Here is a 230,686-nt window from a genome sequence, read left to right as displayed (position 1 = left end):
GGTGGGGTCTGGCGCCGTCTAGTCGATGCCGTGGCGAGGGAGCTTGCTCCCGCTGGGCTGCGTAGCGGCCCCGGACCCTGACACCGCGGAACGTCAGGCAGATCGAGTTGATTTTTTGGGGCCACTTCGCAGCCCAGCGGGAGCAAGCTCCCTCGCCACAAAAGCGTCACTTGGCTTTATTTCACTTAACCAACGGGTATCCCCATGTCTGCCCAAACACCCGATCCAACTGCCCGAAGCTACTTCGGCAGTTTCAACAAAAGCGCCGAAAGCGAGTTCATGGCGGAAACCGCCAGCGCGGCGTTGCAGGATTCGCCTCGGCGATCGCGGGTCACCGTGTGGCTGGCCGCCGGGCTGATCATCACCGGGTTGGTCTGGGCGAAGCTGGCGGTCTTGCAGGAAGTCACCACCGGCGAAGGCAAGGCGATTCCGTCGAGCAAAGTGCAGGTGATCCAGAACCTGGAAGGCGGCATCGTCACCGAGATTTTCGTGCGCGAAGGCCAGATGGTGAACAAGGGTGACACCCTGTTGCGCCTGGATGACACGCGGTTCCTGTCGAACAAGGGCGAAAGCGAAGCCGACCGCTACGCCTTGACCGCCCAGGTCGAACGGCTCTCGGCCGAGGCCGAGGGGCGCCCCTTCAAGCTGTCGGCCGAGGTGGCCAGCAAGGCCCCGCAAGTGGCCGAGGACGAACGCGCGCTGTACGAACAACGGCAACGGCGCCTGGCCAGCGAACAACGGACCCTGACCGAACAACTGCGGCAGAAGACCCAGGAACTGGCGGAGTTTCGCTCCAAGCAAAGCCAGTTCAGCTCTGCCCTGGCCTTGCTGCAAGAAGAAATGAACATGTCCGCGCCCTTGGTGAAGACCGGGGCCGTGTCGCCGGTGGAGATCCTGCGGCTCAAACGCAACGCGGTGGAAATCCGCGGCTCGCTCAACGCCACCACCCTGGCCATTCCCCGGGCCGAATCGGCGATCAATGAGATCAAGAGCAAGATCGACGAATCGGAACAGACCTTCCGCTCAGACGCGGCCAAGGACCTCAACGAAAAACGCACCGAGCTGTCGAAAATCACCGCCTCGAGCATCGCCATCGACGACCGCGTGTCCCGCACCACCGTGGTATCGCCGGTGCACGGGGTGATCAAGCAATTGAAGGTCAACACCATCGGCGGCGTGGTGCAGCCGGGCAGCGACATGGTGGAAATCGTGCCCTTGGAAGACAACCTGTTGATCGAAGCCAAGGTCCGTCCGCAGGACGTGGCATTCCTGCATCCGGGCCAGAAAGCCATGGTCAAGTTCAGCGCCTACGACTACACCATCTACGGCGGACTGAGCGCCCGCCTCGAACTGATCGGCGCCGACACCATCACCGACGACAAGGGCAACAGCTTCTACCTGATCCAGGTCCGCACCGACAAAAACCACTTGGGGGGTAACGTGAAGCCGTTGCTGATCATCCCGGGGATGGTGGCGACCGTGGACATCATCACCGGAGAGAAAAGCGTGCTGGACTACTTGCTCAAACCGGTACTGAAGGCGCGGACCGAGGCGATGCGCGAGCGGTAGTCTCTGGCTGGGATTATCTGTGGCCATTCGGGCCCCTTCGCGGGCAAGCCCGCTCCCACAGAGGCTCGGAGGCGCACCATCCATCCAGTGTGGGAGCGGGCTTGCCCGCGAAGGGGGCGGCAGGAACACGCACTATTTTTCAGCATGGTTGCGCCGAAACGTCTGCTCCCCCATCGCCGCAATCTGCCCTTCGATCAACGCCTCGAACGGCTTCAGCAACGGCTCGAAACTCGTCGGTGCCTCCAGTACCTGCAATGCCTGGACAATCGCCTCCACCGTCGACAGTGCCCCTGGCCCCGGTGCCTTGCGCAAGCGATAGCGGGACACCCCGCCGTCAGCCAGCGTCACCCTCGGCAGTGCCGCCAGCAATGGATTGAGGTGCAGCAACTTGCGCGCCTTGCGCCAGGTGCCGTCCGGCACCACCAACAGCAGTGGATCGTCGGACGCTGCATAAGCCTGCAACGGTTGCGCGACCTCGCCGGGAAACAGCAAGCGTGCCTGATACCCCGGCCGGTGGAGCAATTGCGGCAAGTCTTCGAACACTTCGCCCACGATCAGCTCGGCATTGTTCAGCCCCAGGGCCGCCAGCCGGGCGGTGTTCAAGGCGTGATTGACTTCGCTGGGATGCTGCAGCAGCAACACTCGGGTACGGCTGTCGAGGCTGGGAATCAGCGGGCACAGGCAATGGCTTTGTGGCCGGTGGCAACGCGGGCAATGGATTCGGGACATGGCGGCACCTCAGGCCTGGTTGAGCTGCGCCTTGAGCAGGTCGCGGAAGGTCTGGATCAAGGGTTCGCGGCTGCGGCCACGGCGCACGATCATCGAAAACGGCGCCTGGTAGCCAAAGGTGGCCGGCAGCAGCACCCGCAAATCGCCCTTGTCGACCCAGGCCTGGGCGTAATGCTCGGGCAAGTAACCGACATAGGCGCCGGACAACACCAGGATCAACTGCGCCTCCATGCTCTCCACCGTCGCCGCGCTGTGCTTGAAACCATGGCGGGCCAGTTCGGCCTGGCTCCAATACCCGCGTCCGACCATACGCTGCTGGGTAATGACTGGTTCGGGGATGCGCCGCTCGTGAAACAACGGGTGGCGATTGCTGCAATACAACCAATGCTGCTCGCGGTACAGCGGCATGTAGACCAGCCCGCTCATGCGCGTGGAAAACGCGCCGATGGCCAGGTCCAGGCGGTTGTCCTGCACACCGAGCTGCAGTTCATAAGGGCTCAGGACGGACAGATGCAGGTGCACCGCCGGATGCTCCTGGCTGTAGGCACCGATGGCCTCGGCGAATGGCAAGGCCTTGTCGCTGACGGTGGAGTCGATCACGCCCAGGTTCAGCGTGCCGCGCAGCTCCCCCTTGAGGGCCGCCGCATACTGTTCGAACCCTTCGAGCTCACCCAGCAGGCGCAGGGTTTCCTGGTGGAACAACTCGCCCTTGCTGGTCAGGCTGAACCCACCCCGCCCGCGATGACACAGCACCAGGCCCAGGGCCGACTCGAGCTGGCTCATGTAGGTGCTGATGGCCGATGTCGAAAGGTTGAGTTCGTGCTGGGCGTTGGCAAACCCCTGGTGCCGGACCACGCTGACGAAAATACGCAGCAGTTTCAGGTCGGGTAGAGCGTTGGCCATTGGGTTTCTCCGTACCGGCGTATCACTGCAAGACTGTGTGGCGAGGGGATTTATCCCCGCTGGGCTGCGAAGCAGCCCCAATACCATTTTCCTGACACACCGAGCTTTCAGGTTTTAGGGCCGCTTCGCGCCCCAGCGGGGATAAATCCCCTCGCCACAGAACCACACCCATCCAAACAGGGGGACCGTGCTGACGCGGAGTCTATCGCCCTACCCCACATTAGTTTAGAAAAATCTGAACTAAGTATTTGCCCCCAGCGATTTTTCAGCGCCACGGCTTTTCGCAGAATCGGCCCCTGATAAATAAAACAACGATGAGGCCCTACCCGTGGACAAGATTCTTCACCAGCCACTGGGCGGCAACGAAATGCCGCGCTTCGGCGGCATCGCCACCATGATGCGCCTTCCCCACGTGCCCACCGCCGCCGGCCTGGACGCTGCCTTCGTCGGCGTGCCGCTGGACATCGGCACCTCCCTGCGCGCCGGCACCCGTTTCGGGCCCCGCGAGATCCGCGCCGAATCGGTGATGGTCCGCCCCTACAACATGGCCACCGGCGCTGCGCCCTTCGACTCGCTGTCGGTCGCCGACATCGGCGACGTGGCAATCAACACCTTCAACCTGCTGGACGCGGTACGGATCATCGAAGAGTCGTACCACACCATCCTCGAACACGACGTCATCCCCCTGACCCTGGGCGGCGACCACACCATCACGCTGCCGATCCTGCGGGCCATCCACAAGAAACACGGAAAGGTCGGCCTGGTGCACATCGACGCCCACGCCGACGTGAACGACCACATGTTCGGCGAGAAGATCGCCCACGGCACCACGTTCCGCCGGGCCGTGGAAGAGGGCCTGCTCGATTGCGATCGCGTGGTGCAGATCGGCCTGCGCGCCCAGGGCTATACCGCCGATGACTTCAACTGGAGCCGCCGCCAGGGCTTTCGCGTGGTCCAGGCCGAAGAGTGCTGGCACCATTCCCTGGCGCCGCTGATGGCTGAAGTCCGGGAGAAGGTCGGGGGCGGCCCGGTGTACCTGAGCTTTGACATCGACGGCATCGACCCGGCCTGGGCCCCAGGCACCGGCACCCCGGAAATCGGCGGCCTGACCACCATCCAGGCGATCGAAATCGTGCGCGGCTGCCAGGGCCTCGACCTGGTCGGTTGCGATCTGGTAGAAGTCTCGCCGCCGTACGACACCACCGGCAATACCTCGCTGCTGGGCGCCAACCTGCTGTACGAGATGCTCTGCGTACTGCCTGGCGTGGCTCATCGCTGAGGGGCGCGCCATGAACGAACGCGAGCAAGTCCTGCTGGCCGCCGCCGAACTGGTGGCGGCCTTCGCCCGCAACGACCGCGAGGCTTACTTCGGCGCGTTCACCGCCGATGCGAGTTTCGTGTTCCACACCCTCGAACAGCCGTTGCTGTCACGCGATGCCTACCAGGCGTTGTGGGATCGCTGGCGGTCCGAGGATGGCTTCGAGGTGCTGGCGTGCACCTCGAGCAACGCCTTCGTCAGCCTGCAAGGTGACGTGGCGGTTTTCATCCATGACGTGGCCACCGAGCTGCGCTTGCAAGGGGAGCGACACTTTAGCCAGGAGCGCGAAACCATCCTGTTCCGCAAGCAGGAAGGACGCACACAAGAACAACAGGGCCTTTGGCTGGCCTGCCATGAACATTTGTCCGCCATGCCGGAAGGGCTGCCACCCCCTTAGCCAAACAGGCGACGTCCACCTTCGATGAACGCGCCTCGATGATCGGAGCAGATCATGCATAACAATAATGAAAACAGCCTTACGCAAATCGAAACCAACGGGGTCGAACAGATCCCGGACCACGAACGCACCGCCGGCCCGGGCGATCTGTTTCGCCTGATCTTCGGCGGCGCCAACACCTTCGCCACCGCCGTGCTGGGCAGTTTCCCGGTGCTGTTCGGCCTGTCGTTCCAGGCCGGGGCCTGGGCGATCGTCCTGGGGGTGTTGGTGGGTTCGATCATCCTCGCCCCCATGGGCCTGTTCGGCCCGCTCAACGGCACCAACAACGCGGTGTCCTCCGGTGCGCACTTCGGTGTGCATGGGCGGATCGTCGGTTCGTTCCTGTCGCTGCTGACCGCCATCGCGTTCTTCTCGTTGTCGGTGTGGAGCTCCGGAGATGCGTTGATCGGCGGCGCCAAGCGGCTGGCCGGCGTCCCGGAAACCGACCTGAGCCTGGGCCTGGCCTACGGCCTGTTCGCCCTGCTGGTGTTGACGGTGTGCATCTACGGCTTTCGCTTCATGCTGTGGGTCAACCGCGTGGCCGTATGGGCCGCCAGCCTGTTGTTCCTGCTGGGCATCGTGGCGTTCGCGCCAAGCTTCGACAGCCAGTTCGCAGGCACTGTCGGGCTTGGTCAACCGGGCTTCTGGGCGGCGTTCATCGGCGCGGCGCTGGTGGCCATGAGCAACCCGATTTCCTTCGGTGCGTTCCTCGGTGACTGGTCGCGTTACATCCCGAGCCACACCTCCAAGCGGCGCATCATGCTGGCGGTGATCGCCGCACAACTGGCCACCCTGATCCCGTTCCTGTTCGGCCTCGCCACCGCCACCATCGTGGCGATCAAGGCCCCGGACTACATCGCGGCGAACAACTACGTGGGCGGGCTGCTGGCGGTGTCGCCGAGCTGGTTCTTCCTGCCAGTGTGCCTGATCGCGGTGATTGGCGGCATGTCCACCGGCACCACGTCGCTGTATGGCACCGGGCTGGACATGTCCAGCGTGTTCCCACGGCTGTTGTCGCGGGTCAAGGCGACGTTGCTGATCGGCCTGCTGTCGATTGCCTTCATCTTCATCGGGCGCTTCGCCGCGAACCTGGTGCAGAGCGTGTCGACCTTCGCCGTGCTGATCATCACCTGCACCACCCCGTGGATGGTGATCATGATCATCGGCCTGCTGGTGCGACGCGGTTTCTACTGCCCCGACGATCTGCAAGTGTTCACCCGAGGCGAAACCGGCGGACGCTACTGGTTCAACCATGGCTGGAACTGGCGCGGCCTGGGGGCGTGGATCCCCAGCGCACTGGTCGGGCTGTGCTTCGTCAACCTGCCGGGGCAGTTCGTCGGCCCGTTGGGTGAACTGGCCGGTGGCATCGACATCAGCCTGCCGGTGACCCTGGGCCTGGCGTCGGTGGTGTACCTGGTGTTGCTTGGGCTGTTCGCCGAGCCGGCGGCGGTGTATGGGCCGCAGGATCCGCGTAGCAAAAACCAGCCGAGCACAGAACCTGTGGCGAGGGGATTTATCCCCGCTGGAGCGCGCAGCGCTCCCAAACCCTGACACCTCGGTGTGCCAGCCAGATTGAGTTGACTATTTTGGGGCTGCTTCGCAGCCCAACGGGGATGAATCCCCTCGCCACAAGGGCATCACTCATCCCGACCTTCCTATAAAAAGACAATCGGAGACTCGCCACCATGGCTTTGGACTTAATCGTCGTTCTTCTCTACGCCACGGGCATGATCGCCCTGGGCTGGTATGGCATGCGTCGCGCCAAGACCCGCGACGACTACCTGGTCGCCGGACGCAACCTCGGCCCGGGCTTCTACCTGGGCACCATGGCCGCGACGGTCCTGGGCGGCGCGTCCACCATCGGCACCGTGCGCCTGGGCTATGTCCATGGGATTTCCGGCTTCTGGCTGTGCGGCGCCATCGGCCTGGGCATCGTCGGCCTGAGCCTGTTTCTGGCCAAGCCGCTGCTCAAACTCAAGATCTACACCGTGACCCAGGTGCTGGAGCGCCGCTACAACCCGGCCGCGCGTCACGCCAGTGCGCTGATCATGCTGGTGTATGCGTTGATGATCGGCGCCACCTCGACCATCGCCATCGGCACGGTGATGCAAGTGCTGTTCGGCCTGCCCTTCTGGGTCTCGATCCTGGTGGGCGGTGGCGTGGTGGTGCTGTACTCCACCATCGGCGGCATGTGGTCGCTGACCCTCACCGACATCGTGCAGTTTCTGATCATGACCATCGGCCTGGTGTTCCTGCTGATGCCGATGTCCATCGTCGACGCCGGCGGTTGGGATGCGATGGTGGCGAAACTGCCGGCCAGTTACTTCGATTTCACCGCCATTGGCTGGGACACCATCCTTACCTACTTCCTGATCTACTTCTTCGGGATTTTCATCGGCCAGGACATCTGGCAGCGGGTGTTCACCGCTCGCAGCGAAGGCGTGGCGAAAGTGGCCGGCACCGCCGCCGGCCTATATTGTGTGCTCTACGGCCTGGCCGGGGCATTGATCGGCATGGCCGCCAAGGTGTTGCTGCCGGACCTTGCCAACGTCAACAACGCCTTTGCCAGCGTGGTCCAGACCAGCCTGCCCAATGGAATTCGCGGGCTGGTGGTCGCCGCTGCCCTGGCGGCCTTGATGTCCACCGCCGCAGCCGGCCTGCTCGCGGCGTCCACCACGGTGGTGCAGGACCTGTTGCCACGTTTGCGCCAGGGCCGTGAAGGCGGCAGCGGCGATGTCCACGAGAACCGCATCGCCACCCTGCTGATGGGGGCATTGGTGTTGGTTATCGCCCTGGTGGTCAGTGACGTCATCAGCGCCCTGACCCTGGCCTATAACCTGTTAGTGGGCGGCATGTTGATCCCGTTGATTGGCGCCATCTACTGGAAACGCGCCACCACCGCCGGCGCGATCAGCAGCATGTCGCTGGGCTTCCTGACGGCGTTGTTCTTCATGGTCAAGGACGGCCTGGACGCCAACACGCCGATCTACTACAGCCTGAGCGTGGCGCTGGTGAGTTTTGTGGTGGTAAGCCTGTTGTCGCCACGAGCGAATGCGGTGGCGAAGATGGTCTGATAATCGGTAAACGACTGTGGGAGCGAGCCTGCTCACGATGGCGGCGTATCAGCCACCACTTATGCTGCTGATACAACGCATTCGCGAGCAGGCTCGCTCCCACAAAAACCGACCTGACAGCTAATCAGCGGCGGCGCGGCTGGCGGCGGCGTTGCTCGTCATCGGTACGGATCGGGACCGGCTGCATCGGCGGTTCGATCAAGCCAAGCGCAACACCCAGGTCGTGAAGCCAGTTCTGGATTTTCTCTTTCATCGTGGTGCCCCCTCAGGGTAATACGAGCGGCAGAATGCTATGGCCCCTTCGCTCTGATAATAGTCCGATGTGTTACGCAATGCTCGTTTCAGTTTGCAATGATCTGTTACTGAATTGATCCAAATCCCACGCCCGGAGTTCAAGCCGATCGAGCCGTCACGGCAGGCACGCGCGGCCAGGCCTGTTGTTGCAATTCAATCCAGGCATTCAGGTTGGCGCCCACCATGCCCTTACGCCACATCAGCCAGGTCGTGGCGCTGGCAAACGGCTCGGCCAACGGGTGCACCGTCACCCGCTCGCGGCCCGGCATGCTGGCCAGCATCGACTCGGACAACAACGCCACCCCGGAGCCAGCGATTACGCACGCCAGCATCCCCTGGTAAGACTCGATCTCCATCGCCCGCCCCATGGTCGCGTGGTCATGGGCAAACCAGGCTTCCAGGCGCATGCGGTACGAACAGCCCCGGCGAAACGTGAACACCGAGCGCCCCTGGACATCCAGCGCACTGCGCACCGGCGGGTGATCGGCCTCGGTGATCACCACCAGCCGCTCGTCGCACAGCGGCACGCCGTCCAGCCCCGCCAGCTCCAGCGGGCCATCCACCAGCGCGGCATCAAGGCGCCCGGTGAGCAAGCCTTCGAGCAGTTCGCCGCTGGGCCCGGACTGCACCTGCAGGTTCACCGCCGGGTAAGTACGGTGATAAGCGGCCAGAAGGTCCGGCAAGTGAATCGCCGCGGTGCTGTACATCGTGCCCAACACAAAATCCCCGGCCGGTTGCCCACCCTGCACCGCCGCGTGGGCTTCGTCGTGCAGGGCAAAAAGCTTGCTCGCATAGTCCAGCAGGACTTTTCCCGCCGGTGACAACTGCAAGCGCTGACGCTCGCGCAAGAAAAGATCCACCCCCAGCTGTTCTTCCAGCTGCTTGAGCCGGGTCGAGAGGTTCGACGGCACCCGGTGCAAGCGTTCGGCCGCCCGGGTGATGGATCCTTCCTCGGCCACGGCCTGGAAAATCCGCAATTGGCTGAACTCCACAACATTCTCTAAAAAAGAACAAGTTACTCACTATTATTCATTTTTAATGAAAGTCAATCGGTTCTAGCCTGACGGTCATTCGCCTCGACGCTGGAGAACGACATGTCACCTCTCACTCGCCTGCTCGGCAGCTTCATCGCCTTGATGATGGCCATGGGCATTGGTCGCTTTGCCCTGACGCCCCAGTTACCTCATCTCATCGGCGAGGGCCAGGTCGACTTGACCGCCGCCGGTCTGATTGCCGCCGCCAACTACCTGGGTTACTTCCTCGGCGCGCTGGATGCGATGTTCGCCCGTCGTGCGGAACAGGTGAGGCGCCGGTTGCTCGGCGGCCTGTGGCTGTGCGTGCTGCTGACGCTGGCGTCGTTCTGGGCCTGGGGCTTCTGGCCGCACCTGGCGCTGCGTTTCGGCACGGGCGTGGCGAGTGCCTGGGTGCTGGTGATGATCACGGCCTTGAGCCAGCCCTTGGCCGCGGCGGCCGGACGCCCTCGCCTCGGCGCCCTGGTGTTTGCCGGCCCAGGCCTGGGGATTGCGCTGACCGGCTTGCTCGCCCTGGGCTCGAACCTGCTGGGCCAGGCCTCCGCCACCCTATGGCTGGTCTACGCCGGCGTGGCGTTGGCGATGCTGCTCGGAATCCTGCCGATCCTGCCGCAGCCCGCCGCAACCGCCGCCGTCGCAGCGCCGCCCCGCCATTCACCCAGCCGTGGCATTGCCCGCCTTGGTGTGGTGTACGCCCTCTACGGCGTGGGCTACATCATCCCGGCCACGTTTTTGTCGCAAATGGCCTCGGCCCAATTCCACGGGCAATGGCAGGCTGACCTGTTCTGGCCCAGCTTTGGCCTGGCCGCCGCGCTGGGCGTGCTGCTGGTCAGCCTGCGTCGCCCGGACCCGAACACCACCGGTCGCTGGTTGATCGGCACGCTCTGGCTGCAGGCCGCCGGGGTGTTCGCCTGCCTGCTGGGCAGCGGCTTGGGGCTGGCACTGGGGGTCCTCCTGTGTGGCGCGCCGTTCCTGGCTTGCATGCAACTGGTGATGCTGCGCTCGCGGGAACTGGCTCCCCACGCCACCCAGCGCAACGCCGGGTTGCTGACCGCCAGCTTTGCCGTGGGCCAGCTCAGCGGCCCACTGCTCGCGGCACTGAGCAGTCATTTCAGCGGTGGGTTGCAACCGGCACTGATCATCGCCGGCAGCGGCCTGGTGCTGGCCGGCGGGCTGTTGCTGCGGCCCGCCAGCCAGGCTGCGGCGAGCCCCTGCCCTCGCACCATCCTGCGTTGATCAAGCCTGGCCGGCCGGGTTGAGCGAGGGACCGCGCTGCAGGATCGACTCGCGCCGCGCCAGGGCGAAGTACAGCGCGCCCCCAAGCAGGCAACCGGTGAACCAGGCAAAGTTGGCCATCGGTTGCAGCACCGGCGTAAAGGTAATCGCCGCCCCCACTAGCGTCGCCGCGATCATGGCCTTGACCGCCGTCCAGTTAATGCCGCCGCTGTAGTAATAACGCCCGCTCGGCCCGTCATTGAACAGCGCATCCACATCGATGTGCTGTTTTTTGATCAGGTAGTAGTCCGCCAGCAGAATGCCGAACAACGGGCCAATGAACGCCGCCAGCACGTCCAGGGTGTAGTGGATCACCTCCGGGTTGTTGAACAGGTTCCACGGCGTGATGAAAATCGAGGCCACGGCGGCAATCATCCCGCCCGCGCGCCAACTGATCTTGCTCGGCGCGACGTTGGCGAAGTCAAACGCGGGAGACACGAAGTTGGCGACGATGTTGATGCCGATGGTCGCGGTGACGAAGGCAAAGGCCCCCAGCAGCACAGCCACGTCGTTGTCGATGCGCGCCACGGTGGCGATCGGGTCGTGGAGCATTTCGCCGAACACGGGCAGGGTCCCGGAAACAATCACTACCGTGACCAGGGAGAACGCCAGGAAATTCACCGGCAGCCCCCAGAAATTGCCTCGGCGCACGTCAGACATGCTCCGGCAATAACGGCTGAAATCGCCAAAATTGAGGGTCGGACCGGAAAAGTACGACACCACCAGCGCCGTCGCCACGATCACCTGGCCGACCGCCTGCCAGCCCGACAAGGACTTTTCCGCCAGCGTGAAGCTGATGTTGCTCCAACCGGCCTTCCACACGATCCAGCCGGCCAACAGGAACATCACCGCATAGACCACTGGCCCGGCCCAGTCGATGAACCGGCGGATCGAGTCCATCCCGGTCCAGAACACCAACGCCTGGACGCACCAAAGACCGAGGAAACCGAACCAGCCCAGGTAGGACAGGCCGGCAAACTGCGGCTCGGCGTAGGCTTGCATCGAAGGAAAGAACCGCAGCACCACGATGATCAGCGCGCTGGAAGCCAGGTAGGTCTGGATGCCATACCAGGCCACGGCAATCAAACCGCGGATGACCGCCGGAATGTTCGCCCCGAAGACCCCGAACGCCAGCCGACAGATCACCGGGTACGGCACCGCCGCCTGCTGGCTCGGCCTGGCGACCAGGTTGGCGATCAACTGCACGATGCAAATCCCGCCCAGCAAGGCAATCAACACCTGCCAACTGGCCAGGCCCAACGCGAACAGGCTGGCGGCAAAGACGTAGCCACCCACGCTGTGCACATCGCTCATCCAGAACGCGAAGATGTTGTACCAATTCCATTTCTGCGGCAGCGGGCCCAGGTCCTCGTTGTAGAGGCGCGGGCTGTAGCCGTTGGGCAATTGCTTGGACATTGCGGGGCTCCTTTTGAGTACCGCCGTGCTCCCGCATCAACCTGCTCACCATACTGCGCACGGGAGCCGGCATGGTTTGTATACGAAGCGCTACGCAGAATGCGTGCCATAGGGAGAAGATGTGCGACAAAACGCGGTGTACAGCGAAGAATGCAACCGTCCAGACAAGTGCCTACGCCCACGAACAGGGCGTGGGTGCATGCTAAAGGTGCAGTTTTTTGTATACAGCGAAGATCTCGTGATGAGGGAGCTTGCTCCCGCTGGGCTGCGAAGCAGGCCTAAAACACGTATGCTCAATCAAAACTGACACACCGAGGGGCATGGTCGAGGGGCCGCTTCGCGACCCAGCGGGAGCAAGCTCCCTCGCCACCGGAGATACGGATTGCTGCCCAGAGGCACATGTTTTGTGCCACAGGACCGCACGCGTGATGGGGGCTCAGCTCAATTCAATGCGATCAGCATGAATGACAATCTGCCCATTCTTGTACAGCGCGCCAATGGCTTTCTTGAAGTTGCCCTTGCTCACGCCAAACAGGCTGCTGATCAGCGCCGGATCGCTCTTGTCGCTGACCGCCAGGGTGCCGTTGTTCTCGCGCAACTTGGCGAGGATCTTGGCGTTCAGGCTGGTGGCGGCTTCCTGGCCCACCGGCTGCAGGCTCAAGCTGATCTTGCCGTCCGGACGGACTTCCTTGATGAAGCCTTTTTCCTGCTTGCCGGCACGCATGAACTTGAAGATTTCGTTCTTGTGGATCAAGCCCCAGTGCTTGTTGTTGATGATCGCCTTGAACCCCATGTCGGTGGCCTCGGCCACCAGCAAATCCACTTCCTGGCCCGGCGTGTAGTTGGCCGGTGTCTTGTCCAGGTAACGGTCCAGGCGAGCGGTGGCGGTAATGCGGCGGGTGTGCTTGTCCAGGTAGACGTGCACCACGCAGTAATCGCCAGCGCTCAACTGGCGCTTTTCCTCGGAGTACGGCAGCAGCAAGTCCTTGGGCAGGCCCCAGTCGAGGAACACGCCAATGCTGTTGACTTCAACCACTTTCAGGCTGGCGAACTCACCGACCTGGACTTTGGGCTTTTCCGTGGTCGCGATCAGTTTGTCGTCGCTGTCCAAATAAATAAAAACATTGAGCCAGTCTTCATCTTCGCTGGGAATATCCTTGGGGATATAACGGTTGGGCAGCAGAATTTCGCCGTCCGGCCCGCCGTCCAGATATAAACCGAAGTTAGTGTGTTTAACCACTTGCAGACTGTTGTAGCGCCCGATTAAAGCCATTTCCAATACCCTCATTGCGTGGGCGGCATTCTACCCGGTTTTGCGGCGCGATTCGTGGCCGTCACACGCTTTGCCGGGAAGGCCCGCGCAACCGTTGATTTTCCTGGCCTTTCGCGCAAACGGCGGCCATTCGTCAGGCCAGCGACGGAGCCAAACGCCCGCCGGCGGCGTTATATTTTTCGCACCGTTGTTATTTAAAACAGAGGGTTAGGGCAACAATGGCTGGATTATCCGGGTGTCATTTGCGCTTGGGCAATACGCCTCGCGGGGGATATTTCCCAAGCTATTGTCAAGTATTTCCTGTACGATGCCTGGCCCAATTAATGATCTATAGGTTAATGGCCGTCATGCGCGTAAAAGCATCCAACAGCAAAGCAAAGCCAGCTCCAGCCGTTGAAACCAGCGAGTCGATCAACGACCAGATCGCGGCGTTCCTCAAGTCCGGCGGCGAGATCCAGCAAATTGCCAAAGGTGTCAGCGGCCAGACGTTCGGCCCGTCCAAGCAGATCAGCCTGGGCAAGAAGTAACCTGCGCCTCACCTTGTCCCAAAGCGCTTTGAGCTTCGAAGCGCTTGGACTGGAAAATCCCTTCCCTGCCTCCTGCATTTCCAACGAATCGACGAACGGCCATCGCTGCCGAGTATTCGCCGGTATCCTTGCACCTCTCTAGCTCAAGCGTTTCAGCTTAGTTTCCGTTCCTGCTCCTCGCTAATTCCGGAGTGAAGCATGCGCTTTCCTGTTGCTGTGCTGACGACCAGCCTGATGACATGTTCCCTGGCCTATGGGCAGGTCTTCCAGCGCGAGCTTGGCGACTTCGACCTCAAGCTTGGCACCACGCCGACCCGCAGCATGGCCCAGGGCCTGGTGACCCAATCGAGCACCGGCTCGTTCCATGGCGGCCTGGACCTGAGCCACGACAGCGGCTGGTACGCCGGCCAATGGTCCCCGAGCGCCGGTCTGACGTCGGACCTTGAAGTCGATTCCTACATGGGCTTTAAACACCCCTTCGACCAGACGCTGGGCTATGAAGTCGGCCTGATCCATTACAGCTATCCCACCGCCGATACCCTCGACAGCCAGGAATTCTTCGGCGGCCTGACCGTACTCGGCAGCCGCTTCGGTGCCGCCTTGAGCAACGATCCGGATAAGCTGAACAGCACGCTATTTGCCGACCTTGGCGGCAACGTGCCCTTCGGCATCGGCATCAGCGCCAAGTACACCACCCACCAGCTCAACACGCCCGTGTCGGTGGACAACGGTTATGTCAGCAGTTTCAGTGACTGGTCGCTGAAAATTTCCCGCCCCTGGAAAGGGCTCGACCTGGACCTGATCTACAGCGACTCGAGCCTCAGCGGCAGCAGCTGCTCGGCCTATTCCGGGCACAACAGCCAGTGCGACAGCCTGCTGACCCTCAAGATGGCCCACCCTTTTTACTAGGCTATGTACGAAATATCTTGAAACTTGGTTATGCGGCGTTAAAAACCGGCTCGGAATGCTCATTGACAACCAGTCAAGTCGAGCGCGACCCCGGTCGTTCCAAGCCGGTTTTTGCCTTGCCTAACCTGCGTTTCAAACTATTTCGTACACAGCCTAGGCGTTACGCTTTTAATCGGCTGAACTGCCGCGCGTCTGCAATGCTCCAACAAAGCACCTACGCCCTCGCAAGGACTCGCTCATGTCGCGCTGGTTAACACGCACCGCCCTGTTCATCGCCGTGCTATTGATGCTCACCGCCTGCAGCCGGGTAGGCCTGGCCTACCGCAACCTCGACCTGATCATCCCGTGGACCCTCAATGACTACCTGGAAATCAACGGCGAGCAAAAAGACTGGTTCAACGAACGCCTCAAGCAACACCTGAGCTGGCACTGCACCACGCAGCTACCGGGCTACCTCGACTGGCTGGACCGCCTCAAGACCATGGTGCAAACCAACCAGGTGACCGATGCCGCCCTGCAACAGCGCACTCAGGAAGCCAAGGCCGCCATCGCCGAAACCGCCCGGGAAATCACCCCGTCGGCCATCCAGTTGCTCCAGGGGCTTAGCGACGAACAAGTGGCGGACATGGACGCCGCCTTCGTCAAGGACCAGCGCAAGCGCCAGGAGGAATACCTCAAGCCGTCATTGCAGGAGCAAATCCAGGCGCGCAGCAAACGCATGGAGAAACGCCTGAACGACTGGCTCGGCCCAATCAACGAGGCTCAGCGTCAACGTGTGATGGCATGGTCCACTGCCCTCGGCGACCAGAACCAACAATGGATCGCCAACCGCGCCCACTGGCAGAACCAGTTCAGCCAAGCCGTGGCCCAACGCCACAGCCCCGATTTCCCGCAGCGCATCGAGCAACTGCTGGTCAACCGCGAAAGCCTCTGGACACCGGCCTATCGCGAAGCCTTCAGCAAGACCGAAGCCCAGGCCCGCAGCCTGCTGATCGACCTGCTGGCCGAAAGCACCCCGCCCCAGCGCGAGCGTTTGCTGAAGAAAATCGACGGGGTAAAGAAGGACTTCAGCGACTTGAAATGCCTGAAATCGGCACGCTCTTGAAACCACAAAAAATCCAATGTGGGAAACGGGCTTGCCCGCGAATGCGATCTACCAGCTAACGATCATGTTGGCTGACACGGCGCATTCGCGGGCAAGTCCGCTCCCACAAACAAGGCGCACACCCATCAGGCAATCTGCGCCTTCGAAGCCAAGTCATCGAACGTGAACTCATCCAGCGCATCGTCCTGCTCATCCAGCACCTGGCGTGGGTGATCATTGCCCGGAATGCTGCTGTCGATCAGGCTCAGCAAGCGCGAACCGCGGGGCGTGAGCACGAAGTTTTCGCCATTACCGCCTTCTTCCTCCGGCCGAGGTTCAATGAAGCCACGCTCCAGCAGCAGCTTTTCATACTCCCCGGCAACCGCTTTCAGATGATCGAGATTCTCGATCTCCTCGCCCTGCGCCGCCTTGGCCGCCGCGTGCTGCTCCGCATAAGGCCGAGGGGTAAAGCTGTGGCCGGCGCCGTTCTGCACTTCGTGCAGCAGCCGTTCGATCAAGTCCCAGTTATAAGTCGTCATCCTGGTCCATCCTCCAAAGAGTGAGATGCCTTCCCAGCGTCCTGTTTCGCAAATACAAGACACTAAGGGTGTGACCGAGACGCTGCGCCGCCGTTCAGCCGGGCTTCCCGACGGGCCATTTCATCTGCCGACCAACGGTCTGTCGAATTCACACACGGCCAAACGACCACTGACACAAGCACTTGCTGAACGACCCTGCCTACAGGAGAAATCATCATGAACGTCGAGAATCATCCGGTCGTCTCGCGGGAAGAATGGCTCGCTGCGCGCCGCGAACACCTGGCCCACGAAAAAGCCTTCACCCGCGAACGGGACAGACTCAGCGCCGAACGACGCGCCCTGCCCTGGGTCAAGATCGACAAACCCTATCGCTTCCAGGGCCCCCACGGCGAACTCAGCCTGGCCGACCTGTTCGACGGCCGTAGCCAACTGGTCGTCTACCACTTCATGTTCGGCCCCGGCTGGAAAGAAGGTTGCCACGGCTGCTCCTTCCTGTCCGACCACATCGACGGCGCCAACCAACACCTCGCCCATCACGACGTGGCGGTGGTCGCCGTCTCCCGCGCATCCTTTGCCGAATTCCAGCCGTTCAAGCGGCGCATGGGCTGGGCCTTCGACTGGGTCTCCTCAAACGGTTGCGACTTCAACGACGACTTCGGCGTCAGTTTCAAAGCCGAAGACACCGCTGCCGGAACGGCCACCTACAACTACGAAAAAACCGACACCGCCGAAGGCGAACTCCCAGGCCTGAGCGTCTTCTATCGCAACCAAGCCGGCGAGATCTTTCACACCTACTCCACCTATGCCCGAGGTTTGGACATGCTGGTCGGGACCTACCACTACCTCGACCTCACGCCGAAGGGTCGTAATGAGGACGAAATCATGGACTGGGTACGGCATCACGATAAGTACGACGAGGCCAAGCCACACAGCTGCTGCCACGACTGATGCGCCAACCCGCACAAGTCGAGCGCGACCCCTGTGGCGAGGGAGCTCGCTCCCGCTCGACTGCGTAGCAGGCGCCCGCGATGCCTGAATCAACACCACCACTTGAATGTGATTGGAAACGATTGCGGCCGCAGGAAGAACAATAATGAAAACGGACGACCTGATTCGCCCGTTTCATTGCTGGATCCTTTATTGCCGGTGGTTTTGCTGCGCTTGCATGTACTGACGCAGAAGTTGATTGATGCGCGTCTGGTAACCAGCGCCCTGCCCCTTGAACCACTCCAGCACATCGGAGTCGAGGCGAATGGTCACCGCTTGTTTTGTTGGAACACGCAGCTCCGCGCGGCGGAAGAAGTCCTCACCCAGCTCAGGAATATCGCTGGTATCGATGTTCGGGTCATTCAACTTGGCCAGGCGCTCCCAGTCAGTTTTCGATGTTTTCGACATACCGTATGGCCTCCTGCTTATGGCTTTTCGGAAGGAGATGATGAGGATTACATCGCCCCGCAGCTCGATGTACACGACCATGCCAATCATCGCTTTGATCAAGCCAATGGTTCGACGCATGGCGCCTCTTCACCGAAGACTACTGCCAAAACCGTTCTTCTGAAATCAGACGCATCCCGAAAAAAAGTACGAAAGAACCTGCACAGACGTGGAAACCTCCTGCGAAACAGACGGACAGAATTACAGCAGGTCGTAGTGAAGGAAACGGGAACTTGCTCCGCTACCGTGATGAAGTATGAAGACGCCAAGCCACATGGCTGCTCATACGGCTAAAAACCAATCCTTAGGCCGACATCGCTCCGTGGCGAGGGAGCTTGCTCCCGCTCGACTGCGTAGCAGTCGCTTGCTTTGCCTGACCCGCGGCAGCCCCAAAAGCCGACTGATGCAGGGCCAAAGGTCTTACACAAAGCTCGGAAAGTGGCGTCTTGTGGCTCGGGATGGGTCGGCCTATAGTCCCCCATCGCCCCAAAAGGCGATTCGGGTTTGGCGACCCGACTACAGAGAATGCGAAAGCTACCAGCTCATTGCAGGTACCGACGCACCCGCAAAGCCGCTATATTCCACGGCGGCTGTGCGCGGGAGATCTTCGGATCTGCCGGTTTTCTCTGTAACCGGTTCGCCAACCTGCGCACAGCCACCACCCAATTGTTTGGCGACGACTGAGTGATGGCTTTCAGCCAATCAAACAGAGATCTTCAAAATGAATCGATACATGCCCATCACTGGCATCGACTGCGTCCCCGCCACCCTGCTCATCGACACCGAAGCTCCACTCGACGTACTTTTCGAAACCGCCGACTACCGTATTCGGACCGTGACTCAGGTGTTGGAGAACATCGCGTTTCGTTCGGATATCAGCTCCGACACCATCGTGCTTTCCGACTTCTGCAAACTGCTGACAGTATCGTTGCGCGATGGGTGTGATGTAATGGATGTGATTGGGCGACGGTTGCGCGATCAAGCGGCGAGGTAATGAAAAAATGGGCGACCTGTGGTCGCCCGTTTTGCATGTGCCAACTGAATTAGAGGCTAGGAACTTTCGCGATAGGAGTGCGTTGCTGAGGTTGTGTGGTGTCATAGACATGCAATTCGCAGCCCTGCCCCACAAACTGAAACTCCGCCAAGTAAACCTTACCTTTCTAGGGTGAACGTGGGGTTGATCGGGATCAGCTTGTACTTCCAACTGTGAGAAGTGCTTCAAGGCTGCGCAATGCTACTACCTTCACCTGATCCAACCTCAAACACACTTGAAGCCACACCCATCAAACAACCATACTTTTTTTATACACCACACCCTCCCCTTCATTGAACGCATAGACGCTATCGTACTGAAAGGAAAGAACGAAGCGCACCGAGGACTTTAACGATAATTCCTCCATCACATGCCCTGATCTCGCGCCAACTCTGCTCCAGTTTATGCAGGGGGCAATGAAATGCCCCCATGACACCAACAAGCCAATCCACGCCCCACCCCTCAGCTGACACAACACTGGGCGGTTCGACCAATTCAAAATAAAAGAAGCAGTTCGAATCAGAAAAATGGCCTTCTAACGAGTTTTTCTCCACTGTTACAGTATTGGCAATCTTCTGCACAACATGCCGAATAACTTCCAGCGTGGCACCCGCCTCAATTTCCATGAACATAGTGATTGTCATCGCTGGACCTCAATCAAAAAAGGGACAGATTCTGAGGGATCCCCACAAATCTACTCCAGTGCCTGCGCCTCTTGATGTACCTCTGCGCGCAGCGCGTGCTCAAGCCTCTCCAAGGTGCTTCGAGAATTTGAGCCGCGTCCGCTGCGCCAGTATTCCAAGCCCAGCCGCCAAAGCGATAGCACTCGTCGGCGTTTAAGGCTGTTGCTTTGAAATCGGCGCTCATGACCCGCCTCGCGGGCCTGCAACCCCGTTAAACAAATGATGTAATTAGCCAGAGCCGAGATCAGCAAAAGCACTTCGATTCGGCGTGGGCAGCGACTCCGATGGCGAGTGATGCCTACCCCAAAATACTCACTTTTTACATCCCTGAAGCCTTCTTCTATCTGCATGCGCTGTTTATAAATGGCCACGATTTTCGATGGGTTCCATTGATCTTCCGGCAGGTTGCTGGCCAACAACCAGGGCTCTCGTTCACGATTGGCCGATTGCCTACTGAGTTTGTTTTTGGCAATTGAGCCGGTGACACGCTGGTGTTTGCGACCCTTTGCCGAATGCTTAACGCAATACAGATCAATGATGTGCGGAGCGCTCTGGGTCATCTCGATCCGTCCCAGTGACTTCGGTGAGGACGATGCCAAAGCGTAGAGGCTTTTAACGGGTAGCCAAGTGTCTGCGTCGTTTCGGTAGAGATCCCGATTACGTACACGTCCCACGTAATATCAGCCTTGCGCTTCGACGGCTTTGATCCATGGCCGGCGAAAACCTGCATCAGCCACAAGGATCGGAACGCAGTCTTTGGGGAGTATTTCGGCCAGCGTTTGTAGCAGTCGTTTTTGATATTTCGGACAACCCTCGCGTTCGTGAACACTCTCGTAGATCGGGAACGAACGTCCTGCCAAAGGGATGGCAGCGCGCAACAAAAAGAACTCTCCAGCCGCATCAATAGGTGACCAGTCAACCAGGATCAACGGATGTTTCAGCGAGCTCAGCAATGCTCTCAGCATGACCCAGTAGAACAACGGGCGCTCGGTTTGCAGATGCCGATTACCCAGCAACCGATCCACTCGCTTGATGGTGTGTTTGGGATAGGCTTTGCTCGGCAAGAATCGACCAAGCCCCGTCAGAGTGAGCCGACGTCCTCGGAGTAAAGCGCTGACACAACACATCAACGTTTTCAGACGATGAGAATGAACATCGGGAAGTGCTTGGGCGAGCGCGCTGTGTAAGAATCGGATGGCCTGCATGGGTCGGGATCTTGTTTTGTGTGGTGCAACACAAGCTGCCGATTCATGCAGGTCTCTTCAATATTCCAACTTCTTGATTTTGTGTAAGAAAATTCGGGGATCCCTCAGAATCCGACCCCTTTTTCTCCGCTGAGGAATCCCCGTAGAGTAATAGATCTACTCTAGCAAACCTTGATAATTTTTATATTATCGAAAGACCCAACCGGAATTTTGTATAAAACCCCTTTAATATTCAGCGGCAATTTAGAGTCCTTCATTCCACCTTTAGGCCTTGCTATTAATTTGTAACCAGCATCACAAACATCATAACTAAACAATCCTTTCCTAGCCATCGCAGCAAACGACTTCAAGTATCGATCGCGCTGAACCTTGATATTAAAATCTGGAATATTTTCCTCAACTACTTCGCACTCAAAACCATCACTCAACGAACAAAAAAACTCATAGGCCATTTCATAATCAGAAATCGACTCCCTGATCACCTCAGGAACAACACCTCGCCCTCCAGTTGCAAAATGCGCAAGCAACCCATCATTGAAAACTGCAAACCAATCCAAATCATTAACCTCTAAAAATTCATCATCCATTTCCACTTATTCAGCTCCAAAAATATTTGTGCAATTCTCGCAACGTGGCACCACCTCACCAGGCCTAAGAAAAAGGGGACAGATTTATTTTCCCGACTCAGTCCTCGGCCGCCCCTGTCTTCGCCGCTCTACGCGCGCACCCACAATCCGCCCGACCTCGTCTACGAAACGGCTTGTACCCGTCAATTGACCTCGCTGCAACGCATCGCGGATCAATCAGGATAGTTTGGTGTACAAACGCCTAATACCGGTCCCCTTTTCGGAAAATAAATCTGTCCCCTTTTTATTCTTTTTATTTCGTCCCCTTTTCATTTCCGGGAATATTGGCTCCTTGCAAGCTCTCAGCGTAACAGAGGAATGAAAAATAAATCTTTCATCTTTTATTTATCACTCATACAAACCGAAGCTTCCAATAGTCATTTCCCGCCACCACCCAATACCGCTCGCTAGCAGGAATCAAAAAGCTAAAATCAAAACATTCAGCAATCCAGTCTGGATAAGCTAGACCTTCATGAACACGCGCGTCATCCATATGCATAAAAATTTTTCTGTCAAAATTTATGTAAAACCTAGGAAACCTAGAGTGAATCATGTTGGCGCGTTTAAACAGATCCTGGGTCAAACCTTCACCGGTTAAAAAATAATACTCAACTTTTTCAAAAACCTCGAAATCCGCACCTATAAAATCATTTAAATCACTTGGAGACAAAATTTTTCCACTTGAATCACCCAAATACTGCGGAAAATTTTCCGCCGTCATTTTCAGAATGCCACCTCTGAAACTTTTGCAAGACTGCTCATATTGCTCCTGGGTTATTTCGCCACTATCAAGGTAGGCGCGATAGTCTTTCTCTGCATCAAGAGAAAAATTATACTTCTCATCTACAACCCAATAACACTTTCCAGCATGCACAAAAAAGCAAATACTTTTCTCCCCCCGCCAAAGATCATCAAGTACCGATTGACTTACGGTCATTGCTTGAACTCCTTAAAAAATTCATCCTGTGTATAAACCCGGGCGTTGCTCGAGTTCTTTTCGAGTAGCGACTCCCACATTTTTGGTAACTCCACAAAGGGGACAGATTTATTTTCCCAACTCAGCCCTCGGCCGCCCCTGCCCTCGCTGCTCTACCCTCACACCAACAATTCGCTCCACCTCATCTACGAAACGGCTTGTTCCCGTCAGTTGGCCTCGCTGCAAGGCATCGCGGATCAATCGAAGCTGATCAGACGGAATGGCTTGGCGCACAAACTCCCCATACCGAAGCTGCCGCTCCAGCGGGGTATCACCCAAAGCCAAGAAGCAGGGATCAGAATCTAACCAGCACCTACCAGGCCCATCACTTACCCGGCTTCGATAGCTCGACCATACATAGTCTGCGACATCAGCGACCATACGAGCACGTACAGGATTCAACTCAATGTAACGACTACAAGCGAGCAAATATGAATCCGACTGGACCACGCTGGATTTGTAACGGCTTTCCCACAGGGTGCCTGAACGCCCTTCCAATCGATTTCGATAGCGCGTCGCACGGGCAGCCAGTGCCTTCATTAACTGCCCCAGCCCAACGGTCGACTCCCCTGGAGCTAGCAACAAATGGACATGATTCGTCATCAGGCAATAGGCGTAGACCTTTACTCCGAACGCATCCTTCAGCTCACGCAGATCAGATAGATAGCGCTGATAATCCTCCGCCGCCGCAAACACTACCTGCCGGTTATGGCCGCGCTGTACCACGTGATGCGGATAATTTGGTAAAACAATACGTCCCATTCTTGGCATATTCGCTTCCTGTATCCTTGGAAGCTTTCAGCGTAGCAGAGGAATGAAAAATAAATCTGTCCCCTTTTTCTGTTTTCGCCGCATTCTTGGCAGATTCGCTTCCTGTATCCTTGGAAGCTTTCAGCGTGGCAGAGGATTGAAAAATAAATCTGTCCCCTGTTTGCTAAAAATAATTTGGCGTACAGACGCCTCATACCGCCGTCCATTTTCGGAAAATAGATCTGTCCCCTTTTTCCCTTCTAACGCATACCTCTGTACGGATCCTTAACTGAGTCACCTACCTCAGAAAGCGCAAGTGAAATCTCATTAAAAACTTCCGGCGACACATCCATTAATGAGCAGGAGCATAGAAACCCCCTTATTTTCTCGAGCCCTAATCTCACCATAATACCAATGATATCTTCAACCAACGCTTGATCATACCCATCCCATACGGAAATCAAGCAATATTCGATCCGTTCTCTTATACCACCATCCAAAACATTATAAGTATGCCACTGTCTATCACTTAATTCTAAAATCGACTTTATAAAATCTCCCCTTTTGACAGCTTGCAACTCGAAACCATCCAACAACTCTGTAAATTCAACTTCGAGCTCTTTGTTAGTCATTGAGTCTGGCAGACTAGTATAGTATTCAAAACTCTTCATATTTAAAAATCCACCGGTATATGCGTTGCATTGGAAGGCTGCCTGTACAACAAGCCGTCTTGACCAAGCAGCTTGTTCCCAATTTTTATTTGTGCAGTCCATCCGGAGCCAGCGTTTGAACCAGGAAACTTAGCAGCAGCGTTCGCATCAGGCGCATGCCATTTTATCTCGACTTTTTGACCATTCCATATGTATTGAAACTTGCTCCCATCGGCAATTGTACCTGAGGGCTTGAAACTATTTTGCGTACCAGGCGGCACCAGCTTCTCCAAATCCGCAGCACTGATCCTACCATTATTAATAAACCCTTTGGCTGAAGCGTAAGCATCAAAAAAGGCGGCTGTTTTATTCACTGGCTGGTTTAAGTAGCCAAAATCGCCATCTGCTTGCGACGCGGGGGACTCAGGCTTTGAGCTTGGCGGAGTCGCTTGTTCCGTCGCTCCCCCTTTCGGAACATTAACACCGACAACCACAGGACTTTTACCCAGAATCTCCATACTCAAGGTAGTCTTCAGCTCAGTCAACAACCCAGCCCGCTCAAACAGCGATAACTGCCGTCCAGCCTGTTGATCAAGCCAACTGGTCTCCTTGACCCATTGATCGACCCCTGCCCATTCATCCGGCGTCAGCCAACCTTCCTTGAGGCTCTTCGCGAACGCCATTTGCTTATCTGAGGTAAACAGCGCTCCCCAACCATCTACTCCCTGTGACGGAACGGCAACCGCCCCTGGATTTCCCGTGAGAAGCCCGGCCATGTCATAAGAAACATTACGCCGCAGGAAGTCCATCAAGTCCTTGGCGACAGGAGCGTCCAAAGAAACCGCGCTTTGCTGGATCGCCTCTACACACGCTCTGCTTTCACAAGCGTTGATGGCCATGGAACGCTGGGCAGATAGTTCTTCGTACTTTCCGACGATCTCGCGGATGTTCTGTGCGCTGCATCCCTCAGTCGCCCGACACCCCTGAAGTTCTTTAAGCAGACGTTCTGCTGACTGATGATTGAGGTTATTGTACTGAGTTGCGTTTGCCGTTACCGCAGCGGCGGCGGATGCGTCCCCGCCCGTAAATGCCGCTGTCAACACACCTATCAGCTGAGAAGCACCCAACAACTTGCTCACGCCTTGTTGGTATTCCGGGCTGTTTCGATCTACTCCGACCGGTAGCAACTTGTCGGCAAGGGCATCTACCAATGCCTCGTTCGCGCCAGCAGCAATAGCGCCTGTACGGAAGTCCCCTCCCATAGCTTCCGCCATCAATCCACCCAACGCGGCATGCATCACTACTTTGGAAAGCTTGCCATTGTCGAAGACGGTGATATCACCAATTTTATTAGCGGAAACCGCCCCACCAATGCTAATCGCCGAACCCAATGCAGACGTAACCAGGTTGTCTTTCAGGCTCCCGCCAGTGATCACTGTCTTGGCGGCGGCGTCAGCGGCCACTTTTATAGCCACGCTTTGTGCGCTGGGGATATCAAACTTCAGATCTGTAGGACTAAACCCGAACTGCGAAGCGATGCCCGCTGACGCCCCTGCCAGCACATAGCCCTTCAGGTTTTCGGATGAGAAAACGTCTTTGAAGACAGCTCCCATATTACCTTTGTTATTAATTGTGCTGACCGCTGCAGTACTAGCCACCGATGTCAGCGCCGCAGAGGCAATAAGGTTACCGGTCCCTGCCGCTGCGGTCCCCACCGCCGTACCCGCCGATACCATTGCGGAGCTACCCGCAGCCGCCATCGCCGTACCTGAACCGGCCGTTGCGCCAGCTGCCGACCCCACTGCCGCACTCGCAGCTCCGGCTGTCAGGACGGTGACAATAATAATGATCGCCAACATCGCCCCCTGCCCAAGGCTGGAGCTGCTGTACTTGAACGACTCGTGAGTTTCTTTCACCAACCGCCAGTCAACATCGCCACGCTGTTCGGCCTCCTTGAGCCAAGCCAACTGAGGGTCAGCTTTAACCATCGCATCAATGGTCTGACTGACCGTGTTCTGGTTGATATTCTTGATATCGATGTTCAAGCCATCGACCGCTTTGATGACCAAGTCTCCCTGTGCTACAAGTTGGCTCTGGATCAAGGTCTCGTCCGTATGGCCTTTGCCCTTCATCGAGTTCCAGGCCATGCTGGACTTGCTCTTTGTATGAGTCTCCTGACTCAGATCCTTCACGCCCTCAAAAGTAATCGCCCCTCCACTCTGCACAGTCAGGTCACCCCCACTGTTCAATTTGGCAGCTTGATACCGCTGGTCATCCCCACTGACCAACGTCAGATCGCCTCCGGTGGTGATTTCACTCCCCACGTTCGTGACCTTGGTCACCTCGTCATGCTTGGTCTGCTTTTTCCCCCAACTGCCCTTTTTCTTTTTGTCGTACAGCGAGTAGTCACTGTCCTGCGCTGCCAAGACGTCGAGGTTTTCGCCCGCCACCAGGTAAGCTTCATCCCCGGCACTGATGCGGCTGGAGATGATGGCCATGTCTTTTCCGGCCCCCATCGTCACGTCACCGCCAGCGCTGATGGCGCTGCCAATCTGTTTGACGTGATCTTCCTGGGTGGTGACTTTTTTCGTTTTGGAATAAGAGTGGGTTTCGTCAGTTGCGGAGGAGATGGTCATATTCTCCCCGGCGGTCAATGCGACGTTGCGCTCGGCCCCGAGTTGGCTGGCGATGGCAGCGAAATCCCGGCCGGCGTTCACGGTCAGGTCGCGACCTGCTTGCGCGCTGGAGCCGAATTGCGTCACCGCGCTTTTGCGAACGCCATTGTTGCTGGCACTTTCCTGTTGGGCTGAGGCAATGATCGCGTCCCGACCGGCATCGATCGTGGTGTCACGACCACTGACCATGACGCTGCCGACGCTCTTGAAATCGCGTCCGGCGCCCATGTCCAGGTCATTGGCAGCCTCGATACGGGCGGCGCTGTCCATGAAGTCCTGTCGCCGACTGTCGTTTGCGGTGGTAACGGTACGCTCGTTGACGACGTCCCCCATCACCGCCTTGATGCTGACGTCACGCCCGGCGAGGATCCCACCGGCCTGGTTGGCGATGTTGTTGACCGCCAACACGTCCAGGCGATTACCGGCCTCGATCAAGCCACTGTTGACCAGGTCGTTGCCTGCGGTCGCCGAAAGATTGTTGGATGCGCGCAGGGTGCCGACGTTGTCGAGGTTTTGGCCGGCGATCAGCGTCACGTCATTACCGGCAATCAGCGCACCGGTAGGCCCGAGGCGGCCCTCGGTCTGCGCCAGGTACAGCACCGGCACCAGGACTTTTTCGCCATTCACTTCGTGCTCTTCAAGCCAGACGATGTCGTGGGTCAGCGCCGCGACTTGCTCCGAAGTCAACGTCACGCCTACCGACAAACCAAGCTCCTGCTTGCTGGCGATGGCGTTGTTCATCAGGTACTTGAACAGGCCTTCGTCGCTGGTTTGGCCGTCGATGAAGCGCTGGCCGGTGCGGGCGACCACCGCTTGTTGGATCAAGCGCTGTTCGTAGAGGCCGTCGCCCAGGCGTTTGGCGCTTTGGTCCGGGTCGTAGCCGAGGTTTTGCAGCAGGTAGTCCGAGCTCATGAACGACTTGAGGTCGGTGAGTACGGGGTTGGTCTCGATCAGGTACTTTTGCGGGTTAGGCTTGAAGGAGGTCTCTGGTATACCTTGAACGCGCGCGACCGTCTGGCTGGCGGCTGGCGTATCAACCACATTGCCCACCTGGGGGACGACCTGGGTCGTTGGGAGCAGGTTGGTGCCTGTGACATTCACCGCGGCCACTTGAGTCCCGGCGCTGCTGCTGTTGCGACTTGGCATCGGCAGCGAGTGGCTGTCTTGTGCAGGCGCACTGACGTTGAGCGTACTGGCGCTCACGTCGCTGTCGTTGGCTTGACGAGCGATCAGGGACAGTTGCCGATCACTGGCACCCACCGCCGCGATCGCACCTACCTGGACAGCACGGGCTTGAGTATCCGGCAGGTCTTGTTGGCGCTGGCTGGTGCTGATCGAGGCGCTGCCCATGCTCCAGTTTGGCGAGCCGGAGTTGGCCTGAGTGGCCTGTTGAGCCGAACCACCTTGGCCGCTCAGGCGGAACAGACCGTTTTGACCGGTTGGCAAGGCGAAGCCAGGAAGGCTCAGTGGGTTCACCTGCTGCTGGGCGCGATCAGGTGGCAGCTGATTGTTGATCCTGACGATGGTGGTGCCGGTTCCGCTTGCCTGGGTATTCGCGACTTTGTTGGTACCGCCGCTGGCGGTGTAGTCCTCATGGATGACACTGTTCTGCAGGTCTTTGGTGGCGGTGATCGAGACGTTACCGCCGGCCTGGATGACGGCGTTACGGCTGCCGACTGTACTGGCGGTGCCGGAACTGTCTTTGGCGATTTCGATGTCACTTAGAAGGTTGTACTGATCCAGGTTTGGCATCTGAAGCAGGTTGTTCGGATCGTACTGGGATTGCGTGGTGTTCTCGAAACCGTAGGCCAGCCCGGGCAGTACGAGGTTGTAGTCTCCACGTGTTTTGACCGTGCCCCCTGTATCGGCATCTGTAAGACTCACCACGGAAAACGATTCACCGTCTCGCCCCCCTTCCCTGTAGCGAGTCGATTTGGGGATGGCCTTGTGAATATTCCCGTCCAGATCAAGGTAATAGACATACGGGAAATCAGGGTTATTGCGCTGGTTGTAAGGAGTCAGGACGTTGGCGAAAAACCGTCCAGTACCGCCGTCGCTCATACCTGCGACTTGATACATGCGGGTGCGCTCGATGGTTCCGTTCTGCGCACCGATGTTCTGCACGTTGTCGGCCACGATGTTGATATTGCCGCCGGCGCTCACCGTACTTTTACTGTTGAGAAAGCTGCTGCCTTGGAACACGAAATCCTTGCCGGCCGTCAGCAATGACGAGGCACTGGTGTCGTTGTCAACACTTTCGAAGACCTCACGGGCCGCCAGTGTGAAGGTGTAGTAGTCCCCTTTGCAGTCATTACATATATTGGCGATAAACCCCGAAATCAGCTTGCGCCCACCAGACGCCACCGCACCCTCGGTACGGTTCTGGAACCCATCGGCGTTGATCGTGAATGTGCCGCCGCTCTCCATCGAACCGGAGACGTTGTTTACGCTGGCGGCTCGCGCGGCGGCGCCATAACCCCCTATCAACACATTCCCCAACCCGTAAAGATCACCGCTCTGGTTGGTGAAGTTACTCACCCCCAGCGTCATATCCGCACCGCTGAATACCAACCCACGGTCATTAAGCAGCGAAGGGGTTTTCAACACGAGGTTGCGGGCCGAACCCAGGGTCCCGGCGTTGATGAGGTTTCCGGCCTGGACGGTCAGGTTGGCACTGGAGGTGAGACGCCCGGCGTTGCTCAGTTGTCCGCCGATGGTCACTGTCGAGTCACCACCACCGGCGATGCTGGAGGCCGCGCCCAGACTCAGTTGGGCCGCGGTCAGGTCAATCCCACCGAGACTCGACATCCGCCCGTTGCCAACATAGCTCCCCCCCAAGGTAAGGTTGATCGAACCATCACTGGCAATCAGCCCATCATTGCTCCAATTTCCCCCACTCCCCACCAAACGGGTAGAAGCCAGCAACTGCCCCGTCCCGGTCTGCGTCAGGTTGTTCACATTGACGGTCAGTCGCCCGGCCTGGATCACGCTGCTGTTGGTCCAGCTGTCTGCGGTCAGCGTCAAGCCGCCGCGGGTGACGAGGCTGCCGCCGGCGTTGGTGAGGTTGGCGGTGGAGATGTCAAAGTCGCCGCTGCCAACATGCAACAAGCTGCCGCCCAGGTTCTGGAAGTTGGCGGCGTTGAGGATCAGGCCGTTGTTGGCGGTTTCCAGCGTGCCGTTACGGTTATCGAACAGCCCACCAATCTGGAAGTTGGTCGTACCGCTCCCGCCCAATGCCCGCAACTGCCCGGTCTGGTTATCGAGGCTCGCCGCTTTGATTGCCAGGGTGCTGTCGCTCTCGATGATGCCCAGGCGGTTGTTCAGCGCGCCGGTGAGGTTCAGGTCGATCTGGCTGCCGGCGATCTGGCCGTCGTTGTCGCCGCTGTTATCGAAATCGTTGCCGGTGACGTTGACCTTGCCTTTGGCGTAGAGGCCGCCGTTGCGGTTGTCGAAGTTGCGGGTGGTGACGGTGGCGTCGCCGGTTTGCGCGGAGATGCGCCCGCCGTAGTTGTCGAGGCCGCCGAGGGCGATCAGGTTCAGGCGCTGGGCCTGGGTGATGCCGCCCTGGCGGTTGTTGTTCAGGTCGTAGCCGTTTTTCAGCACGCCGCTCAGTTGGGTGGTGAGCAGGCCTTGCAGGCTGGCGAGCACGCCGCCGCGGTTGTCCAGGTTGCGCCCGACGACCGCCACGTCACCGGCCTTGGCTTGGAGGCGGCCGCTCTGGTTGTCGATGTCGCCGGTCACGGTGAGCGTCAGCGCGCCCTGGCTTTGCACGACACCCTTACCGTTGCCGAGGCTGGCCGCGTCGATCTGCACGCCGCTGTTCTGGCTGTAGATCAGACCGTCGGCGTCGTTCTGTACCGTGCCGGTCGTGTTGAGGATCAATTGATCATTAGCCGCGACGGTGCCGCGATTGCGGTTGTCCAGGCCACCGGTGAGCAAGGTCAACAGGCCTTGGCTGGCGATCTGGCCGCCCTGGTTGTTGATTTGCGTGGCGCGCTCGACCCGCAGGGGGCCGACGCTGGCGAGCTTGCCGTTGGTGTTGGTCAGGGCGCCGAGCAGGTCCAGGGTGACAGCGGCGTTGCCGATCAGGTTGCCACCGCTGTTGTCCAGGCTGGTGCCGGTGAAGCTCAGAGCGTTCTGTGCATTGAGGGTGCCGTTGGCGTTGCCCAGCGTCATGGCGTTCATGACCAGGGTTGCGCCGCTGTCGATCAGGCCGCCTTGGGCGTTGTTCAGCAAACCGCCCGTGACGGTCAGGGTCTGGTCGGCACCGCTGGAAAGAATCCCGCCCCGGTTATCCAGGCTGGCGGCGCTGACCGTGAGTTTTTTCTGGCTGACCAGCGCACCGGCAGCGCCGTTGAGCAGCGCTGCGCTGAGGGTGACGCCGACGTCCCCGTTGCGGCTGGAGAGCGTGCCGTTGTTGCGGTTGTCCAGGCTGCTGCCATTGACCTGCAAGTCTTGCCATCCAGAGATCAAGCCGCTCTGGTTGACCAAGCTATCGCCGTCGAGGCTCAGGCTCTGGCTGCTGATCAGCTTGCCGCCGCTGTTATCGAGTGTCTGGCCGCTGAGCGTGAAGCTCTGGCTACTGGAAATTTCGCCGCTCTGGTTGTTCAGGTTGCGCAGGCCGTTGAGGGTCAGCGGACCTTTAGCGGTGATCAGGCCATTGCGGTTGTTCAGGTCATGGCCGCCCAGGTTCAGCGCCATGGCTTGTTCGCCCAACAGACGCCCACCGTTTTGGGTCAACGCCGCGAGGGTCAGGTGCATATCGCCCTTGGCCGACACTTCGCCACCGTCGCTGGAGTCCAGCGCGTTGGCAGTCAGCGTGAGATCACCCTGGGCATTGATCAGGCCGTTGGCGCTGTTGTTAAGCGCCATGGCGTTGAGGAGCAAGGCACCGCTGGCCAACACGCTGCCGCCCTGGTTGTTCAAATCGCCGCTGTTGAGCGTGAGCAATTGCGCGGCGCTAATGAGGCCTTGGGCCTGGTTATCCAGTTGTTGATCGATCGCCAGGACGAGGTTGCTGCGACTGGTGAGTGTGCCGCCATTGTTGTTCAGGCTTTGGGCGTGGGCATCGACGGTTGCCGCGCCGATCAGGCCCTTGACGTTGTTCAGCGCCTGGGCGATGCGCAGGGTCAGGCCCTGGTTGCTGAGCAACCGGCCGCCGTCGTTGTTGAGGCTTTGCGCCGCCAGGGTGAAGGCTTGGGCGCTGGAGATTTCGCCGCCCTGGTTGTTCACGCCGAGCAGGTTTTTCAGCAGCAGCGTGCCGGGGGCATTGATCAGGCCGTTCGGGTTGTTGAGCTGGCCGTTGTTCAGGTCCAGGCTCAGCGAGGTGTTGCTGAACAGCTGGCCGCCCTGTTGATCCAGGCCGGACACCGAAGCCGTCAGCGCGCCTTGGCTGCCGATACGGCCGCCGTCCTGGTTGGTGACCTGGGCCGCGTTGAGGCTCAGGGTGCTGCCGCTGTTGAGACGTCCGTTCTGGCTGTTGTCGAACGCGCCGGTGGTGACGTTCACCGCACCTTTGCCGCTGATGCTGCCCTGCTGACGGTTGTCCAGCGCCGTGCTGGTGAGGAGCAACGCGCCGTCGGTCACCAGTTCACCGCCCTGGTTGTCGAGGCGGCCCAGGCTTTTAACCGTGAGATTGGCCGCACTGGACAGGCTGCCGCCGGTGTTGCTCAGGTTGGCGGCGCTGACGTCCAGGGTGCCTTCGCTGCTGAGTTGACCCTGGGTGTTGATCAGGTCGCCACTGAGCTCAATGCGCTGGTTTTGCTGGCTGATCAGATAGCCGCCGCTGTTGTCCAGCGAAGCGCCATCGAGGTTCAACTGTGCCTTGGCACTGAGCAGGCCCTTGTTGCGGTTGATCAGTTTGTCCACGGTGAGCTTCAGCGTCTGCCCGGCGAATAACTGGCCGCTGTCGCTGTTGTCGAGGTTTTTACTCACCAGCGTGACACCCGTGTTACCACTCAGCTCGCCGCCACGGTTATCGAGATCGTCAACCTTGAGATCCAGCGCTTTTGTTGCGCCGATCAAACCGGCCTGACGGTTGTCCAGGCTGGATGCCTTCAAGCTCAGGTCCGTGGTGCTGACCAGCGTGCCTTGACGGTTGTCCAGCGCGGAGACGGTGACGTCGAGCCCGGCTTTGCCGGCGATGCTGGCGGTGCGGTTGTCCAGGCGATCAGCGTTCAATACCAGCGCGCCGTCGGCGATCAGCGAACCGCGCTGGTTGTCGAGCAACGTATCGACAGTCAAATCGAGTTGATCGAGGCTGCTGATCAGGCCATCGCGGTTATCCAGGCTGGCGCTGTGGCTGTCTACGGACGCGGCCGAGATAATCCCTTTGGCGTTGTTCAGCGCCTGCACTGTTCGAAGCATCAGGCCTTGGTTGCTGAGCAGTTTGCCGCCGCTGTTATCGAGGTTGCGCGCCGCCAGGGTGAACGCTTGCCGGCTGGAAATTTCACCGCCCTGGTTGTTGACGTCCTTGAGGTTGCTGAGCAGCAACAGGCCCGGGGCATTGATCAGGCCGCCCTGGTTGTTCAGTTGGCCTTGGTTCATGTCCAGGCTGACGCGGGTGTTGCTGAACAACTCGCCTTGCTGTTGATCCAGGCCAGTGAGGGATGCACTCAGGGCCTGGCTGCTGGCGATACGGCCAGCGGCGTTGTTCACCTGAGTGGCGGTGAGCGTCAGGGTATTGCCCGAGGTCAGGCGCCCGCCCTGGCTGTTATTGAAAGCGCCAGTGCGCACTTCAGTGGCGGCGCTGCCCGAGACCAGGCCTTTCTGGCTATTGTCCAGGCTGGCGCTGTTGAGCGTCAGCGCGGCATCGGTGCTGATGGAGCCGCCTTGGTTGATCAAACCGCCCTTACTGACAATCGACAACGCACCGGCGCTGCCCAGGCTGCCGGCAGTGTTGTCGAGGCTGCCGGCGTTGACGGTCAGTGCACCTTCGCTGCTGATCAGGCCTTTGTTATTGAGCAGTGCGTTGTCGAGGGTGATCACCAACGCCTCAAGGCTGCTGAGGGAGCCTGCACTGTTGTCCAGGGTGCTGCCGGTGAGCGTGAGGCCGCCTTGGGCGTGGATCAGGCCCTTGGTCTGGTTGATCAGTTGCGCGACTTTCAATTCAAGAGCGCTGCCGGCAATCAGTTTGCCGCCGTCGCTGTTGTCCAGCCGTTGAGCGCCGACCTTGACGCCCAGTCCTGCGGACAGTTCGCCCGCACGGTTATCGATCTGCCCAACCTGCAGATCCAGCGCTTTTGTAGTGCCGACCAAGCCACCGTTGCGGTTATCCAGAACGCTGCCGGTCAGGCTCAGGTTGCCTTGGGCGACCAGCGCACCGCCCTGCTGTTGCAAGGTATCGATCACGGCGGTGAGGTCGGTTTGGCTGGAGATTCGGCCAAGACCGTTCTGTACTTCATCGGCCTTCAAGTTCAGCGGGCCGACGCTGCTCAGCAGGCCACCGCTGTTGTCCAGCCGCGTGCTTTCGACGGTGACCTGGGTCTTGCCGGTGATGACGCCGTTGTTGCGGTTGTCCAGTTGCGCGACTGTCAGTTGCAGCGCTTTGTCAGCGCGGACGTTGCCGCCACGGTTGTCGAGCGAATCGCTGCGCAAGGTCAGCAGATCCTTGCCGGTAAGGCGTCCGCTACGGTTATCGAGGCTGCCGGTTTGCAGGTCCAGTGCGCCTTTGGCAATCACTTCGCCCTGGCTCTGGTTGTCCAGTAGGCCGCTGATGCGGGCGCGCAAGCTGTCGTCGCTGATCAGCTGCCCGCCGCCGCTGTTGTTCAGGCTGGTGGCCTGGATGTCCACCCGCTTGCCCGAACCGAGCACGCCCTCGCGGTTGTCCAGCGCACCACCCAGGGTGATCTCCAGGGCGTTGTCGCCCAGCACCTGGCCGTTGCGGTTGTTCAGGGTCCTCGCGTTGAGTCGGGTCAGCCCGGCACTGGACACTTCGCCCGCCAGGTTGGTCAGCGCGGCGTCGAGGTTCACGCTCAGGTCGGCGTCGCTGCTCAAGGTGCCGCTGCTGTTGTCCAGGCTGGCTGCGCGCACGACAAGGCCACTGGCCGAGATCCGTCCTTGGGCGTTGTTCAACGCCTGGGCAATGGTCAGGTTGAGGCCTTGCTTGCTGACGACTTTGCCGGCCCTGTTGTCCAACGCGCTGGCGTTCAGGCTGAAGGCCTTGTCGCTGGAGATCTCACCGCCACGGTTGTCCACAGCGGCAAGGTTGTTCAGCAGCAGCGCGCCGGGAGTACTGATCAGCCCGCCCTGGTTGCTCAGCTGCCCATGGTTAAGGTCAAGAGAGAGACGGGTGTTGCTGACCAGTTGGCCATTCTGTTGCGCCAGCCCGGTGACGCTGGCATTCAGGGCCTTGGCACTGGCGATGCGGCCGGTGGCGTTGTTCACCTGGCCGGCCTTCAACAGCAGCGTGTCGCCGCTGATCACGCTACCGCCCAGGTTGCTCAAGGTCGCGGCACTGTCGATGTTCAACGCACCGACGCTGGTCAGTTGGCCCGCATCGTTAGTGATCCCGGCGGCTTTGACGTTGGCGGTGGTATCGCCTTTGATGCTGCCTTGGGCATTGAGCAGTTGCCCGCTCAGGTCCAGGTTCATCCCTTGCCGGGCGTAAAGCGAACCCTGGCGGTTGTCCAGTTGCCCGGCGTTGACTGCCAAGGCGCTTCGGCTGGAGATCACGCCCTGGCTCTGGTTGCCCAGGCGTTCCAGGGTCAGGCGCAGGTCGCCGTAGGCAATCAGTTTGCCGCTGTTGCTGTTATCCAGCTCGGTGCCGGTCAACGTCAGGGCGCCCTGACTCGACAGCTCACCGCCGCGGTTATCCACCTTGCCTACATTGACGTCGGCGGCCTGGGTTGTGGTGACAACGCCATTCTGGCGGTTGTCCAGGCTCGCCGCATTGAGCGTCAGCAGTCCAGCCGACGACAGCAATCCCGCCTGATTCAGCAGTTGCGCCGAAAGGCTGGCGGTGAGCGCGCCGTCACTGAGCAAACGGCCCGCCGTGTTATCCATCGATGCAGCGCCGAGCTGGACGCTCTTGCTTGAAGTGAGCCGACCACTGCGGTTGTTCACCTGGCCGCTGGCGTTGATAACCAAACCCTGCCCCGCCGCGACCAGACCCGCCACGTTATCCAGCGAAGCGACGCGCAACGTGACGCCGTTCAAGCCGGTAAATTCGCCACTGTTGTTATTCAACTGCCCGACATTGGCCGTGAGATTGCCGTTGCTGCTGATCGTGCCCTGGGTGTTGAGCAGTGTGTTAGCGGTGATGTTCAGGGTGTTGTTGCTCAGCACCCGACCTTGGTTTTGGTTGTCCAGGGTCGCGGCGTTGACCGTGGTGGTCTGCCCACCGCTCAGCGTTCCGCCTTGGTTACTCAGCGTCTGCGTCACGTTGGCTGTGAGGTTACGACTGGCAACAACACTCTTACCCTCGTTACTCAGACTCTGCGCCGTCAGGCTCACATCCCCCGCCGCATTACGCGTGTTATCCGCATTGACCCCGGCCTCGATCATGCCGCTGTTGGTCAACTGCCCGCCCGCGTTCAGGGTGATGCTGTCTCGCGCCGCGAGGGTTTGCTGGTTGCTCAGGTTGCCTTGGGTCTGCACATTCAGTGCGGTGCCGGCATAGACCGCGCCTTGCACGGTGGCGCTGGCCGCCTTGACGTTGACCGCGCCCGTGGCGGAGGTCTCGGCCAGGCTCAACTGGCCGTTGGCGTCGAGCTGGATGTCGCCGCCGCTGGCGATCAGTTTGCCGTCCAGCTTCACGCCGACGCCGGCCTCGGTGCCCACCAGCTTGATGGCTCCGGCGTACATCCCGCCCAGGGCCGAGGAGTCGATGGCCAGTTGCGGTTTGGCGCTGCCGTCGTCGGCGCGGGCGGTGGCGTTGAGGGTGTCGGCGTTGACGTCGTTGCGACCGGCAACAATCGTCAGGTTTTTTGCCTGGATCTCGGCGTTGATCCTGGCGCTGCGGGTGATGATTTCGAAGCGGTCGATGTTGGTGGCGTTGAGGCCGGCGCCTTCGACGGTGACGCTGCCCTGGTCCACTTGGTAACGGTCCAGCCGGCCGTTTTCCACCACCGGTTTACCGGTGCTCAAGGTCACTTGCGGGCTGTTGATGAACCCACAGCCGTTACAGGTGATGCCGTAAGGGTTGGCGACGATGACGCGGGCCGACTGCCCCGCCACTTCGGTGTAGCCGCGCAGTTGGCTGGGGTTGCCGCCGTTGACTTCGTTGAGGATGGTCGTGGCCGCGGTGCCGCTCAGGTTCGGGTTGCCGAGGATGATCCCGCCCAGTTGCGTGGCCTGGGTGCGGGCGGTGGCGTTGTTGAGGATCACGCCGTTGCTGCCGACGTTGTAGTCCGTGAACTGGTTGTGCGATAGGCCGTTGCCGTTGGGCCGGGCGATGTTGACGATGGGCACGCCATTGCCTGCCCGGTCCAGGCCGGTGCCCGCCGCACTTACGGCAATCCCGTCGGCCTGGGCCCACATCGGTTGCCAGAACATGACGTTGGCCAGCAAAAACGCCAGGCCACGCTTGGGCATGCCGCAGAACCGTTCGCGGGTTTGCAGGGCAGCAGAAGGTTGGCGGGCCAGGAAGGCGTATTGGCGATCGTCCATGTTCAAGTCTCTTTGCAGCAAAAATTAAAGAAGTACGTCCAGGCGGAAGTAGATCGGCGCTTCGCGCTCGGTCAGGGGATCCGGCCGTTCCAGGGAATGGGCGAAGGTGACGCTGGCGGTCAGGTGCTCGCCGCGGGCAAACAGCTCCGCCGAGTTGCTCGACATGCGCCCGTGCTGATCGCCGTTGTAGCGGTCATCGCGGATCACGCCCTGGTCGTAGCCAAGGCTGGCGCCGTATTCGGCGAACACCGGGCGCAGCCAGGCCTGGGAGATCGGCCGGCTCCAACGCAGGTCGTTGCGCCAGTAGCCACCGCTGTCGCCGGACAGCGACTGATCCTTGTAGCCGCGAATCGACGACTGCCCGCCCAGGCTTATGCGCTGCGGGCTGAACAGCACGTCCTCGCTGCGCTGACCGGTCATCAGGCTGCTGAAACTGAACGACTCGTTCCACAGCTTGAAGGGCAGCAGGTAACTGGCGGTGGCGGTGTACTTGCGATAGCGGGCGTCGGCCTGGCCGGGGCCCGGGCTGTTGTTGTCCTGGGCATCGAACGCGCCAATGCCTTGCTGCATGCCCAGGTCCAGGTTGATAAAGGCGCTGCCGACCCGCCGGCCATGGTTGATGCCGAACTGTGCTTCGCTCAGGCGATTGCTGCTGACCGCCAGCTTGCTGTCTTCGATGAAGTTATTGCTGCGCAGGTAAGCCAGGCCAGTGTTCAGGGAGGTCTTGCTCAGGGCATCACGGTGGATCACTCGCTCAACGCGCAGCTGGTGGTTCTGGCTGTCGCCGGTCTGTTTGAAGTTGAAACCGTTCGCCGCGATCTGCGAGCGGTACTCGCTCTGGCTGTAGGTGTAGCTGACGTTCCACCAGCCAAATGGCAGGTTGTAATAGAGCATGGCGTTGTTGGAGGTGTGCTGATGGTCGGTCATCGCGTCGTGACCGCCGCGCAACATCAACTGGTCGGCCAGGCCCAGCGGGCTGTCCCATTCAAAGCTAGAGCCCCACTGTTGCTCACCGGTGCTGCGCTGGCCGTCGTTGCTGCGCGACAGGCCGGCACGCCAGGGCTTTCGCGGGTCATTGGTGACGCGCACTTCACTGCCGCCAACGTTCTGGCCGGGGGTCAGCTCCATTTTTGCCTGGTTCGACGGCAGGCGATTGAGCTGGTCCACCATCTGTTCGATCTCTCGAAGGTTGACCAGGTCGCCGGCCTTGCCGGGAAACGCCATCGCCAGCTCACGATCCGACAGTTGGCTGTTCTCGGCGCCTTCAAGGCCTTCGAGTCGCCCTTCCACCACCAGCACGCTCAAGTGCCCACCCGACAGATCCTGCTGCGGCAGGTAGGCACGGCTGGTGACCAGGCCTTTTTCGATGTAACGGTCGGTGATGACCTTGAGCAACTCGTTGAGCTGGGTCACCCCCAGGCACTGGCCGATGTAAGGTTTGAGCAGGCGCTCGCGCTCACTGGCGGAGAGACTGTCGGCGCCCTTGAGTTCGATGGTCTTGATGGGGAAACAACGGGCATCGACCGGCGCCGTCGGCTGGGCCGGCTTCGCTTCCTGGCCCGGCAAGTCCTTGAGCTCCTCCAGGCGACGCTGCTGCTCTTCGAGCAGGCGATTCTGGCGCTCACGGATCAGGTCGGTTTCACCGGGTGTCGGGGCGGCACGGGCGTCGGTCAGCGGAGAAAGGCACAGCAGAGCCAGGCACAACCTCGCCCAATGGGCGGGTGAGGACATGTTCGATCCCTCGAGCAAAAATGACATCAAAATAGTGGCGCGATATTAGAGAGCCATCATTTTGGCGTCAATTAACCAATGCCCGAAAAATGAAAGTTTCATGGAACGTTGGTCGGAAACCCGGTGACGTCGGATTGAACTCTTTCAAGGTGAACTTTCAGGCCCAAACCAGCCTCAACCCCTTACCCGCCCAACAAGGAATACGAGGCCCGCCCCATGAAAACCTTCCTGAAATTCACCCTGGCCACCACCCTCGCCTGCGCCCTGCCCGCCTGGGCCTGCACGCCCGAGGAAGCCACCGCCAAACGCGAGCAACTGGCCCAGGAAGTGACCAGGCTCACTCAGCAGAATCCGGCCAAGGCCAAGGAAATCAACGATGAACTGCAGGCCATGGATCTGAAGACCGCCAGCAAGGATTTGCCGGACAAGTGCCAGTTGATCGACAAGCGTTTGCAAGAGTTGAAAGAGGCGCAGCAGAAGGCGGGTTGATTGCCCCAACCGGAGTGCCACAGGTCTTTGTGGCGAGGGAGCTTGCTCCCGCTGAGCCGGCAGGCGAATGCTCCCGTGCGAAACATCCCAAACGTGGGATCAACCCCTTGAGTCAGGTGAACAGGCAGCCTGATGGGGCCGCTGCGCAGCCCAGCGGGAGCAAGCTCCCTCGCCACGGTTCCTGTGCCAGGCAAAAAAAAAAACCGGACTCAAGGTCCGGTTTTTTTGCAACGCTACAGCCCCCTCACTCCGCCGCCGGTGCCTCTGGCTTGCGACGCTTGAGCGGGGCCATGCCGTCCTTGCTGACCAGCGAAGGCGCGTCGGCTTTCGGGCGGTTGGCGGTCTTGCGCTTGGTCGGGGACTTGGCGGCGGCTTTCTTCTTGTCGCCCTTGCCGTCGACCTTTTTCTTCTTCACGCCAACGGCCTTGCCCGACGCCTTGACCTTTTTCGGCCCGCTGTAGGTGCCCTTGACTTCCTTGATGGTGCGGCGCTCGAAGCTCTGCTTGAGGTAGCGTTCGATGCTCGACATCAGGTTCCAGTCGCCGTGGCAGATCAGCGAGATCGCCAGGCCGTCATTGCCGGCGCGGCCGGTACGGCCGATGCGGTGCACGTATTCATCGCCGCTGCGAGGCATGTCGAAGTTGATGACCATGTCCAGGCCGTCCACGTCCAGGCCGCGGGCGGCAACGTCGGTGGCGACGAGGATTTTCACGCCGCCCTGCTTGAGGCGGTCGATGGCCAGCTTGCGGTCCTTCTGGTCTTTCTCGCCGTGCAGGACGAAAGCCTTGTATTCCTGCGCCACCAGGCGACCGTAGATGCGGTCGGCCATGGCGCGGGTGTTGGTGAACACAATGGCCTTTTCGTAGGTTTCGTTGGCCAGCAACCAGTTCACGATCTGCTCTTTGTGCTGGTTGTGGTCCGCCGTGATGATCTGCTGGCGGGTCGTGGAGTTCAGTTGGCTGACCGCGTTGAGCTGCAAGTGCTCAGGGTTGTTCAGCACCTTGGCGACCATCTCGCGCAGGCCCGAACCACCGGTGGTGGCGGAGAACAGCATGGTCTGCTGGCGATTGGCGCACTCGTCCACCAGGCGCTGCACGTCTTCGGCAAAGCCCATGTCCAGCATGCGGTCGGCTTCGTCCAATACCAGCACTTCGACCTCCTTGAGGTCCAGGTTGCCGGCGTTCAACTGTTCGATCATCCGCCCTGGGGTGCCGATCAGGATGTCCGGCACCTTGCGCAGCATGGCGGCCTGGACCTTGAAGTCTTCACCGCCGGTGATCAGGCCGGACTTGATGAAGGTGAACTGCGAGAAACGCTCCACTTCCTTCAAGGTCTGCTGGGCCAGTTCACGGGTCGGCAGCAGGATCAGGGTCTTGATGCTGACGCGGACCTTGGCCGGACCGATCAGGCGGTTGAGAATCGGCAGCACGAACGCGGCGGTCTTGCCACTGCCGGTTTGCGCCGTCACCCGCAGGTCACGCCCTTGGAGCGCGAGCGGAATGGCCGCTGCCTGCACGGGCGTTGGCTCGACAAATTTAAGCTCGGCCACGGCTTTGAGCAGGCGTTCGTGCAGGGCGAATTCGGAAAACACGGGTGCTACCTCGAAGAAATGCAAAAAAACAGCTGCATAGGGTAACGGTTTCGAGCGCGAAGGCCGAGTTTCTTTATGCAAACGCCGACAATATGCGATTTTTTCCGGCCTCCGCGCGCCCTAACGGTCACCTGGGCCGGCTTAAATGCTCTAATCGCGCCATCGCGTCTTATAGAGAAGAACCGTTTCGTCCATGGATATCAAACAACTCTGGGTCCACCTTCAAGACCTCTGGGGTGCCCTAGACCAGCACCCACTCCTGCACTCCGGCCTCGGCCTGATGTTGCTGCTGGTGATTGCGCTGGTGCTCGGGCGCGTGGCGCGCTACCTGATCCTGCACGCCGCCAAGCTGCTGGGGCGCCAACCGGCCCTGCACTGGATCAATGACCTGCGCCAGAACAAGGTCTTCCATCGCCTGGCGCAGACAACGCCGTCGCTGATCATCCAGTTCGGCCTGCACCTGGTGCCGGAACTGAGCAAGGCCAGCCTGGTGTTCCTAGGCAATGTCGCCACGGCCTTCACCATCCTATTCATGGTGCTGGCCCTCAGTGCGCTGCTCAGTGCCCTGCTGGATGTCTACGCGCGCACCGAGCACGCGCGCACCCGCTCGATCAAAGGCTACGTGCAACTGACCAAGATGGTGCTGTATGTGTTTGCCGCGATCATCATCGTCGCCACCCTGATCGACCGCTCGCCGCTGTTGCTGCTGTCCGGCCTGGGTGCGATGTCGGCGGTGATCCTGCTGGTCTACAAGGACACCTTGCTGTCGTTCGTCGCCAGCGTGCAGTTGACCAGCAACGACATGTTGCGGGTCGGCGACTGGATCGAGATGCCCCAGGTCGGGGCGGACGGCGACGTGGTGGACATCACTTTGCACACGGTCAAGGTGCAGAACTTCGACAAGACCATCGTCTCGATCCCGACCTGGCGCCTGATGTCCGAGTCGTTCAAGAACTGGCGTGGCATGCAGCAATCCGGCGGCCGACGCATCAAGCGCAGCCTGTTCATCGACGCCAGCGGCGTGCGTTTTCTGCATGACGAGGAAGAACAGCGCCTGACCCAGGTGCGGCTGCTGACGGATTACATCAGCCGCAAGCAAGCTGAGCTCAAGGCCTGGAACGAAGCCCAGGGCAACGTCGCGGCAATGTCGGCGAACCGTCGACGCATGACCAACCTGGGGACCTTCCGCGCCTATGCCCTCGCCTACCTGAAAAGCCACGCCGAGATCCAGCCGAACATGACTTGCATGGTCCGCCAGTTGCAGACCACGGCCCAGGGCATCCCCCTGGAAATCTACTGTTTCACCCGCACCACGGTGTGGGCCGACTATGAGCGGATCCAGGGGGATATCTTCGATTACCTGCTGGCGGTGATGCCGGAGTTCGGCCTGAACCTGTACCAACAGCCCAGCGGCACGGACCTGCGCTCAGGCCTGCTGCCGGCGGTGTTGGGGGCGAGCCACCTGCCGGAGCCGCAGAAGCAGGTGGTCTAAAGCCAACCACCACCCCCCTGTGGGAGCGAGCTTGCTCGCGATAGCGGTGTGTCAGAAACATAGATGCTGACTGATGATCGGCTATCGCGAGCTAGCTCGCTCCTACAGTGTTCAGGGTGAAGGCTGAGGCTGGCGTACCCCCAACCGGCTGATCCACACCGCCGCCAATATCACTGACCCGCCCAGCAGCAAGCGGCCCAGTGCCTCGTGCTGGTTCCAGATCAGCAGGTTCAGCAGCAACCCTACCGGCACATGCAGGTTGTTCATCACCGCCAGCGTGCCGCCGTTGACCAGGCACGCGCCCTTGTTCCACCAGTACAGCCCCAGCGCGGTGGACACCAGGCCGAGAAACAGCAGCACGCCCCATTGCAGCGGTGCCTCGGGCCAGAAGTCGGCCTTGCCGAACAGCAGGAACGCCGGCAACGCCACCGCCAGCGCACCGAGGTAGAAATAGCCGAAACGCCGGTAGTGCGGCAGGTCGCTGGGGTGGCGGGCCACCAGGTGCTTGTACAGCACCTGCCCGGCCGCGTAAGTGAAGTTGGCCAGTTGCAGGAGCAAAAAGCCCATGAAGAAATCCGGATTGATCCGGTCATAGCGAATCACCGCCGCACCGGCCACGGCCACCAGTGCCGCGATCAACGCCCAGGGGTTGAAGCGGCGGTTCAGTGCGTCTTCGATCAGGGTGACGTGCAGCGGGGTCAGGATGGTAAAGAGCAACACTTCTGGCACCGTCAACACCCGGAAGCTCAGGTACAGGCAGACGTAGGTCACACCGAACTGCAAGGCACCGATCAGCAACATGCCGCGCATGAACGACGGCTCGACCTGGCGCCAGCGCGTCAATGGAATGAACACCAGCCCCGCCAGCACGACCCGCACCAGCACCGCGAAATAGCTGTCGACGTGCCCGGCCAGGTACTCGCCGATCAGGCTGAAGGAAAACGCCTGGATCAGCGTCACAAAAAGTAGATAGCCCATAAGCCCCTCGTTTCGAATGGCGGCGAAGATAGCGGTTTTACGCGGTGGGGGCGAGTTTGCTGGCGATGGCGGCGGTGCATTCACAGATCCAGCCCAGCGCACACAAGATCCGTAAGCACCGCACTTCCCTGTGGGAGCGGGCTTGCCCGCGAAAGCGGCGTGTCAGCCAACAAATTTGTCACTGATGAGCCGCCTTCGCGGGCAAGCCTGCTCCCACAAAGGGTTTTGTGTGAGTGAAATCGCAGGCAAAAAAAAGCCCGATCTCGCCAGGGCGTTCAATCGGGCTGATGCACTCAGGAGCAATAAGTGCAAAGGGAGGTTCGATGCGCAAAACGGTTTGAAGGGAAGCGCCAGGTCACTAGACCACCTGGCGATTACCCGAGGATTAACGGATCAGGCGACCTGGGAGAGCTTGGCATTGGCCTGGTTCAGGCCCTTCTCCTGGAAGTCGCCGCCCAGGTTCATGCCCTCGGCATGGATGAAGGTCACGTCGTGGATCCCGATGAAGCCCATGACCTGGCGCAGGTACGGTTCCTGATGGTCAGTGCTGCCGCCGGCATGGATACCGCCACGGGCGGTCAGCACGAAGGCGCGTTTGCCGGTCAGCAGGCCTTGCGGGCCGGTGGGGGTGTATTTGAAGGTCACGCCGGCACGCAGTACGTGGTCGAGCCAGGCCTTCAAGGTGCTTGGAATCGCGAAGTTGTACATCGGCGCCGCCATCACCAGCACATCGGCGGCCAACAGTTCCTCCGTCAACTGATCGGAACGTTCCAGCGAGGCATTTTCGCTGTCGTTGCGTTGCTCGGCAGGCTTCATCCAGCCACCCAGCAGGTTGGCGTCAAGGTGCGGCACCGGGTTGACGGCCAGGTCACGGACCTTGATCTCATCGGCCGGGTGCGCGGCTTTCCACTGGTTGATGAACGTCTGGGTCAGTTGACGGGAAACCGAGTCTTGCTGGCGGGCGCTGCTTTCGATGATCAGGACGCGTGACATGGGTTGTAGGCTCCATCTGAAAATGTTGTCAGTCGATGGAGTGAAGATTAAACATGAGCATATCGATGAAAAAGCGCAAATAACTGCTGTAAAGCATCGATAAATTCGTTTATAAGCGGAGCAAGCACTCGGCGCTTGCCCCGCTATGCCGTTATTTCGGTTGGCAGGTCAGCACGATGCGCAGCTTGATGATGTTGCGGTTGAACTTGGCCGTGGCGTTCTTGAACTTGCCGGCGGCGACTTCGAGCTTGCGGGTGCGTGGCGCTTCGGGGCCGTTGCGAAAGACCACCGTGCACGCCGCGTCCGTGTTGCCGTAGTTGTTGACCTGGATGGAGCCGATGTCGGCATCGGTGTCGTAGGCGTTGTAGTCGATGCTCAGGCCGTTGAGGTGTTTTTCCACATCGATCGGGTACGCAAACGCGGTCAGCGGCAGCAAGGCCAGCACCGCACAACAGATTTTTTTCATTCGGCAGTCTCCACCCAGGGACCGCCAGCTTAGGACAAGAGGAGCTCAATATGAAAGCGCCCCGCGTGACCCTTGATCAATGGCGAACGTTGCAGGCCGTGGTGGACCACGGCGGTTTCGCCCAGGCCGCCGAAGTGTTGCATCGCTCCCAGTCATCGGTCAGCTACACCGTGGCCCGCATGCAGGACCAGCTCGGCGTGCCGCTGCTGCGGATCGACGGGCGCAAGGCCGTGTTGACCGAGGCCGGCGGTGTGTTGCTGCGGCGCTCCCGGCAACTGGTGAAACAGGCCAGCCAGTTGGAAGACCTGGCCCACCACATGGAACAAGGCTGGGAAGCGGAAGTGCGCCTGGTGGTCGACGCGGCCTACCCCTCGGCCCGCCTGGTGCGCGCGTTGACGGCGTTCATGCCGCAAAGCCGTGGCTGCCGGGTCCGGCTGCGCGAAGAGGTGCTGTCGGGGTGGAGGAAGTGTTGCTCGAAGGCGTGGCCGATCTGGCGATCAGCAGTTTCAATATTCCTGGCTACCTCGGCGCGGAGTTGAGCGATGTAGAGTTCGTCGCAGTGGCGCACCCTGAACATGCCCTGCACCGGCTCAATCGCGAACTGAGCTTCCAGGACCTGGAAAGCCAGCTGCAAGTGGTGATCCGCGACTCCGGGCGCCAGCAACCCCGGGACGTGGGCTGGCTCGGCGCCGAGCAACGCTGGACCGTCGGCAGCCTCGCCACCGCCGCCACGTTCGTCAGCAGCGGCCTGGGCTTCGCCTGGCTGCCCCGGCACATGATCGAGCGAGAACTCAAGGAAGGCACGCTCAAACGACTACCCTTGGATCAGGGTGGCAGCCGTAACCCGAGTTTCTACCTGTATTCAAACAAGGAAAAACCCCTGGGCCCGGCAACGCAGATCCTCGTCGAACTGCTGCGCACCTTCGACACCGCGCCGCTGGATGCGCCGTTCGCCGCCCCTGAACAAGCCTGACAGGAGTCATCGATGGCCTACTTCGAACATGAAGGTTGTCACCTGCACTACGAGGAATACGGCCACGGTGCGCCCTTGCTGCTGGTCCACGGCCTGGGTTCCAGCACTCGGGACTGGGAACAGCAGATCCCGGCGCTGTCCGCTCACTATCGATTGATCGTCATGGACGTGCGCGGCCACGGCCGCTCCGACAAGCCTCGCGAGCGCTACAGCATCGAGGGTTTCAGCGCCGACCTGATCGCCCTGATCGAACACCTCGACCTCGGCCCGGTGCACCTGGTGGGCTGGTCCATGGGCGGGATGATCGCCTTTCAGCTGGCCGTGGACGAACCTGCGCGGGTCAGGAGCCTGTGCATCGTCAACAGCGCCCCCGAAGTCAAGGTCCGCACGCCCGACGACTGCTGGCAATGGTTCAAGCGCTGGAGCCTGATGCGCCTCCTCAGCCTGGAAACCATCGGCAAGGCCCTGGGCGCCAAGTTGTTTCCCAAGCCCGGGCAGATCGAGTTACGCCTGGAAATGGCCCGACGCTGGGCAAAGAACGACAAACGTGCTTATCTCGCCAGCTTCGACGCGATCGTGGGTTGGGGCGTCCAGGAACGACTGTCGCAGATCACCTGTCCAACGCTCGTCATCTGCGCCGACCATGACTACACCCCTGTGGCGCTCAAAGAAGCCTATGTGAAGCGGCTGCCGAATGCGCAACTGGCGGTCATCGCCGATTCACGGCACGCTACCCCGCTGGATCAACCCGAACGCTTCAACCAAACCCTGTTGCACTTCTTGAGCGCAACCGACTCCACCACTCAGGATCACTGACCCCATGCTGAAAAAAATCGCCCTCGCCGCCGGTACCGTATTGTTCGCCGCCAACCTGATGGCCGCGCCTGCGCCTCACGTGCTGCTGGAGACCACCAATGGCCAGATCGAAATCGAACTGGACCCGGTCAAGGCCCCTATCAGTACCAAGAACTTTCTCGAGTACGTGGACAGCGGTTTCTACAACAACACGATTTTCCACCGCGTGATCCCCGGCTTCATGGCCCAGGGCGGCGGTTTCACCCAACAGATGCAACAGAAGGACACCAAGGCACCGATCAAGAACGAAGCCAGCAATGGCCTGCATAACGTTCGCGGCACCTTGTCGATGGCCCGCACTTCCGATCCGAACTCGGCCACCAGCCAGTTCTTCATCAACGTGGCCGACAATGCCTTCCTCGACCCGGGCCGTGACGCCGGTTACGCGGTGTTCGCCAAAGTGGTCAAGGGCATGGACGTGGTGGACATCATCGTCAACTCCCAGACCACCACCAAGCAAGGCATGCAGAACGTGCCAATCGACCCTGTGATCATCAAGTCGGCCAAGCGCATCGACTGAGGCACACGGCAAGCCTGAGCGGCGAGGCCAATCGCGCGCCGCTCACAGCAAAAGGAGAGCCCCTGCCAGGGCATTGACCGATGGTTTATCGCCGTTTCGAACAACTGATCGACATCTTCCGCGACGCCCCCACTTCGGCACCGCCGAACCGCGTCCTACCCTTCTACACCTATTACCTGAAACAGGTCTGGCCGAGCTTCGCCGTGCTGCTGGTGGTGGGCCTGATCGGCGCACTGATCGAAGTGGCGTTGTTCAGCTACCTGAGCCGCATCATCGACCTGGCCCAGGGCACGCCCAATGTGGACTTCTTCAAGATCCACGGCCTGGAGCTGGCCTGGATGGCCGTGGTGGCGCTGGTCTTTCGCCCCATTTTCGTGGCCCTGCATGACCTGCTGGTGCACCAGACCCTGAGCCCCGGCATGACCAGCCTGATCCGCTGGCAGAACCACAGCTATGTGCTCAAACAGAGCCTGAATTTCTTCCAGAACGATTTTGCCGGGCGCATCGCCCAGCGCATCATGCAGACCGGCAACTCCCTACGCGACTCGGCGGTGCAGGCCGTGGATGCGCTGTGGCACGTGCTGATCTACGCCATCAGCTCGCTGGTGCTGTTCGCCGAGGCCGACTGGCGCCTGATGATCCCGCTGTTGCTCTGGATCGCCGCCTACATCGGCGCCCTGTGCTACTTCGTGCCGCGGGTCAAGGAGCGCTCGGTGGTGTCGTCCGATGCCCGCTCCAAGCTCATGGGCCGGATCGTCGACGGTTACACCAACATCACCACCCTGAAGCTGTTCGCCCACACCAACTTCGAACAGCAATACGCCCGCGAGGCGATCCAGGAACAGACCGAAAAAGCCCAGCTGGCCGGCCGTGTGGTGACCAGCATGGACGTGGTCATTACCAGCATGAACGGCCTGCTGATCGTCGGCACCACGGGCCTGGCGCTGTGGCTGTGGACCCAATCGCTGATCAGCGTCGGCGCGATTGCCCTGGCGACCGGGCTGGTGATTCGCATCGTCAACATGTCCGGCTGGATCATGTGGGTGGTCAACGGCATCTTCGAAAACATCGGCATAGTCCAGGATGGCCTACAGACCATCGCCCAGCCGGTCAGCGTCACCGACCGCGACCAGGCCAAGCCCCTGGCGGTGGCCCGGGGCGAGGTGCGCTTCGAACATGTGGACTTCCACTACGGCAAGAAAAGCGGGGTGATCGGCGACCTCAACCTGACCATCAAGCCCGGTGAGAAGATCGGCCTGATCGGTCCGTCCGGCGCCGGTAAGTCCACCTTGGTCAACCTGCTGCTGCGTCTCTATGACGTGCAGGGCGGGCGCATTCTCATCGACGGCCAGGACATTGCCGAAGTGAGCCAGGAAAGCCTGCGCTCGCGCATCGGCATGATCACCCAGGACACCTCGCTGCTGCACCGTTCGATTCGCGAGAACCTGCTCTACGGCAAGCCCGACGCCACCGACGCGCAGCTCTGGGAAGCCGTGCACAAGGCCCGCGCCGATGAGTTCATCCCGCTGCTGTCGGACGCCGAGGGGCGCACCGGCTTCGATGCCCACGTGGGTGAGCGCGGCGTAAAACTCTCCGGCGGCCAGCGCCAGCGCATCGCTATCGCGCGGGTGCTGCTCAAGGACGCGCCGATCCTGATCATGGACGAAGCAACGTCAGCCCTGGACTCGGAAGTCGAAGCGGCGATCCAGGAAAGCCTCGAGACCCTGATGCAAGGCAAGACGGTGATCGCCATCGCCCACCGCCTCTCCACCATCGCCCGGATGGACCGGTTGGTGGTCCTGGAGCATGGCCGCATCGCCGAAACCGGCAGCCACGCCGAACTGCTGGCGCACGGCGGGTTGTATGCGCGGTTGTGGCAGCATCAGACGGGTGGGTTTGTGGGGATCGACTAGGACCTGACTCAATCGTACCTGTGGCGAGGGGATTCATCCCCGCTGGGCTGCGAAGCAGCCCTAAAACCTGGCACCTCGGTATATCAGGCTGATTGAGTTGGACTCTTTTGGGGCTGCTCCGCAGCCCAGCGGGGATAAATCCCCTCGCCACAGAGGGCCGTGCCAGCCAGTGAGTTCAGCACTGTCGATACGGCAGTGCAGTCCTGGCCTCCTCGGCGTAGGCCAAAACCCCTTCCTGCTCGCGCGCCAGGAAGTCCGCCACCGCGGCCTTCAACCCCGGATGGCGCAAGTAATGCCACGACCGGGTGATCACCGGCTCGAACCCACGTATCAATTTGTGCTCGCCCTGGGCACCGGCATCGAAGCGTTGCAAGCCGTGGGCAATCGCATAATCCATCCCCTGGTAAAAACAGGTCTCGAAGTGCAAGCGATCGTATTCCGCCAGGCAACCCCAGTAACGCCCATAGAAGCTGTCACCGCCCACCAGGCTGAAGGCCATCGCCACCGGCCGTGAGCCTTGCTTGGCCAGCACCACGCGAATGGCCTCGGGCATGCGCTCGGCCAGCAGGCTGAAGAACGCCCGCGTCAGGTACGGCGCCTGCCGACGCACCGCGTAGGTGTTGGCGTAACAGGCGTAGACGAAATCCCACTGCGCCTCGTCCAGTTGATGGCCATCGAGCCATTCGAACTCGATGCCCTGCCCCGCCACCTGCTCGCGCTCCTTGCGCATCTGCTTGCGCTTGCGGGAACTGAGCGCGTCGAGAAAGTCCTGGAAGTCCCGGTAACCGCGATTCTGCCAATGGTACTGGCAGCCAATCCGCTGCAACCAACCCTCCTGCCCGGCCAGCGCGGTATCGGTGAAGTCATCGGTAAAGTTGATGTGGGCGCTGGACAGCCCCTCGACCTCCAGATACCCAGGCACGCTGCCCAACAACGCCAGCCCATCCTCTCCCCGCGCCGCCAGCAGACGCGGACCGCTGACCGGGCTGAACGGCACCGCCGTCAGCAGCTTGGGGTAATAGTCGATACCGGCCCGGGCACACGCATCGGCCCAGCCGTGGTCGAACACGTACTCACCGTAGGAATGCCACTTGCGGTAACTGGGCAAGGCGGCCAGCAGACGACCGTCTTCGACGAGCAGCAAATGCTCGGGCTGCCAACCGGATTGCGGGCCGAGGCTGGCACTGTCTTCCAGGGAGCTCAGGAAGGCGTGGCGCAGGAACGGTTGATGGTCGGGCACCATCGCGTCCCATTCCTGGGACGCGATGGTGGAGAGAGTGTCCAGTACGTGAAGCGGCATGCGGGTCCTCGATAGCCGGACGATGGATGGAGCGAGTATCGCCTATCTGGACCCGGTGAGACGAGGAGCAAAGTAGTTTTTGAGTTCATGGCCGATGGGCGTGAATTCCCATTGCTACTCCATTCGATCAATCACCGTCAGGCTGATAACCTAAGTGCCGCTTCCTTACGTTTGGCTCACGCGGCCTTGCAGCTCTGACTTCCTTAATTTGGACTTCTAGGTTCGCCCGAACTCTACCTTTATTCGCAAGAGCTCTGATTGCCATTCTAGAATCGTAATCCTCGGCGACTCTCTTGATTGTCGCAGCGCCCTCCCTAGTGATACCGATTTTCCCTTCGTTTTTTTTGGCGTACTCGTGAGCCGTAGTGGCTAATATCGCATCATCTTTCAATGTCTCGAAATCCAAAGCATTGCGCTGCCCTGCTTTCTCCGCATCATCCCAAAACAAAAGCGCTCGTTTTCTCAAACGAGAAATATGTTTCTTTTCAATCGGATACAACGTTGTCGGATGAGACTTCGAATTTCTAGAAAGTATCTTCGGCAATTTTTCATAACCAGGCGTAGCGGTGGTGACCCTTGGAGATCCAATCGTGTTCCTGAAACCTCTCAGCAACCATCCCCACGGACTATGCCCCGTTGGATCCACGCTATTTATCGGATCCCCCACGCAATAGATATACGCATTCAAGCCCCCCTTGCCAAACGGGCTCAAGTTGTCCGGACTGTGAAATCGCATCAACAACGGATTGAAGACTCTGTAGCCGTTGCCCAACAAATACCAACCGGTTTGTGTCTCACGTCGTTCGCCGTTGTAGCCCAGATGACAGTTCACCGAGGCGCTCTGCGTAAGATGGCCGTACGCCGAATAAGCGATGCTTTTGACAGCACCCTGGCTGATCTCACTCAACACGCTGTTCTTGTCATCGCCCGCCAACAGCATGACCTCTGAACCACTGCCGGTCCGGTGCTCGGCAAGTACGACACCCTCGGCGCGGATGAAAGTGCTGTTGATGTTCCCGTTGGTTTCATTCGCCAATTCATCGCTTCGGTAGAAACGTTGCTCTCTACCGGCGGAGGTCGTTCGACCAATCAAGTTGTCCAGCGCGTCATAGTGAAAGCCGTCAGTCGTTTCGTTGCGTGAAACCCCGGAGTCGCCGAGAGAGCCATTGGACCCAGGCTGTCCTACTTTATCTGAACCCGCCATGTCGTTCTCCGCATCTGCCATTGCGCCTGAACGAAGTAAGCACGTTTTCCGGAAACCGTGAAACTGTCAGGGTTTACAGGTGCATGCCCGTACAGTGCCCCCGGAAAAAAGGCCAAAAAAAACCCCGCCAGAGGCGGGGTTCAAAGGAGCTTAACGGATGAAGCGAGAGCGGTGTAGCGGTACGTGGCTTAGAACACGTACTGGGCGCGCATGACAAAACCATCGCCGTCGTCGTCACCGTTGACGTTGGTGACTTTGTCGGTCTTGGCCTTGATGTAGGCGGCGGAGATTTTCACCGCTTCGTTGGCGTACCAGTTCACGCCCAGGTTGTGCACCTTGGCTTCGGCATCGCCGACGTCGCGGGTGGCGCTGGCGGTGGTGATGTTGTCGTCTTCGACGGTCATGCTGTCGTAGCGATAGAACACTTCCCAGGCGCCGATGGATTTGTTCTGAGGCTTGATGGCGTCGAACTTGCCCACTTTATAGCCGCGCGATTCACCGGTGAGGGTGTAGGCGCCCTGAACGTAGAAGCCATGGCCCTTGAGGTCTTCGAAGCCGTCGGCATCAGCCTTGGTCTTGCGGGTGATGTACTCACCCTGGATCGACGCAGGCCCCATGGCGAAGGCGGCTTCCAGGCCGAACGCGGTGTCGCGGTCGTAGGAACCGGCCGGCGAGTTGTTGGCACCGCCCAGTACCGGACGGTTACCGTTAGGGCCGGCATCGTTGCCGCCGAGGGTTTCTACGCCACGCATGCCCAGGCGAGAGCGATAACGTGCATCGAACACGGTGTCGGAGACATCGCGCGAGGCCACGTTCACACCGAAGTGCAACACGTTGCCAGCCTCGTGCATCGGGGCGAACACGAAGCGGCCGTTGACTTGCTTGACGCTGTCGCCGTCGGTGTCGTCGGTGTCCTTGCTGAACACACCGGCCGATGCATAGAACGAATCGGCGAAGGTGCTGGACGCTTGCAGGCCCAGGCCGTTCTGGTGGCTGTTGGCCCAGTCGATCAGGTCGTAAGCAGCGTTACGCTCAGGCGCGGTGACCCACTTGGAGCTGGTGGCTTTTTCCAGGCCGAAGTCGGGGTCGAAACGACCGACCTTGATCGACACTGGTTTGAAACCGTTATAGGCCAGGGACGCTTCGTCGAAGTAGCCGTTGTCCGAGTCGCCGCTGTTGTGGGACATGTCGTAGTTGATGGTGTAGGCCCAGTCCGTGTACAGCACGCCGGACAGTTCCAGGAATGCGCGACGGATGTAAGCGGCATCGGCAGATTTGCCGTTGTCGGTGTAGATCCCGTCGAACTGGCTGTAGTCAGCCTGCAAACGACCGCCGAGCTTGAAGCTGAACTCTTTGTCAGTGGTAGCGACCTCAAGGCCGCCCTTGGTCTTGACCACGATATCGGCGCCATCGGTGGTGACGGTGCCGGCGAAAGCCTGGGCGGTTACTGCCATTGCCAGTGCGCTGGCGGCAAAACCTGCGAAGTGCTTACGGATCATCGAAGAATTCCCCTAGTTGGTAGTCTATGCGTTAGAAAACACGCGGAACTGGGCCCGCTGGTGTTGGGAGGGGATCTTGGCGGCAGGTTGTGTCAGGCGAGTTGCTATCACATAAAGATTTTATTACAGCGGAACTTTTTACTTCGAAAGGGAATAACCAGAGGCGACGCAGCCCCCTGTGGGAGCGGGCTCGCTCGCGAAAGCGGTGTGCCAGTCGACATGGATATCGAATGTGCCACCGTATTCGCGAGCAAGCCCGCTCCCACAAATTGCGCGGTTGGCGGATTTTAGTGGCTGGATCGACGACGTTCGGCCGCAAGTTTTTCGGCGAGGTGGTCGAGATCGGGCACCGGCGGTTCAGGGAGTTTTCTCAGGGTCGCCTGCATCAGGCGCATCTGGCGGATGAAACGCCGACAGTTGGGGCAGAACATCAGGTGATGGCGCACCATCAGGCGCTCGCGAAAGCTCAGTTGCCCATCGAGGTAATCGCTGGAGCGCGCCACTTGTTCCTTGCAGGTCAGCATTCGCCGGTTTCCTCGAAATGTTCCACGGTCGCGAAGACCTTTAGCCGGGCGCGATGCAACAGCACACGAACGTTGGAGAGCGAGATGTCGAGAAGATTACAGATTTCTTCCAGCTCCAGGCCCTGACGCTCACGCAGGGTCAGCACACTGCCCTGCAGGTCCGACAGGCTGAGCAAGGTGTGCTCCAGGCAATCGCGCAACTCGCTTTCCGTGAGCAGGGCTTCGGGGGTGTCCTGGTGCCAGGCGAACGGTGCCAGCAACCAATGCCCGTCGGCGGCGAAGCGTTCGTCGCCCAGGGTGCCGTGGGGCGCCGGCAGATCGTCGAGCAGCACTTCCCGCCGGTTCTGCTTGTAGCGGCCCTTGGCGGCATTGGCGGTGATGGTCAACAGCCAGGTCTTGAGGCTGGAACGCCCCTGGAAACCGCTGAGATTGCGCACCACCGACAACCAGGCGTCCTGCACCACTTCGTCGGCGTGGCGGTTGCCGACGATGGCATAGGCGACCGCGCGCATCGGGCCCTGGTAGGTACTGACCAGTTCCTTGTAGGCACGCTGCTCACCGGCCAGCAGGCGCTGGAGCAGTTGGGTGTCATCGCTGGCGGTCATTCAAACGCCCCAAATGCCAGGGAAACTTGATATTGCTTTTGTGGCGAGGGGATTTATCCCCGCTGGGTTGCGAAGCGACCCTAATCTCACGCATCGCGATATATCAGGATGAGTGCATCGCCTGTTTTGGGGCTGCTGCGCAGCCCAGCGGGGATAAATCCCCTCGCCACAAAATCCGCTCACCGCAACAGTGGATCAACGCTTGCGCAGAATCACACTGCCAATCGAATAGCCGGCGCCAAACGAGCTGAGAACGGCCACGGTGCCCGCCGGCAGGTCATCCTGGTACAGGTGGAAGGCAATGACCGAACCTGCCGAACTGGTGTTGGCGTAGCGGTCGAGGATGACCGGGGCTTCTTCTTCGGTGGCTTCGCGTCCCAGCAGCTTGCGCACGATCAACTGGTTCATGCTCAGGTTGGCCTGGTGCAGCCAGAAACGCTTCACCTGGCCGACGTCCAGTTGGTTCTCATCCAGGTGGGCGCCGATCAGTTCGGCCACCATCGGGCAAACGTCGCGGAACACCTTGCGGCCTTCCTGGACGAACAGTTTGTCCCGGCTGCCGACACCCTCTTCGGCGGCGCGGTTGAGGAAACCGAAGTTGTTGCGGATGTTATTGGAGAACTTGGTCAGCAGCTTGGTGCTGACCACGTCGAACTGGTGCGCCGAGGTGGCCTGGTCGGCGCGTTCGATGATCACGGCGGTGGCCGCGTCGCCGAAGATGAAGTGGCTGTCGCGGTCACGGAAGTTCAGGTGCCCGGTGCACACTTCCGGGTTGACCATCAGGATCGCCCGGGCCTGGCCCAGTTGCACGCTGTTGGCGGCGGCCTGGATGCCGAACGTTGCCGAGGAGCAGGCCACGTTCATGTCGAAGCCGAAGCCCTCGATGCCCAGCGCTTCCTGAACCTCGATGGCGATGGCCGGGTACGGCCGCTGCAGGTTGGAACAGGCGACGATCACGCCGTCGATGTCGGCAGCGGTGCGGCCGGCGCGCTCCAGGGCTTGCCTGGCGGCACCGACCGCCATTTCGCAGAGCACCGACCACTCGTCGTTGGAGCGCTCGGGCAGGCGCGGGGTCATGCGTTGCGGGTCGAGGATGCCATCCCTGTCCATGACAAAGCGGCTCTTGATACCGGAGGCCTTTTCGATGAACGCGGCATTGGATTCGGTCAGCGCCTCCACTTCGCCGCGCTCGATGGCCTCGGCGTTGTCGGCGTTGAACTGGGCGACATAGGTATTGAAGGAGTGCACCAGTTCTTCGTTGGAGATGCTGTTGGCCGGGGTGTACAGGCCGGTGCCGCTGATGACGACGTTATGCATGGGCGTGTCTCTGATCTGTTCAGGCAGAAAGCATTGGCACCGACGTACCAATACACAAAGGGACTTTTCCCATCCGGGGAAGCAGCCCTGGCAGCGCTTTATTCCGATCCGCCCGAGGGATTGAAGCTCAACAACCACGGGACCGGCATTTATAGGCGCGAAGTTTGCCATAAACCCTGGGGTTTGGCGTCACTCCCATGAGCTATGGCACATCTTCCTGTGGAAGCAGGCTTGCTCGCGAAAGCGGTGCGTCAATCGACACGAGTGCTGAATGTGCCACCGCATTCGCGGGCAAGCCCGCTCGCACAAGGGTTAGGCGCAGGTCACGTTTCCACCTGCCCCCATTGCTTGCCCAGGCGCTTGTCGGAAATCGGCACCTTGGTGCCCAACTGCTGGGCGAACAGCGACACCCGGTATTCCTCCAGCCACCAGCGGTACAACTCCAGTTGCGGGTCGCGCTTGCCTTCCTGGGCATGTTTGTCGGCACGGGCCTGGTATTGGGCCCAGAGGTTCGACAGCTCGCCGCTCCAGACTCGGTCCTTCTGCACCTGGCCGCCGAGCTTCTCGAAGCGCTGCTCGATGGCCTTGAGGTAGCGCGGCAGTTCCTTGAGCCATTGATGCGGAGTTTCGCGCACGAAGCCCGGGTACACCAGGTGGCCGAGCTGCTGCTTGATGTCGTTCAGAGCCACGGCCTGGGCCAGGTCGATCTTGCCCTTGAAGCGCTTTTGCAGGCCGTGCCAGAGCTTGAGGATGTCCAGGGTCAGCTTCGCCAGACGCTCGGCGTGCTCGGTCCACCCGCCGCGCTTGCGCTCGGCCAGGGAGGCGAGCGCGGCGCCGTCGCGGGGCAGGCTCGCCTCGCCGTCCAGCACGCAACTGTCGAGGCTCGCCAGCAGGATATCTTCGACCAGGCTGTCGATGCGCCCCAGCTCGCGATACAGCAGGCCCAACTCGGTCAGCCCCGGCAGCTTGCCGCGCAGGAACTTGGCGGACTCGGCCAGTTGTTGCATCAACAGGCGCTGCAAGGCGCGGCGGTGCTGGAACTCGGCTTCGGCCGGTGTCGGGAAGCGCCCTTCCTTGACCACGCCGCCCTCTTCCACCAGCGCCGGGTAGACCGTCATCGACAGCCCGGCGATCTTCTGTTGGGTTTTCTCGGCCACCGGCGCAAAGACTTTCGCCTCCACCGGCGCCTGGCTTTTCGCCGTTTGCGGCACCGCCAATGCGGCCTGGCTGGCCTCGGCAAAGCGCGCCGTCAGTTCGGCCAGGTCGCGGCCTTCGCCGAGGAACTTGCCCTGGCCGTCGACGATTTCCAGGTTCATGCGCAGATGACTTTCGACTTGCTGCGCCGCTTCGACCCAGGCTTCGTCGCTAACCCGCGCCCCGGTCATGCGCAGCAGTTCACGCCCTAGGGCCTGGGGCAACGAACCCTCGGCGAAGGTGATGCGTTGCAGCGCGGCCTTGACGAAGTCCGGCACTGGCACGAAATTCTTGCGCAAGGCCTTGGGCAGGTTGCGCACCAGGGCGATGCACTTGGCCTCGATCATCCCCGGCACCAGCCACTCCAAGCGCTCCGGTGGCAACATCGGCAACAGCGGCGCCGGTACGCGCAAGGTCACGCCATCGCGGGGGTGGTTGGGCTCGAAGTGGTAGCTCAACGGCAAGGTCAGGTCGCCGACGCGCAAGGTGTCCGGGTAGTACGCGGCGGTGACCTCGCTGGCCTCGCGAGCCAGTACGTCTTCTTCGCGCATGATCAGCAGTTGCGGGTCTTTCTGGCTGTTGATGCGATACCAGCTGTCGAACGTCGCGGTCTGGTGGATCTCCGCTGGCAAGCGCGCGTCGTAGAAACCGAACAGCGTTTCTTCATCCGCCAGGATGTCGCGACGACGGGCCTTGGCCTCCAGCTCGTCGAGCTGCTCCAGCAGCCTGGTATTGGCCCCCAGGCACTTGGCCCGGGACTGGATCTCGCCACGCACCAGCGCTTCGCGGATGAACAGTTCGCGGGAGACCACCGGGTCCACCGGCCCGTAGTGCACCGGCCGACGACCGACCACGATCAGCCCGAACAGGGTGATCTGCTCGTACGCCACCACCTGCCCGCGCTTCTTCTCCCAATGGGGTTCGAAATGGTTCTTCTTGATCAGGTGCCCGGCCAGCGGCTCGATCCAGTCCGGCTCGATCTTGGCGACCATGCGCGCATACAGCTTGGTGGTTTCCACCAACTCGGCGGTCATCAGCCACTGCGGGCGTTTCTTGCCCAGGCCCGATGACGGGTGGACCCAGAACCGCCGTTGACGGGCCCCCAGGTAGTCGCCGTCCTCGGTCTTCTGGCCAATCTGGCTGAGCAGCCCCGAGAGCACCGCCTTGTGCAGCTTCGGGTAATCCGCCGGTTCCTTGTTGAGGCTCAACTGCAGGTCGCGGCAGATCAGGCTCAATTGCCGATGGGCGTCGCGCCACTCGCGCAGGCGCAAGTAGTTGAGGAAGTTCTTCCGGCACCAGTTGCGTAACGGGCTGGCGGTCAGGGCCTGGCGCTGCTCTTCGAAACCGCGCCACAGGTTGACCAGCCCGGCGAAGTCCGAGTCCGTGTCCTTCCACTGGGCGTGGGCCTGGTCGGCGGCCTGCTGGCGCTCGGGCGGACGCTCGCGCGGATCCTGGACCGACATGGCGCTGGCCACGATCAGCACCTCCTGCAGGCTTCCCAGCTTCGCCGCTTCCAGCAGCATGCGACCCATGCGCGGGTCTACCGGCAGGCGGGCCAACTGGCGGCCCAACGCCGTGAGCTGGCCATTGCGGTCCACCGCCGACAACTCTTGCAGCAGGTTGAAACCGTCGCTGATGGCCTTGCCGTCCGGCGGCTCGATGAACGGGAAATCGGTGATCTCACCTAGGCGCAGGTGCAGCATCTGCAGGATCACCGCCGCCAGGTTGGTGCGCAGGATCTCGGGGTCGGTGAATTCCGGCCGGCCGAGGAAATCCTCCTCGCTGTACAACCGCACACAGATCCCCGGCTCGACCCGCCCGCAGCGCCCTTTGCGCTGGTTGGCGCTGGCCTGGGAAATGGCTTCGATGGGCAGGCGCTGGACCTTGGCCCGGTAGCTGTAGCGGCTGATACGCGCGGTGCCGCTGTCGATGACGTAGCGGATGCCCGGCACGGTCAGCGAGGTTTCGGCGACGTTGGTCGCCAGCACCACGCGCCGCCCCGGATGGGACTGGAAAATTCGCTGTTGTTCGGCCGGGGACAAGCGCGCATACAAAGGCAAGATCTCGGTGTGCTTGAGCTGGGCCTTGCGCAGCATTTCCGCCGCGTCACGAATCTCCCGCTCGCCTGGCAGGAACACCAGCACGTCACCGGGGCTACGGCGCTCGCTGCGTTCATGGGCGGCGATTTCATCGAGGGTGGCGAGGATCGCCTGGTCGACGGTCAGGTCGTCTTCGACCCGGTTGCCTTCTTCGTCCTGCTCCAGGGTCAGCGGCCGATACCAGGTTTCCACCGGGAAGGTGCGCCCCGAGACCTCCACGATCGGCGCATCGTCGAAGTGCTTGGAGAAGCGCTCAAGATCGATGGTCGCCGAGGTGATGATGACTTTCAGGTCCGGGCGGCGCGGCAGCAGGGTCTTGAGATAGCCCAGCAGGAAATCGATGTTCAGGCTGCGTTCGTGGGCCTCGTCGACGATGATCGTGTCGTAGCGTTCGAGGTAGCGATCGTTCTGGGTCTCGGCCAGCAGGATGCCGTCGGTCATCAGCTTGATCAGGGTGTTGGCGTCGCTCTGGTCCTCGAACCGCACCTGGTAGCCCACCAGCGCGCCCAACGGCGTCGCCAGTTCCTCGGCGACCCGGCTGGCAACGCTGCGAGCGGCGATACGGCGCGGCTGGGTGTGGCCGATCAGGCCATGCTGGCCGCGACCGATTTCCAGGCAGATCTTTGGCAACTGGGTGGTTTTGCCCGAGCCGGTTTCGCCCGCGATGATCAGAACCTGATGCTTGAGCAACGCGTCCTTGATTTCATCGCGCTTGGCCGCGATCGGCAGATTGTCGTCGTAGCGAATCACCGGCAGGCTGGCCTTGCGCGCCAGCACCTGGTCACACGATGCCTGCATGCGCGCCACCCACTGGGCCAGCTTGGCCTCGTCGGGTTTCTTGCGCAGCTCGAGCAACTGGCGCCGCAACCGGTGACGGTCGGCGAGCATGGCGTGGTCGAGGTTCTTCAGCAGCTTGTCGATAGCGGGGGCTTGGTCAGTCATCAGGTACGCAAGGATCGTCGTTTTGAGCAGGGGGCGATTGTCGCAGATTTGCGCAAGGGACGCCGACAGCAAACCGCTTTTGTGGCGAGGGAGCTTGCTCCCGCTCGAGTGTGCATCGCTCGCCGCTTTTGGGGCCGCTGCGCAGCCCAGCGGGAGCAAGCTCCCTCGCCACGAGTACTTCGCGGGTCTGCGAAGTCACTCGCTGTCGAAGTCCTTGCGCCGATACGGGAACACATCGATCACCTTCCCCGCCCGGATCGCCTCTTGCAGGCCTTTCCAGTAATCGGCGTTGTACAGCTCGCCGTGCAATTGGTCGAACAGCTTGCGCTGGCCCACGTCGGCGAACAGGAACGGTGGGAATTCCTCGGGGAACACGTCCAGCGGGCCGATGGAATACCAGGGCTCGGAGGCCATCTCGTCTTCCGGCGTGCGGGGCTGGGGGATGTGGCGGAAGTTGGCTTCGGTGAGGAAGCAGATCTCATCGTAGTCGTAGAACACCACGCGGCCGTGGCGGGTCACGCCGAAGTTCTTGAGCAACATGTCACCGGGGAAAATGTTCGCCGCCGCCAGTTGCTTGATCGCCAGGCCGTAGTCTTCCAGCGCCTCGCGCACCTGGGCCTCGCTGGCGTTTTCCAGGTAGAGGTTCAACGGCGTCATGCGCCGCTCGGTCCAGCAATGGCGAATCAGCACGGTATCGCCCTCCACCGACACCGTGGACGGTGCCACGTCGAGCAGTTCTTCCAGGCAGGCCGGCTCGAACTTGCTCAGCGGGAAGCGGAAGTCGGCGAACTCCTGGGTATCGGCCATGCGCCCAACCCGATCGACACTTTTCACCAGGCGATACTTCTCGATCACCGTGGCCCGGTCGACGTTTTTCGACGGCGAGAAACGGTCCTTGATGATTTTGAACACAGTGTTGAAGCCCGGCAGGGTGAACACGCTCATGACCATGCCGCGTACCCCCGGCGCCATGATGAACTGGTCGTCGGTGTTGGCCAGGTGGTTGATCAGCGCCCGGTAGAATTCGGACTTACCGTGCTTGTAGAAACCGATGGAGGTGTACAGCTCGGCAATGTGCTTGCCCGGCAGGATGCGCTTGAGAAAGCCGATGAATTCCGCCGGCACCGGTACGTCCACCATGAAGTACGAACGGGTGAACGAGAAGATGATCGACACCTGCGCCTCGTCGGTGATTAGCGCGTCGATCTGGATGCCCCGGCCTTCGCGGTGCAACAGCGGGATCACCAGGGGCCATTGGTCGTCCTGGGTGTAGATCCGGCCCACCAGGTAGGCGCCCTTGTTGCGGTACAGCACTGAGGAAAACAACTCCACCGTCAGTTCCGGGTCCTTGCAGACCCAGTCCGGCAGGTTCTCGCGCAGTTGGGCTTCGAGGCGCTGCAGGTCGCCCGGCAGGTCGGCGTAGTCCTCGCTGAAGCGGTAGTCGGCGAAGATGTTCGCCAGCATCCGGTCGAGCTGGCCCTGGGGCTTGTAGGTACGCGTCTGGGCGGCCCGGGCCCGGCGCAGGCTGGGCCGGGTGGTGTGGATGAACATGGTGCCGTCGCTGATCAGGTCGTGGCTGAACAGCCCGCAGAAGATCGAGTTGTACCAGGTTTCCGACAGTTCATCGTCGAAACGCAGGTCGATCAGGCTGATGTAGGCGCTCTTGACCAGCGGCCAGCAGCCCACGTCCATCAACGCCTCGGCTTCGAAGGCCTTGCGCAGCCGCGCCACGGTTTCAAAGACTTTTTCTTCATACAGATTGATCCGCGCCGCCGACGCCGCTTGCGCCTCCAGCCACTGGGCCTGCTCGAACCGGGCGCGGGCGCCGTCGGTAATCTGCCGGAAATGCTCGCGATAATCGTCGAAGCCTTCGAGGATCGAACGGGCGATATCGGTGGCGGGCCATGGTTGCGGCATAGGGTGAACCTCGGCGGGTCAGGCTTGTTATTGGCGACTGAGCTTAGAGGCCAATCGCGCGCCAGCGCAACCATTGCCATCGGTATCCGGGGCAGCGACACTTGTCGCCCGATTCTGCCAGGAAAGCACCGTGAACCTCGTCGATACCCTGCGTTTGCTATCACTGGCCGCCATCTGGGGGGCCAGCTTTCTGTTCATGCGCATTATCGCCCCCGTCATTGGCACGATCCCCACTGCATTTTTTCGCGTGTCCATCGCCTTCGTCGGCCTGCTGGTCATCCTGACGCTGATGCGTATCGACTTTGATTTTCGCGGCAAGCTCAAAGTGGTGATGGTGCTGGGCCTGATCAACTCGGGCATCCCGGCCACGTTCTACTCGCTGGCGGCCCAGGTGTTGCCCGCCGGCTACTCGGCCATCTTCAACGCCACCACGCCATTGATGGGCGTGCTGATCGGCGGCCTGTTCTTCAGCGAAAAACTCACCGTGGCCAAGGTCAGCGGGGTGTTCCTGGGCCTGTTCGGGGTGGGTATCCTGACCGGCGCCGGGCCGGTGGCCTTCGACCTGCAATTGCTGATGGGCGCCCTCGCCTGCCTGCTGGCGACCACCTGCTATGGCTTTGCCGGCTTCCTCACTCGCCGCTGGCTCGATCATCAAGGGGGGTTGGACAGCCGCCTCGCCGCGCTGGGCAGCATGTTCGGCGCCACGGTGTTCTTGCTGCCGCTGTTCGGCTACACCGCCATCAGCCAGCCCCCGGCCAGCTGGGGCGGCTGGAGCGTCTGGTTGTCGCTGCTGGGGTTGGGGCTGGTGTGCACGGCACTGGCGTACATTCTGTACTTCCGGCTGCTCAGTTCCATCGGTCCGGTCAAGTCCATGACCGTGACCTTCCTGATCCCGCCGTTCGGCGTGTTGTGGGGGGCGTTGCTGCTGGATGAGCCGCTGGGCATGGCGCATCTGTATGGCGGGGTGCTGATTGCGGCGGCGTTGTGGCTGGTGTTGAAGCCAGGGGTGACGAAGCCTGTTGAGGTAGAGTAAGGCCGTGGCGAGGAAGCTTGCTCTCGCCGGGCGCGAAGCGGCCCTCGTTTTCTGGGGCGGCTGCGCCACCCAGCGGGAGCAAGCTCCCTCGCCATAGGTCAGCCGAACAACCAGTAGCCCAGGGCCGTCAGCACCAGCACCGCCAACACGGGGCGCATCACCCGGTAGGCCTTGGGATGCTTGCGCTTCCACTGCTTGACCTGACCACTGAAGCCGTCACTGAACCTCTTGCTCCAGGCGTAAGCCTGGTTGATCCCGCCGACGCGTTCGTCGTCGAGGTTCTGCGGTGCGGTGGCGCGACCGAGGAAGGCACTGATGGCGCGGTTGAGACGGGTCATCAGCCGGCTTTTCAGCGGGCGTTCGACGTCGCAGAACAAGATCACCCGGGTTTGCGGGGTTTCGTTCTTGACCCAGTGCACGTAGGTCTCATCGAACATGACGTCTTCGCCATCACGCCAGGCATAGACCTGGCCGTCGACAAAGATCCGGCAGTCGTCGGAATTGGGCGTGGACAGCCCCAGGTGATAGCGCAGGGAACCGGCGAACGGGTCCCGGTGAGGGTTCAGATGGCTACCGCCCGGCAGCAGGGCAAACATTGCGCCCTTCACGTTGGGAATGGCGCTGACCAGCTCGACGGTTTTCGGGCACAGCAGCTCGGCAGACGGCAGCGGTTTGTCGTACCACTTGAGGTAGAAGCGCTTCCAGCCTTTCTTGAAGAACGATCCGAAGCCGGCATCGTTGTTCTTTTCCGCGGCCCGGATGTAGCCCTCGTCGAACAGGTGCATGGCCTCGTCACGAATGACGTGCCAGTTGTCCTTGAGCACATCCAGCTCGGGAAATTTGCTGCGGTCCAGGTAGGGCTTGGAGGGCACGCCGGAAAACAGGTACATCAAGGCGTTGTAGGGGGCGAACAAGGCCGAGTGATTGACGAACTGGCGCAATACCGGCAAACGCGCGCGACCGCGCAAGTGCACATACAGCGTACTGCCCAGGAACAGCAGCAATACCGAGGCCTTGGCGACAAACGAAACGGTCATTGTAAAACTCCTTGTCCAAAACGACTTGCGCAACGCCATCAGCCCGGCGCGACGGCCGGCCATGGTATAGAGCCTTGCCCGGGGAAGAAACCGCCCCAGGCAACATTCACTGTTGAGAATGACGCAACAATGCCCTTCTTAACACGCATGAGCTGAACGTTGGCTGATGCAGTCCACTGTGGCGAGGGGATTTATCCCCGCTGGACTGCGCAGCAGTCCCAACAACTCATCCGGCTCCATTTATCTCGGGGTCGGGTTTGGGGTCGCTTCGCAACCCAACGGGGATAAATCCCCTCGCCACAAAAAGCCTCGATTGCTTGGCCGTTACTGCTGGATCTCCTGCTCGGTGAACAAATCACTGAACAACATGCTCGACAGATAGCGCTCGCCCGAATCCGGCAGGATCACCACCAGGGTCTTGCCCTGCATTTCCGGTTTTTCCGCCAGGCGCACGGCCACGGCCATCGCAGCGCCGCAAGAGATGCCGCAGAGGATGCCCTCCTCCTGCATCAGGCGCAAAGCCATGGCCTTGGACTCCTCGTCGGTGACCCGCTCGACCTGGTCGACGATCGACAGGTCAAGGTTCTTCGGCACGAAGCCGGCACCGATCCCCTGGATCTTGTGGGGGCTGGGCTTGATCTCCTGCCCCGCCATCGCCTGGGTAATCACCGGCGAGGTTTCGGGCTCGACCGCCACCGACAGGATCGGCTTGCCACACGTGTTCTTGATATACCGTGAAACGCCGGTGATGGTTCCCCCGGTGCCGACCCCCGCGACCAGCACATCCACCGCGCCATCGGTGTCGTTCCAGATTTCCGGGCCGGTGGTTTTTTCGTGGATCGCCGGGTTCGCCGGATTTTCGAACTGCTGCGGCATGAAATAGCGGGAAGGGTCGCTGGCGAGGATCTCGGCGGCCTTCTCGATGGCGCCTTTCATGCCCTTGGCCGGCTCGGTGAGCACCAGTTCCGCGCCCAGGGCCTTGAGCACCTTGCGCCGCTCGACGCTCATGGACGCCGGCATGGTCAGCATCAGCTTGTAGCCGCGGGCGGCGGCGACGAACGCCAGGCCGATACCGGTGTTGCCCGAGGTCGGTTCGATGATGGTCATGCCCGGCTTGAGCCTGCCGGTGCTTTCGGCGTCCCAGATCATGTTCGCGCCGATCCGGCACTTGACCGAATAACCCGGGTTGCGCCCCTCGATCTTGGCCAGGATGGTCACGCCACGCGGCGCGATGCGGTTGATCTGCACCAGCGGCGTATTGCCAATGGAATGGGCGTTGTCGACGAATATGCGGCTCATGACCGGTCCTTGAGGCTGCGGATAGTTAAGCGCTTTAAGGTAAGCCTGTTGCCCATGGGCGTCCAGTTGCACCGAACGTTCGCACGGCGACAACGGTCAATGGCTTTAACAACGCTGGAGACTGACTGACATGAAGCGTCGATACAGCTGGCCACTGTGGGGACTCGCCGCCCTCGTCGTGCTGCTGGTGGCCTTGCACTTCACCTTGCCTTATCTGGTTCGCGACTACCTGAACGACAAGTTGGCGAATATGGGCGATTATCGCGGCCAAGTCACCGACGTGGACCTGACCTGGTGGCGCGGGGCCTATCGGATCAACGGCCTGAAAATCATCAAGGTCGACGGCAAGGTCCCGGTGCCTTTCGTCGATGCACCGCTGGTCGATTTGTCCGTCAGTTGGCATTCGCTGTGGTACGACCATGCGGTGGTGGCCGAGGCGGAGTTCGCCCGGCCCGAAGTGAACTTCGTCGACGGCGGTGGCAACCGACAGAACTCCCAGACCGGTCAGGGCACCAACTGGCGCGAACAACTGAGCAAACTGCTGCCCATCACCTTCAACGAAGTGCGGATCAGGGATGGCCACGTGACCTTTCGCAACTTCAACTCCAAGCCGCCCGTCAACCTGCGGGCCACCGACGTCAATGCCAGCTTCTATAACCTGACCAACGTGGTCGACACCGAAGGCAAGCGTGACGCGCGTTTCGAGGGCAAGGCGCTGGTGGCCGAGCACGCGCCCCTGGAAGTGCTGGCCACCTTCGATCCACTGAGCAATTTCGAGGATTTCGATTTCCGCCTGCGGGCCACGGACATCGAACTCAAGCGCCTCAACGACTTCGCCGCGGCCTATGGCAAGTTCGACTTCAACGCCGGCCACGGCGACCTGGTGATCGAAGCGCAGGCGACCGACGCCAAGCTCAGCGGCTACATCAAGCCGCTGCTGCGCGATGTGGACGTCTTCGATTGGCAGCAGGACGTGGAAAACGAGAAAAAGAACATTTTCCGCTCGGTCTGGGAAGCGCTGGTCGGCGCGGGTGAAACGGCACTGAAGAACCAGCGCAAGAACCAGTTCGCCACCCGGGTCGAACTCAGCGGCAATGTCCATCAACAGAACATCAGCGCCTTCGAAGCCTTCCTGCAGATATTGCGCAACGGCTTCGTCCAGGCCTTCAACGCCCGCTATGAACAGCCACCGCCATCCAAAGACTAGGCGCATCAATCCTGTAGTGAGACCGGGTCAACATGTGACGCTCCATTCAGAGACTGAATACAGCGTCTGCGTTCACAGTCGGCGGGACGTCGCGTTATAGTCGGGCACGACATTTATTTTCGCGCGCCCCGCCTCGCCGGGCCGACGACACGTTCGAGGAATCCGCAGATGAAGTTCGAAGGCACCCGCGCCTACGTGGCCACCGATGACCTGAAGCTGGCCGTCAACGCCGCCATCACCCTGGAGCGGCCGCTGCTGGTCAAGGGCGAACCGGGCACCGGCAAGACCATGCTGGCCGAGCAACTGGCTGAGTCCTTCGGCGCCCGCCTGATCACCTGGCACATCAAGTCCACCACCAAGGCTCACCAAGGCCTGTACGAGTACGACGCGGTCAGCCGCCTGCGGGACTCGCAACTGGGTGTGGACAAGGTCCATGACGTGCGCAACTACCTGAAGAAAGGCAAGCTCTGGGAAGCGTTCGAGTCCGAGGAACGGGTCATCCTGCTGATCGACGAGATCGACAAGGCCGACATCGAGTTCCCCAACGACCTGCTGCAAGAACTCGACAAGATGGAGTTCTACGTCTACGAGACCGACGAAACCATCAAGGCCAAGCAGCGGCCGATCATCATCATTACCTCCAATAATGAAAAGGAGCTGCCGGACGCCTTCCTGCGCCGCTGCTTCTTCCACTACATCGCCTTCCCGGACCGCGCGACGCTGCAGAAGATCGTCGATGTGCATTACCCGGATATCAAGAAAGACCTGGTCAGCGAAGCGCTGGACGTGTTCTTCGACGTGCGCAAGGTGCCGGGCCTCAAGAAAAAGCCCTCCACCTCCGAGCTGGTGGACTGGCTCAAGCTGTTGATGGCCGACAACATCGGTGACGCGGTCCTGCGCGAGCGCGACCCCACCAAGGCCATCCCGCCGCTGGCCGGTGCCCTGGTCAAGAACGAACAGGACGTGCAGCTGCTTGAGCGCCTGGCGTTCATGAGCCGTCGCGGCACGCGTTGAGCCCTCTTCGTCAACAAGCGCGAGGGCAACTGCCATGCTGCTGAACCTGTTCAATGAGATGCGCGCCGCCAAGGTGCCCGTGTCGGTGCGTGAACTGCTGGACCTGATCAATGCGCTGAAACAGCGGGTGATCTTCGCCGACATGGACGAGTTCTATTACCTGTCCCGGGCGATCCTGGTGAAGGACGAACGCCATTTCGACAAGTTCGACCGGGCCTTCGCCGCTTACTTCAATGGCCTGGAGAAACTCGACGATCATCTCCAGGCGCTGATCCCCGAAGACTGGTTGCGCAAGGAGTTCGAGCGCTCGCTGACCGATGAAGAGCGGGCGCAGATCCAGTCCCTGGGTGGCCTCGACAAGCTGATCGAGGAATTCAAGAAGCGCCTGGAAGAACAGAAGGAACGCCATGCCGGCGGCAACAAGTGGATCGGCACCGGCGGCACCAGCCCGTTCGGCTCCGGGGGTTTCAACCCCGAAGGCATCCGTGTCGGCGACGCCGGCAAGCGCCAGGGCAAGGCCGTGAAGGTCTGGGACCAACGCGAGTACAAGAACCTCGACGACCAGGTGGAATTGGGCACCCGCAACATCAAGATCGCCCTGCGCCGCCTGCGCAAGTTTGCCCGCCAGGGCGCGGCCGAAGAGCTGGACATCGACGGCACCATCGACCATACCGCCCGGGATGCCGGCCTGTTGAACATCCAGATGCGGCCGGAGCGGCGCAACACCGTCAAGCTGCTGTTGCTGTTCGACATCGGCGGTTCGATGGATGCCCACGTGAAGATCTGCGAAGAGCTGTTCTCGGCCTGCAAGACCGAGTTCAAGCACCTGGAGTACTTCTACTTCCACAACTTCGTGTACGAGTCGGTGTGGAAGAACAACCTGCGCCGCACCTCCGAACGCACCTCCACCCAGGACCTGCTGCACAAGTACGGCGCCGACTACAAAGTGATCTTCATCGGCGACGCCGCCATGGCGCCCTATGAAATCACCCAGCCGGGCGGCAGCGTCGAGCACTGGAACGAAGAAGCGGGCTACGTGTGGATGCAGCGCTTCATGGAGAAGTACAAGAAACTCATCTGGATCAACCCCTACCCCAAGGACACCTGGGGCTACACCGCCTCCACCAACATCGTGCGGGAACTGGTGGAGGACCGGATGTATCCGCTGACCCTGCGAGGGTTGGAGGAAGGGATGCGGTTTCTTTCCAAGTGATCGTTGGTGCCCTTTAGGGCCTCATCGTCGGATCGCCGCCCGGAGCAAGCTCGCTCCCACACTGGATCTTCGTCACACATGAGATCCCCTGTGGGAGCGAGCTTGCTCGCGATGCTTTTAGCGGTCGAGAAAACCGCGCAAGCACTCCACCTGCTGCCGATGCGCCACCTCCTGCACCACCGGCCGCAACCGCACCTGCGCCCCCGGCAGGCATTGCGCCAACCGGGCCAGGGCCAGCGGGGTCAAGGCGCCCAGGCGCGGGTAGCCACCGATGGTTTGCCGGTCGTTGAGCAACACGATGGGCTGGCCGTCCGGCGGCACCTGCACGGCCCCCAGGGGAATGCCTTCGGAAATCATCGGCGGGCCCTGGTACTCCAGCGGCGTTCCCAGCAGGCGGATGCCCATGCGATCGGCGCGGCTGTCCAGCGTCCAGGGCGTGTTGAACGCATCGAACAGGCTGCGGCCACTGAACGCCCCGTTCTGCGCGCCCAGGATCAGCTCCAGCGGCTGAGCCTGCTGGAAATCCGGGATCAACCGGCCCGGCATCGGCCGAGGCGTGGCCGCCCCCCCATAGCTCAAGCGCTCGCCGCGAGCCAACGCCCGCCCCAGCCCATCCAACCCGCCGAGCGCTTCGCGCACCACCGTTGCCCGGCTGCCCAACACCGCCGGGGCTTCGAAGCCGCCAGGGGCCGCAAGGTAGGCACGAGCCCCCAGCACGGGCTGGGTGAGCGCCAGGGATTGGCCTTTGCGCAGGCTGAAATAGCGCCAAGGCGCCACGGCCTGGCCGTCCACCCGGGCGCCCAGGTCGGCCCCGGCCAGCGCCAGCACGCAGTCGTCCTCGGCCACCAGCGTGAAGCCGCCAAGGGTGACTTCCACCACCGCCGCGTCCAGGGCATTGCCCAGCATCCAGTTGGCCCAGGCCATCGACAGCCAATCCGCCGCACCGCCCTGGGTCACGCCCAGGTGGCGGACGCCAAAGCGGCCGGCGTCCTGCAACAGGCACAGCGGGGTGCTGGCCTGGATCAATAAGCGGCTCATGCCTGGGCCTCCTGGGGTGTGTCATCGCCGCCCAAGCGGATGAACTCGGCGCGGTCCACGGCGACAAAACGCACCGTGTCGCCGGGTTGCATCAGGCTGTAGCCGTCACGTTCACGGTCGAACAGTTTGGCCGGGGTGCGGCCGATCAGGTTCCAGCCGCCAGGCGACACCAGCGGGTACGCCGCGGTCTGGCGCTCGGCAATCCCGACGCTGCCTGCGGCCACCCGCTTGCGCGGCGTGTCCAGGCGCGGCGCGGCGAGCGCTTCGTCCACCAACCCCATGAAGGCAAACCCCGGAGCGAAGCCCAGGGCGAACACCTGGTATTCGTGTTCGCTGTGGCGCCGGATCACCTGCTCCACGGTCAACCCGCTGCGACCCGACAACAGCAGAAGTTCCGGTCCGACGCTCAGGTCGTACCACACCGGCAGCACATGGCAGCGCCCAGCCGAGCGAGCATCGGGCGACAAATGGTTCAGCGCCTCGCTGACCAGCGACCGGGCCTGCGCCGGGCTCAAGGCCAACAGATCGTAATGCACCATCAACGTGGTGTAGGACGGCACCAGGTCGATCAGGTCGGCGGCGAACACCGCGCGCAGGCGCTCGCTGGCGGCGAGCATCCACGGCATGTTGTCTTCGGCGATTTCATCGAACAGGCGCACCATCAGGCAGTCCACCGCGACCACTTCCACACGTGGCTTCATGACGCACGCTGCCGGTCCAGCGCTTCGCGGATGCGTTGCACGGCGGCCACGGAGCTGGCGTTGTCACCGTGCACGCACAAGGTATTGGCGTGCAGGATCAACGCGCTGCCATCGCTGGCGGCCAAGGCATCGCCACGGGCAATGGTCAGGGCCTGGGCAATGATGGCTTCGGGATCGTGATGCACCGCCCCCGGCGCCTGCCGCGACACCAGGCGGCCAGCGCTGTCGTAGGCACGGTCGGCGAAGGCTTCGAACCACAACGTCAGGCCATATTCGTCACCCAGGGCCTGGGCGGCGCTGTTATCCCGGGTCGCCATGAGCATCAGCGGCAGGTCCGGGTCATAGTGGGCCACCGCCTCGATCACCGCGCGCAACTGCGCCGGGTTGGCCATCATGTCGTTGTACATCGCGCCGTGCGGCTTGACGTAGCTGACCCGTCCACCCTGGGCCCGGCAGATGCCGTCGAGGGCGCCGATCTGGTAGTGCAACAGGTCCTGCAGTTCCTGGGCAGCGTAGGCCATGGAGCGGCGGCCGAAGCCGGCCAGGTCCTGATAGGCCGGGTGTGCGCCGATCTGCACGCCGTTGGCCAGGGCCAGGCTGACGGTCTTGCGCATGATGCTCGGGTCGCCGGCGTGAAAGCCGCAGGCGATGTTGGCGCAATCGATGAAGGGCATCACTTCGGCGTCCAGACCCATGGTCCAACTGCCGAAGCTTTCGCCGATGTCACAATTCAATAGCAGGCGGTTCACGCTGAACGCTCCTGTAGGTACTTTCTTCTGACCCTGGGGGCACACACCCCCAGGTTACTCGTTACTCGGCTTCCAGTTGCTTGCCTTGGGTTTCCGGCAGGCTCAGGGCCGCCAGGATCACCACGCCGTAGGACACGGCCGCAAACGCACCGATCCCGACGCTCAACGGCACCCGCTGGCTCAGCAGGCCGATCAGCAGCGGGAACAATGCCGCCACCGCCCGACCAATGTTGTAGCAAAAACCCTGGCCCGAGCCCCGGATACGTGTGGGGAACAGCTCGGTGAGGAACGAGCCCATGCCGCTGAACATCCCGGAGGCAAAGAAGCCCAGGGGAAAGCCCAGCCAGAGCATCACGTTATTGCTCACCGGCACCTGGGTGTACAGCAGCACGATGGTGAACGAGCCGACGGCGAACAGGACGAAATTTTTCTTGCGCCCCAGTATGTCCGACAAGTATGCGCTGATGACGTAACCCACGTAGGAGCCGACGATCACCATCGCCAGGTAGCCACCGGTGCCCAGCACGCTCAAGCCGCGCTCGTTCTTCAGGAACGTCGGCAGCCAGGACGTGATTGCATAGTAGCCACCCAGGGCGCCGGTGGTCAGCAGCGAAGCGCGGATCGTGGTGAAGAGGATGCCGGGGGCGAAAATCTCGTAGAACCTGGCGTTATTGCCAGACGCCAGGCGGGCCTTGGTCTGGTTGTAGACCTCCGGGTCCTTGACCAGCCGACGGACGAAAATCACGAACACCGCTGGCACGATGCCAAGGATGAACAGCGCGCGCCAGGCGTCTTCCGGCGCCAGCACCGAGAACAGCAGCGCGTACAGAATCGCCGTCATGCCCCAACCCAGCGCCCATCCCGATTGCACCATGCCCACCGCCTTGCCACGGTCCTTGGCGCGAATCACCTCGCCCATCAACACCGCGCCAGCGGTCCACTCGCCGCCGAAGCCGAAGCCCATCAGCGTACGGGCGATCAACAATTGTTCGTAGTTCTGGGCAAAGCCGCAGAGGAAGGTGAAGAACGCGAACCACAGCACGGTCAGTTGGAGGGTGCGGACCCGGCCGATACGATCCGAGAGAATGCCGGCCACCCAACCGCCAAGTGCCGAGGCGATCAGGGTGCTGGTGTGAATCAGCCCCGCCTGACCGGTGGTGATGCCCCACATCGCGATGAGCGTCGGCACCACGAAACTGAGCATCTGCGTGTCCATGCCGTCCAAGGCGTAGCCGATCTTGCAACTCCAGAATGTGCGACGTTCCTGTTGGTTGATGTTGCGATACCAATCGAACGGGCCGGAACGGGCCTTGGACTCGGGGACGCCGAGCATGTCGGGTGCACTCATGGTGGTTCTCCACGGTTTTATTGTTTTAAGCCTCGACGCTGCAAACGTCGGGATCGGGTGCCGTGATTCTTGAGCGCAGGCGCCGGCGCGTCCAACTAATAAAACCTCGGACGGGTCATAAGAAAAAGTTGATGGGTAGAACTACCCGCGGAAACGGCGCAAAGCCTTTGTGGCGAGGGAGCTTGCTCCGCTGGGCCGGGCTGGCGCTCCAGCGCGCAGCGGCCCCAAAAAAGCGATGAGCGCTTCGCACTCAAGCGGGAGCAAGCTCCCTCGCCACAAAAAGCGTTCTAGCGTGAGCGTCAAAGCCCGCGCAAATCCCGCTCTTCGATCGGTCGGCTCTGGCGCAGGCGCTTGCCGCCCAGCACGACCCAGTCGATCAGGCGGAACAGGCATTCCAGGCCGAACGACAGCAGCATTGCGCCGCTGATGCCCCAGACCATGGCCTCGGGGGTCAGCAGGATCTGGTAGCTGTAGCCGTTCCAGGTTTCCTTGCGAATGTCCGGGTCTGCGGCCAGTGCCACTTGCAGCAAGCGGATGTACCACGGCCCCTGCATCGCCTGGAACTGCTTGTCCAAGGCCTGCTGGCGCACGAGCAAGGTGTTCAGGCTGTCGGCGTCGCTGCGAAAGATCGGGTCTTCGCTGGCGCGGTAATGGGCGACCAGGGCCTGCATGTCACCCTTGAAAAACTGGTTGGCGGTGCCCTGGAAACCTTGCAGGCCTGTCTGTGCCTCGATCAGGTGGGCCTCGACCCGCTTGGCGTAATCATTGATGAAGCCCGGCACCTGGACCCCCACCAGCAGGCCAATCGCGAACAACACCAGCCGTAGATAACTGAGCAACATAGCGTGACGTCCTTATTCGGTCCGGCCCTGGCTGACGCATTCGCCGCGCCGCCACAGGCTCCATTGGCCCGGTTCGTAGCGGGTCCAGGTTTCGTTTTCGGTCAAGGGCTCGGTGGCGATCACCGTGACCACGTCGTTGGGCGTGGTTTCGGCCTGGAAATCGACGATCACGTCGACATCCTTCAGCCGTGCCGGGCCGAATGGCGCACGCCGAGTGATCTGGGCCAGTTTGGTCGAGCAATAGCAGAACAGCCAGTCGCCGTCGCTCAACAGGCAATTGAACACGCCTTTGCGACGGTATTCGCCGCAGGCTTCGATCAGCGCCGGCAGCAGTTGCTCCACGTCCACCGGTTCCGGGAAGGACTGGCGCACGCGGTTGAGCAAATCGCAGAAGGCCGCTTCGCTGTCGGTGTCGCCCACCGGGCGGTAGAAACTCACGCCCGGCTGGAAATCCGCGAGCTGGCCGTTGTGGGCGAAACACCAGTTGCGGCCCCACAGCTCGCGCACGAACGGGTGCGTGTTGGCCAGGCAGACCTTGCCGACGTTGGCCTGGCGAATATGCCCGATCACCACTTCACTCTTGATCGGATAGCGCTGCACCAGGTTCGCCACTTCCGACTCGCTGCTGGCGGCCGGGTCCTGGAACAGGCGCAAGCCCCGGCCTTCGTAGAAGGCGATGCCCCAGCCGTCCCGGTGCGGCCCGGTCTTGCCCCCGCGCTGCATCAGCCCGGTAAAGCTGAACACGATGTCGGTCGGCACATTGGCGCTCATGCCCAGTAACTCACACATGCTCGGACTCTCGCTTCAAAAGGCAGGCTTGGCTACAGGCGCGGTTCGATGCGCGAACGCTGGGGATTGCTCGGCACCGGCGGACGACCGTAGCGATCATCGCCGGCCACGCCGAACGGCGGCTCATCCTCGGGCTCATCGGCGGCGGCAGCGGCTTTTGCGGCGGCGGCACGTGCCTTGCGGGCATTGGATGCGCGCTCGATGGGCAAGCGCACCAGCGCGAAGAGCAAGTAGACGCCGAACGCGATCATGCCGTACATGAGCAGGTCGGACGCGGCCCGCCAGACGTTGTTGCCCACCTTGAACAGCACGTCCAGGGCGACAATGGCCACGGCAGGGGCAAACTTGTCCTTCACCGGGTCGACAATGGTCGGGCAGAACAGCAACACCGCCATCAGCAAGCGCAGCGGCTCGCGCAACCAGCGCCACATCCAGCGGGTCATGCGCATCCACACCAGCAGGCAGCCCAGGGCCGCGAAGGCATAGAGGCCCCAGGCGATCAGATAGTCGTTCTCGGTCATGGTGTCCATGGCAAGGCAGGCAAAGAGGCGCTTATAGTAACGACTTTTCGCTCGTCAGGCTGCCCCGGCGTCTGCCAAGCCCCTTTTCGTACAACGTTCGAGAGCCTTCCATGTCCTTATCTGCCCACGTTTCCAACGCCCCGATTGCCCGCAGGGACGCCGGGGTGGACCCGTACGCCTGGCTGCAGGAACGCGACACCGACGCGGTGCTCGACTACCTCAAGGCCGAAAACAGCTACCAGGAAGACCAACTCGCCGACCAGGCCGACCTGCGCGAGGCCCTGTTCCAGGAGATCAAGGGACGGATCCTGGAGACCGACCTGTCCCTGCCCTCGCCCTGGGGACCGTACCTGTACTACACCCGCACCACCGCCGGCGACGAATACCCGCGCCATTACCGCTGCCCGCGTCCGGCCGACGACAGCCTGAGCGTGGACGAGAGTCGCGAACAACTGCTGCTGGACCCGAACGCGCTGGCGGGCGGCGGTTTCTTTTCCCTCGGTGCGTTCAGCATCAGCCCCGACCACCAGCGCCTGGCCTACAGCCTGGACACCACCGGCGACGAGATCTACACGCTGTTCGTCAAGGAACTGTCCAACGACAAGATCAGTGAACTGTCCTTCGAACACTGCGACGGCAGCATGACGTGGGCCAACGACAGCCTGACGCTGTTCTTCGGCGAACTGGACGACACCCATCGCCCCCACAAGCTCTGGCGCTATCGCCTGGATGGCACCGCCGCCGAAGAAGTGTTCCACGAGCCGGATGGACGTTTCTTCCTGCACTGCTACCGTTCCAGCTCCGAGCGCCAGTTGATCCTGTCCCTGGGCAGCAAGACCACCAGCGAAGCCTGGGTGCTGGATGCCGCGCACCCGCAACAGCCTTTCACTTGCCTGGCGCCACGGCGCGAACACCACGAATACGACGTCGACCACGGCCTGCTGGATGGCCAGTGGACCTGGCTGATCCGCAGCAACCGCGACGGCATCAACTTTGCCCTGTACCAGGCCGCGGACACCGGCATAGCGCCGACCGAAGCCGACTGGCAGAACCTCATTCCCCACAGCGAAACGGTGATGATCGACGGCCTGAGCCTGAATGCCGAGGCGATGACCCTGAGCCTGCGCGAAGGTGGCCTGCCGATCATCGAAGTCCACCCACAGGACCTGCCGGCCTATCGCGTGCAACTGCCGGACGCCGCCTACAGCCTGCACGTGCAGAACAGCCTGGAGTTTTCCAGCCCGCGCATTCGCCTGCGTTACGAAGCCTTGAACCGCCCCGCGCAGATCCGCCAACTGGACCTGGCCAGCGGTGAGCAGGTGGTCCTCAAGCAAACCCCGGTGCTGGGGCCGTTCGATGCCGACGCCTACGTCAGCCAGCGGATCTGGGCCACGGCCCCGGATGGCACGCAAGTTCCTATCAGCCTGGTGGTCAAGCGCGAGGCCCTCGGCCAACCGGTGCCGCTGTACCTGTACGGCTACGGCGCCTATGGCCAGAGCCTCGACCCCTGGTTTTCCCACGCACGGCTGAGTTTGCTCGATCGCGGCGTGGCGTTCGCCATCGCCCACGTACGCGGTGGCGGTGAACTGGGCGAAGCCTGGTACCGCGCCGGCAAGCAGGAGCACAAGGCCAACACTTTCAGCGACTTCATCGCCTGCGCCGAGCATTTGATCGCCAACGGTTTCACCACCGCCGAGCAGTTGGCGATCAGTGGCGGCAGCGCCGGTGGCCTGTTGATCGGCGCGGTGCTCAATCAACGCCCGGAGCTGTTCAAGGTCGCCATTGCCGAAGTGCCGTTCGTCGATGTGCTCAACACCATGCTCGACCCGGAGCTGCCACTGACCGTCACCGAATACGACGAATGGGGCAACCCGCAGGAGCCGGACGTCTACGATCGGATCCGCGCCTACGCCCCGTACGAAAACGTCAAGGCCCAGGCATACCCGGCGCTGCTGGTCATCGCCGGCTACAACGACAGCCGCGTGCAGTACTGGGAAGCGGCCAAGTGGGTGGCGAAACTGCGCGCCACCAAGACCGACGACAACCCCTTGCTGCTCAAGACCGAACTGGGCGCAGGCCACGGGGGCATGAGCGGGCGCTACCAGGGATTGCGTGACGTAGCCCTCGAATATGCATTTGTCTTGAAGGTTTTGGGCAAGGCCTGAGGAACTCTGGATGACGGCCGGGTCTTAGAAACGACGCGCGCTCAAAAGCTGGGAGCGGGCTTGCTTGCGAAGGCGATGTGTCAGCCGACATCAGCAGTGACTGATATGGCGCCTTCGCGGGCAAGCCCGCTCCTACAGGGCCCTGCTTGCAGCCAAGCAATCCAAACCGTAGCAGACACAAGAAAAAGACCGTGACGACATGTCAGAACCGACCTTACTGAACAAAGAAATCCGCGACTGGCTGATGGACTGCGGCCTGTTCGACCAATTGCAGCCTGCCGACTTCGCGGCGGCGTCGGGCTATTTCAGCATCAGCGCCATCGCCGAGGGCGAGGCGATCTTCCGAGAGGGTGATGCGGGCAGTTTCATGTGCATCATCCACACCGGCCAGGTGGCCGTGCAGAAAACCGGCCCCGACGGCCAACCCGTGACCATCGCCACCTTGCGCAGTGGCCGGGCGTTCGGGGAAATGGCCGTGCTGGACGGCGAGCGGCGCTCGGCCAGTTGCATCGCGGCCAGCCCCTGCCAGTTGCTGAACCTGGGCAAGGACTCCCTGGAAAAAATGCTCAACGACGCCCCCAAGATCGCCGCCAAGATCATCCGCGCCCTCGCTGTGTCCCTGTCCAAGCGCCTGCGCATGGCCGATGGACAGCTGCTGTCGCAGCAGGTCTGACGGCCAACCACAATCGGCGTGGGAGCGGGCTTGCTCGCGAAAGCGGAGTGTCAAACAACATTGATGTCGACTGACACTCCGCTTTCGCGAGCAAGCCCGCTCCCACAGGGCCCGTCATTCACCTATCAGGTTCATCCCCCGGCGACTTGGCCTTCGGCGCTTGCGACTCCATGCCCGGTAGCGGTTGGTCCTTGGGCGGGTGGGGCATTTCGATCGGCGGCAGCAAAGGCGGCCCGGCGCTTCCGGGGCCGGTCTTGGGTAGGCCGCTGGGCGCGACCGGCGGGTACGGCAGGGGCGTGGCGGTGCCGGGCGAACCGGGGATGCTCGGCGGGTTGACCGGAATCGTCGGCTGCTGGGCCTGCGCGCAACTCATCGAGCACACCGCCAGGACAATGGCCGGTAGAATGATGCACTTCATCAATGGCTCCGTGGCGACTGTTGCCTTCAGGCTAGACCCAGGAGGCCTGTGTGGCTAATGGATGCACTGGAATTAACCGCACAGCCCGCTGGCACACCGGTCCACCCTCCCTCATGAGACTTCCATGAAACGTTTCGTTCTGCTCGACACCACCCCCATCCCGGCCAACGGCGGCGCCTTGTGCCTGTTCGAGTACGGCGAAGACTTCGTCATCAAGATCCAGGGCGGTGACGGCGGCCAGTTGATGAACACGCGCATGCACGGTTCCGAGGATGCCCTGGCCGAGATCCCCTGCCGCAAGGTCGCCGGCCGGCCCGATTCACGAGTGTTGATTGGCGGCCTTGGCATGGGTTTCACCCTCGCCTCGGCCCTCAAGCACCTGGGCAAGCAGGCCGAAGTGGTGGTGGCCGAGCTGGTGCCCGGCGTGGTGGAGTGGAATCGCGGCCCCCTGGGTGAAAAGGCTGGGCGGCCGCTGTCGGACCCGCGCACCGTCATCCGCCTTGAAGACGTGGCCAAGGTCCTGCAGGCCGAACCCCAAGGGTTCGACGCGATCATGCTCGATGTCGACAACGGTCCCGAAGGCCTGACCCAGAAAGCCAACAGTTGGCTGTATTCGGCTGCCGGCCTGGCCGCCTGCGCCAAGGCGCTGCGCCCCAAGGGCGTGCTGGCGGTGTGGTCGGCCAGCGCTGACCGGCAGTTTTCCGACAAACTGAAAAAAGCCGGCTTCAAGGCCGAGGAAGTGCAAGTGTTCGCCCACGGCAACAAAGGCACCCGCCACACCATCTGGATTGCCGAGAAGCTCAAGGGCTGAGCTAAACTGCATTCAACCGTCATTTGTCTTTTCTACAAGGTGAACCCATGAGTTCGTCAACGCCACCGTCCAACACCGCCAAGCTGGACCGCATTCTCGCCGACGCCCAGCGCGACCGGGAAATGGGCTACCGCGACAAGGCCCTGAAAATGTATCCCCACGTCTGCGGCCGCTGCGCCCGTGAGTTTTCCGGCAAGCGCCTGAGCGAGCTGACCGTTCACCACCGCGACCACAACCACGACAACAACCCGCAGGACGGTTCCAACTGGGAACTGCTGTGCCTGTACTGCCACGACAACGAGCACTCGCGCTACACCGACCAGCAGTACTTCGGCGACGGCTCCCTCAGCACGCCGAAAATCGCCAAGGCGACCCACAACCCCTTCGCCGCGCTGGCTGGGTTGATGAAGAAGGACGAGTGATCGGCACAGTCCTGAACCAGCCTCTTCAGGGGCTGTCAGGGCCTCTTCGCGAGCAAGCTCGCTCCCACAGGGGGCTATCGGCGTACGTGAGCTTTTGTGTACGCCTCGATCCACTGTGGGAGCGAGCTTGCTCGCGAAAGCGGTCCGACAGTCACCGCCAATCTCGAAACTGCCGCCCCTCCCCCATTCCCCGTATAATCTCGCCTTTTTCCCCAAAGGCACCCCGCCCGTGGCCAACAAACGCTACAGCTGCATCGGTCTGTTCAACCCCAAGTCACCGGAAAACGTCGGTTCGGTCATGCGCGCCGCCGGCTGCTACGGCGTGGCGTCGGTGTTCTACACCGGCAAGCGCTACGAGCGCGCCGCCGACTTCGTCACCGACACCAAGAAAGTCCACTACGACATTCCACTGATCGGCATCGACGACCTGAAGAAAATCCTGCCCCTGGGCTGCGTACCGGTGGCCGTGGAACTGGTGGAAGGCGCCCGTCCGCTGCCCGAATACACCCACCCGGACCGGGCCCTGTACATCTTCGGCCCCGAAGACGGCTCGCTGGACAAGGACATCCGCGACTGGTGCGAAGACGTGGTGTACATCCCGACCACGGGCTGTATGAACCTGGCCGCCACCGTCAACGTCGTGCTGTACGACCGCATGGCCAAAGGCAACAACACCCGCTCCGGTCCGCAATTCCGCTGACCGGCGTCAAATCCGATTGAACAAGGCAAACGCTCGGGCAGTCAGCTTTATACCAATCCCCACACTGGAGACAGATCATGAGCGATAACAATCCATTCGAGCCGATTCAGAGCACCCCTTTCCAATCCCACCCGCGGCAGAACGTGCACGGCTGGGAGCGCATCGGCTCGCTGGCCGGTGGGGTACTGATGATGGGCAAGGGCTTGCGCCGTGGCGGGGTGATCGGGCTGGCTCAACTGGCCATTGGCGGCATGGCACTGGCGCGGGGCATCACCGGGCATTGCTCGGCCAAGTCGCTGCTGGAAAAAAATCGCCAGAACCTCGACAACGCCCGGGCCCGGATTGAACAGGCCGGCGAGGAGCTGAGCCGCATGAAGGCCAACGCCGAAGCGGCGACGAGCACGGCTACGGTGACGGGGAATGATTCGCTGGTTTCGCCCAAAGCCGGGCTCTGATCTTTTGCGCCGGGGCTGATGGCCCCACCGCGAGCAGGCTCGCGCCTACAGTGTCTCGGCCACAAGACCGCAGAACACCGTTGATCCCCTGAGGGAACGAGCCAGCTCGCGAAAGCGCCGTCACTGAAGCAAGCGGTTATCCAGGACGGTGGAAGCGCCCTCCAGGATGCTTTCGCTGAGCTGCACGAACTCCTCGGTATCGACCGTCTCCAGCCGCATCGCCCCTTGCAGCACATCGTCCAGCGAACGCTTGTTACGGGTTTTCAGGCGGATCTCACGGTCCAGTTCCTGCAACAGCAGGACCGCCTTGGCCACCATCGCGGGGCTGATCTGCTCGCCGCGCAAAGTCGTGACACCCCGGCTGTCCCGAGCGAGCCGGTCATTGAGGGCCTGATAGCGCTCGTCACTCAGGCCGCCGGCGCGACGCAGCAGTTCGATGGTATAGAACTCCGTCAGCCCCTCGCTGATCCAGTCGCTGCGATCACGGTCGTTGACCCGTGCCAGCACTTGCATCAACTCGCGCAACAGCGGGCTGCTGCCCCGCTCGCTCACCAGCGGCGGACGGCTGTGCAGGTAGATCGATTCGTGGGCGCCCTGGGCACCGCGCCATAACGGGTCGCCCGCGCCGACGATCAGCAGCTTGGCGGGATGACGCGGCACCACGGCCTGCACCTGCGGCCAGACGAACGTCAGCAGCGTCAGCACGTCCATCCGGCGCATGCCCTGGCCTTGAGGCGAGGCCACCGTCACTTCGGTTTCCCCCAGGCGTGTGCGGCGGCTGCCGAGTTTGCCGGCGAGCATCCAGCCGGTAGGCCGGTCGAAAAGGCGCGAGGGGTTGTCGATGCGAAAACGTTGCTTGCCGATGCGCGGCCACGGCGTCTCGATGCTTTTCCAGCCGTCGGGCAACTCGACTTCCAGGCGCGCGACCAATTCGACACCGTCCTGCTGGTCGAGCTTGGCCGATGGCACCAGGTCGTCGCCGCGAAACAGGGCCCAGGTCGGAGTCATGCGGGTTTCGAAGGTGCCATTCTTGCGCGTATGGCTGATGCGCACCCGGTAGCTCAGGCTGGCCTTGTCGGCTGTCGGCCGCCAGACACCCCGGGCGTGCTTGCCGGGGGTCAGTTGCCACTGGCCGTCGGCCTTGAAATCACTGTAGCGGCTGCCGTCGTCGAGGTCGAAATCCAGGCTGCGCACCGCCGAACCGCGGGCCAGCGTCAGGCGCACTTCGGCCTGGTCGCTCTGGGGCAGCAGGTGCACGTGATAATCCAGGTCGACTTTCTGCGCCGCCCACAAAGGGCCACACACGACCAGGCACCCGGCCGCCAGCATCCGTTTCAATCCTGCAGCCATGGGTTCTCCCTGGTAGCGATGCCCGGCGGCTCAGCCGGCGCGAAAAATCAGATGATCTTCCCAATCTTCTTCGGGCACGCTGCCTTCGGCCAGCATGCGCCCGGACTGGGAAATGCGTTCGTGGTGCACCGCATCGCGATCACCGCAGACAAGGTGGTGCCACAGCGGCAGGTCCTTGCCCTCGCTGACCAGCCGATAACCGCAGGTCGGTGGCAGCCACTTGAACTCATCGGCCTTGCCCGGGGTAAGTTGAATGCAATCGGGAACGAACGCACGGCGGTTGGCATAGTCGCTGCACTGGCAGGTCTTGAGGTCCAGCAGTTTGCAGGCGATGCGCGTGTAGTAGACGCTGTTGTCTTCTTCGTCTTCGAGCTTTTGCAGGCAGCACAGGCCGCAGCCGTCGCACAGCGATTCCCATTCCTGGGCATCCAGCTGATCGAGGGTTTTGCGTATCCAGAACGGTTCGACTTTGGCGGCCATGGCTCAAGCATCAACATCAGGTGGTGAAAAGGCCGACAGTCTAGTGCCCGGGCTGCTTCAGGCCAAGCATTGGCGACTGTCGGTAGGCGGGGTCTTGCCAGGCCGCACGCCGCGACGTAGGTTGTTGCGACATTTTCCAAACAGCCCTGTCAGGTGAGTCATGAGCGCCAATTCCCGCATCGCCGATTACGCCATTCATCCGCAGTTCATCGAACGCTGGTCGCCCCGCGCCTTTACGGGCGAAAGCATTGCCGAAGACACCCTGCTGGGCTTTTTCGAAGCCGCGCGCTGGGCGCCATCGGCCTACAACTCGCAACCGTGGCGGTTCTTGTACGCGCGCCGTGACACGCCGAACTGGGAGCGCTTCCTGGGCCTGCTCAACGAATTCAACCGCAGCTGGGCCCAGCATGCCTCGGCGCTGGTGATCATCGTGTCGAAGACCACCTTCGCCGTGCCCGGCGCCACCGAAGAAACCCCGGCGCAGAGCCACGCCTTCGACACCGGCGCGGCCTGGGGCCACCTGGCGCTGCAAGCCAGCCTCAGCGGCTGGCACACCCACGGCATGGCCGGGTTCGATCAGGCACTGACCCGCCAGGAGCTGAAGATCCCCGAGGGCTATGACCTGCACGCGGCCGTGGCGATTGGCAAGCTGGGGGACAAATCCACCCTGGCCGAGTACCTCCAGGCCCGCGAAACCCCTAGCCCGCGCCGGCCGTTGAGCGAACTGGTGGCCGAAGGCGATTTCACTCTGTAACCCGTGTGGGAGCGGGCTTGCTCGCGAAGGCGATGTGTCAGCCAACATTGACTCTGGCTGAACCATCGTCTTCGCGAGCAAGCCCGCTCCCACAAGATTGATCGGTGGTTTCAGTAACCCCGAGTGAAATCCACTTCCCCGCGCAGTGCCTCGCCGGCCTGGTAGGCCCGCAGGTTTTCCAGGAACAGCTGCGCCATCATCGGTGGCGAGGTCGGGGCGGAGCTGTGGCCGGTGAGCAGCAGGCCCCAGGCAGTCCAGAATGGATGGCGTTGCGGCAGCGGCTCCTGGCGGCAGACGTCGATCACCGCGCCGGCCAGGTGCCCTTCCTTCAGGGCCTCGACCAGGTCCGCATCCACCACCGCCACGCCGCGTCCGACGTTGATGAACAGACCGCTGGGCTTGAACTGCTTGAATAACGCCGCATCGTACACATCATGGGTGTCGGGCGTGTTGGGCAGCAGGTTGATGACGTAGTCCGCCTCCCCCACCAGCCGCGGCAGATCCTCCAGCGCTCCCACTTCGACGAACGGCGCCTGCTCGCGGGCCTCGCTGGCAATGCCATACAACTGCACGCCAAACGGCAGCAGGAACTGCGCCACGCGCTGGCCGATATCGCCCGTACCGACGATCAACACCTTGCGCCCCACCAGGCCCTGTCCCTGCCGGTTGTCCCATTTGCGCTCCACCTGGCTGACCAGGCGCGCCAGGACCTCGCGCTCATGGCCGAGCATGTAGGTGAGCACGTATTCGGCCATCACCTGGCCGAAAATGCCCACCGCCCGGGTCAGGCGGTAGTCGCGGGTCAAGCCTTCGGCAAGCAACGGCGTGATGCCGGCCCAGGTCGACTGCAACCACTGCGGCTGGTGGCCTTGGCGCAACAGTGTGGCGAGCAGGTCGGGCTGGCCGAGCCAGACCGGGCAATCGGCGGCCAGCCGCGACAGTTCGGCGGAATCGCCGCTGGTCAGGACTTCAAGATCGGGGGCAGCCTGGCGCAGCAGTTGGGCGTATACCGCATGATCGTGTTCGGCAATCAGAACGCGCATGAATCAAACCTTTCAAAAACAGTACAGACGACCGCCGGCGGAGCGTTTTCCGCCCTGGGGTCATCATCGATAAATCCATTCCAGTGTTTCAAGCGCCCCAGGACGGGGCCTCGGGGTACCTGTCAGACCGGGTCGTTACGGCGCAGCAACTCTTCGGGCAGATGCTCGATGTACTCGTCTTCGGCGGGCGGCATCTGCAAGTGGTAGCCCTGGGTATCGAGGTTTTCCAGCACCCGGTTGATGTCCTCCCGGGACAGCTGTCGCTCCGGGGTCAGGACCAGGTCAAAGGCATGGATCGCCTTGCCGAAGGCCGCCATCAACGGCTCGGGGACCCGCGCCAGTGCATCGCTCTTGAGCACATACAGGTACATCTCGTTTTTCTTCGAGCTTCGGTAGATGGAGCAGATACGTTTCAAGGCTGTTCTCCGGCAGTGGCCAGGCTGTCGAGCAGCGCCTGGCCCATCAATTCGCGGCGCCAGCCACGCAGCGAATCGGGCAATTGGTAAGGGCCCTCGGGAAAGCCGCTCTTGATCAGGGCTTCGAGGGTTTTCTTGCGCAGCATCAGCTCCGGGGCAATCCCCAGGCGCTCGGCTTCGGCCTGTCCCAACGCCCGCAGGCGCTTGACCAGGGCCGCGGCCTCGATCGGCAACGGCTCGGCCACGGCCGGCGGCCATTGGTCGGGCGGTACGCTGCCGGCGCGCTGGATCAGGTCCAGCAGGAACTCGCCGTCCTGACGCACGGTGCGCGGATGCATGTCTTCGATTTTAGCCAACGCCCCGAGGTTATCCGGCTGCGTACGGGCCAGGGGCCACAGCGAATGCTCACGGATGATGCGGTTGCGCGGCAGGTCGCGGGCACGCGCCTCACGCTCGCGCCAGGCACACAGCTCGCGCAGCACGGCCAATTGGGCGCGGGAGAGCTTCCAGGCCAGCTTGGCTTCGCGGTACACCTCATACGGGTCGATTTCACGACGCAGGTTGGCCACCAGTTCGGCACCATCCTCCAGGACCCAGGCGTATTTTTCATCGGACAGTTTCGGACGCAGTTGTACGAAAACTTCCGCCAGATGCAGCGCATCTTCGGCGGCGTAGCTGATCTGCGTCTCGGACAAGGGCCGTTGCAACCAGTCGGAACGGGTCTCACCCTTGGGCAGGTCGATCCCCAGCACGTCCTGCACCAGGCGCGAGTACCCCATGGAGAACCCCAGGTTCAGGTACGCGGCGGCCAGTTGGGTGTCGAACAACGGCGCGGGCAGGCTGCCCGTCAGGCGCAGCAGCACTTCAAGGTCTTCGCTGCAGGCGTGCAGCACCTTGAGCACCGCCGGGTTCTCCAGCAGTGCGGCCAGGGGTTGCCAGTTGTCGATGGTCAAGGGGTCGATCAGGTAGGCGCGCTTGCCATCGCCGATCTGCAGCAAGCCGGCAATCGGGTAAAAGGTGTCGACCCGCATGAATTCGGTGTCGAGGGCGACGAAGGGCAACTGCTGCCATTCGGCGCAAAACTGACCGAGGCTATCGTTGTCGCGAATCCAGTGAATATCGATGGCCACACGGCTCTCCCTTGAAGAATGGCGCGCAGTATATATCGCCGCCGGCGATTGCGAGCATTCGTAGAGCCAGAGCCTGAGAGAAATTGCCCGCGCAAACGCAAGAATAGTCTTACATTACGAACTAACTGGTCTTACGCAATACATATACCCGCGTCAGTGCAAAACCGGGCAGGAAATCCTGGTGCCACACCACGGTGAAACCGGCCTTTCGGAATTCGGTCTCGATGTCCGCCTTGCCGGCGAGTTTGCGCGGCGAAGAATGGCCGATCTTCAGACGGCCCTCGATCTGCACCGAAACGATCACCGTGTCGCGGCTGACCCGATAAAACTCGCGCAACAAGGCCAGGCGATGCTCGCTGGCGCTGACGTGCCGAAACAGTTGCAGGCAAAAAATACAATCCACCGCGTTGGCCGAGAGCCCGATGGTGAACGCCGAACTGGGAAACGTCCTGACCCGCTGGAGCAGCGCGCCACCATGGTGGGTGAGCGCGTGCTCGAGCATGTCCGGCGATGGGTCCGCCGCCAGGATCACCCGGTTGGCGTGCTCGGCCAGCACCGGCCAGAACCGCCCGGCCCCGCACGCCACATCCAGCACCAACCCCGGTTCACCAGCCACTTTCAGGGCGTTGCGCACCATGTGCTCATCCCGCCAGAACGCCAGGCGCAGCCGTCGAGGCGCCGGTTGGCAGCAGACCTGCGCATGCTCCTGGTCGTGCTGCCTGGCGAACTCAAGCTCGACGGTGGAAGGGGGTAACGCGGACATACGAATGGCTCTTGGGAAATGGATGACAGACAGGTTAACCGGCGTCGCGTGAAAAAAAGGTGTAGGCACTCACTCGCGCGCCAACACGCCGTCGATGACCGCGCCGCGGCAATTGGCGAACAGGTCCAGGTCCGGGTTGTAGACCTTGCTGCTGACCTCCAGCAGCCCGAGCATCGAATGGAACAGGTTGTCCTGGCTCAGAGGTTTCTCACGGCTCAGTTGCAAGCAATGGGTGTCGACCGAGAACGCCTTCTGATAGCTGTCGGAAAACCAGGCGAGCATCGCCACGTGCTTCTGTTGTTCCGGGGCGAGCATGTAGGGCGTGCCATGGAGGAACAGGTTGTACTCGCCCAGGGACTCGCCATGGTCCGACAGGTAGAGCATGGCCGTGTCGACCTTGTCCTGGTTGGCCCGCAGCAGGTCGATCAGCGTCGACAGCACATGGTCGGTGTACACCAACGTATTGTCGTAGCCGTTGACGATGCTCTCGCGACTGCAATTGTTCAGCGCATTGCTCTCGCACACCGGAGTGAAGTGCTCGTACTCCTTGGGGTAGCGCTTGAAGTACTCCGGCCCGTGGCTGCCCATCTGGTGCAGCACCAGCACGGTGTCTTTGTCGAGGTTGTCGATGAAGTGCTGCAGACCCTGCAACAGGATTTCGTCGCGGCACTCGCTGTTGGCGCACAGCGCCGGATCCTTGAGGTTGCTCACATCCTGCAACGTGACGCGGTCGCAGGTGCCCTTGCAGCCGGATTGGTTGTCGCGCCAGATCACCTCCAGCCCGGCACGTTTGAGCACGTCCAGCAGGCCTTCTTCATTCCTGGCCTTGCTGGCGTCGTAGTTCTTGCGCCCCATGTTGGAGAACATGCACGGCACCGACACGGCGGTCTCGGTCCCGCAGGAATGTACATCGGTGAAGGCGATCAGACCGGCTTCCTTATCCAGGTTCGGGGTGGTGTCGCGGTTGTAGCCGAGGATGCCGAAGTTCTCGGCCCGGGCGCTCTCCCCCACCACCAGCACCGTCAGGGATTTGCGCCCGTGGGTTTGCCAGGCCGGGTTGCGGCTGGCGTCCTCGCCCACGGCGATGAAGGGTTGCTTGGCCGACGCGACCTGTTCGCGCAAGTAGCCGACGGTCGCCCCGATGTAGTTGCTGGGCACGACCATCAGGCGCAATTCGTGGTGGTTGCGAAACAACGACGACAACCCTTGGTAGTTGACCAACGCGACGCCACCGATCACCGCCACCGACGCCACGCCGACCAACAACTTACTTAATAACTCCCTTGGCCAGCGACGATAGTTGATCGGTGTCTTGAACAATAACCAGGACGGCACGACACCCAGTAAAACGATGTAGGCAAACAACTTCAGCGACAATAGGTCGCGGACTTCCGTGGCATTGGTTTCGGCAAAGTTGCGCAGCATCCCGGCATCGATCAGCACGCCATACTGCGCCATGAAATAGGCCACGCCGGCGCTGATCATGAACAGCAGTATCAACACCGGCTTGAGCAGCGGCCGGAACGCCACGAGCGTCAACACCAGGTTGAAGGCGCAGAAGATCATCACGCCAAAGGCCAGGCACATCAGCAGGCCCCGGGCGTCCGCCGTGGTGATCGCCAGCAAGTGTTGCCAGAGCACAATGTTGAAGCCCACTAACAAGAAGGCACTGGCCACCAGTGTCACCCACTCCGGGCGCACGGCTTTAATAGTCGGCATGATGATTGACGGTTTCCTGAAAGTTGCTCTTTGAAAAAGAAGTGCTGCAGGTGAATGTGAAAAATTCATTCCCTACGGCAACACAAACTTTAAGTAGATCACCATCAATTTTTCGTGAAAAAGTTGCTATTAAATAATTTTTTAAGCAACACGCCGCACGGGGCGCATGCCCCGCGCGGCTTGCCCGGGCGTCAGGCGTGATGCAAGTACCAACGCCAGTCCTGCTCGCCCACCTCCCCCATGAACTGGCGGTACTCGGCGCGCTTGACCGCTAGATAAACATTGAGAAACTCATCGCCAAACGCTTCCCGCGCCCAGGTCGATGCCTCCAGGGCACTCAGGGTGGTGAGCCAGTCGGTGGGCAACAACGCGGTCGCCTGGGCATAACCATTGCCTTCGACAGGTGCCCCGGGATCGCACTGCTGGCGTATGCCGTGATGGATACCGGCCAATATCGCCGCGGCCGCCAGGTACGGGTTGGCGTCTGCGCCGCAGATGCGGTGTTCGATGTGCCGGGACGAAGCGGGCCCGCCCGGCACCCTCAGGCTCACGGTGCGATTGTCCACGCCCCAGGTCGCCGCCAGCGGCGCGTAGCTGTGGCTTTGGAAGCGTCGGTAGGAGTTGGCGTTCGGGCAGAACATCAGCAACGAGTCGAACAAGGTTTCGAGCATCCCGCCCACCGCATGGCGCAACAGCGGCGTGCCCTCGGCGGCTTCGCTGGCGAACAGGTTGTGGCCCTTCTCGTCCGCCAGGCTGACATGCATGTGCAGGCCGGAACCTGCCAAGTGGGCGAAAGGCTTGGCCATGAAGCACGCGGCCATGCCGTGTTTATGCGCCACGCCCTTGACCAGCCGCTTGTAGCGCACCGCTTCGTCCATGGCCTGCAAGGCATCGGCGCGATGCTCGAGGGTGATCTCCACCTGGCCCGGCGCGTACTCGGAAATCGCGGTCCGGGCGGGAATCCCCTGGAGCTTGCATGCGGCATAAAGGTCCGCCAGGAACGGTTCGATCTGTTCCAGCTCACGCAAACCATAGACCTGGGTCGCACTCGGGCGAGCACCGTCAGCGTCCCGCGCCGGTTGCGGCCGCCCCTGGCTGTCGCGTTGCGCGTCCAGCAGGTAGAACTCCAACTCCGCCGCCATCACCGGGTAATAGCCGTCCGCCTGCAAGGCCGCGATCACCCGGCTGAGCAGGTAGCGCGGATCGGCGACGGTCGCGGGCATTCCCTCCTCGGGGTGCATGCTGACCTGCACCGCAGCCGTGGGGATCAGCCGCCAGGGCAGGCGCTGCAAGCTGCCGCTGAGGGGATAGGCCCGGCAATCGATGTCGCCGACGTCCCACACCAGCCCGGAGTTTTCCACGTCGTCGCCATTGAGGGTCAGCCCGAGAATCGTGCTGGGCAGCGGCCGGCCACTGGTGTAGACCGCCCGCAATTCGTCCCGGTGCAACAACTTGCCGCGAGGCACGCCGTTGTTGTCGAGAATGAACAGCTCGAACAGTTCGATATCGGGGTTTTCGGTGAGGAAGGCGTCGGCGTGCTGCACTGACGCGAAGGGTGTCTTGGCAAGGTTCATCACAAGGCTCGTATGGTCATGTCGGACAGGCGCCCAGGCGCCGTCAACCCGTGCTCGCATGGGCAAGCACCGTGAAGGGATCAACAGGAAATACGGCAGTCCGGAGGCCGGGCATGGCGACAATGCCAGAGTGCCCAGAAGGCCAGTTCCGAAGGCAGCGCGCTCAGCGAGGGCGTCGCGACGCAGCGCGGCCCCAGGGCAGTCGGTGACGAGTACGGGTTTGCTGAAGGCCAACCGTCCATGAGCGCATCACTGAAAAACAGATCCGAGCAGCGTCCCACGACAACCTACAGACGTTAAACATTGATTTGATGGAGTTCGGATCGGGCCGAGCTAAACAATGAATCATCGACCCGGGCGTTGATCGACGCGTCGTATTCCCTACATTATGTGTCCCACTGCCGACCGTGAAACGGCCTGCCCGGCATTCTCTTGGGACCATCGTTCCGTTACGATCATCAGCCTGGTTTGCGCAAGATCCGCGCAAGGAGCACAGCGAGAGACAGAAAGGATGCTGAACAGTAACTCCCTCAGAAAGCTCGATATGCAAGACCTCATGGTGTTTAGCGCCGTGTACGAGCAAAGCAGCGTCACCGGCGTGTCCGAGGCGCTGTGTGTCAGCCAGTCCACTGTCAGCTACTGCCTGAAGAAACTGCGAACCTGTTTCGAAGACGAGCTGTTTATCAACACCCGCACCGGCATGCGTCCTACCTACAAGGCCGAGGGCATGTACGACCACGTGCGCGCCATTTTGCAAAGCATCAACCTGTGCCACGCCGGTACGCCAACGTTCGATCCGACCCGGCAGGCCATCACGTTCAATATCTGCGCGCCGGAGTATTTCGAGCACGTGATCCTGCCGCAGTTGCTGCGAAACTTCGACTACGCCGACCTGCCCGTGGTGGTCAACGTGCACAAGCTCGAAGCCGATATTCCTGCCGAAGAACTGCGAGACGGCAGCCTCGACCTGGTGATCTGCTTTGGTCCGAACTTCCACAGCAACCACGCCGACTTCAAATCCCGGCAGTTGCTGGAGGAAGAGCTGGTGTGTGTCGTGGACAAGCGGGCGACGCCACTGGAGCCGCAACTGAGCCTTCAATCATTCGTACAGCGCCGGCACGTTTTTCCGACACCCTGGATGTCATCCAGCAACATGGTGGACGGCTGGCTGTCGCAGCAGGCGCACCAGCGCCAGATTGCCGCACGAGCCAACAGCTACAGCGCCGCGCTGAAGATGATCACCGGCACCGACTTCATCCTGACCCTGCCTCGCCGCATCCAGAAGCTGCTGGCGAACGAGGCGATCTTCAATCACCACGAAGTGCCCAAGGGGCTGCCGGGGTTTACCTTGAACATGCAATGGAGCCAGGCCGCCGACCAGGACAGCGCCAATGCCTGGCTGCGCGAACAGATCATCAAGGCCTGCGCCGGGTAAGGGGCCCGACGCTCAACGCTCGATCAAGGCCTTGGCGTACGGGCCGCGATCGATGTCGAGGATTTCCGCACACAGTTGCACGGACACGCCTTCCGGCCAAGGACCCAGCTCCTGGATCACCGCCAGCAGGCTGTCGGCCAACTGCTTCTTGATTTCCGGCGAGCGACCGCTCAACAGCGCCAGCTTCACGTGCACGAAAGCGCGCTCGCCCAGACCGGTGCCGACCCGAAACGTTTCCACCTTCATGGCCCGGCTCTTGATGTCCGACTCCGCCGCGAACTGACCGGACGCCACCAGCGCATTATTGAGGCGCAACAGGGCGACCTCGGGCTTGAGCTCGGGCAGGTTGGCGGTGTACTCCATGTGCAGGTGGGGCATGTATTCGACTCCGGTTCGAGAATGACGAGGTGATGAAACCTGGCAACCATAGCTCGACTTTCGTCTGTGCGGCAGTTTTTTGTTTCGTCGTCCGGCGAGCTCAGGAACGCCCTGGCGCGATGCGTTCGCCCATGAACGCCTCCAGCCGGGATCGCAGCCAGCGCTCGGCCGGGTCGCTGTCGACATGGCTCAGCCAGACCATGGACAAGTCCAGGGTGGGGGTCTTGAAGGGAAAGGGTTCACTGAACAACTGGCCCGATGCGGCCATCGCCGCGGCGGTGTAATCCGGCAGGCTGGCGATCAGGTCCGTGCCTGCCAGCAGCGCCGGTAACGCGCTGTACTGCGGCACGGACAGCACCACCTGGCGCGTCCGACCGATCTCGGCCAGCCACTCGTCGGCAAAACCGGCCACGTTCGCGGTATGGGACACCAGCACATGCGGGCGCGCGCAGTATTCGTCGAGGGTCAGCGGCGTGTCCGATGCATCGGCGCGCAATACCCGGGGCTGGATGTGTCGCAACAATTTGCGTTTGGCATTGGCCGGCAGCCCACGCGTCTGGCTGATGCCCACGGTGATGTCACCCGATGCCAGCAGGTCGGGGATGCGCCAGTAGTCGACGTGCTGGACCACGAACACGATTTGCGGCGCTTCCTGGCGCAGGCTGCTCAGCAAGGGCGGCAGTAGGCCGAACTCGACGTCGTCCGACAGGCCGATGCGAAACGTCATGGTGCTGCTGGCGGGATCGAAATCGTGTGTCAGGCTCAAGGCCACCGACAGCGAGTCCAGGGCCGGCGACAAATGCCGGATGATCTCCTCGGCTCGGGCGGTCGGCTCCATGCGATGGCCGACGCGAATGAACAGCGGGTCGTTGAACATCTTGCGCAAACGGTTCAGGGCCGAGCTGATGGTCGGCTGGCCCAGGAACAACTTCTCCGCCACCCGCGTGACGTTGCGTTCGAGCATCAGCGTTTCGAACACCACCATCAGGTTGATGTCGGCCTTGCGCAATTCGTTGCGATTCATCCACAGCTCCCAATCCCGAACTGGGTGCAGTGTAGAAACGCCGAGGGTTGCGCGTCTATCCACAAAAGGTCCAAGCGCGGGGTTGCAATCATCCACAGACTCCCACCGGCGATCTACGGTGAACACACATCCCGTGCCCACCAACGACCAAAATGTGGGAGCGGACTTGCCCGCGAAGAGGCCGGTCTAGCCAACATCTCCGCCGACTGACACACCGCTTTCGCGGGCAAGCCCGCTCCCACAAGGGATGTGCGATGAACACAAATCTTGTGTCCGCCAAGGGTCAACCTGTGGGAGCGGGCTTGCCCGCGAAGGGGCCGGGCCTGGCCAACCTCTCCATCGACTGACACACCGCTTTCGCGGGCAAGCCCGCTCCCACCGGGGATCTACGGTGAACACACATCTCGTGCCCGCCAACGATCAATCTGTGGGAGCGGGCTTGCCCGCGAAGGGGCCGGTTTATCCAACATCTCCGCCGACTGACACACCGCTTTCGCGGGCAGACTCCCACAGGCCCGCTCCTACAGGATGAGTATTCAGTTCACTGTCAGGGATTTCAGCCCCAACCCCAGGACTCGCTCATCCGTCCCCAACCCCAGCGCCTTGGGGCTGATGGCATCGGGCAAATGGAACTGCACGCGCACCTGGCCTTCCACTTCCATCGCCTCTCGAATGGCGGGTGTCAGCGGCAGCTCGAGGGTGTTGTCCTGCAAGCGAGTGAGCCGCGTCGACAGCACCGCGATACCATTGATCGAAACCTCGACCCGCTGGCTCGTATGCCGGGGCTGGATGAAGGCCGCCGCTTCAATGGCAATCCCGCGGGCCTGGGGTGGTACGCGTAACACCACCTCAGCCGCCATGCCTTCGGACCAGGTGCCCCAATCCTCGACACGACCCCAGCCACTGGTCAGCATCGCATTGGCGCGGTTGAACACTTGGCGCTCACCAAGCCGGGCTTGCACATCCAACGTCTCATCGGCAAATGGCCGGCACTGGGCGCAGGACTTCCAGCCCGGTGCCAGGACCACCAAGCCATCGACACGGGTCAGCAGGTCGGTCTGGCGATGAACGGTTTTCGCCGCCAGGAGCGCGGCGCGGCTGTCGAGGATGTACAGCGAGTCCGCCTCATACTCACCGCTGGCAAGCATCTGGTCGGCGCGCCGTTGGGCCTGTTCGATCTCGCGGGTGCCCATGCGCCCCAGGTAAACGCCGTCGGTTCCCAGCCCATGGCTCAGGGCGTACTGACTGGTCAGCAACCAGTTTTCCGGCTGATTCTGCGGCATCAACGTGCGGACCTTCGAATAATGCCCGGCTGCACTGGCCCAGAACGGATCGCTCATCGAGGTCGGCCAACTCGACGCGGCGGGCTGCATCCGGTTCTTGCGCAGGCCAGCCCAGCCGGCATGGGTATCCAGGACCTGGACCACCAGGGCGATGGCCAGCAGGCATGCCGCCGCCCGCGGCCTGTTGCCCCGGATCACCAGGAAGATCACGACAAACACGATGGCGTAGAACACCGGCCAGAACATCCGACCGGCCGCGCGAAACACATTCGCCGCTTGTTCAAGGCTTTTGGGCAGCCAGTAATGCACCTCCAGCAGGCCGATGCCAAGGTGGTTGGTCAGCGAAAAGAGCGTCAGCCCGATCAGCGCCACCAGCAACAACCACCGGTTACGCACGGCCCTGCCCAGCCCCGTATTGCCTTGCAGCAGGGCCACGCCCGCGCAGATCGCCAGCACCAGGATGCCCAAGCCCAGGTAATTGAAGCCTTCGTAATCCCCCGGCCCCTGGGGGATATCCCGCAACACATGCGACCAGCCGCTGGGGTTGACCAGCGACATGACGTTCAGGCGATACAGGCCATAACCGCCCGCCACGGTCCCGCCGCCCACACTGAAATAACCCGCCTGCCAACAGCAGAACGCAACCAGCAGAAACAGGCCCGCCAGCTCGATCCCGGCACGGCGCCGCGACAAAGTGCCCTGGTGGGTTCGGGTCGCCAGGTCCGCCAGCCAGATCAACGCCACCATCGCCAGCAGGTACGCATGCACCAACGCCGTTGCCGCCAGCAACGCCCCCCACGCCAGCCGACTCTTCTCTGTACCGGGGCGCAGCGCCTGGTACAGCGCCGCCAGGATCAGGAAATGCCCGGACAACGACAGGTGCCCGCCCATGCGCAGGAACATCGGCGGCGAAAACACGAACAGGCCGGTCCCCAGCAACCGCACCCACACCGAGGACGACAACAACCCTGTCAGCTTCCAGGCGAACCAGGCCTGCAGGACAAAACAGGCCAGCAACCAGAAACCGAAATACTGGAAAGTGTCCGGGAGCCAGGCGCTGAAAGGTTTGAACATAAACGCCAGCAGCGGGTTGGAATCGGAAAAGATGATCCCGTTGCCCAACTCCAGCCCATAGGAGGGGTTCATGCCCAGTGGAAAAGTCCAGGGCGAATGGCGGAAAAAGGCCCAGCCCATGTAGTGGGTCGCCGCATCGCCCTCCCCCAGCCAGGCAATGTTCGTCGGGTCGAGCACCCGAGGGCCGATGACCAGCAGAAATGCCAGCGCACCCAGCAGCAGGGGCAATAGGGAAAGCGAGTAGTGCCGGCCGCGAGCGGTCATCGATAGGTCCAGAAATTGTGCAGGATGAAGGTAAACACCGGGATGATCAGCGCCACGGCCGCGATGCCCGCCAGGTAGTCCAGGCCGGCGCTCTGGGCCACCCAGGCCACCAGCATCGCCAGCCAGAACCCGCCGATCGACACCACCACGAAACGAGCGAGGGTGCGACCCTGCAACTGGCTGGAAAAACTCCACAGGGTGTTGATCAGGTAGGAAACGAGAGTGGCGACAATAAAGGCGAAACCATTGGCCAGCGGTGGGTTGGCCATGACCAGGTGCATGAACGCCACGGCGGCCACCACGTGTATCGCGGTGACGAGCAGGCCCGTCAGGCCGAAACGCAGGGCACGGCGTAGCAACGGCGAATGCATCCAGGTCACGGCTTCTGCGCCAGGCAGAACACCGTCAGGCCGGCGAGACGATTGGCGCCCATGAACGGGCGCTCCAGGCTGCACAAGGCCTTCAACACACCGTTGACCCACGGATGATGCCGCGCCAGCTGGGACTTGGGCGCCTCGCTGGACGTGCTGCGCTGCACCAGCCGCAGGCCGGCGGCAATGGGGAACACCAGGCCGAAATAATAGGCGCCTTGCTGCACCTGCAACCCGGCCTGCGCCACGACGCCCTCCAATTGCCCGAGGGTATAGCGGCGCTTGTGTTCGAGGAAATCGTCGTGGCCGCTCCAGAGAAACTGGAACGCCGGCACGGTGATCAGGAAACGGCTGCCGGACGGCACCTTGTCGACATAGCCCTTGAGCAACCCGACGTCGTCGTCCACATGCTCCAGCACATCCATCAGCAACACCAGGTCGGCGTCCAGCGTGTCGATGGCGCGTCGATAATGAACCGGTTTGCCGGCGGTGGTGGCATCGGAATCGTCCGGGTAACTGATGTCCACGCACCACGCCTGGGCCGTGTCGGTATGGGTCAGCAGATGGTGGGAAAAAAAACCCGACCCGGCGCCCACATCCAGCAACGTACGGGCCGAAATGCCCTTGAGCAGGTGGCGCATGGCGAGCGCCTTGGAACGGTAATACCAGTGCTGCCCGATATCGGGCCCCAGGATATCGGTTTCCTTGAGATCCACGGTTCAGTCCTTAGGGTCATAGATGCGTCGCACCAGGAACACCGGTCGACGCTTGGATTCGATGTAGGTGCGGCCCAGGTACTCCCCCAGCACGCCGATGCCGATCAATTGCAACCCACCGAGGAACGTGACCGCCACCATCAGCGAGGCATAACCTGGCAAGTCGATGCCGGAAATCAGGGTGCGCAGGATGATGAACACCGCAAAGGCGAAAGACACCAGCGAGACGCACAGCCCCAGGTAGGTCCAGATGCGCAGCGGTTCAGTGCTGAAGCTGGTGATGCCTTCGAGGGCGAAGTTCCACAGGCGCCAGCCGTTGAACTTGCTGTGGCCGGCGGCACGCTCAGGCCTGACGTAATCGACGTAGGTGGTGCGGAACCCAACCCAGGCAAACAGCCCTTTCATGAAGCGCCGGGACTCGGGCAACGTCTGCAAGGCATCGACCACGCACCTATCCATCAAGCGGAAATCACCGACGTTTTCCGGCAGCTTGTGGTCGGCGATTTTATTGTGCAGGCGGTAGAAGCTGTTGGCGGAAACCTGCTTGGCCCAGGAGTCGGAGTCGCGGTTGACCCGGTGCCCCAGCACCACCTCGGCACCGTTGCGCCAGTGCGTGATCATTTCGAGAATGACCTCGGGAGGGTCTTGCAGATCGACGTCGATCGGCACCACCGCCTGGCCGCGCGCGGCTTGCAGGCCAGCGCTCAATGCCGCCTCCTTGCCGAAGTTGCGACTCAGGTCGACAACGCGGATACGCGGGTCGGTCTTCTGCCGTTCCAGCAGCAGCACCAGGGTGTCGTCCACGCTGCCGTCATTGACGAACACCAGCTCCAGGTCCACCAGCGATTCATGGACAAAGACCTGGTCGATCCTGGTGATGAACAAGTCAATGGACTGGACTTCGTTGTAAACCGGTATGACAAGCGAAAGCGCTAGACGTCCTTGCAGATCCGTTCCTGGATATTCAGTCACTTGATGGCTCTTTTTCTTATAGTGTTTTCGGACCTGTCGGACAGCCCCACCTCAGGTTACCGGCCCCCAGGCCCTCATTGGAGGAGGCCCGTGTCGAACCGTATTAAGCAGGACCGGTCAGGGCAACGCAAGGATGAAACCGGAACTTGCCACAGACTCGCCGGCCGCAACATGACTTGTTTTCCACTCATGGTCGAGCCGTTTGCCAGAGCCTGCGCCCGGACATACCTGATAACCAATGGAAACGATTTTCACGTAGCCAAATCCGGCCGCTTGGCTAGGCTGTGAGCCACATGTGCACCACATGTCTTGACTGAATCATCGCAGGGAGCGAATCGATGTATTTTGAAATCTACCGGCAAACCCGTGGCACCCTTTGCACCGGAAAAGGCCAATGGCGCTGGCGCTTGAGGGCCGGCAACCATGAAACGATCGCCAGCGGCGAATCCTATGTGAACAAGGCCGACTGCATGCATGCCATCGGGCTGATCAAGAACGTCCAGGGCGAGACACCCGTAAAGGAGATCTGACCGTTGGAGGGCTCCAGGACGCACGATCCCGGGGCCACGGCCTCAAACGCGGAAACGCCCCGTCAATTGCGCCAGGTTCTTCGACAGGGTGGAAAGCTGCTGGCTGGCCTGCATGCTCTGGGCGGAATTCTGCGCCGCTTCGTTGGACAAATCACGGATATCGGAAATATTGCGGGCAATTTCCTCGGTGACACTGCTCTGCTCCTCGCAGGCGTTGGCGATCTGCGCAGCCATGTCGTTGATCCGCTGGATCGAGCCGCTGGTACCGCTGAGCACCTGATCGACCCCGGCGGCCTGCGCGACACTGTCGCGGGCCTTGCCGCTGCCTACCTGCATGGCCTGGACGGCCTTGGCGACGCCCGATTGCAGGCGTTCGATGCGAACCTGGATGTCCTTGGTCGAATCCTGGGTGCGCGCCGCCAGGGCCCTGACTTCGTCCGCCACGACAGCGAAACCGCGGCCCTGCTCGCCGGCCCGAGCGGCCTCAATGGCTGCGTTCAGCGCAAGCAGGTTGGTCTGCTCGGCAATCCCGCGGATGACCTCCAGCACGGCGCCGATGCTGGAAGTTTCCTGGGCCAAGGCCTCGATGGTAGACGACGCACTTTCCACTTCCTGGGCGAGTTGCCGAATCGAGTCGATGGTGCTGTTGACCACCTCGGTGCCCTCACGGGACTGGCTGCTGGCCTGCTGTGCGGCGTCGGACGCGCTCACCGCATTGTGGGCCACCTCGTGTACGGCGGCGCTCATCTGGGTCGCGGCGGTGCTGACCTGGTCGAGGGCGGCATGTTCACTGCTGATCAGTTGATCATTGGTCGCCGCCATCTTCGCCATGGCGCGTGCCGCTGAATCGACCTCACCGGACACCCGGCCCACCTCGGCAATCAGCGGTTGCAGCTTGTCGAGGAAACGGTTGAAAGCACTGCCGAGCTGGCCCAGCTCATCCGCCGAGCCCACCTCGAGGCGCCCCTTCAGATCGCCGCCGCCCTCGGCAATCTGCTCGACGCGGTGCAGCAAACGCCGCATCGGACGCAACACCACCAAGGGCAAGACCGCAATCAACACCATGCAGCCGAGCAACCCAATCAACAGAATGCCGCCCTGCTGCACTCCCACCGCTTCACCATGATCAATTGCCGCCTGCCCCTCGCGTTGCGACGCGGCATCCTCCAACTCACCGAGCTTGTCGATGGCATCGCGCATGGTATCGAACTTACTTTCACCCTCGCCGAAACTCAGGGCGCTGGCCGCCTGTGGATTGCTTGCCGCCTGCTCGACCACCTGCCGTGACAGTTGCGACCACTGGGCAAAGCGGTCATTGAACTGACTGACCAGTGCCATCGCATCGGCCCCCGGCTGCATCGCGGCGTATTTCTGCACGCGATCATAAGCCTGCTTCAGGTTGTCCCGATGACTGGCCCGCAACGCCTCCAGATGCTCCCCCGCATTGCCCCCCAGCAGGCTGCGTTCGGCGACAAACGCCTGGTAAAGGTCGCGATCGGCGTTGAGCAGCAGGCTGATCGCCGGCAGATAACGGTTGGTCAATTGCGTGCTCGACTCCGTCACCTGGCCAATGCCCCGCATCCCCGACCACCCCATCAACACCAGCAACAACGCCAGGAAAGCAATGGGCAGGGTGATTTTCCAGCGAAAGCCCAGATCGGCGAAGAACCGTGGCATGAGGTCACTCCTTTTTAGGGTATGTCTTACCTATCGGCAGGCAAGCCTTCTGCTAGAGAGACATTAGCGCAATTGTCACAGGGTGGTGACATGCACAGAGGATTACGCTGGGAATTGGCGTGGCGAGGGCGCTTGCCCCCCGCAGGGCTGTGAAGCGGTACCTTTAGTATTCGACCTTGAAGGGTCACGGCGGCATGCGGCGATGGGTATTCAGCAGGTGATCGATCTGGGCGAACTGCTGGCAAATCGGGTAGCGGGTAGCGTTGATCAGCGCTAGCCCCAAGTCCGTGGCGTTGTGACGAGATCACCGCCTGAAAATCAAACGCCAGAAACGAAAAAGCCCCTGAAATGTTCATTTCCAGGGGCTTGGTGCTATCAATTATGTCAAAACAAGAGCTTGGTCAGACTCGACGGTTGGCGACTTCATAAACTTCATCGTCGCGTCTTGCGCCTACACACAGGACCAAGATAATTTCGGTGCCGTTGATGCGATAGACGATGCGTACATCACCCGTCCGAATTCGGCGATAACCGGCAAGCGCTCCACGAAGGGCCTTACCGATCTTCTCGGGCTCTCCTTCTGAAATACGCTCGCGTATCACCTTCAGGATTTGTTTCGCCTTGGCATTGCCCAGCTGTTTCAAGTCATGTTCAACATCGGGGTGAAATCGGACGCTCCATTTCATTAGCTGCTGCCTACTTGAAGCAAGCCTCCATACTCTCAAGGCTTACCGTGTTCTGTTCGTCCAAGGTTGCCAGACGCTCGATGGCCAGGCGCTCGGCACGCAGATCCTCAAGCTCATCCTGCAGGGCTTGATAGGCATCTACGCCTACCAACACAGCAGCCGGCTCGTTGTCTTTGAAAATCACCAGGTGGGTGACCTCCCCACTGGTGACTTCCTTCAATTTCGCACTGAAACCGCGAACCATCGCGGTAGCGGAGACTGCCTGCTCAGCTCGGTCTAGAAGTGCACTCATGCGCTAGTTGCCTCAATTCATTTGTTAACGTCGCTGCTTAGGCGCGCACCCTGAGTATACGTAAAGTAATGCGCAAAACAATGCGCACTAGAATCACTCAAACCCGAAAAACGAAAAAGCCCCTGAAATGTTCAACCATTTCAGGGGCTTAATCGTATTCAATAATGGCGGAGAGATAGGGATTTGAACCCTAGGTACTGTCGCCAGTACAACGGATTTCGAATCCGTCCCGTTCGGCCACTCCGGCATCTCTCCAGTGGCGCGCATCATACCAGCACATTCGCCGGAAGCGAACCCCCGAGCGAAATTTTTTCCGTGCTATCAGATGCTTGCGTCGTTTACAGCGGCACACCCAGGCGTTGGGCGACTTCTTCGTAGGCTTCGATGACATCACCGAGGCCTTGGCGGAAGCGGTCCTTGTCCATTTTCTTCTTGGTGGCCTTGTCCCAGAGGCGGCAGCCGTCCGGGCTGAATTCGTCACCCAGGACGATGGAGCCGTCGCTGAATACGCCGAACTCGAGCTTGAAGTCCACCAGCAGCAGGCCGGCGTCGTCGAACAGCTTGCTCAGCACCTCGTTGACCTTGAGGGACAGTTCCTTCATGCGCGCCAGTTGCTCGGCGGTGCCCCAGCCGAATGCCACGACGTGGGATTCGTTGATGAACGGGTCGCCCTTGGCGTCGTCCTTCAGGAACAATTCGAAGGTGTAGGGGTTGAGCTTCATGCCCTCTTCCACGCCCAGGCGCTTGACCAGGCTGCCGGCGGCGTAGTTACGCACGACGCACTCGACCGGGATCATGTCCAGCTTCTTGACCAGGCATTCATTGTCGCCCAGCAGCTTGTCGAACTGGGTCGGCACGCCGGCGGCTTCGAGCTTCTGCATGATGAAGGCGTTGAACTTGTTGTTCACCATGCCCTTGCGGTCCAGCTGTTCGATGCGCTTGCCGTCGAACGCCGAGGTGTCGTTGCGAAACAGCAGGATCAAACGGTCGGCGTCGTCGGTCTTGTAAACCGACTTGGCTTTGCCGCGGTAGAGTTCTTCACGTTTTTCCATGATGGGCTCCGCTTGCTAAGTAGTGGGCTAGGCGATATGTCGCCAGTCGAGCCCTGAATCTTGATCGGCCAGTTGCAGCCAGTCCGGGTCGCACCCAAGGGTGTCGACAAAACATTGCCGGGCCAGCTGCGGCAGGTTGTTCTTGCTGCTCAGATGGGCCAGGACCAGGTGTTGCAGGCCTTGCCAGCCCAACTCGGCCACCAGGAACGCGGCCTGGTGGTTGTTCAAATGTCCGTGTTCCCCGCCGACCCGCTGCTTGAGGAAGTACGGGTAGTACCCGCGCGCCAACATGTCACGACAGTGGTTGGACTCGATCATCAAGGCATCGAGGTCGCGGTAACTGTCCATCACCCTGTCGCAATACGAACCCAGGTCGGTCAACAAGCCGAAGCGCCGCTCGCCGTCACTGAACACATATTGCGTCGGCTCACGGGCATCATGGGCCACGCTGACCACACTGATGTCCAGGCAGCCGATGCGCAATTGCTCGCCACCGGCCACGAACCCCGCCGGCTCGATGGGCTTGCGCAGGCCGCCGAAAGTCCCACGGCTCAGGTACACCGGCAGATTGTAGCGCCGAGACAGCAAACCCACGCCATGCACGTGGTCGGCATGTTCGTGGGTCACGAGTATCGCGCTCAGTTGCGCCGGATGCACACCCAGGCGCAACAGGCGCTTCTCGGTTTCCCGCAGGGAGAAACCACAATCGACCAGCACATACGTACCGGCACTGGCGACCAGCGTGCCGTTCCCTTGGCTACCGCTGCCGAGAACGGCAAAACGCATCGGATCAGCCCAGGTTGTCCTGAATCACGCTCAACACTTTACGAGCCACTTCGGCCGGCGCCACGGTGTTGATGTTCTTCTCGACGGTCACCTGGACGCTGTCACCCACCTTGCTCAGGCGAACCTGATAGCGCTCGGCACGGGCTTCAACTTCTTCCTTGTCCGGCTTGCTGCCGAACAGGCCACTGAAGAAGCCCGGCTTCTCGTCTTTCTTCTCGGCTTTTTCGGCGAGGTTGATGTAGTACAGGCCCAGGCTGCGGTTGATATCTTCAACTCGCCATTCGCCCTGCTCCAATGCACGGCCAACACTCGACCAGGCACGGTCCAGGTCGGAGCCGACGTTGAGCACCGGGTTGCCGCTGCCGTCTTCGCTCAGGCTGACGCGGCTTGGCGTGTCGTAGTCGCGGGTGGCGAGCATCGAAACCGAACCACCCTGCTCGGCGGTACGGCTCATGCTGGCCAGCATGTCATCGACCAGTGCTGCGTCGAGGCCGGTGTTGACCGAACGGTTGGTGAAGGCCACGTCGGCGGTGCTGCCGGCAGGACGCTCGGCGCTGACGACATAGATTTCACTGGTGTTGCGCTGCACGCCAGGCTCGATGCGCACCCGCACGCGGGTTTCGGCGTCGGATGCGACACCGGCGGCGCTCAGGCGCTTGCCCATGGCCGCGGACAGTTCATCGGCGCGCTGCCAGGTGGTGGTGAATTCGCCGGTCTGCGGGCGTTGTTCATCCAGGCGGAAACCGTTGTCCTGGAAGAACTGGATTGCCACGGGCCAGACTTCAGCCGGTGGATGCTGGCCCATGACCCAGCTGGAATCGCCACTTTTCTGCAAGGTGTAGTCGCTGGCCTCGGCCACGGCCGACAGCGGCTGCGGGCGTGGGACGACGTATTCGCCCTTGGCGGTGTCGTCGGCGACGTTGCGCGGGATCGGCAGCAGCGGATCCAGGCGCTTGGCGACGTTGACGTCTTGCGGCAATTGCATCGGTGCAGTCTGTTGCGCCTGCAGGTAATCGCTACCACGGTCGCGGAAGTAACCTTCCGGCCCCCAGATCCATCCGCAGCCGCTGGTGCTGGAGATAATCAAGGCAAGTGCGGAAAGTCCGGCCATTCGCTTCATGCGTTGTACTTCCTCAATTAAACCAGGACGCCGGACTGGCGCATGGCCTGCCGCAGCGGTTCATGACAGGTGTTGCTCAGCCAGGTCAGTGGCAGGCGGATACCCTCGTGCATCAGGCCCATTTCGACCAAGGCCCATTTCACCGGAATCGGGTTGGCCTCGATGAACAGGTCCTTGTGCAGCGGCATCAGTTTTTCGTTGATGGCCCGGGCGGTCTCGGCGTCGCCCTTGAGCGCGGCCTCGCACAGGTCGGCCATTTCGCGCGGGGCGACGTTGGCAGTCACGGAAATGTTGCCCTTGCCACCCAGCAGGATCAGCTCGACGGCGGTCGGGTCGTCACCGGACAGCACGAGGAAATCCTCGCTCACGCCATCGAGAATCGCTTTGGCGCGCTTCATGTCGCCCGTGGCTTCCTTGATGCCGATGATGTTCGGCACGGTGGACAGGCGGATCACCGTCTCGGCCTGCATGTCGCAGGAGGTGCGGCCGGGAACGTTATAGAGGATCTGCGGGATGTCGACGGCTTCGGCAATGTGTTTGAAGTGCTGGTACAGGCCTTCCTGGGTCGGCTTGTTGTAGTACGGGACAACCAGCAGGCAGGCATCGGCGCCGGCTTCCTTGGCATTGCGGGTCAGTTCGACGGCTTCGCGGGTGGAGTTGGCGCCGGTGCCGGCGATGACCGGGATGCGGCCATTGACCTGCTTGACCACGGCCCGGATGACTTCAATGTGTTCGTTGACGTCGAGGGTGGCCGACTCGCCGGTGGTGCCGACGGCGACAATGGCATGGGTGCCGTTTTCAAGGTGGAAGTCCACGAGTTTGCTGAGGCTGGCCCAGTCAAGATGCCCTTGTGCATCCATGGGTGTGACCAGTGCCACCATACTGCCCGCAATCATGAAACCGCTCCTGCCGGAAAAAGAGAGCGGTAATGGTACTGGCGCCAAGATGCTTGTACAAGCGAACTACCATTCCCCTTGGCGATGGTTTTCGCTACCCTTCAGGCTTTGATCGGTACCGATAAGCTCGTACGCCGGTTTCCAGCCTCCGTTTTCGTCGCCACAAGCCCCGATCCTGCGTTTGTCCCGGTCCGTTGCTGCCATCGCGGAACACGGCGCAACCCCGGACACTGGGCCTGGGCCGTGCGCTTTTCCGGGGCCTGGCGCCGTACCGGGCTGTAAAAAGTACTGACCGCTCATCGCTTTAGGAATGCTGCATGTCCACCCCCACAGTCCGCGAACAATTCCTTGTTATCAGTGCCCTTGGCGCCAACCCCATGGAGCTGACTAACGTCCTGTGCCGCGCCAGCCATGAAAATCGCTGCGCCGTCGTGACCTCACGCCTGACCCGTCACGGCGAATGCAGTGCGCTCGTGCTGGAAATTTCCGGCAGCTGGGACGCCCTCGCTCGCCTGGAAGGCAGCCTCCCCGTGTTGGCGAAGAAGCACGCCTTCACCGTCAACGTGGTGCGCAGCGCCGCGTTGGAGAACCGTCCCCAGGCCCTGCCCTACGTGGCCTACGTGAGCTCGGCCTACCGCCCGGACATCATCAACGAGCTGTGCCAGTTCTTCATGGACCACCACGTCGAGCTGGAAAACCTGACCTGCGACACCTACCAGGCACCCCAGACCGGCGGCACCATGCTCAATGCCACGTTCACCGTGACCCTGCCGGCCGGCACCCAGATCAGTTGGCTGCGCGATCAGTTCCTGGACTTCGCCGACGCGATGAATCTGGATGCGCTGATCGAACCGTGGCGTCCACAAAACCCAATGTAAGGAAGCGTTCATGGCCGTTGCCGTCGACCAACCGGTTACCGATTTCCAGGCGCCCGCCACCAGCGGGCAGACCATCAGCCTCGCGGCCCTGAAAGGCAAGCAGGTGGTGATCTACTTCTACCCGAAGGACAGCACGCCGGGCTGCACCACCGAAGGCCAGGGGTTCCGTGACCTGTACCCGCAGTTCCAGGCCGCCAACACCGAGGTGTTCGGCGTCTCCCGGGACAGCCTCAAGTCCCACGAGAACTTCAAGTGCAAACAGGAATTCCCGTTCGAGCTGATCAGCGACAAGGACGAAGCCGTTTGCCAGCTGTTCGATGTGATCAAACTGAAAAAGCTCTATGGCAAGGAATACCTGGGCGTGGATCGCAGCACCTTCCTGATCGACAAGGACGGTGTACTGCGCCAGGAGTGGCGTGGTGTGAAAGTGCCGGGGCATGTGGATGCGGTGCTGGCGGCGGCCCAGGCGCTCGACAAGGCCTGAAATTCTCACTGCCCTGTACTGGCGCCATCGCGAGCAAGCTCGCTCCCACTATGGATTGGTGGTGTTAATCAATCCCTGTGGGAGCGAGCTTGCTCGCGATGGCGCCATCAACCTCACCGACTCATTCAGATGTGACCGCTACAACAACGGCGCCACCACCGGCTCCTTGCTCGGCCACGCATCCAGCACGGCCTTGAACAGCGTCGCCAGGGGAATGGCGAAGAACACGCCCCAGAACCCCCACAACCCGCCGAACAGCAGCACCGCGCAGATGATCGCCACCGGGTGCAGGTTCACCGCCTCGGAAAACAGCAGCGGCACCAACACGTTGCCATCCAGGGTCTGGATGATCCCGTAGACCGCCATCAGGTAAATGAACTGATCGCTCCAGCCCCACTGGAACAGCGCAATCAGCGCCACCGGCACGGTGACGACGACGGTGCCCACGTACGGCACCACCACGGAAACCCCCACCAGCAAGGCCAACAGCGCCGCGTAGTTGAGCCCCAGGGCCACGAAGCCGATGTAGGTCACGCCGCCGCAGATGAAAATCTCGATGACTTTGCCGCGAATGTAATTGGCGATCTGGCGGTTCATTTCCTGGGCCACCCGAGTGATCAGCGTGCGCTCGCGAGGCAGGTAGCCCCGGACCCAGCGCCCGATCATTTCCCGGTCCTTGAGAAAGAAGAACACCAGGATCGGCACCAGCACCAGGTAAATCATGATGTTGACCAGCAGCGGCAGGCTGGACAGTGAAAACGTCAGCGCCCACTGACCGAACTTGCCAATCTGCCCGCGCACCACCTCGATGGTCTGCAGTACCTGCTCGTCGGACACCAGGTGCGGATAACGCTCGGGCAGCAGCAACAGCAGCGACTGCCATTTGGCGAGCATCCCCGGCAACTCGTTGAACAGCGTCACCAACTGGTGCCAGAGCAGCGGCACGATCACCACGATGAACAGCACCAGCAAGCCCATGAACAGGGCGAACACCAAGCCGACGGCCACGGCGCCCGGCAAACGCAGGCGCTCCAGGGTGGTGACCAGGCCCTGCATCAGGTACGCCAGCACCATCCCCGCCAGCACCGGTGCCAGCATGCCGCCCAGGGTGAGCACGGCGGTGAAGGCCAGGAACAGCAGGACAGCCAGGACCACCGCCTCCTCATCGGAGAAGTAGCGTTGAATCCAGTCGCGTAACACCTTGAACATTAAAAATCCTTAAGAAGCGTCATCGATTGCTCAGGCCTTTTTCAGCCAGTAACGGTAAACGCCGTTATCGTCTTCTTCACGCAGCAGCGTATGACCGGCCAACCGGGCGAAGGTGCGGAAATCACGCTGGGAGCCCGCATCCGTGGCGGTCACCTTGAGCACCGCGCCACTGGCCAGCCGATTGAGTTCCAGCTTGGCCTTGAGCAACGGCAACGGGCAGTTCAGGCCGCTGGCGTCCAGTTCGGCATCGTGGGCTACAGCATCGGTCATCGGTTCACTCCGCGGCAGGTCGTTGAGCCGCCTAGAATATCTGGTCCCGGGCCCGGTGTCCGGCTACAGTAAGGTCTTTGTCGACTAAGGCTTCGTGCATGACATTTCTGCGCCCCACCCTGCTGACGCTCGCTTGCCTGCTTGCCTCACCGGGCTTCGCCGACGACCTGCCGTCACTTGGCGACGCCAGTTCTGCCATCGTCTCGCCGGAACAGGAACACCAGCTGGGTCGCGCCTGGCTGGCCCTGTTGCGCAGCCAGGTGTCCCAGCTCAACGATCCACAGCTCAAGGATTATGTTGAAACCAGCGTCTACAAGCTGGTGGAAACCAGCCAGGTCAATGACCGGCGCCTGGAGTTCATCCTGATCAACAGCCCGCAACTCAACGCCTTCGCCGCGCCGGGCGGGATCGTAGGGGTCAACGGCGGCCTGTTCCTCAACGCCCAGACCGAAGGCGAATACGCCTCGGTCATGGCGCACGAACTGGCGCACTTGTCGCAACGCCACTTCGCCCGCGGCGTCGAAGCCCAGCAGCGCATGCAAGTGCCGATGATGGCGGCGCTGTTGACCGGCATCGTGATCGCCGCCGCCGGTGGCGGTGACGCCGGCATCGCCGCCATCGCCGGGACCCAGGCAGCCGCCATCCAGGAACAGCGGCGCTTCTCCCGCCAGAATGAACAGGAGGCCGACCGTATCGGCATCCTGAACCTGGAGAAGGCCGGTTACGATCCGCGCTCCATGCCGACCATGTTCGAGCGCCTGATGCGCCAGTACCGCTTCGACGCCCGGCCTCCGGAGTTCCTGCTGACTCACCCAGTGACCGAATCCCGGATCGCCGACACCCGTAACCGCGCCGAACAGGCCAAGCCGGGCGGCATCGAGGACAGCGTGCGTTATCAACTGATTCGCGCACGCGTCCAGTTGATCTACGAAGAAACCCCGGGCCTGGGCGCCAAGCGCTTCCGGGCGCAGCTGGATGAGAACCCGAAGAACGACGTGGCGCGCTATGGCCTGGCGATCGCGCAGATCAAGGGCGGCCAATTGAACGAGGCCCGGGAAAACCTCAAGCCGCTACTGGCCAAATCACCCAACGAAATCATCTACAACCTGGCCCAGGTTGACCTGGACATCACCAGCAACAAGCTGGCCGACGCACAATCGCGCGTCGACCGGATGCTGACGCAATACCCAGGCAACTACCCCCTCAACCAGGTACGGGTCGACCTGCTGCTCAAGCAAAACCGCCCCGCCGACGCCGAGAAGGCCCTGGAAACGCTGCTCAAGTCCCGCCCGGACGACCCGGACGTTTGGTACATGGTGGCCGAGACTCGCGGCTTGTCGGGCAACATCATTGGCTTGCATCAGGCGCGTGCCGAGTACTTCGCGCTGGTTGGCGACTACCGCCAGGCCATCCAGCAACTGGACTTCGCCAAACGTCGCGCCGGCACCAACTTCCCGCTGTCGTCACGCATCGACGCCCGGCAACGGGAGCTCATGGAACAGGAACGCATGGTCAAGGACATGATGGGGTAAGGCTGCGACGCCAGGTTTACGGCCCAGCACAGCTCCCTTGTGGGAGCGGGCTTGCTCGCGAAAGCGGTGGGTCAGCTTGCAATGATGTTGAAGGTGCTGACCCTTTCGCGAGCAAGCCCGCTCCCACAGGGTCATGGGCTCGTCACCCATCTGCGTGGCAGGCAGTATTTACCACGCATAAAAAACCGCCTCTCTTGAGGCGGTTTTTTCATTGCGGCGCTAACCGGTCATTCGGCCAGCTTGAAGGTGATGAAACTCGCACGTCCCTGACGCAGGACCCGCATCGACACCGAGCGATTCTTCGGCAGTGCCTTGGCGATATCGGTGAACTCCTTGGCCGAACCGATGGCCTGGTTGTTCAGGTGAGTGATGATGTCGCCTGGTTGCAAGCCGATCAGGGCCGCAGGACCGTCCTGCACTTCCTTGATCACCACGCCGCCCTGAAGCTCCAGGGTGCGCTTCTGCTCTTCGGTAAGCTCGGCCACTGCCACGCCCAGTCGATTGCTGCTGCGCTCGACACCGGATTTGGTCTGCGAATCCAGCTCCTTGCCTTCCTCGGGAATGGCCCCGACGGTCAGTTCGACATTCTTGCGCTTGCCTTCGCGGATCACTTCCAGATTGGCCTTGGCACCGGCCTTGAGGGCGCCCACCAGGTGCGGCAGGTCGGCGGACATGATGATCGGCTGGCCGTTCATGCTCAGGATCACGTCACCCACTTGCAGGCCGCCCTTGGCCGCCGGCCCCCTTCCTGGATCTGCGCCACCAGCGCACCGGCTGGTTTTTCCAGCCCGAACGACTCGGCCAGGTCCTTGTTCACTTCCTGGATGACGACGCCCAGCCAGCCACGGCTGACCTTGCCTTCGCTTTTCAGCTGGCTCGACACGTCCATGGCCACGTCGATCGGGATGGCGAAGGACACGCCCATGAAGCCGCCCGACCGGGTGTAGATCTGCGAGTTGATACCCACCACTTCACCGGCAAGGTTGAACAGCGGGCCACCGGAGTTACCCGGATTGATCGGCACGTCGGTCTGGATGAAGGGCACGTAGTTCTCGTTCGGCAAGCTGCGCCCGATGGCGCTGACAATGCCTTGGGTCACGGTGTGGTCGAAACCGAACGGTGAACCGATGGCCACGACCCACTGGCCGGCCTTCAGGTCCTGGGATTTGCCCAGCTTGAGCACGGGCAGGTCCTTGCCGTCGATTTTCAGCAAGGCCACGTCGGAGCGTGGGTCGGTGCCGATCAGCTTGGCCTTGAGTTCACTGCGATCAGCCAGGCGCACCAGGATCTCATCGGCGTCGGCGATCACGTGGTTGTTGGTCAGGATGTAGCCATCAGGCGAAATGATGAAGCCGGAACCCAGGGATTGCGCCTCACGCTGGCGACCGCCACCCGGCGACCGCGGTTGCGGCGGCATCCCGCGCTCGAAGAACTCGCGCAGCATCGGCGGCAGGCCTTCGAGGTCCGGCATCTGCTGGTCCGATACCCGACGATCCGGCAACTTCTGGGTCGTACTGATGTTCACCACTGCGGGCGACGCCTGCTCGACCAACTGCGTGAAGTCAGGCAACTCGGCTGCCACGGCAGGGACAGCCTGGCCGAGCACAAGCACGGTGGCAAAGATGGAGAGATAGGTTTTCAAGCGTGGTATCGACATACGGCTCCCGTTACGACGAGCATGGTTAAGCGATATGGAGCAAGCAATACCAGGGAAAGATACGCCGGTATTTTTGTTCCGCAAACAGACAAGGCCAGGGCCGAGCGGCTCTGACCTAATAGAAAAAAAACCGTGTTTTTGCAAATGAAAATGCTGACAGGAAGTTTCGGCATTTCGATCAGACCCCGGCGCCATCAGCCTTTCGCGCATTCAGGCCACCCAGCCAATACGCTACTGGGTCGCCGTGACATCGGAACGCATGGACAGCGCGATCCGCTCCGCCGTCCCGATGGGAATCTCGCCAACCACCGTGACCATCATTTCGCCCTGGGGCGTGGTGAGTCGACGGGAGACGGCGGCCGTCGGGCCGAGCTGAGTGCGGGTATCGGTGGCGTTGGCGCCATTCAATGGCTCAAGGAACACCGAGAAGCGCGCCAAGCCATCGTCGTACATCAGGCTGTTGACCAGGACCTTGGTGTCCGGGTCCTTGCGCGCGGTACTGCTGGCCAACTCGAAGCCCGGCGGCAGCCAGTCCGAGTGCCAGGAGGCTTTCACCGCAGCGGCCTTGTCCGGGTCCTGTGCAACCACCTTACAATCAGCCGAGGCCTGCAAATCGGCCTCCGCCGGCGCGGCAACGTTCATGCGCGTGAACTGGAACCGTTCGAGCAGTTGCCCCTTGTCATTGAGCAACAAGGACTTGAGCGGCAACCCCGTCTCTTTGTCCAGGTGCAGTTCGAAGCCGTAGCGATGCTGGTCCTTGGGCGTCAACGCCACGATGACCGCCGGACGCCCAGCCACACGCGACTTGCCAATGACGGCAAGGTCATACCAATTCTTGAGTTTTTGCGGATCGAGCGCCCGTGCAGTGCCGTCTGGCGTATTGCCCAACCCCGCGATCAGGGAGCCGCTGACGCATTGAGTCCGTCCATCAATGCGCACGACTTCCTGTGCCGAGCCGTCGAGCTGGAGTAGCCGCTCGCGGACCTTGCCATCCTGGACACGATGCCAGATGTTGTGGGTAGAGAAACTACCGTTGCGCTCGTAAACGAAAGTGCCCTGGAAGCTTTGTTGCTGCTCGGCCTGGCCCAGGCGGTTCAACCAGTCCTGAGCCTCATCGGCATAGGCTGGAACCGTACACCAGCCTCCCAGCAACAGCGCGAATAAAGGTATGGCGCGCAATGGTCGTCCTTAATTAACGGTTTTCCATACTGGCTGCACGGGCATAGGGCAGCGCGCTTTCAGTACCCTTCAAGGCAGCTTGCTGGGCATGCTGACGCAGGTAGTTAGGCAGACGCTGGTCATGCCAGCCAGGTTGGCCTTGCAGCACACCGTTGGTCATCGGACCTGCAGCTTCCGAACCTTCGCTGTAGCCGGCCAGCACTGCCGGGCCCTTGACCTGTGGAGCGGCCAGGCCAGGCTGGGTGGACTGCTGCGCCATTTGCACGCCGGCAATCTCATCCTGGTTGTACAGGCGCACACCGGCCAGTACGGCTACGGTGACCGAAGCGGCAACGGCCAGGCGACCCAGGCTGCGCCATGGTCCGCGGGAGGCTTTTGCCGGTACGGCTTCGTCAGCCAATGCAGAAGAAACGGCCGCAGCGATGTCCAGGCGCGGAAGCAGCAGGTCCTTGTGCATTACAGCCCGAGCGATCTGGTAACGAGCCCAGGTCTCACGGGTTTCAACATCGTCAAAGGCATTCAATACCCGACGCAATTCCAGTTCGTCCGCTTCGTTATCCATCACTGCGGACAGCGATTCCTGCAGGGCTTCACGACTCATGGCGTTCCTCTCTTGGCTATCGCCGCTGTCTTTAGTTTTCCTGCAACAACGGTTGCAGGGCTTTATCGATGGCCTCCCGAGCGCGGAAGATCCGGGAGCGCACGGTACCCACCGGACATTGCATGACGCTCGCAATGTCCTCATAACTCAGACCGTCGAACTCGCGTAAAGTTAAAGCCGTACGCAAATCTTCGGGCAGTTGCTGGATGGTTCGGTGGACAGTGCCCTCGATCTCATCCCGCAGCAATGCGCGTTCCGGGGATTCGAGGTCCTTGAGGCCGTGATCGCCATCGTAGAACTCTGCATCTTCAGAACTTACATCGCTATCCGGCGGCCGGCGGCCGCGTGAAACCAGATAGTTTTTCGCCGTGTTGATGGCGATGCGGTAAAGCCACGTGTAGAACGCGCTGTCGCCGCGAAAATTACCAAGTGCACGGTAGGCCTTGATGAAGGCCTCCTGAGCAACATCCTGCGCTTCATGGGTGTCGTGCACGAACCGCACGATCAACCCGAGAATTTTGTGCTGGTATTTCAGCACTAGCAGATCGAAAGCTCGCTTGTCGCCGCGTTGTACGCGCTCAACCAGCTGCTGATCCTCTTCCTGGGTTAGCATGAACACTCCTCGATAAGCTCGAAGGAGGCTTGCATTACTAATTGTCCGGGCTTGCAAACATAGACTCGGGCTTTTCGCAAAAGTTCTCCCCCTTCCAAGCAAGTTTCCGGCGCGCTCTGATCTCGGCACGCACGAAAAACGCAGCACGAGATTCCCCGGCTGCGCGAATAATCTATCGCCGGGCCTGTCGGCAAGGACTTCAATCGAAATCCTGCACACCCAACGCTGCTCCCTTTTGCAGACAACCGTCTATTGAACGTAGGCGCCTGGCAAAAGTTCCCTCTATTTTATAGCGCTGTGAAGTGGACATTGGCCAACCGTGACGGGATAAACCACGCTCTATCCTCGAAACGGCCGCCTTGTTGCCCGCCCATGCGAAACCGCGATCCGACGAAGCGTGCCGCTGTTCCACCACACTGGTACCACATTGCCATGATTCGCCCGGCTATTGTGCCGGTCCCCCCCTCTATATACTAGTGGGCTGCGTGGCTGCGTGACCCGATGAAACGGTGTCCTGCGCCAACCCCGACCCGGGTCGCCTTGAGCGGAAACCATTCGAATGAGCCAACAGTTCCAACATGATGTTCTGGTAATCGGCAGCGGAGCCGCCGGTTTGAGCCTTGCCCTGACCTTGCCGGAGCATTTGCGCATCGCCGTGCTGAGCAAGGGCGACCTGGCCAACGGCTCGACATTCTGGGCCCAGGGCGGCGTCGCGGCCGTCCTGGACGATACCGATACCGTCGAGTCCCATGTCGACGACACCCTCAACGCTGGTGGCGGCCTGTGTCACCCGGACGCGGTGCGCTTTACCGTCGAGCACAGCCGGGAAGCCATCCAGTGGCTGATCGACCAGGGCGTGCCATTTACCCGTGACGAGCACTCCGGCAACGAAGACGGCGGTTTCGAATTTCACCTGACCCGCGAAGGCGGCCACAGCCATCGACGGATCATCCACGCGGCCGATGCCACCGGCGCGGCGATCTTCAAGACATTGCTCGCCCAGGCGCGGCAGCGGCCGAACATCGAGTTGCTGGAGCAGCGCGTCGCGGTCGACCTGATTACCGAAAAGCGCCTGGGCCTGGAGGGTGATCGTTGCCTGGGCGCCTACGTGCTCAATCGCGGCACCGGCGAAGTCGACACCTACGGCGCGCGTTTCGTCATCCTGGCCTCCGGCGGGGCCGCGAAAGTCTACCTTTATACCAGCAACCCCGACGGCGCCTGCGGCGACGGCATCGCCATGGCATGGCGCTCGGGCTGCCGGGTGGCGAACCTGGAATTCAACCAGTTCCACCCCACCTGCCTTTACCACCCGCTGGCCAAGAGTTTCCTGGTGACCGAGGCCCTGCGTGGCGAAGGGGCCCACCTGAAGCTGCCCAACGGTGAACGCTTCATGCAGCGCTTCGACCCGCGTGCCGAACTGGCGCCCCGGGACATCGTCGCCCGGGCCATCGACCATGAAATGAAGCGCCTGGGCATCGATTGCGTCTACCTGGACATCAGCCACAAGCCCGAAGCCTTCATCAAGAGCCATTTCCCGACCGTCTACGAGCGTTGCCTGGAGTTTTCCATCGACATCACCCGGCAACCGATCCCGGTGGTGCCGGCGGCGCACTACACCTGCGGTGGCGTGATGGTCGACCAGCAGGGCCGCACCGACGTGCCGGGCCTGTACGCCATCGGCGAAACCAGCTTCACCGGCCTGCACGGCGCCAACCGCATGGCCAGCAACTCGCTGCTGGAATGCTTCGTCTACGCCCGCTCGGCGGCGGCAGACATCCTGCAACAGTTGCCACAGATCGCCATCCCCGCCGCCCTGCCCTCGTGGGACGCCAGCCAGGTCACCGATTCGGACGAAGACGTGATCATCGCCCACAACTGGGACGAACTACGGCGTTTCATGTGGGACTACGTGGGGATCGTGCGCACCAACAAGCGCCTGCAACGGGCCCAGCATCGGGTGCGCTTGCTGCTGGATGAAATCGACGAGTTCTACAGCAACTACAAAGTCAGTCGCGACCTGATCGAGCTGCGCAACCTGGCCCAGGTGGCCGAACTGATGATTCGCTCGGCCATGGAGCGCAAGGAAAGCCGAGGGCTGCATTACACCCTCGACTACCCGAACCTACTGCCCGAGGCACTGGACACTATCCTGGTGCCGCCCACCTACGTCGACTGAACCTGAGCCGCACCCGCAGGCGCCGATGAACATCCGGCGCCATCGCGTCGCGCGGCACGCACAGCGAGCGGACCCGCCACTCGCCCCGCAGGCGAAAACGCAGCACGACGATCATCGGCAACGCCAGGCTGTCGGGGCGCAACTGCACCGCCCGCCAACCGTGAGCCGGGCTCCACAGGTGCCAACCGGCCGCATCGTAACGCAAACCACTGAAGGCCTGTCGATGGGTCAACAAGAGCTGTCGCGGCAGGACCCAGGCGCCATGGGCCAGGCACAGCACCACGCCAAGCGCTGCCAACGGGAAAGGGACAGACAGGAGACACAACGAACCCAGGGCGACCGCCTGGGCCAGCAGGTAGGCCGCCAGCAGTTGCCTGGAGGCCTGCCAGCGGCATTCGAAGCGGTTACTTTGGCTGGACACGGTCCAGAATCATCCGAACCATGCGCTGCAGCTCTGGATCGTCGGATTCGCTACGCTCCATGAACCAGCCGAACATGTCCTGGTCCTCGCATTCGAGCAGGCGGACATAGCACGCGCGGTCCGTTTCATTGAGATGGGGATAGACCTCTTTCACGAACGGCACCAGCAACACGTCCAGCTCAAGCATGCCGCGACGGCTGTGCCAGTAGAGGCGATTCAGTTCAACATCTTCGACCATGGAGCGCTCCTCAAATAGAGCGCAAGTATACAGGCCCCGCCGTGGTGGAACAGACAGCATTGGTCGACCACGACCGTTCCTTTGTGAACTACCCATTTCAAGGGCGCCCCCTTATGATGTCCACCAGACTTTTTACCCTGCGATGTCCCATGGCTGATTCCGCTTTTTTCTGCACCCTGTCCCACGAAGGCGTTCTCGCGGTCCGCGGCGTGGATGCCGGCAAATTCCTGCAAGGTCAATTGACCTGCAATCTCAACTACCTGAGCGACAGCCGTGCCAGCCTTGGTGCCCGCTGCACCCAGAAAGGCCGGATGCAATCGAGCTTCCGCATCCTGCTCGAAGGCGACGGCGTGCTGATGGCGATGGCCAGCGAGCTGCTCGAGCCTCAACTGGCGGACCTGAAAAAATACGCCGTGTTCTCCAAATCCAAACTCACCGACGAAAGCCCGGCCTGGGTTCGCTTCGGCCTGGAAAACGCCGACGACGTGCTCGCCGGCCTGGGCCTCGAACTGCCGGCCGACACCGACAGTGTGGTTCGCCATGAGTCGCTGATCGCCGTGCGGGTTTCCCCCGGCCGTGCTGAACTCTGGGCCCGCGCCGAGCAGGCGCCAGCGCTCAGGAGCCAACTGGCCGCGGCACTCGCCGAGAAAGACCTGAACCCGTGGCTGCTGGGCCAGGTCCGCGCCGGTATCGGTCAGGTGATGCCGGCCACCCGTGAGCTGTTCATCCCGCAGATGCTCAACCTGCAAGCCGTTGGCGGCGTGAGTTTCAAGAAAGGTTGCTACACCGGCCAGGAAATCGTCGCCCGCATGCAGTACCTGGGCAAGCTCAAACGGCGCCTGTATCGCCTGCAACTGGACGCCAGCGAACTGCCGGAACCGGGCACGGCGCTGTTCTCCCCGACCCACGGCAGCTCCATCGGCGAAGTGGTGATGGCTGCGCGAGCCGAGCAAAACATTGAACTGCTGGCGGTGTTGCAGGCCGAAGCAGCGGAAGATGGCAACCTGCACCTGGGCGCCCTGGAAGGCCCAACCCTGCAGTTGCTCGACTTGCCTTACGAGTTGGACCGCGACCGCGAGATCCAGCGCTGATCGCAGCCTTTGTCGCAACACCCTAGAGAACCGAAATGAGCGATTTGGCGGAGAAGGTCCAACGGGATTTGGTGGAGGCCATCGATAACGATGACCTGGTGTTGCCAACATTACCGGAAGTGGCCCTGCAGATTCGCCGGGCCGCTGAAGACCCGGAAATCAGCGTAAGCAACCTGAGCAAAGTGATCGGTCGCGACACGGCGCTTTCGGCTCGCCTGATAAAAGTGGTCAACAGCCCGCTGCTTCGCGCCACCCAGGAAGTCACCGACCTGCACACGGCCATCACCCGGCTTGGCGTCAACTACAGCAGTAACCTGGCCATTGGCCTGGTCATGGAGCAGATTTTCCATGCCCGCTCCGAGGTGGTCGAACAGAAAATGCGCGAAGTCTGGCGCAAAAGCCTGGAGATCGCCGGTGTCAGCTATGCGCTGTGCCGCGGCTACACGCAGCTCAAGCCCGACCAGGCGGCCCTCGGTGGGCTGGTGCACCAGATCGGCGTGCTGCCGATCCTGACGTACGCGCAAGACAACAACGAATTGTTGTCCGACCCCGTCAGCCTCAACCATGTCATCGAGACGATTCATCCGGTGCTGGGGGACAAGTTGCTCAGTGTCTGGGAGTTTCCAGAGAGGCTGGTGAAACTGCCGGGCTTGTACCTGGATTTCACCCGGGATACCCGGCAGGTCGATTATGTCGACCTGGTGCAGGTCGCTGCGCTGTATTGCTACAGAGACACCGACCACCCTCTCGGCAAGATCGATGTGTTTGCGGTGCCGTCCTTCAAGAAGCTGGGCATCGACCTGGACAACAAGGATCGCTGCGCGCACATCGAAGAGGCGCGGTCGATGTTTTACTAGCGAGCCGGGTGCGCCGAAGCGCATTGGAATCAGTCCGAGCCCGGTACAAAACTCACCCGCACCTTCAGCCCCCGCTCCTGCCCATCGTGCAGGGTGATCTGCGCCAAGTGAGCGCGGCAGATCTCACCGACGATCGCCAACCCCAGGCCGGACCCGGCCACTTGCTGGTTGCGACGATAGAAGCGCTCGAACACCCGATCGCGCTCGTGCAGGGGAATGCCAGGGCCGTCGTCCTCAACTTCCAGCACCGCCGGCGCGGTGACCCGCAGGATCACGTTGCCGCCCGATGGGGTATGCGCCAGGGCGTTATCCACCAGGTTGCTCAGCAACTCGTTGAGCAAGGTCGGCTCGCCCCGCAGCCACACCGGCTCATCGGCTTCCAGCGCCAACGCCACACCCCGGGCATGGGCCAGCGGCGCCATGGCCATGCCCAGCTCCCGGGCCAGCTGACTCATGTCGAGCAACTGCGCGCCGCCCTCGGCGATGGCGCGGGCGCCGTTTTCGACGCGGGCCATGGACAACAGCTGATTCGCCAGATGGGTCAAGCGGTCGGTGCCTTGGGCGGCGGTTTCCAAGGTTTCACGCCAGGTCGCCGGCTCACTGGCGCGCAAGCCCAGCTCCAGGCGGGCCTTGAGCGCGGCCAACGGTGTGCGCAGTTCATGGGCGGCATCGGCAATGAATTGCGCCTGGCGCTCGAACTGCCCGCGCAGCCGCTCGGTGAAGTGGTTGAGGGCCCGCACCAGGGGCCAGAGCTCATGCTGGACTTCCACCAGCGGCAGCGGACGCAAATCGTCCGGCTGGCGCTCCTCCACCGCCGTACGCAAGCGCTCCAGTGGACGCAATGCGGCACTGACCGCGAACCACACCAGCAGCAACGCCCCCACGGCCAGCATCCCGAGGCGCAGCAAGGTGTCGGCCATCAGGCTGCGGGCCATGCTGACCCGCGCCTCTTCGGTCTCCGCAACGCGAATCTCCGCCATGCCGTTCATGTTCGGCTCGCTCACGGCTTTGAGCAGGCTCACCACCCGCACGTTCTGGCCCTGGTAACTGGCGTTGTAGAAGCGCGCCAGGGCCGGGTAATCGTCGGTGCGTGGCGTACCGGGCGGCGGGCCGGGAAGGTTTTCATAGCCAGAGATCAACTGCTTGTTGATGTCATTGACCTGGTAATAAATGCGCCCGGCGCTGTCATAGGCGAAGGTGTCCAGGGCCACATAGGGCACGTCCGCGCTCAGGCTGCCATCGCGCTGGGAAAGCCCCGCGGCGATGGTTCGGGCCGAGGCCAGCAGCGTGCGGTCATAGGCGGTATCCGCGGCTTCGCGACCGTTCCAGTAGGCGCTCAGGCCGCTGGCGAGCATCAGCACCACCAACAGCAATGCGAGGTTCCAGAGCAACCGCCAGCGCAGGCTGTCGGGCTTATGCATCGCGGTTTTCCAGCAGGTAGCCCAGGCCACGGAACGTCACGATGGCGACGGCATGGCCATCGAGTTTCTTGCGCAGCCGGTGGACGTAGATCTCGATGGCATCCGCACTGGCTTCTTCGTCCAGGCCAAATACCTGGGCGGCCAACTGCTCCTTGCTCATCACCCGCCCCGGCCGGGCGATCAACGCCTCCAGCACCGCCTGCTCGCGGGATGTCAGCGTCAGCAGTTCATCGTCGAGGGTGAAACGACGGGTGTCCAGGTCATACACCAGCCCACCACAGCGCTGTTGGCGTTCGCCGCCCAGGACACTGCGCCGCAACAGCGCCTTGACCCGGGCCTCCAGCTCGGTCAGTTCAAAGGGCTTGGCCAGGTAATCGTCGGCCCCCAGGTTCAGGCCGTGGACGCGGTCCTTAACGTCGCTGCGGGCGGTGAGCATCAGCACCGGCAGGGTCTTGCCGCGAGCCCGCAGGCGCGCCAGCACTTCGAAACCGTCCATGCGCGGCAGCCCGACATCGAGGACGGCCACGGCGTACTCCTCGCTGCTCAAGGCCAGGTCTGCGGCCACGCCATCGTGCAGCACATCGACGGTCAAACCGGTGCTCTTGAGCGCCTGGGCAACGCTTTCGGCAAGCTGCAGATGGTCTTCGACGAGCAGAACACGCATGGGTTATTCCTCGATTCAGGGATGGCCGACGCCATTCTTTGGCGCGGAGTTTACAGCCGCAACGCCCACTGTGAAGCCAAAAAACAGCCTGAAAGGTATTGAAAGGTTAGCGAAAGGTTGGGCCGTTAGAGTCCCAGGACGGACAGTTTCGACTGCCGGTCGCGATGCGGATCGCGAACGAAAAACGCCTCGAAGCGTTTTCGCCGATAAGAACAATAAAAGCGGAGTGTTCATCATGCTGTCCATGCAGCGTCAGGCCACCGTGCCAGCCCACCTTTCCCGCTTCCAACAGACCGTCCTGGCCAGCTTCACTGCTGCCCGGCCTGCCGTTGTTCCATCGCGCCCCTCCCTGCCACGACCTGTGTCGGCCATCCTCGATGAGCAAGGCAAGGAGCCGGCATCGCCCCCTTCGTACCACACACAACAACAACTCCTGTGGAGACAATAATGAGCCTATCACTGCGTAAAGTCGTCCTGGCCGCCGGCTGCCTGATGTTCGCCGGGCAGTTGCTCGCCGAACCCAAGCGCCCCGAATGCATCGCACCGGCCTCCCCCGGCGGCGGTTTCGACCTGACGTGCAAGCTTGCGCAAAGCGCACTGGTCAACCAGAAGCTGCTGACCAAGCCGATGCGCGTCACCTACATGCCCGGTGGCGTTGGCGCGGTGGCCTATAACGCCGTGGTCGCCCAGCGCCCGGCGGACGCCGGCACCCTGGTGGCCTGGTCCAGCGGCTCGCTGTTGAACCTGGCCCAGGGCAAGTTCGGTCGCTTCGACGAAAGCGCCGTGCGTTGGCTGGCCGCCGTCGGTACCAGCTATGGCGCCATCGCAGTGAAGAGTGATTCGCCCTACAAGACCCTCGATGATCTGGTACAAGCCCTGAAGAAAGATCCAGGCTCAGTGGTCATCGGCTCCGGCGGCACCGTGGGCAGCCAGGACTGGATGCAGACCGCACTCATCGCCAAGGCCGCCGGGATCAACCCTCGCGACCTGCGCTATGTGGCCCTCGAAGGCGGCGGTGAAATCGCTACTGCCCTGCTCGGCGGGCACATCCAGGTCGGCAGTACCGACATCTCCGACTCCATGCCCCATATCCAGAGCGGTGACATGCGCCTGCTGGCCGTGTTCGCCGAAAAACGCATCGACGAGCCGGAAATGAAAGACATCCCGACCGCCAAGGAACAAGGCTACGACATCGTCTGGCCGGTGGTGCGCGGCTTCTACCTCGGGCCAAAGGTCAGCGACGAAGATTACGCCTGGTGGAAAGACGCCTTCGACAAGCTGCTGGCCTCCGAAGAGTTCGCCAAGCTGCGAGACCAGCGCGAGTTGTTCCCGTTCGCCATGACCGGCCAGGAACTGGACACCTACGTGAAGAAGCAAGTCGCCGATTACAAGGTGCTGGCCAAAGAGTTCGGCCTGATCCAGTAACCGTCTCTGTTCGCGCGGCGGCGTCGGCTACCCCGACGCTGCCCAGGAGTTAGTCATGCTCACCCTTCAACGTATTTTTGCGGCGGTGCTGTTGCTGGCCTGTGTTGGCCTGGCACTGATGGCCTGGCCTTACCAGGCGGCTTTTTCTTATGAACCCGTTGGCCCACGAGCCTTTCCCCTGCTGATGCTTGGGCTGATGGGCCTGGCTTTGTTGTACATGCTGTTTCGTCCCGCACCGGTCGTACACAGCGACGAAGACCCGCAACTGGACCGCGAAACCCTGCAGAAAATCGGCATCTGCATAGCACTGCTGCTGGTGTTCGCCGGCACCTTCGAACCTTTGGGCTTCATCCTCGCCAGCATTTTGGTCGGAGTGCCGATGGCACGCCTGTATGGCGGCCGTTGGGTGCCGAGCGTGGTGATCATCAGCCTGATGGCCATTGGTCTGTATCTGTTGTTCGACAAGCTGATGGACGTCCCCCTGCCCCTCGGCCTGCTCGACGTCCTGGAGAATTGATATGGATACCCTGAATTATCTCGGCCAGGGTTTTGGCGTGGCACTGACGCCTTACAACCTCGTCACCGCATTGACCGGCACCTTGATCGGCACCGTGGTCGGTTTGTTGCCGGGTCTGGGCCCGATCAATGGCGTGGCACTGCTGATCCCGATTGCATTCGCCCTTGGCCTGCCGCCGGAGTCGGCGCTTATCCTGTTGGCCGCCGTGTACCTGGGTTGCGAATATGGCGGGCGCATTAGCTCGATCCTGCTCAACATCCCGGGCGAAGCCTCCACCGTGATGACCACCCTCGACGGCTACCCGATGGCGCGCCAAGGCCTGGCCGGAGTGGCGTTGTCACTGTCGGCGTGGAGTTCGTTCATCGGTGCGTTCATCGCCACCTGCGGCATGGTCCTGTTTGCCCCGCTGCTGGCCAAATGGGCAATTGCCTTCGGACCGGCGGAGTATTTCGTCCTGATGGTGTTCGCCATCGTCTGCCTGGGTGGCATGGCCGGCGACCGTCCCCTCAAAACGTTTATCGCAGCGCTGATCGGCCTGTTCCTGTCCAGTGTCGGGATCGATGCCAACAGCGGCGTGTACCGCTTCACCGGTGACAACATCCACCTGACCGACGGGATCCAGTTCGTCGTGCTGGTGCTCGGCCTGTTTTCCATCAGCGAGATCCTGTTGCTGTTGGAGAAAACCCACCGCGGCCAGGAAGCGGTGAAAGCCACCGGGCGGATGATGTTCAACTTCAAGGAAGCGGCATCGGTGTTTGTCGTGAACCTGCGTTGCGGCCTACTCGGTTTCATCATGGGCGTGTTGCCGGGCGCCGGCGCCACCCTCGCCAGTGCCGTGGCCTACATGACCGAGAAGCGCATCGCCGGTGCCAGCGGCACGTTCGGCCAGGGCGACAAGCGTGGCCTCGCCGCGCCGGAAACCGCCATCGGTGGCGCAGCCTGCGGTGCGCTGGTGCCGATGCTGACCCTCGGCGTTCCCGGCTCGGGCACCACGGCGGTGATGATCGGCGCGCTGTCGCTGTACAACATCACCCCTGGCCCGTTGCTGTTCCAGCAACAGCCGGACATCGTCTGGGGCCTGATCGCGTCGTTGTTCATCGCCAACGTCATGCTGGTGATCCTCAACATCCCGATGATCCGCGTGTTCACCCGCATCCTGGCGGTACCGAACTGGGCGCTGGTACCGGTCATCGCCATCATCACCGGCATCGGTGTCTATGCGGTGCACGCCACCACGTTCGACCTGTTCCTGATGATCGGCATCGGCATCTTCGGCTACATCCTGCGCAAGCTGGACTTCCCGCTGTCACCGGTGCTGCTGGGCTTTATCCTGGGCGGCCTGATGGAGCAGAACCTGCGGCGTGCGTTGTCGATTTCCAATGGCGCACTGGAGATCCTCTGGTTGAGCCCGATCACCTTCGGTTGCTGGATCCTGACGGCGATCATGCTGTTCATGCCATTGTTGCGGATCTGGCGTCGTCGCGCCGCCCAACGACGTGCCCTGGCCAATGTCTGAGGCGACTTTTAGACAATGGTGGGGAACACCGCTGGTCGGCCTGGCCGGCGGTTACCTGGCCAGCCTGGTTGGCTGGCCCTTGCCCTGGATGGTCGGCTCGTTGCTGGCGATCATCCTGGTGCGCTGCCTGACACCCTGGCAGTTGAAGGAAATCCCCGGCGGCCGCAAATGCGGCCAATGGGTAGTGGGTATCGGAATCGGCCTGCACTTCACGCCCCTGGTGATGGAGCAGGTCCTGGGCCACTTCGGCCTGATTTTTTTTGGCGCGCTGATCACCAGCGTGTCCAGCGGGGTGAGTGTCTGGCTGATGCGCCGCACCGGCGAGGACCGCGCCACCGCTTTCTTTTCCAGCATGCCGGGCGGCTCCGGCGAAATGGTCAACCTTGGCGCCCGTAACGGCGCCGATCTGAGCCGCGTCGCCGCGGGCCAGAGCTTGCGGGTGCTGGTGGTGGTGCTGTGCGTGCCCGCAGCATTCAAGTACCTGTTGGGCGAAGGCTCCCCGGTACAACACGCCACGACCGTGGACTGGCTCTGGTTGGCGCTGCTGTTTCCAGCCGGCGCCCTGCTCGCCTGGATCTGGGAGCGCCTGCGCCAACCCAACCCGTGGCTGTTCGGGCCGCTGCTGGTGAGCGCGGCAGTGAGCATCGGCTGGGACCTGCACATCGGCTTGCCCCACGGCGCCAGCCAGATTGGCCAATGGCTGATCGGCAGCGGCCTGGGTTGTCATTTCAACCGACAGTTCTTCCGGCGGGCGCCGTCGTTCATGGGCCGCACCCTGATCGGCACCGTGTTGACGATGCTGATCGCCAGCCTCGCGGCCCTGGGCCTGAGCACACTGACCCACCTGGACCTGCGCTCACTGACCCTCGGCATGATGCCCGGCGGCATCGCGGAAATGAGCTTGACGGCGGAGACGCTGCAATTGTCGGTGCCGTTGGTGACGGCGTTGCAGGTCATGCGACTGTTGTTCGTGCTGTTTCTGGCAGAACCGTTGTTCCGTTACTGGATACGGCGCCAGGGGCAGGCCTGATTGCCTGCGGTGTTTTCTTCGCGAGCCTGCTGGCGAACAGGCCCCGAGGACGAACACTCAGACCGGCGGCAATCGCCAGTCGATCGGCGCCTCGCCGTGCTGTTCGAGGAACTTGTTGGTGCGGCTGAAATGTCCGCACCCCAGGAACCCCCGGTACGCCGATAACGGCGACGGATGCACCGAGGTCAGCACCAGGTGCTTGGTCGCGTCGATCAGTTTCTGCTTGCTTTGCGCATGGGCACCCCACAGCAGGAACACCAGGTGCGGCTGGTGCTCGCTGACCACTTCGATGACCCGGTCGGTAAAATGCTGCCAACCCTTGCCCGCGTGGGCGTTGGCATTGGCGCGCTCCACGGTCATGGTGGTGTTAAGCAGCAGCACCCCTTGGTCGGCCCAGCTTTGCAGGTAGCCGTGGTTGGGAATGTCGATGTTCAGGTCGCGCTTCAATTCCTTATAGATGTTCACCAGCGACGGCGGCGTCGGCACGCCCGGCTGCACCGAGAAGCACAAGCCGTGGGCCTGGCCCGGGCCGTGGTACGGGTCCTGGCCGAGGATGACCACCTTGACCTTGTCCAGCGGCGTGGAGTTGAGGGCGTTGAAGATCAGCGATGCCGGTGGGTAGATCTCCTTGCCCGCGGCGTACTCCCGACGCAGGAATTCGCGCAACTCTGCCATGTAGGGCTGGTCGAACTCGGCACGCAGTGCCTGCTTCCAGCTCGGTTCGAGTTTGATACGGTCATCAGCAGTCATGATTGCACCCGGTAGAAACAATGGGCGCACCCTAGGAAAGCCTACATGGCTTGTCAATTGATCTGACACAGAACCGGCACTTTCCCACGCAACGGTCATACTGAACATTCAAATTTCGGATCGAGGTCACGATGAATCTGCACTTCGAAGAACTGACGGGTATCACAGGAGCGCGCATCGGCGTCGCCACCCTGGATGCCGAAAAAACCCTGAACGCCCTGTCCCTGCCGATGATCAACGCCCTGCGTGACCGTCTCGATGCCTGGGCCAGAGAACCGCAAATCGTCTGCGTGCTGCTGCGTGGCAACGGCGCCAAGGCCTTCTGCGCCGGCGGTGAAGTCCGCAGCCTGGTGGAGGCCTGCCGGGCCAGTCCCGGTGAAGTGCCGCCCCTGGCCGCGCAATTCTTCGCGGCGGAATACCGGCTGGACTTCAACCTGCACACCTACCCCAAACCTCTGCTGTGCTGGGGACATGGCTACGTATTGGGCGGCGGCATGGGCCTGCTGCAAGGCGCCAGCACGCGCATCGTCACGCCCAGCAGTCGCTTGGCGATGCCCGAGATCAGCATCGGCTTGTACCCGGACGTCGGCGCCAGTTGGTTCCTGTCGCGCCTGCCGGGCAAGCTCGGCTTGTTCCTCGGCCTGACCGGCGCCCACATGAACGCTCGGGATGCCCTCGACCTGGGCCTGGCCGACCGTTTCCTGTTGGACGAACAACAGGACGACCTGATCGAAGGCTTGTTGCAGCTCAACTGGCAGGAACAGACCCAGATGCAGCTCAACAGCCTGTTCAAGGCCTTGCAGCAGGAAGCCGTCGCGCAACTGCCCGAAGCCCAATGGCTGCCGCGCCGGCAAAAAATCGATGAGTGGCTGGACGTCAGCGACGTGCGCTGCGCCTGGAAAGCACTGAGCCTGCTGGTGGACCACCAGGACCCGCTGATCGCTCGGGCAGCCCGGACAATGACTGAAGGTTCGCCCCTGACCGCGCACCTGGTCTGGGAGCAGATCCTCCGCGCCCGACACCTGTCATTGGCCGGTGTGTTCCGAATGGAATACACCTTGAGCCTCAACTGCTGCCGCCATCCGGAATTCAGCGAAGGCGTACGGGCACGGCTGATCGACAAGGATCACAAGCCCCATTGGCACTGGCCGGACATCAACCATATTCCGGAAGCCGTGGTGCAAGCGCATTTCCACAAGGCTTGGGAAGGTCGGCACCCGTTGGCGGACTTGTCCAACGAATAGGCGTTGAACGAGCCCTGTCAGTGCGGGCCACAACGTGGGTGTAAGCCAGGCAAAAAAAAGCGGCGCTCGATGCGCCGCTTCTTATTGCCAGGGGATCAGCGGTGGCCGCCTCTGCCTCGTCCGTCATGATCACCGCGTCCTCGATGATCATGTCCACCTCGATCGTCATTCCAGCCGCCCCGGTCGCGACCGCCCCAGCCATCCCAGCCACCCCGGTTCGGATAAGGCCGGTAGGCGGCCCGCGGTGGCGCGTAATAGCGCGGGCCTTGTTGGTAGTAGCGCGGGGCCGAATAGTAGCGCGGCGCCGGTTGGTAATACCGCGGTGCGTAATAGCCACGTGGGACCGAATAATAACCTGCGCCCCCGTAGTAGACCGGCGCGGGTGAAGTGTAGACCTCTGAACGGTAGTAGCTCGAGTCTCCGTCGTAGTAGGGCACGCAGGCCGAAAGAGTCAAACCGAGAAACGCAAGGAGCAGCAGTCGTCGATACATGGCGGCCTCCTGGACCGCGAATGGGCCACATCAGCGACGCTGATGGGCGGCAGTCGTCTTTGGATGACTGACGAATATTCAGACAGCAAAATCGGAATCTGGTGCGATATGGCAACAACTGGAAACATGTCCCTCGTCGCCCTCTTCCGGTGCGCGGCAGCACCACAAGCAAGCACAAATCCGCCCTCGCCCCTCCTTCCCCAACACCTGCCGTCTCTGGCCCGGGCCTTTGCCGGAGTTGGCACGTCTCTCGCTTTAACAAACCCGTGCAGGAGTCATCACAGGTTCGCGGCACCACAATTTGCAATGGCTGACTAGGGTTCCGGCTCGCTTCTGGCGAGTGGCTGGTCCGAGAGTTGGCGACCTCCAGTTGAGGTTACACGGCGGGACAAAAGCCCGGGAGACAAGCCACCGTTCGCGGTGCCGCGTTGCTCCTGTCCGCCCTTGATCAACTGGAGAACCACCATGCTCAAGCTTCGTCTGTCCGCCTTGCTCCTCGCCGCCCTCTCGGCCCTCGTGAGCTTTTCATCCGCTGCCGCACAAAAAGACCACTTCAGCGTCTGCTGGACCATTTACGCCGGCTGGATGCCCTGGGAATACGCCGGCAGCCAAGGCATCGTCGACAAATGGGCAAAAAAGTACGGCATCAAGATCGATGTCGTGCAGCTCAACGATTACGTTGAATCCATCAATCAGTACACCGCCGGTCAGTTCGACGGCTGCACCATGACCAATATGGACGCCCTGACCATTCCCGCGGCCGGTGGCGTGGACAGCACCGCGCTGATCGTCAGCGATTTCTCCAACGGCAACGACGGCATCGTCCTCAAGGGCGAGGGCAAGAAAGTGGCCGATCTCAAGGGCATGGACGTCAACCTGGTGGAACTGTCAGTGTCCCATTACCTGCTGGCCCGCGCCCTGGACTCCGTCGGCCTCGCCGAAAAAGACCTGAAAGTCGTCAACACCTCCGACGCCGACATCTCCGCCGCGTTCAACACCGATCAGGTCAAGGCCGTCACCACCTGGAACCCGATGCTCTCGGACATCAAGGCCCAGCCAGGCGTCAGTGAAGTGTTCAACTCCAGCCAGATTCCCGGCGAGATCATGGACATGATGGTGGTCAATACCCAGACCTTGCAGGACAACCCGGCCCTGGGCAAAGCGTTGACCGGCGCCTGGTTTGAAGTGGTGGCGCTGATGAATGCGAAAAACGCAGCCAGCCAGGCCGCGTTGGAACACATGGCCAAAGCCTCGGGCACCGACCTCAAAGGTTTCCAGGCGCAACTGGACACCACCAAGTTGTTCGCCACCCCCAAAGAAGCGCTCAACTTCGCCACCAGCGAACAACTGCCCGCCACCATGGGCAAGGTGGCCGAGTTCTCCTTTCAGCACGGCTTGTTGGGCGAAGGCGCCAAGGACACGAACGCGGTCGGCATGACGTTCGCCAATGGCGTGACCCGCGGCGACAAGGCCAACCTCAAGCTGCGCTTTGACCCGACCTACGTACAGCTGGCCGCCGACGCCAAGCTGTAAACCGGAGGACCTGGCATGCGCCTGATCAACCGCTACCCGGATCGCCCCAGCCGCTTGTTGCTGGTGATCCTGCCTTTCGCGCTGGTGTTGTTCGCCTACTTCATGGGCTCGGCCGAACGGTTGACGGACAATCCCAACGACAAACTGCTACCCAGCGCCGTGCAAATGGCCGATGCGGTCAAGCGCCTGGCCTTCACCGCTGACGCCCGCAGCGGCGAGTACCTGCTCTGGCAAGACACCGGCTCAAGCCTGCGCCGGTTAGTCATCGGCCTGGGCATCAGTGCCCTGGCCGGGCTGTGCCTGGGCATGGCCGCCGGCACGTTGCCGCTATTGGGCGCGCCGTTATCGCCGCTGCTCACCGTGGTGTCGATGGTGCCGCCGCTGGCTATCCTGCCGATCCTGTTCATCGTCTTCGGGCTGGGAGAGTTGTCCAAAGTGATGCTGATCGTGATTGGCATCACCCCGAGCCTGGCCCGGGACCTGGAACAGCGCGCCCGGGAAATCCCCTCCGAGCTGCTGATCAAGGCCCAGACCCTCGGCGCCTCGACCTGGACCCTGATGCTGCGGGTGGTGCTGCCGCAATTACTGCCGCGCCTGTTGATTTCCCTGCGACTGATGCTCGGTTCGGCCTGGCTGTTTCTGATCGCCGCCGAAGCCATCGCCTCCACCGATGGGCTGGGCTATCGGATTTTCCTGGTGCGCCGTTACCTGGCGATGGACGTGATCTTGCCGTACGTGGTGTGGATCACCCTGCTCGCCTGGCTGATGGACTGGGGCCTCAAGCGCCTGACCCGGCAGGCGTTCCCCTGGTATGAGGGGGCGAAGGCATGAGCTTCATTACGGTGAACAACGTCTGGCAACAGTACGGCGACCAGGTGGTACTGGAGCGCTTGAACCTGAACGTCGCCGAGGGTGAGTTCTGCACATTGGTGGGGGCCTCGGGTTGCGGCAAGTCGACCTTCCTGCGATTGCTACTGGGCCAGGAGTGCGCCAGTCGTGGACAGATTCTCCTGGACGACGCCCCCTTGTCCGGCGAGCCGGATATGAGCCGGGGCGTGGTGTTCCAGCGCTACTCGGTGTTCCCGCACCTGAGCGTGCTGGACAACGTCGCCCTGGGCCTGGAGTTGCCGCGCTCGCCGCTGCTGGGCCGTCTGTTCGGCAGCGCCAAGCGCCAGGCCCGGGAAGAAGCCGCACAGTTGCTGGACAAGGTCGGACTCGGCCATGCGCGGGATAAATACCCGGCGCAACTGTCCGGGGGGATGCAGCAGCGACTGGCCATCGCCCAGGCACTGATCATGAAGCCGCGCGTCCTGCTGCTGGACGAACCCTTCGGCGCCCTCGACCCGGGCATTCGCAAGGACATGCATGCCTTGTTGCTGGAGCTGTGGCGCGAAACCCGGCTGACCGTGTTCATGGTCACCCATGACCTGAGCGAAGGTTTCAGCCTCGGCACGCGCCTGCTGGTGTTCGACAAAGTCCGTGTCGATCCCCACGCCCCTGGCGCCTATGGCGCACGCATCACCTACGACATTCCATTGAACAGCGACCGCCGCACCGCCCGTGCCGCCGTCGACGCCCTGCCCGCCGAACTGGCCGGCACATTGCGTATCGCTTGAAAGGAGTTTTTCCATGACCGATTCGACCCGCTTGTTTACACCCTTCGCCGAAGAACTGCTGCCCGGCGGCGGCCACCGTTCGTTCGTGCTCAAGCGCGGCCAACTGCTGCGCCTGACCGATCTGCGCGGCGGGGCCAATGTGAGCCTGACGCTACTCAATGCCAACGAGAAAACCGAACGCCTGAACCTGCCTGACAGCCTCAAATGCCAACACACCGCCAAACTCACCGCCGGCCACTGCCTCTACTCGGACATGGGCCGGGTACTGGCGGCAATCACCGCCGACACCTGCGGCTGGAGCGACAGCCTGGGCGGTGTGCTCTGCGCCGAGGAAGTCGCGCAAAAGTACGGTCAGGGGCGCTATCAGGAACTGCGCAACGGCTTCTTTCGCAACGGCACCGACAACCTGTTGGTGGAACTGGGCAAATGGGGTCTGGGCCTATCCGACCTGTTGATGACCCTCAACCTGTTCAGCCGGGTCAACGTCGATGAGGCCGGCCACTTTCACTTCGTCGAAGGCCATTCCAAGGCCGGCGACTACATCGAGCTGTACGCACCGATGGACACCCTGGTGGTGCTGACCGCGCTGCAACACCCGATGGACCCGAACCCGCAATACGCCCCGCAACCGCTCAAGCTCAGCTGGATGAACGCCGATGCCAGCGTCGCCGAGCACTGCCGCCTTTCGCGCCCGGAAAACCAGCGCGGCTTCATCAACACCGACCGCCTGTTCGCCTGAGGATCGCTGCCATGTCACTCGCCATCGCCACCGCACACAAACAACCCGATACCGCCGTCTACCGTGCCACGATTCCCGCCGGGGAACCCTGGCTGGTGGAGGTCAAGGCAGGCCAGACCCTACGCATCCTCGACCTGGAAGGTAACCAGGCAGTCGATACGCTGTTCTACAGCCTGGCCAACCCCAAGGAGCGCTACGACGTGCAGCGCACCCTGCGCCGGCAAAACAGCGTTTATTTGAGCACCGGCAGCGTGCTGTATTCCAACCTCGGCCACCCGATGCTAACCATCGTCGAGGACACCTGTGGACGCCACGACACCCTCGGCGGCGCTTGCGCCCAGGAAAGCAACACCGTGCGCTACGCCCTGGAAAAACGCTACATGCACAGTTGCCGTGACAATTATCTGCGGGCCTGCGCCCACGATGGTCGCCTGGGCAAGGGTGATATCGGGCCGAACATCAACTTTTTCATGAACGTGCCGGTCACCGCCGACGGCGGCCTGACCTTCGAAGACGGGATCTCGGCGCCAGGCAAATACGTCGACCTGCGGGCCGAGATGGATGTGATCGTGCTGATCTCCAACTGCCCGCAACTGAATAACCCCTGCAACGCCTACAACCCCACGCCAGCGGAGCTTTTGATATGGAACTGAAACTCACCTGCCTGCGTCGCTGGCTGTTCACGCTGTGCCAGAGCCGATCGGGGCAATGCATCAAACAGCACTGACACCCAAAACCTCATGTGGGAGCGGGCTTGCTCGCGAAAGCGGTACGACAGTGACATTGATGTTGACTGACTCACCGATTTCGCGAGCAAACCCGCCCCCACAGGGGTCAGCGGTGTTTGTAAGATTGATTATTTCGCTCACGGGGACGACCCCGGTGGCCATCGACAACTGCGGGACGGCCCGCATCCCAGTTCAGGCAGCACGCATGCCTGAGGGGGCAATGCCATGTTCGAAAAAATCCTGATCGCCAACCGTGGAGCCATCGCTTGCCGCATCCTGCGGACCTTGGGCGAACTGAAGGTCCAAGGCGTGGCGGTGTATTCCCAAGCCGATGCCGCCAGCCTGCATATCTTGCAGGCCGACGAAGCCCACAGCCTGGGCGAAGGCGCGGCGGCCAATACGTATCTGGCGGTGGACAAGCTTCTGGCGATTGCCAAAAGCAGCGGCGCGACAGCGATTCATCCCGGCTACGGCTTCCTCTCGGAAAACGCAGCCTTCGCCGAAGCCTGCGAAGCTGCCGGTATCGCCTTCATTGGTCCGACACCAGAACAACTGCGTGTGTTCGGCCTCAAGCACACCGCCCGCGACCTGGCGCGACAGCACGGCGTGCCTCTGCTCAAAGGCACCGAACTGCTCGACAGCCTCGACGCCGCACTGTTGGCCGGCACCCGGATCGGTTATCCGGTCATGCTCAAAAGTACCGCCGGCGGCGGCGGAATCGGCATGCGCGTGTGCCGCAGTGCCGCCGAACTGAGCGAATCCTTCGAAGCGGTCAAGCGCCTGGGCCAGAACAACTTCAGCGACGCCGGAGTGTTCATCGAGAAATACATCGAGAAGGCCCGGCACCTGGAGGTCCAGGTGTTCGGCGACGGCCAGGGCCAGGTGATCGCCCTGGGCGTGCGCGACTGCTCGGTGCAGCGACGCAACCAGAAAGTCATCGAGGAAACGCCGGCCCCCAACCTGCCCGAAGGCATGGCCGACGAACTCTGCGCAGCGGCGATCCAACTGGCCCAGGCCGTGAACTACCGCAGCGCCGGCACCGTGGAGTTCGTCTTCGACAGCGATGCGGGGCGCTTCTATTTCCTGGAAGTGAACACCCGCCTGCAAGTGGAGCACGGTGTCACCGAGCAGGTGTGGGGCGTGGACCTGGTGCGTTGGATGGTGCAACTGGCAGCCGGAGACCTGCCACCACTGAAAGCGTTGAGCGAGGGTTTAAAAGCCGAGGGCCACGCGATCCAGGCTCGCTTGTATGCCGAGGATCCAGGTCGGGACTTCCAGCCAAGCCCGGGGCTACTGACCGCCGTGAAATTCCCCGAGGCCGATGGCAAACAGCTACGCATCGACACCTGGGTCGAGGCTGGTTGCCAGATCCCGCCCTACTTCGACCCGATGATCGCCAAGGTCATTCGCTGGGCTCCAACCCGCGAGCAGGCCCGCCTGGGCTTGCACCAAGCGCTGGACGAAAGCCAGCTGTACGGCGTCGAAACCAATCGCGACTACCTGCAACAGATTCTCCTCGATGCACCGTTTGCCAACGGCCAGCCCTGGACCCGCTGCCTGGAGACGTTGGTCTACCGTGCCAACACCGTTGAAGTGCTCAGCCCCGGCACCCAGACCAGCGTCCAGGACTATCCCGGCCGCCTCGGTTACTGGGCAGTGGGGGTGCCGCCGTCAGGACCGATGGACAGCCGTTCGTTGCGCCTGGGCAATCGCCTGCTGGGCAATGAAGAAGGTGCGGCGGCATTGGAAATCACCATGAACGGGCCACTGCTGCGTTTCAACTGCGATGCCCGGGTGGCGGTGACCGGTGCGGTGATTGCCCTCACACTCGACGGTGAAGCCGTACCGATGAACACGCCGTTGTCGATCACTGCCGGCTCCACCCTCGCCATCGGCAACATTTCCGGTGCCGGGGCGCGCAGCTACCTGTGCCTGCAGGGTGGCGTACAAGTGCCGGATTACCTGGGCAGCAAAAGCACCTTTACCCTCGGTCAGTTCGGCGGCCATGGCGGACGGGCGTTGTGTACCGGCGACGTGTTGCATCTGGTGCCGCTGGATGAGCAAGCGACGCTGCCGCCAACGAGCGCACCGATCCTGGAACTGCCGAGCGTGCGCCAGATCCGCGTGATCTACGGCCCGCACGGCGCGCCCGAATATTTCACCGAGCGCTACATCCAGACGTTCTTCGACACCGCCTGGGAAGTGCACTTCAACTCCAGCCGCACCGGCGTCCGACTGATCGGGCCGAAACCTGAATGGGTTCGCGCCGACGGTGGCGAGGCCGGGCTGCACCCTTCCAATATCCATGACAACCCCTACGCCATCGGCGCCGTGGACTTCACCGGCGACATGCCGGTCATCCTCGGCCCCGACGGCCCGAGCCTGGGCGGTTTTGTCTGTCCGGTGACGGTGATCGAAGCGGATCTCTGGCAGTTGGGGCAACTCAAGGCGGGGGACAAGGTGCGATTCGTGCCGGTGGATATATCGACCGCGCGCTCACTGGCCCTGAAATGGGCTCCCTGTGGGGGCGAGCTTGCTCGCGATAGCGGTCTGTCGGATACATCAATGCTGAATGTGCCATCGCCTTCGCGAGCAAGCTCGCTCCCACAGGGGATCGTGTCGCCTGTGGTGTTGGATATCGGGCAGGACGATACCCGCCTGGTCGCTCGCTTGGCTGGCGACACTCATCTGTTGCTGGAAATCGGCGCCCCCGAACTGGACCTGGTGCTGCGCTTTCGCGCCCATGCCTTGATGCAGGCGTTGGAACACAAACAATTGCACGGGGTGATCGACCTGACGCCGGGCATTCGTTCGCTTCAAGTGCACTATCAACCCGAACAACTGCCCCTGGCCGATCTACTGAGCCTCGTCGCCGGTGAGTGGGACGCCGTGTGCGCCGCGCAGGACTTGCAAGTGCCGTCGCGCATCGTTCACCTGCCGCTGTCCTGGGATGACCCGGCCTGTCAGCTGGCCATCGAGAAATACATGACCACGGTGCGCAAGGACGCGCCCTGGTGCCCGAGCAACCTGGAGTTCATTCGACGCATCAACGACCTGCCCAACCTCGACGAAGTGCAACGCACAGTGTTTGACGCCAGCTATCTGGTGATGGGCCTGGGGGACGTCTACCTCGGCGCACCGGTCGCCACACCGCTCGACCCACGCCATCGACTGGTGACCACCAAATACAACCCGGCCCGGACCTGGACCGCGGAAAACTCGGTGGGCATCGGCGGCGCCTACCTGTGCGTGTACGGCATGGAAGGGCCGGGCGGCTATCAGTTCGTCGGGCGCACGTTGCAGATGTGGAATCGTTATCGGGACGTCGCCGCATTCGACGGCAAGCCCTGGTTGCTGCGGTTCTTCGATCAGATCCGCTTCTACCCGGTCAGCGCCGATGAGCTGCTGAACATCCGCCGCGAATTCCCCCTGGGCCGCTTCGACCTGAAGATCGAGCACAGCCAGCTCAACCTCGCCGACTACCAGCGTTTCCTGCTGCAGGAAGCCGACAGCATCGCCACGTTCCGCCGCCAGCAACAAGGTGCCTTCGATGCCGAGCGCGAGCGTTGGATCGCCAGTGGCCAGGCGCACTTTGACAGTGAAGAACCGCCCATCGCGCCGAGCGAAGATTCGCTGCTGACCGAAGGTCAACTGAGCGTCGACAGCCACATCGCCGGTAACCTCTGGCAGGTCCAGGTGCAGGTTGGCGCTCGGGTCGCCGTCGGCGATGTGCTGGTCATCCTGGAGTCGATGAAGATGGAAATCCCGCTGCTTGCGCCCTCGGCCGGCGTGGTGCGCGAGGTGCGCGTCCAGGCCGGTTCGGCGGTGCGCGCCGGACAGCGCGTCGTGGTGCTGGAACGTGACTGAACTCAATCAAAGGATTAAGACCATGAACCTTTCGCTTCGCTTGGACGACCTGCGCGATGCCTATCGCAGCGGCGAACTGACGCCGCGCAAATTGCTGTTGGAACTGCGCCAAAAAGCCGCGGCGCTGAACCCGGACTATCACGTGTTCATCCACCTGCTGACGGTCGAGGAACTGGAGCCCTACCTGGCCGCATTGGAAAGCCGCGACCTGGAGAGCCTGCCGCTGTATGGGGTGCCGTTTGCCATCAAGGACAACATCGACCTGGCCGGCATTCCGACCACGGCAGCCTGCCCGGCGTTTGCCTATGTGCCGCCGCGCTCGGCGACCATTGTCGAGCAGTTGCTGGCACTGGGCGCGATCCCCCTGGGCAAGACCAACCTCGACCAGTTCGCCACCGGGCTCAATGGCACCCGCTCGCCCTACGGCGCCTGCCGCAACAGCGTGTTGCCCGACTATCCGGCAGGCGGTTCGAGCGCCGGCTCGTCGCTGGCCGTAGCCCTGGGCCTGGCAAGTTTTGCCTTGGGCACCGATACCGCCGGCTCCGGTCGGGTGCCCGCCGCGCTGAACAACCTGGTGGGATTGAAAGCCACCCTGGGATTGATCTCCACGGCGGGCGTGGTCCCGGCCTGTCGCACACTGGACTGCGTCACCACCTTCACGGCGACGGCCAGGGAAGCCAGCCAGCTATTGGCGCTGACAGCCCGCCCAGACCCGCGTGACGACTACAGCCGCCACAACCCGCAGTGGAACGATGGCTCTGCGTTCGGCGTGCCTCGGCGCTTTCGTTTCGGTGTGCCGCGCCAGCAAGACCTGGCGTTTTTCGGTTGCCCTGAAGGTCCGCAACTGTTTCAGGAAGCCGTCAAACGACTCGAACGCCTGGGCGGCGAAGCCGTGGAACTGGACCTGTCGCCGTTCCTGGAAGCCGCACGGCTGCTTTATGAAGGTCCGTGGGTAGCCGAGCGCTACAGCGTCGCCGGCCCATTGATGGAGCGCGAGCCCGACGCCGTGCTGCCCGTCATTCGTGCCGTGCTGGCGAAAGCGCCTACGGTAGATGGCGTACAGACCTTCCGCGCCCGGTACCGTCTGCAAGCGCTCAAAGCCCAATGCGACCGAGCCATGGACGCGCTTGACTGCGTACTCACACCGACCATCGGCCGGCCAGTGACCCTCGCCGAACTGGCCGCCGAACCGGTACTGCGCAACTCGGAACTGGGTTATTACACCAATTTCATGAACCTGCTGGACTACGCCGCCGTCGCCGTCCCCAGCGCGTTCATGGCCAACGGCTTGCCCTGGGGCGTGACGCTGTTCGGTCGAGCCTTCACCGATCAGTACCTCTTGAGCCTGGCCGATGCCTTGCAGCGTCAACAGGACAAGACGTTGCCCGTTGCCGTCCACCCGGCGCGCCACGACCGGGCGCGGCTGGTCGTGTGCGGCGCACACCTGGACGGGTTGGCGCTGAACTGGCAGCTCAGGCAACGCGGCGCCCGGCTGATCGAGGCCACCCAAAGCTCGCCAGACTACCGCCTGCATGCCTTGCCCGGCGGCCCACCCTCGCGCCCCGGCATGGTTCGGGTTCGTGAAGGCGGCGTGGCGATCGAGGTCGAAGTCTGGGAGCTGCCGAGCAGTGAACTGGGCTCGTTCCTGACTGGCATTCCCGCCCCGTTGGGACTGGGCAAGGTGCAACTGGCCGATGGGCGCTGGGAAAACGGATTCATCTGTGAGTCGTATGGTTTGGAGGGCGCTCAGGACATCAGCCATCTGGGGGGATGGCGGGCTTATCTAACTACCCTTGAGTAAACAGTACCTGTGGCGAGGGGATTTATCCCCTCGCCACAATCTTGCAAACCGGCAAAATCGACTGTCTTTTCCCACAAGGCCACTAAACTGACTTCATTGGGTCTGCGCCAAGGGAATCGCCATGTCGCTCCGTTCGCCGTTGTATTCCCTGTGCAAGCCGCTGCTGGCGGTGGTGGCGCTGCTCGGTACTGGCTTCCTGATCATTACGTTGCTGGGCTATTACGCAGCCCAGGCCTCGATACGCGAGCACATTCTCAGGACGCTGTACCTGAACCTGCTGATCGGCGTGCTCGTGACACTGGCGGTCCTGACCATTGTTTATCGGCTGATCAACGACTACCAGCAACGCATCGACGCCCAGGCCACCCTCGACAGCCTGACCGAATTGCCAAACCGCCGTGGCTTCGATCTGCTGGCCGTGCAAGCCCTGCACGAAGCCCAGCGTGAGCCCAGACCCTTGACGGCGCTGCTGGTGGAACTGGACGACTTCAAGCGACTGGACACCACTCACGGTCATATCGCCACCGATCAACTGTTGACCGGGTTCGCCCGCAGCCTGACTGAGAGCCTGCGGCATTCAGACATCGTCTGTCGCTGGAGCACCGATGCCTTTGTCGTCCTGCTCAAGGACACCGATGGACAGACCGGTCTGAAAATCGCTGAGAAAATTCGTCAGCACATCGAAAAACAGCGCTATTTCTGCAGCGGGAAACAATTGCTGGTCACGGTCAGCATCGGACTGACCACGGTGCAGGACGAAGACACCTTGCACAGCCTGCTGTCCCGGACCGATCATGCCCTGCAACGCGCCCGGCAAAGCGGGTGCAACCGAACCTGTGTGGACATGCCTCACTCCAGCTATGAATAAACCTGACCTTTGCCCCGCCTGCGGTGGCGCCAATGATTGCTCACTCGCCGATCCGAGGACCGTCGACCGGGCCTGCTGGTGTTTTGGCGTAAGCATCGACCCGGCCGTGCTCGAAGCGCTGCCGGCAGAGCTGCGTGATCAATCCTGCCTGTGCCCACGCTGTGCACAGGTTGAAGCCCAACTGCACGCCAAGCCCCGGCCGATCGCGTAAGATGCGCGCCCTCTTCCTGGCCTGAACTGCCCCATGCGCGTTGACCGCTTTCTCAGCAATCTACCCCGATTCAATCGCCAGCAGGCCCGCCTGTTACTGGTGGCGGGCCGGGTGCGGATCGACGGCCAGACCGTCACCGACCCGCACGCCCAGGTGCGTGAGTTCAGTCGTGTTGAAGTCGATGACGAGGTGCTGCAGGCGGGCCGACGTCCACGGTATTTCATGCTGCACAAGCCACCCGGCTGCGTCAGCGCCACCCGCGATCCGCAACACCCGACCGTGCTCGATTGGCTCGATGAACCTGACAAGGACGACCTGCACATCGCCGGGCGCCTGGACTTCAATACCACCGGCCTGATGCTGATCACCAATGACGGCAGTTGGTCGCGCCGCCTGACCCAACCGCAGACCAAGCTGCCCAAGGTCTATTACGTCGAAACCGAACAGCCGATCACCGCCGAGTACGCCGACACCTTCGCGCGGGGTCTGTATTTCGCCTTCGAAGACCTCACCACCCAACCGGCAGGGTTGACGCTGCTGGGGCCGACCACGGCGCGCCTGAGCATCGTCGAAGGGCGTTATCACCAGGTCAAGCGCATGTTCGGCCACTTCGACAATAAGGTGTTGCGCCTGCACCGCGAACGCATGGGCCCCCTGGTGCTGGACCCTGCTCTCGAACCGGGCCAGTACCGCGCCCTGGGCGCTGACGAGATCAGCCTGATCTGAGCCCATTACCGTCGGGCAGAAGTGTCGAACAATTTTCCAAGCGGTACTTGCACAACGGTCGTCCCCCTGCTTGAATCAAACCGTCGGCCGAAATGTGACCGATGAGTCACAACATACTTCCAAGAAACTTTTTGCCGGCCAGAGCCCCCAGGCTCCGCCGTATCTCTCCCGGCAAACTGCCCGCCTACAACAACACCCGTCGACCGCTTCAGTGGATCGACATGGGCCTTATCTTCCAGGCGTATGCCTACCTGTCACATTGCCCGTGCAATCTCATTGCGCGCATACCCGCTTGCCAGGAGTCTTATGACATGAGGCCAGAAATCGCTGTGCTGGATATACAAGGTCAGTATCGGGTTTACACGGAGTTCTATCGCGCAGACGCCGCACAAAAGACCATCATCATGGTCAACGGCTCGATGGCCACGACTGCGTCGTTTGCACAGACCGTCAAAAGCCTCCATCCGCAATTCAACGTTGTGTTGTACGACCAGCCCTATGCGGGTAAGTCAAAAGCGCACAACCGGCATGAAAGAATGCTCACCAAGGAGATCGAAGGGCAGATTCTCCTGGAACTGATCGACCACTTTGCCGCCGAGCATGTGCTGTCCTTTTCCTGGGGCGGCGCCGCCACGTTGAGCGCCCTGGCCCAGCGCCCACAGCGGATTGAAAAAGCGGTGATCAGTTCGTTCTCGCCGGTGCTCAACGCACCGATGCGCGACTACCTGGAGCGTGGCGTGGATTACCTGAGCAACCTGGACCGCGACCGGGTCGGCCACCTGGTCAACAGCACCATCGGCAAGCATTTGCCGCCGCTGTTCAAGCGCTTCAACTATCGCCATGTCAGCAGCCTGGCCGAGCATGAGTACGGCCAGATGCATTTCCACATCACTGACGTGCTCCAGAGCGACCCGCAGTGCTACGTCAACGCGGCGAGAAAAATCAACGTGCCGGTACTGTTCCTCAACGGCGAATGGGATGAATACACCTCGGCCGACGACGCCAGGCTTTTTGCCAACCATGTCCGGCACAGTACGTTCAGCACGGTGCAAGCCACCGGGCATTTCCTGGACATGGAACACAAGGCCGCCTGCCGCGACAGCCGCAACGCCGTGATGAACTTCCTCACGCCGACACACCGCGAAAGCCGTCCGCGCTACAGCTTCGTGCAGGACTACCATGCACTGGCAATCTGAAACGAGTCCTCGCGAGCAAGCCCCGCCCCGCGCCAACAAAACGGGGTTTGCCCGCGAAAGACCGCTTTGATCCAAGGCCTGCGTAGACGAGCGCACGCGCATCAGGCAAAGAAAAACTTCAAATCCTCGCCCACATCTGGTACAAAGTCAGCCGCTCTGAGCGGGTGTCGTATAATGGCATTACTCCAGCTTCCCAAGCTGATAACGAGGGTTCGATTCCCTTCACCCGCTCCACATTTACTTTCCCTGGATATCCAAGTCCGGGAATGCCTGCAACCCAAAGCGCTGAACCTGTTTTTCCTCAAGCGCACACTCCAGTGACATGAGATGGCCTGAATAAGGCTTCTGCGGTGCGCGCCCCAGCTTGGCGCACGTCTCCAGGTAGTCAGTCACCGCCTCCTTGAACGCCGCTCGAAGCTCGCTGACAGATTCGCCGTGAAACCCGACGACATCCTTGATCCCCGCGATATGGCCTACAAGCAGACCGTCCTCGTCACTGTAGTCAATCCGAGCGGCGTAGCCTTGATAATTCATAACGTTCACGGGGTCACTCCTGTGGATAGCAGACACCTTCCGCTTGGCTTGTAGGCAGAATCCGAGAACTGCACATCACAACACCGGCTGGTTGTTATCAATTGATCGGCCCGGGGCCTCTCGCAAATAAACCTGTGGGAGCGGTGCAAATGTAAGCAGAATTTTCAACGCGTCGTTGCTGTCTCACCAGACAGGTGAATCCCATTAAGGAACACGGCAATGAACTTCGCAAAAATCGCACAGAAGCTGGCTCTATGGGCGGGAAGCCCGAAGACGTTCTTGGGCGCCATTGTATTACTGGCGCTTTGGGCGATCAGCGGCCCCTTTTTCCAGTTCAACGACACCTGGCAGCTGATCATCAACACGTCGACGACGATCATCACCTTCCTGATGGTATTTCTGATTCAGAACACGCAGAACCGCGACACAGACATCTTGCACCTGAAGATCGATGAGTTGTTGCGAGCCACGGCGGAGGCGCAGAACGCGATGCTCGGTCTCGAATCGCTGGACCTCAAGCAACTGGAGGCATTGAGGAAGCACTACCAGACGATGGGCCAGGGCGAGGTCAAGAACCTTGAAGGCCTTGAGCAAAAAAGCAACGTTGACCTGAATCAGTGCTGATACGAAGACGCGAGGGGCGTGATGCCCCTCGCGTCTTCCCGGCCACCGTCAAGGCAATGGATGTCGCCCTCACGTCAAAAGGTGCAGCGGCTCAGCGGCTGGCTTGCAGCGCCCTGGCCATCTCCAGATGGGTTTGCAACTTGGGCAGGGTCTCATCGGCGAAGGCCTTGATCTCAGGCACTTCGGTGGTCTGGGCCTGCTCCTGGATCTGGGTAATGGCCTCCTCCGTGGCCTTGACCTGGCTGGCGGCATAGGCGGCCTCGAACGACTCACCCTCCTGCACCTGCGGCATCAGGGTCTTGGCCTTGTCAGCCATTTCCTCCCGAGGCGCGACGGGCAAGTCGAGCTTCTTCGCGATCTTCGCCAGGTGTTGGTTGGCGGTAGTACGGTCGTTGATCACCATGATGGTGTAGTCCTTGACCTCCCTGGACTCAGCCTTGCCATGGGCCATGCGGCTGGCCTCGATGTCGGCCATGCCCTTGGCGGAAGCGTCGTTGATGAATTCGGCAGGCGATTGGGCCCAGGCACTGTTGGCACCCAGGCCCATCAACACGACGAGGCTGGTGGTGCGAAAAAAGGTGGCCATCCGGTTCATGGTCGCGCCCTCCTCAATTGAACATTCGGCAGCGGCCCCACCACGGGACCTGCCAGGGTTTCGAAAGGCAAAAGGGCTGAAAAGTTTGATTCAAGTGCCTCGCCGCGACGAACGGCGACCTACGCTCAGTGGCTGAATGCCCGATGGTTCTGACGCTTGGCGGCGTACATCGCCTCGTCGGCATGACGGAACAGCGCCACATCTTCGACCCCATGGTCGGGAAAACAAGCGACCCCGATGCTCGGCTCGATGCTCAGGCAATAGCCGTCCAGCCGCAGCGGCTGACTCAGCACCTGGCGGATTTTTTCCTGCACGCGGTGAGCATCGTCCAACGCTTGGATGCTATGAAGCAGCACCACGAACTCGTCCCCGCCGATGCGCGCCACGGTGTCGACATCCCGTATACAGCCCTTGAGACGGCTGGCCACCGCTTGCAACAACAGGTCGCCTACGCCGTGGCCGTAGGTGTCGTTGATCTGTTTGAAGCGATCGAGGTCGATGTACAGCAAGGCCATGCGCCCCGACACGGCACGGGCGCTGGCCAGTGCAGCCTTGAACCGGTCACGCAGCAATTCACGGTTAGGCACCTGGGTCAACTGATCGTATTGCGCCATGTGCTGCAGCCGGGCATGCAATTGCTGGCGTTCGATGGCGATGGTGATTTGAGCGCAGACGTATTGCAGCAGGTCCTTATCCTGCTCGGTGTAGCGCTCGTTGTCCGGGGCACTCTTGACGATCAGCGCCCCGATCGTGCCGTTCTGCGAGTTCAACGGCACACCGAGCCAACAGGGCGCGCCCGGCTGCGCCACGAGGTCGCAGAACCCCGACGGCAGTGAGCTGCAACCGGGCGTCAACAGGATCGGCTGGCCGCTGCGGATCACCTCGGCGCACAAACGCCCGGTCATCGTGCCGGGAAGCTCGGGCTGCTGCTCCAGGTCGTCGACGTGATAGGCGAAGTTCAACTGCGCGCATTGCTCGTCGTACAGCGCCACCGAAAAATTCAACGCCGGCAGCCATTCGCCGATGATCTGGTGGACGCGCTTGAACAGCGCCAACAGGTCCGCCGCCGCATGGGCGGCCTCGGAAATCGCATACAACGCCGCCTGGCGCGACTCTGCCAGCTTGCGCTCGGTGATGTCGCGCGCCACGGCGATCCGCAATTGGTCCACCGGCGACCAGCGCGCCGACCAGAGGATGTGCACCACCCGGCCATCCTTGTGCAGGTAGCGGTTCTCGAAATTGAGCTTGGGCTCCCCGTTCATGATCTCCCGCGCGGCCTCGAGGGTACGCTGGCGATCGGCGGGGTGCACGAGGTCGATCATCGCCTGCCCCATCAATTCCTGCGGGGTATAGCCGAAAATGCGCTCGCAGGCAGCACTGACAAACACGAAGCGCCCCTGGCCATCGACCGCGCACACGGCGTCCAGCATCAGGTCGATGTAACTGGCCAGCGGCGTGTGGCTTCGGGTGTCCATGGTGCTGGAGTCATCCGGGTGAGTGCAGCGGTAAAGGGGCGAAAGTCATGATGAGGATAGCGCAGGTGACCGAGGCGCAAGCCACGCCCCCCCATTAAAGAATAGAGCCCCCCAGCCCGCAGAGCATAACCTGCCGGCACCTCGCACTCGCAAATGGATTTGCCGTCCAGGTTCCTAGGCAAACTCCTACGCAGAAGTCTCCAGTAACACTCAAACATGCCGGAAACGACCGATTCAAAGCCTATGGCCCTGCGCTGTAAAGTCTGGAAACACGGCGACGAAACACGCCACGGACAGCGTCGTGAATCAAGGAATGTGATCGAACCATGAACCAGACTGCACACCCCACCCATCGCTTCACCCACTACCGTAAAGTCATTTCCCTCGCGGATCAGGATTGGCAATGCGCTGAAGCCGGAAAAATCTCAGGGCTCAATGTCGAGGTCAAGACGCCCAATGTCCTGGTCGACCAATATGGCCGTACCCTCCATCACTTCTGCACCACGTCCTACCTGGGGCTGGATTACCACCCGGCCTTGCTGGATGGCGCCATGACCGCCCTGTGGGAAACCGGGACCTTGCGAGTCGCCAACTCCAGGAACCGCTGCAAGCTGGCGATCCTTGCGCAGTACGAGACCCAATTGTCGGAGCTGTTCGGCGCCAGTTGCCTCAGTGCGCTGTCGTGCAGCGCGGCGAGTGCCGGGATCCTGCCGCTGCTGGCCAGCGGTGCCTTCTCGGACAATCGATCGCCCGTCATGGTGTTCGACAAGCTGGCCCATTATTCGATGAATCACATCAAGGCGGCTTGCGCCGATGAAACCCAGGTGCTCACCTGTGCGCACAACGACATGGACTTCATCGAGGACGTGTGCAAGCGCCAGCGCAACGTGGCGTACGTGGCCGACGGTGCCTACAGCATGGGCGGCCTCGCGGACCTGGACAGCCTGATGTACCTCAAGCAACGGTACGGTCTGTTTCTCTACCTGGACGATTCTCATGCGCTGTCGGCCGTCGGGGAGCGCGGCATGGGCCTGGTCCGCTCGCGCCTGCCCGCCTTGGACGAGCGCACCCTGATCGTCGCTTCGCTGGCGAAATCCTTCGGGGCCAGCGGTGGGCTGGCGATGTTCGGCAGCGAACGGCACAAGGCGCTGGTGCAACGCTACGGTGGGCCAAGCAACTGGTCCCAGAGCTTGAACGCGGCAGCCATCGGTGCCGGCATGGCTTCGATTCGCCTGCACCACAGCCGCGAGCTCGGCAGCTTGCAGGAGCGTTTGCAGGCTAATATCCGCCTCTTCGACCGCCTCGTTCGTACCGAACAGCACGGCAGCCCCATGGCGATCCGACTGGTGCCTTGCGGTGAAACCACCCTGGCGAACAGCCTGGCGACCGAACTGGCCGAACGAGGGTACTTCACCTCGGCGGTCTTTTTCCCGGTGGTGCCCCAAGGCAAGGCTGCGATCCGTATTACCCTGCGCGCCGATATGGAGCCAAAGGTGATCAGCGAATTCTGCCAAGGCATCACCCAACTGCTGGCTGCCCACGGACGCGACATCCGCCCATGAAACGAGCCTCCTGATGAACAACCGCACCACCCTGATCGTCACCTGCACGACCGTGTTCCTGGCACAACTGGGCATGAGCATCTATTTGCCGGCCCTGCCTGACATCGCCCAGGCCCTGGGAACCGACGCCTCCCGGGTGTCCTGGGGCCTGGCGGCGTACCTGATCGGCATGGCCCTGCCGATGCTGTGGTGGGGGAGCCTGAGCCAGCGGCTGGGGCGCAAGGTGGTGTTGCTGGCGGCATTGGGGCTCTACGGCCTGAGCAACCTGGCCTTGCCGATGGGCAGCAACGCCGAGGCATTCCTGGCGATGAGGCTGATCCAGGGCATCGGCGCCAGCGGTATCTCGGTGATGGCACGGGTGCTGATTCGCGACAGTTTCAGCGGTGACCTGCTGGCCAAGGCCCTTTCATGGATATCCATCGCCTTCGTGGTGGCCCTCGGCATCGGTCAATACCTGGGCTCGTTGATCCAGGCTGCACTGGGTTGGGAGGCGATTTTCCAAGGGGTGGGCGCCACCAGCCTGGTCATGGCGGCGGCGGTCTCCCGGGCCAGGTTTCCGGTGGTGGCGCCGAGCCAGGACAGCCCATCGGCCTGGCGAATCTACGCCCGGATACTCAGGCACCGTCACTTTTTGCGACCGGCATTGGCCGGCGGGCTGGGTTACGGCGTGATCATTGCCTTCAATACCGCAGCGCCATTGATTCTGCAGGAAGGCTTTGACTGGTCGCCCATCGAATACGGGCTGCTGGGGTGGCCGATCAGCGCGGCGTACCTGCTCGGAGCGCTGACGGTCAATGCTTTCGTGCTGCGTACCGGCCAGCAGCGGATGATGGGCTGGGGCATTGCCCTGGTGTTGGCCGGCAGCACGATCATGTTGGTCAGCAGCCTGGCGCTGAGCCACGTCGCCTTGCTGTTCTGGCTGCCCTATTGCTTTGCGGTGTTCGGCCAGTCGGTCAACTACCCCATCAGCCTGTCCCTGGCCAACCAAGGCTCGCCGGTGGCCGGTGCCTATGCCATGGCGTTGAGCGGTTTCCTGCATCAACTGCTGGCTTCGGTGATCGGTGCCGTGGCCAGCCTGTTGCTGAGCCAACAGGCCTGGCCACTGGCGACGATGTGCGCCTTGCTGGGTGTGGCGGCGATGGCCTGCGTGAGGTCCAGGCCGCCCCAGGGCGATTAGAACGCGCTGCGGAAGATTTCCTCGATCTGGCGCTGGTCCGCCGCTCGGGGGTTGGTCAGGCCGCAGGCGTCTTTCAGCGCATTGGAGGCCAGGACCGGTACGTCATTGAGGCGTACGCCCAATTCACGCAAGCCGGCGGGGATGTCCACGTCCTGGGCCAGGCTGCGGATCGCCGCGATGGCGGCCTGTGCGCCCTCTTCCGGGGTGGCCCTCGGCGCGTCGACGCCCATGGCCCGCCCCACCTCAGCCAGGCGAGCGGCGCACACCGTGGCATTGAAGCTCTGCACATGCGGCAACAGCACCGCGTTGCACACCCCGTGAGGCAAGTCGTAGAAGCCACCCAGTTGGTGGGCCATGGCGTGCACGAAACCCAGCGAAGCGTTGTTGAACGCCATCCCGGCGAGAAACTGTGCGTAGGCCATGTTCTCCCGCGCCGCCAGATCGCTGCCGTCGCGCACGGCCAGGCGCAGGTTGTTGCTGATCAGGGTGACGGCTTTCAGGGCACAGGCATCGGTGATCGGCGTGGCAGCGGTGGACACATACGCCTCGACCGCATGGGTCAGCGCATCCATGCCGGTGGCCGCCGTCAGGCCCTTGGGCATCGCGACCATCAGCGCCGGGTCGTTCACCGACATCAATGGCGTCACGTTGCGATCGACGATCGCCATTTTCACGTGGCGCGTCTCGTCGGTGATGATGCAGAAGCGGGTCATCTCGCTGGCCGTGCCGGCGGTGGTGTTGATGGCGATCAGTGGCAGTTGCGACTTGCTGGAACGGTCCACGCCTTCATAGTCACGGATGTGCCCGCCGTTGGTGGCGCAAAGGGCAATGCCCTTGGCGCAATCGTGGGGCGAACCTCCGCCGAGCGACACGACGAAGTCGCACCCGCTCTCCTTCAGCAGCCCCAGCCCAAGCTCGACGTTGGCAATGCTTGGATTGGGCTTGGCGCCGTCGAAAATCACCGCATCGACGTCCTGGACTGCCAGCAGCTCAGCCACCTTGCCGGCCACGCCGGCCTTCGCCAACCCAGCGTCGGTGACGATCAAGGCCTTGCGAAAACCGTAGTTGCGAATGGCGGTCATCGCCTCGTCGAGGCAACCCAGGCCCATGATGTTCACGGCTGGAATGAAAAAGGTGCTGCTCATGGGACACGCTCCTGGAAGAGACCGGATCGGTAGGGGTATACAGGATTGACCGATCAGTCACGGCGTTCCTTGATCTGGCTCAAGAGTTTGTCGTGATAAAGTCGCGCCCTGCCTTTGCCACGTTTTGGATGAGCTTCGCGATGACCGATTTCCACGAATACGACGCCCGGCTTGAAGATTGGGCGGCCCTGCAGGCCAGCACCGACTTCAGCGGCCTGCTGTTGGGCAATGGTGCCAGTCGCGCGGTGTGGGACGATTTCGGCTACGACTCACTGTTCGAAAACGCCCGCACCGTCGAGGAAAAGCCCCTGAGCCCGTCGGAGTTGAGTGTGTTCGATGCGATGCAGACGCGCAGCTTCGAGCAGGTGCTCGGCGCGCTCAAGACCACCAGCCGGGTCAACAAGGCCCTGGCCGTCAGCTCCGCCGCCCCGCGCAACCGCTACTATGCGATCAAGGAAGCGCTGATCAATACCGTGCACGCGGTGCACATCCCGTGGCGACTGGTGCAGCCTTCCATGTTGGCGACGCTCAATCAGGCGTTGAGCCACTACCGCACGGTGTTCACCACCAACTACGACCTGCTCAATCACTGGGCGATCCAGCACGCGCCGGGCACCCTCACCGACCTGTTCACGGGCAGCGATCACCATTTCGATCTGAGCCAGGTGAGCACTGACAAACCGCGCATGCTGTACCTGCACGGCGGCCTGCACCTGGTGCGCAACCAGGACGGCATGGCGCGCAGGTTGAGCTCCACCGAAGGCACGTTGCTGGGCAGCTTCGCCATCAACAACACCCTCAAGACCCTCGACGATGTGCCGCTGTTCGTCAATGAAGGCCCGAGCCAGGACAAGCTCAAGACCATCCGCAGCTCCGACTACCTGTCATTCTGCTACGACCAGTTGCTGCATCACGGCGACAACCTGTGCCTGTTCGGCCATGCCCTCGGCGAGCAGGACCGGCACATCGTCGACGCCCTTCGCCTGGCGGCCCCCAAGGTCGTGGCGATCTCGATCTACCCGCGCAGCCAGGCATTCATCCAGCACCAGAAACGCCATTACGCCAACGTGTTCCAGGGATTGGCGGTGGAGCTGCGGTTCTTCGACGCCAAGAGTCATCCCCTGGGCGATCCGAAGCTGGCGGTGCCGGTGGAGGTTTGACCGCCCCCCCATCGTGGCCTAGACGCTGGCGATGCCTGGCGACATGGCTATAACGTGATCGCCGTGCCCAGCAAGGTCAGGAACCCCGCCAGCCAGTTCGGATGTGCCGGCCAGGCCGGAGCGGTCGCCAGGTTGCCCTGGACATGGCCTTGAGTCACCGGAATGTCGATGTAGGTGCCTCCGGCCAGCCGCACTTCCGGGGCGCAGGCCGGGTAAGCACTGCATTCGCGACCTTCGAGGATGCCGGCGGCCGCCAGTAATTGCGCGCCGTGGCAAACCGCCGCGATCGGCTTGCCGGCCAGATCGAAATCCCGCACCAGTTGCAGCACCGTTTCATTCAGGCGCAGGTATTCCGGCGCACGCCCGCCCGGGATCAGCAATGCGTCGTAGTCGGCGGCGGCGACAGTGGCGAAGTCTTGGTTGAGGGCAAACAGGTGCCCAGGCTTTTCGCTATAGGTCTGGTCACCTTCGAAATCGTGGATCGCCGTGCGCACCGTCTGCCCGGCGTTCTTGTCCGGGCACACCGCGTGCACGGTATGGCCGACCATCTGCAAGGCCTGGAACGGCACCATCACTTCATAGTCTTCGACGTAATCGCCGACCAGCATCAGGATTTTCTTGGCGGCCATGGTTGAGCTCCTTTGTATGCGAGAAGGGTGAACGCATTAAAGGTAGCCCGGTGGCCCGGCCGTGCAGCGCCAACCCGGCATTACCGGACGGGCTGCACGACGAGAGAGAAACAGGCCTGCTCGCGATGGCGGAGTAGTCAGCCCACGGCAATGGGGCTGATGTACCGCTTTCGCGAGCAAGCTCGCTCCCACAGGGGCGGCGTCAGAGGTGTCCATCCGCGCGCAGCAGGGTCTCCAGGCAATGCTCGGTGACGTGATAGAACGCCTTGAGTTCCTGGATCTTGCGCAGCAGTTCGGTCGTATCGATGGGTTCGGCGCGCTTGACCGCCAGGATCATCTTGTTCTTGTTGGTGTGTTCCAGGGAGATGAACTCGAACACCTTGGTTTCATAGCCACAGGCTTCGAGGAACAGCGCCCGCAGGCTGTCGGTGACCATTTCCGCCTGCTGGCCCAGGTGCAGGCCGTATTGCAGCATGGGCTTGAGCAAGGCTGGGCTCTGGATCTGCAGGCGGATCTGTTTGTGGCAGCACGGCGAGCACATGATGATCGAGGCGCCGGAGCGAATGCCCATGTGGATCGCGTAGTCGGTGGCGATGTCACAGGCGTGCAAGGCGATCATCACGTCCACCGCGCTCGGCGCGACGCTGCGCACGTCACCGTGCTGGAAGCTCAGGCCCGGATGCTCCAGGCGCGCCGCCGCTTCGTTGCACAGCTTGACCATGTCTTCGCGCAGCTCGACACCGGTGACCACGCCCTCGGCCTGCAAGGTGTTGCGCAGGTAATCGTGGATGGCGAAGGTGAGGTAGCCCTTGCCCGAGCCGAAATCCGAGACCCGCACCGGCTTGTCCAGGGCCAGGGGCGAAGACGTCAGCGCATGGCTGAACACCTCGATGAACTTGTTGATCTGCTTCCACTTGCGCGACATCGCTGGGATCAGCTCGTGCTTGTGGTTGGTCACACCCAGGTCGGCAAGGAACGGCCGGCTCAGGTCGAGGAAGCGGTTCTTCTCGCGGTTGTGCTCGCCGGACGGCACCTCACGCAACTGCTGGGGCTTGCTCCTGAACAGCGAAGGCTTGCCCTTCTTGCTGTATTCCAGCTGCGCCTCGTCGGTGACCGCCAGCAGGTGCGCGTTCTTGAACGACGCCGGCAAGAGCGCAGCAACGGTGTCCACCCCTTCGGCCAACGGGAAGTTCTTGGTGATGTCGCGGGTCTTGTAGCGGTAGACGAAGGACAGGCACGGCTGCTCCTTGACCGTCAGCGGCTTGATGATCAACCGCTGGAGGTCCGCTTCATCCCCGACATGCTTGGCCAGTACCAGTTTGATGAAAGCGTTTTGCGCAAGGCTGGTGCGCAACAGCTCGATGAACTGGGCGTGATGATCCGGCGCGGGACGGGCGGGGGTGGCGGTAACGGACATGAACAAGCGGCCTCGGGGCGGGGCGAAACGGGAGTGGTGGGTATTTTAGGGGGGATGGGGTTCGAGGGCACGGGGAATTGGGAAATTAATGTGGCGAGGGGATTTATCCCCGTTGGGCTGCGCAGCAGCCCTCAAAAAAACAGGCGACCAGATCGCTTGGCGTTCCAGCCGTCGGCTCTTTGGGGGGCTTCGCCCCCAGCGGGGATAAATCCCCTCGCCACAACGATGTTCGACAGCAGATCTTCAGCCCAACACCACCAACCGGTTCGGCAATTCATTGCGCGCCTGGGTCACCGGCACGTGTTCCTTGAGCAAGGTGCCGCAGGCTTCGATGCAGTTCACGAAGCCCTGCAACGTCTGGCCCTGGCGCACCTGCTGGGTGAACGTGGCGACGATGGCGTCCCAATGCTTGTTGTCGAGGCGCTTGGAAATGCCCTCGTCCACCAGGATTTCCACGTAGCGCTCGGCCTCGCAGACGAAGATCAACATGCCCGTGCCGCCCACCGTGTGGTGCAGGTTCTGTTCGAGGAACTGCCGGCGCGCCAGGTTGGAGGCGCGCCAATGCCGTACGGAACGGGGGATCAGGTGCGTGGTGATGCGGGGAATGCGAAACACCAGGCACAAGCCGATGAAGCTGAGCCATTGCACCAGCAGCAAACTGTGCATCGCCAGCCAGCCCGTGAGGTAATGCACCACGCCGGGCACCACCAGGGCCAGCAGGCTGGCCCACAGCAGCGGGATGTAGGCATAGTCGTCGGCACGGGCGGCGAGCACCGTGACCAGCTCGGCGTCGGTGTCCTGCTCGACCCGGGCAATGGCCTCGGCCACCTTGCGTTGTTCGTGTTCAGTCAGTAATGCCATGGTTAGAAATGCCCGTTCATTATTATTGTCACCAGCCGCCCGACGAACCGCCGCCTCCAAAACTGCCACCGCCCCCGCTGAAGCCTCCGCCGCCCCCTCCGTCGCTGGAGTCACCGCCGCCAAAACCACCACTGGAACCACTGCTACTGGAACCGCTGGAGCTGCCGATGCTTACGGGCAGGATGCCCAGCACCTGGCACACCATCACGGTGATGATAAACAGCATCACCAGCAGGACCAACAGCCACGGGTGCCGCTGGACGAAATCGCCCTCCTGCTGCTCGTCCGTGCTGTACACCGGCGCCGGTTCATCCAGCGGGCTGCCGCCCAGCACCACCAGCATCGCCGACACGCCGTCGCTGATGCCCTTGTTGAAGTTGCCGGTCTTGAACGCCGGGGTGATCACCTGGTTGATGATCACCGAACTCTGGGCGTCGGTCAGGCGGTCCTCCAGGCCGTAGCCCACCTCGATGCGCAGTTTACGGTCATCCCGGGCGACGATCAGCAGGGCGCCGTTGTTTTTATCCTTCTGCCCGATGCCCCAGTGGCGCCCGAGCAGATAGCCGAAGTCCTCGATCCTGGCGCCTTGCAGGTCTGGCACCGTGACGACGACCACCTGCTCGCCGGTCGCCTGCTCATGGGACTTGAGCTGCGCATCCAGTTGCTCGCGCACCGCCGGCTCAAGCAACTGGGCGGTGTCCACCACCCGCCCGGTCAGCGCCGGAAACTTCAACTCGGCCTGGGCCGTGACTGCAAACACCCAGAGCAACAGCACCAGGCCAAATTTCAACACGCGCATTGGAACTCCTGTAGGCGCCGGGTACCGATCAGAACTTCACCTGGGGCGCTTTCTCGGCATCGGGGCTGGTGGCCTCGAAGGTCTGGCGGACCGGCAGGTCGCTGTACATCACGCTGTGCCACAGGCGTCCCGGGAAGGTACGGATCTCGGTGTTGTACTGCTGCACCGCCAGGATGAAGTCGCGACGGGCCACGGCGATGCGGTTCTCGGTGCCTTCGAGTTGCGATTGCAGGGCCAGGAAGTTCTGGTTGGCCTTGAGGTCCGGATAACGTTCGGACACCACCATCAGCCGGCTCAATGCCCCGGACAGTTGATCCTGTGCCTGCTGGAACTGCTTGAGTTTTTCCGGGTTGTCCAGGGTGCTGGCATCGACCTGGATCGACGTGGCCTTGGCCCGGGCCTCGACCACGGCGGTGAGGGTTTCCTGTTCATGCTGGGCGTAGCCCTTGACGGTTTCCACCAGGTTGGGGATCAGGTCGGCACGCCGCTGGTACTGGTTCTGCACCTGGCCCCAGGCGGCCTTGGCCTGTTCGTCCAGGGTCGGGATGTTGTTGATGCCGCAACCGGCCAGCAGCGTGGTGAACAGCATCAGCACCAGCACCTGTAAGCCGCTGCGGTGGTTCAGTCGTAGATTCATCGGGTGAAGCTCTCCCTTGCATGACATTAAAAAACGCGGCCACCTATCGCCTCGGCGTCTAGGGCATAATCTGCCGCCGCACTGGATTCAATCAGGGCGATGGGCTAAAAGATGCGCGGTGCGAAACTAAGTTCAGCCCACCGGGCTCGAAAGTGTGCTGTATTTGACCGAACAACAATAGCCGCTCCTCACATTTTGGCTGACCGGCGTGTGCTCACCGCCCTTTAGGCTTGCGAGAAAACTATTCATGAAGAAGCTGTGTTTGCTGGGCCTGTTTGTCACCCTGGCCAGTCAATCCGTAGTAGCCGACAACCTGCCAGCCCCCATAGAGAACAAGGATGCCTTCATCAGCAACCTGATGAAGCAGATGACCCTCGAAGAGAAGATCGGCCAGTTGCGGCTGATTAGCATCGGCCCGGAAATGCCCCGGGAGATGATCCGCAAGGAAATCGCCGCGGGGAACATCGGCGGCACGTTCAACTCCATCACCCGCGATGAAAACCGTCCGATGCAGGACGCGGCCATGCGCAGCCGGTTGAAGATCCCGATGTTCTTCGCCTATGACGTGATCCACGGCCACCGCACCATTTTCCCGATCCCCCTGGCCCTGGCGTCGAGCTGGGACATGGACGCCATCTACCACTCCGGGCGCATCGCCGCCCAGGAAGCCGCTGCCGACAGCCTGGACATCACCTTCGCGCCGATGGTCGACATCTCCCGCGACCCGCGCTGGGGGCGGACGTCCGAAGGCTTTGGCGAAGACACCTACCTGGTGTCGCGCATCGCCGGGGTGATGGTCAAGGCGTTCCAGGGCAACGGCGCCAACGCCGCCGACAGCATCATGGCCAGCGTCAAGCACTTCGCCCTGTACGGCGCCGTGGAAGGCGGCCGGGACTACAACACCGTGGACATGAGCCCGGTGAAAATGTACCAGGACTACCTGCCCCCCTACCGCGCCGCCATCGATGCCGGCGCCGGCGGGGTAATGGTCGCGCTGAACTCCATCAACGGCATACCGGCCACGGCCAACACCTGGCTGATGCACGACCTGCTGCGCAAGGAGTGGGGCTTCAAGGGCCTGGCCGTGAGCGATCACGGCGCGATCTTCGAACTGATCAAGCACGGCGTCGCCCGGGACGGTCGCGAAGCGGCGAAGCTGGCGATCAAGGCCGGCATCGACATGAGCATGAACGACTCGCTGTATGGCAAGGAATTGCCGGGGCTGCTCAAGTCCGGCGAGATCGAGCAGAGCGACATCGACAACGCGGTGCGTGAAGTGCTGGCTGCCAAGTACGACATGGGCCTGTTCAAGGACCCGTACCTGCGCATCGGCAAGGCCGAGGATGACCCGGCCGACACCTACGCCGAAAGCCGCCTGCACCGCGCCGACGCCCGTGACGTGGCACGCCGCAGCCTGGTGTTGCTGGAGAACCGCAACCAGACCCTGCCCCTGAAAAAGAGCGCGAAAATCGCCTTGGTCGGCCCGCTGGCCAAGGCACCGATCGACATGATGGGCAGTTGGGCCGCCGCCGGGCGCCCTGCGCAGTCGGTCACGCTGTTCGACGGCATGACCCGCGCCCTGGGCGCCGAGTCGAAACTGGTCTACGCCCGTGGCGCCAACATCACCAGCGACAAGAAGGTGCTCGACTACCTGAACTTCCTCAACTTCGATGCCCCGGAAGTGGTGGACGACCCGCGTCCGGCCCAGGTGCTGATCGACGAAGCGGTGAAAGCCGCCAAGGACGCCGATGTGGTGGTGGCCGCGGTGGGTGAATCCCGTGGCATGTCCCACGAGTCCTCAAGCCGCACCGAACTGAACATCCCGGCCAGCCAACGCGAGTTGATCAAGGCCCTGAAAGCCACCGGCAAGCCGCTGGTGCTGGTGTTGATGAACGGCCGTCCGCTGTCGTTGCTGGAAGAACAGCAACAGGCCGATGCGATCCTGGAAACCTGGTTCAGCGGCACCGAGGGCGGCAATGCCATCGCCGACGTGCTGTTTGGCGACTACAACCCATCGGGCAAGCTGCCGATCACTTTCCCACGTTCGGTTGGGCAGATTCCGACCTACTACAACCACCTGAGCATCGGCCGGCCGTTCACACCCGGCAAGCCAGGCAACTACACCTCGCAATACTTCGACGACACCACCGGCCCGCTCTACCCCTTCGGCTACGGCCTGAGCTACACCGAGTTCAGCCTGTCGGACATGGCCCTGTCGTCGACCACGCTGAACAAGACCGGCAAGCTCGACGCCAGCGTGACGGTGGAGAACACCGGCAAGCGTGACGGCGAGACCGTGGTGCAGTTGTACATCCAGGACGTGACGGGCTCGATCATCCGCCCGGTGAAGGAACTGAAGAACTTCCGCAAGGTGATGCTCAAGGCCGGCGAGAAGAAGGTCGTCCACTTCACCATCAGCGAGGATGACCTGAAGTTCTTCAATGCCCAGCTCAAGTACGCCGCCGAACCGGGCAAGTTCAATGTGCAGATCGGCCTGGACTCCCAGGATGTGAAGCAACAGAGTTTTGAGTTGCTCTGATCCCCAGGCAACACAAAACCCATGTGGGAGCGAGCTTGCTCGCGATAGCGGCTTAACATTCAACTCAGATGTCGAACATCAGACCGCCATCGCGAGCAAGCTCGTTCCCACCGTTGTATCTGGGTGTTCAGGCTAGCCTCGCCGATCCAACAGGTTCACCACCAACCGGTCCACCCATCCCCACAGCCGCTGCTTGAACCGCTTCCACAGCGGTCGGCGCCGCCAGGCGTCGAGGCTGACTTGCAGGCTCTGGCTGAAATCGCGCTCGAAACTCGCCGCCACCGCCTGGCTGAGCCCGGGGTCCAGGGCTTCGAGGTTGGCTTCCAGGTTGAAGCGCAGGTTCCAGTGATCGAAGTTACACGAGCCGATGCTGACCCAGTCGTCCACCAGCACCATCTTCAGGTGCAGGAAACAGGGCTGGTACTCAAAGATCTTCACCCCGGCCTTGAGCAATCGCGGGTAGTAACGGTGCCCGGCGTAGCGCACGGAGGGGTGGTCGGTGCGCGGGCCGGTCAACAGCAGGCGCACGTCGATACCCCGGGCCGCTGCCTTGCGCAGGGAGCGCCGGACGTTCCACGTCGGCAGGAAATACGGGGTCGCCATCCAGATGCGTTTCTGGCCGCTGTTCAGCGCCCGGGACAATGATTGCAGGATGTCGCGGTGCTGGCGGGCGTCGGCATACGCCACCCGCCCCATGCCCTCGCCCGCCGGCGGAACACGTGGCAGGCGCGGCAAGCCGAAGTTGGAAGCCGGCTTCCAGGCGCGCCGATGACGGTTGGCGAGCCACTGGCGGTCAAACAGCAACTGCCAGTCGAGCACCAGCGGGCCGACGATTTCCACCATCACCTCGTGCCATTCGCTGCGATCATCCAGGGGGTTCCAGAATTCATCGGTCACGCCGGTGCCGCCCACCACTGCCAAGCGCTGGTCCACCAGCAACAACTTGCGGTGGTCACGGTAGAAATTGCGCACCCAACGCCGCCAGCTCAGGCGGTTGTAGAAACGCAGCTCCACCCCGGCTTCGACCAGGCGATTGCGCAGGCTGAGGGTAAACGCCAGGCTGCCGTAGTCGTCGAACAGGCACCGCACGCGAACACCGCGCTCGGCCGCCTGCACCAGGGCCTGGACCATCGCCTCGGCACAGTGCCCCGCTTCCACCAGGTACAGTTCCAGCTCGACCTGTTCCTGGGCGCGGGCGATTTCCACCAGCATGCGCGGGAAGAATTGCGGCCCGTCGATCAGCAGCTCGAAGCGGTTGCCGTCACGCCAGGGGAAGACCGGGCCGCTCATGTCAGCGCGCCGTAAAGATCAGCACCGCATTGACCGGCACCGAGAGGCTGATGGCCGACAACCCGGCCAGATGGCGCAGTTTTTCCAGGCCCGGCGCCAGTTCGAAATCCGCGGCGTCGAGTACCACCGGCTCCAGGGTCACCACCTGGAAGCGGCGTTCATCCAGGCGAGTGGCCAGCAGCTCGACGTTGTACTCATGCTGCTTGCCATGCAAGTCCACCGTCAGCGGCAGGCGCAGTTCCAGTTGCGCGCCGTTGGCCAGGTCCTGGATGGGTGCCAGGTCGATCTGCGCGGTGGCCGTCGCTTCGGCAAACTGCTTGACCTCGAACAGCTCGGCGCGCATGCGCTCGTCCCGCAGGGGGATGCCGCTGTTGATGGAGTCGAGTTCCACTTCCAGGCGCGCCAGCCCATTGGGCTGGACTTGACCATGAAGCACCAGGAACCGCTGGACCTCGGAGACATTGCCGTTCTTGCTGCTGATGAACGACAGCCGCGACGATTCACCGTCCAGGTACCAGTTGGCCTGGGCCGGCAGCGCGGCGCAGGCCAGTAGCAAGGTAGCGACGGCGTGGGAGAGAGACCGCTTGAACATACACACTCGGCAGACAGATAAACCTGTGGCGAACCTTAACCGGGCCAGGGCCGCTTGCAAACTGTCTGTTGCAACAGTGAACCGGCTATCCACACATTCCGTGGCGAGGGAGCTTGCTCCCGCTGGGCTGCGAGGCAGCCCCAAGATTACGACCGACTGAAGAATTTGCGAGCGCTGCACACTCGAGCGCAAGCAAGTTCCCTCGCCACAAAAGGCAATCGCCAAAGTCAGCTTTCAGGGCTCCAACCGACACCCCTGCCGCTCTCCCAGCCACCGCGCGCTGTGGCTACGACCCAAGCCGCTGACGGTGACGCGTTTGGCCTCGGGGGTTTCCAGGAATGCGCTGATGGGCACCGACTGTTTCACATAGCCACGGCAATAGTCGGCCGGTTGCAGCATCACGTAGCGGCACGAGCAGTACTCCTTGGCGGTGTAGGCGCTGATGATGTCCGGAAAGACCCGCAGCGCCGTTCGCTCGCGCCAGAGCCAACTGGCCAGCGCCACGAACAGAACCGCCAACAGCACGAGCAGCCAGCGCCGCTTCATGGCTGCACCGTTTCGGCGAACGCCGCCATCGCACGCTTGAGCAGTTCGTTGTGGCGATACAAGCCGTCGCGGTCGTCGCCGTAGCGCACGATTACCAACTTCACGCTGGGAATGACGTACAACGCCTGGCCCCAATGGCCCAGCGCGGCGAACGTATCCGGCGGCGCATCGGGCCAAGGATGGATGGCCGGGTCGGCGGCGCGATTGAGCCACCAATGGCCTCCGGGAACCGCTTCATCCTGGCCGGCCTGGAAGTGGACGAAGGGCTCGCGGTTGAACGCGACCCAGGCCTTGGGGATCAGTTGCCGCTCACCCCAGCGTCCGTCGCGCTGCATCAACAGCCCCACCCGCGCCAGGTCCCGTGCCGTGAGGTAGGCATAGGACGAACCGACGAACGTGCCACTGGTATCGCTTTCCCAAGTGGCGCGGCGAATGCCCAGCGGTTCGAACAGGGCCGTCCAGGGGTAATCGGGATAACGCTGCGGCCCGACGATGTTCCTCAGCGCCGCCGCCAGCAGGTTGCTGTCGCCGCTGGAGTAACGGAACGCCTGACCCGGTGGGCTGTAGCGCTCATGCCGTGCGGTGAACGCCGCCATGTCGTGGCGTCCGCGGGTGTACAGCATCGCCACCACCGACGAATTGAGCGGCGCGTATTCGTAGTCCTCCTGCCAGTCCAGGCCGGACGCCCAGTGGAACAGATCCGCCAGGGTCATCGTCGGCTGCTGGTCCAGGGCCGGGTAATACCGGGCGGCCGGGTCCTGCAGATCGAACAACCGCTCCCCGTAGGCCACGCCGAACAGCGTCGCCAGCAGGCTTTTGCTGATGGACCAGGTCAGGTGCAAGGTGTCGGCGCTGTTCGGCCCGGCGTAACGTTCGTAGACCAGGCGACCGTCGCGGATCACCAGCAGCGCGTCGGTACGGATGCCTTGGCGGGTGGCGTCGTCCCGAGCCGGGAAAGCGTATTGCTCCAGGGCTTCAACCGCCGGCCCACTGGTTGCAGGGCCGGTGGGCCATTGCTCGCCAGGCCAGTCTTCGGCGTGGGCGCTCAGGGTGAGCAGCAGGAGCGGGATCAGCAACCAGCCTTTGGACATGCGTGGGGCTCGCAGGATTGAACCTGCTGATCCTAATCGAGCTTGATGACAGTTTGAGTGCCGGGGTGGGAGGTGGGAGCGAGCTTGGTCGCGAAAGCGGCGTGTCTGTCATGAAGAGGCTGAATGTGCCGCCGTCTTCGCGGGCAAGCCCGCTCCCACAGAGTCAGGTGGTGCATGCAAAGGCGGCGTACACGCCAAATCCCGGGTGGGAGCTTGCTCGCCCTCACAGGGGTGGGTCACTTAGCCGTGCTGCCCAACGCCTTGGCCAACCGCTTGGCCCGCGCGCCCGCCGCCATGTCCATCACGGCGTTATCCCGCGTCCACATCTCGCGCCAGGGCGTCGGCCCGGCGGCCAGTGCGGCATTCAATTCCCCCTCCAGCCCCTGGAACTGAGCGAACAAGCCACCCAGCAGTACATGCCCGGCAGCGCTGGAAGGGTTGTGCCGGCTCACTTCCGCGCACCCGGCGAGCAGTGCCAGCAAGCGCAGTTGCAGCGCCTGGGGCCAGTCGCACTCTTGCCCCACGCCATACAGCCAGGCGGTCATGGCGCTGAGTACGTAAAGGTCTTCCAGGGTGCGGAACGGTTTCACATAGGCATCCCAGCCATCGCCCGCGAGCAATTCACACGAGGCGCCGTCGAGGTGTACGCGGCCATGGCTGATGTCGGGCATCAGGGCGATGGCCGGGAGTGTCTCCAGGTTCACCCCGGGCTCGCCGGGGTAGACCACCGCCAGGCTCAGCCGCGGCGTTTGCCCCGGTGCTTCGCTGCGAGCGGCGATGAGCAGCCACTCGGCGGCGTCGCCGGCGGTGACGAAGTCCTTGCGCCCGCTCAGGCGCAAGTCGTCGAGGCGGGTGTGCAGGTCGGCCGGGCGCAGGCTGCGCTGCTCGGTGGCACACAGCGCGCCCAGGCCCTGGGGCGCACTGGGCCAGAGCACGCGCAACGCCGCCTGATAGCCCACCAGGAACGCCAGCCCCGGCGTCGCCATCAACCGTGCGCCGGCCACCGCCAGTTCGAACGGCGTCACCGGCCCCAATCGCTGCTGCAAGGTCGCGTAACCCTCGGCCAGGTCCGGGTGGGCGGGCAGGCGTTCACTGCGTTCGATCAGGTTTTGCCAGGGCATGGGCGGCTCCTCGAAGGCTGTCATATAAGCATCACCAAAGCTTCATGGCGATGACACCGGGGCTACATAGCCTGACTTTGCACAACATGGCTGCATAAAGAAAGTTGATTGGCTGCAACCTTAAGACGGCCAGCACGGAGATTCGCTATGACCCAGATCGCCCGCATCAGCGACACCGGCAATGAACGCCGCCTGCAAGCCGAACGCCTGATCGGCGCCCAGGCCTTGCAAGAAGCCCAGGCCCTGCGCTTCAACGTCTTCAGTGGCGAATTCAACGCCAAGCTCAAAGGCGCGGAAATGGGTCTGGACATGGACGACTATGATGTTCACTGCGCCCACATCGGCGTACGCGACCTGAACACCGGCCGCCTCGTGGCGACCACCCGCCTGCTCGACCACCAGGCCGCCAGCAGCCTGGGCCGGTTCTACAGCGAAGAAGAATTCAGTCTCCATGGCCTGGTCCACCTCAAGGGCCCGATCCTGGAAATCGGCCGCACCTGCGTCGACCCGGCCTACCGCAACGGCGGCACCATCGCCGTGCTCTGGGGGGAGCTGGCCGAAGTTTTGAACGAAGGCGGCTACAGCTACCTGATGGGCTGCGCGAGCATTCCGATGCAAGATGGCGGCATCCAGGCCCAGGCAATCATGCAGCGCCTGCGCGAACGCTACCTGTGCACCGAACACTTGCAGGCCGTACCAAAAAAACCGCTGCCGACCCTCGACGTGCCGTCCAACGTCATCGCCGAGATGCCCCCGCTGCTGAAGGCCTACATGCGCCTGGGTGCGAAAATCTGCGGCGAGCCTTGCTGGGACGAGGATTTCCAAGTGGCCGACGTGTTCATCCTGCTCAAGCGCGACGAACTCTGCCCGCGCTACGCCCGCCACTTCAAGGCAGCCGTGTGATGAGCCGGTTGCGCGTGTACGCGCGGATCGCGCGGGTGTTGCTGGTGGTGACACTGGGCCTTTGCATGGCGAGCATTTTCGGCCTGTTCGAACGCCTGGGGATTGCCAACTCCATGGTGCGGCGCCAGCGTTGGTCGCGTTTTTTCATGGCACGGCTGAGCAATGCCCTGCCCTTTTCCGTCACCGTCCACGGTCAACTGCCGCAACGGCCGATGCTTTGGGTCAGCAACCACGTGTCCTGGACCGACATCCCGCTGCTGGGCATGCTCACGCCGCTGTCGTTCCTGTCCAAGGCCGAAGTGCGTACCTGGCCGGTCGCCGGATGGCTGGCCGCCAAGGCCGGTAGCCTGTTCATCCGTCGCGGCTCGGGCGACAGCCAGTTGATCCGCAAGCAAATGAGCCGTCATCTGGAACAGGACCACCCGCTGCTGATGTTTCCGGAGGGCACCACCACCGATGGCCGTTCGTTGCGCACCTTCCATGGTCGCTTGCTGTCGGCGGCCATCGATGCGGACGTGGCGTTGCAGCCGGTGGCGATCCGTTACCTGCGCAATGGCGAGCCTGATTCGCTGGCGCCGTTCATTGGCGACGACGACCTGTTGTCGCACCTGATGCGGTTGTTCGCCAACGACCGGGGCGACGTGCACATCCATCTGCTGCAACCCATCGCCTGCCACGGCCAGGAGCGTGCGGCCCTGGCGTTCCAGGCGCAGCAAGCGGTGCACAAGGCGTTGTTCGGCGCCGTGCCCGAAAAGCAGTCAGTGCCAATGCGCCCCGCCATCGCGGCCTGATCCGAATCGCTGTACAGATCCCATGTGGGAGCGGGCTTGCTCGCGAAGACGGCAGTACACTCAACACAGAGGTTGACTGATCCACCGCCTTCGCGAGCAAGCCCGCTCCCACATTTAGTTATTCGGTGTGACCTGGCTCTGGGCAAAGTCCTGAAGCTGTGGATAAAACAACCGGAAATCCTCGCTCAACGGCTCATAGAGCCTGGTCAGCTCCTCCATCGCCCCGGCCAGTTCCTCGGGGCGGGTCAGGCGTCGGGAAATACCGCGCAGTACCTGCTCGAGTACGTCGAACGCCTGATAAGAACCCAGCCAATCATTCGCCGCCATGTGTGGCGCAATCTGCGCCAGCCGCCCCGGCAACTGCGGTTCGGTAGAAAGCACCTGGTACACCCGTGACGTGAACGCCCCCAGCGGCCCCTCGCCGTACGACGCCCAGTCCCGGGCCAGGCAGTGATCGAAGAACACGTCGAGCACGATGCCGGCATAGCGTCGGCGCACCGTGGAAAAACGCGACAGGGCGCCATCCACCAGCGGATGGCGGTCGGTGTACATGTCGATGCGCCGGTGCAGCGCAATGGCCGCTTCGATCTGCGGCGTGTACTGGCCCTGCAGCGGTCCCTTGACGAAGTCGCCGTAGAGGCTGCCGAGCAGTTGTTCGCGGCCCGAGCCGCCGAGGTGCAGGTGTGCGAGATAGTTCATGGTCGGCAGCTTAGCACCGTCGCGCCCATATCGTTATAACCCGATATAGCGATTTATTCGGTCTTCAGAACAAATACATATTGGTATATCGCGAAGCAACGATTTAAGGTTCGCTTCATCGCGATATAGCGTTTTATCCACTTGAGCCCATTACGAACCGCCACCATGACCCTCGACCTCGACGAAATAATAAAAGCCCTGGCGCACCCAGTACGGCGAGACATCCTCAACTGGCTAAAAGACCCCAAGGTCCAGTTCCCCGAGCAGTTGCACAACCACGAATTCGGTATCTGCGCCGGCCAGATCGACCAGCGCTGCGGCCTCTCGCAGTCCACGGTGTCGGCGCACCTGGCGGTGTTGCAACGGGCGGGGCTGATTACCAGCCAGAAGGTCGGTCAGTGGCATTTCTTCAAGCGCAACGAGGAACTGATCCAGCAGTTCCTCCAGCAAATGAGCCAAGAGCTCTGACCTGACAAGGACCCCGACATGCCCCTCTCGCTCCTCATCCTGGCCCTGAGTGCCTTCGCCATCGGCACCACCGAGTTCGTCATCATGGGCCTGCTGCCCGATGTGGCGGCCGACCTGGGTGTCTCGATACCTGGCGCCGGCTGGCTGGTGACCGGCTACGCCCTGGGCGTGGCCATTGGTGCGCCGTTCATGGCCCTCGCCACCGCACGGCTGCCACGCAAGGCCGCCCTCGTGGCGCTAATGGGCATTTTCATCATCGGCAACCTGCTCTGCGCCATCGCCAGCGACTACAACGTGCTGATGTTCGCCCGGGTCATCACTGCCCTGTGCCACGGCGCGTTCTTCGGCATCGGCTCGGTGGTGGCCGCCGGCCTGGTGGCGCCCAACAAACGCGCCTCGGCCGTCGCGTTGATGTTCACCGGCCTGACCCTGGCCAACGTGCTGGGCGTGCCCCTGGGCACCGCGCTGGGCCAGGAAGCCGGCTGGCGTTCGACGTTCTGGGCGGTGACCGCCATCGGTGTGGTGGCATTGATCGGCCTGGTGCGTTTCCTGCCGGCCAAGCGCGATGAAGAAAAGCTCGACATGCGCTCGGAACTGGTCGCCCTCAAGGGAGCCGGCCTGTGGTTGTCCCTGAGCATGACCGCGTTGTTTTCCGCCTCGGTGTTCACCCTGTTCACCTACGTCGCGCCGCTGCTGGGAGAGGTCACCGGCGTATCGCCCCGTGGCGTGACCTGGACCCTGGTGCTGATCGGCCTGGGCCTGACCCTGGGCAACATCATCGGCGGCAAGCTGGCGGACAAGAGCCTGGTGAACACACTGATGGGCGTCTTCATCACCATGGCCGTGGTGTCGACGGTGCTGAGCTGGACCAGCGTCGCGCTGATCCCCACCGAGATCACGCTGTTCCTCTGGGCCACCGCCTGCTTCGCCGCCGTGCCCGCCTTGCAAGTCAATGTGGTGACCTTCGGCAAGGCCGCGCCGAACCTGGTTTCCACCCTGAACATCGGCGCCTTCAACATCGGCAACGCCCTGGGCGCCTGGGTTGGCGGCAGCGTCATCGACCACGGCCTGGGCCTGACCACCGTTCCACTGGCCGCCGGCGCGCTCGCCGTGCTGGCGCTGCTGGTCACCCTGATCACTTTCCGCCAGGGCGCTAACCCCGACCTGGCTCCGGCAACGCGTTGACTTTTACCCTTTCCATTTCGAGGTTGTAATCCATGGCAACTATTTTCGACCCTATCAAACTCGGCGACATCGAGCTGAAGAACCGCATCATCATGGCCCCGCTCACCCGCTGCCGCGCCGACGCAGGCCGCGTCCCCAATGCACTGATGGCCGAGTACTACGTACAACGGGCCTCCGCCGGCCTGATCCTCAGCGAAGCGACCTCCGTCACGCCGATGGGCGTGGGTTACCCGGACACTCCCGGCATCTGGTCCAACGACCAGGTGCGTGGCTGGGCCAACGTGACCAAGGCCATCCACGGCGCCGGCGGCAAGATCTTCCTGCAACTGTGGCACGTCGGCCGGATCTCCCACCCGTCGTACCTGAACGGCGAAACCCCGGTAGCCCCCAGCGCCATCCAACCCAAGGGCCATGTGAGCCTGGTGCGCCCACTGGCGGACTACCCGACGCCACGCGCCCTGGAAACCGCTGAGATCGCCGACATCGTCGACGCCTACCGCGTGGGTGCCGAGAACGCCAAGGCCGCCGGTTTCGACGGTGTGGAAATCCATGGTGCCAACGGCTACCTGCTCGACCAGTTCCTGCAAAGCAGCACCAACCAGCGCACCGACCAATACGGCGGCTCCCTGGAAAACCGTGCCCGCCTGCTGCTGGAAGTGACCGATGCCGCCATCGAAGTCTGGGGCGCCGGACGGGTTGGCGTGCACCTGGCACCTCGGGCCGACTCCCATGACATGGGCGACGAAAACCGCCTGGAAACCTTCAGCTACGTCGCTCGCGAGTTGGGCAAGCGCGGCATCGCCTTCATCTGCTCCCGCGAGAAGGAAGGCGACGACAGCATCGGCCCGCAACTCAAGCAAGCCTTCGGCGGCCCCTACATTGCCAACGAACGCTTCACCAAGGACAGCGCCAATGCCTGGCTGGCCGAAGGCAAGGCCGATGCGGTCGCGTTTGGGGTCCCGTTCATTGCCAACCCGGACCTGCCGGCACGCTTGAAAGCCGACGCCCCGCTGAACGAGCCGCACCCTGAAACCTTCTACGGAAAAGGCCCGGTGGGCTACATTGATTACCCTGTGATGTAAGTTCAAAAACACTTGATTGAAAAAAAGCCCTGACTCGAAAGAGCCGGGGCTTTTTCATGCCCGCAAAACGCCAAGTGTGATTCAAGCAACTTGAGCCGCAACATCAAATAACAAGACGACACTTTTCAAGCATGGCTTCACTCGCCGGACAGCGCTAATAATTCCTCCCGCACACATCACTCATTTAACCAACGGACGGGTTACTTGCACATGACGACAATTCTTTATTAACAACCTTATCACTACCAACCCAACACACTCCGCTTGCAGGCCATCCCGGCAAGCCTTACACCTATGCGAGATGAAGGACCATGAATACGCTGAAAAGCTTCACACTTGCCTTACTGCTGGGCCCCGCGCTGGTTACCCACAGTCTGGCGAACACCGAAGTGACCGTGGAGATTGCCAACCACACCCGCGGCACCTTGAAAATGAACAGCCTGTTAACCGACCCACCCCAGGCCGAGGAATTTTCCCCGGGCGCCCATGAGATCGCCCCCCAATCAACTTACCAACTTCGTATCGGCCACATCAGAAACTACACTTACCCCGGTGCAGGCTGGCAACCGACATTAAAGAAAATCAAGCCGATTGAAATAGTCCTCAACTATGAAATGAGCAACTTCAACTTCGAATGCCAAATGCAGACGCGATTCAAGGCCTCGATCGTTCCGGGCGCCTTGGAACCCAGTTATAAGCCGGACTGGAAGAGCAGGACCACTTACACCGGCAATGGCGAATACACGTGCCGGTCTGATGTTTCTCGGAAGATGCTCGAGCCGCCCTTCCATTACACCGTACGCCTCATCGTCGAACCCGGTCGGTAACAGGCCGGAGGGAGCAGGCGTTGTACATGGACACGTCATCATTGCCCGGCATGATGACGTCACGGGCCTGGGGGCCGGCGCAGTACCGGTGATCCTGAAACAAATCCCCTACAAATTTTGTTCACGATCGCCTATCAACCACGACGGCATTCAGTTTATAAAAGCGGCTTCGACCACTTGGGATGAAACAAACCGAAGCAATTCCGCATTTTGTTTCATTTGCGCAGGCTAGGGCTCAGGCGCAGCATGTCCAGCCCAATCTCGACCCAACGCTCGGCATCACCTGCCAGGGCGAAGCTGTCGGGCGCCAACAGCCATTGGTACAGAATGCCGTCGATGTAAGCGTGGATTGCGACCGCCGCTCTCTCCGGATCCAGGTCATCCGGCAACTGGCCGCGATTCACCGCGTTGCGCAGCGACAACGCGATACGCACGTTGCAGTCCAGGCTGACCTGGCGCCGCTGCTGGCGCAGGTCGCACATCTCATCGGTGAATTCACACTTATGGAACAGGATTTCATTAATGCGTCGGGTCTTCGGATCCAGGGCCACCTGCTGGAACAGGCGCACCAACAGCTTGCGTACGCAACCTAGGGGATCAAGCTCTTGCTCACTCTCACTGGCCCGGGCCAAGTCATCGAGAGGCTCATGCAACGTATCGAGCATCGCCTGGAGCAAGTCCGCCTTGTTGCTGAAATGCCAATAGATGGCGCCGCGTGTCACACCGGCCAGGGTGGCGATATCGGCCAGCGTCGTGCGGGCGACGCCGCGTTCGAAAAAGGCTTTCTCGGCCGCTTCGAGTATCTGGCTGCGAGTCTCCAGGGCTTCCTCTTTGGTACGACGAACCATGGCAGTAAACACCTCAATCAGGACGCATCAGCAGTGCTAAAGGATCGACTATAAAAAAGGGGCCACGTTTCCTTGGAACGCGTCCCCGACCTACACAGCCTTTGTCAGGCTTTTGTAAAGTCGGATGGTACGCAATTTGGCTGTTTACAAACAACCATGTACGTAAGTATATTTCTTAGCATCCTACTAATTGAATAACGCTGCCTTTTTAACCTTCCACTTTCGAGTGCGCCTGTTGCGCGCCTGGACCCGAGGATTTCCATGCAATTCAAGCCAGCTGTTACCGCTCTGGTTACCGCCATCGCCCTGGCATCGCTGCTCAGCGGATGCAAGAAGGAAGAAGCGGCACCTCCTGCCCCTATCCCTCAGGTCGGCGTCGTAACCCTCAAGACCCAACCCTTCACCCTGACATCGGAGCTGCCAGGCCGCACCAGCGCCTTCCGCGTCGCGGAAGTTCGCCCGCAGGTCAACGGCATCATTCTCAAGCGCCTGTTCAAGGAAGGCGCCGACGTCAAGGCCGGCCAGCAGCTCTACCAGATCGATCCGGCCGTGTATGAGGCAACCCTCAAGAGCGCCGAAGCCAACCTGCGCTCCACCAAGTCGATCGCCGACCGCTACAAGCAATTGGTGGACGAACAGGCCGTCAGCCGCCAGGAATACGACACCGCCGTGGCCAATCGCCTGGAGTCGGAAGCCAACCTGCAGACCGCCCAGATCAACGTGCGCTACACCAAGGTCTACGCGCCGATCTCCGGGCGCATCGGCCGTTCCTCGGTCACCGAGGGGGCGCTGGTGAGCAACGGCCAGGCCGACGCGCTGGCGACCATCCAGCAACTGGACCCGATCTATGTCGACGTTACCCAGAGCTCGGTGGAACTGCTGCAACTGCGCCGCGAGCTGGAAAGCGGCCGCTTGCAGAAGGCCGGCGACAACGCCGCCGCGGTCAAGCTGACCCTGGAAGACGGCAGCCAGTATCCACACGAGGGTAAGCTGGAGTTCTCCGAAGTGTCGGTCGACCAGACCACCGGCTCGGTGACCTTGCGCGCCGTGTTCCCCAACCCTGACCACACCCTGCTGCCGGGCATGTTCGTCCACGCGCAGTTGCAGGCCGGTGTGAACAGCGCCGCGATCCTCGCCCCGCAACAAGGCGTGACGCGCGACCTCAAGGGCACGCCAACCGCATTGGTGGTGGGCCCGGACAACAAGGTCGAGCTGCGCCAGCTCAAGGCCACCCGCACCGTCGGCAGCCAGTGGCTGATCGAAGACGGCCTCAAGGCCGGCGATCGCCTGATCACCGAAGGCCTGCAATTCATACGGCCAGGGGTGGAAGTCAAGGTCGCCGAAGCCACCAACGTCGCCAACAAGAACCCGGCCCCCGCTCAGGCAGCTGATAAAGCAGCCGGCGGCAAAGGGGAGTAAACCATGTCGAAATTCTTTATCGACCGTCCGATTTTCGCCTGGGTAATCGCCCTGGTGATCATGCTGGTCGGGGCCCTGTCGATCCTCAAGTTGCCGATCAACCAATACCCGAGCATCGCCCCGCCGGCCATTGCGATCCAGGTTACCTATCCGGGTGCGTCCGCGCAGACCGTGCAGGACACCGTGGTGCAGGTCATCGAGCAGCAGCTCAACGGTATCGACAACCTGCGTTATGTGTCCTCGGAAAGTAACTCCGACGGCAGCATGACCATCACGGCGACCTTCGAGCAAGGCACCAACTCCGACACCGCGCAGGTCCAGGTCCAGAACAAGCTGAACCTGGCCACCCCGCTGCTGCCCCAAGAAGTGCAGCAACAGGGCATCCGCGTGACCAAGTCGGTGCGCAACTTCCTGATGGTGATCGGCGTGGTGTCGCGCGACGGCGGCATGACCCGTGAGGACTTGTCCAACTACATCGTGTCGAACATGCAGGACCCGATCTCGCGGACCGCCGGTGTTGGTGACTTCCAGGTCTTCGGTGCCCAGTACGCGATGCGGATCTGGCTCGACCCGGCCAAGCTGAACAACTTCAACCTGACCCCGGTGGACGTGCGCACGGCGATCGCCGCGCAGAACGTCCAGGTCTCGTCCGGCCAGCTCGGCGGCCTGCCCGCCCTGCCCGGCCAGCAGTTGAACGCCACGATCATCGGCAAGACCCGCCTGCAGACCGCCGAGCAGTTCAAGAACATCCTGCTCAAGGTCAACCCGGACGGCTCGCAGGTGCGCGTCGGCGACGTCGCCGACGTCGGCCTGGGCGGAGAGAACTACAGCATCAACGCCCAGTTCAACGGTGCCCCGGCTTCCGGCCTGGCCGTGCGCCTGGCCACCGGTGCCAACGCCCTCGACACGGCCAAGGCCCTGCGCAAGACCGTGGATGACCTCAAGCCGTTCTTCCCGCCAGGCATGGAAGTGGTGTTCCCCTACGACACCACGCCGGTGGTGAGCGAGTCGATCAAGGGCGTGGTTGAAACCCTGGTCGAAGCGATCGTGCTGGTGTTCCTGGTGATGTTCCTGTTCCTGCAGAACTTCCGCGCCACCATCATCACCACGATGACGGTGCCGGTGGTGTTGCTCGGTACGTTCGGGATCCTCGCGGCGTTCGGTTTCAGCATCAACACCCTGACCATGTTCGGCATGGTGCTGGCCATCGGCTTGCTGGTGGACGACGCCATCGTCGTGGTGGAAAACGTCGAGCGGGTGATGAGCGAGGAAGGCCTGTCGCCCAAGGAGGCCACCAAGAAGTCCATGGGCCAGATCCAAGGTGCCCTGGTGGGTATCGCCCTGGTGCTGTCGGCGGTATTGCTGCCCATGGCGTTCTTCGGTGGTTCCACCGGTGTGATCTACAAGCAGTTCTCCATCACCATCGTCTCGGCCATGGCCCTGTCGGTGCTGGTCGCACTGATCTTCACCCCAGCCCTGTGCGCCACCATGCTCAAGGCGATTCCCAAAGGTGAGCACGGTACGCCCAAGCGCGGTTTCTTCGGCTGGTTCAACCGCACGTTCGACCGTGGCGTCAGGAGCTACGAGCGCGGCGTGGGCAACATGCTCAGGCACAAGGCCCCGTTCCTGCTGGCCTACCTGATCATCGTGGTCGGCATGGTCTGGCTGTTCACCCGCATCCCGACCGCCTTCCTGCCGGAAGAAGACCAGGGCGTGCTGTTTGCCCAGGTGCAGACCCCGGCCGGTTCCAGCGCCGAGCGAACCCAGGTGGTGGTGGACAACATGCGTGAATTCCTGCTGCGTCCGGGCAAGGACGGCGGCGAAGGCGATGGCGTGGCCTCGGTGTTTACCGTGACCGGCTTCAACTTCGCCGGTCGTGGCCAGAGCTCCGGCCTGGCGTTCATCATGCTCAAGCCGTGGGAAGAACGTAACGCCGACAACACCGTGTTCAAGATCTCGGCCCGTGCCCAGCAACACTTCTTCACCTTCCGCGACGCGATGGTGTTCGCCTTCGCCCCGCCGGCGGTGATGGAGTTGGGTAACGCCACCGGTTTCGACGTGTTCCTGCAGGACCGCGCCGGTATCGGTCACGAGAAACTGATGGAAGCCCGCAACCAGTTCCTGGGCATGGCGTCCCAGAGCAAGGTCCTGGCTCAGGTACGTCCCAATGGCCTGAACGACGAGCCGCAGTACCAACTGGAAATCGATGACGAAAAAGCCAGCGCGTTGGGCATCACCCTGTCGGACATCAACAACACCCTGTCGATTGCCCTGGGCAGTAGCTACGTCAACGACTTCATCGACCGTGGTCGGGTGAAGAAGGTGTACGTGCAAGGCCAGCCGGGCGCGCGCATGAACCCCGAGGACCTGAAGAAGTGGTATGTGCGCAACAGCGCCGGGACCATGGTGCCGTTCAGCGCCTTCGCCAAGGGTGAGTGGGTCTTCGGTTCGCCGAAACTGGCCCGCTACAACGGCGTTGAAGCGATGGAAATCCTTGGCTCGCCAGCGCCCGGTTATTCCACCGGTGAAGCCATGGCCGAAGTCGAGGCCATCGCCAAGAAACTGCCATCCGGCGTGGGGATTTCCTGGACGGGCCTGTCCTACGAGGAACGCTTGTCCGGTTCCCAGGCCCCGGCCTTGTACGCCCTGTCGCTGCTGATGGTGTTCCTGTGCCTGGCGGCCCTGTATGAAAGCTGGTCGATTCCGATCGCGGTCATGCTCGTGGTGCCGTTGGGGATCATCGGTGCCCTGCTGGCGACCAGCCTGCGCGGCCTGTCCAACGACGTGTACTTCCAGGTGGGGCTGCTGACCACCATCGGCCTGGCGGCGAAAAACGCCATCCTGATCGTCGAGTTCGCCAAGGAACTCCACGAACAGGGTCGCAGCTTGATGGATGCCGCCATTGAAGCTTGTCGGATGCGTCTGCGACCGATCATCATGACGTCCTTGGCGTTCGTCCTCGGTGTGGTCCCGCTGGCGATTTCCACGGGCGCTGGCTCGGGCAGCCAGCACGCCATCGGTACCGGTGTGATCGGCGGCATGTTGACCGCCACCGTCCTGGCGATTTTCTGGGTGCCGTTGTTCTTTGTGACCGTGTCGTCGATAGGCCGCCGCAAACAGGCCGACCAGGACGATACTCCTGAAACTTCTAAAGAGGCTGGCCAATGAGCAAGTCGCTACTCTCCCTGACCATCGCTGCCGTCGTGCTCAGCGGTTGCTCGCTGATCCCCGACTATCAGCGACCCGAAGCACCGGTCGCGTCGCAATACCCGCAGGGGCCGGCCTACGAGGCGGCCAATGCCCCCGGCCAGGCCGCCGCCGAGCAAGGCTGGAAGCAGTTCTTCCATGACCCGGCGTTGCAGCAACTGATCCAGGTGGCCCTGGAAAACAACCGCGACCTGCGGGTCGCGGCGCTGAACATCGATGCCTACGCCGCGCAGTACCGCATCCAGCGGGCGGACCTGTTCCCGGCGGTCTCGGCCACCGGCTCGGGCAGCCGCCAGCGGGTGCCGGCACGGGCGTCGCAGACCGGTGAAGCGTCCATCAGCAGTTCGTATTCGGCCACCCTGGGCGTCAGCGCCTATGAACTGGACCTGTTCGGCCGAGTTCGCAGCCTGAGCGAACAAGCGTTGCAAAGCTACTTCGCCACCGAAGAAGCCCGCCGCAGTACCCAGATCAGCCTGGTGGCCAACGTGGCCAACGCCTACCTGACCTGGCAGGCCGACAAGGAACTGCTCAAGCTGACCCAGGAAACCCTTGGCGCCTACGAGCAGAGCTTCAAGCTGACCTCGCGCAGCGCCGAAGTCGGCGTGGCCTCGGCCCTGGACCTGAGCCAGGCGCGCACCGCCGTGGAAAACGCCCGCGTGCAACTGGCGCGCTACACCCGCCAGGTCGCCCAGGACGAAAACAGCCTGACCCTGCTGCTGGGCACCGGCCTGCCGGCCAACCTGGCCTCGCGACCGCTGAGCGATGACCTGCTGAGCGAAGTGCCGGCCGGTTTGCCGTCGGACCTCTTGCAACGTCGTCCGGACATCCTCCAGGCCGAACGCAACCTGCTCGCCGCTAACGCCAACATCGGCGCCGCACGGGCCGCGTTCTTCCCGAGCATCAGCCTGACGGCGAACGCCGGCACCCTGAGCCCGGACCTGTCCGGCCTGTTCAAGGGCGGCTCGGGCACCTGGACCTTCGCCCCGCAGATCAACCTGCCAATCTTCAATGCCGGTAGCCTGCGGGCGAGCCTGGACTACGCGAAGATCCAGAAAGACATCAACGTCGCGCAGTACGAGAAGTCGATTCAGACCGCGTTTCAGGAAGTCTCCGACGGCCTGGCGGCGCGCCAGACCTACAACGAACAGTTGCAGGCCCAGACCGACTTCGTCGCCGCCAACCAGGATTACTACCGCCTGGCCGAGCGTCGCTACCGCATTGGTGTCGACAGCAACCTGACCTTCCTCGACGCCCAGCGCCAGCTGTTCAGCGCGCAACAATCGCTGATCACTGACCGCCTTGCGCAGTTGACCAGTGAGGTCAATCTGTACAAGGCGTTGGGTGGTGGCTGGAATGCCGAGACGGGCAAGAACGAGCCGGTGAAGGAAGAAGCGCCGAAGATGAAGTTGTTCTGACTTGATGTTTGAACGCTGAAACACGAAGCCCACCGAAAGGTGGGCTTTTTGTTTGGGTTTCTACAGGGGTGTGTGGGAGCGGGCTTGCTCGCGAAGGCGGTTTAGGGTTTGGATAGAGTACATATCCATTGCTGCGGTAACGGCTGCTGGCGGTTCCGCCCTTACGGCGGGTTACTTTTGGCAAACGCCCCAAAAGTAACCAAAAGGTCTCAGCCCCACCACTCGGCACCTCGCCTAAGGCGAGGTGTTCCCTCACTCCGGCATTGCTCCGTGGGCCCGCCGCGAAGGGCCATCCATGGCCCAGCGCGGCTACCTCGGCATCCATGCCGAGGTGCCCACTGCGCAATGCCTGCGTTCGGCCAGCGTGGTTAATGGGGCATTGAAGATCAAAAGCCAAAGCCGCCAAAGCCAAAGCACGGTGATTAACTGACGTACTGCCATCGCGAGCGAGCTTTGCTCCCACAGCCCAGCTTGGGGATAAACACCACCTGGCTAACGCGGGTCGACGATATCCAAGGCACGATTAGCCAACAGCTCACTCAATTCAATCATCTGCGCCACGCCCAATGCGACATGCCGCCGCGAGCCTTCCAGATCGAACGCCAGGTCATTGACCATGGCATTGGCCGAGGCCAGGGTTTCGCTGAGATTCGCCAGTAGGCACTCGGTGTCGAGGGTATCGACGACGGTGAAAACTTGAGTTGAGGTTTTGGGCTTGGGATCAGCGTGGGTGCCCAGATGGAAATCGAGTGCTCGATCTGCCGCCTCTTGGAGCTTGTTCGGATCGGGGTCGTTGTAGGGGAAGGTGGAACCAGGCACAGGGGGATTGGGTGTTTCTTTGATCATGATGGTGCTCCTAACGAAAATGAGAGCTGCCAGCATCACTTGCAGATGATAGGAGGCAGCTGTATGCGGGTCTGCAAGACCGAGTCGTTAGGCAACCTCGGCAGACCCGAAGGTCTCCCGCACACAGCCACCATAAAACGATGGCACCAAAAAGCGCCATGGATTATAGGGGCGCGGCTAGGCGCCTAACAAATTCGGCGGGCTTGCAGTCCCGATCGCTGAATGTGCAGCGACACGAACAAGCTAGAGATACAGCTTCCGAAGGGCAACCTTAAAACCTCGTCGGAAAAATCCCCGCGTCTGTCAGACCGCCCCCGAATTCTGTGGGAGGAACCTGCTGGCGATGGCTTTGGCTTTGGCTTTGGCTTTGGCTTTTGATCTTGAGCGCCCCATTAACCACAAGGGCCGAACGCAGGCATTGCGTAGTGGGCAACCCGGCATGGATGCCGGGTTAGCCGCGCAGGGCCATGGATGGCCCTTCGCGGCGGGCCCCACGGAGCAATGCCGGAGTGAGGGAACACCTCGCCTCGGCGAGGTGCCCAGTGGTGGGGCACAGACCTTTTGGTTACTTTTGGCTGGGCCGGCATTCCGGGCGTTTGCCAAAAGTGACCCGCCGTAAGGGCGGAACCCTAAGCAGCCGTTACCGCAAAAATGGATATGTACCCGAAATCCAGGTCGACTATGACACAGCCATCGCGAGCAAGCTCGCTCCCACAGGAATGGCGTCTATCGATTGGTTTTGCCGTTCGATAATCGCCCAAAACCCGCCACCGGTAATTGAATCGATCCAGCCCAGACCTTCACCATCGCTGCCACAAAACCAATAACAACAGGTTCGACGCCATGCCCCTGCGCCCCGCCTCGCCCGGCTGATCCCCAATCGCCCTAATAACCCTGGCTACCCCCTTACCGCTTGCACCTAAAAAAAGTGCGGCAACGATCCGCTTCGTCCAGAAAAAATAAGAGACAACGCCCCATGAAGCCCACACAGCATTTGTTCCCCAGCCTCATTGCCATCGCCCTGACCAGCGTCGCCCTGCCCGTCCTGGCGGCAGAACCAGGGTTTATCGACGATGCCAAGGCCACGCTGACCCTGCGCAACGCCTATTTCAACCGCAACTTCACCAACCCGAACAACGCCCAGGGCAAAGCCGAGGAATGGACCCAAAACTTCATCCTCGACGCCAAGTCCGGTTTCACCCAGGGCGTGGTGGGATTCGGCGTGGACGTGCTGGGCCTGTACTCGGTCAAGCTCGACGGCGGTCGCGGTACGGCGGGTACGCAGTTGCTACCGGTGCATGACGACGGTCGTCCGGCCGATGATTTCGGTCGTCTGGGCGTGGCCCTGAAGGCCAAGGTGTCGAAGACCGAATTGAAGGTCGGCGAATGGATGCCGGTGCTGCCGATCCTGCGCTCCGACGACGGCCGTTCCCTGCCCCAGACCTTCCGTGGCGGCCAGGTGACCTCCACCGTAATCAATGGCCTGAGCCTCTACGGGGGTCAGTTCCGCGGCAACAGCCCGCGCAACGACGCGAGCATGGAAGACATGTCGATGAACGGCCGGGGCGCCTTCACCTCCGACCGTTTCAACTTCGGCGGCGGCGAGTATGCCTTCAACGAAAAACGCACCCAGGTCGGCGTCTGGTACGCCGAGCTGTCCGACATCTACCAGCAGCAGTATTTCAACCTGACCCACAGCCAGCCCATCGGCGATTGGACCCTGGGCGCCAACCTCGGCTACTTCATCGGCAAGGAAGACGGCAGCGCGCTGGCCGGTGACCTGGACAACAAAACCGCGTTCGCCATGCTCTCGGCCAAGTACGGCGGCAACACCTTTTACGTCGGCCTGCAGAAAGTCGGCGGCGATGACGCGTGGATGCGCGTCAACGGCACCAGCGGCGGCACCCTGGCCAACGACAGCTACAACTCCAGTTATGACAATGCCAAGGAAAAATCCTGGCAACTGCGCCACGACTTCAACTTCGCCGCCGTCGGCGTGCCGGGCCTGACCCTGATGAACCGCTACATCAGCGGCGACAATGTGCACACCGCCACCGTCGACGATGGCAAGGAATGGGGCCGCGAAACCGAACTGGCCTACACCGTGCAGAGCGGCGCGCTGAAAAGCCTCAACGTGAAATGGCGCAACTCGACGATGCGGCGGGATTTCAGCACCAATGAGTTCGATGAGAACCGCATTTTCATCAGCTACCCGATCAGCCTGCTGTAAAAGCCAAACATGGATGGAGGCTGTACCACCGCTTTCGCGGGCAAGCCCGCTCCCACAGGGGGTTTGTGCTGTACGCAAATCCCTGTGGCCGCTGAAGATCAGTGTGGGAGCGAGCTTGCTCGCGAAGGCATCGTCACATTCAACATCGATGCAAGCTGCCCCACCGCTTTCGCGAGCAAGCCCGCTCCCACAGGGATTTGTGCTGTACGCAAATCCCTGTGGCCGCTGAAGATCAGTGTGGGAGCGAGCTTGCTCGCGAAGGCATCGTCACATTCAACATCGATGCAAGCTGACCCAACGCTTTCGCGAGCAAGCCCACGCCCACAGGGGTTGCGGTGAATCTACTCCCGTGACTCGACGCCCAGCTCGTCCCACACCGACTCGGCCAGGTGGAAGGTGGCGTTGGCCGCCGGGATGCCGCAGTAGATGGCGCTCTGCATGATCACTTCCTTGATCTCGCTGCGGCTCACGCCGTTGTTGGCCGCGGCGCGCAGGTGCAACTTGAGCTCTTCGTTGCGGTTCATGCCGATCAGCATGGCAATGGTAATCAGGCTGCGGGTGTGGCGCGGCAGACCCGGGCGGGTCCAGATGTCGCCCCAGGCGTGGCGAGTAATCATCTCCTGGAATTCGCTGTTGAATTCACTCAGGGCATTGAGGCTGCGGTCGACGTGGGCATCGCCCAGCACCGCGCGGCGTACCTGCATGCCTTCGTCGTAACGTTGTTTCTCGTCCACAGAAAACTCCTCAGGCCCCGAGCAGGAAATCCAGCACCCGAGCGCTGAATGCGGCACCGGCCTGGACATTGGAAAGGTGTGCGGCACGGAACTCGGCGTATTGCGCGCCACTGACCCGCTCCTGGATAAAGTGCCCGCCCGACGGCGGCGTGACTGCATCCTCGGTGCCGGCGATTACCAGCAGCGGCACGCGGATCGACGACAACTGCTCGCGAAAATCCGCATCACGCACCGCCGCACAGTTGGCGGCGTAGCCCTGGGGCGAGGTGGCGGCGAGCATGTCGGTGATTTTTCTGGCTTTCTCTGGATAAGCCTCGGCGAAGTCCGGGGTGAACCAGCGGGCGATCGAGGCGTCACGCAACGCCACCATTGCCGCCTTGCCGTCACGCAGCACGGTTTCGATTCGCGGATTCCACACCGACGGATCGCCGATCTTGGCGGCGGTGTTGCACACCACCAGCTTGCGCAGGCGCTCACCCGCGTTGATCCCCAGCCACTGGCCGATCAACCCGCCCATGGACAATCCGCAGAAATGCACCTGGTCGAGGTCCAGCGCATCGAGCATCGCCAGCACGTCGCGGCCTAGCTGCTCGATGCTGTAGGGGCCTTCGGTGACCAACGACTGACCGTGACCCCGGGTGTCGAAACGCAGCACGCGAAAATGTTCGCCGAACGCCGCCACTTGGTCGTCCCACATGTGCAAATCAGTGCCCAGGGAGTTGGAGAGCACCAGCACCGGGGCGTCTTGCCGCCCGTCGAAACGGTAATTCAGTTCGCCGTCGGCGAGTTTGACGAATCCCACAACAGTCTCCTTTCAGGCCATCAAGGCATGGTGTTCGGCCACCGCTCGGGCAACCCAGGTGCGGGCCTGGCCGAGGTAGTGGGCGGGGTTGAGCAAATGATCGAGTTCGGCGGCGGACAACTGCGCGGTGACCTGGGGTTCGTCCCCCAGCACCTCGCGCAGATGCCGCTGTTGGGCGACGGCGCGCTTGCAGCATTGCTCCAGCAGATGATGGGCAGTGTCGCGCCCGACCCGCTGGGCCAGGACGATGCTCACTGCTTCGGCCAGCACCAGGCCCTGGGTCAGTTCGAGGTTGCGGGCCATGCGCGCCGCGTCCACTTCCAGCCCCTCGGCCAGCAACCGAGCCTGTTGCAGGGCGCCGGACACCAGGCAGCAGATCTCCGGCAAGGTTTCCCATTCGGCGTGCCACAGACCGAGGCTGCGCTCATGTTCCTGGGGCATGGCGCTGAACAGCGTCGAGACCAGGCCAGGTACCCGCGTCGCCGCACTGATCAACACGGCCGCGCCCACCGGGTTGCGTTTGTGGGGCATGGTCGATGAACCGCCCTTGCCGGGTGCCGATGGCTCGAAGGCCTCGCCAGCCTCGGTTTGCATCAGCAGGCTGATGTCGCGGCCCAGCTTGCCAAGGCTGCCGGCGATCAGCCCGAGCACCGCGGCGAACTCCACCAGGCGATCGCGCTGGGTGTGCCACGGTTGCTCCGGCAGGCTCAGTTGCAGCTCGGCGGCCAGGGCCTGGGCGACGGGCAACGCTTGCTCGCCGAGCGCAGCAAGAGTCCCCGAGGCGCCGCCGAATTGCAGCACCAGCAAGCGCGGCTTCAGCTCTTTCAACCGTTGGCGGCTGCGGGTGACCGCCCCCAGCCAACCGGCGATTTTCATGCCCAGGGTCACCGGCGTTGCATGCTGCAGCCAAGTACGACCGGCCAGCGGCGTGGCGGCGTAGTGCTCGGCTTGGCGGGCCAGGATGTCGGCCAACTGCGCCAGTTCGTCTTCGATCAACGCCAGCGCCTGGCGCAGTTGCAGCACCAGCCCGCTGTCCATCACGTCCTGGCTGGTGGCGCCCAGGTGCACATAGCGCTCAGCCTCGGCGTCGGTGGCGGCGATGCGCTTGCCCAACGCCTTGACCAACGGGATGGCCGAGTTGCCAGCACTGGTAATGGCCTCACCCAGCGCCGAAAAGTCATAGCACTGGGCGCGACAGGCCTGCTCGATCGGCGCCACCGCACTGGCGGGAATCACCCCCACCCGCGCCTCGGCCCGGGCCAGTGCCGCCTCGACGTCGAGCATGGCCTGGACCCGGCCCGCATCGCAGAACACCTCGCGCATGTCGCGGGCGGTGAAATAGGCATCGAACAGCTGATTGCCCGGTCGTTCGCTCATAGACAGTCCTTGGGTGCGCCGACCTTGAGGCCGGCGCGGTTGGATCAATAGGGATGAGTCAAAGGTCGTGATGCAAATACGTCGGTTGCTTGGGCAGGCGCAGGCTGAACAGGAACGCCACCACCATCATGACCGTGACATACCAGTAAAAGGCGTTTTCCATGCCCTGGGCCTTCAGGCTCAAGGCCACGTACTCGGCCGAACCACCAAAAATCGCATTCGCCACCGCATAGGCCAACCCTACGCCCAGGGCGCGCACCTCGGGTGGAAACATTTCGGCTTTCACCAGGCCGCTGATGGAGGTGTAGAAGCTGACGATCGCCAGGGCCAGGGTAATCAGGATAAACGCCAGGAACGGACTGCTGATGCTCTTGAGGGTCAACAGGATCGGCACTGTGCACAACGCCCCCAGGGCGCCGAACCAGAGCATGGAATTACGTCGGCCGATCTTGTCAGCCAGGATGCCGAACAGCGGCTGCATGCACATGTACAGGAACAGCGCACCGGTCATGATGTAGCTGGCGGTCTTGGCCGGCAGGCCGGCGGTGTTCACCAGGTACTTCTGCATGTAGGTGGTGAAGGTGTAGAAAATCAACGAGCCGCCGGCGGTGTAGCCCAGCACGGTGATGAACGCGGCCTTGTGGCTGCGAAACAGCGCGGCGATGCTGCCGGCGTCCTTGTTCTCGCGCATTTCCTTGCTGCTGGTTTCCTTGAGGGAACGCCGCAGGAACAGCGAAATCAGCGCGGCCAAGGCGCCGACCACGAACGGGATCCGCCAGCCATAGGCACGCAATTCTTCTTCACTGAGGAACTGCTGCAGGATCACCACCAGCGACACTGCCAGCAGTTGCCCGCCGATCAGCGTCACGTACTGGAACGAAGCGAAGAAGCCACGCTGGCCCTTGAGGGCGACTTCGCTCATGTAGGTGGCCGTGGTGCCGTACTCGCCCCCCACCGACAGACCCTGCAGCAAGCGTGCGAACAACAGCAGCACCGGCGCCCAGACGCCGATGTCCTTGTAGGTGGGCAAGCAGGCGATGAGCAACGAGCCGAAGCACATCATCAGCACCGAGATCATCATCGAGTTCTTACGCCCATGACGGTCCGCCACTCGGCCGAATATCCAGCCGCCAATGGGTCGCATCAGGAACCCGGCGGCGAAGACCCCGGCCGTGTTGACCAGTTGCACCGTGGGGTTGTCCGAGGGAAAGAACGCCGACGCGAAATAGATCGCGCAGAACGCGTAGACGTAGAAGTCGAACCATTCGACCAGGTTGCCGGACGAAGCGCCGACAATAGCGAAAATGCGCTTGCTGCGTTCTTCGCCGGTGTAGTGGCTGGTTGGGGTGGTCATGGGTTATTCACTCGTTAGGGACTGACAAAGTCTAGACACACTTCGTAACAGTCCCGTTCCACAAACAGACTTTCAAGCAGCAGCGCCTGTACCGTCGCCATCGCGAGCAAGCTCGCTCCCACACAATATGCAGATCACCTGTGGGAGCGAGCTTGCTCGCGATGTCTCCAGTGAACTCAATAATCGAAAAACACCGTCTCGGCATCCGTCCCCTGCAACACCACATTCCATTGGTACACCCCCGACGCATCGGGCTTGGTCACGAGGGTGGCGCGACGCTCTTCGGGTACGCAAGCCAGCAGCGGATCGGTTTCGTTGGCCTGCTCGCCGTCGAAGTAGATGCGCGTCAGCAGGTGCTTGACCAGGCCGCGGGCAAACACCAGCACCACCAGGTGCGGCGCCTGGGTCGTGCCCCCCAGCCCCGGTACGGTGCCCGGCTTGATGGTGGTGAAGCGAAAGCGCCCCTCAGCGTCCACCGGCACCCGGCCGAAGCCTTCGAAGCTGGGGTCCAGAGGCCTGTCCTGATCGTCTTCCGGGTGGGCATATTTGCCGGCGGCGTTGGCTTGCCAGACTTCCAGCATGGCGTCGTTGACGAACTCGCCATTGCCGTCGATCACCTGCCCGGTGATCGCCACGCGCTGGCCGAGGGTTTCGGCGACGGTCAAGTCTTCGCGGTTCAGCCAGGTCAGGCCGATGTGGTAGTAAGGGCCGACGGTATGGGATGTGGTGGCAGTGAGCGTCATCTTATTTCTCCATCGGCGTGGCATCGCGGCCGCGCAAGACGATGTCCCAGCGATAACCGAGGGCGTAGTGAGGGATGGTTTTTTCCAGGTCGAAGCTGGCGATCAGACGTTCCTTGGCGCGGGTGTCCGGCACGCAGTTGTAGATTGGATCGTAGGCCAGCAGCGGGTCGCCGGGGAAATACATCTGCGTCACCAGACGCGTGAGGATGCTGGGCCCGAACAGCGAGAAATGGATATGGGCCGGGCGCCAGGCGTTGTGGTGGTTACCCCAGGGATACGCGCCGGGCTTGATGGTCTGGAACTGGTACCAGCCGTCGGCGTCGGTGATGGCGCGACCGGTGCCGGTGAAGTTCGGGTCCAGCGGCGCATCGTGCTTGTCGCGGTCATGGTGATAGCGACCGGCGGCGTTGGCCTGCCAGATCTCCACCAGGATGCCCGGCACCGGCTGGCCGTGCTCATCCAGCACCCGCCCGTGAATGATGATCCGCTCCCCCAGCGGCTCGCCGGCATGCTGGGCGGTGAGGTCGTTGTCCTTCTCCTGCACGCGGTCGGCGCCGACGGTCGGGCCGGTGATTTCCGACAGCGAATGAGGCAGGAACACCAGCGGCTTGGACGGCGAGCGCAGGTTGGTGGACTGGTACGGCGGGTGCAGGTATTGCGGCTGGGTGCCCGCTTGAGGGCGACGATAACCAGGCTTGTCAGTCATGAAGCATTCCTCGGTTTCTTATTAGTAGTGCGACGCGTCAGACGCGTTCGATAGCCAATGCCAGGCCCTGGCCGACGCCGACACACATGGTCGCCAGGCCTTTCTTGCCGCCGGTCTTTTCCAAGTGGTGCAATGCCGTCAGCACCAGCCGCGCCCCGCTCATGCCCAACGGATGACCGAGCGCGATGGCGCCGCCATTCGGGTTGACCTGAGGCGCATCGTCCGCCAGCCCCAACTCGCGCAGCACCGCCAGGCCCTGGCTGGCGAAGGCCTCATTGAGTTCGATTACATCGAAGTCGGCGACCGCCAGGCCCAGGCGCTCGGTGAGCTTGCGCACCGCCGGCACCGGACCGATGCCCATGACCCGCGGTGCCACGCCGGCGCTGGCCATGCCCAGGACCTTGGCGCGCGGGGTCAGGCCATGTTTTTTCACCGCGTCGGCGGACGCCAGGATCAGCGCCGCCGCACCGTCGTTCACCCCAGAGGCATTGCCGGCGGTGACGGTCTTGTCCGGGCCGTTGACCGGCTTGAGTCTGGCCAAGGCGTCAAGCGTGGTGTCGGCGCGCGGGTGTTCATCCTGCTCGACCACGGTTTCGCCCTTCTTGTGGGCGATCCGTACCGGCACGATCTCTTCGGCAAAAAAGCCCGCCGCTTGGGCCGCCGCCGTGCGCTGTTGACTGCGCAGGGCGAAGGCATCCTGGTCTTCGCGGGACACCGCGTAGTCATCGGCCACGTTGTCTGCGGTCTGCGGCATCGCGTCCACGCCGTACTGGGCTTTCATCAACGGGTTGATGAAGCGCCAACCGATGGTGGTGTCTTCCAGCTTCATGTTGCGGGAGAACGCCGCGTCAGCCTTGCCCATCACGAAAGGAGCGCGAGACATCGACTCCACCCCGCCGGCGATCGCCAGCTCCATCTCGCCGCTGGCAATGGCGCGGAACGCTGTGCCGATGGCGTCCATGCCCGAGGCGCAAAGGCGGTTGAGGGTTACGCCGGGAATGCTCTCCGGCAGGCCTGCCAGCAACAGCGCCATGCGCGCGACGTTGCGGTTGTCCTCGCCGGCCTGGTTGGCGCAGCCGAGGAAGACCTCGTCCACCGCCTCCCAGTCCACCGACGGGTTGCGCGCCATCAGTGCCTTGATCGGCACGGCCGCCAGGTCATCGGCGCGCACGGCTGCCAGGCCACCGCCGAAGCGGCCGATGGGGGTACGAATCGCATCACAGAGATAGACGTCGCGCATCAGGCTTCTCCCGGTGCCTGGCCGTGGGCCGCCGCCGTGCGAGCTTCAAGATCGCGCAGGGCGCGCAGCTCCACGTCGGTCGGCTCGGCGGTGGTGTGCACCTGGTCGGCGAAGCGGATTGCCCACCCGGTCGCGGCAATGACCTGCTCACGGGTGACGCCAGGGTGCAAGGCCGTGACCACGAACTCATGGCTGCCGGCTTCCGGTTCCATGATGCACAGGTCGGTAATGATGCCCACGGGGCCCGCACCCGGCAGGCCCAGGCGCTTGCGTGAATCACCGCCCTCACCGTGGCCGACCGAGGTGACGAAGTCCAGCTTGTCGACGAACGAACGCGCCGACTGCTTGAGGATAATCAACACGCTCTTGGCCGAGCCGGCAATTTCCGGTGCGCCACCGGCACCTGGCAGACGGACTTTGGGCTGGTGGTAATCCCCCACCACCGTGGTGTTGATGTTACCGAAACGGTCGACCTGGGCAGCGCCCAGGAAGCCGACGTCGATACGCCCGCCCTGCAACCAGTAGCGAAAGATCTCACCGGTCGGCACCACAGTGTCGGCGGTTTCCGCCAGCTCGCCGTCGCCAATGGACAGCGGCAGCACGCCAGGCTTGGCACCGATCGGGCCGGACTCGTAGATCAACACTACATCCGGTGCCGACGTCAGCCGCGCCAGATTGGCCGCTTTCGACGGCAGGCCGATGCCGACAAAGCACACGGCGTTGTTCTTCAAGCGACGGGCCGCGGCCACGGTCATCATTTCGTTGGTGGAGTACGTCATTGTTTCGCCTCCGAAGCGGCAGCCAGTCGGGCCTGGAATTCAGTGAAATCCTGGGTGCCACGGATGAATTCGTCGATCCAGGCGGTAAACGTCTCACGGTCGCGGGCGATGGGGTCCCACGCCTGATAGAAACGGTTGTCACGTTCGGTGTAGCCATGGGCGTAGGAAGGATGCGCGCCGCCCGGTACGAGGCATACCGCACTGAGGGCCCAGGTGGGCAGCACGCAGGCGTTCATCGGCGCGTTCAGGTCGTCGACGATTTCTTCCACGGTGACGATGCAACGCTTGGCAGCCAGGGCCGCTTCCTTCTGCACGCCGAGGATGCCCACAACAACACGTTGCCCTTGCGGTCGGCTTTCTGGGCGTGGATCACGGTGATGTCCGGGCGCACCGACGGCACGGCGGCCAGCACCTCCCCGGTAAACGGACACGTGACGCTCTTGATCAGCGGGTTGACCTTGGGCAGGTCGGAACCCGCGTAGGCCCGCAGGACCGCGAACGGTAGGCCGGAGGCACCGGCGACGTAGGCATTGGCCAGGTCGGCGTGGCTGTGTTCCTCGATCTCCAACGGTTGCGGCCACTGCTTCTCCACCGCATCGCGCAGCCGGTGCAGCGAGCCCACGCCCGGGTTGCCGCCCCAGGAGAAAATCAACTTGCGCGCACAACCGGCACCGATCAACTGGTCGTAGATCAGGTCAGGGGTCATCCGCACCAGGGTCAGGTCTTTCTTGCCCTGACGAATGATTTCGTGACCCGCTGCGGTCGGGATCAGGTGAGTGAAGCCTTCGAGCGCGACGGTATCGCCGTCGTTGACGAACTGCTTCACCGCATCGTGCAGCGAAAGGATTTCAGCCATGGTGCAGGCTCCCGTATTCCAGTAGACCGACATGAAGAAAAAGGCGCGAGGTTCAGCGCCGGAGTGACCCAAGAGTAAGCCGCGGCAAAACGCCAAACAATCCGATAATCGACTGAGTGTTCGCTTATCGAACAGATTGTTGTTTGGCTAACGATTGGTTCCTGTGCCACGCATTCTGTGGGAGCGAGCTTGCTCGCGATGACGTTCCGTCAGCCCCAGACTCGGAGACTGACACACCGCAATCGCGAGCTCGCTCCCACAGGGGATGGGATTTATCCCAAGGGAATTTGTGTCAGCCGCTCAAGTCGCATCCGCATGGCTGACCAACCCCTTGATCACCACCGCCGTGGTGGCCAGTGCGGCGGGAATGACCAGGGCGGTCAGCACCTGTTCGAAGTTCCAGCCCAGGCCCAGCAAGGTCGCCCCCATCCAGGCTCCGAGGATCGCGCCGAAGCGACCGATGCCGAGCATCCACGACACCCCGGTGGCGCGGCCTTGGGTCGGATAGAAACGCGCCGCCAGGGACGGCATCGCCGATTGCGCGCCGTTGACGCACATGCCGGCCACCAGCACCAGCGTCGCGAGCAATGTGATGTGGCCCAGGCTCTGCCCTACCGCGTAGGCAAACACCCCGGCCATCAGGTAGAACAGGCCGATGACCTTGTGCGGGTTGAACCGGTCCATCGCCCAGCCCACGCCCACCGCGCTCAACACCCCGCCAAACTGGAACAACGCGCCGATGAACGCGGCCTGCTCCATGCTCGCGCCGCTGTCGCGCATCAGTGTCGGCAGCCAACTGGTCAGCAGGTAGACGATCACCAGCCCCATGAAATAGGTCAGCCACAGCAGCAGCGTGCCGGCGCTGTAGGTCCCGGAAAAAATCACCGCCAGCACGTTGCGCGCCTTCACGGTTTTCTGTTCCGGCACACTGAAGCTCGCGGCCTGGGCAACCGTGTGCGGGTCGATGGGTGCCAGGGTCTTGCGCACTTTATCGGTGCCGCGGTTGCGCACCACTAGGTAACGCGCCGACTCCGGCAGCCAGAACACCAGCACGACCGTCAGCAGCAACGGCAGGATCCCGCCGATCAGCAACAGGCTGTGCCAGCCGAACGCCGGGATCAGCTTGGCGGAAATGAACCCGCCGCCGGCCATGCCCAGGTTGAAGCCGCAGAACATGCTGGTCACTAACAGCGATTTCTTGCGTTCGGGGGTGTATTCGGACAGCAAGGTGGTGGCGTTGGGCATCCCGGCCCCCAATCCCAGGCCGGTGAGGAAGCGCAGCACCAGCAGTTGGTCGACGTTGGTGCTGTAGGCCGAAGCCAGGCTGAACGCGCCAAACAGCAGGACCGCGCCCACCAGGACCACTTTGCGCCCGAAGCGGTCAGCCAAGGGCCCGGAACCGAGTGCGCCGAAAACCATGCCGATCAGCGCGGCACTCATCACCGGGCCCAGGCTGGCGCGGTCGATCCCCCAATCCTGGGACAGGGCCGGGGCAATGAAGCCCATGGCTGCCGTGTCGAGTCCGTCGAGGAAAACAATCAGGAAACAGAGGATCACTACCCGCCACTGGTAGCGCGAGATGGGCTGGGCATTGATGAAGGACTGCACGTCGAGGCAGTGGCCTACGGAGGTCTGGGGTTGGTTCATCGTGTCTCTCATTATTATTGTGTCGAGTCGCCCACCCATGGCCGGGCCGAGAGGCTCCAGCACGCCGGATGACGCTGGCGCGACATTAATGAGGCCGGACAAACACCGTCAATTCACCGCAAGCGACTGTGTGCGTTTATCGAACACTTAGGTGAACAACTGCGCGCTCAGGTCGCGACTGGCCCCCAACAGGCCGGGCAGGAACCGCTGCTCCAGCTCGTTACGGCTGACGCGCCCGGCATGGGTGCTGACGTTCAACGCCGCCACCACCTGGCCGGAAGCGTCGTACACCGGCACGGCAATCGAGCGCAGGCCCTGCTCCAATTCCTGGTCGACGATGCACCAGCCCTGTTGCCGCACCTGTTGCAGGCATTCGAGCAGGGCCTGGGGGGTGTGCAGGGTGCGGCTGGTCTTGGCTTGCAGGTCGGCATGATCGAGGTAATCGCGCAGCGACGCATCGTCCAGCGCCGCCAGCAGAATCCGGCCCATGGACGTGCAATAGGCCGGCAGCCGCCCGCCGACCGACAGGTCCACCGAGATCAATCGCTGAGTGGTGGCCGACCGGGCGATGTAGAGGATGTCGTCGCCCTCGAGGGTGGCCATGTTGCAGGCTTCATGCAGTTGCTCGCTCATGCGGTCCAGGTACGGCTGCGCGGAAACCGCCAGGGGCGTCGAGGACAAGTAGGCGTGCCCGAGGGTGAGCACTTTGGGCAGCAGTGAATAGGTGCGCCCGTCCGTGGTGGCGTAGCCAAGCTTGATCAAGGTATGCAGGCAGCGGCGGACGGCCGCCCGGGGAATTTCCGTACGGTGGCTGATCTGAGCGATGGTCAGATGCCGCTTGCGCTCCTGGAAGGCCTGCACCACGGCCAGCCCACGGGCCAGGGAGGTCATGAAGTCCGGGTCACCGGTCAGGGCCTGGATCCGCTTGGCCGCAGAGGCCACGATCGGTGGCGCGACTGAAGTGAAGGCGTTGCGCAATTGGTCGTTCATGTCTGATCCTTCCCGGGTGGAGGGCTATTACAAGCAGCGGCTCAACGGGCCGGCAAGCGCCGGCCGCCAACAACGTGCGATTATCGAACCGACGATCGATAATCGCAATGCGCGGTCGTCGATCGGTACTTTCATTTCGGATCCAATACAAACTTGGCAAACAACGCGGGCCGTTCTCCAGGCAGGGGGGTTATTGAACTTGTCGAACCCGCCAGCGTCAGGATATCGACGACTGTGGAAAACCCGCGGTGTTTAAGTTGCCTCTACAAATATTGATTCACACTAGGCTGTGTACGAAATAGTTTGAAACGCAGGTTAGGCAAGGCAAAAACCGGCGAGGAACGACCGGGGTCGCGCTCGACTTGACTGGTTGTCAATGAGCATTCCGAGCCGGTTTTTAACGCCGCATAACCAAGTTTCAAGCTATTTCGTACATAGCTTAGAACAGACCTCTTTAACTTTTGCCGGTAGTGTTATTCGACGGGACCGCTATAATGCGCTTCAGTGACGGTACGGCTTTCAACCGCTATCGTCCGCCGGCACTGTAGCCAAGCTGCGGTGCCCGAGGCGCCTGATGGCCGCTTCCCCGTAACGGCAACAACACGAACCCCTGATGCTACGTCAGCTGTCAGCTCTGGTGCCGTGGCCGTCTGCATGACGACATGCAGTGCGTATCACCAGAATAAATTTCAATTAATTAGGTACAACTGTGACGAAAGACGAACTGCGCGCGGAACTTGAGCGCCAGGAACAACGTTACAAGGAAGTTTACGGCGGAGAAATCACCACCTACGCCGCGCAACCTGAACCGGAACGCAAACCCTGGCGTAAACGCGCCACCGTTCAAGACCAGGCTTTTACCCAGGAACTTCAAAAGATGGAAAAGGAACTCAAGGCCGAAGAGCATTTGATGCCCGACGTCTGAGGGGTTTGTCGAAGGATAGCGGCCCACACCCAGGCTGCAGGCTGATACCGCACGCCCGCCACGAGCAGGCTGCCAGCGCCTCGCGACCGCCGGTCGTGAGCGGTTGAGGCCGACCTTCTTTCAGAAATTTCATACAGCCGCTGGGGGTGAGTTTCACCACTCCGGTCACCCCTGCTGCTGCGCTTTGCGCCCCGAAATCAAAGGGTTGAGCGCCCCATCGGGCCCTTCGTCCCGGAGGGTTTCCTACAAATTATTTCGTTGAAGAATGTTACCGATGAGCAGGCAGTGCATCGATTACCGAGGTTTTCTGGCATAATCGCGCCCCCTTACGACCGGGTCAGAAAACCTTCATGATCGATTTATTCAGCGGACTGGATGCTTGGGTGCTTGTGAGCCTCTTGCTCGCCCTGGCTTTTGTCCTCGCCTTCGAGTTCATCAACGGCTTTCATGACACCGCTAACGCGGTTGCCACTGTTATCTACACCAAAGCGATGCCGCCGCACCTGGCGGTGTTCTTTTCCGGGGTGTTCAATTTTCTCGGTGTGTTGCTGGGCGGCGTGGGGGTGGCGTACGCCATCGTCCACTTGCTGCCCGTGGAACTGCTGATCAACGTGAACACCGGCCACGGGTTGGCCATGGTGTTCTCGCTGCTCGCGGCGGCCATCACCTGGAACCTGGGCACCTGGTACTTCGGTATCCCGGCTTCCAGCTCCCACACCCTGATCGGCTCGATCCTCGGCGTGGGCCTGGCCAACGCGCTGATCAACGATATCCCGCTGGCCGACGGCGTGAACTGGCAGAAGGCGATCGATATCGCCGCGTCCCTGGTGTTCTCACCCATGGCCGGCTTCCTGATAGCCGCCCTGGTGCTGATCGGCCTGAAATGGTGGCGCCCGCTGTCGAAGATGCACAAGACGCCGGAACAGCGCCGCAAGATCGACGACAAGAAGCACCCGCCGTTCTGGAACCGCCTGGTGCTGGTGATCTCGGCCATGGCCGTCAGCTTCGTCCACGGCTCCAACGATGGCCAGAAAGGCATCGGCCTGATCATGCTGGTACTGATCGGCATCGTGCCCGCGCAATTCGTCCTCGACCTGGGCAGCACCACCTACCAGATCGAACGGACCCGCGACGCGACCTTGCACCTGAGCCAGTTCTACACGCGCAACAGTGAGTCGCTGGGCGAATTCCTGGCCCTGGGCAAGAGCGTGGAAGGCGACCTGCCGGAGAAATTCCGCTGCAACCCGCAGCAGACCGAACCGACCATCAACGCGCTGCTCGACACCCTCAAAGGCGTGTCGGACTACCATTCGCTGCCGTCGGAAAGCCGCATTGAAGTACGTCGCTACCTGCTCTGCCTGGACGACACGGCGAAGAAGGTGGGCAAGTTGCCTAACCTGGCGGCACGTGAGAAAGACGACCTGAACAAGCTGCGCAAGGACCTTACGACCACCACCGAATACGCCCCGTTCTGGGTGATCCTGGCGGTAGCCCTGGCGTTGGGCCTGGGTACCATGGTCGGCTGGAAGCGCGTGGTACTGACCATCGGCGAGAAGATCGGCAAGCAAGGCATGACCTACGCCCAGGGCATGTCGGCACAGATCACCGCCGCGTGCATGATCGGCATGGCGAACATCTTCAGCCTGCCGGTTTCCACCACCCACGTGCTGTCCTCGGGCGTGGCCGGCACCATGGTCGCCAACAAGAGCGGCCTGCAAGGTGGCACGGTGCGCAACATCCTCCTGGCCTGGGTGCTGACCCTGCCTGCGACGGTGGCACTGTCGGCCGGGTTGTTCTGGCTGGCGTCGAAAGCCTTGGGCAGCTGATTCCAGCGGCTTGAAAAAAAGGTGCGACCCTCGCGGGTCGCACCTTTTTTTTGCCCAAAACATTATCCCCTGTGAAAGCGGGTGCATGGGGCGGGAATTTTGCGCAAAAAAAAGGGCGACCGAAGTCGCCCAAAATGCCTTGCGTGCTCGTTGTAACCGGAAAGACCTATGGTTTCTTGCGCTTGTGGGCGTCTTTCCAGATGAATAATCCAAACCCTGCGAAGAACACGAACATGAGGCCGACCGTCAACACACCGGCAAACACCACATTATCGAAAAACATGACTGGCCTCCTGGTCTCGTCCCTGTTGCGATGGGTTCAAGTTAACCAATCAGGCCTGGATGGAAATTGACCGGGGTCAATAACGCCCGCAACGGGGCGAAAAGGTGGGGAAATAACTGATCTGCATCAATGGATCGAGGGGGTTCAGCGCTTTTTCGGTTTGTTTTTCGGCTTTTTCTTCGGCTTGGCCAAAGGCATCGCTTGCTCGAAAGCCTGGCGGACTTCGTTGAGGCGCTTGTCGTTGAGGTCATGAACGCGCTTGGCGCGCTCAGCGCTGAGGTCGATCAGTTTGGCGTCTTGGCTCATGGCGTGTCGGCATCGCAGTGAAAGTCGGATGCGCCCATGATGCGGGCTGTTGGCGGCGTTGACCAGCCTGCGTACGTCGGCCAATGGCTGGGTCAGATCTGGATATCGACCCACAGGCCCTGGCGCGATTCTTCTTCCATCAGCGGCACCACGGGCACGGTGTTATCGGCGTTGAGCTCGGTGCCCGGTACGGCCAGGTGTTCCTCGGGGTCTTCGTCGGCTTCGCGGCGACGGCGGTCGCGTTCCTGCTGGCGACGTTGCTCCTCGCGCAGCAGCAGCGCCCCCTCTTCCGGATCGCGCTTTTGCAGGTCGATGGTGCTCTCGCTGGAGCTCTGCTGCACCGGGACCACGGGCGGTATGTCCGGTCGTGGACGAACCGGATCCTGCTGCGCGGTGACGGGCACGGTGCTCAAAGGGAGCGTAGGTAGCAACATAAAGGTCTCCTGTCTTCAGGTTGTCGGCGGCGGACGTCGCAGCTTGAACCGCCGGTCCGAAACTTGTGACCCAGTTGGCATTGCAACAAAAAGCCGGGGCCGAGCCTGTTTGATCGTTGAGCGCGCTTAAGTTCCCTACCCGTCGGGTGACCAATCGCCTTGCTGTCGAGGGGCCGTGTACGTAAATCCTTTGGTCTGAAGGATCATTCCGTTAAGATAACCGGCTTTTTCAAGGCGGGAGTCAGGCAGCATGGCGCAGCAGTATCAACCGGGGCAACGCTGGATCAGTGACAGCGAAGCCGAGCTGGGTTTAGGCACCGTTCTGGCACAGGATGGCCGCTTGTTGACCGTGCTCTATCCGGCCACTGGCGACACTCGCCAGTACGCGCTACGGAATGCGCCCCTCACTCGCGTACGGTTTTCGCCGGGCGACGTGATCACTCACTTCGAAGGTTGGAAGATGACCGTGCGTGAAGTCGACGATGTCGATGGATTGCTGGTCTACCACGGCCTCAACGGGCAGAACGAAGTCGTGACCCTGCCGGAAACCCAACTGTCGAACTTCATCCAGTTCCGCCTCGCCAGCGACCGCCTGTTCGCCGGCCAGATCGACCCGCTGGCCTGGTTCTCCCTGCGCTACCACACCCTGGAACACACCAGCCGCCAGTTGCAGTCTTCGCTCTGGGGCCTTGGCGGCGTGCGCGCCCAGCCGATCGCCCACCAACTGCACATCGCTCGCGAAGTGGCCGACCGCATTGCACCGCGCGTCTTGCTGGCGGACGAAGTGGGGCTGGGCAAGACCATCGAAGCCGGCCTGGTCATCCACCGTCAACTGCTGTCCGGCCGTGCCAGCCGTGTCCTGATCCTGGTGCCGGAAAACCTCCAGCACCAATGGCTGGTGGAAATGCGCCGGCGCTTCAACCTGCAGGTCGCGTTGTTCGACGAAGAACGCTTTATCGAAAGCGATGCCAGCAACCCGTTCGAAGACACCCAGCTGGCCCTGGTGGCGCTGGAATGGCTGGTGGACGACGAGAAGGCCCAGGACGCGCTGTTCGCCGCTGGCTGGGACCTGATGGTGGTCGACGAAGCGCATCACCTGGTGTGGCACGAGGATCAGGTCAGCCCGCAGTACGCGTTGGTCGAGCAACTGGCCGAAACCATCCCCGGCGTGCTGCTGCTCACCGCGACCCCGGAACAACTGGGCCAGGACAGCCACTTCGCCCGTCTGCGCCTGCTAGACCCGAACCGCTTCCATGACCTCAAGGCCTTCCGCGCCGAGAGCGAGAACTATCGTCCGGTGGCCGAAGCCGTGCAGGAGCTGCTGGACAAGGGCCGTCTCTCGCCGCAAGCCCACCAGACCATCCTCGGTTTCCTGGGCAACGAAGGCGAAGCCTTGCTGACCGCCGTCAACGATGGCGATGTCCAAGCCAGTGCCCGCCTGGTGCGCGAACTGCTGGACCGCCACGGCACCGGCCGCGTGCTGTTTCGCAACACCCGCGCCGCGGTGCAGGGTTTCCCGGAGCGCAAGCTGCACGCCTACCCGCTGCCGTGCCCGGACGAATACCTCGAGTTGCCGCTGGGCGATCACGCCGACCTGTACCCGGAAGTCAGCTTCCAGGCGCAGCCGGACGCCAGTGACGAAGAACGCTGGTGGAAATTCGACCCGCGCGTGGAGTGGCTGATCGACCAGCTGAAAATGCTCAAGCGCACCAAGGTGCTGGTGATCTGCGCCCACGCCGAAACCGCCATGGACCTGGAAGACGCCCTGCGCGTGCGTTCCGGGATCCCGGCCACGGTGTTCCACGAAGGCATGAACATCCTTGAGCGCGACCGCGCCGCCGCTTACTTCGCCGACGAAGAGTTTGGCGCGCAGGTACTGATCTGCTCGGAAATCGGCAGCGAAGGGCGCAACTTCCAGTTCGCTCACCACCTGGTGCTGTTCGACCTGCCTTCCCACCCTGACCTGCTGGAACAGCGGATCGGCCGTCTCGACCGGATCGGCCAGAAGCACACCATCGAGCTGCACGTGCCCTACCTGGAAACCAGTCCGCAGGAGCGCTTGTTCCAGTGGTACCACGAGGCGCTGAACGCGTTCCTCAACACCTGCCCGACCGGCAACGCCCTGCAGCACCAGTTCGGCCCGCGCCTGCTGCCGCTGCTGGAAGAGGCCGACGATGGCCAGTGGCAAGCGCTGATCGACGAGGCCCGCGCCGAACGCGAGCGCCTGGAAACCGAGCTGCACACCGGTCGTGACCGCTTGCTGGAACTCAACTCCGGTGGTGCCGGTGAAGGCGACGCGCTGGTGGAGGCCATTCTCGAACAGGACGACCAGTTCGCCCTGCCGATCTACATGGAAACCCTGTTCGACGCCTTTGGCATCGACAGCGAGGACCATTCGGAAAACGCGCTGATCCTCAAGCCGAGTGAAAAGATGCTCGACGCCAGCTTCCCGCTCGGCGACGACGAAGGCGTGACCATCACCTACGATCGCAACCAGGCGCTGTCGCGCGAAGACATGCAGTTCATCACCTGGGAGCACCCGATGGTGCAAGGCGGCATGGACCTGGTGCTGTCGGGCTCCATGGGCAACACCGCCGTGGCGCTGATCAAGAACAAGGCGCTCAAGCCTGGCACGGTGCTGCTGGAGCTGCTCTACGTCAGCGAAGTGGTCGCCCCGCGTTCGCTGCAACTGGGCCGCTACCTGCCCCCGGCCGCCCTGCGCTGCCTGCTGGATACCAACGGCAACGACCTGGCTGCCCGGGTTTCGTTCGACACGCTGAACGACCAGCTCGAAAGCGTGCCTCGTGCCAGCGCCAACAAGTTCATCCAGGCCCAGCGCGACCAGCTCTCACCGCGGATCAACGCCGGGGAAGAGAAAGTCGCCCCGCGTCACGCCGAGCGCGTGGCCGAGGCCCAACGCCGCCTGGCGGCCGATACCGACGAAGAATTGGCACGCCTGACCGCCCTGCAAGCGGTCAACCCGACCGTACGCGACAGCGAGCTGGTTGCGCTGCGCCAACAGCGCGAACAGGGCCTGGCGATGCTGGAAAAGGCGGCGTTGCGCCTGGAAGCGATCCGGGTGCTGGTGGCAGGCTGATTGCCACTGGCTGAAGGTTGCCTGGATTCACCTGTGGCGAGGGCGCTTGCTCTCGCCACGATATCCAGCGCCTCGCCTCACGGGCTGTAGTACCCCACCGCCACCAGGAAATGCCCGACCTTCCTCAGGTACGCGTGCTTGTCCTCGACCTTGCCCGTGACCGGGTTCTTCCAGCGATAGGCGTACTCCCCGGTCGGCTGCTTGCCGATCATGGCCAGGATCGGTTCGCCCACCGGCTTGCCTGCTGGATCCCTGACCTTGGCGAAATCGGTGTTGACCAACCGCAGATTGGTGCCGTGGGCGACATAGCGCTGGGTTACCAAATCCACCACGAAGACATACAGGTCATCCTGCAAGTACCCACCCTTGAGTGCGTTGATCGCCGTCAGCGTGGCTTTCTCGTTCTTCTGCAGGTCGGTGGAGGCCTTGTCCAGTAACGCCCTGGCCTGTTCGGCCGAGGCCCGTGGCAAGTAATAGCCGACCGCAAGGATTCGCTCGCCAACCCGCTGGAAGTACACGTGCTTGCGCTCGACCTTGCCGTCCGCCCAGTTCTGCCAGCGATACTCGGCCTGCTGGATACCACTGGCCTCGGGGGTCTTCAGGGCATCCTTGAACGCTTTGCGCAGGTCAGGCCCGAGCATTTCGGAAACGTCCCGCCCGATCAGCGCCGAAGAAGGCCCGCCACTGGCGAGCATCACGCCCCGAGTGTCCACCACAAAGACGTAGCGGTCCTGATCGACGAACTCTCCCTGGCGGCTGAACGCCGCAAAAGCCTTGTCGCCGTTATCGTGGTAATAGGCCAAGGCCTTTTCCAGCAACGCCCGGGCCGCCTGGCCGTCATCTTGCGTCGCGGCATGCACTTGCGTCAGCCCCAGTAACAACACTGCGCCCAGCCAGGCCATCTTGCGGAAACACCCCATACGCGCGCCCTCGTTCTTGTGGGTATTTCAAGAGAGTAGCTGGCATGAGCTGATGTGGAAGCATTCAGCAAAACACGGTGCAAACACGACACCGTGCGGGAGCGAGCTCGCTCGCGAAAGCGTCATCCCAGCCAGCATCTTCGTGACTGATCCAACGCTTTCGCGGGCAAGCCCGCTCCCACAAGGGATGGAAGGTGGACCTGATTCCCGCCAGCACCCCAAGACCACTGTGGGAGCGAGCTCGCTCGCGAAGGCGTCGGGCCAGCCAACTTCTTCGTGACTGATCCGGCACTTTCGCGGGCAAGCCCGCTCCCACAAGGGATGGAAGGTGGACCTGATTCCCGCCAGCACCACAAGACCACTGTGGGAGCGAGCTCGCTCGCGAAGGCGTCGGGCCAGCCAACTTCTTCGTGACTGATCCGGCACTTTCGCGGGCAAGCCCGCTCCCACAAGGGATGGAGGTGGACCTGATTCCGGCCAGCACCACAAGACCACTGTGGGAGCGGGCTTGCTCGCGAAGGCTTTACTGGGCGCGAGCGCTGAGTTGCTGTTGCAGGTGTTGGATCTGCGCTTGCAGGGTGTTGATGTTGCGGGTGACCTGGCCGCGGAAGGCGTCGAATTCGGCGGTGTTGCCGCCGTTGTCCTGCTGGCTCTTGAGAACGATCACGTCCTGTTCCAGCCGTTCGAGGGCCGAGTTGGAGGTGGCTCGCTTGAGCGCCGTGATGTCGGCGCCGATACTCTTGAGCTGGGCATCCAGCGCTCCGCCCTCGCCTTGGTTCTTCAGGGCCGTCATTTCAGTCGACAACGCCTTGACCTGGGCCTGGAGCTCCTTGTTGGCAGCCTGCAACTGGGTACTGGTGTTCTGCTGCTCAGTGGCCTGGGCAATGAGCTGGGCCAGCTCCTTGTCCAGGTCGGCGGACGGACCGAACGTGGCCTGCTGGAGTTTGTACTGCTCCTGCAACTTGCTGTCGAACTGCCGAGCCTGGTCCTGGAGCTTGCCTTCCAGCTGCTTGATCTGCAGCTTCAAGGCTTCGCTGTCGCTCATGACATTGGATTGCCCAGCCACCACCTTGCCGGAAATATCCTGCAGCCGCCCTGCCGCATCCTCGCTGATGCGCGCAAAACTTTCCTGGGTCGCCACCAGCTGCTGTTCCATCAGGGAAATCTGCTGGAAGCTCCACCAGGCCAGGAAGCCGAACGCACACACCAAGGCGCCGATCAACGCCCACAACGGCCCGGTACTGGGGCCCTTGACCTTGGCTGCGGCAACGGCTGCCGGCCGCGCCTGCGCGTGGGCCGGGCGGTGGGTCGGGAAGTCATCGTCATCGGGGATGTCGGCGCGCATCCGCAGGCTCGGTACATCGTCGAAGTCGTCGTTGGCATCGTTACGCATGGGCATGGTTCAACCTTTGGGAAACCGGTGATGACTGGGTGCGGGGAGTATAACCCCCTCGCCCGCCGCACCGATTGACCCCGAACCCGGCACTCGGTTCATGACGGGCCGATCAGCGGGCATCCTGGGCTTTGTACCAGGCACAGAACTCATCGAGCGCGGCCCACAGGCTGACCTGGGGGTCGTAATCGAGATACTGCCGAGCCCGGCTGATGTCCAGGGTGAAGTGCCTGTTCATGACCTGCATCCCCAGACGTGACAGCGTCGGTTCGGGGCGGCCCGGCCATAACGCACAGACCCCTTCGTTCAGGGCGGCGACACTATAAGCCAACCCGTAGGAACGGTAACGCCTGACCTGTGGGACTTGCATCTGGCGCATCACGTAATTGACCACATCCCACAGCGGCACCGGCGCGCCGTTGCTGATGTTGTAGGCCTTGCCCAGGGCCGAACCGGTGACGAGCAGGCTGCTGAGCAATACCTCATTGAGGTTCTGCACGCTGGTGAAATCCACTTTGTTCAACCCATTGCCCACAATGGCCAGCCGCCCCTTGCGCTGCATCTTCAGCAGGCGCGGGAAGATGCTCATGTCGCCGGCACCGGTGACAAAACGCGGGCGCAGGGCCAGCACTTCGAGGCCGAACTCCTGGGCACCGAATACCTTCTGCTCGGCCAGGTACTTGGTGGCGGCATACGGGTGCTTGAAGCGCTTGGGCACTTGCTCTTCCGTCAACCCGAGGTGGTCACGGCCGTCGAAGTAGATGGACGGCGACGACAGGTGGACCAACCGCCGGACCTTCTGCTTGAGGCAAGCCTCGACGACATTTTCCGTGACCTCGACATTGCCCTGGTGAAAATCCTGGTAACGCCCCCACAGCCCCACAGAGCCGGCGCAATGCACCACGGCCTCGACATCCACGCACAGGTCACGCGCCAGCAGCGGATCGCTCAGGTCTCCCTGGACAAACTGCGCACCGCGACGCACCAGGTGCTCCACGCTCTCGGCCCGGCGACCGTTGACCCGTACATCCAGGCCCTGCTCCAGGGCGAAACGCGCAAAGCGCCCGCCGATGAAGCCGCTCGCGCCGGTAACCAGAATTTTCATGAATGCTCCTTGGAAGGGCGGTTACGAGCGTCAAGCTACAACAACCTGCCAATTTAACTGTGCGTCGCTTGCGACCTGTTGCTTGACGTCTAGGACGGTGCCCAAGGCACCAGCCACTGCCGGGAGGAACGGATCAATTGTTCGGTCAACGCACCGAGCAACTGCCCACCATTGCGCCAATGATGCCAGTACAACGGCACATCGATCGGTTTATCTGCCAGCAAGTTCACCAGCGTGCCCTGGGCCAGTTGTTCACGCACCTGCAATTCCGGCACCAGGCCCCAGCCGAGACCGGCTTCGGCAAGGCGAATGAACCCTTCGGACGACGGGCACAAATGGTGTTCGAAACCGCCTTCGACGCCCAGGGACGCGAGGTAGCGGTGTTGCAGGAAGTCGTCCGGGCCGAACACCAGGGCTGGGGTGTGGGCCAGTTGATCGGCGCGCACGCCGTCGGGGAAGTACCGGGCGATGAACGCCGGGCTGGCCAGCGCGCGGTAACGCATGGCACCCAGCAGCACGCTGCGTGCACCGGCCACCGGACGCTCGCTGGCGCAGACGCACGCCGCCACTTCGCCCGCACGCATGCGCTTGAGGCCGACAGTCTGGTCCTCCACCACCAGGTCGAGCAGCACATGCTGCCGGGCGCAGAAATCGCCCAGCGCCGCCGCCCACCAGGTCGCCAGGCTGTCGGCGTTCAAGGCGATGCGCAAGCGCTCGGGCAGGCCTTCTTCATCCAGCGCCGGCACCAGGCTTTGCAGGTCTCGCTCCAACAGACGCACTTGCTGCACGTGGTTGAGCAGGCGCCGGCCGATCTCCGTCGGCGCCGGTGGCGTGGCACGCACCAGGACCGGTTGGCCGACGCGTGCCTCCAGTAACTTGATCCTTTGGGAAATGGCCGATTGCGACAAGCCCAGCACCTGGGCCGCCCGCTCGAAACCGGCCTGCTCGACCACAGCGGCGAGGGCGGAAAGCAACTTGTAGTCGAACATCAGTTTTCCTAATGAGCAATCAGCAGGATTGGTTTTTCTTATACAGCGCCCCACCGGACAATGGCCAGCATCATTTGAAGGAGCGAGCCATGCCTGGCGAAACATCATTGACCACCCTGATCCGCAGCCTGAGCCCGCAGCTCAATCACGGCGACTACGTGTTCTGCTGCCTGCCCGACGGCGAGGTGCCGGCCGGCATCGAGATCATCGGCAGCTTTCTCGAACGCGAGGGGCTGACCGTCATCCTGGAAAAATCCCAGGCACAGCAGGCCGGCCTGGCCTGGGACTACGTCGCCGCCTGGATCACCCTCAACGTGCACTCGGCGCTGCAAGCCGTAGGCCTGACCGCCGCCTTCGCCACGGCCCTGGGCAACGCCGGGATCAGTTGCAACGTGATTGCCGGCTACTACCACGACCATCTGTTCGTCGGCCGTGACGACGCCGCACGGGCCATGGACGTGCTTAGGCAACTGGCCGCCAGCGGGGAGTGACGAACATGTGGCAAAGCTATGTGAACGGATTGTTGATGGCCCTCGGGCTGATCATGGCCATCGGTGCCCAGAATGCATTCGTCCTGGCCCAGAGCCTGCGCCGCGAGCACCACTTGCCGGTGGCCGCCCTGTGCATTACCTGCGATGCGCTGCTGGTCGCGGCAGGCGTCTTCGGCCTGGCAACGCTGCTGGCCCAAAGCCCCTTGCTGCTGTCGATCGCCCGCTGGGGCGGCGCCGCCTTCCTGCTCTGGTATGGCAGCCTGGCGTTGCGCCGGGCCTGTTCGAAACAAAGCCTGCAACACGGTGAGAACCAGGCCGTGCGCTCCTTGCGGGCGGTATTGCTCAGCGCCCTGGCGGTGACGCTGCTCAACCCCCACGTGTATCTCGACACCGTGCTGTTGATCGGCTCCCTCGGTGCCCAGCAGAGCATGCCCGGTGCCTACGTGATCGGCGCGGCGAGTGCGTCGCTGTTGTGGTTCCTCACCCTCGCCTTCGGCGCCGCACGGCTGGCCCCGTGGCTGGCTCGCCCCGCCACCTGGCGGATCCTCGACCTGCTGGTCGCGGCGATGATGTTCACCGTGGCCGGGCAATTGATCGTCAGTGGCTGATTATTCCAAACCGCTCTGGAACCTCTATCCCACACAGTTGTTGCGTGGTTATGCCGCACCCCCGGTGCTATGATCCGACTCCTGCGCCGCAAAGAGTACAAACTCCCCGGCGCAAGTCGGGCCGCCCGTGATCGGCCTTGCGCTCACCGCAACTGACCTGATTAGGAGAATCACCATGGCTTTCGAATTGCCGCCGCTGCCTTACCCACACGATGCACTGCAGCCGCACATCTCCAAAGAAACTCTGGAATACCACCACGACAAGCACCACAACACCTATGTCGTGAACCTGAACAACCTGGTACCTGGCACCGAGTTCGAAGGCAAGACCCTGGAAGAAATCGTCAAGACCTCCTCGGGTGGTATCTTCAACAACGCCGCTCAGGTCTGGAACCACACCTTCTACTGGAACTGCCTGGCGCCAAACGCCGGCGGCGAACCTACCGGCGCACTGGCCGAAGCCATCAACAAGGCCTTCGGTTCGTTCGACAAGTTCAAGGAAGAGTTCAGCAAGACGTCCATCGGCACCTTCGGCTCCGGCTGGGGCTGGCTGGTGAAAAAGGCTGACGGTTCCCTGGCCCTGGCCAGCACCATCGGCGCCGGCAACCCGCTGACCAGCGGCGACACCCCGCTGCTGACCTGCGACGTCTGGGAACACGCCTACTACATCGACTACCGCAACGTTCGTCCGAAATACGTCGAAGCGTTCTGGAACCTGGTCAACTGGAAATTCGTGGCCGAGCAGTTCGAAGGCAAGACCTTCACCGCCTAAGCCCGTAGCCAGACCAAAGAACCCGGCACCTTGCCGGGTTTTTTGTGCCCGGCGCCAATGGCCGGGTATCGATCGGTGCCGGGGACACCGTGCGCCTTGAGCACCAATAAAAATTCCCGCCAGGCCTCAAGTTGCGCTCCCTTGCAACCGACACAATGGGCATAGAGCAATCACTCTGAAAGAACCGTCCATCGGCCATGTTTATCGGCGAAAACCCTGGTGTTTGATTGTCCCTTTGACTGACATCACAGGATTGCCAATACTCATGGCAACTTGACGCTACCGCACGGAACAAGGAACCACTCTTTGAAGCTGGAACTCAAGAACAGCTTGTCTGTGAAGTTGCTCCGGGTCGTGCTCCTCTCGGCATTGATCGTTGGCGTGCTCTTGAGCTGCGCCCAGATCGTGTTCGATGCCTACAAAACCAACCAGGCCGTCGCCAACGACGCCCAGCGTATCCTCGACATGTTCCGCGATCCGTCGACCCAGGCCGTCTACAGCCTGGACCGGGAAATGGGCATGCAGGTGATCGAAGGCCTGTTCCAGGACAAAGCCGTACGCATGGCCTCCATAGGCCATCCCCGCGAAACCATGCTCGCCGAAAAAAGCCGTGCCCTGCAGGCGTCCGAAAGCCGATGGCTGACCGACCTGATCCTGGGCAAGGAGCGCACCTTCACCACGCAACTGGTGGGGCGCGGGCCCTACAGCGAATACTACGGTGACCTGAGCATTACCCTCGACACCGCCACCTATGGCGAGAGCTTCATCGTCAGCTCGGTGATCATCTTCATCTCCGGCATGCTTCGGGCCCTGGCCATGGGCCTGGTGCTGTACCTGGTCTACCACTGGCTGCTGACCAAGCCGTTGTCGCGGATCATCGAGCACCTGACCGAAATCAACCCTGATCGCCCCAGCGCCCACAAGATCCCGCAACTGCGCGGTCACGAACATAACGAGCTGGGGCTGTGGATCAATACCGCCAACCAGTTGCTCGAATCCATCGAGCGCAACACGCACCTGCGCCACGAAGCGGAAGACAGCCTGTTGCGCATGGCCCAGTACGACTTTCTCACCGGTCTGCCCAATCGCCAGCAATTGCAACAGCAACTGGACAAGATCCTGGTGGATGCCGGCCGTCTGCAACGCCGGGTGGCGGTGCTGTGTGTCGGGCTGGATGATTTCAAGGGCATCAACGAGCAGTTCAGCTATCAGACCGGCGACCAGTTGCTGCTCGCCCTCGCCGACCGGCTACGCGCCCACAGTGGTCGTCTCGGTGCCCTGGCGCGACTGGGGGGCGACCAGTTCGCCCTGGTCCAGGCCGACATCGAACAGCCCTACGAGGCTGCCGAACTGGCCCAGAGCATCCTCGACGACCTGGAGGCGCCGTTCGCCCTCGATGACCACGGGATCCGGCTGCGGGCGACCATCGGCATCACCCTCTTCCCCGAAGACGGCGACAGCACCGAGAAACTGCTGCAAAAAGCCGAGCAGACCATGACCCTGGCCAAGAGCCGCTCGCGCAATCGCTATCAGTTCTACATCGCCAGCGTCGACAGCGAGATGCGCCGCCGCCGCGAACTGGAGAAAGACCTGCGCGAGGCCCTGATCCGCGAGCAGTTCACCCTCGTGTACCAACCACAAATCAGCTACCGCGACCTGCGGGTAGTGGGCACCGAGGCCCTGATTCGCTGGCACCATCCCGAGCACGGCCTGGTGCCGCCGGACCTCTTTATCCCGCTGGCCGAACAGAACGGCACCATCATCGCCATCGGCGAATGGGTGCTGGACCAGGCATGCCGGCAACTGCGCGAATGGCATGACCAGGGCTTCACCCAACTGCGCATGGCGGTCAACCTGTCGACGGTGCAGTTGCACCATGCGGAGCTGCCGCGGGTGGTCAACAACCTCCTGCAGATGTACCGGCTGCCGCCTCGCAGCCTGGAGCTGGAAGTCACCGAGACCGGCCTGATGGAAGACATCACCACCGCGGCCCAACACCTGCTGAGCCTGCGCCGCTCCGGCGCACTGATTGCCATCGACGACTTCGGGACCGGCTATTCGTCCCTGAGCTACCTCAAGAGCCTGCCGCTGGACAAGATCAAGATCGACAAGAGCTTCGTCCAGGACCTGCTCGAAGACGAAGACGACGCAACCATCGTCCGGGCGATCATCCAGCTCGGCAAGAGCCTGGGCATGCAAGTGATCGCCGAAGGCGTCGAGACGGTCGAGCAGGAAGCCTACATCATCGCCGAGGGCTGCCACGAAGGTCAGGGCTACTACTACAGCAAGCCGCTGCCGGCACGGGAACTGGGCGCTTACCTGAAGCAGGCGGAGCGCAGCAAGGCCTCCATCCTCTGATTCCTTGATCCATCACAGCCTTCAACATTTCCTACAACGGTTCCGCGCCGTTCTGTCGGAGTGGTCCGAGACTGCGATCGGCATTGATTAAATAAGAAATATTTACAGCCGCAACCCTTTACACATAATGCAAATCTTTCGCATTATGTCGCAGTTTTTGCGCACCCTCGCGCCTGTCCCATCCATTTCCGAAGCAGGATGTTCGCCATGATTCGTATGCCTCTGGCTACCGCCAGTCTGCTGGCCATCGCTATTTCCCTCGCCGGTTGCGGCGAAGGCAAAGACAAGGCCGCCGCGCCGCAAGCGCCAGCGCCTGCCGCCAGCACTGCGGCACCGGTCGCCCCTGCTGCCGCCGGCAAAGTCGATGAAGCCGCCGCCAAGGCCGTTGTCGCGCACTACGCCGACATCGTCTACGCCGTCTACAGCGATGCCGAATCCACGGCCAAGACCCTGCAAACCGCCGTCGACGCGTTCCTGGCCAAGCCGAACGCCGAGACCCTGGGCGCTGCCCGCACTGCCTGGATCGCGGCACGCGTGCCGTACCTGCAGAGCGAAGTGTTCCGCTTCGGCAATACCATCATCGACGACTGGGAAGGCCAGGTGAACGCCTGGCCCCTGGACGAAGGCCTGATCGACTACGTCGACAAGTCCTACGAGCACGCTCTGGGCAACCCGGGCGCCACCGCCAACATCATCGCCAACACTCAAGTCCAGGTGGGTGAAGACAAGGTCGACGTCAAGGACATCACCCCGGAAAAACTCGCCAGCCTGAACGAGCTGGGCGGTTCCGAGGCCAACGTCGCCACCGGCTACCACGCCATCGAATTCCTGCTCTGGGGCCAGGACCTCAACGGCACCGGCCCGGGTGCGGGCAACCGTCCGGCGTCCGACTACCTGCAAGGCGCCGGCGCCACCGGTGGCCACAACGACCGCCGTCGTGCCTACCTCAAGTCCGTGACCCAACTGCTGGTCAGCGACCTGGAAGAAATGGTCGGCAACTGGAAGCCGAACGTGGCTGACAACTACCGCGCCACCCTGGAAGCGGAACCGGCCGAGAGCGGCCTGCGCAAGATGCTGTTCGGCATGGGCAGCCTGTCCCTCGGTGAACTGGCGGGCGAGCGCATGAAGGTGTCCCTGGAAGCCAACTCGCCAGAAGACGAGCAGGACTGCTTCAGCGACAACACCCACAACTCGCACTTCTACGACGCCAAGGGCGTGCGTAACGTGTACCTGGGCGAATACACCCGCGTCGACGGCACCAAGATGACTGGCGCCAGCCTGTCGTCCCTGGTCGCCAAGGCCGACCCGGCGGCGGACACCGCGCTGAAGGCCGACCTGGCCGACACCGAGGCCAAGATCCAGGTCATGGTCGATCACGCCAACAAGGGCGAGCACTACGATCAACTGATCGCCGCCGGCAACACCGCCGGTAACCAGATCGTGCGCGACGCCATCGCCGCACTGGTCAAGCAGACCGGTTCGATCGAACAAGCGGCCGGCAAACTGGGCATCAGCGACCTGAACCCGGACAACGCCGATCACGAGTTCTGATCGACGCCGGCAAACTGAAAAGGCGACCTTCGGGTCGCCTTTTTTGCACCTGGAGAAATCGGAGCGACTTGGGGGACTTGCTTGCGACTGCGGTATGCCAGTCAACATCTCGGTCGGCTGGACCACCGCCTTCGCGAGCAAGCCCGCTCCCACAGGGTTCCAAGGTGGACCTGGCATTGGTGATCACCGCAACGCCAACTGTGGGAGCGGGCTTGCTCGCGAAGGCGGTGGCACATTCGACATCGATGGTGACTGATACTGTGCTTTCGCGAGCAAGCTCTCCCACAGGGTTCCAAGGTGGACCTGGCATTGGTGATCACCGCAACGCCAACTGTGGGAGCGGGCTTGCTCGCGAAGGCGGTGGCACATTCGACATCGATGGTGACTGGTACTGTGCTTTCGCGAGCAAGCTCTCCCACAGGGTTCCAAGGCGGGGCTGGCATTGGTGATCACCGCTCCCACAATGACCGAGTTAAACCCGACTTTTACCGGGCCGGCTATGGCTTGGCTAATTTCGCAAGTCGCCCTTCGATAAACCGCCGCTCCGGTAACTGTTGCGTCAGTTCAAGGGCGCGCTCGTACGCGGCCCTGGCCTCGTCGTCCCGCCCCAGTTGGCGGCAGAATTCGGCCCGCGCCGAGTGGGCAAGGTGGTAGTCCTGCAGTTCGCCACGGCCCAGGATCGCGTCGATCAAGCACAAGCCTGCCAGCGGGCCATCGCGCTGGGCCAGGGCGGCGGCGCGGTTGAGTTCGATCACGGGGGACGGCATGGCGCGCAACAGCACGTCATAGAGCCCGACGATCTGCGGCCAGTCGGTTTCCCGGGCCGTCGGCGCTTCGGCGTGTACCGCCGCTATCGCCGCTTGCAGGCAATACGGCCCGAACCGTCGGGTGCCCAGCGCCGCTTCCACCAGGGCACAGCCTTCGGCAATCAGTTCGGCATCCCACACCGTGCGGTCCTGCTCGTCCAACAGGATCAACTCCCCGGTCGACGACGTGCGCGCCAGGCGCCGGGATTCGTGCAGCAGCATTAACGCCAACAGGCCCATGACCTCGGCCTCGGGCAACAATTGCAGGAGCAATCGCCCGAGCCGGATGGCCTCGCGGGTCAGGTCTTCACGGGTCAATTCGGCGCCCATCGAGGCCGAATAACCCTCGTTGAACACCAGGTAAATCACCCGCAGCACGCTGTCCAGCCGCTCGGGCAACTCCGCGCGGGACGGCACCTGATAGGGGATCTTCGCGTCACGGATCTTCGCCTTGGCCCGCACGATGCGCTGGGCAATGGCCGCCGGGGCGGCAAGAAAGGCGCGAGCGATTTGCTCGGTGGTCAGGTCGCAGACTTCTCGCAGCGTCAACGGCACCTGTGCATCGGCGGCCAGGGCCGGATGGCAGCAGGTGAAAATCAGCCGCAAGCGATCGTCTTCCACGTCTTCATCACTCCAGTCGGCCTGCTCCAGCGCCTCCAGTTGAGCGATCAACAGCGGCCGGGACGCGGCAAAGCGCGCGCGCCTGCGCAAGCTGTCGATGGCCTTGAACCGCCCGGCTGACACCAGCCAGGCCCGCGGATTGTCCGGTACGCCGTCGCGCTGCCAGCGTTCGACGGCGATGAAAAAGGCGTCGTGCAAGGCCTCTTCCGCCAGGTCGAAGTCTCCCAGCAGGCGAATCAGCGTGGCGAGGATGCGCCGCGAATCTTGCCGGTATACCTGCTCGACCCGCGCCCGAACCGCCTCGGCCGGCATCAGTCGGGCATGCCTTGGGTGACTAGCGTTTCCAGGCGGTCCAGGCTCTGGCCCCAACCGTCATGGAAACCCATCGCCTCGTGCGCCTGGCGATCCTCCTCGCTCCAGTGCAATGCCCGGGCGGTGTAGCGGGTTTTGTCACCGACCTCTTCGAGCACCACTTCAGCGGTCATGAAAGCCTTGCCCGACGGTATCCAGCCCGGCACGAATGCATCGGTGAACACCAGCCGTCGAGGTGCAAGGATTTCCAGGAACACGCCCATGGTCGGGTACTCACTGCCGTCCGGCGCGCGCATCAAGGTGCGAAACTGGCCACCGACCCACAGGTCCATTTCGCACTCCGGCGTCGTCATGCCGTGGGGGCCCCACCACTGCACCAGCAAGGCCGGCTCGGTCCAGGCGCGGAAAATCTTCTGGCACGGCGCGTCGATCATTCGGCTGATGGACAACGCATGAGGGGCTGGCTTGAGGTTCATGGGTCAAATCCTGTCTTGTGATTGTTGTTCAGGGGTTCAGTTGGCGTACCGGTCGCACTTCGACGCAGCCGACCCGGGCCGCCGGGATATGGCCGGCGACCTGGATGGCTTCGTTCAAGTCCTTCGCGTCGATCAGGTAGAAGCCCGCCAGTTGCTCCTTGGTCTCGGCGAACGGGCCGTCGGTGATCGACAGCTTGCCGCCGCGCATGCGCACCGTGGTGGCCGTCTGCACCGACGCCAGGGCCTCGGCGGCGAGCATCCGCCCGCTGCCCTGGATCGACTCGGCGTAGGCCATGCACTCGGCATCCTCAGGACTGTCGGGGGCGTTGTGCAGCGTGTGTTCGTTGCTGTAGACCAGGCATAAGTACTTCATGACAAACTCCGCGATCGAACGGATCAACTATGGACGGCAGAAAGACCGTTGGCGAAAAAACCGACGATCAGGGCTGCAAATCGAAGATCGCCGTGCCGGCCATCGGGTCGAACGGTGCCGACCAGTGCTCGTGGACGATCTTCCATTGCCCGGCCACGCGCCGGTAGCAGGCCGTCACGCGCATCCAGCAGGCCTGTTCCTCGCCCTTGTCGTTGGTGCCGCCGCAGTAGGCCAGCCAGTGGGCGAAGGCAATGGCGTCGGCGGGCGTGATCCGGACCTGATGGAAGTCGAACTTGTGCGGCCCGGGGCACATTTCCATGCACGCCTGCCAGTGCGCCCGGTAGGCGGCCTTGCCCTTGAATTGCAGGGCCTGAATGGCATCGAACGAGACGATGTCCTCGTCATAGAGGGCCATGACTTTTTCGACATCCTTGCTTATGACCGCTTCGCGATAGGTGTCGATCAAAGCCTGGATCTGGGTTTCGGTGGCTTGGGTATTCATGGTGATTCTCCGCAGTTTTTTGTGGAAGACACCCTTTGTCGTCTGGAGAAACGGCGAATCGACAACCCTGGCAAAAATAATTCGAGGCAAAAAATTCGTTAGAATCGCGCCCCTACACTGCCGGCAAACCAAGGACGTTTTTGTGACCGCCCAACTCGTACCCTACGAAGCCCTGACCCCGCAGCAACGCGAACAGGTCGAAGCCATCGAAATCCATCCCGCACAGGTGCAGTACGCCGGTGATATCCACGGTGCACTGCACACGTTGCTGTCCAGGCCCGGCCCCGGGGTCAAGGGCTTTGCCCTGGTGGCCAACGACGTGCCCGTGGCCTTCCTGCTGCTCAAGCGTCCGCCGGTACTGCCCGCCTGGGCCAATGAACACAGCGCCACCCTGCACGCCCTGCAGGTTGATCATCGGGTCCAGGGCCAGGGCTACGGCAAGGCCTGCCTGGAGGCGCTGCCCGCCGTGGCACGGGCGGCCTGGCCGGAAATCAGGGGGCTGGAGCTTTCGGTCGATGCCGATAATGCAGCGGCCATCGGCCTGTACACCCGACTGGGCTGGGTCGACAGCGGCGAGGCGTACAGGGGCCGTATCGGTTATGAGCGGCGGATGGGGTTGATGTTCTAGCCGCCGGTCACGGCTGGAGCGGTATCCAGATCTCCAGGCTGCCCTCGCCGGTCTTTGGGTTGAAATCTTCGCTGTAGCGTTCGAATTCCGGGGCATCCGCCGCGGTATGGCCTGACTGGGGCAACCAGACATCCCAGATGTAGCGGAACGTCTCCGGCAGTTGTTTCAAAGGCCCCTTGTGTTCGAACACCGCGTAACGGGCCGGCTGGATCTCGATCCAGCGGAATTGTTCGGGCAAGTCGTCGAGCCGGCTGATTTCCACGCCGGCGATGTATTCGAACCCGCCCTCCCCGTCCGGGTTGCAACCCACGCCGTAGGTGACTTCATCCTTCTCCCCCGGCACCTTGCCGAGCCAAGGCAGGAATTTCTCCCAGACCAGCGGGATGTCCTGCATCGTGCACGCGGTAAAACGTGCGCCAAAACCGGCAATCAGTAGAAAGCGACCTTGTTCGAGGCGTGGCTCGGCGGCGTAATCGCGTGCGTGCTTTTCCATGCGTCAACACTCCGGAAAAACGTGAAGTCGGGCTTGGCAGTATAGAAAGCCAACACGTGATTGCCAGCACCGTTTCGCTTGTCAGAACCCCGGCAAGGCCGGCATGGCGGTTTTTGCAACGAACTCGTCGTAGCCAGAAACAATTACGTATACGGCGAAATAGCAGAAGATCGCCGCGGATGCCAAGTAGGAGTAGCGCAACAGCTTATCCCCCAGCAATTTGCCGCCCTGGGTCGCCGCCAGGCACAGGCCCGCACTCCATAGCAACCCGGCGCAGAGAAAACCACTGAGAAACAGCGCCGAACTGAGCACCGTCCCGCCGCCCGCACGAGCAATGAGCGTGCCCCCCACCGCCGCGAACCACAAAATGGCGCTGGGTGACGACATGGCCAGGAAGATCCCGCGCAGGAACGCCTGCCGGGAGGATTGACCACGCACTTCGCCGGCCTCGGCCAAGACGGCACTGTGATACATCGCCGCGTGGATCATCTTCGCCGAGAAATACAGCAATAACGCCGAACCGCCGATCCACAGCACCCAGCGCACCGTTTCGTATTGCAACAGCACGGTCATGCCCGCCAGGGCCAGCACCGCATAGATCAGGTCCCCCACGCATGTGCCCAGGCCCAGGGCAAACCCCTGGGAATAACCGCGCTGCATGGCCAGGGTGATCATCGCGATGTTGGCGACGCCGATGTCCAGGCACAGGGAGAGGCTCAGCAAAAAACCGCTGGAAAATTCCATCATCGTTCCGTTCGAGTAGGTATGGCGAATTGCGACTGTCCGCACGCGTGCGGCGGGCGGGTCGACAGTGTCGTCGAAAATAGTTGTGGGGCGCCACTGGACAAGCGGCCACGGCGGCCATTATCTTGCGCCGCAGGCCACCGCAGTGGCCAACGTCGCTCGGACGGTTCCGGGCGCTCACGTATCTCGAGGCAACAATGGCCGAACAAGGTTCGCCGCGCCGCTTTGCGCGCATCGATCGACTCCCCCCTTACGTTTTCAATATCACTGCCGAGCTGAAGATGGCTGCGCGTCGGCGCGGCGAAGACATCATCGACTTGAGCATGGGTAACCCCGACGGCGCCACGCCTCCCCACATCGTGGAGAAACTGGTGACCGTCGCCCAGCGGGAAGACACCCACGGCTACTCCACCTCCAAGGGCATCCCGCGCCTGCGCCGCGCCATTTCGCGCTGGTACAAGGACCGCTACGAGGTGGACATCGACCCGGAAAGCGAAGCCATCGTCACCATCGGTTCCAAGGAGGGCCTGGCCCACCTGATGCTGGCGACCCTGGACCAGGGCGACACCGTGCTGGTGCCCAACCCCAGCTACCCGATCCACATCTACGGCGCGGTGATCGCCGGCGCCCAGGTGCGCTCGGTGCCACTGGTGCCGGGCGTGGACTTCTTCGACGAACTGGAACGGGCCATTCGCGGCTCGATCCCGAAGCCGAAGATGATGATCCTGGGCTTCCCGTCCAACCCCACGGCGCAATGCGTCGAGCTGGATTTCTTCGAGCGGGTCATCGCCCTCGCCAAGCAGTACGACGTGCTGGTAATCCACGACCTGGCCTACGCCGACATCGTCTACGACGGCTGGAAAGCCCCGTCGATCATGCAGGTGCCGGGCGCGAAGGACATCGCGGTGGAGTTCTTCACCCTGTCCAAGAGCTACAACATGGCCGGCTGGCGCATCGGCTTCATGGTCGGCAACCCGGAACTGGTCAGCGCCCTGGCGCGGATCAAGAGCTACCACGACTACGGCACCTTCACGCCCTTGCAGGTGGCCGCCATCGCCGCGCTGGAAGGCGACCAGCAATGCGTGCGCGATATCGCCGAGCAGTACCGCCAACGCCGCAACGTGCTGGTCAAGGGCCTGCATGAACTGGGTTGGATGGTGGAAAACCCCAAGGCCTCGATGTACGTCTGGGCCAAGATTCCAGAGGCGTATGCGCACCTGGGCTCGCTGGAGTTCGCCAAGAAGCTGCTGGCCGAAGCCAAGGTCTGCGTCTCGCCAGGGGTGGGGTTCGGTGAATACGGGGATGATCACGTGCGCTTCGCACTGATCGAGAACCAGGACCGGATTCGTCAGGCGGTGCGGGGCATTCGGGCGATGTTCCGGGCCGATGGGTGGGTCGGCAAACCTAACGCCTGACACACAACCAAAATGTGGGAGCGGGCTTGCTCGCGAAAGCGCACTGACTGAGGTGGTCAATTTTTTCCGGACACCTCAATCGGTGTTTTTCAGGCTGCTTGCCGCTCATACTGATTGGGCGGCAAATAGCCCAAGGATGAATGGATTCGCCTTCCGTTATAGAACCGCACGATGTAGTCCGTGATGTCTTTGATCGCTTCGCCATGGTTGGCGTAATCCTTGCGCCAAACACGCTCCATCTTCAGATTCAAGAAGAAGCGCTCCATGACCGCATTGTCCCAGCAGTTGCCCTTGCGACTCATGCTGCAACGCATTCCATGTCGCGTCAGCAAGTTCTGGTAATCCGTACCGGCATACTGGCTGCCTCGATCCGAATGAGCGATCAAGCCCGGTTCAGGTTGTCTCTGCGCGATGGCCAGTTGCATCGCACTGCATACCAACTCTGCTCGCATGTGGGGTGCCATGGCCCAGCCCACGATTTTGCGTGAGTACAGGTCCATGACGGCCGCCAGGTACAGCCAGCCGCTGCGGGTACGGATGTAGGTGATGTCAGCGACCCACGACTGGTTGATGCGCTCGGGATTGAACTGGCGATTGAGCAGGTTCTCAGCCACCGGAAAATTGTGATTGCTGTCAGTGGTATGAACGAACTTGCGCTTCCAAATCGGACGCAAATCCTGTTGTTTCATCAGGCGGCGGACCTTGTTCCGTCCAACGGAGACGCCAGTGTCACGCAGCGCTTTCACCAAACGACGGCTGCCATAACAGTGTTCATTGGACACGAAGGCAGCCTTGAGCTGAGCGGAAACCGAGCACACAGGTTTTGGCTTCAAACGCCGCTGACGAGCTTCGTAAAACCCCGAACGACTGATCCGCAACACCCGGCAGATACGCGCCACCGGGTAGGCCTTGCATTGGACTTGGTGAACCAACTGGTGGATCACTTCAACTCGCGGGCAAAGAAGGCCGTAGCTTTTTTTAATATGTCATTATCCGTCTTCAGTTCGCGGACTTGCTGTTCAAGCTGGCGAATACGCTGCTGGTCGCTGGTCAATGGTTTGCCAATCCCCGTACCGCCCGACTGCTCGGTTTGATACTGCTGAACCCAGCGGCGCACGGCGGTATCGCTCAGGCCTAAATCGGTACAAACCGAGTTCACGCTCAGACCTTGATCAACAACCATCTTGCAGACCTTCAGCTTGAACTCGGCGTCGAATTTTCTGTACTTCTTAGTCATGGAATATTCCTCAATGAGTGTAGTTTCACCCATTGAGGTGTCCGGGGCTATTAGACCAGCTCAGACCATCAACGAAGATGTTGATGTTCTACCGCCTTCGCGAGCAAGCCCGCTCCCACATTGCTTATGCGCGGCTTAAACCACCAGCGACAACAACAGGATAAAGCCCAGGCCCACCACGGACAGGATGGTCTCCATCGCGGTCCAGGTCTTGAACGTCTCGGCCACGGTCATGTTGAAGTACTGCTTGACCAGCCAGAAGCCTGCATCGTTGACGTGGGACAGGATCAACGAACCGGCGCCGGTTGCCAGCACCAGCAACTCGCGGTTCACACCCGGGATCATCCCCACCACGGGGACCACAATGCCAGCACCGGTGATGGTCGCGACGGTGGCCGAACCCGTGGCGATACGAATCACCGCGGCCACCAGCCAGGCCAGCAGGATCGGCGAGATCTGCGCATTCACCGCCATATGGCCGATGACATCACCCACGCCGCTGGTCACCAGCATCTGCTTGAAGCCACCACCGGCACCGATGATCAGGATGATCGCGGCGGTGGGCGCCAGGCTGGCGTCGAGCAATTTCAGGATCTGGTTCGAACCGATGCCCTGGCGATGCCCGAAGGTGTACAGCGACAGCAACAGCGCCAGCAGCAACGCCGAGATCGGGTGGCCGATCAGGTCCATGAACGTGCGAAAGACGTTACCGTCCGGCAGCACCACATCGGCAAAAGTCTTGAGCAGCATCAGGAACACCGGCAGCAGCACGGTGACCAGGGTGATGCTGAAGCTCGGCAATTCCTTGGCATCGGGTTCGCGGGCCAGTTGGTCAACCAGCTCCTGATTGGCGTGACCTGGAATGTGCTTGGCGATGAACGTACCGAAAATCGGACCGGCAATGATGGCGGTCGGCAAGGCAACGATCAGCCCATAGAGGATGGTCTTGCCGATGTCGGCGCCGAACACCCCGATGGCCAGCAGCGGCCCCGGGTGTGGCGGTACCAGGCCGTGCACGGCGGACAGGCCGGCGAGCAGCGGGATGCCGATCTTGATGATCGACACGCCGGTGCGCCGGGCCACGATGAACACCAGCGGGATCAACAGCACGAAGCCGATTTCGAAGAACAGCGGAATCCCCACCAGGAACGCGGCGAACATCATGGCCCACTGCACCTTGTCCTTGCCGAACGCGCGGATCAAGGTCTGGGCGATTTGGTCGGCCCCGCCCGACTCGGCCATCATCTTGCCGAGCATCGTGCCCAGCGCCAGGATGATCCCGACAAAGCCCAGCACCCCCCCGAAGCCGTCCTGGAACGCCTTGATGATGGTGCCGATCGGCATGCCCGAGGTCAGGCCGAGAAACGCGGCGGCGATGGTCAGGGCAATGAACGGATGGAGTTTGAACTGGGTGATGAGGAGGATAAGTCCGATCACCGTGACCACTGCATCGAGCAGTAGGAACGTCTCGTGGGACATGCCAAACATGAGGGGTGTCTCCTGATTTGTTGTTGTTATTGAAGCAGTTAGTTGTAAGCCGTCGGGACAGCGCTATCTTTCTGACGCAAAAACAGTGGGGCTCAGCTCGCCAGCTTCAAGCCGTGTTCCAACCACCAGGCGTAGGCTTGCTGGGCCAGTTCGTCGACGCTGTGGCTGGACGCGTCCAGAGCCAGGGTCAGGGGCTCGCCGACAGGGGACTGGAGGGTGGCAAACTGGCTGTCGATCAGGGTCGACGGCATGAAATGGCCCGGACGATGGGACACGCGGTCGGCGGCCACTTCGGGGGTCAGTTCGAGGAATACGAAGCCCAGGCCCGGCAAGGCGCTGCGCAGACGTTCGCGATAACTGCGCTTGAGGGCCGAACAGGTCAGCACCGGGCGTTCGCCGGTGGCATCGACGCGGCGCAACTCGTCGCACAGGCTGTCGAGCCAGCCGGCACGGTCGTCGTCGTTCAGGGGAATACCGGCGCTCATCTTCTGGATGTTGGCCGCAGGGTGGAAGGTGTCGCCTTCGATGGCGGTGGCGCCGCTCAACTGGCACAGGGCCTGGCTGACACAGGTTTTGCCGCAACCGGCAACGCCCATGATGACCAGGGCGGTGATGGGATTGTTCATGTAACACCTCAGCGCGCAGACAGCGCTACCTTTGCCAGTTATGACACCGCAGCAAAAGCAGAAGTTGCCGACGCCTTCTTGTCATTTTTGTGGTTGCAGCATGTTCGTTCACGACACCCACGCACGAGGTTCAGGCAAACCCCGCTCACGCATTTGCAGCCGCGTCGAGACAGCGCTACCTTAGTGCCTTGATTTTTGTTTGGCAAGCCGCCCTGATGACCGCCCCTAAAAACGATAAGAATCCTCGCACCACCGGCCGCCCTACCCTCAACGAAGTAGCACACCTGGCCGGTGTCAGCCCCATCACCGCTTCCCGCGCCTTGCGCGGCGTCAGCACCGTGGCCACGGAACTGGTGGAAAAAGTCCGCCAGGCCGCGCTGGAACTCAACTACGTGGTCAACCCGGCCGCCCGCGCGCTGGCATCGGCCCAGAGCCATTCGGTGGTAGTGCTGGTCCCGTCGCTGTCCAACCTGCTGTTCATCGACACCCTGGAGGCGATCCATCGTGTGCTGCGGCCCAAGGGCTTCGAAGTGGTGATCGGCAACTACCACTATTCCCGGGACGAAGAAGAAGACCTGTTGCGCAACTACATGGCCTATCAGCCACGAGGCTTGCTGCTGACCGGTTTCGACCGCACCGAGAGCGCCCGGCGCATGATCGAGGCCAGCAACATTCCCTGTGTGTACATGATGGAACTGGACCCCGGCGCGGGCCTCAATTGCGTGGGCTTTTCCCAACTCAAGGCTGGCGAGACGGCCGCCGCGCACCTGATTTCCAAGGGCCGCAAGCGCCTGGCCTACATCGGCGCCCAGCTGGACCAGCGCACCCTGGCGCGCGGCGAAGGCTTCCGCCGCGCGTTGCAGAAGGCCGGGCTGTACGACCCGGATCTGGAACTGCTGACGCCACGCCCGTCCTCGGTGGGGCTGGGCGGCGAGCTGTTCCTGCAATTGCTCGACAGCCACCCGGATGTCGACGCGATCTTCTTTGGCAACGACGACCTGGCCCACGGCGCCTTGTTCGAGGCCCTGCGCTGCGGCATCAGGATCCCCGAGCAGATCTCGGTCCTGGGCTTCAACGACCTGCCCGCCTCCGCCCACATGGTGCCGCGCCTGAGCAGCATCAGCACCCCACGGGAAGCCATCGGCCAGCGCGCCGCTGAGCAGATGCTGACGCTGATGGCGGGCAACCGCATCGCGCAACCGGTGGTGGACATGGGGTTCGAACTCAAAGTGCGCGAAAGCACCTGAAGGCCCAGGCGGTCGATCGATGCCGTCCAGCGGCAAGGGTTGGCCGCCCTTCCTAGCGTCCGATGGCGCCGCCCCCTGTAAAACCTGGGGTCGCAGGCCAGGCATGGGAATTGCTCTGGCCCATGGCCCAGCCATTACCTACAGGTGTCCATCATGTTGGTCAGTGCCAAACAGCAAGCGATCAATCTGCCCCTCAAACGCCCCGGCGAGGACCTTACCGCCGAGGCGGCCAGCGGCCTGCAAAGCGCCGCATTGCAGGCGCTGCGCGATAACGTCCAGGCCCAAGCCAGCCAGGCCAGCACCCAGGTCCAGGATTCGTTCACCCGCCGCGCCACCCAGCAGGTCAACGCAGCCATCGCCATCAGCGACAAGGTGGACGAGGCATTCGCCAAGACCCGCGTGCAATTGCAGAGCTCGTCGTCCAAAGACACGGCCGCGGCCGGCAGTTCCGCAATGGAAGCCTTCAAGGACTACATGAGCAAGACGCCGGAGCAACGCCTGCGCGACAGCATTCTTGCGGAGCTGGGCATCACCGAAGAAGAGTTCCAGGCAATGCCGCCCGAGAAGCAGGCAGCCGTCAGCCAGGAGATCGCGCAACGCATGCAGGACAAATCAGCGATAGCCCAGGTTGAAAAGGCCCAGGAAAACCGTACCGATGGCAAAACCCCATTGGCTGATGTGTTCCTCGCCTCTCTCTAAGCTTGATGATGCGCCGGGGCGGCCAGCTATACTGGCGGCCCCTGATTCCCTCCCCCCGCCCCTGCCATGCCTGAAATCCACTACACGTTGCTCGACGAACCGCTATGGCCGCTGATGAACAAGTTCTACCGCGCCCACCAATCCTCGATGAAGGCGGTGCGTGACGCACAGCTGTGGGTAGCGCGCCAGGACGACATCGTCGCCGCCCTGTGCCTGCGGCAGGTAGCAGGTGGGCATTGGTTGACCGGATTGTTTGTCGACCCGGCCTACCGCGCCCAAGGCATCGCGGCGCGGTTGATCGCCGAGGCGGTGAAGGCCGTGCAAGCGCCGGTGTGGTTGTTCTGCCATCCGGACCTGCGTGAATTTTATGAACGACGCGGATTCAGCTTCGACCCGGCCCTGCCCTATGCGATGGCGGAGCGATTGAGCCGGTATGCCCGCAGCAAGCCGATGATTGCGATGGGGTTGGTGCCTCCTTCTTAATGGCAACACAGGCCAATGTGGGAGCGAGCTTGCTCGCGATGGCGTCGGGTCTGTGATTCGACTGTGACCGACACATCGCTATCGCGAGCAAGCTCGCTCCCACAGAGGGACTGTGTCGGTTCCAGTCAGTCGTCGGCCGCAGGGTCCAGGTCCGGGAACATCACCTCGGTGAAGCCGAACTTGCTGAAGTCGCTGATGCGCGACGGGTACAGGCGCCCGATCAGGTGATCGCACTCATGCTGGACTACCCGCGCGTGAAACCCCGAGGCCGTGCGCACGATGGGCTGGCCCTTGGGGTCGAATCCTTCGTAGCGAATGTGCCGATAGCGCTCCACGGCGCCGCGCAGGCCCGGCACGGACAGGCAACCTTCGAAGCCTTCCTCCATCTGCGGGTCCAGCGGGGTGATCAGCGGGTTGATCAGGATCGTTTGCGGCACGGCCTCGGCGTCGGGGTATCGCTCGCTGTGCTCGAAGCCGAAGATCACCAACTGCAGGTCCACGCCGATCTGCGGCGCCGCCAGGCCAACGCCGCCGACACTTTCCATGGTCTGGAACATGTCATCGATCAACTGCCACAGCTGCGGCGAGTCGAACATCTCCGGTGGCACGGGCGGGGCAATGCGCAGCAGGCGCTCGTCCCCCATCTTCAGGATTTCGCGAATCATGGTCGGGCTTCATCGGGGTGGGGGTGAGGGATTGAATGGTCGCGGCCCAGGCCCGACACATGCTGTTTCTCGTGCTCGCCAGGGTGTTTTTCACCCGGGTCCTTGCCCTCGGTGGACATGTGCTCGATGACGGCATTCATTTCCGCCCCAAGCAACAGCACCGCCGAAGAAATGTAGAAGTACAGCAACAGCACGATGATCGCGCCGATGCTGCCGTACATGGCGTTGTAGTTGGCGAAGGTCTTGACGTAGAACGCAAAGCCCAGCGAAGCGATGATCCACACCACCACCGCCAGCACCGACCCCGGCGTGATGAAGCGAAACTCCTGCTTGACGTCAGGCATCACGTAATAGATCAACGCCACCGCCACCATCAGCAAAATCACGATCACCGGCCAGCGCACGATCGTCCAGAGCGTGACGATGAATTCCTCCAGCCCGACCTGGGCCGCGATCCACTCCATCACCTGTGGCCCGAGAACCATCAGCGCCGCCGCAATAAGCAACATGCCGGCGATGCCCACGGTGTAGAAGATCGACAGCGGGAAACGCTTCCAGGCCGGACGGCCTTCCACCACGTCGTAGGCAGCGTTCATGGCGCTCATCATCAGCCGCACGCCCGCCGAGGCGGTCCACAAGGCAATGACAATACCCACCGACAGCAACCCACCCTTGGATTGCTGGAGCTGGTCGATCACCGGGTTGACCTGCTCCAGGGCCTGGGGCGGCAGCACCAGTTCCGACTGCAGGCGCAGCCAGGAAAAGAAGTCCGGCAGGTGCAGGAAACCGATCAGCGCGATCAGGAAGAGGATGAAGGGAAACAGCGAAAACAGCATCTGATAGGCCAATGCCGACGCATAGGTGGACATCTCGTCGTCGAGAAACTCGGTCACGGTGCGCATCATCACACGATGCAAGGGCAAGCCTTTCATGGCCGGGAACATCATGTGCGTCTCCTTTCGCCGCAAAAAAGGAAGGTCGCTTGGCGACTCATGGGTTGTTATGCCAGACAAAGTAACCTGTTTGGCGACTTTTGGAACAATTTCCCCGGCGCAAGTTCGAGCCGACACGAAAACGGCCACCCGCAGATGGCCGTTCCAATCGTTTTTCCAGCGGGCCGGTTACGCTTTATCGACGCCTTTCTTGAGCGCGTCCTTGGCCTTGCCCACGTTTTGCTGGACCTCGCCCTTCTTCTCCTGGACCACGCCCTCGGCGCGCAGGCGGTCATTGTCGGTGGCCTTGCCGACGCCTTGCTTGATATTGCCGACGGCTTCGTTGGCAACGCCCTTCACTTTATCGCTCGTGCTACCCATGATGTGTCTCCTGTGAACAACGCTACGAAAAGTCATTACATAGGGTTGACCGGGGCCGTTTGCGGGGAGTTTCATTTTTTTCAACGGCACATTTGATCGGCAAATGCAGGTTGCGCTTTATGTTTGCCGAGCAACCCCCGAGAATGCCCCACGTATTCAGGCTGCGGCTTGAAGCTCCAACCCCGTAGGAACGTTATGAAACTCGATAAAAAGCAGGCCATTGCCCGCAGGAACCAGGAACTGGGCGGCGCCGTACTGGGCGTCAACAACTGCCACTTCAGCGAATTGAACCGCAACCGCAACATTTTCTGGTTCAACCTCCCGGTGACGCGCCTGGCCATCGGGCAATACGAATGGATCCACCTGCTGCTGCACACCCCGGCCACCGACCAGTTGCTGCACCTGAAAGTGCCGACGGTGTTCCTGCGCGAAAAAATGGAAGGCCTGGAAGTACGCAACCAAGGCAAGCGCAAGGCAGCCCTGAGCCTGGAGTTGAGCGCGGACAAGGATTCGTACCTGCAAGACATGCGGCCGGGGGGCACCAACCTGGATTTTGCGCAGTTCAGGGTGTAGCCAACTGCTGACGAACAACCCATTGTGGCGAGGGGATTTATCCCCGCTGGGGCGCGAAGCGGCCCTCGCTTTTTGGGTCTGCTTCGCAGCCCAGCGGGGATAAATCCCCTCGCCACAACGGCGGTCGACTCCAGATCACCGCCCAATAAAAAACCCCGCTCATGCGGGGCTTTTTGTGTACAAGCTTTTTACTTCTTCACACCCAGTTTCCTGAGCTCTTCATCACGCAGCTCGCGCCGCAGGATCTTGCCCACGTTGGTGGTCGGCAAGGCATCGCGGAACTCCACGGCCCTGGGCACTTTGTAGCCGGTGACGTTGGCGCGCATGTGCTCCATGACCTGCTCCTTGGTCAAGGTGACGCCCGGTCGTGCAACGATGAAGATCTTGATCGCTTCACCGGACTTCTCGTCCGGAATGCCGATGGCCGCGCATTGCAGCACGCCCGGCAGCGTCGCCAGCACGTCTTCCAGCTCGTTGGGGTACACGTTGAAACCGGAGATCAGGATCATGTCCTTCTTGCGATCGACGATGCGCATGTAGCCGTCGGGCTGGATCAGCGCGATGTCACCGGTCTTGAGCCAGCCTTCGCTGTCGAGGATTTCGTCGGTGGCTTCCTGGCGCTGCCAGTAGCCCTTCATCACCTGCGGCCCCTTCACGCACAATTCGCCGATTTCGCCCAACGGCTGTTCGACGCCCGCGTCGTTGATCACCTTGCACAAGGTCGAAGGCACCGGAATACCGATGGTGCCGACCTGGATGTTCTGGATCGGATTCACCGTGGCGACCGGGCTGGTCTCGGTCATGCCATAGCCTTCGCAGATCGGGCATCCGGTCACCGCTTTCCAGCGCTCGGCCGCCGCCAGTTGCAGGGCCATGCCGCCGGACAAGGTGACCTTGAGGGCCGAGAAGTCCAGCTTGCGGAACGCCTCGTTGTTGCACAGCGCCACGAACAGGGTGTTGAGGCCGACGAAGCCGCTGAACTTCCACTTGGACAGTTCCTTGACCATCGCCGGAAGGTCGCGCGGGTTGCTGATCAGGATGTTGTGGTTGCCGATCAGCATCATCGCCATGCAATGGAAGGTGAAGGCATAGATGTGATACAGCGGCAGCGGCGTGATCAGCACTTCGCAACCTTCGTTGAGGTTCGAGCCCATGAGCGCCTTGCATTGCAGCATGTTCGCCACCAGGTTGCGGTGGCTCAGCATCGCGCCCTTGGCCACGCCGGTGGTGCCGCCGGTGTATTGCAGCACCGCCACCTCATCGCTGGAAGGGTTGGCTTCGCTCACCGGCTGGCCGTGGCCCTTGCTCAGCACATCGTTGAACTTGACGGCCTTGGGCAAGTGATAGGCCGGGACCATCTTCTTGACGTACTTGATCACGCTGTTGATCAACAGGCGCTTGAGCGGCGGCAACAGGTCGGCCACTTCGGTGACGATGACGTGCTTGACACTCGTCTTGGGGACCACGGCCTCGGCCAGGTGCGCCATGTTCGCCAGGCACACCAGCGCCTTGGCGCCGGAGTCGTTGAACTGGTGTTCCATCTCCCGCGCGGTGTACAGCGGGTTGGTATTGACCACGATGAGCCCGGCGCGGATCGCACCGAACACGGCCACCGGGTACTGGAGGACGTTGGGCAACTGCACGGCGATTCGATCACCGGGCTGCAAATCGGTATGCTGTTGCAGGTACGCGGCAAAGGCCCCGGACAACTCGTAGAGTTCACCGTAGGTGATCGTCTTGCCGAGGTTGCTGAATGCCGGCTTGTTGGCGAAGCGTTGGCAGGACTGCTTCAACACCGCCTGAATATTCGGATACTCGTCTGGATTGATGTCGGCAGCAATCCCAGCTGGGTACTTATCCTTCCAAAAGTCTTCGATCATGGAAGCCCACTCCTCAGCAACGCGAATTCTCACCGCATTTGATGCGATTATTATTGGTGTGTGTTTGTTGGTGAATCTGGCTTGAATCAAGGCCGAGAAGTCACAAAAGCGCGCCGAGAGTAGCAGCTTTGCCGAGGGTCGCCTAGGGCCAAAAGTGGCCCCCACAGTCACAAACATGACTCAAGAATATTCAATGGTCATTTTTAGAGTAAAAATTCTAGCCTGATCTGAATCGCCCTGAATACCCAAAAAACGATGGGAGCGAGCTTGCTCGCGATGGCGGTGTATCAGTCAGCATCTCTGTCACTGATATATCGCCATCGCGAGCAGGCTCGCTCCCACAGAGGGCTACTGGGCTTCTCGGGCCTCAGGCGATGTCGCGTAACTCACGACGCAGGATCTTGCCCACCGGCGTCATCGGCAACGACTCACGCAGCACGATGTGCTTGGGGATCTTGTAGCCGGTGAAGTTCTCCTTGCAGTAGGCCTTGAGCTCTTCCAGGCTGACGCCCGCTTCGCGCGCCACCACGAACAGTTTCACCGCCTCCCCCGAACGTTCGTCCGGCACGCCGATCACCGCGCAGTTGGCCACCTTCGGATGGGCCATCACCACGTCTTCGATCTCGTTGGGGTACACGTTGAAACCGGAGACGATGATCATGTCCTTCTTGCGGTCGACGATGCGCACGAATCCGTCCGGGTCGATCACCGCGATATCGCCGGACTTGAACCAGCCTTCGCTGTCCAGCACTTCGGCCGTGGCTTCGGGCTTGTTCCAATAGCCCTTCATGATCTGCGGGCCCTTGATGCACAACTCGCCACGTTCGCCCAAGGGCTGCTCGATGCCGTCGTCGCTGATCACCTTCATCAGCGTGCCGGGCACCGGCAAGCCCACCGTGCCCAGTCGCGACTTGTCGCCATAAGGGTTGGTGCAGGCCACGGGCGAGGTCTCGGTCAGGCCGTAGCCTTCGGTGATGCGGCATCCGGTGAGCTGCGCCCAACGCTCTGCGGTGGCCTTGACCAGCGCGGTGCCACCGGAATTGGTGACCTTGAGGTGGGAGAAATCCAGGGTCTTGAAGTCCGGGTGGTCCATCAACGCCACAAACAGCGTGTTGAGCCCCAGCAGCGCCGAGAATCGCCAGTGCTTCAGCTCCTTGATGAAGCCGCCGATGTCCCGCGGATTGGTGATCAGGACGTTGTGATTGCCGGTGACCATCATGCACATGCAATTGGCCGTGAAGGCATAGATGTGGTACAGCGGCAGCGGCGCGATCATCACCTCCTGGCCTTCGCGCATCAGCGGATGGCCATCGTCGCCGAACTGCCCCAGGCACGCCCGGGCCTGCTGCATGTTCGCCACCAGGTTGCCGTGGGTCAGCATCGCGCCTTTCGCCAGCCCGGTGGTACCGCCGGTGTATTGCAGTACGGCCACATCATCGAGGCTGACCTTCAGCGGCTTGATCGGCTGGCCGCGTCCCAGGCGCAACGCACTCTTGAACGAAATGGCCTGGGGCAGCGAATAGTCCGGGACCATTTTCTTGACCTTGTTCACCATCAGGTTGACCAGCCAGCCCTTGGCGGCAGGCATCAGGTCGCCCATCCTGGCTTCGATCAGGTACTGCAGGTCGGTATCGGGCAGCACCTCCTGGACTTTCTGCCCGAACAGGTTCATGTACACCAGCGCGCGGGCACCGGAGTCTTTGAACTGATGGCGCATTTCCCGCGGGGTGTACAACGGGTTGGTGTTGACCACGATCAGACCGGCCCGCAAAGCGCCGAACACGGCAATCGGATAATGCAGGACATTGGGCATCTGCACCGCGATGCGATCGCCCGGCGCCAGGTCGGTATGGGCTTGCAGGTAGCCGGCAAACGCCGCGCTGTAGCGCTCGAGCTCGGCATACGTGAGGGTCACCCCCATGTTGCTGAACGCCGGGCGGTCGGCGAACTTCTTGCAGGAACGCTCGAACACCTCGATGACCGACTTGTAGGCGTCGAGGTCGACGTCCTGGGGCACGCCGGCCGGGCGCTTGTCATTCCAGAAATCAGGCTGCATTGTTTTTGTCCTCTTTACCTGAGCGTATCCGGGACCGCATCTGTATCGCTTGCAGAGGCGGAGCTTCTGGGACACTAGCAGCTATGGTCAATCAGGCAAATATGGCAACCTGCGTCATAGATCGTGTGAATCTTCCTGCCTAGTGGTTTGTGTGGTGAGTTCAGCTTCTGGCGCCGAAGTGACTGACAGAACTGACCACATAGACACGAAAGCGTCGTCTGATCAGGCGAGACGCAACGGATGGGCTATACCATTGAGCAACATCGTGCCAAGGAACCGCCATGATCCACCAAACGTTCTGGCTGACCGCAACCGACCACAGCCGTCTGTTCGTCAACCAGTGGCTGCCCGACGCCGCGCCGGTGGCGGTCATCCTGCTGGCCCACGGCATGGCCGAGCACAGCGGCCGCTATGCGCGCCTGGCCCAGGCGCTGTGCGATGAGGGCTATGGCGTCTACGCCCCGGACCTGCGCGGCCACGGACGCACCGCCGACGGAGCGACCCTCGGGCATTACGCGGATCAGGACGGCTGGGCCAAGGTCGTGGGCGACCTGGCGAGCCTCAACCATCACATCGGCCAGCAACATCCAGACACACCAATCGTGCTGCTCGGCCATAGCATGGGCAGCTACATCGCCCAGGGCTACCTGCTGCACCACAGCGCCAGCCTGCATGGAGCGATCCTCAGCGGTTCCAACTTTCAGCCCGTGGCGCTCTACCGCGCCGCGCGCCTGATCGCGCGTTTCGAGCGTCGGCGCCAGGGTGCCACCGGGCGCAGTGCGTTGATCGAGTGGCTGTCGTTCGGCAGTTTCAACAAGCCTTTCAAGCCCACGCGCACCGCTTTCGACTGGCTCAGCCGGGACCCGGCGGAAGTCGACAAGTACGTGCACGACCCCCTGTGCGGCTTTCGCTGCACCAACCAGCTGTGGGTCGATCTGCTCGGCGGGTTGCAGCAAATCAGCAAAGCGTCCAATCTCGCCCAGATCGATCCGGGCCTGCCGCTGCTGGTGATCGGTGGTGAATGTGATCCGGTGAGCCAAGGCAAGCGTCTGAAGGATCTGGCCGACGCTTTGCGCGCCGCAGGCAGCCAGCACCTGCAACTGACGATCTACCCGCAGGCCCGGCACGAACTGTTCAATGAAACCAACCGCGATGAAGTGACCGCCGACGTACTGGCCTGGATTGCCCAGGCCCTCAGCCACAAACGGCCGCCACGCAGCGAGTAGGTCTCCAGCGTTTTCCTTTACCCGTCACAGGATTCAAGACACATGACCCAGGTTACCAACATCCCTTACGAAGCCCTCGAAGTCGGCCAGACCGCCAGCTACAGCAAGACCGTGGAAGAACGCGATATCCAGCTGTTCGCCGCGATGTCGGGCGACCACAACCCGGTGCACCTGGACGCCGAATTCGCCGCGGCCAGCATGTTCAAGGAACGCATCGCCCACGGCATGTTCAGCGGTGCGCTGATCAGCGCGGCGGTGGCCTGCGAGCTGCCTGGGCCGGGCACCATCTACATCGGCCAGCAGATGAGCTTCCAGAAACCGGTGAAGATCGGCGACACCCTGACCGTGCGCCTGGAGATCCTCGAGAAACTGCCGAAATTCCGCGTGCGCATCGCGACCCGCGTGTTCAATCAGCGTGATGAGCTGGTGGTGGACGGCGAAGCCGAAATCCTCGCCCCGCGCAAGCAACAGACCGTGACCTTGCCGACGCTGCCGGCGATTACTGTCGGTTGATTCGCTGAAGCGATCAGCCCCAGCGGATTGAATGAAGCACCGCATCTCCTGTGGCGAGGTAGCAAGCTCCCCTCGCCACAAGGTTCGTGGCGCGACGGACTATGGCAGGTCTTCGCGCACTTGCACGCTCGCCGTCATCCCTGCACTCAGGTTCACCCCTTCCGGTACCTTGTCCAACTTGATCCGCACCGGGATCCGCTGGGCCAGGCGCACCCAGTTGAACGTCGGCTCGACCTCCGCTAGCAGTTGCGCATCGGGGTTGGTGTTGCGGTCGGTGATGCCCCGGCTGATGCTCTCGACGTGGCCTTGCAATGCATGGTCGGTGCTCATCAGCCAGACCTTGACCAGATCACCGACGCGAATCCTCGGCAGTTTGGTTTCTTCAAAGTAAGCCTGCACATAGAAGGTCGAGTCATCGATCAACGCCATGACCGGCTGCCCGGCGTTCACGTAGTTGCCCTCGGCCAGGCGCAGGTTGGTGATGTGGCCGCTGCGGGGGGCCAGGACCTGGCTGCGGGCCAGGTTGAGCTCGGCAACCTTGGCTTCGGCCTGGGCTTCGCGCAATTCGCCGCGGGCGATGCCGGCGTTGATCTGGGCGTTTTCCCGCAGCTCGGCGCTGATGGCCTGTGGCCCCAGGGCGGCGCGGCGGCTGGCTTCGTGTTCGCGCAGGCTCAGTTGCTGCTGGCGGGTCTGGACCACCGCATGGGCTTTTTCCACCGCCGCCTCGAAACGCTCGCGGTCGATGCTCAGCAAGAGATCGCCGGCCTTGACCTGCTGGTTATCCACCGCCTTGAGCTCGCGCACCCAACCCGACACGTCGGGCGCAATCACCACCACGTCGGCACGGATCCGCGCATCGCGGGTCCAGGGGGTGAGCATGTAGTACTGCCACAGGTGGAACCCGGCGAAGATCGCCACGGCAACCACGCACAGCGTGACGGCGACACGTACGGAGGTACGCATGTTCAACTCCTATAGCGGCCCGAGGACCACGGTAATGACAGTCAGGACACAGACATAGAGGGCGCAGTCGAACAAGGCTTCATGCCAGATCCAGCGCCCGACCGGCAGCAGGCCGAGCAACAGGCGCAGCGCGCCGGTCACCAGCAGCGCCAACACCAGGTAAATCAGGAACGGACTGAGCAACACCCCGCCAATCGTCCACTCACGCAAGCCCATGGCTGTGCTCCCGTCGTTCAGGTTCATGCTGGCGGCACCAGGCGCGCCAGCTGTTCTGCAATTGCACCACCGCGCCCTGGGCCAGTTTCAGCGCATCACTGGCGGGTTGGGCCGCCAACACCTCAAGAAATTCGGCGCTCGCCGTCGCCAGGGCGTCGGCCCGATCGCCGGCCGGCCCGCGTTCGAGCGTGTGCTCCAAGGCAGCGAAGTAACGTTGCTGCGCCTGCTGCTCGGACACCTGGGCGACGGCCAGGCTCAGGCGCAGGTGCAACAGCTCATCGCCAATGTCCAGGCCCAGCAAGCCGTCGTCCCAACGGCTGCGGGCCTGCACCGGCAACTCCGGGTAATGCCGCGCCAGTTGCAACAGTCGGTCAGCCATGCGCCCGCCGAACCAGCTCTCGGCGCCACGCAGGCTGCGATGGGTCAGACGCACCAGATCATCGAGCGTCGCCGCCAGCAAGCGCCGGCTGTGCCAGGCCGGGTCACGCAGCATCAGCAGGTTGAACGCCAGCACCGCCGCGCCCACGCCGATCATCATCGCCTGGGCGTTGTTGAAGAACGCCGCGACGTCGTACTTCATGGTGTTGAGCGGCGAGACCAACACCACGAAATGCAGGCAGAACGAGGTAGCGGTGGCGAAGATCGGCGGCTTGGCCATGCCCAGTGCGCCGAAAAACAAAGGCACGCCCATGGCCAGGCTGAGCAGGGCGAAACTGCTCCACTGCGGCAGTACGATCTCGCCGATCACGAACGCCGTGGGCACGGCCAGGCAAATACCGCGCAGGAAGCTCATGCCAATCTGCGCACCGTTTTCGCGGCTGGCGAACAGGCTGCACACCACACACGTGAGCACCAGGGCGCCCGAGGCCGCAGGCCAGGCCGTGGCCAGCCAGAAACTGGCCACGGCGAGGAACGCCAGGGCACTGCGCGCGCCAAACACCATCGCCAGGGACAGGTCGCGATGAGGCGCCAGGGTGCGCGGCGGATCCACCGCCGCCTTGCCCTCCTGCACAGCCGTCAGGGCCGCGCAGGCGGCCAGGGCGGTGTCGAGCAACAACGCGATCCTGGCCAGGCAGTAACTCTGTGCCGAACTGATCTGCGGATCGTGGGACGCATCCCACACCCGGGGGCGCAGCGCTTGCAACGTGGCGCTGTCGCCGTCGAGGGCTTGCTGCACGTCGTCCATCCACGGCTGGAGCGCCTGGGCTTCGACGGGATCGAGTTGCCTCCACTGCCGACGCACCGAGCGGGAAATGCGCAGCAGCATCAACAGTTTCTGGCTCAAGCCGCTGATGGCCCGGGCCCGCTGCCGCCCCAGGCGGCCCTCGAACCAGGCGTGTTCACGCTGGGCGTCGACCGCGACAATCTTGCCGAGGATTTCCAGCAAGCCCTTGCGCGCCTGGGCATCGCCCGCCAGGGTGGCACGGGCCGCCTGCATGCCGCTCTGCCAGGCGGCGCGAGCCTGCCCGGCCAGTTGCCGCTCGACCCGCAGCGGCCAGAGCAAGGCACTGGCGGCCGTGGCGCAGATGATCCCCAGGCTGATCTCGGTGCAGCGCGCCACCGCCTGGTCGAACACGGTCAAAGGATGGGAAATGGCCGGCAAGGCGATGATCGCCACGGTGTACCCGGCGAGCACGAATGAGTAAGACCAGGCACTGCGCAGCAACGTCGAACAGGCCGTGCACAAGCCCAGCCACACCGCCAGGGCCAGCAGGAACAACCACGGTGTCTGGGCGAACAGGGCCATGAACACCACGGACATGACCGTGCCCACCAGCGTGCCGAGCAGGCGTGCCAGGCCTTTCTGGACGACCATGCCGGACAACGGCTGCGCGACGATGATCGCCGTCATCAATGCCCACGACGGCTGCTCCAGCCCGAAGCGCAACGCCAGCCACAGGGCCAGTCCGGCGCCGAGCACGGTCTTGATGGCGAACTGCAACGCGAGGCGGTCGGGAGCGAACAGGGCCTGGAAGGTAATGGGCACGCAAAAGACTCTTCTGGGGGAACGTTGTAACGATAGATGGAATGCAGGTAATCGGCAGGCGCAATTATTAGCTGGCTAACTACTTCAGTCCATAGGCGATTACCGTTGATTTTCACAACACACTTTCTCTGACCGGCGACGCTGCGCAAGAGATCCCTTGTCGCCAAACGACGCCCACAAAAAAACGCCAGGCAAGCTGGCGTTTTTTTGGGTCAGGCGTGCGCGTTAGCTGGCAGCACGCGCCTGGTTACGCAGCGCCTTGACCTGATCATGGTTGCGTTGCACACCGTGGTACTGGCGCTCGACCAGATCACGAATGCCCACCAGGTTGTGCTTGTTGATTTTCTCGATGGCTTCGCGATAAGCCTTCAAGGCATGGTCTTCGCCGCGCTCGGCTTCGTTGAGCACTGCCTCTTCGTCCTTGCCAGTGAACATCGACTTCACGTCGACCCAACGGCGGTGCAGGTCACCGGCTACGCTGGTGGAGGTTTCCGGATCGCCGCCCAGGGAACGTACAGCCGCTTGCAGTTCGGCAGCAGCCGTCGCGCAGTCAGTCGAACGCTTCACGAACAGCGCCTTGAGTTCGGGGTGCTTGATGTCTTCTGCGCAGGTCTTGAACCCTTCCTGGCCATCTTTGCTGGTCTCGATCAGGTCGTTCAGGACGGAGATGGATTCTTTGTTGATGTCAGTCATTTTTCAGTTCCTTTGCTGGTGAATAAAACCTGCAAGGACTATTGCATCGGCCGTGCCAGGCCAAAAACAAGATAAATATTCAATAAAATCAATCAGTTAATATTTAACCGGAAATCTGTATCCGCGTTATTTGCATGATCTGTCAATTGGCCTGCATGCAGAATGCCTGTATTTTCCAGGCTGGTTGAAGGAAGACGAATGCCATGAACCCGCAAATGCTCGAACTGCTGGTCACCCGCCAGATGCCCTTCGGCAAATACAAGGGTCGCATCCTGGCCGACCTGCCCGGCCCTTACCTGAATTGGTTCGCCCGCGAAGGTTTTCCCCACGGCGAACTGGGCGGCCTGCTGGCGTTGATGCAGGAAATCGACCACAACGGTTTGTCCGACCTGCTCGACCCGTTGCGCGCCAAACACGGCAAACCCAAGCCCCGCCATTGACCGAGTCTCCCATGCCCGAGAATACGCTGCGCGCCCACGATGAAGCTTTCTGGCAGACCTTTGTCGGTCGCTACGATGTCGATCCTGGTGCACCGCTCAACCTGGAAAACGGTTACTTCGGGCGCATGTCCCGCACCGTTGTCGAGGAATACCAACGCAACATCGAATTCATCAACCGCACAAACTCGGTGTATGTACGCCAGCATTTCGACCTTGAACACAGCGAAGCCATTCGCCGCCAGATCGCGCAGTTGATCCACGCTGCGCCCCAGGCCGTGGCATTGGCCACCAGCGCAGTGGACGCCCTGCAGACGTTGATTCGCAATTACAACGGCCTGAAACCGGGCGACCAGGTGCTGATCAGTGACGTGGAATATGCCTCGGTCAAAAGCGCGATGCGCTGGCTGGCGCGCCAGCGCGGCGTGGAACTGATTGAAATCGTCCACCCGCACCCCGCCAGCTACGAGAGCCTGGTGGGCACTTACCGCCAAGCGTTCACCCAGCACCCTCGCCTCAAATTGATGGCGCTGACCTATGTCAACCACCTCACCGGGCTGGTGATGCCGGTCCAGGCAATTGCCGAGACCGCCCGGGAGTTCGGGGTCGACATCATCCTCGACGGCGCCCACGCCCTGGGCCAGATCAACTTCGACCTGCAGAAGCTCGGAATCGAGTTTGCCGGGTTCAATTTGCAGAAGTGGATCGGCGGTCCGCTGGCCCTGGGGTTCCTGTACATCGCCCCCCATCGGCTGGCCGACATCGACCCGGACATGGACGAAGGGAGCTATCCGGCCAGTGACATCCGCTCGCGCACGCCCCACAGCACGCCCAACATCCCGGCGTTGCTCACCCTGCCCCTGGTGTTCGAGGAGCACCGCGCCCTGGGCGGCGCCTCGGCCAAGGGCGCGCGCCTGTGCCACTTGCGCGACCTGTGGGTGACGGCGGTGCGCGACCTGCCAGGCATCGAAGTCATGACACCGGACGATCGGCGCCTGTATTGCGGCATCACCGCCATGCGCTTCACCGCCCACACCGACCAGCAGGCGATGGCCGATCGATTGCTCGACGAGTACGGGATCTTCACCGTGGTGCGCCAAACCAGCGCCGGGCCTTGCATCCGCATTACCCCAGGGCTGATTACCTTGGCGAGTGATATCGAACGGTTGACCCAAGCGCTGATCGAATTGAGCCGAACATAATTGTGGTCGGTGTTCAGCTGGCACGATGTGGCGAACTTCAGGCAAAAAAAAACGGTGCGCCGACCAAGCGCACCGTAAAACCGTAGAGCACCCAACGAGGTTCGGTCGAATCAGTCCAGCAGCGCCAAGGCCTCGGCGGTGCATTCCTGAATGCGGGCCCAGTCGCCGTTCTTGATCCACTCCGGATCGAGCATCCAACTGCCGCCCACGCACATCACGTTCTTCAATGCCATGTAACTCTTGATATTGGCCGGACCGACGCCGCCGGTCGGGCAGAATTTCACTTCGCCGAAGGGGCCGCCCAGGGCCTTGATGGCCGCGACGCCGCCACTGACTTCCGCCGGGAACAACTTGAAGCGGCGGTAGCCCAGGCCATAGCCTTCCATGATGCCCGAGGCGTTGCTGATGCCCGGCAACAACGGGATCGAGCTGTACACGCTGGCTTCAAGCAGGTCACGAGTAATGCCTGGGGTCACGATGAACTGCGAACCGGCCGCTTCGGCGGCCTCCAGCATATGGCGATCGAGCACCGTACCGGCACCGGTCACCAACTCTGGACGCTGCTCGCGCAGGACCTGGATGGCCTTGAGGCCGAACTGGGAACGCAAGGTCACTTCCAACGCCGTCAGGCCACCGGCAGCCAAGGCGTCGGCCAGCGGCAGGATGTCCTGTTCGCGGGCGATGGTGATCACCGGCAGGATCCGCGCCTTGGCGCAGAGGCTGTCGATCAGGGCAACTTTGTCCGCCATGGAAACGGTCGGGGATGGGTTTGTCATAGCGGCTGATCCTTGGTTCATGGGCACCAGTAAATCTCTAACGTAGGTTGCAAAAACGCACGGATCGGCATTTCGGCGACGTTGTCACCGGCCACCGCGGCGCTCAGGGTGGTCAATTTCGACTGACCGGAAATCGACAGCACTTTGTGCTTCGCAGAGGCCAGCAAGGCACGGCTCATGGTCAGGCGCTGATGCGGCACCGTCGGCGCCAGCATCGGCCAGCAGCGGCGCGTGCCCTGGGCATCGAGGGCTTGAGCCAGGTTCGGGCTGTCGGGGAACAACGACGCGGTGTGCCCGTCGTCTCCCATGCCCAAAACCAACACGTCGATGGACGGCAATTCGCCCAGCAGGCGATCGGCCTGTTCGGCGGCCGCCTCCAGGTTGGCGCTTGGGCTGTAGAGGCTCAGGAACTGGGCCTTGGCCGCAGCGCCTTGCAGCAGGTAGCGCTTGAGCAGGCCGGCATTGCTGTCGGCATGTTCAACCGGCACCCAGCGCTCGTCCGCCAGGCTCACCAACACCTTCGACCAGTCCAGGGCCTGCTTGGCCAGGCTCTGGAAAAACGCCACCGGGCTACGACCGCCCGACACCACCAGCACGGCCGTGCCACGCGCGTCGATCGCCTCGCGCAGTTGCTCGGCCACCTTCAGG

The 230,686-nt window shown here is 62.0% G+C and carries 208 protein-coding genes, 2 tRNA genes, 6 pseudogenes and 1 riboswitch (2 of these 217 only partly in view); of the genes and pseudogenes, 88 read left to right on the top strand and 128 right to left on the bottom strand.

From position 1 onward, the window contains the following. Together KI241_RS07170 and KI241_RS07165 are read left to right on the top strand one after the other, a co-directional pair. A protein-coding gene (locus tag KI241_RS07170) for a type I secretion system permease/ATPase (protein ID WP_047737690.1) crosses the window boundary here: on the top strand, positions 1-22 show its final stretch. It extends 2,138 nt beyond the left edge of the window; only the last 22 of its 2,160 coding nucleotides appear in the window; its start codon lies off the left edge, out of view; its stop codon occupies positions 20-22. Between the two features lie 182 nt (positions 23-204). Continuing rightward, entirely contained in the window at positions 205-1,569 is a 1,365-nt protein-coding gene (locus tag KI241_RS07165; RefSeq protein WP_042732844.1) for an HlyD family type I secretion periplasmic adaptor subunit, read from the top strand. 132 nt (positions 1,570-1,701) lie between these two features. Here the strand turns inward: KI241_RS07165 and KI241_RS07160 are convergent, their stop codons facing one another. Both KI241_RS07160 and KI241_RS07155 read right to left on the bottom strand, forming a co-directional pair. Further along, positions 1,702-2,298 (bottom strand): DTW domain-containing protein, encoded by a 597-nt coding sequence (locus KI241_RS07160; protein WP_047737696.1) that lies wholly within the window; start codon positions 2,296-2,298, stop codon positions 1,702-1,704. Between the two features lie 9 nt (positions 2,299-2,307). Next, a complete protein-coding gene (locus tag KI241_RS07155) occupies positions 2,308-3,201 on the bottom strand; it encodes a LysR family transcriptional regulator (RefSeq protein WP_047737698.1) in 894 nt (297 codons plus the stop codon). 328 nt (positions 3,202-3,529) lie between these two features. On the opposite strand from KI241_RS07155, the gene speB reads away from it, so the two are divergent. The 4 genes from speB (at position 3,530) to KI241_RS07135 (ending at position 8,029) form a co-directional block, all read left to right on the top strand. After that, positions 3,530-4,480, top strand: a complete 951-nt coding sequence (gene speB / locus KI241_RS07150) for an agmatinase (RefSeq protein ID WP_212803510.1) — start codon at positions 3,530-3,532, stop codon at positions 4,478-4,480. A 10-nt stretch (positions 4,481-4,490) separates the two neighbouring features. Further along, positions 4,491-4,916, top strand: coding sequence for a nuclear transport factor 2 family protein (locus KI241_RS07145; RefSeq protein ID WP_042732846.1), 426 nt, complete (start codon positions 4,491-4,493; stop codon positions 4,914-4,916). A gap of 51 nt (positions 4,917-4,967) precedes the next feature. Beyond that, on the top strand, positions 4,968-6,506 hold the full coding sequence (locus tag KI241_RS07140; protein ID WP_244868283.1) for a cytosine permease: 1,539 nt from the start codon (positions 4,968-4,970) through the stop codon (positions 6,504-6,506). A 134-nt stretch (positions 6,507-6,640) separates the two neighbouring features. After that, complete coding sequence (locus KI241_RS07135; protein WP_042732951.1) at positions 6,641-8,029, top strand: sodium:solute symporter; 1,389 nt, start codon at positions 6,641-6,643, stop codon at positions 8,027-8,029. 124 nt (positions 8,030-8,153) lie between these two features. On the opposite strand, the gene KI241_RS27965 is transcribed toward KI241_RS07135, so the two are convergent. Beyond that, positions 8,154-8,282 carry a PA1414 family protein gene (locus tag KI241_RS27965; RefSeq protein ID WP_003198971.1) on the bottom strand — a complete coding sequence of 43 codons (129 nt, stop codon included), beginning with the start codon at positions 8,280-8,282 and terminating at the stop codon, positions 8,154-8,156. A 139-nt stretch (positions 8,283-8,421) separates the two neighbouring features. Further along, a complete protein-coding gene (locus KI241_RS07130; protein ID WP_047737706.1) occupies positions 8,422-9,315 on the bottom strand; it encodes a LysR family transcriptional regulator in 894 nt (297 codons plus the stop codon). 102 nt (positions 9,316-9,417) lie between these two features. Between KI241_RS07130 and KI241_RS07125 the strand changes: the two genes are divergently transcribed. Beyond that, complete coding sequence (locus tag KI241_RS07125; protein ID WP_212803508.1) at positions 9,418-10,590, top strand: YbfB/YjiJ family MFS transporter; 1,173 nt, start codon at positions 9,418-9,420, stop codon at positions 10,588-10,590. On the opposite strand, the gene KI241_RS07120 is transcribed toward KI241_RS07125, so the two are convergent. Both KI241_RS07120 and KI241_RS07115 read right to left on the bottom strand, forming a co-directional pair. Further along, complete coding sequence (locus KI241_RS07120) at positions 10,591-12,045, bottom strand: NCS1 family nucleobase:cation symporter-1 (protein ID WP_212803507.1); 1,455 nt, start codon at positions 12,043-12,045, stop codon at positions 10,591-10,593. 436 nt (positions 12,046-12,481) lie between these two features. Next, positions 12,482-13,318: a S1-like domain-containing RNA-binding protein gene (locus KI241_RS07115; RefSeq protein WP_042732534.1), complete on the bottom strand. Its 837-nt coding sequence runs from the start codon at positions 13,316-13,318 to the stop codon at positions 12,482-12,484. Between the two features lie 338 nt (positions 13,319-13,656). Between KI241_RS07115 and KI241_RS07110 the strand changes: the two genes are divergently transcribed. The 3 genes from KI241_RS07110 to KI241_RS07100 all read left to right on the top strand — a co-directional run bounded on the left by KI241_RS07110 (position 13,657) and on the right by KI241_RS07100 (position 15,859). After that, positions 13,657-13,845, top strand: a complete 189-nt coding sequence (locus KI241_RS07110; RefSeq protein ID WP_018607615.1) for a hypothetical protein — start codon at positions 13,657-13,659, stop codon at positions 13,843-13,845. A 198-nt stretch (positions 13,846-14,043) separates the two neighbouring features. Next, positions 14,044-14,754 carry a TorF family putative porin gene (locus KI241_RS07105; protein WP_053146361.1) on the top strand — a complete coding sequence of 237 codons (711 nt, stop codon included), beginning with the start codon at positions 14,044-14,046 and terminating at the stop codon, positions 14,752-14,754. Positions 14,755-14,992: 238 nt separating this feature from the next. Beyond that, positions 14,993-15,859 carry a DUF6279 family lipoprotein gene (locus KI241_RS07100; RefSeq protein ID WP_123578541.1) on the top strand — a complete coding sequence of 289 codons (867 nt, stop codon included), beginning with the start codon at positions 14,993-14,995 and terminating at the stop codon, positions 15,857-15,859. A gap of 125 nt (positions 15,860-15,984) precedes the next feature. On the opposite strand, the gene KI241_RS07095 is transcribed toward KI241_RS07100, so the two are convergent. Further along, on the bottom strand, positions 15,985-16,377 hold the full coding sequence (locus KI241_RS07095) for a transcriptional regulator (protein ID WP_042732336.1): 393 nt from the start codon (positions 16,375-16,377) through the stop codon (positions 15,985-15,987). Positions 16,378-16,593: 216 nt separating this feature from the next. Between KI241_RS07095 and KI241_RS07090 the strand changes: the two genes are divergently transcribed. Beyond that, positions 16,594-17,325 (top strand): thioredoxin family protein, encoded by a 732-nt coding sequence (locus KI241_RS07090; RefSeq protein ID WP_123578540.1) that lies wholly within the window; start codon positions 16,594-16,596, stop codon positions 17,323-17,325. Between the two features lie 189 nt (positions 17,326-17,514). Here KI241_RS07090 and KI241_RS07085 read toward each other — a convergent pair whose 3' ends face one another. Continuing rightward, positions 17,515-17,772 carry a BrnA antitoxin family protein gene (locus tag KI241_RS07085; RefSeq protein WP_053147047.1) on the bottom strand — a complete coding sequence of 86 codons (258 nt, stop codon included), beginning with the start codon at positions 17,770-17,772 and terminating at the stop codon, positions 17,515-17,517. Between the two features lie 760 nt (positions 17,773-18,532). Here KI241_RS07085 and KI241_RS07075 point away from each other — a divergent pair. After that, the gene (locus KI241_RS07075; protein ID WP_212803506.1) at positions 18,533-18,805 is read left to right on the top strand and encodes a hypothetical protein; all 273 of its coding nucleotides are present in this window, start codon (positions 18,533-18,535) and stop codon (positions 18,803-18,805) included. Positions 18,806-19,152: 347 nt separating this feature from the next. Here the strand turns inward: KI241_RS07075 and KI241_RS07070 are convergent, their stop codons facing one another. The 9 genes and pseudogenes from KI241_RS07070 to KI241_RS07035 form a co-directional block, all read right to left on the bottom strand. Then, positions 19,153-19,488 carry a hypothetical protein gene (locus KI241_RS07070; protein WP_212803505.1) on the bottom strand — a complete coding sequence of 112 codons (336 nt, stop codon included), beginning with the start codon at positions 19,486-19,488 and terminating at the stop codon, positions 19,153-19,155. Between the two features lie 50 nt (positions 19,489-19,538). After that, positions 19,539-20,732, bottom strand: a pseudogene (locus KI241_RS07065) (IS4 family transposase). Between the two features lie 161 nt (positions 20,733-20,893). Further along, positions 20,894-21,319 (bottom strand): hypothetical protein, encoded by a 426-nt coding sequence (locus KI241_RS07060; protein ID WP_047739209.1) that lies wholly within the window; start codon positions 21,317-21,319, stop codon positions 20,894-20,896. Positions 21,320-21,403: 84 nt separating this feature from the next. Beyond that, positions 21,404-21,535: pseudogene (locus KI241_RS27725) on the bottom strand (transposase); the annotation flags it as partial. A gap of 175 nt (positions 21,536-21,710) precedes the next feature. Beyond that, entirely contained in the window at positions 21,711-22,295 is a 585-nt protein-coding gene (locus tag KI241_RS07055; RefSeq protein ID WP_042732417.1) for a hypothetical protein, read from the bottom strand. A 108-nt stretch (positions 22,296-22,403) separates the two neighbouring features. Beyond that, the gene (locus KI241_RS07050) at positions 22,404-23,105 is read right to left on the bottom strand and encodes a transposase (RefSeq protein WP_080964378.1); all 702 of its coding nucleotides are present in this window, start codon (positions 23,103-23,105) and stop codon (positions 22,404-22,406) included. A gap of 239 nt (positions 23,106-23,344) precedes the next feature. Further along, entirely contained in the window at positions 23,345-23,755 is a 411-nt protein-coding gene (locus tag KI241_RS07045) for a hypothetical protein (RefSeq protein ID WP_212803504.1), read from the bottom strand. Between the two features lie 2 nt (positions 23,756-23,757). Beyond that, positions 23,758-37,017, bottom strand: coding sequence for a filamentous hemagglutinin N-terminal domain-containing protein (locus KI241_RS07040; RefSeq protein ID WP_212803503.1), 13,260 nt, complete (start codon positions 37,015-37,017; stop codon positions 23,758-23,760). Between the two features lie 24 nt (positions 37,018-37,041). Further along, positions 37,042-38,748: a ShlB/FhaC/HecB family hemolysin secretion/activation protein gene (locus KI241_RS07035; RefSeq protein WP_212803502.1), complete on the bottom strand. Its 1,707-nt coding sequence runs from the start codon at positions 38,746-38,748 to the stop codon at positions 37,042-37,044. A 216-nt stretch (positions 38,749-38,964) separates the two neighbouring features. Here KI241_RS07035 and KI241_RS07030 point away from each other — a divergent pair, with 216 nt between their 5' ends. After that, complete coding sequence (locus tag KI241_RS07030) at positions 38,965-39,237, top strand: hypothetical protein (RefSeq protein ID WP_212803501.1); 273 nt, start codon at positions 38,965-38,967, stop codon at positions 39,235-39,237. 244 nt (positions 39,238-39,481) lie between these two features. Here KI241_RS07030 and KI241_RS07025 read toward each other — a convergent pair whose 3' ends face one another. After that, the gene (locus KI241_RS07025) at positions 39,482-40,828 is read right to left on the bottom strand and encodes a DEAD/DEAH box helicase (protein ID WP_042731679.1); all 1,347 of its coding nucleotides are present in this window, start codon (positions 40,826-40,828) and stop codon (positions 39,482-39,484) included. Between the two features lie 193 nt (positions 40,829-41,021). Here KI241_RS07025 and KI241_RS07020 point away from each other — a divergent pair, with 193 nt between their 5' ends. Then, positions 41,022-42,320, top strand: a complete 1,299-nt coding sequence (locus KI241_RS07020) for a mechanosensitive ion channel family protein (RefSeq protein WP_042731678.1) — start codon at positions 41,022-41,024, stop codon at positions 42,318-42,320. 111 nt (positions 42,321-42,431) lie between these two features. On the opposite strand, the gene KI241_RS07015 is transcribed toward KI241_RS07020, so the two are convergent. The 3 genes from KI241_RS07015 to KI241_RS07005 all read right to left on the bottom strand — a co-directional run bounded on the left by KI241_RS07015 (position 42,432) and on the right by KI241_RS07005 (position 44,757). After that, positions 42,432-43,298, bottom strand: coding sequence for a carboxylate/amino acid/amine transporter (locus KI241_RS07015; protein WP_042731677.1), 867 nt, complete (start codon positions 43,296-43,298; stop codon positions 42,432-42,434). A 393-nt stretch (positions 43,299-43,691) separates the two neighbouring features. Then, positions 43,692-44,291: an FMN-dependent NADH-azoreductase gene (locus KI241_RS07010; protein ID WP_042731676.1), complete on the bottom strand. Its 600-nt coding sequence runs from the start codon at positions 44,289-44,291 to the stop codon at positions 43,692-43,694. A 151-nt stretch (positions 44,292-44,442) separates the two neighbouring features. Then, entirely contained in the window at positions 44,443-44,757 is a 315-nt protein-coding gene (locus KI241_RS07005) for a hypothetical protein (RefSeq protein ID WP_042731675.1), read from the bottom strand. Between the two features lie 50 nt (positions 44,758-44,807). On the opposite strand from KI241_RS07005, the pseudogene KI241_RS07000 reads away from it, so the two are divergent. The 4 genes and pseudogenes from KI241_RS07000 (at position 44,808) to KI241_RS06985 (ending at position 49,018) form a co-directional block, all read left to right on the top strand. Next, positions 44,808-45,730 (top strand): annotated as a pseudogene (locus tag KI241_RS07000) (LysR family transcriptional regulator). Between the two features lie 12 nt (positions 45,731-45,742). Beyond that, a complete protein-coding gene (locus tag KI241_RS06995) occupies positions 45,743-46,546 on the top strand; it encodes an alpha/beta hydrolase (protein ID WP_212803500.1) in 804 nt (267 codons plus the stop codon). A gap of 4 nt (positions 46,547-46,550) precedes the next feature. Then, positions 46,551-47,105, top strand: a complete 555-nt coding sequence (locus KI241_RS06990) for a peptidylprolyl isomerase (RefSeq protein WP_042731672.1) — start codon at positions 46,551-46,553, stop codon at positions 47,103-47,105. Between the two features lie 80 nt (positions 47,106-47,185). After that, positions 47,186-49,018, top strand: coding sequence for an ABC transporter ATP-binding protein (locus KI241_RS06985; protein WP_212803499.1), 1,833 nt, complete (start codon positions 47,186-47,188; stop codon positions 49,016-49,018). A gap of 175 nt (positions 49,019-49,193) precedes the next feature. On the opposite strand, the gene KI241_RS06980 is transcribed toward KI241_RS06985, so the two are convergent. The 8 genes from KI241_RS06980 to aceK form a co-directional block, all read right to left on the bottom strand. Then, positions 49,194-50,318 carry a GNAT family N-acetyltransferase gene (locus tag KI241_RS06980; protein ID WP_042730836.1) on the bottom strand — a complete coding sequence of 375 codons (1,125 nt, stop codon included), beginning with the start codon at positions 50,316-50,318 and terminating at the stop codon, positions 49,194-49,196. A gap of 127 nt (positions 50,319-50,445) precedes the next feature. Next, on the bottom strand, positions 50,446-51,522 hold the full coding sequence (locus KI241_RS06975) for an RHS repeat-associated core domain-containing protein (protein ID WP_237614165.1): 1,077 nt from the start codon (positions 51,520-51,522) through the stop codon (positions 50,446-50,448). A 188-nt stretch (positions 51,523-51,710) separates the two neighbouring features. Next, a complete protein-coding gene (locus KI241_RS06970) occupies positions 51,711-53,021 on the bottom strand; it encodes an OprO/OprP family phosphate-selective porin (protein WP_042730834.1) in 1,311 nt (436 codons plus the stop codon). A gap of 287 nt (positions 53,022-53,308) precedes the next feature. Next, positions 53,309-53,545, bottom strand: coding sequence for a zf-HC2 domain-containing protein (locus KI241_RS06965; protein WP_042730833.1), 237 nt, complete (start codon positions 53,543-53,545; stop codon positions 53,309-53,311). Beyond that, positions 53,539-54,150, bottom strand: a complete 612-nt coding sequence (locus tag KI241_RS06960) for an RNA polymerase sigma factor (protein ID WP_042730832.1) — start codon at positions 54,148-54,150, stop codon at positions 53,539-53,541. Before KI241_RS06960 ends, KI241_RS06965 begins: the two co-directional genes overlap by 7 nt. 195 nt (positions 54,151-54,345) lie before the next feature. Continuing rightward, positions 54,346-55,467, bottom strand: coding sequence for a beta-ketoacyl-ACP synthase III (locus tag KI241_RS06955; RefSeq protein ID WP_212803498.1), 1,122 nt, complete (start codon positions 55,465-55,467; stop codon positions 54,346-54,348). Positions 55,468-55,790: 323 nt separating this feature from the next. Then, the gene (hrpA, locus tag KI241_RS06950; protein ID WP_123579496.1) at positions 55,791-59,702 is read right to left on the bottom strand and encodes an ATP-dependent RNA helicase HrpA; all 3,912 of its coding nucleotides are present in this window, start codon (positions 59,700-59,702) and stop codon (positions 55,791-55,793) included. A 195-nt stretch (positions 59,703-59,897) separates the two neighbouring features. After that, complete coding sequence (gene aceK, locus KI241_RS06945) at positions 59,898-61,619, bottom strand: bifunctional isocitrate dehydrogenase kinase/phosphatase (protein ID WP_212803497.1); 1,722 nt, start codon at positions 61,617-61,619, stop codon at positions 59,898-59,900. Positions 61,620-61,749: 130 nt separating this feature from the next. On the opposite strand from aceK, the gene KI241_RS06940 reads away from it, so the two are divergent. Continuing rightward, on the top strand, positions 61,750-62,652 hold the full coding sequence (locus KI241_RS06940) for a DMT family transporter (protein WP_047739224.1): 903 nt from the start codon (positions 61,750-61,752) through the stop codon (positions 62,650-62,652). Between the two features lie 98 nt (positions 62,653-62,750). Here KI241_RS06940 and KI241_RS06935 read toward each other — a convergent pair whose 3' ends face one another. Both KI241_RS06935 and cysK read right to left on the bottom strand, forming a co-directional pair. Then, the gene (locus tag KI241_RS06935; protein ID WP_042731655.1) at positions 62,751-63,689 is read right to left on the bottom strand and encodes an aspartyl/asparaginyl beta-hydroxylase domain-containing protein; all 939 of its coding nucleotides are present in this window, start codon (positions 63,687-63,689) and stop codon (positions 62,751-62,753) included. A 324-nt stretch (positions 63,690-64,013) separates the two neighbouring features. Next, positions 64,014-64,988, bottom strand: coding sequence for a cysteine synthase A (gene cysK / locus KI241_RS06930; RefSeq protein WP_042731656.1), 975 nt, complete (start codon positions 64,986-64,988; stop codon positions 64,014-64,016). A gap of 130 nt (positions 64,989-65,118) precedes the next feature. Between cysK and KI241_RS06925 the strand changes: the two genes are divergently transcribed. The 3 genes from KI241_RS06925 to KI241_RS06915 all read left to right on the top strand — a co-directional run bounded on the left by KI241_RS06925 (position 65,119) and on the right by KI241_RS06915 (position 68,422). Continuing rightward, complete coding sequence (locus tag KI241_RS06925) at positions 65,119-66,195, top strand: DUF748 domain-containing protein (protein WP_212803496.1); 1,077 nt, start codon at positions 65,119-65,121, stop codon at positions 66,193-66,195. A gap of 168 nt (positions 66,196-66,363) precedes the next feature. Continuing rightward, positions 66,364-67,209, top strand: a complete 846-nt coding sequence (locus tag KI241_RS06920; RefSeq protein ID WP_042731658.1) for a MoxR family ATPase — start codon at positions 66,364-66,366, stop codon at positions 67,207-67,209. A 34-nt stretch (positions 67,210-67,243) separates the two neighbouring features. Next, positions 67,244-68,422 carry a VWA domain-containing protein gene (locus KI241_RS06915; RefSeq protein WP_042731659.1) on the top strand — a complete coding sequence of 393 codons (1,179 nt, stop codon included), beginning with the start codon at positions 67,244-67,246 and terminating at the stop codon, positions 68,420-68,422. A gap of 117 nt (positions 68,423-68,539) precedes the next feature. Here the strand turns inward: KI241_RS06915 and KI241_RS06910 are convergent, their stop codons facing one another. The 7 genes from KI241_RS06910 to KI241_RS06880 form a co-directional block, all read right to left on the bottom strand. Beyond that, positions 68,540-69,460 (bottom strand): biotin-dependent carboxyltransferase family protein, encoded by a 921-nt coding sequence (locus tag KI241_RS06910; protein WP_042731660.1) that lies wholly within the window; start codon positions 69,458-69,460, stop codon positions 68,540-68,542. Continuing rightward, on the bottom strand, positions 69,457-70,161 hold the full coding sequence (gene pxpB / locus KI241_RS06905; RefSeq protein ID WP_042731661.1) for a 5-oxoprolinase subunit PxpB: 705 nt from the start codon (positions 70,159-70,161) through the stop codon (positions 69,457-69,459). Before pxpB ends, KI241_RS06910 begins: the two co-directional genes overlap by 4 nt. Continuing rightward, the gene (locus KI241_RS06900; protein WP_042731662.1) at positions 70,158-70,910 is read right to left on the bottom strand and encodes a 5-oxoprolinase subunit PxpA; all 753 of its coding nucleotides are present in this window, start codon (positions 70,908-70,910) and stop codon (positions 70,158-70,160) included. Before KI241_RS06900 ends, pxpB begins: the two co-directional genes overlap by 4 nt. A 61-nt stretch (positions 70,911-70,971) precedes the next feature. After that, positions 70,972-72,258, bottom strand: coding sequence for an MFS transporter (locus KI241_RS06895; protein WP_042731663.1), 1,287 nt, complete (start codon positions 72,256-72,258; stop codon positions 70,972-70,974). 299 nt (positions 72,259-72,557) lie between these two features. Further along, the gene (locus KI241_RS06890) at positions 72,558-73,100 is read right to left on the bottom strand and encodes a DUF2937 family protein (RefSeq protein WP_042732979.1); all 543 of its coding nucleotides are present in this window, start codon (positions 73,098-73,100) and stop codon (positions 72,558-72,560) included. Positions 73,101-73,112: 12 nt separating this feature from the next. Continuing rightward, entirely contained in the window at positions 73,113-73,889 is a 777-nt protein-coding gene (locus tag KI241_RS06885; protein WP_212803495.1) for a class II glutamine amidotransferase, read from the bottom strand. A 32-nt stretch (positions 73,890-73,921) separates the two neighbouring features. Next, positions 73,922-74,419 (bottom strand): hypothetical protein, encoded by a 498-nt coding sequence (locus KI241_RS06880; RefSeq protein ID WP_042732977.1) that lies wholly within the window; start codon positions 74,417-74,419, stop codon positions 73,922-73,924. Positions 74,420-74,520: 101 nt separating this feature from the next. Here KI241_RS06880 and KI241_RS06875 point away from each other — a divergent pair, with 101 nt between their 5' ends. Together KI241_RS06875 and KI241_RS06870 are read left to right on the top strand one after the other, a co-directional pair. Next, positions 74,521-76,575: a S9 family peptidase gene (locus KI241_RS06875; protein ID WP_212803494.1), complete on the top strand. Its 2,055-nt coding sequence runs from the start codon at positions 74,521-74,523 to the stop codon at positions 76,573-76,575. A gap of 199 nt (positions 76,576-76,774) precedes the next feature. Further along, positions 76,775-77,248, top strand: coding sequence for a cyclic nucleotide-binding domain-containing protein (locus KI241_RS06870; protein WP_042732995.1), 474 nt, complete (start codon positions 76,775-76,777; stop codon positions 77,246-77,248). Positions 77,249-77,366: 118 nt separating this feature from the next. On the opposite strand, the gene KI241_RS06865 is transcribed toward KI241_RS06870, so the two are convergent. After that, a complete protein-coding gene (locus KI241_RS06865) occupies positions 77,367-77,666 on the bottom strand; it encodes a hypothetical protein (RefSeq protein WP_212803493.1) in 300 nt (99 codons plus the stop codon). A gap of 124 nt (positions 77,667-77,790) precedes the next feature. Between KI241_RS06865 and KI241_RS06860 the strand changes: the two genes are divergently transcribed. From KI241_RS06860 to KI241_RS06845, 4 genes are all read left to right on the top strand, one after another. Then, positions 77,791-78,477 (top strand): MnmC family methyltransferase, encoded by a 687-nt coding sequence (locus tag KI241_RS06860; protein ID WP_212803492.1) that lies wholly within the window; start codon positions 77,791-77,793, stop codon positions 78,475-78,477. A gap of 47 nt (positions 78,478-78,524) precedes the next feature. Beyond that, positions 78,525-78,899 (top strand): YajD family HNH nuclease, encoded by a 375-nt coding sequence (locus KI241_RS06855; protein ID WP_003184246.1) that lies wholly within the window; start codon positions 78,525-78,527, stop codon positions 78,897-78,899. Positions 78,900-79,128: 229 nt separating this feature from the next. Next, positions 79,129-79,599, top strand: coding sequence for an RNA methyltransferase (locus KI241_RS06850; protein WP_003198862.1), 471 nt, complete (start codon positions 79,129-79,131; stop codon positions 79,597-79,599). Between the two features lie 77 nt (positions 79,600-79,676). Then, positions 79,677-80,054, top strand: coding sequence for a DUF2892 domain-containing protein (locus KI241_RS06845; RefSeq protein WP_042729667.1), 378 nt, complete (start codon positions 79,677-79,679; stop codon positions 80,052-80,054). A 120-nt stretch (positions 80,055-80,174) separates the two neighbouring features. On the opposite strand, the gene KI241_RS06840 is transcribed toward KI241_RS06845, so the two are convergent. Further along, positions 80,175-81,404 carry a hypothetical protein gene (locus tag KI241_RS06840; protein ID WP_212803491.1) on the bottom strand — a complete coding sequence of 410 codons (1,230 nt, stop codon included), beginning with the start codon at positions 81,402-81,404 and terminating at the stop codon, positions 80,175-80,177. A gap of 30 nt (positions 81,405-81,434) precedes the next feature. Further along, positions 81,435-81,884 (bottom strand): YcgN family cysteine cluster protein, encoded by a 450-nt coding sequence (locus KI241_RS06835; RefSeq protein WP_042729665.1) that lies wholly within the window; start codon positions 81,882-81,884, stop codon positions 81,435-81,437. A 160-nt stretch (positions 81,885-82,044) separates the two neighbouring features. Between KI241_RS06835 and KI241_RS06830 the strand changes: the two genes are divergently transcribed. Next, positions 82,045-82,638, top strand: a complete 594-nt coding sequence (locus tag KI241_RS06830) for a nitroreductase family protein (RefSeq protein ID WP_042729664.1) — start codon at positions 82,045-82,047, stop codon at positions 82,636-82,638. 110 nt (positions 82,639-82,748) lie between these two features. Here KI241_RS06830 and KI241_RS06825 read toward each other — a convergent pair whose 3' ends face one another. The 6 genes from KI241_RS06825 to KI241_RS06800 form a co-directional block, all read right to left on the bottom strand. Beyond that, positions 82,749-83,681: a D-2-hydroxyacid dehydrogenase gene (locus KI241_RS06825; protein WP_047739231.1), complete on the bottom strand. Its 933-nt coding sequence runs from the start codon at positions 83,679-83,681 to the stop codon at positions 82,749-82,751. Positions 83,682-83,803: 122 nt separating this feature from the next. Then, positions 83,804-84,097 carry a YcgL domain-containing protein gene (locus tag KI241_RS06820; protein WP_042729662.1) on the bottom strand — a complete coding sequence of 98 codons (294 nt, stop codon included), beginning with the start codon at positions 84,095-84,097 and terminating at the stop codon, positions 83,804-83,806. Further along, positions 84,094-85,227, bottom strand: a complete 1,134-nt coding sequence (gene rnd / locus KI241_RS06815; RefSeq protein WP_047739232.1) for a ribonuclease D — start codon at positions 85,225-85,227, stop codon at positions 84,094-84,096. The genes KI241_RS06820 and rnd overlap by 4 nt, the downstream gene beginning before the upstream one ends. Positions 85,228-85,348: 121 nt before the next feature. Further along, positions 85,349-85,990, bottom strand: coding sequence for a class I SAM-dependent methyltransferase (locus KI241_RS06810; protein WP_042729660.1), 642 nt, complete (start codon positions 85,988-85,990; stop codon positions 85,349-85,351). Positions 85,991-86,059: 69 nt separating this feature from the next. Beyond that, entirely contained in the window at positions 86,060-87,709 is a 1,650-nt protein-coding gene (locus KI241_RS06805) for a phosphoethanolamine--lipid A transferase (RefSeq protein ID WP_212803490.1), read from the bottom strand. A gap of 191 nt (positions 87,710-87,900) precedes the next feature. Then, complete coding sequence (locus KI241_RS06800; protein ID WP_042729658.1) at positions 87,901-89,283, bottom strand: glutamine synthetase family protein; 1,383 nt, start codon at positions 89,281-89,283, stop codon at positions 87,901-87,903. Positions 89,284-89,794: 511 nt separating this feature from the next. On the opposite strand from KI241_RS06800, the gene KI241_RS06795 reads away from it, so the two are divergent. Continuing rightward, positions 89,795-90,718 (top strand): LysR family transcriptional regulator, encoded by a 924-nt coding sequence (locus tag KI241_RS06795; RefSeq protein ID WP_047739233.1) that lies wholly within the window; start codon positions 89,795-89,797, stop codon positions 90,716-90,718. 12 nt (positions 90,719-90,730) lie between these two features. Here KI241_RS06795 and KI241_RS06790 read toward each other — a convergent pair whose 3' ends face one another. From KI241_RS06790 to KI241_RS06765, 6 genes are all read right to left on the bottom strand, one after another. After that, positions 90,731-91,096 (bottom strand): 5-carboxymethyl-2-hydroxymuconate Delta-isomerase, encoded by a 366-nt coding sequence (locus tag KI241_RS06790; RefSeq protein ID WP_042729656.1) that lies wholly within the window; start codon positions 91,094-91,096, stop codon positions 90,731-90,733. 100 nt (positions 91,097-91,196) lie between these two features. Beyond that, on the bottom strand, positions 91,197-92,120 hold the full coding sequence (locus KI241_RS06785; protein ID WP_042729655.1) for a LysR family transcriptional regulator: 924 nt from the start codon (positions 92,118-92,120) through the stop codon (positions 91,197-91,199). Between the two features lie 536 nt (positions 92,121-92,656). Beyond that, positions 92,657-94,741 carry a DUF6311 domain-containing protein gene (locus KI241_RS06780; RefSeq protein ID WP_212803489.1) on the bottom strand — a complete coding sequence of 695 codons (2,085 nt, stop codon included), beginning with the start codon at positions 94,739-94,741 and terminating at the stop codon, positions 92,657-92,659. Next, positions 94,738-95,112, bottom strand: a complete 375-nt coding sequence (locus tag KI241_RS06775) for a GtrA family protein (protein WP_042729668.1) — start codon at positions 95,110-95,112, stop codon at positions 94,738-94,740. Before KI241_RS06775 ends, KI241_RS06780 begins: the two co-directional genes overlap by 4 nt. A gap of 5 nt (positions 95,113-95,117) precedes the next feature. Continuing rightward, entirely contained in the window at positions 95,118-95,828 is a 711-nt protein-coding gene (locus tag KI241_RS06770; protein WP_047739235.1) for a methyltransferase domain-containing protein, read from the bottom strand. Positions 95,829-95,831: 3 nt separating this feature from the next. Then, positions 95,832-96,800 (bottom strand): glycosyltransferase family 2 protein, encoded by a 969-nt coding sequence (locus KI241_RS06765; protein WP_042729652.1) that lies wholly within the window; start codon positions 96,798-96,800, stop codon positions 95,832-95,834. A gap of 338 nt (positions 96,801-97,138) precedes the next feature. Here KI241_RS06765 and KI241_RS06760 point away from each other — a divergent pair, with 338 nt between their 5' ends. Beyond that, complete coding sequence (locus KI241_RS06760; protein WP_042729651.1) at positions 97,139-97,330, top strand: DUF1508 domain-containing protein; 192 nt, start codon at positions 97,139-97,141, stop codon at positions 97,328-97,330. Between the two features lie 42 nt (positions 97,331-97,372). Here KI241_RS06760 and KI241_RS06755 read toward each other — a convergent pair whose 3' ends face one another. The 8 genes from KI241_RS06755 to dapA all read right to left on the bottom strand — a co-directional run bounded on the left by KI241_RS06755 (position 97,373) and on the right by dapA (position 103,839). Then, the gene (locus KI241_RS06755) at positions 97,373-99,007 is read right to left on the bottom strand and encodes a methyl-accepting chemotaxis protein (RefSeq protein WP_212803488.1); all 1,635 of its coding nucleotides are present in this window, start codon (positions 99,005-99,007) and stop codon (positions 97,373-97,375) included. Between the two features lie 401 nt (positions 99,008-99,408). Next, entirely contained in the window at positions 99,409-99,693 is a 285-nt protein-coding gene (locus tag KI241_RS06750) for a type II toxin-antitoxin system RelE/ParE family toxin (protein ID WP_123579511.1), read from the bottom strand. A gap of 10 nt (positions 99,694-99,703) precedes the next feature. Then, positions 99,704-99,937, bottom strand: a complete 234-nt coding sequence (locus KI241_RS06745) for a type II toxin-antitoxin system Phd/YefM family antitoxin (RefSeq protein ID WP_221178971.1) — start codon at positions 99,935-99,937, stop codon at positions 99,704-99,706. 213 nt (positions 99,938-100,150) lie between these two features. Next, positions 100,151-100,240: transfer RNA gene (locus KI241_RS06740), tRNA-Ser, on the bottom strand. 83 nt (positions 100,241-100,323) lie between these two features. Then, positions 100,324-101,037, bottom strand: a complete 714-nt coding sequence (gene purC / locus KI241_RS06735; protein WP_016963914.1) for a phosphoribosylaminoimidazolesuccinocarboxamide synthase — start codon at positions 101,035-101,037, stop codon at positions 100,324-100,326. A gap of 27 nt (positions 101,038-101,064) precedes the next feature. After that, the gene (locus KI241_RS06730; protein WP_123579512.1) at positions 101,065-101,823 is read right to left on the bottom strand and encodes an MBL fold metallo-hydrolase; all 759 of its coding nucleotides are present in this window, start codon (positions 101,821-101,823) and stop codon (positions 101,065-101,067) included. 4 nt (positions 101,824-101,827) lie between these two features. Then, entirely contained in the window at positions 101,828-102,943 is a 1,116-nt protein-coding gene (gene bamC, locus KI241_RS06725; protein ID WP_042731974.1) for an outer membrane protein assembly factor BamC, read from the bottom strand. Between the two features lie 17 nt (positions 102,944-102,960). Continuing rightward, complete coding sequence (dapA, locus tag KI241_RS06720; protein ID WP_042731973.1) at positions 102,961-103,839, bottom strand: 4-hydroxy-tetrahydrodipicolinate synthase; 879 nt, start codon at positions 103,837-103,839, stop codon at positions 102,961-102,963. A gap of 317 nt (positions 103,840-104,156) precedes the next feature. Between dapA and KI241_RS06715 the strand changes: the two genes are divergently transcribed. Next, complete coding sequence (locus tag KI241_RS06715; protein WP_003184325.1) at positions 104,157-104,717, top strand: glycine cleavage system protein R; 561 nt, start codon at positions 104,157-104,159, stop codon at positions 104,715-104,717. 10 nt (positions 104,718-104,727) lie between these two features. After that, on the top strand, positions 104,728-105,201 hold the full coding sequence (locus tag KI241_RS06710; RefSeq protein ID WP_042731972.1) for a peroxiredoxin: 474 nt from the start codon (positions 104,728-104,730) through the stop codon (positions 105,199-105,201). Between the two features lie 138 nt (positions 105,202-105,339). Here the strand turns inward: KI241_RS06710 and KI241_RS06705 are convergent, their stop codons facing one another. Both KI241_RS06705 and KI241_RS06700 read right to left on the bottom strand, forming a co-directional pair. Further along, positions 105,340-106,410 (bottom strand): AI-2E family transporter, encoded by a 1,071-nt coding sequence (locus tag KI241_RS06705; protein ID WP_042731971.1) that lies wholly within the window; start codon positions 106,408-106,410, stop codon positions 105,340-105,342. A gap of 30 nt (positions 106,411-106,440) precedes the next feature. Beyond that, a complete protein-coding gene (locus KI241_RS06700; protein ID WP_025212368.1) occupies positions 106,441-106,680 on the bottom strand; it encodes a sulfurtransferase TusA family protein in 240 nt (79 codons plus the stop codon). A gap of 98 nt (positions 106,681-106,778) precedes the next feature. Between KI241_RS06700 and KI241_RS06695 the strand changes: the two genes are divergently transcribed. Then, on the top strand, positions 106,779-108,212 hold the full coding sequence (locus KI241_RS06695; protein WP_047739241.1) for a M48 family metalloprotease: 1,434 nt from the start codon (positions 106,779-106,781) through the stop codon (positions 108,210-108,212). 227 nt (positions 108,213-108,439) lie between these two features. Here KI241_RS06695 and KI241_RS06690 read toward each other — a convergent pair. The 4 genes and pseudogenes from KI241_RS06690 to rpoE form a co-directional block, all read right to left on the bottom strand. Next, positions 108,440-109,869: pseudogene (locus KI241_RS06690) on the bottom strand (DegQ family serine endoprotease). A gap of 231 nt (positions 109,870-110,100) precedes the next feature. After that, positions 110,101-111,048 (bottom strand): MucB/RseB C-terminal domain-containing protein, encoded by a 948-nt coding sequence (locus KI241_RS06685; protein ID WP_042732347.1) that lies wholly within the window; start codon positions 111,046-111,048, stop codon positions 110,101-110,103. A 13-nt stretch (positions 111,049-111,061) separates the two neighbouring features. Further along, complete coding sequence (locus tag KI241_RS06680; protein WP_042732348.1) at positions 111,062-111,649, bottom strand: RseA family anti-sigma factor; 588 nt, start codon at positions 111,647-111,649, stop codon at positions 111,062-111,064. A gap of 31 nt (positions 111,650-111,680) precedes the next feature. After that, entirely contained in the window at positions 111,681-112,262 is a 582-nt protein-coding gene (gene rpoE, locus KI241_RS06675; RefSeq protein WP_003172477.1) for an RNA polymerase sigma factor RpoE, read from the bottom strand. A gap of 559 nt (positions 112,263-112,821) precedes the next feature. Here rpoE and nadB point away from each other — a divergent pair. Continuing rightward, the gene (gene nadB, locus KI241_RS06670) at positions 112,822-114,438 is read left to right on the top strand and encodes an L-aspartate oxidase (RefSeq protein WP_212803487.1); all 1,617 of its coding nucleotides are present in this window, start codon (positions 112,822-112,824) and stop codon (positions 114,436-114,438) included. On the opposite strand, the gene KI241_RS06665 is transcribed toward nadB, so the two are convergent. Further along, positions 114,407-114,859, bottom strand: a complete 453-nt coding sequence (locus KI241_RS06665; protein ID WP_212803486.1) for a protein YgfX — start codon at positions 114,857-114,859, stop codon at positions 114,407-114,409. The genes nadB and KI241_RS06665 overlap by 32 nt on opposite strands. Next, positions 114,843-115,097 carry a succinate dehydrogenase assembly factor 2 gene (locus KI241_RS06660; protein WP_042732111.1) on the bottom strand — a complete coding sequence of 85 codons (255 nt, stop codon included), beginning with the start codon at positions 115,095-115,097 and terminating at the stop codon, positions 114,843-114,845. The genes KI241_RS06665 and KI241_RS06660 overlap by 17 nt, the downstream gene beginning before the upstream one ends. A gap of 149 nt (positions 115,098-115,246) precedes the next feature. On the opposite strand from KI241_RS06660, the gene KI241_RS06655 reads away from it, so the two are divergent. Together KI241_RS06655 and KI241_RS06650 are read left to right on the top strand one after the other, a co-directional pair. Continuing rightward, positions 115,247-116,188, top strand: a complete 942-nt coding sequence (locus KI241_RS06655; RefSeq protein ID WP_042732112.1) for a folate-binding protein YgfZ — start codon at positions 115,247-115,249, stop codon at positions 116,186-116,188. A gap of 35 nt (positions 116,189-116,223) precedes the next feature. Then, positions 116,224-117,045 carry an HDOD domain-containing protein gene (locus KI241_RS06650; protein WP_042732113.1) on the top strand — a complete coding sequence of 274 codons (822 nt, stop codon included), beginning with the start codon at positions 116,224-116,226 and terminating at the stop codon, positions 117,043-117,045. A gap of 29 nt (positions 117,046-117,074) precedes the next feature. Here the strand turns inward: KI241_RS06650 and KI241_RS06645 are convergent, their stop codons facing one another. Further along, positions 117,075-118,466, bottom strand: coding sequence for a sensor histidine kinase (locus tag KI241_RS06645; RefSeq protein WP_042732114.1), 1,392 nt, complete (start codon positions 118,464-118,466; stop codon positions 117,075-117,077). Continuing rightward, entirely contained in the window at positions 118,459-119,130 is a 672-nt protein-coding gene (locus KI241_RS06640) for a response regulator (RefSeq protein WP_042732115.1), read from the bottom strand. The genes KI241_RS06645 and KI241_RS06640 overlap by 8 nt, the downstream gene beginning before the upstream one ends. A gap of 447 nt (positions 119,131-119,577) precedes the next feature. Here KI241_RS06640 and KI241_RS06635 point away from each other — a divergent pair, with 447 nt between their 5' ends. From KI241_RS06635 to KI241_RS06620, 4 genes are read left to right on the top strand one after another with little or no spacing between them, the layout of a single operon-like run. After that, on the top strand, positions 119,578-120,555 hold the full coding sequence (locus tag KI241_RS06635; protein WP_042732116.1) for a tripartite tricarboxylate transporter substrate binding protein: 978 nt from the start codon (positions 119,578-119,580) through the stop codon (positions 120,553-120,555). 55 nt (positions 120,556-120,610) lie between these two features. Next, the gene (locus KI241_RS06630) at positions 120,611-121,072 is read left to right on the top strand and encodes a tripartite tricarboxylate transporter TctB family protein (protein WP_047739244.1); all 462 of its coding nucleotides are present in this window, start codon (positions 120,611-120,613) and stop codon (positions 121,070-121,072) included. A gap of 1 nt (position 121,073) precedes the next feature. Next, positions 121,074-122,588: a tripartite tricarboxylate transporter permease gene (locus KI241_RS06625; protein ID WP_212803485.1), complete on the top strand. Its 1,515-nt coding sequence runs from the start codon at positions 121,074-121,076 to the stop codon at positions 122,586-122,588. After that, positions 122,581-123,618 (top strand): AbrB family transcriptional regulator, encoded by a 1,038-nt coding sequence (locus KI241_RS06620; RefSeq protein WP_053147327.1) that lies wholly within the window; start codon positions 122,581-122,583, stop codon positions 123,616-123,618. Before KI241_RS06625 ends, KI241_RS06620 begins: the two co-directional genes overlap by 8 nt. Before the next feature lie 57 nt (positions 123,619-123,675). On the opposite strand, the gene ung is transcribed toward KI241_RS06620, so the two are convergent. Continuing rightward, positions 123,676-124,371: a uracil-DNA glycosylase gene (gene ung, locus KI241_RS06615; RefSeq protein WP_161796124.1), complete on the bottom strand. Its 696-nt coding sequence runs from the start codon at positions 124,369-124,371 to the stop codon at positions 123,676-123,678. Between the two features lie 128 nt (positions 124,372-124,499). On the opposite strand from ung, the gene KI241_RS06610 reads away from it, so the two are divergent. Then, positions 124,500-125,612, top strand: coding sequence for an enoyl-CoA hydratase/isomerase family protein (locus KI241_RS06610; protein ID WP_042731925.1), 1,113 nt, complete (start codon positions 124,500-124,502; stop codon positions 125,610-125,612). A 95-nt stretch (positions 125,613-125,707) separates the two neighbouring features. On the opposite strand, the gene KI241_RS27720 is transcribed toward KI241_RS06610, so the two are convergent. Beyond that, positions 125,708-126,103 carry a hypothetical protein gene (locus tag KI241_RS27720; protein WP_083454201.1) on the bottom strand — a complete coding sequence of 132 codons (396 nt, stop codon included), beginning with the start codon at positions 126,101-126,103 and terminating at the stop codon, positions 125,708-125,710. A 303-nt stretch (positions 126,104-126,406) separates the two neighbouring features. Further along, positions 126,407-126,508, top strand: a riboswitch (guanidine-I (ykkC/yxkD leader). Between the two features lie 60 nt (positions 126,509-126,568). Between KI241_RS27720 and KI241_RS06605 the strand changes: the two genes are divergently transcribed. The 12 genes and pseudogenes from KI241_RS06605 (at position 126,569) to KI241_RS06550 (ending at position 139,622) form a co-directional block, all read left to right on the top strand. Next, positions 126,569-127,636, top strand: a complete 1,068-nt coding sequence (locus KI241_RS06605; protein ID WP_042731926.1) for a putative urea ABC transporter substrate-binding protein — start codon at positions 126,569-126,571, stop codon at positions 127,634-127,636. A 15-nt stretch (positions 127,637-127,651) separates the two neighbouring features. Continuing rightward, positions 127,652-128,467, top strand: a complete 816-nt coding sequence (locus KI241_RS06600; protein WP_042731927.1) for an ABC transporter permease — start codon at positions 127,652-127,654, stop codon at positions 128,465-128,467. Beyond that, the gene (locus KI241_RS06595) at positions 128,464-129,252 is read left to right on the top strand and encodes an ABC transporter ATP-binding protein (protein WP_042731928.1); all 789 of its coding nucleotides are present in this window, start codon (positions 128,464-128,466) and stop codon (positions 129,250-129,252) included. The genes KI241_RS06600 and KI241_RS06595 overlap by 4 nt, the downstream gene beginning before the upstream one ends. Positions 129,253-129,265: 13 nt before the next feature. Beyond that, on the top strand, positions 129,266-129,991 hold the full coding sequence (locus KI241_RS06590; protein WP_123579516.1) for an urea amidolyase associated protein UAAP1: 726 nt from the start codon (positions 129,266-129,268) through the stop codon (positions 129,989-129,991). 11 nt (positions 129,992-130,002) lie between these two features. Then, the gene (locus KI241_RS06585; RefSeq protein ID WP_042732480.1) at positions 130,003-130,644 is read left to right on the top strand and encodes an urea amidolyase associated protein UAAP2; all 642 of its coding nucleotides are present in this window, start codon (positions 130,003-130,005) and stop codon (positions 130,642-130,644) included. A gap of 300 nt (positions 130,645-130,944) precedes the next feature. Beyond that, on the top strand, positions 130,945-134,586 hold the full coding sequence (gene uca, locus KI241_RS06580) for an urea carboxylase (RefSeq protein WP_212803484.1): 3,642 nt from the start codon (positions 130,945-130,947) through the stop codon (positions 134,584-134,586). Positions 134,587-134,608: 22 nt separating this feature from the next. Continuing rightward, entirely contained in the window at positions 134,609-136,387 is a 1,779-nt protein-coding gene (gene atzF, locus KI241_RS06575; protein WP_212803483.1) for an allophanate hydrolase, read from the top strand. Positions 136,388-136,637: 250 nt separating this feature from the next. After that, positions 136,638-137,255 (top strand): annotated as a pseudogene (locus KI241_RS06570) (GGDEF domain-containing protein); the annotation flags it as partial. Then, on the top strand, positions 137,248-137,466 hold the full coding sequence (locus tag KI241_RS06565) for a cysteine-rich CWC family protein (protein ID WP_123579520.1): 219 nt from the start codon (positions 137,248-137,250) through the stop codon (positions 137,464-137,466). The pseudogene KI241_RS06570 and the gene KI241_RS06565, both read left to right, overlap by 8 nt. Positions 137,467-137,499: 33 nt before the next feature. Beyond that, a complete protein-coding gene (locus tag KI241_RS06560) occupies positions 137,500-138,192 on the top strand; it encodes a pseudouridine synthase (protein ID WP_123579521.1) in 693 nt (230 codons plus the stop codon). A gap of 311 nt (positions 138,193-138,503) precedes the next feature. Then, complete coding sequence (locus KI241_RS06555; RefSeq protein WP_042731453.1) at positions 138,504-139,388, top strand: alpha/beta hydrolase; 885 nt, start codon at positions 138,504-138,506, stop codon at positions 139,386-139,388. Between the two features lie 160 nt (positions 139,389-139,548). Then, positions 139,549-139,622, top strand: a tRNA-Gly gene (locus KI241_RS06550). Between the two features lie 3 nt (positions 139,623-139,625). On the opposite strand, the gene KI241_RS06545 is transcribed toward KI241_RS06550, so the two are convergent. Beyond that, positions 139,626-139,931, bottom strand: coding sequence for a type II toxin-antitoxin system HicB family antitoxin (locus KI241_RS06545; RefSeq protein WP_234407889.1), 306 nt, complete (start codon positions 139,929-139,931; stop codon positions 139,626-139,628). Positions 139,932-140,141: 210 nt separating this feature from the next. On the opposite strand from KI241_RS06545, the gene KI241_RS06540 reads away from it, so the two are divergent. Beyond that, positions 140,142-140,546 carry a low affinity iron permease family protein gene (locus tag KI241_RS06540; protein WP_042731455.1) on the top strand — a complete coding sequence of 135 codons (405 nt, stop codon included), beginning with the start codon at positions 140,142-140,144 and terminating at the stop codon, positions 140,544-140,546. Between the two features lie 91 nt (positions 140,547-140,637). Here the strand turns inward: KI241_RS06540 and KI241_RS06535 are convergent, their stop codons facing one another. Then, positions 140,638-141,141, bottom strand: coding sequence for a DUF4142 domain-containing protein (locus tag KI241_RS06535; RefSeq protein WP_042731456.1), 504 nt, complete (start codon positions 141,139-141,141; stop codon positions 140,638-140,640). Positions 141,142-141,266: 125 nt separating this feature from the next. Further along, positions 141,267-142,616 (bottom strand): diguanylate cyclase, encoded by a 1,350-nt coding sequence (locus KI241_RS06530; protein WP_042731457.1) that lies wholly within the window; start codon positions 142,614-142,616, stop codon positions 141,267-141,269. 326 nt (positions 142,617-142,942) lie between these two features. On the opposite strand from KI241_RS06530, the gene KI241_RS06525 reads away from it, so the two are divergent. Further along, complete coding sequence (locus KI241_RS06525; protein WP_042731458.1) at positions 142,943-144,178, top strand: aminotransferase class I/II-fold pyridoxal phosphate-dependent enzyme; 1,236 nt, start codon at positions 142,943-142,945, stop codon at positions 144,176-144,178. A gap of 13 nt (positions 144,179-144,191) precedes the next feature. Further along, a complete protein-coding gene (locus tag KI241_RS06520) occupies positions 144,192-145,355 on the top strand; it encodes an MFS transporter (RefSeq protein ID WP_042731459.1) in 1,164 nt (387 codons plus the stop codon). On the opposite strand, the gene yiaY is transcribed toward KI241_RS06520, so the two are convergent. Beyond that, entirely contained in the window at positions 145,352-146,500 is a 1,149-nt protein-coding gene (gene yiaY / locus KI241_RS06515) for an L-threonine dehydrogenase (RefSeq protein ID WP_212803481.1), read from the bottom strand. The two genes, KI241_RS06520 and yiaY, sit on opposite strands and share 4 nt — an antisense overlap. Before the next feature lie 140 nt (positions 146,501-146,640). Here yiaY and KI241_RS06510 point away from each other — a divergent pair, with 140 nt between their 5' ends. Next, on the top strand, positions 146,641-147,660 hold the full coding sequence (locus KI241_RS06510) for a DUF4917 family protein (RefSeq protein ID WP_212803480.1): 1,020 nt from the start codon (positions 146,641-146,643) through the stop codon (positions 147,658-147,660). 47 nt (positions 147,661-147,707) lie between these two features. Here KI241_RS06510 and KI241_RS06505 read toward each other — a convergent pair whose 3' ends face one another. From KI241_RS06505 to KI241_RS06485, 5 genes are all read right to left on the bottom strand, one after another. After that, on the bottom strand, positions 147,708-148,289 hold the full coding sequence (locus KI241_RS06505; RefSeq protein ID WP_212803479.1) for a DJ-1/PfpI family protein: 582 nt from the start codon (positions 148,287-148,289) through the stop codon (positions 147,708-147,710). Positions 148,290-148,491: 202 nt separating this feature from the next. Next, positions 148,492-149,706 carry an SAM-dependent methyltransferase gene (locus KI241_RS06500; RefSeq protein WP_047738497.1) on the bottom strand — a complete coding sequence of 405 codons (1,215 nt, stop codon included), beginning with the start codon at positions 149,704-149,706 and terminating at the stop codon, positions 148,492-148,494. A 243-nt stretch (positions 149,707-149,949) separates the two neighbouring features. After that, the gene (locus tag KI241_RS06495; RefSeq protein WP_042731080.1) at positions 149,950-150,567 is read right to left on the bottom strand and encodes a TPM domain-containing protein; all 618 of its coding nucleotides are present in this window, start codon (positions 150,565-150,567) and stop codon (positions 149,950-149,952) included. Between the two features lie 28 nt (positions 150,568-150,595). Next, positions 150,596-151,366 (bottom strand): TPM domain-containing protein, encoded by a 771-nt coding sequence (locus KI241_RS06490; RefSeq protein WP_212803478.1) that lies wholly within the window; start codon positions 151,364-151,366, stop codon positions 150,596-150,598. 28 nt (positions 151,367-151,394) lie between these two features. Next, positions 151,395-152,003, bottom strand: coding sequence for a LemA family protein (locus tag KI241_RS06485; protein ID WP_042731082.1), 609 nt, complete (start codon positions 152,001-152,003; stop codon positions 151,395-151,397). A 247-nt stretch (positions 152,004-152,250) separates the two neighbouring features. Here KI241_RS06485 and bglX point away from each other — a divergent pair, with 247 nt between their 5' ends. Then, a complete protein-coding gene (gene bglX / locus KI241_RS06480; RefSeq protein WP_042731083.1) occupies positions 152,251-154,542 on the top strand; it encodes a beta-glucosidase BglX in 2,292 nt (763 codons plus the stop codon). Between the two features lie 132 nt (positions 154,543-154,674). Here the strand turns inward: bglX and KI241_RS06475 are convergent, their stop codons facing one another. The 5 genes from KI241_RS06475 to KI241_RS06455 form a co-directional block, all read right to left on the bottom strand. Continuing rightward, on the bottom strand, positions 154,675-155,832 hold the full coding sequence (locus tag KI241_RS06475) for a phosphatidylserine/phosphatidylglycerophosphate/cardiolipin synthase family protein (RefSeq protein ID WP_047738495.1): 1,158 nt from the start codon (positions 155,830-155,832) through the stop codon (positions 154,675-154,677). A 1-nt stretch (position 155,833) separates the two neighbouring features. After that, the gene (locus KI241_RS06470) at positions 155,834-156,424 is read right to left on the bottom strand and encodes a YceI family protein (protein ID WP_042731085.1); all 591 of its coding nucleotides are present in this window, start codon (positions 156,422-156,424) and stop codon (positions 155,834-155,836) included. 234 nt (positions 156,425-156,658) lie between these two features. Next, on the bottom strand, positions 156,659-156,970 hold the full coding sequence (locus KI241_RS06465; protein WP_047738494.1) for a hypothetical protein: 312 nt from the start codon (positions 156,968-156,970) through the stop codon (positions 156,659-156,661). After that, on the bottom strand, positions 156,967-158,061 hold the full coding sequence (locus tag KI241_RS06460) for a serine hydrolase (protein ID WP_212803477.1): 1,095 nt from the start codon (positions 158,059-158,061) through the stop codon (positions 156,967-156,969). Before KI241_RS06460 ends, KI241_RS06465 begins: the two co-directional genes overlap by 4 nt. A 236-nt stretch (positions 158,062-158,297) precedes the next feature. After that, on the bottom strand, positions 158,298-159,182 hold the full coding sequence (locus KI241_RS06455; protein WP_212803476.1) for an acyl-CoA dehydrogenase: 885 nt from the start codon (positions 159,180-159,182) through the stop codon (positions 158,298-158,300). 147 nt (positions 159,183-159,329) lie between these two features. Here KI241_RS06455 and olsB point away from each other — a divergent pair, with 147 nt between their 5' ends. Together olsB and KI241_RS06445 are read left to right on the top strand one after the other, a co-directional pair. Further along, entirely contained in the window at positions 159,330-160,085 is a 756-nt protein-coding gene (gene olsB / locus KI241_RS06450; RefSeq protein WP_003198679.1) for an L-ornithine N(alpha)-acyltransferase, read from the top strand. Beyond that, entirely contained in the window at positions 160,085-160,876 is a 792-nt protein-coding gene (locus KI241_RS06445) for a lysophospholipid acyltransferase family protein (RefSeq protein ID WP_042730871.1), read from the top strand. The genes olsB and KI241_RS06445 overlap by 1 nt, the downstream gene beginning before the upstream one ends. Positions 160,877-160,990: 114 nt before the next feature. On the opposite strand, the gene KI241_RS06440 is transcribed toward KI241_RS06445, so the two are convergent. Beyond that, on the bottom strand, positions 160,991-161,575 hold the full coding sequence (locus KI241_RS06440; protein WP_042730870.1) for an ACP phosphodiesterase: 585 nt from the start codon (positions 161,573-161,575) through the stop codon (positions 160,991-160,993). A 165-nt stretch (positions 161,576-161,740) separates the two neighbouring features. On the opposite strand from KI241_RS06440, the gene KI241_RS06435 reads away from it, so the two are divergent. The 4 genes from KI241_RS06435 to KI241_RS06420 all read left to right on the top strand — a co-directional run bounded on the left by KI241_RS06435 (position 161,741) and on the right by KI241_RS06420 (position 165,137). Continuing rightward, a complete protein-coding gene (locus tag KI241_RS06435; protein ID WP_042730869.1) occupies positions 161,741-162,043 on the top strand; it encodes a metalloregulator ArsR/SmtB family transcription factor in 303 nt (100 codons plus the stop codon). Between the two features lie 18 nt (positions 162,044-162,061). Continuing rightward, positions 162,062-163,228, top strand: coding sequence for an MFS transporter (locus KI241_RS06430; protein ID WP_042730868.1), 1,167 nt, complete (start codon positions 162,062-162,064; stop codon positions 163,226-163,228). Positions 163,229-163,260: 32 nt separating this feature from the next. Beyond that, positions 163,261-164,310, top strand: coding sequence for an alkene reductase (locus tag KI241_RS06425; protein WP_042730867.1), 1,050 nt, complete (start codon positions 163,261-163,263; stop codon positions 164,308-164,310). A 311-nt stretch (positions 164,311-164,621) separates the two neighbouring features. Continuing rightward, entirely contained in the window at positions 164,622-165,137 is a 516-nt protein-coding gene (locus KI241_RS06420) for a hypothetical protein (protein WP_042730866.1), read from the top strand. A gap of 215 nt (positions 165,138-165,352) precedes the next feature. Here the strand turns inward: KI241_RS06420 and KI241_RS06415 are convergent, their stop codons facing one another. Then, on the bottom strand, positions 165,353-165,985 hold the full coding sequence (locus KI241_RS06415; protein WP_042730865.1) for a TetR family transcriptional regulator: 633 nt from the start codon (positions 165,983-165,985) through the stop codon (positions 165,353-165,355). Between the two features lie 261 nt (positions 165,986-166,246). On the opposite strand from KI241_RS06415, the gene KI241_RS06410 reads away from it, so the two are divergent. From KI241_RS06410 to KI241_RS27960, 4 genes are all read left to right on the top strand, one after another. Next, on the top strand, positions 166,247-167,404 hold the full coding sequence (locus tag KI241_RS06410) for an efflux RND transporter periplasmic adaptor subunit (RefSeq protein WP_042730864.1): 1,158 nt from the start codon (positions 166,247-166,249) through the stop codon (positions 167,402-167,404). Between the two features lie 3 nt (positions 167,405-167,407). Next, positions 167,408-170,572, top strand: coding sequence for an efflux RND transporter permease subunit EmhB (gene emhB / locus KI241_RS06405; RefSeq protein WP_042730863.1), 3,165 nt, complete (start codon positions 167,408-167,410; stop codon positions 170,570-170,572). After that, a complete protein-coding gene (gene adeC, locus KI241_RS06400; protein ID WP_042730862.1) occupies positions 170,569-172,026 on the top strand; it encodes an AdeC/AdeK/OprM family multidrug efflux complex outer membrane factor in 1,458 nt (485 codons plus the stop codon). Before emhB ends, adeC begins: the two co-directional genes overlap by 4 nt. A 295-nt stretch (positions 172,027-172,321) precedes the next feature. Beyond that, positions 172,322-172,456 (top strand): hypothetical protein, encoded by a 135-nt coding sequence (locus tag KI241_RS27960; RefSeq protein WP_280529462.1) that lies wholly within the window; start codon positions 172,322-172,324, stop codon positions 172,454-172,456. A 62-nt stretch (positions 172,457-172,518) separates the two neighbouring features. On the opposite strand, the gene KI241_RS06395 is transcribed toward KI241_RS27960, so the two are convergent. After that, positions 172,519-172,872 (bottom strand): DUF6124 family protein, encoded by a 354-nt coding sequence (locus KI241_RS06395; RefSeq protein WP_047738485.1) that lies wholly within the window; start codon positions 172,870-172,872, stop codon positions 172,519-172,521. A 976-nt stretch (positions 172,873-173,848) separates the two neighbouring features. Between KI241_RS06395 and KI241_RS06390 the strand changes: the two genes are divergently transcribed. After that, positions 173,849-175,102, top strand: a complete 1,254-nt coding sequence (locus tag KI241_RS06390) for an OprD family porin (protein ID WP_212803475.1) — start codon at positions 173,849-173,851, stop codon at positions 175,100-175,102. 341 nt (positions 175,103-175,443) lie between these two features. Here KI241_RS06390 and pcaC read toward each other — a convergent pair whose 3' ends face one another. The 11 genes and pseudogenes from pcaC to pcaR all read right to left on the bottom strand — a co-directional run bounded on the left by pcaC (position 175,444) and on the right by pcaR (position 186,330). Next, a complete protein-coding gene (pcaC, locus tag KI241_RS06385; protein ID WP_042732684.1) occupies positions 175,444-175,836 on the bottom strand; it encodes a 4-carboxymuconolactone decarboxylase in 393 nt (130 codons plus the stop codon). 10 nt (positions 175,837-175,846) lie between these two features. Further along, positions 175,847-176,638, bottom strand: a complete 792-nt coding sequence (pcaD, locus tag KI241_RS06380; RefSeq protein WP_042732685.1) for a 3-oxoadipate enol-lactonase — start codon at positions 176,636-176,638, stop codon at positions 175,847-175,849. Positions 176,639-176,650: 12 nt separating this feature from the next. Next, positions 176,651-178,015 carry a 3-carboxy-cis,cis-muconate cycloisomerase gene (locus tag KI241_RS06375; protein WP_212803474.1) on the bottom strand — a complete coding sequence of 455 codons (1,365 nt, stop codon included), beginning with the start codon at positions 178,013-178,015 and terminating at the stop codon, positions 176,651-176,653. Positions 178,016-178,073: 58 nt separating this feature from the next. Next, positions 178,074-179,369, bottom strand: a complete 1,296-nt coding sequence (locus tag KI241_RS06370) for an MFS family transporter (RefSeq protein ID WP_212803473.1) — start codon at positions 179,367-179,369, stop codon at positions 178,074-178,076. Positions 179,370-179,545: 176 nt separating this feature from the next. Next, a complete protein-coding gene (gene pcaG, locus KI241_RS06365; RefSeq protein ID WP_123579536.1) occupies positions 179,546-180,112 on the bottom strand; it encodes a protocatechuate 3,4-dioxygenase subunit alpha in 567 nt (188 codons plus the stop codon). Between the two features lies 1 nt (position 180,113). After that, entirely contained in the window at positions 180,114-180,818 is a 705-nt protein-coding gene (gene pcaH / locus KI241_RS06360; RefSeq protein WP_053147391.1) for a protocatechuate 3,4-dioxygenase subunit beta, read from the bottom strand. A gap of 37 nt (positions 180,819-180,855) precedes the next feature. Continuing rightward, a complete protein-coding gene (gene pcaF, locus KI241_RS06355; RefSeq protein ID WP_199925100.1) occupies positions 180,856-182,061 on the bottom strand; it encodes a 3-oxoadipyl-CoA thiolase in 1,206 nt (401 codons plus the stop codon). Next, on the bottom strand, positions 182,058-182,837 hold the full coding sequence (locus KI241_RS06350; protein ID WP_047738476.1) for a CoA-transferase subunit beta: 780 nt from the start codon (positions 182,835-182,837) through the stop codon (positions 182,058-182,060). Before KI241_RS06350 ends, pcaF begins: the two co-directional genes overlap by 4 nt. Then, positions 182,834-183,693: pseudogene (locus tag KI241_RS06345) on the bottom strand (CoA transferase subunit A). Before KI241_RS06345 ends, KI241_RS06350 begins: the two are co-directional and overlap by 4 nt. A gap of 300 nt (positions 183,694-183,993) precedes the next feature. After that, positions 183,994-185,340, bottom strand: a complete 1,347-nt coding sequence (locus KI241_RS06340; protein ID WP_047738473.1) for an MFS transporter — start codon at positions 185,338-185,340, stop codon at positions 183,994-183,996. Between the two features lie 147 nt (positions 185,341-185,487). After that, on the bottom strand, positions 185,488-186,330 hold the full coding sequence (gene pcaR, locus KI241_RS06335; protein ID WP_042731787.1) for a pca regulon transcriptional regulator PcaR: 843 nt from the start codon (positions 186,328-186,330) through the stop codon (positions 185,488-185,490). A 709-nt stretch (positions 186,331-187,039) separates the two neighbouring features. On the opposite strand from pcaR, the gene KI241_RS06330 reads away from it, so the two are divergent. Together KI241_RS06330 and KI241_RS06325 are read left to right on the top strand one after the other, a co-directional pair. Then, the gene (locus tag KI241_RS06330) at positions 187,040-187,255 is read left to right on the top strand and encodes a hypothetical protein (protein ID WP_042731788.1); all 216 of its coding nucleotides are present in this window, start codon (positions 187,040-187,042) and stop codon (positions 187,253-187,255) included. A gap of 350 nt (positions 187,256-187,605) precedes the next feature. Then, positions 187,606-189,081, top strand: a complete 1,476-nt coding sequence (locus KI241_RS06325; protein ID WP_042731789.1) for an inorganic phosphate transporter — start codon at positions 187,606-187,608, stop codon at positions 189,079-189,081. 166 nt (positions 189,082-189,247) lie between these two features. Here KI241_RS06325 and ccoM read toward each other — a convergent pair whose 3' ends face one another. From ccoM to KI241_RS06315, 3 genes are all read right to left on the bottom strand, one after another. Next, positions 189,248-189,364 (bottom strand): cytochrome c oxidase subunit CcoM, encoded by a 117-nt coding sequence (gene ccoM / locus KI241_RS27955; RefSeq protein WP_025212288.1) that lies wholly within the window; start codon positions 189,362-189,364, stop codon positions 189,248-189,250. Between the two features lie 144 nt (positions 189,365-189,508). Next, on the bottom strand, positions 189,509-189,670 hold the full coding sequence (locus KI241_RS06320; protein WP_172679726.1) for a hypothetical protein: 162 nt from the start codon (positions 189,668-189,670) through the stop codon (positions 189,509-189,511). A 92-nt stretch (positions 189,671-189,762) separates the two neighbouring features. Then, entirely contained in the window at positions 189,763-190,104 is a 342-nt protein-coding gene (locus KI241_RS06315; protein ID WP_042731790.1) for a hypothetical protein, read from the bottom strand. Between the two features lie 250 nt (positions 190,105-190,354). Here KI241_RS06315 and rapA point away from each other — a divergent pair, with 250 nt between their 5' ends. Continuing rightward, entirely contained in the window at positions 190,355-193,201 is a 2,847-nt protein-coding gene (gene rapA, locus KI241_RS06310; RefSeq protein WP_042731791.1) for an RNA polymerase-associated protein RapA, read from the top strand. Between the two features lie 77 nt (positions 193,202-193,278). On the opposite strand, the gene KI241_RS06305 is transcribed toward rapA, so the two are convergent. The 4 genes from KI241_RS06305 to KI241_RS06290 form a co-directional block, all read right to left on the bottom strand. Then, on the bottom strand, positions 193,279-194,121 hold the full coding sequence (locus KI241_RS06305; RefSeq protein WP_042731792.1) for a cache domain-containing protein: 843 nt from the start codon (positions 194,119-194,121) through the stop codon (positions 193,279-193,281). Positions 194,122-194,644: 523 nt separating this feature from the next. Then, on the bottom strand, positions 194,645-195,520 hold the full coding sequence (locus KI241_RS06300) for an ATPase (RefSeq protein WP_123579538.1): 876 nt from the start codon (positions 195,518-195,520) through the stop codon (positions 194,645-194,647). A 106-nt stretch (positions 195,521-195,626) separates the two neighbouring features. Continuing rightward, entirely contained in the window at positions 195,627-196,619 is a 993-nt protein-coding gene (locus KI241_RS06295) for an NAD-dependent epimerase/dehydratase family protein (RefSeq protein WP_212803472.1), read from the bottom strand. A gap of 89 nt (positions 196,620-196,708) precedes the next feature. After that, the gene (locus tag KI241_RS06290; RefSeq protein ID WP_042729848.1) at positions 196,709-197,608 is read right to left on the bottom strand and encodes a LysR family transcriptional regulator ArgP; all 900 of its coding nucleotides are present in this window, start codon (positions 197,606-197,608) and stop codon (positions 196,709-196,711) included. Positions 197,609-197,697: 89 nt separating this feature from the next. Between KI241_RS06290 and KI241_RS06285 the strand changes: the two genes are divergently transcribed. From KI241_RS06285 to KI241_RS06265, 5 genes are all read left to right on the top strand, one after another. Next, positions 197,698-198,099 carry an ACT domain-containing protein gene (locus KI241_RS06285; protein ID WP_042729849.1) on the top strand — a complete coding sequence of 134 codons (402 nt, stop codon included), beginning with the start codon at positions 197,698-197,700 and terminating at the stop codon, positions 198,097-198,099. A gap of 5 nt (positions 198,100-198,104) precedes the next feature. Then, on the top strand, positions 198,105-198,707 hold the full coding sequence (locus KI241_RS06280; protein WP_042729850.1) for a LysE/ArgO family amino acid transporter: 603 nt from the start codon (positions 198,105-198,107) through the stop codon (positions 198,705-198,707). A gap of 175 nt (positions 198,708-198,882) precedes the next feature. Next, positions 198,883-199,479 carry a Fe-Mn family superoxide dismutase gene (locus KI241_RS06275; protein WP_042729851.1) on the top strand — a complete coding sequence of 199 codons (597 nt, stop codon included), beginning with the start codon at positions 198,883-198,885 and terminating at the stop codon, positions 199,477-199,479. Between the two features lie 306 nt (positions 199,480-199,785). After that, complete coding sequence (locus KI241_RS06270; protein WP_047736886.1) at positions 199,786-201,837, top strand: GGDEF domain-containing phosphodiesterase; 2,052 nt, start codon at positions 199,786-199,788, stop codon at positions 201,835-201,837. Positions 201,838-202,044: 207 nt separating this feature from the next. Next, positions 202,045-203,388, top strand: coding sequence for an imelysin family protein (locus tag KI241_RS06265; protein ID WP_047736888.1), 1,344 nt, complete (start codon positions 202,045-202,047; stop codon positions 203,386-203,388). A gap of 497 nt (positions 203,389-203,885) precedes the next feature. Here KI241_RS06265 and KI241_RS06260 read toward each other — a convergent pair whose 3' ends face one another. The 4 genes from KI241_RS06260 to KI241_RS06245 form a co-directional block, all read right to left on the bottom strand. Further along, positions 203,886-205,127 (bottom strand): RNA polymerase sigma factor, encoded by a 1,242-nt coding sequence (locus KI241_RS06260; protein WP_212803471.1) that lies wholly within the window; start codon positions 205,125-205,127, stop codon positions 203,886-203,888. Beyond that, positions 205,127-205,603 (bottom strand): SRPBCC family protein, encoded by a 477-nt coding sequence (locus tag KI241_RS06255; RefSeq protein WP_042729854.1) that lies wholly within the window; start codon positions 205,601-205,603, stop codon positions 205,127-205,129. Before KI241_RS06255 ends, KI241_RS06260 begins: the two co-directional genes overlap by 1 nt. A gap of 28 nt (positions 205,604-205,631) precedes the next feature. Then, positions 205,632-205,976: a YciI family protein gene (locus KI241_RS06250; protein ID WP_042729855.1), complete on the bottom strand. Its 345-nt coding sequence runs from the start codon at positions 205,974-205,976 to the stop codon at positions 205,632-205,634. Positions 205,977-206,043: 67 nt separating this feature from the next. Further along, a complete protein-coding gene (locus KI241_RS06245; RefSeq protein ID WP_212803470.1) occupies positions 206,044-206,478 on the bottom strand; it encodes an SgcJ/EcaC family oxidoreductase in 435 nt (144 codons plus the stop codon). A gap of 142 nt (positions 206,479-206,620) precedes the next feature. On the opposite strand from KI241_RS06245, the gene KI241_RS06240 reads away from it, so the two are divergent. After that, positions 206,621-207,106, top strand: coding sequence for a GNAT family N-acetyltransferase (locus tag KI241_RS06240; protein ID WP_047736892.1), 486 nt, complete (start codon positions 206,621-206,623; stop codon positions 207,104-207,106). 7 nt (positions 207,107-207,113) lie between these two features. On the opposite strand, the gene KI241_RS06235 is transcribed toward KI241_RS06240, so the two are convergent. Together KI241_RS06235 and KI241_RS06230 are read right to left on the bottom strand one after the other, a co-directional pair. Beyond that, a complete protein-coding gene (locus KI241_RS06235; protein ID WP_123579543.1) occupies positions 207,114-207,599 on the bottom strand; it encodes a GyrI-like domain-containing protein in 486 nt (161 codons plus the stop codon). Positions 207,600-207,680: 81 nt separating this feature from the next. Next, positions 207,681-208,343: a LysE family transporter gene (locus KI241_RS06230; protein ID WP_212803469.1), complete on the bottom strand. Its 663-nt coding sequence runs from the start codon at positions 208,341-208,343 to the stop codon at positions 207,681-207,683. 197 nt (positions 208,344-208,540) lie between these two features. On the opposite strand from KI241_RS06230, the gene alaC reads away from it, so the two are divergent. Then, positions 208,541-209,758, top strand: a complete 1,218-nt coding sequence (gene alaC, locus KI241_RS06225; protein ID WP_042729860.1) for an alanine transaminase — start codon at positions 208,541-208,543, stop codon at positions 209,756-209,758. A gap of 89 nt (positions 209,759-209,847) precedes the next feature. Here the strand turns inward: alaC and KI241_RS06220 are convergent. From KI241_RS06220 to KI241_RS06210, 3 genes are all read right to left on the bottom strand, one after another. Continuing rightward, a protein-coding gene (locus tag KI241_RS06220; protein ID WP_144419424.1) for an IS3 family transposase occupies positions 209,848-210,995 on the bottom strand; the annotation gives its coding sequence in 2 pieces (ribosomal slippage) (positions 209,848-210,740 and positions 210,740-210,995; 1,149 coding nt in all). A 135-nt stretch (positions 210,996-211,130) separates the two neighbouring features. Beyond that, positions 211,131-212,483 carry a GntP family permease gene (locus KI241_RS06215; protein WP_042729861.1) on the bottom strand — a complete coding sequence of 451 codons (1,353 nt, stop codon included), beginning with the start codon at positions 212,481-212,483 and terminating at the stop codon, positions 211,131-211,133. Positions 212,484-212,575: 92 nt separating this feature from the next. Next, the gene (locus KI241_RS06210; protein WP_042729862.1) at positions 212,576-213,109 is read right to left on the bottom strand and encodes a gluconokinase; all 534 of its coding nucleotides are present in this window, start codon (positions 213,107-213,109) and stop codon (positions 212,576-212,578) included. Between the two features lie 215 nt (positions 213,110-213,324). On the opposite strand from KI241_RS06210, the gene KI241_RS06205 reads away from it, so the two are divergent. The 3 genes from KI241_RS06205 to KI241_RS06195 all read left to right on the top strand — a co-directional run bounded on the left by KI241_RS06205 (position 213,325) and on the right by KI241_RS06195 (position 215,538). Then, complete coding sequence (locus KI241_RS06205; protein WP_042729863.1) at positions 213,325-214,356, top strand: LacI family DNA-binding transcriptional regulator; 1,032 nt, start codon at positions 213,325-213,327, stop codon at positions 214,354-214,356. Between the two features lie 153 nt (positions 214,357-214,509). Continuing rightward, the gene (locus tag KI241_RS06200; RefSeq protein ID WP_212803468.1) at positions 214,510-215,055 is read left to right on the top strand and encodes a hypothetical protein; all 546 of its coding nucleotides are present in this window, start codon (positions 214,510-214,512) and stop codon (positions 215,053-215,055) included. 66 nt (positions 215,056-215,121) lie between these two features. Further along, on the top strand, positions 215,122-215,538 hold the full coding sequence (locus tag KI241_RS06195; RefSeq protein WP_042729865.1) for a GNAT family N-acetyltransferase: 417 nt from the start codon (positions 215,122-215,124) through the stop codon (positions 215,536-215,538). A 125-nt stretch (positions 215,539-215,663) separates the two neighbouring features. Here the strand turns inward: KI241_RS06195 and def are convergent, their stop codons facing one another. The 3 genes from def to KI241_RS06180 form a co-directional block, all read right to left on the bottom strand. Continuing rightward, positions 215,664-216,203, bottom strand: a complete 540-nt coding sequence (def, locus tag KI241_RS06190) for a peptide deformylase (protein WP_212803467.1) — start codon at positions 216,201-216,203, stop codon at positions 215,664-215,666. Further along, positions 216,200-217,150: a YihY/virulence factor BrkB family protein gene (locus KI241_RS06185; protein WP_042729867.1), complete on the bottom strand. Its 951-nt coding sequence runs from the start codon at positions 217,148-217,150 to the stop codon at positions 216,200-216,202. The genes def and KI241_RS06185 overlap by 4 nt, the downstream gene beginning before the upstream one ends. 174 nt (positions 217,151-217,324) lie before the next feature. Further along, positions 217,325-217,516, bottom strand: coding sequence for a CsbD family protein (locus KI241_RS06180; protein WP_042729868.1), 192 nt, complete (start codon positions 217,514-217,516; stop codon positions 217,325-217,327). Positions 217,517-217,711: 195 nt separating this feature from the next. Between KI241_RS06180 and KI241_RS06175 the strand changes: the two genes are divergently transcribed. After that, positions 217,712-218,089, top strand: a complete 378-nt coding sequence (locus KI241_RS06175) for a hypothetical protein (protein WP_047736898.1) — start codon at positions 217,712-217,714, stop codon at positions 218,087-218,089. Between the two features lie 188 nt (positions 218,090-218,277). Here KI241_RS06175 and fadD1 read toward each other — a convergent pair whose 3' ends face one another. After that, positions 218,278-219,969, bottom strand: a complete 1,692-nt coding sequence (fadD1, locus tag KI241_RS06170; protein ID WP_047736900.1) for a long-chain-fatty-acid--CoA ligase FadD1 — start codon at positions 219,967-219,969, stop codon at positions 218,278-218,280. A 367-nt stretch (positions 219,970-220,336) separates the two neighbouring features. Then, positions 220,337-222,025: a long-chain-fatty-acid--CoA ligase FadD2 gene (fadD2, locus tag KI241_RS06165; protein ID WP_042732214.1), complete on the bottom strand. Its 1,689-nt coding sequence runs from the start codon at positions 222,023-222,025 to the stop codon at positions 220,337-220,339. Between the two features lie 281 nt (positions 222,026-222,306). Between fadD2 and KI241_RS06160 the strand changes: the two genes are divergently transcribed. After that, positions 222,307-223,251 carry an alpha/beta hydrolase gene (locus tag KI241_RS06160; RefSeq protein WP_042732213.1) on the top strand — a complete coding sequence of 315 codons (945 nt, stop codon included), beginning with the start codon at positions 222,307-222,309 and terminating at the stop codon, positions 223,249-223,251. 42 nt (positions 223,252-223,293) lie between these two features. Next, a complete protein-coding gene (locus tag KI241_RS06155) occupies positions 223,294-223,764 on the top strand; it encodes a MaoC family dehydratase (RefSeq protein ID WP_003184579.1) in 471 nt (156 codons plus the stop codon). Between the two features lie 99 nt (positions 223,765-223,863). Here KI241_RS06155 and KI241_RS06150 read toward each other — a convergent pair whose 3' ends face one another. The 4 genes from KI241_RS06150 to KI241_RS06135 form a co-directional block, all read right to left on the bottom strand. Then, positions 223,864-224,727 (bottom strand): HlyD family secretion protein, encoded by an 864-nt coding sequence (locus tag KI241_RS06150; RefSeq protein ID WP_047736904.1) that lies wholly within the window; start codon positions 224,725-224,727, stop codon positions 223,864-223,866. A 9-nt stretch (positions 224,728-224,736) separates the two neighbouring features. Next, positions 224,737-224,943 carry a DUF1656 domain-containing protein gene (locus KI241_RS06145; protein ID WP_047736905.1) on the bottom strand — a complete coding sequence of 69 codons (207 nt, stop codon included), beginning with the start codon at positions 224,941-224,943 and terminating at the stop codon, positions 224,737-224,739. Then, positions 224,930-226,930, bottom strand: coding sequence for an FUSC family protein (locus KI241_RS06140; RefSeq protein WP_042731282.1), 2,001 nt, complete (start codon positions 226,928-226,930; stop codon positions 224,930-224,932). Before KI241_RS06140 ends, KI241_RS06145 begins: the two co-directional genes overlap by 14 nt. Positions 226,931-227,155: 225 nt before the next feature. Further along, positions 227,156-227,623 carry a PA2169 family four-helix-bundle protein gene (locus tag KI241_RS06135; RefSeq protein ID WP_042731281.1) on the bottom strand — a complete coding sequence of 156 codons (468 nt, stop codon included), beginning with the start codon at positions 227,621-227,623 and terminating at the stop codon, positions 227,156-227,158. Between the two features lie 203 nt (positions 227,624-227,826). On the opposite strand from KI241_RS06135, the gene KI241_RS06130 reads away from it, so the two are divergent. After that, positions 227,827-228,063, top strand: coding sequence for a DUF3820 family protein (locus KI241_RS06130; RefSeq protein WP_047736908.1), 237 nt, complete (start codon positions 227,827-227,829; stop codon positions 228,061-228,063). A gap of 11 nt (positions 228,064-228,074) precedes the next feature. Then, positions 228,075-229,262, top strand: coding sequence for an aminotransferase class V-fold PLP-dependent enzyme (locus tag KI241_RS06125; RefSeq protein ID WP_042731279.1), 1,188 nt, complete (start codon positions 228,075-228,077; stop codon positions 229,260-229,262). A 110-nt stretch (positions 229,263-229,372) separates the two neighbouring features. Here KI241_RS06125 and KI241_RS06120 read toward each other — a convergent pair whose 3' ends face one another. Together KI241_RS06120 and pgl are read right to left on the bottom strand one after the other, a co-directional pair. After that, the gene (locus tag KI241_RS06120; RefSeq protein ID WP_042731278.1) at positions 229,373-230,038 is read right to left on the bottom strand and encodes a bifunctional 4-hydroxy-2-oxoglutarate aldolase/2-dehydro-3-deoxy-phosphogluconate aldolase; all 666 of its coding nucleotides are present in this window, start codon (positions 230,036-230,038) and stop codon (positions 229,373-229,375) included. Between the two features lie 17 nt (positions 230,039-230,055). Then, on the bottom strand, positions 230,056-230,686 hold the 3' portion of the coding sequence (pgl, locus tag KI241_RS06115) for a 6-phosphogluconolactonase (RefSeq protein ID WP_212803466.1). 83 nt of this gene lie beyond the right edge of the window; 631 of the gene's 714 nt are visible here — the last part of the coding sequence; its start codon lies off the right edge, out of view — the gene reads right to left on this strand; it ends in the stop codon at positions 230,056-230,058.

The organism is Pseudomonas sp. Cab53 (assembly GCF_018325965.1).
Taxonomy (GTDB): domain Bacteria; phylum Pseudomonadota; class Gammaproteobacteria; order Pseudomonadales; family Pseudomonadaceae; genus Aquipseudomonas; species Aquipseudomonas chlororaphis_E.
This window is presented reverse-complemented; position numbering and strand designations above follow the sequence as displayed.

Bases quoted from the DNA above. Each gene is read 5' to 3' on its own strand.
- KI241_RS07165 (WP_042732844.1), top strand. From the start codon at position 205: ATGTCTGCCCAAACACCCGATCCAACTGCCCGAAGCTACTTCGGCAGT.
- KI241_RS07160 (WP_047737696.1), bottom strand. From the start codon at position 2,298: ATGTCCCGAATCCATTGCCCGCGTTGCCACCGGCCACAAAGCCATTGC.
- KI241_RS07155 (WP_047737698.1), bottom strand. From the start codon at position 3,201: ATGGCCAACGCTCTACCCGACCTGAAACTGCTGCGTATTTTCGTCAGC.
- KI241_RS07145 (WP_042732846.1), top strand. From the start codon at position 4,491: ATGAACGAACGCGAGCAAGTCCTGCTGGCCGCCGCCGAACTGGTGGCG.
- KI241_RS07135 (WP_042732951.1), top strand. From the start codon at position 6,641: ATGGCTTTGGACTTAATCGTCGTTCTTCTCTACGCCACGGGCATGATC.
- KI241_RS27965 (WP_003198971.1), bottom strand. From the start codon at position 8,282: ATGAAAGAGAAAATCCAGAACTGGCTTCACGACCTGGGTGTTGCGCTT.
- KI241_RS07125 (WP_212803508.1), top strand. From the start codon at position 9,418: ATGTCACCTCTCACTCGCCTGCTCGGCAGCTTCATCGCCTTGATGATG.
- KI241_RS07120 (WP_212803507.1), bottom strand. From the start codon at position 12,045: ATGTCCAAGCAATTGCCCAACGGCTACAGCCCGCGCCTCTACAACGAG.
- KI241_RS07115 (WP_042732534.1), bottom strand. From the start codon at position 13,318: ATGGCTTTAATCGGGCGCTACAACAGTCTGCAAGTGGTTAAACACACT.
- KI241_RS07110 (WP_018607615.1), top strand. From the start codon at position 13,657: ATGGCCGTCATGCGCGTAAAAGCATCCAACAGCAAAGCAAAGCCAGCT.
- KI241_RS07105 (WP_053146361.1), top strand. From the start codon at position 14,044: ATGCGCTTTCCTGTTGCTGTGCTGACGACCAGCCTGATGACATGTTCC.
- KI241_RS07100 (WP_123578541.1), top strand. From the start codon at position 14,993: ATGTCGCGCTGGTTAACACGCACCGCCCTGTTCATCGCCGTGCTATTG.
- KI241_RS07095 (WP_042732336.1), bottom strand. From the start codon at position 16,377: ATGACGACTTATAACTGGGACTTGATCGAACGGCTGCTGCACGAAGTG.
- KI241_RS07090 (WP_123578540.1), top strand. From the start codon at position 16,594: ATGAACGTCGAGAATCATCCGGTCGTCTCGCGGGAAGAATGGCTCGCT.
- KI241_RS07085 (WP_053147047.1), bottom strand. From the start codon at position 17,772: ATGTCGAAAACATCGAAAACTGACTGGGAGCGCCTGGCCAAGTTGAAT.
- KI241_RS07075 (WP_212803506.1), top strand. From the start codon at position 18,533: ATGAATCGATACATGCCCATCACTGGCATCGACTGCGTCCCCGCCACC.
- KI241_RS07070 (WP_212803505.1), bottom strand. From the start codon at position 19,488: ATGACAATCACTATGTTCATGGAAATTGAGGCGGGTGCCACGCTGGAA.
- KI241_RS07060 (WP_047739209.1), bottom strand. From the start codon at position 21,319: ATGGATGATGAATTTTTAGAGGTTAATGATTTGGATTGGTTTGCAGTT.
- KI241_RS07055 (WP_042732417.1), bottom strand. From the start codon at position 22,295: ATGACCGTAAGTCAATCGGTACTTGATGATCTTTGGCGGGGGGAGAAA.
- KI241_RS07050 (WP_080964378.1), bottom strand. From the start codon at position 23,105: ATGCCAAGAATGGGACGTATTGTTTTACCAAATTATCCGCATCACGTG.
- KI241_RS07045 (WP_212803504.1), bottom strand. From the start codon at position 23,755: ATGAAGAGTTTTGAATACTATACTAGTCTGCCAGACTCAATGACTAAC.
- KI241_RS07040 (WP_212803503.1), bottom strand. From the start codon at position 37,017: ATGGACGATCGCCAATACGCCTTCCTGGCCCGCCAACCTTCTGCTGCC.
- KI241_RS07035 (WP_212803502.1), bottom strand. From the start codon at position 38,748: ATGTCCTCACCCGCCCATTGGGCGAGGTTGTGCCTGGCTCTGCTGTGC.
- KI241_RS07030 (WP_212803501.1), top strand. From the start codon at position 38,965: ATGAAAACCTTCCTGAAATTCACCCTGGCCACCACCCTCGCCTGCGCC.
- KI241_RS07020 (WP_042731678.1), top strand. From the start codon at position 41,022: ATGGATATCAAACAACTCTGGGTCCACCTTCAAGACCTCTGGGGTGCC.
- KI241_RS07015 (WP_042731677.1), bottom strand. From the start codon at position 43,298: ATGGGCTATCTACTTTTTGTGACGCTGATCCAGGCGTTTTCCTTCAGC.
- KI241_RS07010 (WP_042731676.1), bottom strand. From the start codon at position 44,291: ATGTCACGCGTCCTGATCATCGAAAGCAGCGCCCGCCAGCAAGACTCG.
- KI241_RS07005 (WP_042731675.1), bottom strand. From the start codon at position 44,757: ATGAAAAAAATCTGTTGTGCGGTGCTGGCCTTGCTGCCGCTGACCGCG.
- KI241_RS06995 (WP_212803500.1), top strand. From the start codon at position 45,743: ATGGCCTACTTCGAACATGAAGGTTGTCACCTGCACTACGAGGAATAC.
- KI241_RS06990 (WP_042731672.1), top strand. From the start codon at position 46,551: ATGCTGAAAAAAATCGCCCTCGCCGCCGGTACCGTATTGTTCGCCGCC.
- KI241_RS06985 (WP_212803499.1), top strand. From the start codon at position 47,186: ATGGTTTATCGCCGTTTCGAACAACTGATCGACATCTTCCGCGACGCC.
- KI241_RS06980 (WP_042730836.1), bottom strand. From the start codon at position 50,318: ATGCCGCTTCACGTACTGGACACTCTCTCCACCATCGCGTCCCAGGAA.
- KI241_RS06975 (WP_237614165.1), bottom strand. From the start codon at position 51,522: ATGGCGGGTTCAGATAAAGTAGGACAGCCTGGGTCCAATGGCTCTCTC.
- KI241_RS06970 (WP_042730834.1), bottom strand. From the start codon at position 53,021: ATGATCCGTAAGCACTTCGCAGGTTTTGCCGCCAGCGCACTGGCAATG.
- KI241_RS06965 (WP_042730833.1), bottom strand. From the start codon at position 53,545: ATGCTGACCTGCAAGGAACAAGTGGCGCGCTCCAGCGATTACCTCGAT.
- KI241_RS06960 (WP_042730832.1), bottom strand. From the start codon at position 54,150: ATGACCGCCAGCGATGACACCCAACTGCTCCAGCGCCTGCTGGCCGGT.
- KI241_RS06955 (WP_212803498.1), bottom strand. From the start codon at position 55,467: ATGCATAACGTCGTCATCAGCGGCACCGGCCTGTACACCCCGGCCAAC.
- hrpA (WP_123579496.1), bottom strand. From the start codon at position 59,702: ATGACTGACCAAGCCCCCGCTATCGACAAGCTGCTGAAGAACCTCGAC.
- aceK (WP_212803497.1), bottom strand. From the start codon at position 61,619: ATGCCGCAACCATGGCCCGCCACCGATATCGCCCGTTCGATCCTCGAA.
- KI241_RS06935 (WP_042731655.1), bottom strand. From the start codon at position 63,689: ATGACCGTTTCGTTTGTCGCCAAGGCCTCGGTATTGCTGCTGTTCCTG.
- cysK (WP_042731656.1), bottom strand. From the start codon at position 64,988: ATGAGCCGCATATTCGTCGACAACGCCCATTCCATTGGCAATACGCCG.
- KI241_RS06925 (WP_212803496.1), top strand. From the start codon at position 65,119: ATGAAGCGTCGATACAGCTGGCCACTGTGGGGACTCGCCGCCCTCGTC.
- KI241_RS06920 (WP_042731658.1), top strand. From the start codon at position 66,364: ATGAAGTTCGAAGGCACCCGCGCCTACGTGGCCACCGATGACCTGAAG.
- KI241_RS06915 (WP_042731659.1), top strand. From the start codon at position 67,244: ATGCTGCTGAACCTGTTCAATGAGATGCGCGCCGCCAAGGTGCCCGTG.
- KI241_RS06910 (WP_042731660.1), bottom strand. From the start codon at position 69,460: ATGAGCCGCTTATTGATCCAGGCCAGCACCCCGCTGTGCCTGTTGCAG.
- pxpB (WP_042731661.1), bottom strand. From the start codon at position 70,161: ATGAAGCCACGTGTGGAAGTGGTCGCGGTGGACTGCCTGATGGTGCGC.
- KI241_RS06895 (WP_042731663.1), bottom strand. From the start codon at position 72,258: ATGAGTGCACCCGACATGCTCGGCGTCCCCGAGTCCAAGGCCCGTTCC.
- KI241_RS06890 (WP_042732979.1), bottom strand. From the start codon at position 73,100: ATGTTGCTCAGTTATCTACGGCTGGTGTTGTTCGCGATTGGCCTGCTG.
- KI241_RS06885 (WP_212803495.1), bottom strand. From the start codon at position 73,889: ATGTGTGAGTTACTGGGCATGAGCGCCAATGTGCCGACCGACATCGTG.
- KI241_RS06880 (WP_042732977.1), bottom strand. From the start codon at position 74,419: ATGGACACCATGACCGAGAACGACTATCTGATCGCCTGGGGCCTCTAT.
- KI241_RS06875 (WP_212803494.1), top strand. From the start codon at position 74,521: ATGTCCTTATCTGCCCACGTTTCCAACGCCCCGATTGCCCGCAGGGAC.
- KI241_RS06870 (WP_042732995.1), top strand. From the start codon at position 76,775: ATGTCAGAACCGACCTTACTGAACAAAGAAATCCGCGACTGGCTGATG.
- KI241_RS06865 (WP_212803493.1), bottom strand. From the start codon at position 77,666: ATGAAGTGCATCATTCTACCGGCCATTGTCCTGGCGGTGTGCTCGATG.
- KI241_RS06860 (WP_212803492.1), top strand. From the start codon at position 77,791: ATGAAACGTTTCGTTCTGCTCGACACCACCCCCATCCCGGCCAACGGC.
- KI241_RS06855 (WP_003184246.1), top strand. From the start codon at position 78,525: ATGAGTTCGTCAACGCCACCGTCCAACACCGCCAAGCTGGACCGCATT.
- KI241_RS06845 (WP_042729667.1), top strand. From the start codon at position 79,677: ATGAGCGATAACAATCCATTCGAGCCGATTCAGAGCACCCCTTTCCAA.
- KI241_RS06840 (WP_212803491.1), bottom strand. From the start codon at position 81,404: ATGGCTGCAGGATTGAAACGGATGCTGGCGGCCGGGTGCCTGGTCGTG.
- KI241_RS06835 (WP_042729665.1), bottom strand. From the start codon at position 81,884: ATGGCCGCCAAAGTCGAACCGTTCTGGATACGCAAAACCCTCGATCAG.
- KI241_RS06830 (WP_042729664.1), top strand. From the start codon at position 82,045: ATGAGCGCCAATTCCCGCATCGCCGATTACGCCATTCATCCGCAGTTC.
- KI241_RS06825 (WP_047739231.1), bottom strand. From the start codon at position 83,681: ATGCGCGTTCTGATTGCCGAACACGATCATGCGGTATACGCCCAACTG.
- KI241_RS06810 (WP_042729660.1), bottom strand. From the start codon at position 85,990: ATGTCCGCGTTACCCCCTTCCACCGTCGAGCTTGAGTTCGCCAGGCAG.
- KI241_RS06805 (WP_212803490.1), bottom strand. From the start codon at position 87,709: ATGCCGACTATTAAAGCCGTGCGCCCGGAGTGGGTGACACTGGTGGCC.
- KI241_RS06800 (WP_042729658.1), bottom strand. From the start codon at position 89,283: ATGAACCTTGCCAAGACACCCTTCGCGTCAGTGCAGCACGCCGACGCC.
- KI241_RS06795 (WP_047739233.1), top strand. From the start codon at position 89,795: ATGCTGAACAGTAACTCCCTCAGAAAGCTCGATATGCAAGACCTCATG.
- KI241_RS06790 (WP_042729656.1), bottom strand. From the start codon at position 91,096: ATGCCCCACCTGCACATGGAGTACACCGCCAACCTGCCCGAGCTCAAG.
- KI241_RS06785 (WP_042729655.1), bottom strand. From the start codon at position 92,120: ATGAATCGCAACGAATTGCGCAAGGCCGACATCAACCTGATGGTGGTG.
- KI241_RS06780 (WP_212803489.1), bottom strand. From the start codon at position 94,741: ATGACCGCTCGCGGCCGGCACTACTCGCTTTCCCTATTGCCCCTGCTG.
- KI241_RS06775 (WP_042729668.1), bottom strand. From the start codon at position 95,112: ATGCATTCGCCGTTGCTACGCCGTGCCCTGCGTTTCGGCCTGACGGGC.
- KI241_RS06760 (WP_042729651.1), top strand. From the start codon at position 97,139: ATGTATTTTGAAATCTACCGGCAAACCCGTGGCACCCTTTGCACCGGA.
- KI241_RS06755 (WP_212803488.1), bottom strand. From the start codon at position 99,007: ATGCCACGGTTCTTCGCCGATCTGGGCTTTCGCTGGAAAATCACCCTG.
- KI241_RS06750 (WP_123579511.1), bottom strand. From the start codon at position 99,693: ATGAAATGGAGCGTCCGATTTCACCCCGATGTTGAACATGACTTGAAA.
- KI241_RS06745 (WP_221178971.1), bottom strand. From the start codon at position 99,937: ATGGTTCGCGGTTTCAGTGCGAAATTGAAGGAAGTCACCAGTGGGGAG.
- purC (WP_016963914.1), bottom strand. From the start codon at position 101,037: ATGGAAAAACGTGAAGAACTCTACCGCGGCAAAGCCAAGTCGGTTTAC.
- KI241_RS06730 (WP_123579512.1), bottom strand. From the start codon at position 101,823: ATGCGTTTTGCCGTTCTCGGCAGCGGTAGCCAAGGGAACGGCACGCTG.
- bamC (WP_042731974.1), bottom strand. From the start codon at position 102,943: ATGAAGCGAATGGCCGGACTTTCCGCACTTGCCTTGATTATCTCCAGC.
- dapA (WP_042731973.1), bottom strand. From the start codon at position 103,839: ATGATTGCGGGCAGTATGGTGGCACTGGTCACACCCATGGATGCACAA.
- KI241_RS06715 (WP_003184325.1), top strand. From the start codon at position 104,157: ATGTCCACCCCCACAGTCCGCGAACAATTCCTTGTTATCAGTGCCCTT.
- KI241_RS06710 (WP_042731972.1), top strand. From the start codon at position 104,728: ATGGCCGTTGCCGTCGACCAACCGGTTACCGATTTCCAGGCGCCCGCC.
- KI241_RS06705 (WP_042731971.1), bottom strand. From the start codon at position 106,410: ATGTTCAAGGTGTTACGCGACTGGATTCAACGCTACTTCTCCGATGAG.
- KI241_RS06700 (WP_025212368.1), bottom strand. From the start codon at position 106,680: ATGACCGATGCTGTAGCCCACGATGCCGAACTGGACGCCAGCGGCCTG.
- KI241_RS06695 (WP_047739241.1), top strand. From the start codon at position 106,779: ATGACATTTCTGCGCCCCACCCTGCTGACGCTCGCTTGCCTGCTTGCC.
- KI241_RS06680 (WP_042732348.1), bottom strand. From the start codon at position 111,649: ATGAGTCGTGAAGCCCTGCAGGAATCGCTGTCCGCAGTGATGGATAAC.
- rpoE (WP_003172477.1), bottom strand. From the start codon at position 112,262: ATGCTAACCCAGGAAGAGGATCAGCAGCTGGTTGAGCGCGTACAACGC.
- nadB (WP_212803487.1), top strand. From the start codon at position 112,822: ATGAGCCAACAGTTCCAACATGATGTTCTGGTAATCGGCAGCGGAGCC.
- KI241_RS06660 (WP_042732111.1), bottom strand. From the start codon at position 115,097: ATGGTCGAAGATGTTGAACTGAATCGCCTCTACTGGCACAGCCGTCGC.
- KI241_RS06655 (WP_042732112.1), top strand. From the start codon at position 115,247: ATGGCTGATTCCGCTTTTTTCTGCACCCTGTCCCACGAAGGCGTTCTC.
- KI241_RS06650 (WP_042732113.1), top strand. From the start codon at position 116,224: ATGAGCGATTTGGCGGAGAAGGTCCAACGGGATTTGGTGGAGGCCATC.
- KI241_RS06645 (WP_042732114.1), bottom strand. From the start codon at position 118,466: ATGCATAAGCCCGACAGCCTGCGCTGGCGGTTGCTCTGGAACCTCGCA.
- KI241_RS06640 (WP_042732115.1), bottom strand. From the start codon at position 119,130: ATGCGTGTTCTGCTCGTCGAAGACCATCTGCAGCTTGCCGAAAGCGTT.
- KI241_RS06635 (WP_042732116.1), top strand. From the start codon at position 119,578: ATGAGCCTATCACTGCGTAAAGTCGTCCTGGCCGCCGGCTGCCTGATG.
- KI241_RS06630 (WP_047739244.1), top strand. From the start codon at position 120,611: ATGCTCACCCTTCAACGTATTTTTGCGGCGGTGCTGTTGCTGGCCTGT.
- KI241_RS06625 (WP_212803485.1), top strand. From the start codon at position 121,074: ATGGATACCCTGAATTATCTCGGCCAGGGTTTTGGCGTGGCACTGACG.
- KI241_RS06620 (WP_053147327.1), top strand. From the start codon at position 122,581: ATGTCTGAGGCGACTTTTAGACAATGGTGGGGAACACCGCTGGTCGGC.
- KI241_RS06610 (WP_042731925.1), top strand. From the start codon at position 124,500: ATGAATCTGCACTTCGAAGAACTGACGGGTATCACAGGAGCGCGCATC.
- KI241_RS27720 (WP_083454201.1), bottom strand. From the start codon at position 126,103: ATGTATCGACGACTGCTGCTCCTTGCGTTTCTCGGTTTGACTCTTTCG.
- KI241_RS06605 (WP_042731926.1), top strand. From the start codon at position 126,569: ATGCTCAAGCTTCGTCTGTCCGCCTTGCTCCTCGCCGCCCTCTCGGCC.
- KI241_RS06600 (WP_042731927.1), top strand. From the start codon at position 127,652: ATGCGCCTGATCAACCGCTACCCGGATCGCCCCAGCCGCTTGTTGCTG.
- KI241_RS06595 (WP_042731928.1), top strand. From the start codon at position 128,464: ATGAGCTTCATTACGGTGAACAACGTCTGGCAACAGTACGGCGACCAG.
- KI241_RS06590 (WP_123579516.1), top strand. From the start codon at position 129,266: ATGACCGATTCGACCCGCTTGTTTACACCCTTCGCCGAAGAACTGCTG.
- KI241_RS06585 (WP_042732480.1), top strand. From the start codon at position 130,003: ATGTCACTCGCCATCGCCACCGCACACAAACAACCCGATACCGCCGTC.
- uca (WP_212803484.1), top strand. From the start codon at position 130,945: ATGTTCGAAAAAATCCTGATCGCCAACCGTGGAGCCATCGCTTGCCGC.
- atzF (WP_212803483.1), top strand. From the start codon at position 134,609: ATGAACCTTTCGCTTCGCTTGGACGACCTGCGCGATGCCTATCGCAGC.
- KI241_RS06565 (WP_123579520.1), top strand. From the start codon at position 137,248: ATGAATAAACCTGACCTTTGCCCCGCCTGCGGTGGCGCCAATGATTGC.
- KI241_RS06560 (WP_123579521.1), top strand. From the start codon at position 137,500: ATGCGCGTTGACCGCTTTCTCAGCAATCTACCCCGATTCAATCGCCAG.
- KI241_RS06555 (WP_042731453.1), top strand. From the start codon at position 138,504: ATGAGGCCAGAAATCGCTGTGCTGGATATACAAGGTCAGTATCGGGTT.
- KI241_RS06540 (WP_042731455.1), top strand. From the start codon at position 140,142: ATGAACTTCGCAAAAATCGCACAGAAGCTGGCTCTATGGGCGGGAAGC.
- KI241_RS06535 (WP_042731456.1), bottom strand. From the start codon at position 141,141: ATGAACCGGATGGCCACCTTTTTTCGCACCACCAGCCTCGTCGTGTTG.
- KI241_RS06530 (WP_042731457.1), bottom strand. From the start codon at position 142,616: ATGGACACCCGAAGCCACACGCCGCTGGCCAGTTACATCGACCTGATG.
- KI241_RS06525 (WP_042731458.1), top strand. From the start codon at position 142,943: ATGAACCAGACTGCACACCCCACCCATCGCTTCACCCACTACCGTAAA.
- KI241_RS06520 (WP_042731459.1), top strand. From the start codon at position 144,192: ATGAACAACCGCACCACCCTGATCGTCACCTGCACGACCGTGTTCCTG.
- yiaY (WP_212803481.1), bottom strand. From the start codon at position 146,500: ATGAGCAGCACCTTTTTCATTCCAGCCGTGAACATCATGGGCCTGGGT.
- KI241_RS06510 (WP_212803480.1), top strand. From the start codon at position 146,641: ATGACCGATTTCCACGAATACGACGCCCGGCTTGAAGATTGGGCGGCC.
- KI241_RS06505 (WP_212803479.1), bottom strand. From the start codon at position 148,289: ATGGCCGCCAAGAAAATCCTGATGCTGGTCGGCGATTACGTCGAAGAC.
- KI241_RS06500 (WP_047738497.1), bottom strand. From the start codon at position 149,706: ATGTCCGTTACCGCCACCCCCGCCCGTCCCGCGCCGGATCATCACGCC.
- KI241_RS06495 (WP_042731080.1), bottom strand. From the start codon at position 150,567: ATGGCATTACTGACTGAACACGAACAACGCAAGGTGGCCGAGGCCATT.
- KI241_RS06490 (WP_212803478.1), bottom strand. From the start codon at position 151,366: ATGCGCGTGTTGAAATTTGGCCTGGTGCTGTTGCTCTGGGTGTTTGCA.
- KI241_RS06485 (WP_042731082.1), bottom strand. From the start codon at position 152,003: ATGAATCTACGACTGAACCACCGCAGCGGCTTACAGGTGCTGGTGCTG.
- bglX (WP_042731083.1), top strand. From the start codon at position 152,251: ATGAAGAAGCTGTGTTTGCTGGGCCTGTTTGTCACCCTGGCCAGTCAA.
- KI241_RS06475 (WP_047738495.1), bottom strand. From the start codon at position 155,832: ATGAGCGGCCCGGTCTTCCCCTGGCGTGACGGCAACCGCTTCGAGCTG.
- KI241_RS06470 (WP_042731085.1), bottom strand. From the start codon at position 156,424: ATGTTCAAGCGGTCTCTCTCCCACGCCGTCGCTACCTTGCTACTGGCC.
- KI241_RS06465 (WP_047738494.1), bottom strand. From the start codon at position 156,970: ATGAAGCGGCGCTGGCTGCTCGTGCTGTTGGCGGTTCTGTTCGTGGCG.
- KI241_RS06460 (WP_212803477.1), bottom strand. From the start codon at position 158,061: ATGTCCAAAGGCTGGTTGCTGATCCCGCTCCTGCTGCTCACCCTGAGC.
- KI241_RS06455 (WP_212803476.1), bottom strand. From the start codon at position 159,182: ATGCCCTGGCAAAACCTGATCGAACGCAGTGAACGCCTGCCCGCCCAC.
- olsB (WP_003198679.1), top strand. From the start codon at position 159,330: ATGACCCAGATCGCCCGCATCAGCGACACCGGCAATGAACGCCGCCTG.
- KI241_RS06445 (WP_042730871.1), top strand. From the start codon at position 160,085: ATGAGCCGGTTGCGCGTGTACGCGCGGATCGCGCGGGTGTTGCTGGTG.
- KI241_RS06440 (WP_042730870.1), bottom strand. From the start codon at position 161,575: ATGAACTATCTCGCACACCTGCACCTCGGCGGCTCGGGCCGCGAACAA.
- KI241_RS06435 (WP_042730869.1), top strand. From the start codon at position 161,741: ATGACCCTCGACCTCGACGAAATAATAAAAGCCCTGGCGCACCCAGTA.
- KI241_RS06430 (WP_042730868.1), top strand. From the start codon at position 162,062: ATGCCCCTCTCGCTCCTCATCCTGGCCCTGAGTGCCTTCGCCATCGGC.
- KI241_RS06425 (WP_042730867.1), top strand. From the start codon at position 163,261: ATGGCAACTATTTTCGACCCTATCAAACTCGGCGACATCGAGCTGAAG.
- KI241_RS06420 (WP_042730866.1), top strand. From the start codon at position 164,622: ATGAATACGCTGAAAAGCTTCACACTTGCCTTACTGCTGGGCCCCGCG.
- KI241_RS06415 (WP_042730865.1), bottom strand. From the start codon at position 165,985: ATGGTTCGTCGTACCAAAGAGGAAGCCCTGGAGACTCGCAGCCAGATA.
- KI241_RS06410 (WP_042730864.1), top strand. From the start codon at position 166,247: ATGCAATTCAAGCCAGCTGTTACCGCTCTGGTTACCGCCATCGCCCTG.
- emhB (WP_042730863.1), top strand. From the start codon at position 167,408: ATGTCGAAATTCTTTATCGACCGTCCGATTTTCGCCTGGGTAATCGCC.
- adeC (WP_042730862.1), top strand. From the start codon at position 170,569: ATGAGCAAGTCGCTACTCTCCCTGACCATCGCTGCCGTCGTGCTCAGC.
- KI241_RS27960 (WP_280529462.1), top strand. From the start codon at position 172,322: ATGGCCCAGCGCGGCTACCTCGGCATCCATGCCGAGGTGCCCACTGCG.
- KI241_RS06395 (WP_047738485.1), bottom strand. From the start codon at position 172,872: ATGATCAAAGAAACACCCAATCCCCCTGTGCCTGGTTCCACCTTCCCC.
- KI241_RS06390 (WP_212803475.1), top strand. From the start codon at position 173,849: ATGAAGCCCACACAGCATTTGTTCCCCAGCCTCATTGCCATCGCCCTG.
- KI241_RS06375 (WP_212803474.1), bottom strand. From the start codon at position 178,015: ATGAGCGAACGACCGGGCAATCAGCTGTTCGATGCCTATTTCACCGCC.
- KI241_RS06370 (WP_212803473.1), bottom strand. From the start codon at position 179,369: ATGACCACCCCAACCAGCCACTACACCGGCGAAGAACGCAGCAAGCGC.
- pcaG (WP_123579536.1), bottom strand. From the start codon at position 180,112: ATGACGCTCACTGCCACCACATCCCATACCGTCGGCCCTTACTACCAC.
- pcaH (WP_053147391.1), bottom strand. From the start codon at position 180,818: ATGACTGACAAGCCTGGTTATCGTCGCCCTCAAGCGGGCACCCAGCCG.
- KI241_RS06350 (WP_047738476.1), bottom strand. From the start codon at position 182,837: ATGACGTACTCCACCAACGAAATGATGACCGTGGCCGCGGCCCGTCGC.
- KI241_RS06340 (WP_047738473.1), bottom strand. From the start codon at position 185,340: ATGAACCAACCCCAGACCTCCGTAGGCCACTGCCTCGACGTGCAGTCC.
- pcaR (WP_042731787.1), bottom strand. From the start codon at position 186,330: ATGAACGACCAATTGCGCAACGCCTTCACTTCAGTCGCGCCACCGATC.
- KI241_RS06325 (WP_042731789.1), top strand. From the start codon at position 187,606: ATGATCGATTTATTCAGCGGACTGGATGCTTGGGTGCTTGTGAGCCTC.
- ccoM (WP_025212288.1), bottom strand. From the start codon at position 189,364: ATGTTTTTCGATAATGTGGTGTTTGCCGGTGTGTTGACGGTCGGCCTC.
- KI241_RS06320 (WP_172679726.1), bottom strand. From the start codon at position 189,670: ATGAGCCAAGACGCCAAACTGATCGACCTCAGCGCTGAGCGCGCCAAG.
- KI241_RS06315 (WP_042731790.1), bottom strand. From the start codon at position 190,104: ATGTTGCTACCTACGCTCCCTTTGAGCACCGTGCCCGTCACCGCGCAG.
- rapA (WP_042731791.1), top strand. From the start codon at position 190,355: ATGGCGCAGCAGTATCAACCGGGGCAACGCTGGATCAGTGACAGCGAA.
- KI241_RS06305 (WP_042731792.1), bottom strand. From the start codon at position 194,121: ATGGGGTGTTTCCGCAAGATGGCCTGGCTGGGCGCAGTGTTGTTACTG.
- KI241_RS06300 (WP_123579538.1), bottom strand. From the start codon at position 195,520: ATGCCCATGCGTAACGATGCCAACGACGACTTCGACGATGTACCGAGC.
- KI241_RS06295 (WP_212803472.1), bottom strand. From the start codon at position 196,619: ATGAAAATTCTGGTTACCGGCGCGAGCGGCTTCATCGGCGGGCGCTTT.
- KI241_RS06290 (WP_042729848.1), bottom strand. From the start codon at position 197,608: ATGTTCGACTACAAGTTGCTTTCCGCCCTCGCCGCTGTGGTCGAGCAG.
- KI241_RS06285 (WP_042729849.1), top strand. From the start codon at position 197,698: ATGCCTGGCGAAACATCATTGACCACCCTGATCCGCAGCCTGAGCCCG.
- KI241_RS06280 (WP_042729850.1), top strand. From the start codon at position 198,105: ATGTGGCAAAGCTATGTGAACGGATTGTTGATGGCCCTCGGGCTGATC.
- KI241_RS06275 (WP_042729851.1), top strand. From the start codon at position 198,883: ATGGCTTTCGAATTGCCGCCGCTGCCTTACCCACACGATGCACTGCAG.
- KI241_RS06265 (WP_047736888.1), top strand. From the start codon at position 202,045: ATGATTCGTATGCCTCTGGCTACCGCCAGTCTGCTGGCCATCGCTATT.
- KI241_RS06260 (WP_212803471.1), bottom strand. From the start codon at position 205,127: ATGCCGGCCGAGGCGGTTCGGGCGCGGGTCGAGCAGGTATACCGGCAA.
- KI241_RS06255 (WP_042729854.1), bottom strand. From the start codon at position 205,603: ATGAACCTCAAGCCAGCCCCTCATGCGTTGTCCATCAGCCGAATGATC.
- KI241_RS06250 (WP_042729855.1), bottom strand. From the start codon at position 205,976: ATGAAGTACTTATGCCTGGTCTACAGCAACGAACACACGCTGCACAAC.
- KI241_RS06245 (WP_212803470.1), bottom strand. From the start codon at position 206,478: ATGAATACCCAAGCCACCGAAACCCAGATCCAGGCTTTGATCGACACC.
- KI241_RS06235 (WP_123579543.1), bottom strand. From the start codon at position 207,599: ATGGAAAAGCACGCACGCGATTACGCCGCCGAGCCACGCCTCGAACAA.
- KI241_RS06230 (WP_212803469.1), bottom strand. From the start codon at position 208,343: ATGGAATTTTCCAGCGGTTTTTTGCTGAGCCTCTCCCTGTGCCTGGAC.
- alaC (WP_042729860.1), top strand. From the start codon at position 208,541: ATGGCCGAACAAGGTTCGCCGCGCCGCTTTGCGCGCATCGATCGACTC.
- KI241_RS06215 (WP_042729861.1), bottom strand. From the start codon at position 212,483: ATGTTTGGCATGTCCCACGAGACGTTCCTACTGCTCGATGCAGTGGTC.
- KI241_RS06210 (WP_042729862.1), bottom strand. From the start codon at position 213,109: ATGAACAATCCCATCACCGCCCTGGTCATCATGGGCGTTGCCGGTTGC.
- KI241_RS06205 (WP_042729863.1), top strand. From the start codon at position 213,325: ATGACCGCCCCTAAAAACGATAAGAATCCTCGCACCACCGGCCGCCCT.
- KI241_RS06200 (WP_212803468.1), top strand. From the start codon at position 214,510: ATGTTGGTCAGTGCCAAACAGCAAGCGATCAATCTGCCCCTCAAACGC.
- KI241_RS06195 (WP_042729865.1), top strand. From the start codon at position 215,122: ATGCCTGAAATCCACTACACGTTGCTCGACGAACCGCTATGGCCGCTG.
- def (WP_212803467.1), bottom strand. From the start codon at position 216,203: ATGATTCGCGAAATCCTGAAGATGGGGGACGAGCGCCTGCTGCGCATT.
- KI241_RS06185 (WP_042729867.1), bottom strand. From the start codon at position 217,150: ATGATGTTCCCGGCCATGAAAGGCTTGCCCTTGCATCGTGTGATGATG.
- KI241_RS06180 (WP_042729868.1), bottom strand. From the start codon at position 217,516: ATGGGTAGCACGAGCGATAAAGTGAAGGGCGTTGCCAACGAAGCCGTC.
- KI241_RS06175 (WP_047736898.1), top strand. From the start codon at position 217,712: ATGAAACTCGATAAAAAGCAGGCCATTGCCCGCAGGAACCAGGAACTG.
- fadD1 (WP_047736900.1), bottom strand. From the start codon at position 219,969: ATGATCGAAGACTTTTGGAAGGATAAGTACCCAGCTGGGATTGCTGCC.
- fadD2 (WP_042732214.1), bottom strand. From the start codon at position 222,025: ATGCAGCCTGATTTCTGGAATGACAAGCGCCCGGCCGGCGTGCCCCAG.
- KI241_RS06160 (WP_042732213.1), top strand. From the start codon at position 222,307: ATGATCCACCAAACGTTCTGGCTGACCGCAACCGACCACAGCCGTCTG.
- KI241_RS06155 (WP_003184579.1), top strand. From the start codon at position 223,294: ATGACCCAGGTTACCAACATCCCTTACGAAGCCCTCGAAGTCGGCCAG.
- KI241_RS06150 (WP_047736904.1), bottom strand. From the start codon at position 224,727: ATGCGTACCTCCGTACGTGTCGCCGTCACGCTGTGCGTGGTTGCCGTG.
- KI241_RS06145 (WP_047736905.1), bottom strand. From the start codon at position 224,943: ATGGGCTTGCGTGAGTGGACGATTGGCGGGGTGTTGCTCAGTCCGTTC.
- KI241_RS06135 (WP_042731281.1), bottom strand. From the start codon at position 227,623: ATGACTGACATCAACAAAGAATCCATCTCCGTCCTGAACGACCTGATC.
- KI241_RS06130 (WP_047736908.1), top strand. From the start codon at position 227,827: ATGAACCCGCAAATGCTCGAACTGCTGGTCACCCGCCAGATGCCCTTC.
- KI241_RS06125 (WP_042731279.1), top strand. From the start codon at position 228,075: ATGCCCGAGAATACGCTGCGCGCCCACGATGAAGCTTTCTGGCAGACC.
- KI241_RS06120 (WP_042731278.1), bottom strand. From the start codon at position 230,038: ATGACAAACCCATCCCCGACCGTTTCCATGGCGGACAAAGTTGCCCTG.